This is a genomic window from Brachybacterium sp. GCM10030267, from assembly GCF_042666875.1.
Taxonomy (GTDB): domain Bacteria; phylum Actinomycetota; class Actinomycetes; order Actinomycetales; family Dermabacteraceae; genus Brachybacterium.
This window is the reverse complement of record NZ_JBHTCX010000007.1, coordinates 111860-337563: the sequence shown is the minus strand read 5'-3', so window position 1 is coordinate 337563 and position 225704 is coordinate 111860. Positions and strand designations below refer to the sequence as shown.

The following is a 225704-nucleotide window of genomic DNA, read 5'->3' as shown; positions in this document are numbered from 1 at the left end:
TCCGGCGACGGCCGGAAGATCTCTGAGATGACGTTCGTGTCGAGAACAATCACTCGAAGTCCACCGCCCGCGCTGCGTCGTCACGCGCGGGGACCTGCAGGTCTTCGACTCCGCCAACGTCCTGCGCAGCTGACAGCAGCGCCATCCCGATGTGCGGCCGTCGAGCCGCCTTCGTCAGGATGTCGCGAACCTCCGCCTCCATGGAACGACCGTGCTCCTTCGCCTGCGTGGCGAGCCGCTGCTTCACTGCGTCGTCGAGCCCACGAACGATGATGGATGGCATCAGCGATCACCTCCTCTGATATCAGGCATGATAGCGCCACCGCAGTGAGCGCACCAGGCACTGTGGCACGCGCCTGATACGGATACCGCCCCAGCCGCCTCGTGCCGAAACGACCAGCGCTGTGTCCGTCGACGGGCACTAGTCACACGTTGAAGCGGAACTCCACCACGTCCCCGTCACGCATGACGTAGTCCTTGCCCTCCATGCGCACCCAGCCCTTGGCCTTGGCCTCGCTCATCGAGCCGGCCTCCATGAGCTGGTCGAACGAGACGATCTCGGCCTTGATGAAGCCGCGCTCGAAGTCGGTGTGGATGACGCCGGCGGCCTGCGGGGCGGTCGCGCCCTTGGGGATCGTCCAGGCGCGCGCTTCCTTGGGGCCGGCGGTGAGGTAGGTCTGCAGGCCCAGGGTGTCGAAGCCGACGCGTGCGAGCTGGTCCAGACCGGATTCCTCCTGGCCGGTGGATTCGAGCATCTCGGCGGCTTCCTCGGCGTCGAGCTCGATCAGCTCGGCCTCGAACTTGGCGTCGAGGAAGATCGCCTCGGCGGGGGCCACGAGCGCGCGCAGCCGCTCCTGCATCTCGGTGTCTGCCAGCCCGTCCTCGTCGGTGTTGAAGACGTAGATGAAGGGCTTGGCGGTCATCAGCTGCAGCTCGCGCAGCTCGGCGACGTCGATGCCGGCGGCGTCGGCGCCCTGGTAGAGGGTCTTGCCGGTCTCCAGCAGTGCCTTGGCCTTGGTGACGTTCTCCAGCACGGTCGGCTCGATCACGCCGCGCTTGGTGTCCTTCTCCAGGCGCTGCAGCGAGTTCTCAATCGTCTGGAGGTCGGCGAGGATCAGCTCGGTGGTGATGATCTCCATGTCACCGGAGGCGTCGACGCTTCCGGGCACGCGGGTCACGTCGGGATCGGAGAAGGCGCGGGTGACCTGGCAGATGGCCTCGGCCTCGCGGATGTTGGCCAGGAACTTGTTGCCCAGGCCCTCCCCTTCGCTGGCGCCCTTGACGATGCCGGCGATATCCACGAAGGAGACGGTCGCGGGGACCACCTTCTCGCTGTCGTACATCTCGGCGAGACGGCCGAGCCGAGGGTCCGGCAGCGGGACCATGCCGACGTTGGGGTCGATGGTCGCGAACGGGTAGTTCGCGGCGAGGACCTCGGCGCGGGTCAGGGCGTTGAACAGGGTGGACTTGCCGACGTTGGGCAGTCCGACGATTCCGATAGTGAGAGCCACGGGAGGAGATTCTACGTGCCACCGCAGCATCGTCACGGTTCCCAGCGGTGAGCCACTGCTCTCAGATCAGGCAGCCGCGCTCGGCGCGGTCACGGCCGGGAGCTCTGGCGTGCACCGGGTCGCATGGTTCCCGGCAGCGTCCCAGCACTCCCGGCCGGGCAGCGCCACGATCCCCGCTCAGTAGGCGACGGTGAAGTGTCCCCGGCGGTGCGCAGGCTTCTCGATCTCGTCGACGATCGCCAGCGCGAGATCCTGGCCCGAGATGAAGGAGCGCCCGTCCTCGTCCCTCATCAGCACCTCGCCGCCGAGGCGGTAGCTGCGTGTGGCCTCGCCCGGCGCGAAAGAGCCGAACTCGGCAGGCGGGCTGATGAAGAACCAGTCCAGATCCTCGTCGGCCGCCTTGAGGTCTTCGAGCACGCTGTCGAGCTCGCGCGGCTCGTCCTTGACCTCGAGCGGGAAGTCGGGCGAGTCCACGAACTTCGGACCCCCCTCGGCGACCAGCAGGGAGCCGGCCCCGCCGATGACGCCGAAGCGGACGCCCTTCTCCTGCGCGAGGCGGGCGACGGTCTTCTCGATGCCGCGCAGCGTGCCGGGCTCGGCCATATCCCCACGCGGTGAGAGAGCGGAGACGACGACGTCAGCGTCCTCCAGGATGCTCGCGATGAAGGACTCCTCGCGTACGTCCCCGGTGCGGTACTCGACGCCCTCGAGGGGATCGGACGGTGCGGTGCGGCTGACGGCGAGCACGTCGTGCCCGCGCTCGGCGGCCTCTGCGGCGAGGTGCCCTCCGGCGTAACCGGTGCCTCCCAGGATGACGATTCGCGACATGACCATTCCTTCCCGCGCCCGCAGGGCGTCCGTCGGCCGGCGGATTGCCACCGTCAGACCTCGCAACTGATTGAACATTGGAGAAACTACTCGCGGTGAGAACGAGACGTCAATGCACGCTCCCGTCGACGTGCAGCGTGGCCCCGACCGAGCGAGGTCGTTCTCGCCGCCTGCCCCCGATTCGGCCTGCGGAGCCCTGTTGCGCGATTACCGTGAGGACATGGCGACCTACCCCTCCCCCGGACCTGGACGGCCCGCATCCCGCAGCAAGCTGCCGTGGATCATCGGCGGGTGCTGCGCTCTTCTCGCGCTGGTGACCGCGCTCGTCGCAGTGGTCGGCGGCGTGTGGTTCTTCGCGCTGCGCGAGACGCCGGAGGACGTCGTCCAGCAATACCTGGATGCCTGGGACGCTCGGGACTGCGAAACCTTCGAAGCGGTCTCCACCGAGGACTTCCGGGGCGAGGACTACACATGCTCCAGCTGGTCGGAGCGCATCCAGGAGGAAGATCTGACCTTCGAGACAGAGATCGGCGAGACCACGATCGACGGCGACCGCGCTGAGGTCCGCATCACCGAGGTGATGACCGACTCCACCGGCAGCTATGAGGCCGTCTACGACTTCCTCCTGATCAAGGACAGCGGTGACTGGCTGCTCGACGGCTCCGAGACGGTCAGGGAGTCTCGCCCCGTCTGAGTCCTCGTGAGCTGACGGCGCGTGGCGGCGCTCGTCCGTCGCACCCCCGTGGTGTGCTGGGCCCATGAGCGGTACACAGATGCTCCTGCTGGGATTCCTGCTGGGCGCGGCGTTCGGAGCCCTCGCCACCTGGCTGCTGCTGCGCGAGCGCGCCCGCGTCGCCGGTGAGCAGCAGCGCGCCGAGGCCGAGGCCTCCGGTCAGCTGCTGCGCCTGGCCGACGAACGCTTCGAGCGCGACGTGGCCCGTCGCGACGCGGCGGAGGAGGAGCGCGAGGCGGAGCTGCAGCGCACCCTCGCCCCCATCACCGCCACGCTCTCGCACCTGGAGCGCTCCCTGGCACGGTCCGAGGCGGCGCGCATGGAGGCCGAGGGGGCGCTGCGCTCCCATCTCGACCAGCTCGCACAGCGCGCGCAGTCGCTGGAGACCGGAACCAGCGCCCTCACCGCGGCGCTGCGGGCACCCACGGCGCGAGGCCGCTGGGGCGAGGTGCAGCTGCGACGGATCGTCGAGGCCGCCGGCATGCTCGAGCACGTCGACTTCAGTGAGCAGCTCGCCGGCACGAGGGCCGACGGGGACAAGGGGCAGCGGCCGGATCTGGTCGTGCATCTGGCCGGCGACAGGCACGTGGTGGTCGACGCCAAGGCACCGATGGACGCCTACCTCGATGCGACCGGCGAGACCGACCCGGATCGCGCCGCGGCACGCCGCCGGGCGCACGCCAAGGCGCTGCGTCACCACGTCGGGGTCATCTCGGGCAAGGCCTATTGGAAGGCGCTCGGGGACACTCCGGAGTTCACGGTGCTGTTCGTACCCAGCGACGGTGTGCTCGCGGCGGCCCTGGAGACGGACCCGGATCTGCTCGAGCACGCTTTCGCCAAGGACGTCGTCGTCGCCTCGCCGGCGACTCTGGTGGCGCTGCTGCGCACCGTCGCGCACACGTGGCGCACCGATGCCCTCAATCGGGATGCGCGCACAGTGCTCGAGGCCGGGCGCGAACTGCACCACCGGCTCGGCACGTTCGTCGGCCATCTGGGCAAGGTGGGCCGGTCACTGGACTCATCGGTCGCGGCGTTCAACGAGGCGGTGGGCTCGCTGCAGTCACGGGTCATGGTCACGGCGCGCCGGTTCGAGGACCTGGGGCTCAGTGGTACGGAGATCGACGAGGTCGATCAGCTCACGCGGCGAGCCCGCACGCTCGATGACGCCGATATCGCAGATCTCGCGCGCCCGGCAGAGGCCCGCGCCCAGTCCCCCGATCGCGAGGATCGCGCCGGCTGATCCATGTATCGCGCGTTCCCGCGGGAACGCTGCACTCCGTCGAGACGTTCCCGCGGGAACGTTTTTCGCGGCTGCGTCAGCTTGGAGGGCAGGTGCCCCGCGGCTCGGCGCTCAGGACTCGATGATGATCAGGATTCGGCCGTGGCGTGGCGACCCGAGGGACGCTGGCGGCGGTCGGTCTCACCGCTGGCCTTCATCGACTGGCGCAGCTCACGGGGCAGGGAGAACATGAGGTCCTCCGTCGCGGTCCGCACGGGCTCGACATCTCCGAAACCGCGCTCGGCGAGCTCGCCGAGCAGCTGCTGGACCAGGATCTCGGGCACGGAGGCACCGGAGGTCACGCCCACGGTCTCGATCCCCTCGAACCACTCGTCGCGCAGCTCGGCGACCGAGTCGATGCGATGGGAGGCCTTGGCGCCGGCCTCCAGCGCCACCTCCATCAGACGCACCGAGTTCGAGGAGTTCGGGGAGCCGACGACCAGGACCAGATCGGCCTGGGGCGCGAGGTTCTTGACCGCGACCTGCCGGTTCTGGGTGGCGTAGCAGATGTCGTCGCTGGGCGGGGCCTGCAGCGCCGGGAAGCGCTCGCGGAGCCTGTTCACGGTCTCCATGGTCTCGTCCACGCTGAGGGTGGTCTGCGAGAGCCACACGACCTTCTCGGGGTCGCGCACCGTCACGTCGCCGACGTCGTCGGGCGAATTGACGACCTGGACGTGCTCCGGGGCCTCCCCCGCCGTGCCCTCGACCTCCTCGTGGCCGTCGTGGCCCACCAGCAGGATGTCGTAGTCCTCGCGGGCGAAGCGCACCGCTTCCTTGTGGACCTTGGTCACCAGCGGGCAGGTCGCGTCGATGGTGCGCAGATTGCGCTCCTCGGCCATCTCGCGAACCTTCGGGGAGATCCCGTGGGCGGAGAAGATCACGAGCGACCCCTCGGGGATCTCGTCGACCTCCTCGACGAAGACGGCGCCCTTCTCCTTCAGCCGATCCACGACGAACTTGTTGTGGACGATCTCGTGGCGCACGTAGACGGTCTCGTCGTAGTGCTCGAGGGCCCGTTCGACGGCGACCACAGCCCGGTCGACTCCGGCGCAGTAGCCGCGCGGCTCGGCAAGAAGGACGGTTCCGTTGCTCACGCCCCCATCGTAGGAGCGCGGAGCCGATCACGGCAGGGACGTGGGGCAAGACTCACCAACCCTGCACAGACCCGGTCCCGGGACGTCACCTCTGAGCGTCCGGGGCGGCGCCCCTCGGGGCGCGATCCCGCTGCGGCAGGGTCGTCGCTCGTGTGCGCCCCGGAACGTTCCTCCCCAGGGCATCTGCATCCCCCGAGCCCGGCGGCGGGGCCCACGCTGTCCCACCCTCGTGCCACAGTGGTGCCCATGAGCGAGACCTCCTCCGAACCCGGCGCGAGCGGTGCCGCGGCGCCGCGGCCGGCCCTGGCTCCCACCGCGGCGCTGACCACGGCGGAGAACCCCTGGCCGCTGCGGCAGCTGTCGGTCAAGGTGAGCGAGTACGTCGCCCGGATGTCCCCCCTGTGGGTCGAGGGCGAGATCGTCCAGCTCAATCGGCGTCCTGGCTCGGGTCTGAGCTTCATGACCCTGCGCGATATCGACGTGGACATGTCCTTCTCGGTGCCGATCCGCGAACACGTGCTGCGTGCCCTGCCGATGGAGCCGGTCGCCGGTGCCCGCGTCGTCGTCCATGCCAAGCCGACGTTCTGGACCAAGCGCGGCAGCCTGCAGCTCGAGGCCGACGACATGCGGCCGGTCGGGCTCGGAGAACTGCTCGCCCGGCTCGAGCAGCTCAAGCGGGTCCTGGCCGCAGAAGGCCTGTTCGACGCGTCCCGCAAGCAGTCACTGCCCTTCCTGCCGCGCGTGGTGGGCCTGATCTGCGGCCGCGAGTCCGCCGCCGAGCGTGACGTGGTGGTCAATGCACGGCGCCGCTGGCCGGCAGTGCAGTTCGAGATCCGGGAAGTGGCGGTGCAGGGCACCAAGGCCGTGCGGGAGGTCTCCGCGGCGCTGCGCGAGCTCGACGAGCGCGAGGACGTCGACGTCATCATCCTCTCGCGCGGGGGCGGCTCCCTCGAGGACCTGCTGCCCTTCTCCGACGAACAGCTGACCCGGCTGGTCGCCACCGCGAGCACCCCGATCGTCTCCGCGATCGGCCACGAGGTCGATACGCCCCTGATCGATCTCGCGGCCGACGTGCGCGCCTCCACTCCCACCGATGCCGCCAAGCGCGTGGTCCCCGACATCCAGGCGGAGCTGGAGCAGCTGAACCTGGGACGCACCCGGCTGCGCTCCGCGATCCGTGCCCGGTTGGAGCGGGAGCAGTCCGCGCTGGATGCGATGCGCTCGCGCCCCGTGCTGGAGAATCCCTCGACCATCCTGGCCGGGCGCGCCGACGAGATCCGTTCCCGGATCGCCCTGGCCCGCACCCTGGTGGGATCGCGACTGGACCGCGCCGCCGACCAGATCGACCACCTCGGCCGGCAGGTGCGCTCCCTCAGTCCGCTGGCCACTCTCGAGCGCGGCTACGCGGTGGCGCAGACGGCCGATGGCAGCATCGTGCGCTCCCCGGAAGCAGTCGCCGTCGGGGAGCCTGTGTCGGTGCGTGTCGCCGGCGGACGCTTCGGCGCCCAGCGCACCGAGAACGACCCGTACACGCCGCCGGCGCCCTGACCCTGCCGTCCTGATCCCGTGCCCTCCGACCGTGAAGGAAGCCCATGAACCAGTCCCCTGCCGAGACTCCCACCGGCCCGTCCGACGCCGCGAGCACGGACGATCACCAGGCCGCGGAGACCGTCCCCGAGGTCACTCCCAAGGAGGACCAGCAGCTTCCGGCCGACATCGCCGAGCTGTCCTACGAGGCCGCCCGCGACCAGCTGGTCGAGGTCGTGCGCCGCCTCGAATCCGGTCAGGGCGGCCTCGAGGACTCCATCGGGCTGTGGGAGCGCGGCGAGATGCTCGCCCGACGCTGTCAGCAGTGGCTCGACGGGGCACGCGAGCGCCTCGATGAGGCCGTCAGCGCGCGGCGGAAGGACGACTGAGCCCGGCATTCCGGCCTCGGCCAGCGTGAGCGTGGACGCGGGGAGGTCGTCGAATGGCGGCGCCCTCCACGAGCTTCGTCCCCGGCCCGGCGTCAGGCAGCCGTGCCCTGCTCCATGTCGGCAAGTGCGGCTTCGGTGAGGGTTCGCAGCTCGGCAGGGTCGGCATCTCCATGCACCAGGATTCCGAAGTCCTCTCCCTGGCAGGCGATGCCCCGCTCAGTGGCGTCCCCCTCGCCACCGCGGAGGACCTGACAGCCGGCCCCGCCGATGCTGAGCTCCTCCTCGACCACGGCACCGGGAAGCGCGGAGGAGAGCATGGGCGCGCTGACCTCGGCTTCCTCGGTCAACGTCATCAGGGCTCCCTCCGGCGAGGAGTACTGCACCTGCCAGCGCGCGTTCTCGCCACCGGTGAACCGCGCCGAGCGTTCGGTCCATCCCTGGCCGAGCGCCGGCGCAGCGACCGGGAAGCCGGCCTCGGCCTGCGCACGCTGGGCGCTCGAGGCGACGTCGACCTCGGAGTTCTCCAGCGGTTCGCGATCGAGATCGCTGCCCACGCCGAAGAACGCGATCCCGACAATGACCACCACGGCGACCGTCAAGCTGAGAGCCCACACCATGTTGCGCAGAACCGTGTTCTGCTTCGTGGGCAGTTGATACGCCGATTTCGGCTGCGCAGGCGGGTCCTGGTTCTCCGGCGCGGCAGGCTGAGCGTCGGTCGTCTCATCGGGGGGCACGTGCATGGCCCCATTGTCCCGCACCGCGCCTCCACGGCCGACGCCTCGCGCGCCCGTACCGCTCTCCCGCACGCTCTCCGCCACGGCGGCGGCCCATCGGGTTCGCCCTGGCCCCGGAAACCTGCGATGATCGAGCGGTGACCGCGAGATTCCTCATCGTCGGAGAAGCACTCACTGACATCGTTGTCGGCGCCGACGGCGCCCGTCGTGAGCATCCCGGCGGTTCCCCCATGAACGTGGCCGTCGCGCTGAGCCGCCTCGGCCACACCACCCATCTGCTCACCCACATCGGCAACGATGCTCGAGGCGACGCCATCCGCGCCCATCTCGCCGAGTCCCGGGTCGAGCTGACCCCGGCGAGCTCGCTCGAGGGGCCCACCTCGACTGCTGAGGCCGTGCTGGATGCGAACGGGTCCGCCACCTACACCTTCGATCTGGCGTGGGACCCCGACCCGGCCGGGCTGCCCGAGAACGTCGGCGCCGTGCACACCTCCTCGATCGCCGCCGTGCTGGATCCCGGTGCCGCGACCGTCACGGATGTCCTGCGCCGCGCCCGCGAGCGCTCGACCATCAGCTACGACCCCAACGCCCGGCCGACCCTCATGGGCGATCCGGTGGCGGTGCGCGAGAGAGTCGAGGCGAACATCGCTCTCAGCGACATCGTCAAAGCCTCCGACGAGGACGTGACCTGGCTGTACGACACCGAGGACGTCGAGGACGTGGTCGCCTCCTGGCGCGATCTGGGCCCAGGGCTGACCGTCATGACCCGCGGCGGCGAGAGCGCAGTCGGATTCACCGACGGCGGTCGCGTGCAGGTCTCCCCCGTGGTCACCGAGGCGGTCGACACCGTCGGCGCCGGGGACACCTTCGCCGCCGGCATCCTCGATGCGCTCGCCGACAAGTCGCTGCTGGGCGCCGATCGCCGCGAAGGACTGGCGTGGCTGCCCTCCGACGACGTCGCCGCCGTGCTGCGGCGCGCCTCAAGGCTCGCCGCCATCACCGTCTCGCGGCCCGGCGCGGATCCGCCGTGGAGCCATGAGCTGAGCTGAGCTCCGCCCGCGCTCGGACACCCATCGCCGGGGACCGCAATTCCCCGTCGGCCCCATAGCAACCGCACGACCCGATTCGATCGTCCGACAGCTCGATCGTACGAACAGACTGAGGGAGGCCTCTCCATGTCCCAGACCACGCCGGCCAGTGACCAGGACGACTACCGCATCGAGCACGACACCATGGGTGAGGTCCGGGTGCCCGCCTCGGCCCTGTACCGTGCGCAGACCCAGCGCGCCGTCCAGAACTTCCCGATCTCCGGGCAGGGGCTGGAGAACGCGCACATCCACGCCCTCGCCCAGGTGAAGAAGGCGGCGGCGCGCGCGAACAAGGACCTGGGAGTCCTGGCGGGGGATATCGCCGATGCGATCGTGGCCGCCGCGGATGAGGTCATCGCCGGCGATCACGACGGCCAGTTCCCCGTGGACACCTACCAGACCGGCTCCGGCACCAGCTCGAACATGAACATGAACGAGGTGCTCGCGACCCTGGCCAGCGACGGCGGCCCCGAGGTCCACCCCAACGATCACGTCAACGCCTCGCAGTCCTCCAACGACGTCTTCCCCACCTCCGTGCACGTGGCCGTCACCGAAGGCGTCGCCAAGCAGCTGCTGCCGGCGCTGGACCACCTCGCCGAGTCGCTGGAGACCAAGGCCGAGGCCTGGAAGGCGGTCGTGAAGTCCGGCCGCACCCACCTGATGGACGCCACCCCGGTCACCCTCGGCCAGGAGTTCGGGGGGTATGCGGCCGCGATCCGCTACGGCATCGAGCGCGTCGAGGCCGCCCTGCCCCGCACCGCCGAGGTCCCACAGGGCGGCACCGCCGTGGGCACCGGGATCAACACCCCTGCGGGATTCCCGCAGAAGGTCATCGCCAACCTCGCCGAGCAGACCGGGCTCCCGCTGACCGAGGCCCGCAACCACTTCGAGGCGCAGTCGGCCCGCGACGGCCTGGTGGAGATGTCCGGTGCGCTGCGCACCATCGCCGTCTCGCTGACCAAGATCTGCAACGATCTGCGCTGGATGGGTTCGGGCCCCAACACCGGGCTCGGCGAGATCGCACTGCCGGACCTCCAGCCCGGCTCCTCGATCATGCCGGGGAAGGTCAACCCGGTGATCCCCGAAGCCGTGCTGATGGTCTGCGCCCGCATCGTCGGCAACGATGCAGCCATCGCCTGGGGTGGCGCCCAGGGCTCTTTCGAGCTGAACGTCCAGATCCCGCTGATGGGCACCAGCCTGCTGGAGTCGATCCGTCTGCTCTCCAACGCCTCGCGGGTGCTGGCGGACAAGACCGTCGACGGGCTCGTCGCCAACGAGGAGAAGGCCCGGTTCTACGCCGAGGCCTCCCCCTCCATCGTGACGCCGCTGAACAAGCTGATCGGCTACGAGAGCGCCGCGAAGATCGCCAAGCACGCCGTGGCGGAGCGGGTCTCCGTGCGCGAGGCCACGATCGCGCTGGGCTTCGTCGAGCGCGGCGAGCTCACCGATGAGCAGCTCGACGCGGCCCTCGACGTGCTCTCGATGACGGCGCCGCAGGCCTGACGCGGCGGCCTCAGCCCGGGCCACCCGCCCGAGCCTGCGCCAGGAACCGCACACGGCGGCGTCGGCGCCGCCCGACGTAGGACTGCACGGGCTCATCCTAACCGGCGCCGACATGGAGCCAGCATGTGCACAGCTAGGTCCATATAGCGCCTAGCTGTGCACATGCTGGCTCCGATCGCCGCTCACCCACCCCAGCCATGCCCGCCCCGGACCCAGCTGGCGCACCCCCGGCCCAGCCAGGCCCGCCCCGGACCCAGCTGGCGCACCCCCGGCCCAGCCAGGCCCGCCCCGGACCCAGCTGGCGCACCCTCGGCCCAGCCAGGCGCGCCCCGGCTCGGCGCATGGCTCAACCTGCCCACCGTTCAATGCGGTCGGCGACCGGGAGACGGTGATCGCCGCGCCCCAGCACCGCACAGAGCATCACCTCCGTCGCCTTCCACTCGAGGAAGACCTGTTCCCATGTCAGCCTCGTGACGGTGTAGCCCTTCGCACGAAGGAACAGATCTCGATGACGGTCCGCCTGGTAGCTGGCGGGATCATCGTGAAAGTTCCGGCTGTCGCATTCGATCACCCAGCTGTGACCGACCAGCAGATCCATCCGCCGCTCGTCACCGGCGCCGTCGACGAAGCGCACCTGGGGCCGCACCTCGATGCGTCGCTCCTCCAGCCAGCAGCGCACTGCTGTCTCCGTCCCGGACTCGGCGTCACCGCGGATGCGCGAGAGAGGGCGCCGTGGGCGGGTCGGCAATCTCGCCACGAGAGCCTGCGCTGCGGCAAGCGTGAGCTTTCTCTGATGCACAGCGGACTCGAACAGGATCGCCGCCTTCACGGTGGGCAGACATCGTGCGGCATGCTCCAGCACCAGCTCGATCGACGGCACAGGATCATCGTCCGGCCAGGCGGACATCCCTCGCCCGTGGAGGATCAGCGGCTCCGGCGCTCCCCGCCGGATCACCTGGCCCTCCTCTCGCCGGACCGGGGAGAGCCGGATCGGTTCGAGCAGCTCGGCACGTCGATCGGCCCGCGGTCGGTATACGTGCACGCCGGTGTGGAGCGGCGTCCAGAGGCCATGGAATGCTGCGGCATCGATGCAGGTGGGGCGCAGACCGTGCTCGAGGAGAACGACCAGGGACTCCGGGGCCTCTGGGGTGACGTACCGCGGTTGGACGCTGCGCAGCGCTCCGCGACGACGCCACCGCGCGACATCCTCCGTGCCGACCCCGTCCTCGCCACGGAGCTGGTCTCGGTGCCGGACGCCCCTGATCTGCATGCCCCCAAGAAGACGTCACCCGTCGCACTCGGACAAGCACTGTCGCCCGATTGTGGATGACCGTCCCGACGAGCCTGCGAGCAGAACCGTGCGGGGTGGCCTCGGCTCTGCTCTGCGCGGGCCCGCACGGGATGGGCCGGGCGGTCGCGGACCGTCCCCGCTCTGCGCGGGCCTGCACGGGATGGGCCGGGTCAGATTGGAGCCAGCATGTGCACAGCTAGGCGCTATATGGGCCTAGCTGTGCACATGCTGGCTCCAATCGTGGCTCAGCCCAGCCGGACCCTGTAGCACGATCTCCCGCGCACCCCGGCCGCGGGCGAGCGCACTCCGGCCCGGCCAGGCGCACTCCGGCCCGGCCAGGCGCACTCCGGCCCGGCCAGGCGCACCCGGGCCCAGCCAGGTGCGCCCGGCCGGCGTCAGAGCACCGGTTCGTCGAGGACGTGCGTGACCAGCTCGGCGACCTTCGAGCGCTCGGAGCGCTGGAGGGTGATGTGCCCGAACAGCTCCTTCTCCTTGAGCGCCTCGACGACCGAGGCGATCCCGTCGTACCGGCCGATGCGGAGGTTGTCGCGCTGGGCGATGTCGTGAGTGAGGACCACGCGGGAGTTCTGCCCGATGCGCGAGAGCATCGTCAGCAGCACGTTGCGCTCGAGCGACTGGGCCTCGTCCACGATCACGAAGGCATCGTGCAGGGAGCGGCCGCGGATGTGGGTCAGCGGCATGACCTCGAGCATGCCGCGGGAGAGCACCTCGTCGATGACGTTCTGGGAGACCATCGATCCGAGGGTGTCGAAGACGGCCTGTCCCCACGGCCCCATCTTCTCGGACTGGTCACCGGGCAGATAGCCGAGCTCCTGCCCGCCCACCGCGAACAGCGGACGGAACACCATGATCTTGCGCTGGGTGCGGCGCTCAAGCACCGCTTCCAGCCCCGCGCACAGTGCCAGCGCACTCTTGCCGGTGCCGGCACGGCCACCGAGCGAGACGATGCCGACGGACTCGTCCTGGAGCAGGTCGATCGCCACCCGCTGCTCGGCGGAGCGGCCACCGACGCCGAAGACCGTCTGGTCGCCCTGGACCAGTCGCGCCTTCTTGTCCCGGGTGATGCGGCCCAGGGCCGAGCCCCGCGGGCTGGTGATCGTCAGCCCGGTGTGAACCGGCTGGTGAGCCACCTCGGGGATCTCCACGGTCTTGCCGGCATAGAGATCGCTCATGGTCTGCTCGTCGACGCCGGCCGAGACCATGCCGGTGTAGCCGCGGTCGCGGGCGAGCTCGGCCCGGTACTCCTCGGCGTGGATCCCGGAGGCCGAGGCCTTGATGCGCATCGGCAGGTCCTTGGAGACCAGCACGACGTGCTTGCCCTCCAGCTGCAGGTTCTTCGCCACCGCGAGGATGCGGGTGTCGTTGTCGCCCAGGCGGAATCCGTCGGGAAGCGACGCCGAGTTCATGTGGTTCAGCTCGACGTGCACATGGCCGCCGGCCTTGCCGATCGGCAGCGGCTGGGCGAGGTTGCCGTGCAGCTCGCGCAGGTCGTCGAGCAGGCGCAGCGCCTGCCGGGCGAAGTACCCGAGGTCGGGGTGGTGCCGCTTGGACTCCAGCTCCGTGACCACGACGATCGGCAGCACGATGTCGTGCTCGGCGAAGCGGTGCAGGGACAGCGGGTCGGACAGCAGCACCGAGGTGTCCAGCACGTAGGTGATCACGCCGGTCTCGATGTCGGCCAGGACCTGCTGAGCGACGCCGGGCTGCAGGGAGGGCACGACGGGCGAGCCGTCCCGGTTCGGGGACTCGATCACTTCCCGCCCGGAACTCGAGCCATCCGGTGCCAGGCCTCCGTCGGCCGGCGCCGTCTCACGGGCGATGGTGGTCTCATCCATAGGAGCCTCCCGAAATCTCGCGGATGCCAGGACACTAACCGCGCCGGCACCCGGCGCCGGGCGAGTCCCGCCGTCGGCGGGCTCGACGTTCACCCGATCGTCATCCGGAGTTCTGACGAGCTCCGGTACGGCCAGTCTGCCACCGCCACGGCGGCATCGACGGGATTGATCATCACGCGCCGTAGCGCCGCTCGCGTCGGCAGAAATCGCGCAGGGCGCGCAGCAGGTCCACGCGCCGGAACCCCGGCCAGTAGGTCTCGCAGAACCAGTACTCCGAGTGGACCGACTGCCACAGCAGGAAGCCCGACAGCCGCTGCTCGCCGGAGGTGCGGATGATCAGATCCGGGTCCGGCTGGCCTCGCGTGTAGAGGTGATCGGCGATCGAGCCGACGCTGACCTCCGCGGCGATCTGCTCGGGGGTCTTCCCCTGCCCGCCGAGGTCGAGGACCAGCTCGCGCACGGCATCGACGATCTCCTCGCGGCCTCCGTAGCCGATGGCGACGTTCACCGTCAGCGGCGAATCCGGGGCTGCGCGCTCCTGGGTGCGGGCGATGCCGGCACGGACGTCCTCGGGCAGCGCCTCGGCGTTGCCGGTCAGCCTGACGCAGTAGCCGGCCTCCACGATCTCCTCGACCGTGGAGGCGATGATCTCGTAGAGGGCCACCAGTTCCTCGGGCGGCCGGCGCATGTTGTCCGTCGAGAGCATCCACACCGTGACCAGCGGGATGCGCAGATCCTCGCACCAGGAGAGGAACTCGACGATCTTGGCGGCCCCGACGCGATGACCATGCTCGGTGGTCTCACCGGCCGCCTTCGCCCAACGCCGGTTGCCGTCGACGATGACGCCGAGGTGCTGGGGCAGCTGGTAGGCCTCCAGCTCCTTGGTCAGCCGCCTCTCGTAGACGCGGTAGAGAAGGCCGTCGTCGTCCACAGCAGCCTCCCTTTCCGTCGATCCGCGCGAGGTCCCCCGCCAGAATGGCATGGCCGCACCGCATGGCGTACCCGATCGCGCGCCCGGAGGGGATCGACCGGGCTCGCGGCCCCCTGCCATTATCGGTGACATCCACACGCGGTCCCTGCAATCCACAGGGATCATCACCGGATCGACACAGGGTGCCGCAGCACTAAGTTACGCACCCGTAGGTTAGGCTCTCCGTCATGACCAACGGCCTTCGCCGCGAGCATTCCTCGCAGCCCTCGAACGATGTTCCGCCCGCCGGGCAGCCACCCCGGGCCGAGGCGCGCGCTCGGCGGCGCGAGGACCGCGCCGCGCAGGAAGCCGTCGAGGCGGTCTCCGAGACCGCCGGGGACCAGGGCCCGGCGGACACCGGGGACGATGCCGACATCCCCACCGCCGCGGAGCACACCTTCGCGCCCCGGAGCCTGACCCGGTCCATGGCTGCGCGTGCCACGCGGCTCGGCGTGCAGCTGCCCAAGCCGCGCCTGCGCGGGATGCTGCACCTGATCGCGTTCCCGGCCTCCCTGGTGGCCGGTCTGCTGCTGGTCGCTCTCGGCGAGACGACGGCGATCCGGCTCTCGTGCGCCGTGTTCGTGCTGACGGCCGGCATGCTGTTCGGGGTCAGCGCCACCTACCATCGCGGCAGCTGGTCCTCGGAGCGCGCCATCATGCTGCGGCGGTTCGACCACGCGAACATCTTCCTGATCATCGCCGGGACCTACACGCCGATCGCCGTTGCCCTGCTGCAGCCGCGCCAGGCGCTGACCCTGCTGGCCATCGCCTGGGGCGGCGCGGCGGTGGGCGTCTGCTTCCGCCTGTTCTGGACCGGTGCCCCGCGCTGGCTGTACGTGCCGGCGTACGTCGCGCTGGGCTGGATCGCGATCTTCTACATGCCGCAGCTCTACGCCGGTGGCGGCTGGGCCGTGGTGGTGCTGCTGGTCGCCGGCGGTCTGGCCTACACCTCGGGCGCAGTGGTCTACGGCCTGAAACGACCGAATCCCTCACCGGCCTGGTTCGGCTTCCACGAGATCTTCCACGCGGGCACCCTGGCGGGCTTCGGCTGCCACTTCGCCGCGGTCGCCGTCTCCATCGCCTGATCACGCGGCGGACCCCGCCGCTCAGGAGAGCCGCATTCCCCCGGCGCTCGCCGACGGCACGCGGGCGGGCCTCGCGTCGCGTGCGGGCGGCGGGCCCTGTGCAGGCTTCGCGTCAGGTGCCAGCTCCGCGCCGCCCGTGAGGGCACCGGGCCGCTGCCGGCCGACGGGCCCGGGCCTCAGCGCTGGTCGCGCTGGTCGTCGCTTCCGCGGCTGGGATCCCCGTCGGCCGACGGGCCGGACTGCGGCGGACCGCCCCTGCCTTCGGGGCCACCCTGACCCTCCGGACCGCCCTGATCCTCCCGGCCGGCGGCGTCTGAATCCTCGCGGGCGCGCTCGCCCTTCGCGGACTGTTCCGCCGCTTTGGCCTCCATCCGCTCCTGGACCCGTGCGCGGGCCTGGACACGGCGCGTGCGCCGCGACATGTCCAGCACCAGCAGCACGACCACGACGGCGAGCAGGAACACCACGAGGAACCCGGGCAGCCCCGGGGAGACCGTCACGGCGTTGAGATCCTCCCCGTCCGAGGGGGCGGGATCGGCGAGAAGGCGCCCCACCGTCCCGGAGACGCCGGCGCCGAGGGCGGGGATGAGCCCCGTGCCCGTCATGGCCGGGCCTCGAGGGAGTCGGGACGCAGCCCGGCGAAAAGGTCGTTCTCGGGCAGTTTCACGCCGATGCGGGAGATGTGCAGTTCGTAGTCCTCGGTCCCCCACACGGCGAGTTCGACCTCGTGCGGAATGCGGAAGAACGGGCCGTCGGGGTCGACCTGGGTGGCGTGGGCACGAAGTGCGTCATCGCGCACCCCCAGGTAGTCGCGCACGTCGATCCGGGTCGTCAGGAGCCGGTCTGTGCTCTCGTCGAGCCGCTGCAGCATCTGCTCGAGCTCCTCGTTGGGGGTGCCCTCGGCGCGCAGATGACGGTTGATCGCCGAGAACCGCTGCCGGTGGAAGCCGTTGATGTAGTAGAGCTTCGCGACCTCCCAGGGCTCGCCGAGCTCGGGCGCGAAATCGGAATCCGCGGCGAGGTCGAAGGCCGCCAGGCTCACGCGATTGACCTGGATGTGGTCGGGGTGGGGGTAGCCACCGTTCTCGTCGTACGTGGTCATCACATGCGGGCGCAGTCGGCGCACGGCCTCCACCAGCGGCCTGGCCGCCTCCTCCGGGGAGAGCGTGGCGAAGCTGCCGGCGGGCAGCGGCGGCAGCGGGTCGCCCTCGGGCAGTCCGGAATCGATGAAGCCCAGCCACTCGTGATCCACGCCCAGGATCCGCTGCGCCTCAGCCATCTCGCGGCGGCGGACCGCCGGCAGGTCGCTCATCAGCGAGGCATCGTCGCGCAGCTTGGGATTCAGCACGTCACCGCGTTCGCCGCCCGTGCAGGTGATGACGGTGACCTGCACCCCCTCTCGCACGTAGCGAGCGGTCGTCGCGGCGCCCTTGGAGGACTCGTCGTCCGGGTGCGCGTGGACGGCCACCATCCGCAGGGTCTCATCAGGGGCGGGAAGCTGGACGGACACGGCACTCCTCGGAAGCGGCGGGATGGGAACGGCCCCGGACGGGCCCGGTGCGGGCACCGGATCGCGTGGGGCACCAGCGCCCGATCGTACGCCACCCCGACTGAAGGATCCCAGTGCCCGGCACGGTCACACGGGAACGGGACGGGAGCTCTCCGGCGGCGCCGTGACCGTCGGCCGGGGCTCGCCCGAGGGGCAGCGTGAGAGCCTGCGGGCGCGACCGGGAGGAGAACCTGCGGGGCCGTCTGAGAAACGGGCCCACCGGGGTCTGGAAGACTGAGGGCATGAATGGTTCCACGCATCGTCCGACGGATCGCTACGGCGGCCCGATCGTCACGAAGCGCACGGCACGAGTGCTCCTGGCCGCGGCCGCAGCCGTGTTCCTGGCCGTCGTCGTCTACGTCGGCATGCAGGTCGCCAGCAACCCGATCAAGTCCGAGGTGCTCGCCTATGAGCATCTCGACGACGACCTCATCGGGGTCGACTACGTGGTGACGATGCGTCCGGGAACCGAGGCCGTCTGCCAGATCCAGGCCCTGAACAAGGGGCGCGCGCAGGTCGGCTTCGTCGAGACCACCATCGCGGCGCAGTCCGAGAGGCGCAGCGCCCACCACGTGGAGATCGCCACCCAGGGCGAGGCGGTCTCCGCGGAAGTGGTGGGCTGCGAACCGGCCTGATCCGTGAGCCGTCGAGGGAGAACCCGGGTTCTCCGATCGCGAAACAGCGCACAGGGTCCCGGAACTCGGAATCTCGCGGTGTAAGGTATTCCGATACCGGCGACGCGCCGGTCATCATCATCCGCACACGGGGCGCATGAGGTCATGTGCCCCGTGATTCGCGTACGGGGGCCCTTTTCCGCGGTCCCGCATGCGCACACCGAAGACGACAGGAGTGAACCCATGAGCAGCCAGCCGAATGGCGCCTGGCTCACCCAGGACGCGTACGACCGCCTCGCCAAGGAGCTCGCTGAGCTAGAGGGGCCGGGTCGCACGGAGATCGCCGAGCGCATCGCCGCCGCCCGCGACGAGGGCGACCTCAAGGAGAACGGTGGGTACCACGCCGCCCGCGAGGAGCAGGGGAAGATGGAGGCTCGCATCGCCGACCTCCAGCGTCTGCTCAAGAACGCCGTGGTGGGCGAGTCCCCCAAGGACGACGGTGTGGTCGAGCCGGGCATGGTCGTCACGATCACGCTGGCCGGCAAGAACCGCACGTTCCTGCTGGGCAACCGCGAGATCGCCGAGGACTCCGACCTCGAGGTCTACTCCACCGAGTCGCCGCTGGGCAGCGCGATCCACAGCTCCAAGGTGGGCGACACGGTCGATTACACCGCACCGAACGGCAAGTCGTTCCCGGTCGACATCCTCGAGGCCAAGCCCTACCGTCCGTGACCCGCGGGCGCTCTCCGAGCGCCGCGCCACCGACACCTCCCTGCGAGGCCCGCAGACCGGTCCCCGACCGACGAGCCGTCTCGCACGAGCAAGGACCCCTCTCCGGCGATGGCCGGAGAGGGGTCCTTGCTGTGTCTGCCGCGCTGTGTCTGCCGCGCTGTGCCCGCCTCCGAGAGGTGATCAGCGCTCCGGGTGGGGCTCGGCGCTCCGAGAGGTCCGACGGCGATCCGCCGCCCGCCGGCGGACGGCCCGGTCAGCTCGACGGCGCCGGCTCCTCCCCCGCCGATCCCGTGGCGCTGTCCGGGCGGGCTCCTCCGGAGGAGACCTCCGCGGTGGATCCCTCCCGGGACGACTTCGCCGGGGACCGCTTCTGGGCATCGTCCTGGGAGCGGGTGCTCCGCTGGGCGCCCTTGCCGCCCGTCAGGGCCGCGAAATGGTCGGCGGCCGCGTCGTCATGGCCCAGTTCCGGGCTGGGATCGCGGCCGACGATGTACAGCAGGGTCGCATTGACGAAGGCGATCAGCGGGATCGCGAACAGGGCGCCCGGGATCCCGGCGATCATGGCGCCGGCGGCCACGCCCAGGAACACCGCGAGCGGATGCAGCTCGACCGCCTTGCCCATGAGGAAGGGCTGGAGGACGTTGCCCTCGATCTGCTGGACGGCCACCACGATGCCCAGCATGATCAGCGCGAAGATCCAGTTCTGCAGCACCAGCACCAGCAGCACCGCGATGATCCCGGAGGCGATCGCGCCGACCAGCGGGATGAAGGAGAACAGGAACACGAGCAGCCAGATCGGCACCGCGTAGGAGCCCAGTCCCAGGAAGACCATCCCGATCGCGATGCCGACCGCGTCGGCCGCCGCCACCAGGATCTGGGTGCGCACGTATGCCGACAGGGCCTTCCAGCCGCGGCGGAAGGCCTCGTGCGTGTCCTCACGGGCGGCCGGCGGCAGCAGCCCCACGACCCAGCGCCAGATCGTCGACCCGCTGGAGAGCAGGAAGAACAACGTGAACAGGCAGATCACGATGCCGGTGGCGAGGTTGCCGATCACCGCAGCGGTGCTCAGCGCCGAGTTCAGCAGGGCATCCGCGTTCTCCTGCAGCTGCGTGAGGCCCTCGTTGATGGCGCTGTCGATCATGGGGGCGTCGATCTGGAACGTCGTCGTCGCCCAGTCCATGACGGACTGGAAGCCGGTGACGGCCTTGTCCTGGATGTCCGAGAACTGGGCGATCAGCTGACGCCCGGCGAGGGTGAACATGCCGGCGACCAGCAGCAGCATACCGATCAGTGCGATGCCGCTGGCCGCGGCCCGGCCCAGGAACGTGTAGCGCGTCAGGACCCTCACGATCGGCATCAGCATCACGGCCAGCAGCACGGCGATGAGCACCGGGATCACGAGGGTGGTGATCTTCAGCAGAGCCCAGAGGATCAGGGCTGAGGCCGCGACGATCACGATCACCCGCCAGGACCAGGACGCCAGCCGGCGCACACCGATGGGGATCTCCTCGACCTCCGGTGCGAGACCGGGGGCACGAGGGGTCGGGCGCAGCTTCGACATGGGGCTCCTTCCGTCAGAGCCGGTTCGACTCCGGGTCACTCTAGCGGGCGGCTCGAGCCCGCGGTACCTGATCAGGGCCGACGAAGGTCGACGTGCCGGTGACCGAGGGACGGAGCACCGCGGACCGTTCGCTCGATACCGTGATCACATGCACTCCGTCCCGCCCTCCTCCCCGTCACCGAGCACCGGCCCCGCCGCTCCCGTGGCCGAGAGCGCCGCCGTCCCGCCGCAGTCGGCGCTGTCTATCCGTGGCCTGCGGAAGTCCTTCTCCGGCACCGAGGTCGTCCACGGGATCTCCCTGGACGTGCCCCGCGGCTCGTTCTACGGGATGGTCGGTCCCAACGGCGCCGGCAAGACCACCACGCTGTCGATGGCCACCGGCCTGCTGCGGCCCAGCGGCGGCACCGCCCATGTGCTTGGCACCGACATGTGGGCGGAGCCGGAGAAGGCCAAGGCCCGGCTCGGCGTGCTCGCCGACGGCCTGCGCACCTTCGACCGGCTCACGGGACGCGAGCTGCTCACCTACGTCGGCCTGATCCGCGGCATGGACCCCGAGGTCGTCGAGGAGCGCACCCAGTCCTTGCTGACGGCCCTCGATCTCGCGGGCGAGGACGGCAAGCTCGTGGTCGACTACTCCGCGGGCATGACCAAGAAGATCCTGCTGGCCGGTGCCCTCCTGCACGCCCCGCGACTGCTGGTGCTGGATGAGCCGCTGGAGGCGGTGGACCCGGTCTCCGCGCAGGTGATCCGGAAGATCCTCACCGCCTATGTCGAGGGCGGAGGCACCGTGGTCCTCTCCAGCCACGTGATGGAGCTGGTCGAGGGGCTGTGCAGCCACGTCGCGATCATCGCGCACGGGGAGCTGATGGCCGACGGCACGCTGGACGAGGTCCGCCGCGGCGGCAGCCTCGTCCAGACGTTCATCGATCTCGTCGGCGGGGCCGACGTCGAGGAGGGGAGCCTGTCGTGGTTGGAGTCCTGAGCAGCGAGCACGCTGCGACCGCCTCCGCGGCCGGGATCCACCACGGCTCCGTCTCCCAGCGCTCCCTGCTGCGCCTGCTGCTGGGACTGAAGTGGACCCTGTGGAAGCGGTCCTACCGCAAGAACGTCGGCAAGATCATCGGCACCTGCTTCGGCGTCCTGTACGCGCTCGGCGGCATGGCCGCCCTGGTGGCACTGTTCCTCAGTGCGACGCTGTGGGCGGGAGAGGGCTCCACCTTCCCCATGATCATCCGGGGTCTGGGCGCGCTCACGGTCCTGATGTGGCTGGCGATCCCCGTGCTCGCCTTCGGGCTGGACGACACGCTGGATCCGCGCGCCTTCGCCCTGCTCCCCCGCAGCGCCAAGCAGCTCCAGCCCGGGCTCTTCGCCGCCGCCGCGCTCAGCCTGCCCAGCGCGTTCACGCTCCTGGCCGTCCTGATCGCGACGGCGTTCGAGATCCTGTGGCTCATCCTGTTCGGTCAGGGGGCGCTGTGGATCGCCGCGGCCATGGTCGCTCTGATCCCGGCGAACCTCGCCGCGGTCGCCCTGTGCCTGCTGCTGCCGCGCGCCTGGTTCGCGCACTCTGCGAGCAGGGCCTCCTCGCGCAGCGGCCGCGAGGTCGGCGGGATCATCGGCATGGTCATCATGTTCGCCGCCATCTACGGCGGCTCCCTGCTGCTGCAGAGGGTCGAGGATCTCGACGCGGAGAGGCTGAGGCAGCTGCTGCCCACCGTCGTCGAGGTCGCTGCCTGGACCCCGTTCGGGGCGCTGTTCGCGGTGCCGATGGATCTCGCCGAGGGCCAGGTGCTGCCGGCATTGGCCCGGGCGCTGATCGGCGCCGTCGCGATCGCGGCGACATGGCTGTGGTGGCGACGTTCGATCGATGCGTCCCTCACCTCCGCCCTCAGCGGTGATGCCTCCTCCGGTGCCACCAAGGTCTCTCCCCTGGTGCCCCGCTTCGTCCGGCCCGGCGCGTTCGGCGCGGTGATGGGCAAGTCGCTGCGCTATTGGCGGCGCGACACCCGGTATCTCGCCGCGATCGGGATGTACCCGCTGATGCTCCTGTTCTTCGCCGCGATGGGGCTCGCCGTCCCCGACTCACGGCCGATGATGCTGGCCATCCTGATCATGATGTGCGGGCTGACGGGTATCACCCTGTCCAACGAGATCGGGTTCGACGGGCCCTCCGGCTGGGTCAACATCACCGCCGGGCTCCCGGCCCGCGCGAACCAGCTGGGCCGCGTGGCCGCCATGGCGGTGCTGATGGTGCCCGTGATCGTCGTGGTCACCGTCGCCGTGCCGCTGCTGTTCGGGATGGGGCACCTGGTCCCGCTGACGGTGCTGGGCTCCCTGGGCACCGCGATCACCGGCTGGGGCGTATCCCTCGCGGTCGGGGTGATCATGCCCTACCCGGCCTCTCCTCCCGGCACGAACCCGATGAAGGACAAGTCCGCCTCGAGCACCAATGCGATGCTGTCGATGACGATCTCGATGATCGCGGTGGCGGTCCCCCAGATCCCGGCGGTCGGGGTCGCTGTCTGGGGACTCATCGTGGGGAGCCCCGCGATCCAGCTCGTCGCGGGTGTGCTGTCGCTCCTGCTGGGCGTGGTCGCGTTCCTGGTGGGACTGCGGATCGGCACCGTCCGGCTGGAGAGCCGCTACCCCGACGTGTTCCAGAAGGTGCGCGACTTCCTGTAGGGCCTCGCGTGAGGGCGGGTCAGAGATCCCGTTCCATCACCAGCGCATCGATCTGCCGGCCGCGGATGCGGTAGTACCCCCGGCGGCGGTCGATGGTCCGGTATCCGGCCGTGGTGTAGAACGTCCGGGCGCGTGAGTTGCCCTCGCGGACCTCGAGCAGCATCCGCGTCGCCCCCGCCCGTCGCGCCTGGTCCTCGCACCAGGCCAGCAGGGCGCGGCCGATGCCGACGCCCTCGATCCGGGTGCCGATGGTGTGCAGGTCGGCGACGTCCCCGGCGAGCATGATCCCGGCGTAGCCGAGCAGGTCACCGGTCGCGTCGGGGCCCCGCGCGGCGATGACGTAACGGCGGTCGCGGTGCTCGATCTCCGCGGCGAGCTGGAACACGGTCCAGGCCTCGTCGGGGAAGAGCTCGAGCTCGGCGAAGGCGATCTCCTCGACGTCGTGAAGGCCGGCGGGACGCAGTGCCCAGTGGAACGTATCCCCCTGCTCCGGCTGGTCCAGCTGGTCGCGCTGGTCCGGCCGGCCCGTCGGCTCCGGCTGGTCCGACGGGTCCTCCCGCGGCAGGTCGGCCGTCATCTCACAGCCCGAGGGCGCTCTTGCGCGCGGTGGGCTTGGCGGCGTCGGGCTCGCGCAGGTACATGGGATCGGTGCCGGCGAGGTCCTCCCCCTGTCCGATCAGGCGGGAGGCGGCGCGGATCAGGTACCCGGCGTCGGCGTCGACCAGCGCCGAGGTGGCCGGCAGCAGTTCCGGGTACAGCGCGGCCCCGGAGCCGACGAGCAGGTCGCAGGCGGAGAGGTCCGCGGCAACTGCGGCCGGGGCGTCGACCGCGGGATCCGCGGTGCGGGTCAGGGCTCCGTCGGCGTCCTGCCGGTAGCGGGCGTGGTAGACCTCGCGGCGGCGGGCGTCCAGGGCGACGGCGACGGTCAGCGGAGCGGAGGCCGCGGGGGCGTACTCGCCGAGCGCCTGTTCGGCGAGGGCGTCAAGGGAGCTGAGCCCGTACAGCGGGATGCCGAGAATGTCGGCGATGCTGCGGGCGGCGACCAGGCCGACGCGCAGGCCCGTGAACGGGCCGGGTCCGCGGCCGACGACGATCCCGGTCAGCTCGGCTCGGGTGGCGCCCGCTTCGCGCATCGTCTCGTCGATGAGGGCCAGGAGCACCTCGTCGTGATGACGGGCCCGCTGGTCGGAGCGCACAGCGAGGACCTCGGGCGCGGGGGTGCCGTCGAAGGGCGATGCCTCCGCTCCCGCGCCGGTCGCGTCCCGGCCGGCACCGAAGGAGGCGCGGGCCACGGCGACGCTGACGGCCCCGGACGTATCGATTCCCAGTAGCATCAGCGGTCCTCCCCCGGTGTCGGTGCGGTGCGGTCTGCAGCCTCCAGGCCCAGAACGGCCCTGAGCTGCTCGGTCGCGGCGCGGTCCCAGCGCGGCCCTCGCGGGGTCAGGCGCAGGGTGCGCGGCTCGTCGGGATCATCGGGGTCCTCGACGTGGTCGGGCCGCTCGAGCTCGATCAGGAGCGTCGAGTCGACCAGGTGCTCGACGCGGTCGCGGCCCCATTCGACGACCGTGACGGACTGGTCGAGGTCGGCCTCCAGGTCGAGGTCGTCGATGTCGCCTCCCCCGCCGAGCCGGTAGGCGTCCACATGCACCAGCGCCGGCCCACCGGTGAGGCTGGGGTGGACGCGCTCGATGACGAACGTCGGCGAGGCGACGGGACCGCGCACCCCGAGGCCCTGTCCCAGTCCCTGGGTGAAGGTGGTCTTGCCAGCGCCCAGCGGACCGTCCAGGATCAGCAGGTCGCCGGCCCGCAGCGCCCCGGCGAGGGCGGCGGCGGCGGCGCGTGTGCCGTCGGCGTCGGTGGTGCGGATCGTCAGGGGGCTCATGCGCGGGTCTCCCGCATCACGCGGCCGGAGACGGAGGTGAGGATCTCGTAGGGGATGGTGCCGGCGGCCAGTGCCCAGTCATCGGCGGTGCTCGCGGTCGGCGCGGTGGCCTCACCGCCGGCGTCCCCGAACAGGAAGACCTCGTCCCCGGCGACGGCGTCGCTGTCGGGGCCCAGGTCGATGATGATCTGGTCCATGCTGATGCGGCCGACCTGCGGGGCGATGTGGTCCCCGGAGCCGGTGCGCACGAGCACGTCGCAGCGGTCGCTGCCGGCGCGGTGCAGGCCGTCGGCGTACCCGATCGGGACCAGGCCCAGCCGGGTGCGACGGCTGGTGCTGCGGATCCTCCCGTACCCCAGGCTGTGCCCCTCGGGGACCTCCTTGACGATGGCCAGCCGGCTGGTCAGGGTCATCGCGGGCCGCAGCGGGACGTCGGTGGGCACCGGCGGGTAGCCGTACAGGGCGATGCCGGGACGGACCAGGTCGCGGTGGAGGTCCGGGCGGGACAGCAGCGCCGCCGAGTTGGCGATGTGCTGCAGGGGGATCGGGCCGATCTCGTCGGCCAGGGCCTCGCACGCGGAGTCGAACAGGTCGACCTGCTGGTCCGTGGCGGGGTCCGCGGGGTCGTCCGCGCTGGTGAGGTGGGTCCAGGCGGCGACGACCTGGACGAAGTCGTCCTGCTGCATGGCGGCGCCGATCTCGCGCACCTGCCAGGGCAGGATGCCGTTGCGCCCCATGCCGGTGTCGATCTTCAGGTGCACGCGGGCGCGGCGCTCGGCCTGGCGGGCGGCAGCGGCGACCAGCTCGAGCATCTCCGGGGACCCGACGGACACGTCGATGCCGGCGGTGAGGACGTCGGGCAGCACCTCGGCGGCGGTGTGCGGTTCGTACAGCCAGGTGAGGATGTGCACGTCGAGGCCGGCGCGGGAGAGGGCCAGTGCACTGGCGGGATGGGCGACGCCCAGCCAGGTCGCCCCGCCCTCGAGCGCCGCGCGCGCCGCCGTCAGCATGCCGTGACCGTAGCCGTCGGCCTTCACCACGGCCATCAGGGCTGTGTGCTCCTCGAGCTGGCCGGTCAGGGCGCGGGTGTTCTCGGTGATGGCCGCGGGGTCGATCACGACACGGTTGGGCACGTGCCGAGGGTCCTCGGCGGGCATCGGGATGGTCATCGAACTCCTTCGATCACGGCAGGGCGCCCGCCAGGATAGCCCCGAGTGCAGCGGGGAGGTGGTCGGCGACGTCGAGGGCGACCAGGGGCTGGAGGCCGTCCCGGGACGCGAGGCGCCCCGCGCGACCATGGAGCATCGCGCCGAGGGCTGCGGCATCCGGTCCGGGCAGACCGGCGGCCAGCAGGGTTCCGATCACGCCGGCCAGGACGTCTCCGGTGCCGGCGGTGGCGAGCTGGGAGGTGGCGTCGTCCTGGGCGCGCAAGGGGCCGCCGTCCCCCGGGGCGATCAGGGTCACGGCGCCCTTGAGCAGCACGGTCGCGCCGGTCGCGCCGGCGAGCGCGGCCGCGAGCTCGGGGCCGGGGAGGTCGGTGCCGATCCCGAGACGATCGGCGAGCCGTTCGGCCTCGCCGCGGTGCGGGGTGAGGACCACGTCGGACCCGAAGCGGTGCTCGGCGGTCATGGCGGCGAGGCCGCCCGCGTCGATCACGCCGCGTTCCAGCCCGCCTGCTCCCCCGTCGCCGTCCCGGTCCTTCCCGTGCTCGCCGGCGTGGTCGATGTCATGGGAGAGCACGTCGAGGCCGGCGCGGGCCCGGGGGTCCTCGCCCCCGATCCCGGAGCCGACGACGAGGGCGTCGGTGCGGCCGATCTCCTCGAGGTCCACGGTGTCGGTGGGCTGGCCGACGACCTCCGGCCGGGTCTGGAGCACGAGGTCCAGGACGCTCTGCGGCGCCACGCAGCGCACCATTCCCGCCCCGGCGCGGGCGGCGCCGGAGCAGGTCAGCACGGCGGCACCGGGGAACCGGGGGCTGCCGGCGACGACGGCGACCACGCCGCGGGAGTACTTGGTGGCGTCCCGCTCCGGGCGGGGCCACAGCGCGCGCAGGTCGCTGTCCTCGAGGCGTTCGGCGGCGGGCCGGGCGGGCAGATGCTCGCCGAGGCCGAGGTCGACGGGGTGGAGGGTCCCTGTCAGGTGCGCGGCGCCGGGGAGCAGCAGGCCGGCCTTGACGGCGCCGAAGGTGACGGTCTCGCTCGCTGCGAGGGCGCTGGGCGCCGCCTGGCCGCTGGTGGCGTCGACGAAGCTGGGCACGTCCACGGCGATCACCGGGACCTGCTCGGCGCGCACGGCCTCCAGCAGGGGTTCGAGAGCGGCGGGGATCTCGGGGCGCCCGCCGATGCCGAGGATCGCGTCCAGGACGAGACCGGCGCCCGCGATGACCTGGCGGAGGTCGTCGGCGGAGCTCTCTGCCAGGGAGTGGATGGTGCCGCCGGCGTCCCGGAGCGCTGCGGCGCCCTCGGCGTGGACGCCGTCGGAGGCGGCGATCGCTTCGGCTGCGATGCCGTCGCGGCGCAGCATCGCGGCGGCGTGCAGTCCGTCCCCGCCGTTGGACCCGCGACCGGCGAGCACGAGGACGCGGGGGCCGACGGGGGTCTCGCGGTGGGGCTCGGGGCTGTCCGGCTCCTCGTCGGCCCCGGCCTCGAGCCGTTCCCGGACCCGGTCGGCGAGGGCGCGGGCGGCGCGCAGCATCAGCGGCTGGCCGGCGGACAGCAGCGGCTGTTCCGCCTCGCGGACCTCCTGGGCGGTGTATCCACGGATCATGCGGTGCCTCCTTCCCCGGGCCCCCGGTCTCCCGAGGGCCGCTCACGTTCGGCGACGACGATCGCGGTCGCGATGTCCCCGTCGTGGGACAGCGACAGGTGCAGGTGCACGATGCCCTGTGCCTCGGCGGCCCGCAAGGTGGCACCGCGCAGGCGCAGGTAGGGGCGGCGGGCGGCGGTGCGGTCGACGGTGACGTCCTGCCAGGAGAAGTCGCCCGGGGAGCCGAGAGCCTTGCCGACGGCCTCCTTCGCAGCCACTCGGGCGGCGCGGGACGCGGCCGACAGTCCGCGCTCACCGGGCGTGAATAGCCGCTCCAGCAGAGCGGGGGTGCGCGCGGTCATCTCGGCGAGGCGGGAGATGTCCACGACGTCGATGCCGACGCCGGCCACGGTGCCGTCCTCACGCGGAGCGAACGCCCGGCCCCCGAAGCTGTCCTCGGGGCCGGGCGTCGGCTGGTCGAAGGGGAAGCTCATCACCCCGGCAGTATCACACCCTCAGCAGGGAGGGGCTCGCCCGGCAGGGAAGGTGCTTCGCGGCGCCCCTCCCCTGCCGGGCCGGTCACTCGACGGTGACGGACTTGGCGAGGTTGCGCGGCTGGTCGACGTCCAGGCCCTTCGCGGTGGCCAGCTCGCAGGCGAAGATCTGCAGCGGGATGACCGTCAGCAGCGCGGCGAACAGGGTGCGGGTGGCGGGCACCCGGATCACCTCGTCGGCGTAGGGCACCACGTCGTCGTCGCCCTCCTCCGCGATCACCAGGGTGCGGGCGCCGCGGGCACGGACCTCCTGGATGTTGGAGACGACCTTGGAGTGCAGCGAGTGGCGGCCGTTCGGGGAGGGCACGATGACGAACACCGGCTGACCCTCCTCGACCAGGGCGATCGGGCCGTGCTTGAGCTCGCCGGCGGCGAAGCCCTCGGCGTGGATGTAGGCCAGCTCCTTGAGCTTGAGGGCGCCCTCCATCGCGGTGGGGTAGCCGACGTGGCGACCCAGGAACAGCACGCTCCTGGCGTCCTTCATGTCCTCGGCGAGCCGCTCGATCTGGCCGGCGTCGTCCAGCACCGTCTGGATGTGCTCGGGGAGCTTCTCGAGATCGGCCATGAGGGCGCTGATCTCGTCGGGGTAGAAGTTGCCGCGCACCTGGGCGAGGAACAGACCCAGCAGGTAGCAGGCGGCGATCTGGCCCAGGTACGCCTTGGTCGAGGCCACCGCGATCTCGGGCCCGACGTGGAGGTACAGGGCGGCGTCGGATTCGCGCGGGATCGTGGAGCCGCGGGTGTTGCAGATGGCGACGACCTTCGCGCCCTGCTCGCGGGCGTGGCGCACCGCCATCAGCGTGTCCATGGTCTCGCCGGACTGCGAGATCGCCACCACCAGGGTCTTCTCGGTGACGACGGGATCGCGGTAGCGGAACTCGTGGGCCAGCTCGACCTCGGTGGGGATACGGCACCAGTGCTCGATGGCGTACTTGGCGACCTCGCCGGCGTTGGCGGCGGTGCCGCACGCGATCACGACGATCTTGTCGACGCTGCGCAGCACGGAGGGATCGATGTCCATCTCGTCCAGGTGCAGTGAGCCGTTCTCCATGCGGCCCAGCAGGGTGTCGGCCACGGCGGCGGCCTGCTCGTGGATCTCCTTGGCCATGAAGGAGGGGTAGCCGCCCTTCTGCGCGGCGGCGGCGTCCCATTCGATGGTGTAGCGCTTGGCGTCGGTGACCTCGTGGCCGTCGAAGTCGATGATGGAGACGGCGTCGGCGGTGACGGTGACGACCTGGTCCTGGCCGACTTCGAGGGCCTCCTTGGTGGAGTCGACGAAGGCGGCGACGTCGGAGCCGAGGAAGTTCTCCCCGTCGCCGAGGCCGACGACCAGCGGGGAGTTGCGGCGGGCGGCGACGACGGTGTCCGGGGCGTCGCGGTGGACTGCCAGCAGGGTGAAGGCGCCCTCGAGCGAGGCGGCCGTGCGGCGCATCGCCTCGGTGAGGTCACCGGTGGTCTCCATCTCGCGGGCCACCAGGTGCGCGGCGGCCTCCGTGTCGGTCTCGGAGGTGAAGGTGTATCCCTGTCCCTCGAGCTCGGAGCGCAGCGCGGCGAAGTTCTCGATGATGCCGTTGTGGACCAGGGCGAGCTCGCCGTCGCGGCCGCCGACGTGGGGGTGAGCGTTGCCGTCGGTGGGGGCACCGTGGGTTGCCCAGCGGGTATGGGCGATGGCGACGCGCCCGGAGGTCTCGGTGCTCTCACCGAGCGCCTCACGGAGGTTGGCGAGCTTGCCGGCGCGCTTGGTGACGTCGACGGCGCCGTCATCGATCACGGCGATGCCGGCGGAGTCGTAGCCGCGGTACTCGAGGCGGGCGAGGCCCTGGAGGGCGACGTCCACGGGACGGGAGGAGGGTGCTGAGGCCTTAGGGCCTGCGTATCCGACGATTCCACACATGCCGCTCACGCTAGCGACCCGCACGGCGCTCAGCTGCCACAGCGCGGTTTCCCGGCGAGTCGTTCCTCACCTCGCGGGGCCCGCGTGCACGGCACTGGCCGAACCTGCGCAGGAGTGATCACGTTCGCGCACCTGCCCTCTGGGGCCTCACAGGTCTCACCCGGGGCGGCGGTGCACGGATTGCTTCTGGAGTGCGGAACAATCATCCCTATGAAGGCCGCTTCAGCGACGAGCACCGTCACCCCGTTCGAGGAGATCCCGCGGGACGACTGGGCGCGTCTGTCGCAGCAGACACCCCTGCCCCTGTCCGAGGATGACGTCATCCGTCTGCGCGGTCTGGGCGACCGGATCGACCTGCAGGAGGTCGATGCCGTGTACCGGCCGATCTCCCGGCTGCTGAACCTCCAGGTCTCCGCGGCCGAGACGCTGCGCCGTGCCCGGGAGGACTTCCTCGCCCAGCGCCAGCACCGCACGCCGTACGTGATCGGGATCGCCGGCTCGGTGGCGGTGGGCAAGTCCACCACGGCCCGCGTGCTGCGCGAGCTGATGGCGCGCTGGCCGGAGACGCCGCGGGTGCAGCTGGTCACCACCGACGGGTTCCTGCTGCCCAATGCCGAGCTCGAGGCCCGCGGGATCATGCATCGCAAGGGGTTCCCCGAGAGCTACGACCGGCGCAGCCTGCTGCGGTTCGTCTCGGACGTGAAGTCCGGCCAGGATCGGGTCGAGGCCCCCGTCTACTCCCACCTGACCTACGACATCATCGAGGACGAGCGGGCGGTGGTCGAGCACCCCGATGTGCTGATCCTCGAGGGGCTGAACGTGCTGCAGCCCGCGCGGCCGCGCCCCGACGGGCGGCTGGGGATGGCCGTCTCGGACTTCTTCGACTTCTCCGTGTACGTCGACGCCCGGCCCGAGGACGTCCAGCGCTGGTACGTGGAGCGGTTCCTGCAGCTGCGCCGGACGGCGTTCTCCGATCCGCGCTCCTACTTCCGCCGCTACGCGAATCTCTCCGACGACGAGGCCGAGCAGACCGCCCTGCGCATCTGGCGCACCATCAACGGGCCGAACCTCACCGAGAACGTGCTGCCCACCCGCGGCCGCGCCGACCTGGTGCTGCGCAAGGACGGGATGCACCGCGTGCACTCGGTGCTGCTGCGCAAGGTGTGACCGCGGATGTCCGTCGCCGCCCACTGCCGGCCCCGCTGCGCACGTCCCCGGCGGCCCGCTGCGCGTGTCCCCGGCGGCCGCGCGGCACGGAGAAGCTGTCCGGGCTCGTGGAGCTACTGTCCCCGAACGGGACGTGTTTCGAGGGTGCCCCGCATATCGCAGGGCACCCTCGAATGAACTACCGCCGATGGTCACGACGGCGCGGTCGCAGCGCCCCAGGCCCCGCCGAGGCGCGATTCCCCGGCAGAGCCCGACGCGGTCGCAGCGCCCCAGGCCCGGTCACAGCCCGACGCCGCCTGCCCGCTCCCCGTCAGAGCCCGACGCGGTCGCGGACCAGGGCGGCCAGGCGCTCGGCGACGTCGGTGGCCTGCTCGTCGGTCGGTGCCTCGACCATGACGCGCACGACGGGCTCGGTGCCGGAGGGGCGCAGGAGCACGCGGCCCGTCTCACCCAGCTCGTTCTCCGCGGCGGCCACGGCGTCGAGCACGCCGCGGTCGATGGTGGCGCGGGCCTTGTCGACGTTCTTGACGTTGATCAGCGCCTGCGGGAGGCGCGTCATGACGTCGGCCAGTTCGCGGGCGGTGCGGCCGGTGCTGGCCATGCGCTGGATCAGGTGCAGGGCGGTCAGCTCGCCGTCGCCGGTGGTGGCGTGGTCGGCGAGGATGACGTGGCCGGACTGCTCGCCGCCGATGGAGTAGCTGCCGAGGTTCATCTCCTCGAGCACGTACCGATCTCCCACCGCGGTCTGGCCCAGCATGATGCCGTGCTCGCGCATGGCGAGCTTGAGACCGAGGTTGCTCATCACCGTGACCACGAGCGTGTCGTCGTGCAGGCGGCCCTTCTCCTTCAGGTCGAGCGCGAGGATGCCCATGATCTGGTCGCCGTCGATGATCTCCCCGTCGGCGTCGACCGCCAGGCAGCGGTCGGCATCGCCGTCGAAGGCCACGCCGATGTCGGCGCCCTTCTCCCGGACGGCCTCCTGCAACCGACCGAGATGGGTGGAGCCCACGCCGTCATTGATGAGGCCGCCGTCGCTGCCGTCGCCGATCACGTGGACGGTGGCACCGGCGCGGCGCAGCATCGCCGGGCCGGAGTGGCAGGCGGCGCCGTTGGCGCAGTCCGCGACGACGGTGATGCCCTCCAGCGACTGGTCGAGGGTCGAGACCAGGTGATCGACGTAGGTCTCGACCGCGCCCTGGTAGCGGGTGATCGTGCCGACGCCCGTGCCCTGGGGCCGCTCCCACTCCTCGCCGAGGCGGGCCTCGATGGCGTCCTCCACCTCGTCCGGCAGCTTGGTGCCGCCTCGGGCGAAGAACTTGATGCCGTTGTCCGGCGCGGGGTTGTGGGAGGCGGAGATCATCACGCCGAGGTCCGCCTCGGTGGACTGGACCAGGTGGGCCAGGCCCGGCGTGGGGAGCACCTCGGCGTCCAGGACGTCGACGCCGGCCGAGGCGAGTCCCGCGCACACGGCGGCGGAGAGGAAGTCCCCCGAGGGCCGCGTGTCGCGGGCGACGATGGCGCGCGGCTTGGTGCCGCCGAAGGCGCCGAGGGTGCCCAGGACATGGGCCGCCCCCACGGAGAGCTCGACCGCCAGTTCGGCGGTGATGTCCCCGTTGGCGCGTCCGCGCACTCCGTCGGTTCCGAACAGTCGTGCCATGTGCTGGCCCTTTCAGGGTCGGGGGGCGCCGAAGATGAGCAACCACGGCTGAGGTCCGGGGAAACTGTAACGCTCCGGCGGTGGGCGGCCGCGGTGCACACGGCATCGGTGGCTCCCCGGGTGACGAATTGGAGGTGAACTATGCCCCGGCGACGGGACGAGGGGCCTGCGCTCTCGTTAACCTGAGAGGATGCCGGTCGTCGATCTCCCCCCACGGATCCTGCCCGCTGCGATCTCCCAGTTCGTCGGGGACCGCTCCGCGGGCCGTGGCCTCGCCTATGCGCGCGGCGGCCGCGTCCAGGAGCTGGGATGGGACGACGAGGCCCGTTCCATCCGGGCAGAGGTGCGCGGCGCGGCCAGCACCCCGTACCGCGTGACCGTGCAGCTGGAGGAGTACGACCAGGCCGCGGTCACCCGCCGGTTCCTGCCCGAGGAGCCGGGCGGCGTCTGGCGGCCGGTGCGCTCGAGCTGCACGTGCCCCGTCGGCTCCGACTGCAAGCATGCCGCGGCCGCGATGTATGAGCTGAACACCATGGCTGACCGGACCAAGTCCGAGCGGGAGGTCTCCGAGTGGCGCAGCGTGCTGAGGCCGCTGCTGCAGGAGGAGCAGCGCAGCGAGGGCCCGCAGCCGCTCGCGCTGCGGTTCGATCTGGAGGCTTCGCCGCTGGAGTCGGGCCGGCCCCGCTATGCGCACGAGCCCGCCACGGCGGAGCACGTCCATGCCGGATCCGAGCTGCGCCTGGGCATCCGCCCGTTGGTGCGCGGCAAGCAGGGGCGCTGGATCAAGGGCGGTGTCTCCTGGCGCACCTTCGAGTACCGCGTGCCCGGCCACGACTACGTCCCCGCGCACGCCGAGGCCCTGACCCGCATCTTCTCCGCGGCCACGGCCGAGCGCTCCTACACCTCGGGGGCGGTCGAGCACCTGTGGCTGAGCTCGATCGGTTCGCCGCTGCTGTGGCAGTCGCTCTCCTACGCCGCCGACGTCGGCGTGCAGTTCCTGACCAGCGGCATCCTCGAGAGCGTCGAGATCGCGCCGACGGCCGAGGTGGAGCTGGACCTCTCCGCGCCCGCAGCCGAGTCCGAACTCGCCGTACGCCCCCGGATCCTCATCGGCGGCGACCCGGCCCCGTCTGCGCAGCTGCTGGGCACCGGTGGAGTGATCGATCTGGCCTCCACGATCCCGGCCGACGGGGACGGCGACGACGCCGGCCGGCGCGGCGAACGCTTCCACGCCCGCATCGCCCCTGTGGACAGCCCGGTCCCGATCGCCCTGCAACGACTGTTCCAACGCCCCGAGCCGCTGCGCATCCCCGCCGCCGAGCGCGAGGAGTTCCTGGGCTCGGCCTACCCCCGGCTGCGGGAGATCACCACCGTCACCAGTACCGACGGCAGCGTGGAGATGCCCGCGATCGAGCCGGCGACGCTGCAGGTCACCGCCGCCTACGCCGACGGCGACCGGCTCACCCTGACCTGGTCCTGGCGGTACCACGATCCCGAACGCACCGTCCCCATGGACCCGGCGATCGGCCCGCGCCGCGATCACGAGCACGAGGAGGCGGTCCTCGCCCGCGCTCAGCAGCTGTGGCCGACGGCCGGCTCCCGGACGCCGGAGCGGCTCAGCGGCGTCGACACCGCCGAGTTCTCCACCCACGTGCTCGATGCCCTCGACGAGCTCGAGCACGTCAGCGCGAAGGTCACCGGCACCCGGCACGCCTACCGGGAACTGGACGAGGCCCCGCACGTGCGCGTCACCCAGCACGAGTCCCGCGGGAAGAACGACTGGTTCGACCTCGGCTTCGAGATCACCATCGAGGGCAAGCAGATCGCCTTCGCCTCCCTGTTCACGGCCCTGGCCCAGGGGAAGTCGCGGCTGCTGATGCCCGATCGCACGTACTTCTCCCTGGAGAACCCAGCCTTCGATGCGCTGCGCGAGCTGATCGCCGAGGGCGAGGCGCTGGCCGAGTGGGATCCCGACCAGCAGTCGATCTCGAAGTACCAGGTCGACATCTGGAACGAGCTCGAGGAGATCGCCGACGAGGCCGTGTCCTCCGACGCCTGGCAGCGCAGCGTCGGTGCCCTGCAGGCGGGCGTCGATCTCACGCCGCCGCAGCCGCCGCGCGGGCTGACCGCCGATCTGCGCCCGTACCAGCGCGACGGCTTCGCCTGGCTCGCCTTCCTGTACGAGCATTCCCTGGGCGGAGTGCTGGCCGACGATATGGGCCTGGGCAAGACCGTCCAGACCCTCGCGCTGATCGCCCATGCGCACGAGCGTGCCGGGACCGGCTCGGACGCCGCCTCCTCCGCGCTGCCACCGTTCCTGGTGGTCGCGCCGGCGTCCGTGGTGGGCGTGTGGCGCTCCGAGGCGGAGCGGTTCACCCCGGGCCTGGATCTGCGGGTCGTCGACCGCACCCGTCGGGCTCGCGGCACCGACCTCGCCGAGGTGGCCGCCGGCGCCGACGTGCTGGTCACCAGCTACACGGTGCTGCGGATCGATGCCGAGGAGTTCGCCGAGCAGGAGTTCGCGGGCATGGTGCTGGACGAGGCGCAGTTCGTGAAGAACCGCCGTGCCCGCACGCACCAGGCGGCGCGCGGCGTGCACGCCCCGTTCCGCCTGGCCATCACGGGTACGCCGATGGAGAACTCGCTCGATGACCTGTGGTCGATCATGTCGCTGGCCGCGCCGGGACTGTTCGGCGCCGCCACCGCGTTCCGTCAGCGCTATACGACGCCGATCGAGAGCGGTGAGCATCCGGAGCGGATGGAGGTGCTGCGTGCCCGGCTGCGACCGTTCATGCTGCGCCGCACCAAGGATCTGGTCGCCAAGGAGCTCCCGCCCAAGCAGGAGCAGGTGTGGAAGGTCGAGCTCGCCGAGGATCACCGGGCGCTGTACGACTCCCTGCTCCAGCGCGAGCGCAAGAAGGTGCTGGGGCTGATCGAGGACGATCTGGACCGCAACCGCTTCATCGTGTTCCGCTCGCTCACGCTGCTGCGGATGATGGCGCTGGATCCGGGCATCGTCGATGCGCAGGAGCATCGGGACGTGCACAGCTCGAAGCTCGCCGCGCTGTTCGACCAGCTCGAGGAGGTCCTCGGCGAGGGGCACAAGGTGCTGCTGTTCAGCCAGTTCACCTCCTACCTGCACCGGGTCGCCGAGCAGCTGGACCAGCGCGGCGTGGACTACGCCTACCTCGACGGCTCCACCCGCAATCGTGAGGCGGCGGTCCGCGGCTTCCGCGAGGGGAACGCTCCGGTGTTCCTGATCTCCCTCAAGGCCGGCGGCTTCGGACTCACCCTGACCGAGGCGGACTACGTCTTCCTGCTGGATCCGTGGTGGAACCCCGCCGCGGAGAACCAGGCCGTCGACCGCGCCCACCGCATCGGCCAGGAGCGCCACCTGATGGTCTATCGGATGGTCGCCGAGGACACCATCGAGGAGAAGGTGCTCGCGCTGCAGCAGAAGAAGGCGGACCTGTTCGACGCCCTGACCGACTCCGGGTCGGCGTTCCGCGAGGGCATCACGGCCGATGACATCCGCGAGCTGCTCTCGTAGATCGCGCCGAGGCGGGCAGACCGGATCAGGCCTCGGTGCTGACCCAGTCGTAGGGCAGGAACTTCCCATCGATCCTGAGCACCACACGGTCACCGCCGGGGTGCTTCCCGCGCTCGAGATCGATGCTGCAGTTGATGGCGCTCATGATCCCGTCGCCGAATTCCTCGTGGATGAGCGCCTTCAGCGCGGGCCCGTAGACCTGGATCAGCTCCTGGAAGCGGTAGATCGTGGGGTCGCTGAGGATCTCGGGGTCGACGGTCCGATACGGCTGGCGCGTCAGGGCTGCCACCAGCTCCGGCTCCAGTCCCAGCGCCTCGCCGAGGATCTCCGCCTCGGCGGCGGGGACGGGCTGCGCGCCGAGCACGGCCGAGGCCAGCCAGACGCGCGGCCGCCCGGTGCGCTCGGCGAGGTCCGTCCAGGTCACCCCGAGCTCACGTCGTTTCTCGTCGATCAGCTCGCCGGCCACGCGCTTGCTCACGAGTCCGCGCCCGCTCCCCTGCCCCGTTGCGCCGCCGGTCTCCGTCTGATCACTCATCACCGCAATGTCCTCTCGTCCTGAGGGAGCGTCTCCCGCTCCCGCCGCCCACGTCGCCGACTCCGTCGCACCCGCACCTGGGCGGGACGCGCAGGCGATCGACGATCCGCGCACGGACGCTCCGCGCACGAGTCCGATCCTGCGCGAACCGTCCGGCCACCGCTCCGGGAGACGGCCGCGGCGGACACCGGGGTCACGGTCCGGTAACCCGACGCCGTGGGAATGACTCGTCATCGCCGCCGCCTGCACAGTGGGCGGTGGACGTCAGGGGCGGGCTCAGGGCCGGGGAGGGCGCGCGCCGGGGCGCAGAGTGCACGGAGGGAGACCGACGGGTCCGAATATGTCCCGAGGACCCGAACGGCCTCACCCGCTCCGGTCGCTCCACTCCGCTCTCGCGGCACCGTACCGGCCGACGGGACGCTCGAGGGTGGCACCGTCGATCCGCAGCGGCGGCGGGACGGCGTCGAGGACGCCCTCGGCCGACGGGACCCTCACCCGCGGCACGTCGAGCGCGGCCGGCTCCCGGGGCGGCGGCGGGGTCGCGGCGAGCAGCGTGCGGGCGGCGCCGAGCAGGCTCACGCGCACCGTGTGGGCGCGAGCCCGGGCGAGCGCCTCGAGCACGTGGGCGGCCATGAGGTGCCCGCTGCTGTGGTCCAGGGCCTGGACAGGAAGCGCCCCGGGCCGGTCCGGCGAGCCGCAGGCGGCCGCGATCCCGGTGGCCGCCTGAACGATGGAGTCGAAACCGGCTCGCGAGCACCAGGGACCGGCCTCGCCCCAGGCGGAGAGGGTGACGATGACGGCCTGCGGGGCGAGCTGCTCGAGGGCTTCGTCGCCGAGTCCGAATCGGTCGAGAGCGCCGGGGCGGTACCCGCTGAGAATCACATCCGCCGACGAGGCCAGGGCGCGCACCCGATCCGCCTCGCGACGGAGATTGATCTCGACGGACCGCTTGCCCATCCCGGTGGAGAGGTACTGGTCGAGGATCTCCGGACGATGCGGCGGGTCCACGCGGAGCACGTCGGCCCCGAGGCAGGCCAGGAGCTGCGAGCAGGTGGGGCCGGCGATCACGCGGGTCAGATCGAGGACCCGGATCCCGCGGAGCAGTTCCCGCGGGGTGGCGGTGCGGGACAGCACGGGCCGGTCCCCGCGGTCGTGCCCCTCGGACCACGGCGCCGAGGCCGTGGCGAGACCGTGCGGGTGCCGCGCCCAGTCCGCCCGGGACCGCACGGCCACCGCGATCCCTCCGGCCGCGCAGACAGCCTCCTCCAGTTCCTCCGCGCCGAGTCGGCGTGCCGTGCGGTCGAGCTGGGCGCGATCCGAGACGGAGAGCGCGGAGCGGATGGCAGCCGCGTGATGCGGGTAGTTCCCGTGCAGCCGCACCCAGCCGTCACGGGCGGCGACAAGTCCGGACAGCTCTGCCCAGGCCTCGGGTGCACGGCCGTCGACGCGCAGATTCTCGAAGGACGCGAACGACGCGGCGACCAGTGCGGGCGTGGTGTCGACAGTGACATCCAGGCCGCGGGTGATGGCGACCTCCTGCGCCGCGTCCCGTACCCGGGCGACGGCCGTCCAGGCGAGATGCTCGACGTCGAAGGGGCCGCTCCACCATCGCCGTGGCACGAACTCCATGCCGTGAGGATAGTCCGTGGCCCCGACGCCTGTGGTCCGACGGCGGGCTCTCGTCGGGGGCGAACGCAACGATGCCCCTCGACCACATGGGTCGAGGGGCATCGTGTGCGCGGATCCGGCGGCGAAGTCGCGAATCAGCAGCGCGGGATGATCAGCGCTTGGAGTACTGCGGCGCCTTGCGGGCCTTCTTCAGTCCGGCCTTCTTGCGCTCGATGATGCGAGCATCGCGCTTGAGGAAGCCGGCCTTCTTCAGGGTCGGGCGGTTGTGCTCGGCGTCGATCTCGTTCAGCGCACGGGCCACGCCGAGGCGCACGGCCCCGGCCTGACCGGAGGGGCCGCCGCCGGTGAGGCGGACGACGACGTCGAAGCGGCCCTGGAGGTCGAGGACCGTGAACGGGTCGTTGACCTCCTGCTGGTGCAGCTTGTTCGGGAAGTAGTTCTCCAGGCTGCGGCCGTTGATGGTCCACTGGCCGGAGCCGGGGATCAGACGGACGCGGGCGACGGCCTGCTTGCGGCGACCGGTGCCGTAGCCCGGGGCGGTGGCGGACTGGCCGCTGCCGACCGGGGCTTCGCCGGTGGATTCGGTGGTGAAGGACGACGGGACGTTCTCGTCCGTCTCCTCGGTCACGGCCTCGAGGGACTCGGGGGTGGTCTCAGTCACGGTTCTCCTTGGTTCTTCCGTGCGGCAGGGCGGAGTGGCGGGAGCCCCCGCTTACTGCGCCACCTGGTCGATGGTGAAGGGGACGGGCTGCTGAGCGCTGTGAGGATGCTCCGAACCCGAGTAGATCTTGAGCTTCTTGAGCTGCTGCTCGGCGAGCTTGTTCTTGGGAAGCATGCCGCGCACGGCCTTCTCCACCGCCCGCTCAGGGCGGTTCTCGAGCAGCTCGGAGTAGGGGATGCCGCGGAGACCGCCGGGGTAGCCGGAGTGGCGGTAGGCCAGCTTCGCCTCCCGCTTGTTGCCGGTCAGCGCGACCTTGTCAGCGTTGATGATGATCACGAAGTCGCCCGCATCCATGTGGGGTGCGAAGACCGGCTTGTGCTTTCCCCGGAGGAGCTGTGCAGCCTGGGAAGCGAGCCGGCCGAGGACGACATCCGTTGCGTCGATGACGTACCAGGAACGCTCGACATCGTCGGGCTTCGGGGTGAACGTACGCACTCGTGCCTTCTTCTCTCGTCATGGTGCCCAGGCGGCGGGACGCCGTCCAGGCACGGTTCGATGGACCGTGGGCACGCTTCCTTCGGGTAAAAGCATGGCCCTGTCGCTGCGCCCGTCCCGCTCCGCTCACGAGGCGACGGCGGTCCTGGATGTGTGTGAGATGCCCTTATCGCGCCGGGCGTGAGATATCGGCTGCGGAGTCGGGCACACATCGAGGCACAACGACCGCCAACAATACTGCGAACCAGCTGGCAGCGTCAACGCACAGAGGGCTGGTCCGGGGTGTGATCTCCGGCTCCGTCACGCATCCGGGCTGCGCCGGCGGAAGTGCCCCGGCGGGCGCGCGCGAGAGCCGCTCGAGCCGCCAGTTCCTCATCGGGCGGGTACGCGACGTGGTCGAGGGTCAGGCCCTGCGGCGGGCACATCGGCGCCGACCCGGCGCCGTCCCGACGCGCGGCCTCCCGGGTGCGCGCGGAGAGCACCCGCGAGGGCCACTCCGCGTCCCGTCGGCCCTCCCCCACGCCGATCAGCGCACCGACCAGCGAGCGCACCATGTGGTGGCAGAAGGCGTCGGCGACGACGGTCGCCACGACCAGGCCCTCGTCGGCCCGGCCGATATCGGGACGCTCCCAGTGGAACTCCCGCAGGGTGCGGATGGTGGTGGCGCCCTCCCGGGGACGGCAGAAGGAGAGGAAGTCGTGCTCGCCCAGCAACGGCCGGCTCGCCTCGGTCATGGCGTCGATGTCGAGCCGGCGGCGGTGGCGCAGCACGTCGCGACGCAGCGGGTCGTGGACGGCGGGACCGTCGGAGATGCGGTAGCGATAGCGGCGCCACAGCGCGCCGAACCGGGCATCGAAGTCGGAGGGGACCTCGCGGGCGACGTGGACGACGACGTCGGGCGGCAGCACCCCGGCCAGCCGTGTCACGAGAGAGTCTGCGGGGCTGCGATCGGAGCGGCCGGGCATGGTCGCCAGGACCGTGTCGGGCACGTCGAGATGGCAGACCTGGCCGCGGGCGTGCACGCCGGCGTCGGTGCGGCCGGCGACGGTGACCCGCAGCTCGCGGCGAGCGATCTGGGCCAGAGCCGCCTCGAGCTCGCCCTGGACGGTGCGACGGCCGGGCTGGGCGGCCCAGCCGTGGAAATCGGTGCCGTCGTAGGAGAGGTCCAGCCGCAGCCGGGTGGTCGGTTCCTCCGGCGTCGCGGCGCGGGTCGGTTCCGGGATCGCGGCGGGCATGGAGCCGATCGTAACGGCGCGATGCCCGAGGGCGGGCACCGGAGCCCCGGGAGGGCGGCGGGTCTCACCCAGCCATGTCGCAGTGCGGGCACGGGCCCGGGCGCAGGCCCCGCTGGGTACCCTGACCCGCGTGAAGATCCTCGTCATCGGCTCCGGAGGCCGCGAGCACGCGATCATCCGTCGCCTCGCCGCCGACCGCCCCGCCCCCGAGCTGCACGCCGCCCCCGGCAACCCCGGGATCGGCCGGCTCGCCACCTGCCACGACGTCGCCGTCGGCGATCTCGAGGCCCAGGTGGAGCTGGCCCGCACCCTGGACCCGGACCTGGTGGTGATCGGCCCCGAGGCCCCGCTGGTCGCCGGTGCCGCCGATCAGCTGCGCGAGGCCGGCTTCACGGTCTTCGGCCCGGCGGCCGCGGCCGCCCGCCTGGAGGGCTCGAAGTCCTGGGCGAAGGAGATCATGGCCGCCGCGGGCGTGCCCACCGCCGCCTCCGTGACGGTCACCGCGATCGACCAGCTCGAGGCCGGCTTCGACCGGACCAACCCGCTCGGCGACCTGCCCTACGTGGTCAAGGCCGACGGGCTCGCCGCGGGCAAGGGGGTCGTGGTCACCCGTGATCGCTCGGAGGCGACGGCACACGGCCGGAGCGTTCTCGACGCCGGCGGCACCGTGGTCCTCGAGGAGTACCTCGAGGGCCCCGAGGTCTCCCTGTTCTGCCTCAGCGACGGCACCGACGTGGTGGCGCTGGCTCCCGCCCAGGACTTCAAGCGGGCCCTGGACGGTGACGAGGGACCGAACACGGGCGGCATGGGCGCCTACTCCCCGCTCCCGTGGGCTCCCGAGGGACTGGCCGACGAGGTCGTGCGCACCGTCGCCCGCCCCACCATCGACGAGCTCGCCTCCCGCGGGATCCCGTTCGTCGGCGTGCTCTACTGCGGCCTCGCGCTCACCCCGCTGGGCGTGCGCGTGGTCGAGTTCAACGCCCGTTTCGGGGACCCCGAGACCCAGGTGGTCCTCGAACGTCTCGCCTCTCCCCTGGCCCCGCTGCTGCTGTCCGCCGCACGCGGCGAGCTGGCCGGCGCGGACCCGCTGCAGTGGCGCGAGGACGCAGCGGTCACCGTGGTGGTCGCCTCCGCCGGGTACCCCGCGGCGGCGCGCACCGGTGACGTGATCAGCGGGATCGAGGTCGCCGAACGAGCGGGGGCCCACGTGATCCACGCCGGCACCGCCCTCGGCGAGGACGGCCGCCTGGTCAGCGCCGGCGGGCGCGTGCTGACCGTCGTCGGCACCGGCGCGGACCTCACCGCGGCCCGCGAGGTCGCGCTCGCGGGCGCCGAGGCGATCGAGCTCGAGGGCGCGTACCACCGCACCGACATCGCCCGCGACGCGGCCGAGGCGCAGGGACCCGCCGCGTGAGCGCCGCCTCGTCCGCCCCGCTGCTCGAGGCTCCGCCGCTGGAGGGCTGGGACCACGCCTTCAGCGGCAAGGTCCGCGAGCTGTACGTGCCCGCGGGCACCGATCCGGCGCGCGCCACCGAAGTGCTGGTGGTCGCCACCGACCGGATCAGTGCCTACGACCACTCGCTGCAGCCCGGCATCCCCGACAAGGGTCGCCTGCTCACCGGGATCAGCATGTTCTGGTTCGAGCAGCTGGCCGACCTCGTCCCCCACCATGTGCTCTCCGCGGCGGAGGTCCCCGAGCCCGTGGCCGGGCGGGCGCTGCGGTGCCGCGGCCTGGACATGGTGCCGCTGGAGTGCGTGGCCCGTGGCTACCTCACCGGCTCCGGGCTGGCGGACTACCGAGCCGGCGGATCCGTCGGCGGGCACGTGCTGCCGGCCGGCCTGGTCGAGGCCTCGCGACTGGATCCGGCGATCTTCACCCCCTCGACGAAGGCCGAGGCCGGGGAGCACGACGAGAACATCACCGTCGCCCAGGCCCGCGACCTGCTGGGGGCCGAGCTCGTCGATCAGCTGGAGACGCTGACCCTGGCGATCTACGAGCGGGCCCGCGACATCGCCGGCGAGCGCGGCATCCTGCTGGCCGATACCAAACTCGAGTTCGGCCGCTCCCGCCACGACGACACCCTCATGCTCGGCGATGAGGTCCTCACTCCCGACTCCAGCCGCTTCTGGGCGGCCGCCGACTACGCCGAAGGCCGCCCGCAGCCGAGCCTGGACAAGCAGTTCGTGCGGGACTGGCTCACCTCGCCCGCCTCCGGCTGGCACCGCGGCACCAGCACGCCGCCCCCGGAGCTGCCCGCCCAGGTCGTCGAGCAGACCCGGGCACGCTACGTGGAGGCCTACGAGAGACTCACCGGCCGGACGTTCTGAGGGTCAGTCCTCGACCAGCGGGACGAACCGGAAGCCGCCGTGCTCGGTGTCCAGCACGTCCTCGCCGCGCTTCTCGAGGCGATGCATCGTCGTTCGCACCGGGATCACCATCACGCCGTGATCGGCCAGCTGCTCGAGCAGGGCCGGTGGGACCTCCTGCGCCTCGGCGGAGACCAGGATGCGATCGAACCGACCGTCCTCCGGTGCGCCGAGCACGCCGGGGCGGGCCGGGCGGATCTCCGCCTCGCCCTCCGGGGCCGCCTCGGCGAGGGCGCGCCGGGCCGGTTCGATGAGACCCTCCTGGCGCTCGACCCCGATCACGCGCCCCTCGCCGCCGACCAGGTGCGCGAGCAGCGCCGTGGTCCAGCCCGACCCGGCACCGAGGTCGAGCACGCGGTGACCGGGACGCACATCGAGCAGCCGGAGCATGGCCGCCACCGTGTAGGGCTGGGAGTTCGTCTGGCCGTGGCCGATCGGCAGCGGCGCGTCCTGACCGGCGAACCCGCGCAGCTCCTCGGGGAGGAAGGGGACGCGCGGCACGGCCTCGAACGCCTCGTCCACGCGATCCCGTCGACCGCCGGTATCTGCTCGGCCCAGGCCCTCCATGCCGTCCATCGCCTCCGCGCCGTCCGTGCCGGTGTCGTCGTCGGGTGTCATGACGTTCCCTCCTGATGGATACGGATCACGCGAGCGCCCTCAGCTCGCGGGAACCTCGACCACACCGTCCTCGGGCCAGTCGCGCACCTCGGTGCCCTCGGGCGCGAGATTCGAGGACTGGCGCAGGTAGATGGGCCGGCCGACGTCGCTGGCCACGGCGTCGTGGACGGGCAGCGCGAGCCGTGGGCGCACGGCGCGCAGGAAATCGATGGTCTCGGCTATCTTCGACCACGGCGCGACGACCGCGAAGGCCAGCGCGTCGATGCCGTGGAACTCCTGGACGGGCTCCAGGGAGTCGCCGGTGATGCCCAGACGCGGCTCGCCGTCGGCGGTGAGCACGAGACCGGTGTTGCCCACCCGCGGGATGTCGGGGTGGATGATCGCGTGATCGCCGCCGACGGCCTGGACGCGCAGCGAGGCGTGGTCACCGACGGGCCCGAACTCGTGCGCGGTACCGGCGCTCAGCGCCAGCACCTTCTCCGCCTCGACCGCCGGGGCGCCCTCGGCGGGTTCGGCGAGCTGCTTCGCGGTCGCGGGCTCGGCGATCACGATCGCCTCGGAGGCGTGGGAGAGGACCTCCGCGAGCAGTCGGCGGTCGACATGATCGGGGTGCTGGTGGGTGATGGCGACCGCGTCGATCCTCGACAGCAGGTCGGCCTCCAGCCCCCGGACGGCCTCACCGCTGAAGCCGCCCGGATCGACCAGCACCGTGCGTCCCGCGACGTCGATGAGCAGGCACGAGTGGACGAGGTGACGGATCTTCATCGCTGCCTCCCGGCATCAGGGTCCTCGGACCCCCCGAATCTAACGCCGCACGCGGGCCGTGCACAGGGGCCGGGCGAGATCGCGGCGCTCCCGTCGGGCCGACGGCGGACCCGTTCGACCGGGCCCGGGGCATCGGCCGCGCGCTCCCTCAGCCGCGCGCTCCCTCCTCGGAGCGGTCCAGGAGGCCCTCGTCCTCCCGGATGGCGGCGAGGGCGATGTCGCGGTAGCCGACCTCCTCGAAGAACACGGTCAGACGGTCCGGTTCCGCGGCCATCACCGTGCCCCTGCCGAACTCCCGATGGACCACGGCGGTCTCGGCCGGGAAATCGTCCGGCCGCTGCGCCTGTTCCTCCTGAAGCTCCTCGGCACCCGTGCTCTCGCAGACGTCGCACGCGCCGCAGTACGCCTCGGCGTCCTCCCCGAAGTAGGTCAGCAGCGCGCGGCGCCGGCAGGAGGTGGTTTCGGCGTAGGCGCGGATACGTTCGATTCGGGAGTCGTCGATCGCCTCGCGGGTCTCCGTCTGGTCCGAGGCGGCCCGCTCGGCCTCATCCGCGCTGATCCCGCTGCGGGCGCGGAGCCCGTCCCGGCGCACGGTGATGGTGCCGCTGTGCTCGAGCAGGTTCGTGACGCGCTTCTGGGCGCGTGCGGACAGGCCGGTGTGCTCGCGCAGCGCGGCGGGCCGGATCGGACCGTGCTCCGCGATCGCGGCGAAGACGGTGCGCACGTCCTCGGAGGCGGGGGCGCCGCCGGCGAAGTAGCGCTGCATCCCGAGGTCCTCGGGGCGGTAGTGCAGGTGGATGGTGGCGGGCTCGCCGTCGCGCCCGGCGCGACCGATCTCCTGGTAGTAGCTGTCCAGCGAGCCGGGGACCTGGGCATGGACCACGTATCGGACGTCGGGCTTGTCGATGCCCATCCCGAAGGCTGACGTCGCCACCACCACGTCGAGCTCTCCGGCGAGAAACTGCTCGTGGATCGCGTCACGGTCCCGGGCGCGGCGGCCGGCGTGATACGCCGCGGTGGTCAGACCACGCTCGGCGAGCTCGGCGGCGCAGGTCTCGGTGTCCCGGCGGGTGCCGGTGTACACCAGGCCGGTCCCCGGCAGCGAGGCGACCTGCTCGAGCACCGCCTGGTGCTGCTCGTCGGGGTCGCTGTGATGGGTCGCGGCGAGGTGCAGGTTGGGGCGGTCGAAGCTCTGGACCACCTCGACCGGATCGTCCATGCCGAGCCGGTCGATGATGTCGGCCCGCGTATCCGGGGACGCGGTCGCAGTCAGCGCGACCACGGCCGGATGGCCGAGGCGGCGGATCGTCTCCCCGAGGGCGAGGTAGTCGGGCCGGAAGTCATGGCCCCACGCCGAGACGCAGTGCGCCTCGTCCACGGCGATCAGGGAGACCTCGGCGCCGGCCAGGCGCTCGATCGTGTCCTCCCGGGCGAGCTGCTCCGGGGCGAGGAAGAGGAAGGTGGCCGTGCCGTCGGCCAGCGCGTCCCACGCTGCTCGGACCCTTGAGACCGGCAGCGAGGAGTTCACGGCGACCGCTCGGCCCGGACCGAGCTCGGCCTCGAGGCCCTCGACCTGGTCGGCCTGCAGGGCGACCAGCGGCGAGATGACCAGGGCAGTGCCCTGCCGCATCACGGCCGGCACCTGGTAGATCGCCGACTTCCCGTGCCCGCTCGGCATCACGGCCAGCACGTCCCGGCCCTCGGCCACGGCCGTCATCGCCTCGTCCTGGCCCTCGCGCAGCTCCTGCAGGCCGAACACGTCCCGGGCCGTGCTCCGCACCGACGTCTCGGACTCCTGCATCGTCTCCCCCGTCGTCATTGTGGCCATCTCGCCCTCTCCGCTCCGCGCCACCGCGGCCATTGTTCACCTCTCCGCGCATCGGGCACCGGACGCTCGGTAGGTCCCACCCGGCTACGATGGAGACGATGGGGCCGGATGCCAGCTGCCTGCCGGCATCGCCGCCCCGTCCCGGTGCATGCACTGCGGACGGGAAGGCCCCGGTCCCCCGCTCCGCCCGCCGTACGGCGGCCGCCGTCCCCAGGAGAATGCCGATGCCACGCGTCGTAGTCCATGTCATGCCGAAGCCGGAGATCCTCGACCCGCAGGGCAAGGCCGTCGCCGCCGCCCTGCCGCGGCTGGGCTTCACGTCCATCAGCTCGGTGCGCCAGGGCAAGCGGTTCGAGCTCGAGGTCGACGGCGAGGTCACCGATGAGGTGCTCGCCTCCCTCCGCGAGGCGGCCACCACCTTGCTGTCCAATCCCGTGATCGAGGACGTCGTCGCCCTCGAGGTCGAGGACGACCGGACCGCCGCGGAGGCTCAGGCCTGATGCGCGTCGGCGTGGTGACCTTCCCGGGCACGCTGGATGATCGCGATGCCCTGCGGGCCGTGCGCCTGGCCGGCGGCGAGCCCGTCGCGCTCTGGCACGGCGAGGACTCCCTGCACGAGGTCGACGCCGTCGTGCTGCCCGGGGGCTTCTCCTACGGCGACTATCTGCGCGCCGGGGCGATCAGCCGGTTCTCCCCCGTCATGGAACGTGTCGTGGACGCGGCGCGCGGCGGCATGCCCGTCCTGGGCATCTGCAACGGCTTCCAGGTCCTGTGCGAGGCCCACCTGCTGCCCGGTGCCATGATCAAGAACGCCCACCGCACCTTCCTGTGCCGTGACCAGCCGCTCCGCGTCGAGAACACGCGCACCGCCTGGACTGGCGCGTTCGAGCAGGGCGAGGTGATCCGGATCCCGCTGAAGAACCAGGACGGCCAGTACGTCGCCGACGAGCGCACCCTGGACGAGCTCGAGGCGGAGGGGCGCGTCGTCTTCCGCTACACCGCCGGCGCCACCCACGGCCCGGCCGGTTTCGAGGCCAACCCCAACGGCTCCCGCCACGACATCGCCGGCATCACCAATGCCGCGGGCAACGTCGTGGGCCTGATGCCGCACCCCGAGCACGCCGTCGAGGCCGGCTTCGGGCCCGACGAGCCCGGAGCGGGCACCCGCACCGGCACCGACGGGCTGGGCCTGTTCACCTCGGTGCTGGGCAGCCTCGTCGCCTGAGACCGGGGATGCTCAGGCGCGCGTCGCCGAGAGCACGGTGAAGCGCCGGTCGCGGGCCTGCTGACGCACCGGCCCGACGCGTTGCTCCACTTCCGGCCGATAGCGCAGGTAGGAGTTGTGGACGAACCACAGCTGTCCGCCCGGCCGCAGCACTCGTGCCGCCGCATCCAGCAGCCCGTGCACCAGGGTGGCGTCGATGGCGGTGCCGGCGTGGAACGGCGGGTTCAGCACGACCAGGTCCGCGGTGCCGTCGGCCACCCGGGACAGGGATGCATCCCAGGTCACCGCGATGCTCTCCCGAGTGAGGCCGTTCGCGGCCAGGGTCGCCCGCGTGGAGGCGACGGCGTCGGCATCGTCGTCGCTGGCCAGCACCCGCGCCGCGGGCAGCGCCGCCGCAAGATAGGCGGTCAGCAGCCCGTTGCCGCTGCCCAGATCGATCGCGCTGATCGTGGCGGCGGCATCGGGTTCCCCGGCTGGGCCCGTCGCTCCCGGCAGGCTGCGGTCCAGGGCCTCGAGCAGCAGCAGGCTGCCGGCATCGGCCGAGGCCCCGCCGAACACTCCCCCGATGCCGCGCACCGCGAGGTCGCGCTCCTGGCCGCGCACCCGGACCCGCGCGATGCCGGTCGCCGTCGCGGCCGGTTCGATGTGCTCGCGGGGAGAGGACGCGACCAGAGTCCGGGACTTCCCCAGGCCCCGCGAGGCGTGGACCTCGGCGAAGACGCGGGCGAGCACCTCGTTCTGGCTGCGGGTCATGTGCTTGACGCGGCCCCCGGCGACCAGCGTGACCTCGCCGGCCCCGGCGAGGTCCCGGCAGCGATGCTCGAGGTCGGCCAGAGCCTTCGGCAGTCGCATCAGGGCCAGGCGGGGCCGGGCCGAGACCGCCACGTCGGCGACCGGGATCGGGCGGTCGCCGCCGGGGACCTGGAGACGGCCCGCGGCGATCTCGTCGCGGAACCGGCGGCGGAGGGCGTCGGTCGTCGCGTACGAGCCGGCCCAGGAGATCACCGGCGCCGAGCCGTCGGCAGCCGCTTCGGCGTGCTCGGCGAGCGCCGCCGCGGTGAGCTCTCCCGTGGCGTCGTCGAGGACGAGCACGGGGCCGGGACCGGAGAGCCCCTGCTCGTCGGCCGCCGTCCGCAGGATCACCCGGTCGGTCTGGTCGGGGCCGCCGGAGGCGGCCGGGGCGGGCCGATCAGCCGGGGCGGGCCGATCAGCGGGAGCAGGCGTGCTCACGTCGGCACGGGATCCGCCGTGGTCGGGGTCGGGATGTGTCATGGGGTGCTCCGTCATGCGGTGGGGCGGCCGGCTCGCCCGCGGGAACGCAGGCGACCGTTCGGCAGCTGTGGGGCCGGGATGGCCGGTGGGGTGTGCGGGGCGAAGGGGCCGAACTGCTCGTCCTCGGCGCCGAGGCCGCCGCGCTCACGGGCGATGCCGGCGATCGGGGCGTCCTCCAGACCGAGCTCGACGCCGATCTCGGCCTGGTAGCGGGCGCGGAACTGCTCGATCTCCTCATGGGTGCGGCCCACGAAGTTCGACCACATGATGATGTCCTCCCCCAGCGGCTCACCGCCGAGCAGCATCACGCGGAGGTCCTCCCCGTCGTCGGCGCGGAGCTCCAGGTGATCGGCGCCGTCGGGCAGCACCGCGAGCTCGCCGCGGCCCGCGTCGAGGGAGCGCGCCCCGGTGCGCAGCAGCGCCCGGCCGCGGTCGACGAGCACGCCGTGCTCGTGGCCGGGCTCGAGGTCGAGGCGCAGGGACGCGCCGGCGCCCAGATCGATCTGCGCCATCGACAGCTCGGTGTCGGTCCTCAGCGGGCTGTGGTCCTCGAGCACGTCGCCGGCCTCGTCCACCGCTCGCAGGCGCCCCATGCCCACCCGTATCCGAGCCGTGTCGGTGGCGCGCGGGGCGGGGGTGTGCATCGCGAACTCGCGGGTGGTGAAGCGGGTGCGTTCGGGCAGGGCGTACCAGAGCTGGACGCCGTGCAGGACGGTGGTGTCGTTGGTGGAGAACTCCGAGTGGGTGATGCCCGCTCCGGCGGCCATCATGTCGACGTCGCCGGGGCGCACCAAGGCGTGGCTGCCGATCGAGTCCCGATGCGTGATCGCGCCCTCGAACAGCCACGACACGGTCGCCAGCCCCGTATGCGGATGCCGCGCCACCTGCATGCCGCCGCCGGTGGAGACGTCGTCGGGCCCGAAGTGGTCGGCGAAGCACCATGCGCCGATCAGCGAGGTCTCCTTCGCGGGCAGGGTGCGGTGCACGCTCATCCCCCGCGGCCCGCCCAGGGGGACCTCCCGTGGGCTGAGCAGGAGGAAGTCGGTCAGCGGGCTCATGGGTCGAGTCTAGGCGGGCGGAGCCCGAACAGAGCCCGGCCCGATCCGGTCCCTGACGGTGCTCCCCGTGCCGGGGTCCGTACGCTGAGGCCATGACTCTCCCCGTCCTCGTCGACTGCGACACCGGGATCGACGACGCGATCGCCCTGACCTACCTCGCCGGCCATCCCGACGTCCGGATCGCGGGGGTCGTCTCGAGCGCCGGCAACGTCGAGGTCGCGGCCGTCCACCGCAACAACCTGGTCCTGGCCGAGCTGCTCGGCATCGACGCCCCGGTCTCCCGTGGGGCGGCCGCCCCGCTAACCGCCGACCTGATGACGGCCGACGACACCCACGGCCCCCAGGGACTCGGCCATGCGCATCTGCCGGAGCCGACGACCAGCGGCGACCCGCGCGAGGGCGCGCAGCTGTGGGTCGAGACGGCGCGGGCGCATCCGGGCGAGCTCGTCGGCCTGGTGCTCGGCCCGCACACGAACCTCGCCCTCGCCCTGGAACTGGACCCGGAGCTGCCCCGTCTGCTGCGGAGGCTGCACATCATGGGCGGGGCCATCAATCATCGCGGCAATACCGGCCCGACCAGCGAGTGGAACATCGCCGTGGATCCCGAGGCCGCACAGCAGGTGCTCGCGGCGTTCACCGGCGCCCCGCAACGGCCGGTGCTGGGCTCCCTCGAGGCCACGGAGACGGTCCGTTTCACCTCCGCGACCCTCAGCCGGCTCCAGGGGACCGCCGACCGCACCGGTCACCCGGTGGCCACGATCCTGGTGGACGCGCTGCGCTGGTACTTCGAGTTCCATCAGGCCGACGGGTTCGGCTGGATGGCGCACGTCCACGACCCACTGGTGGCCGCTCATGCGGTCACCGGCGGCTTCGCGCGCACGAGACCGCTGGCGGTGGATGTGGAGCTGACCGGCATGCTGACCAGGGGGCAGACCGTCGGCGACGAGCTGGGTCGGTGGGGACGCGCACCGAACGTGGACGTGCTGACGGACGTGCGTCCCGAGGAGTTCATCGACCACCTGCTACAGATGCTGCAGGACGCACTGAGCGGCGGGAACCGGTCGCTCTGAGCGGCGGGGACGGGACGCTCAGCCCAGCGTCGTGACCTCCACCTCGAAGCAGCGGCGCGGCCCCTTCCCCGAGGACGCCGCGCGCCAGCCCACGCAGCGGACCGAGCCGCTCTCGTCGTGATCCTCATAGGCCACCAGCACGGTGCCCGGCAGGGTAACGGGCGCGTCGAAGGAGACGTCCCAGCGCAGCGGGCGGGAGAGGTCCACGCGTGATTCGGTGAAGGCACGCGAGGCGGTGTACATCCCGTGCGCGATCGCCCGCGGGAAGCCGAACGCCCGGGCGCTGAGGGCCGAGAGATGGATCGGGTTGACGTCACCGGAGACCGCGGCGTAGCGGCGACCGGTGTCTGCCGGCAGCCGCCAGCGCCCGGTCGGCGGCGGCGGCTCGAAGTCCCGGCGCGCGGTGGGTTCGCCGGAGCTCCCGCCGCCCTGGTCGCGGTCGCCGTCCGCCGCGCCGTCGCCCTTGGCCAGGTACGTCGAGACGTCCGTGGCGATGATCTCGCCGTCCTGGCCGAGGATGGTGGAGACGGCCTCGAACGTGCGGCCCTTGCGGTGGGGCCGCAGGTCCCTGACCCGGCACTCGACGTCCACCAGCTCCCCGACCCGCACCGGACGGTGCTGGAGGACCTGGTTGCGCAGATGGACCAGGCCCAGCAGCGCGAAGGGGAAGTCGCGCCGGGCCATCAGGGCGAGGGAGAGCGGGAAGGCGAGGACGTGCAGCACGCCGGGGTGGACGAGATCCGTGGCCGGCCCGCCCAGAAAATGGTCGAAGTCGCGGGCGCGCTCGGCGTCCAGTCGCAGGCCGCGCACCCGGTAGGCGACCTCGGGGAGAGCCGCAGGGGCGGCCGCGCCCGCCGCGCTCCTCGAACCCCGGGGACTCCGCGGGCCTCGCGCGCGGCCGCGGTTCGAGCGAGGATCCAGCGCGGCGGCGTACACGGCGGGGAACGAGGGGACGTCGGCGAGGTCCTTGACCCGCTCGCGGGAGGGCTCGGACGAGGCGGAGGTCATAGCGCTCACCTCCCCACCAGGTTCTGTCCGCACACCCGCAGCGTCTCGCCGCGGAGGCCCCCGGCCTCGGCGGAGGACAGGAACGAGATCGCCTCGGCCACGTCCACCGGCAGGCCGCCCTGCTGCAGGGAGTTCAGACGCCGGGCGACCTCCCGGGAGACCGCCGGCATCCGCGCGGTCATCTCCGTCTCGATGAACCCGGGGGCGACGGCGTTCGCGGTGCCGCCGACGGGCTCCAGGCGGGCGGCGAGCGCCTCGACGAAGGCGATCACGCCGGCCTTGGAGGCCGCATAGTTCGTCTGACCCCGGTTGCCGGCGATTCCGCTGGTCGAGGCCAGCGAGACCACGCGAGGCTGATCGCCGAGCACATCACCGGCCTCGATCAGTGCCTCGGTGAGGGTGATCTGGCTGGCGATGTTCACCGCGAGCACGGGGTCCCACTTCTGCGGGGTCATGTTGGCGAAGAGCTTGTCGCGGGTGATGCCGGCATTCAGCACCACCGCGTCCAGCACCAGGGAGCGCTCGCGCAGGAACGAGATCAGCCGGTCCCCGGCACCGTCGGAGGTGACGTCGAGCTGGATCGGTACGGCGCGGAGCTCATTGGCCAGACGGGAGAGCTCGGTGCCGGCGGCGGGCACGTCCAGGACCACGAGCCGGGCGCCGTCGGCCGCAAGGGTGCGGGCGATGGCCGCGCCGATGCCGCGGGCGGCGCCGGTGACCAGGGCGGTGCGTCCGGCCAGCGGCGCGGCGGCGTCCCCGGTGGCCGAGCCGGCCTCGCTCGAGACGGTGAGGAACTGGCCGGCGACGAAGGCGCTGCGGGCCGAGAGCAGGAACCTCAGGGCGCCCGTCACGCCCGGCGCGTCCAGGCCGACCCCGTCCGCGACCAGGATGCCGTTGGCGGTGGCCCCGCCGCGCATCTCGTGGGCGAGTGAGCGCAGGAACCCTTCGACCCCGCCACGGGCGGCGTCACGGGCCGGGTCCTCACCGCGCGCGGGCCGGGAGATCGTCACCACGCGGGCGCCGGGCGCGAGCGAGCGCATCGCGCCGGCCAGCGGCAGCAGGATCCGGCCGAGGTCCGAGGGGGTGGAGACCTCGTCGAGCACGGCGACCACGGAGCCGACGGTGCGCAGCTCCTCGAAGCGGCGCCGGACATCGGCTCCCCAGGACAGCAGCAGGTGCGCCACGGCGTCGGCGCCCTCCGATTCCCCGAGCACGACGACCGGCCCCAGCACGGGTTCGGGCCGGTCGCCGCGGCGCGGCAGCGGCGCGGGCCGGGGCAGGCCGGCGCGGGAGGCGATGAACCTGCCCGGGCCGGAGCGGACGAAGCGGGTGTAGGCGTCGGTCATGAGTCCTCCAGGAGGCGTGGGGCGCGCTCGGCGGCGCCGGGGCGGGGTCGGTGCGCGGCCGGGCCGGCGCATGACCGGGCCGGCGCGCGGGCGGATCAGGGCGCGACGGACTCCAGCACCGCGACGGTGCCCTGGCCGGCGGCGGCGCACACCGAGACCAGGCCGCGCTGGACGCGGCCGGTCTCCCGGGCACGCTCGTCGAGAAGCTTCGCCAGGGTCGCCACGATGCGCCCGCCGGTGGCGGCGAAGGGGTGCCCGGCCGCGAGCGAGGAGCCGGCGACGTTGAGCTTGCTGCGGTCGATGGCGCCCAGCGCGCCGCCCCGGTCGAGCCGCTCGCGGCAGAACTCGTCGGACTCCCAGGCCTTCAGGGTCGCCAGCACGGTGGCGGCGAAGGCCTCGTGGATCTCGTAGAAGTCCAGATCCTGCAGGGTCAGGCCGTGGTCGTCGAGCAGCTCCGGCACCGCGTAGACGGGTGCCATCAGCAGCCCTTCCTGACCGTGGACGAAGTCGACCGCCGCGGTGCGGGCATCGACCACGCGGGCCAGCGGCCGCAGGCCGCGCTCGTCGGCCCATTCCCGGCTGCCCATCAGCACGGAGGAGGCGCCGTCGGTCAGGGGCGTCGAGTTCCCGGCCGTCATGGTCGGTTCGGCGACCTGCGGGGACTTCGTCCCGAAGACGGGCTTGAGCGAGGCGAGCTTCTCGAGCGACGAGTCCGGGCGGAGGTTCTGGTCGCGGGCGAGACCGCGGTACCCGGTGACCAGGTCGTCGAAGAAGCCGGCGTCGTAGGCCGCGGCAAGATGCTGATGGGAGGCGAGCGCGAGCTCGTCCTGGGCCTGGCGGTCGATGCCCCACTGAGCAGCGGTCAGAGCCATGTGCTCACCCATCGAGAGCCCGGTACGGGGCTCTCCGTTGCGCGGCGGGACCGGGGCGAGGTCCGCCGGGCGGATCGCACCGAGTGCCTTGAGGCGCTGCACGGCGGTCTTGGCGGAGAACGCGCGGTGCAGGATCCGGCGCAGGCGCGGGGTGACCTCGATCGGGGAATCCGAGGCGGAGTCGACGCCGCAGGCGATGCCGGAGTCGATCTGTCCCAACTGGATCCGGTTGGAGATGTGGACGACCGTCTCCAGGCTGGTCGCGCACGCCTTGGACAGGTCGATCGCCGGGGTGCGGGGATCCAGCGGCGTGCCCAGCGCGCTCTCGCGGGTGAGGTTCAGGTCGCCGGCCAGCTTGAGGACCGCGCCCCCGGCGACCTCGCCGAGCTTCGCGCCCTGCAGGCCGAAGCGCGCCACCAGGCCCTCGAGGGTCGCGGTGAGCAGATCCTGGTTGGAGATGCCAGCGTAGGCGCCGCCGGCGCGGGCGAACGGGATGCGGTTGCCACCGAGGATCAGAGCCTCGCGCGGGAAATCATTCACTGCTGTGCACCTCTTCGTGGGACTCTTCGTCAGAGAACGTCTCGTCGGGTCGTCGGGAGACGCGGAACCAGATTCTGCGGAGAACTTTACCTAGGACCGCCGGTACTTGATACCGTAGGTTCCGTGAACGCGACGACGCAAGCCCCCGTGGACGGACGGTCGGCCCGCTGGGCCCAGCACCGGGAACAGCGCCGCGCCGAGCTGCTCGACGTGGCCCGGCACCTGATCCACGAGCAGGGCCCGGACGTGACCATGGAGGACATCGCCGCGGCCTCCGGCACCTCGAAGTCGATCGTCTACCGCTACTTCGAGGACAAGGCGCACCTGCAACGTGCCCTGGGCCGCAGCATCCTGTCCACCATGCATCGCAAGCTGGTCGCGGAGCTGCGGGCGCTCGAGTCCGACGCCGGGCGCAAACCGGACGCCGACGAGCGCATCCGCGCGATGATCCGCGCCTATGTCGAGACCACGCAGCGCTCCCCCGGCGTCTACCGCTTCGTCACCCGCCCCAGCGACGGGCTGAACCACTTCCTGCACGCCGTGGCGCGCCTGGTGACCACGTTCCTGCCCGAGGAGGTCCCCTCCCCGCAGCTGTGGGCCCACGGAGCGGTCGGCTTCGTCGAGGGCGCGGTCGACACCTGGATGACCGAGCTCGAGGAGTACGACAAGCACGGGAACCACGAGCACCACGACAGGCGCGAGAAGCACAGCACGCAGCGGGAGCGCGGCGAGGCCGCCGACGGCGACGCCGCTGTCCCCGCACCCATCACCTCCGACCAGCTCGTCACCTACCTCGTCACCTGGCTCATGAAGGGAATGCACGCATGACCATTCGCACCGAGCACACCGGTCCCGCCCAGCGCACTCCGCACTCCCGCGCGAGCGCTGGCACCACCGCCTCCAGCAGCAGCGATACCGCCACCGGGCCGACGACCGTCCCCACGGGCGCCACCACCGCCGCACCCACCGGCCCCATCCCGGTGCCGCCGGAGGGCTCCGCCCGCCTGGACGTCGAGGCGGTCTCCGAGGCGCTCCTGGGCCGCTGGGCCGAGACCCGCCGCACCGCCCGCGAGCGCGCCGCCCGCCCCGAGCTGCACCGGCCGCTGGACCACACCGTCGCCGAGCATCGCGAGCGGGTCTTCACCCAGCTGCAGAGCCTCGCCGCGGAGAACGTCTCCTGGCCGATGCTCCCCGAGCACCTCGGCGGTCCCAACGACAACGGTGCCAACGTCGCGGCCTTCGAGGAGCTCGTGGTCGCCGACCCCTCCCTGCAGATCAAGGCCGGGGTGCAGTGGGGACTGTTCACCGCCGCGATCGTCCAGCTGGGTGACGAGGAGCAGCAGCGGCGGTGGGTGCCGGATGCGATGGACCTGACCACCCCCGGTGCCTTCGCGATGACGGAGATCGGCCACGGCTCGGACGTGCAGTCCCTGGCCACCACCGCCACCTACGACCCCGCCACCGAGGAATGGGTCATCAACACCCCGTTCCGCGCCGCCTGGAAGGACTTCCTGGGCAACGCCGCGATCCACGCGCGCGCCGCCACCGTGTTCGCACGACTGATCACCCGCGGCGTCGACCACGGCGTCCACTGCTTCTACGTGCCGGTGCGGGACGAGCACGGCCGGCTGCTGCCCGGGGTCTCGAGCGAGGACGACGGCCCCAAGGGCGGTCTGAACGGGATCGACAACGGGCGCCTGGCCTTCGAGGACGTGCGCGTGCCCCGCACCAACCTGCTGAACCGCTACGGGGACGTCGCCCCCGACGGGACCTACAGCTCGCCCATCGAGTCCCCCGGGCGCCGCTTCTTCACCATGCTCGGCACCCTCGTCCAGGGGCGCGTGTCGCTGGACGGGTCCGCGGTGCGCGCCGGCCAGCTCGCCCTGCACATCGCCATCACCTACGCGAGCCAGCGCCGCCAGTTCACCGCGGCCGACCCCACCCAGGACACCGTGCTGCTGGACTACCAGGCGCATCTGCAGCGCCTGCTGCCCAAGCTGGCCTCGACCTACGCGGGCGCCTTCGCCCATGAGCAGCTGCTGCAGGCCTTCGACGACGTCTTCTCCGGACGCACCGAGGAGCCCGAGGCCCGTGAGGACCTCGAGACCCTGGCCGCGGCGCTGAAGCCCACCTCGACGCGTCTCGCCCTGGACACCATCCAGGAGTGCCGCGAGGCCTGCGGCGGTGCCGGCTTCATGGCCGAGAACCAGCTGGTGGGCCTGCACCAGGACCTCGATGTGTACGCCACCTTCGAGGGTGACAACACCGTCCTGCTGCAGCTGGTCGCCAAGCGCCTGCTCAGCGACTACACCTCCGAGCTGCGCAGCGTGGACCGCGCCGGCATCGGCCGCTTCATCGCCAAGCGCGCCGAGGTGCTGGCCAAGCGGCACACTCCCTGGGCACGGCTCGCCCAGGACCTCAGCGACCGCGGCAGCACCCGTCGTGCGTTCGACTCGATGCGATCGCGCGATTTCCAGGAGGAGATGCTCACCGCCCGCGCGCGGGTGAAGGTCGAGGAGGTCGCCCTCGCGCTGCGCCCCGCGGCGAAGATGGATCCCGCCGACGCGGCCGCCGAGGTCAACAAGCACCAGGTGGAGATGCTGGAGGCGGCACGCGCCCACGCCGATCTGGTGCGCTGGCGCGCCTTCACCGCGGGCATCGAAGATCTCGAGGATGAGGGCTCCCGCGCCGTGCTGACGGACGTGCGCGACCTCTACGGCCTCAGCACCATCGAGGACGACCTGGCCTGGTTCCTGCTCAGCGGGATGATCTCCTCCCAGCGCGGACGTCAGATCGGCTCCGATGTGCGGCGGCTGCTGTGGCGGCTGCGCCCGCACGCGCTGGACCTGGTCGCGGCCTTCGACATCCGTCCCGGTCATGTCCGCGCTCCGATCGCCCTCGGCGGGGAGCAGGAGCGCCAGGACGAGGCCGCCGCCTACTACCGCGCCCAGCGGGCCGCCCACGACGCGCCGGTCAGCGAGAAGGCGCTGCGCGATAAGGAGAAGAAGGCCCGGCGCGAGGCGCGCGGCCGCGGCTCGGCTGCGCGCGAACGCTCGTAGACTGGGCGGGCCGCGACGGCTCCCGTGAGGTCGCGCCGGCTCTCCTTGTCCCCGTGATGAACGGATCCGATCCCGCGATGACCGCTGACCACGCCCACGCCTCTGCGACCGTCCCCTCGGGAAGCCGACCCGGGGACGGCGACGTCGACACCGTCGACGTCGCCGCCTCGACCCCCGAGCAGGCGCAGCCCTTCGCGGCGCTGGGCCTCAAGGACGAGGAGTACGCCAGCATTCGCGAGATCCTCGGGCGGCGACCGACGAACGCGGAGCTGGCCATGTACTCGGTGATGTGGTCGGAGCACTGCTCGTACAAGTCCTCCAAGAAGCATCTGCGCACCTTCGGCGAGCGCACCACCGCCGCGATGCGGGAGAAGCTGCTGGTGGGCATGGGCGAGAACGCCGGCGTCGTCGACATCGGCGACGGCTGGGCGGTCACCTTCAAGGTCGAGTCCCACAACCACCCCTCCTACGTCGAGCCGTACCAGGGCGCGGCCACCGGCGTCGGCGGCATCGTGCGTGACATCATCTCCATGGGCGCGCGACCCGTCGCCGTCATGGACCAGCTGCGCTTCGGTGCCATCGACCATCCCGACACCGCCCGCGTGGTCCACGGCGTGGTCTCCGGCGTCGGCGGCTACGGCAACTCCCTGGGCCTGCCCAACATCGGCGGGGAGACCGTGTTCGACCCCGCCTACCAGACCAATCCCCTGGTCAACGCCCTGTGCCTGGGCGTGCTGCGGCACGAGGACATCCATCTGGCCTCGGCCACCGGACCCGGCAACAAGGTCGTGCTGTTCGGTGCCCGCACCGGCGGTGACGGCATCGGCGGCGCCTCGATCCTGGCCTCGGAGACCTTCGACGAGGGCGGGCCCGTCAAGCGACCCAGCGTCCAGGTGGGCGACCCCTTCATGGAGAAGGTGCTCATCGAGTGCTGCCTGGAGCTGTTCTCCGCCCACACCGTCGAGGGCATCCAGGACCTCGGCGCCGCCGGCATCTCGTGCGCCACCAGCGAGCTCGCGGCCAACGGGAACTCCGGCATGCACATCGATCTGGAGAACGTGCTGCTGCGTGATCCCACCCTGAACGCCGGCGAGATCCTCATGAGCGAGTCGCAGGAGCGCATGATGGCCGTGGTGCGCCCCGAGAAGCTGGCCGAGTTCGAGGCGATCACCGCCAAGTGGGACGTCGAGGCCGCCGTGATCGGCGAGGTCACCGGCGAAGGACGGCTGACGATCGATCACCACGGTCGCCGCATCGTCGACGTCGACCCCTCGACGGTCGCGGTCGACGGCCCCGTCTACGACCGCCCGTACTCCCGCCCCGACTGGCAGGACGCCCTGCAGGCCGATCGTGCCGAGGCCCTCCCCCGGCCGCAGGGCGCCTCGGAGATCGCCCAGGCTCTGCGCGACCTGATCTCCTCCCCCAATCTGGCCGCGACGGGCTGGGTCACCGACCAGTACGACCGCTACGTCGGCGGGAACACGGCGCTGGCGATGCCCGACGACGCGGGCGTGATCCGCGTCGACGAGACCACCGGCCGCGGCGTCGCCCTGGCGACCGACGCCAACGGCCGCTACACCAAGCTCGACCCCCGCACCGGCGCGCAGCTGGCCCTCGCAGAGGCCTATCGCAACGTCGCCGCTGCCGGCGCGACGCCGCTGGCGGTCACCGACTGCCTGAACTTCGGCTCCCCCGAGGACCCGGGCCCCATGTGGCAGCTGGTCGAGGCCATCGGCGGCCTCGCGGAGGCCTGCGAGATCCTCGGCGTCCCGGTCACCGGCGGCAACGTCTCGCTGTACAACTCCACGGGCGAGCCCGGCCGCATCGACTCCGCCATCCACCCCACTCCGGTCGTCGGCGTGCTGGGCGTGCTGGAGGACGTCGCCCGGCGCGTGCCCGCTGGCTGGCAGGAGGACGGACTCTCGGTGCTGCTGCTCGGCACCACTGGCGAGGAGCTGTCCGGCTCGGCCTGGGCCGACGTCATCCACGGCCACCTCGGCGGGCTGCCCCCGCAGGTCGACCTGGAGGCGGAGCGGGCCCTCGCCCAGGTCCTGGTGGCCGCCTCCAAGGAAGGCCTCGCCGCCGCGACCCACGACCTCTCCGACGGCGGGCTCGCGCAGGCCCTGGTCGAGGCCGCGACGCGCTTCGGCACGGGCGCCACCGTCGATCTGGAGGCGCTGCGGGCACGGGACGGAGTCGATCTGCCCACGGCACTGTTCTCCGAGTCCCAGGCTCGGGCCCTGGTCGCGGTCCCGGCAGAGCGTGAGGAGCGCCTGGCGGCGCTGTGCGCCGAGCACGGGGTGCCGCAGCTGCGCCTCGGCTCCACCGGCGGCGACACGCTCGACATCCAGGGCGTCGCCGCCTTCCCGCTGCGCGAGCTGCAGGACCTGCGCGGGGCGACGCTGCCGCGTCACTTCGGCTGAGCTGCGCCTCAGCACCCATCGCGCTCACCTCACATCGCTCGCCGGCCTCGCTCAGCCCGCACCATCCCGACTCGTCGGCCTCGCTCGGCCCGCACCATCCCGACTCGCCGATCCGTTCCACCGAAACGTGCCGAGCTCGGCACAGATCAGTGGAACTGCGCGGCGTGGCGCGATGGATTGACGGGGCACGAACGGCGTGGGCAGACCAGACAGGGCTAGGGCCCGAGAGCCGGCTCCCTCAGCCGGGCGGACGTCGCCCGAGAGCCGGCTCCCTCAGCCGGGCGGACGTCGCCGGAGAGCGCGCCGGCCATCACCGAGGGCACGTCGAGCGTCGTCGAGGGCACGTCGGCCCAGGCGTCCGGCCGCCCGTACGGCCCGGCCACCCGTCCCGGTCAGCTCGGCGCCGGCCCGTTCCTCACGGAGCTCGGCAAGCTCCGCCCGGGTGGCGCCGAGCTCCTCGCGCACGGCGCGCAGTTCCTCGAGGACGCGTTCCTCGCTGCGGCCCAGGAGGGTCTCGGTGTTCTTCGAGAGGAACATCGGCAGCCCGATCCCGTGCTCGCGGGTCCACTCGCGGAAGTACCGCTCGCGCAGCTCCGCGTCGAAGTGGCGGTGGCCGTGGCTGAGGCTGAACATCGAGTTGCTGCTGGGCCCGGTGGCGGTGGGCCGGTGCCGCCACTGCGCGAGGGGACGGTCGAGGAATCCGACGTCGAAGCGCTGCAGCAGCTCGAGATGGAACGCGTAGTCACCCACCACGGGCAGGGATTCGTCGAACTCGCCGACGCTCTCGTGGACGCGGCGGCGGTGCAGGATCGCGATCGGCGCGTGGCGGTTGACCGCGATGTAGTCCAGCAGACGCGCGCCCTCCAGCTCCGGCCACGAGCGGAACGCCTCGTCCTCCACGAAGCCGCTGGGCGTCTCGTGCTCGTAGACCACCAGGGTGCGCACCACGACGGCGTCCTGCTCCGGATGCGCCGCGAGATGGGCGAGAGTCTCCTGGAGAAAGGTGGCGTGCCAGGTGTCGTCGTCGTCATGGACGGAGACCACGGGCGCGGTGGACTCGCGCAGGCCGTGGTTGCTCGCCGCTTCCATCCCGGTGGAGCGCTCGCGGTGCAGCACCCGGATGCGTCCGCCGCTCTCCGCCTCATAGCGTGCGACGGCCTCGTCGACGCCGCGGCGATCCCCGGCGTCGTTGACGATCACCAGCTCCCAGTCCTGCCGCGTCTGGGCCAGGACGTCCTGCAGGGCCCGATCCAGCATCCGGGCCCGGTCGCGGGTGCGCATGATGATGGAGACCGACGGCTCCGGGGCCGGCGTCCCGGTCGTGGTCATCCACGGTGCGAGCTCTTCCCGCAGTTCGTGGGGCCAGCGCTGGTGCGGCTCGATCCCGGCCCCGGCAGGGTCGGCGACAGCCGGCATGCTGGAGGCCTCGACCGCGGGGGCGCTGCCCCGCCCGGCTGACCCGTCCTGTGCGCGAAGCACCGAGGCCACGGTGTCCCACCAGTCCGCGGCGGCCTGGAGCAGCGCAGGGCGCACCGCCTCGAGATGGGCGCGCTCGCTCTCCCGGGCCGCGACGAGGGCGTCGACCACGGAACCGACCAGATCGGACGGGCCGGCGCCGACGGGGTCCCAGAGGGCGGCCAGCGGGACCACTCCGCCGGCGAGGCCCAGGTTCCGCAGGGCCCCGTCCATGCGGGAGGCGCCGTAGCGGTTCAGTGGCATCGCCAGCACCGAGGCCCCGGCGGCGGCTCCGAAGACGACCGGGTGGAAACGCGTGGTGACCACCCAGGCGGCGCGGGCGGTGCGTGCGGTGGCCGCGGTGTCGGGCTCTATCGGGCACACGGTGGCCGGCACCGTCAGCAGGTCGGCGACCTCGCGGTGGACCTGCAGATCGCCCCCGCCGGTATCGGGGTCCGCCATGTGGGGAACCAGCTCGACGCGGGCGCCGGTGCGCCGGGCGAGCTCCTCGATCACCGCGGCGGCCACCGCGACGTAGTCGGCCCGCGGGAACGGATCACCGTCCCCGCCCAGCGTGACGCTGATCAGCTCGGGGTCCAGCGGAGTCTCCGGCTCGAGGCCGACGGCGTCATCGAGAGTCTGCACGACCGCCGGGTGGCCCGGGCACAGCCGACGGGCGATCCCCACGCTGTGGTGGTCCCGCAGGCCGACGACCGAGCACAGCTCGAGCAGCCGGCGCACGCTGTCGCGGTCGGTGTCGGTCAGCTCCGGGCCCAGGCTCTGGCCGCTGAGGATCACCGGCTTGCCGAGCGAGTGCGCCACCTCGGCGGTGGCCACGCGCTCGTCGAGCAGCCACCCGTAGCGGGAGGTGAGGCTCCCGCCGCCGCCGATCACCAGCGCATCCACGGCACGGAGACGCTCGATGATGCCGAACAGCTTGTCCTCGGCCGGAAGGGCATCGAGCTCTCCCGCGAGCACTGCCCGGATCTCCTCGAGGTACCTCGCCCGATCCTCGAGCGGCCACGGGAAGGTGAGCGCCGGGATGGCCGACGCCGGGGCCGTGCCGTCGGGCCCGTACTTCTCGTGCCGGGAGATGCGCACGACGTCGAACCCGCGAGCGGCCAGCCGCCGGGAGGTCATCGTCGCGATGGCCTCGTCCCCCACGTGGTAGACGGTCTGATCGACATCGCACAGCACGGCGACCTTCACCGGCATCTCCTTCCCGGCGGGCAGCCAGTTCGTCGCCTCAGAGCCCGCGCTCTTCCATCCAGCGGATCATGAAGGCGGCCATCGCGTCCCGGGCGATCGGCTCCACCGGGCGGAAGGTGCCGTCCGACCAGCCGGTGCTGATGCCCGTGGAGGCCAGCCAGCTGATCTCCTTCGCGAACTGATGGTTCGAGGGGACGTCCCGGAACGGGTTCGAGGTCCCCGAGGACGGCCGCCCGGAGGCACGGTACAGGAATGCCGCGACCGCGCCGCGCTCGATCGAGGCGGTGGGACGGAACGTGCCGTCGGACCAGCCCTCGACGATGCCCTCCGCATGCGCCCACGTGATCTCCTTGTAGTACATGCGGCTCGGTGGCATGTCCGAGAACGGTGATCTGCTGGGCGGGGTGAAGCGCGGGGATCCGAGAGCGCGGTAGACGAAGGCGACCATCGCATCACGCTGGATCGGGTCCAGCGGACGGTAGGTGCCGTCCGGCCAGCCGGTGGTGATACCGCGCTCGGCGAGCTCCTCGATCTCCTCGCGGTACATCATGCCCGGGGGGACGTCGACGAAGCGGGACTCCTGGAAGCTCACAGAGCTGCCCGACTTGACGGCCACGCCGTTCTCGAAGGACTGGTAGCTCTTGCCGCCCCGGTGGGAGACGGAGCTGGTCGGGCGCCCCCAGGAGGGCTGCCACTCCTGGGCCACCTCGCTGACGTAGCCGACGGCCTTCTCCGCACCCCTGTGCATCACGAGCCCCTTGGTGAGCACCGTGACCCAGTAGGTTCCCGTGCTGTAGGCGCTGCGGACCACGGTGCCGAGCTTCGCCGCTCCCCCAGCGGCGTTGAACGCCGTCAGGTGATGCTTCCACCCGTGGTCCATGTAGTACTGCGCATCGCCACGGATCCGGTCGAACTCCTGGTACAGCTGGTACCCGGGGCACTCGGTGTGGTTCACATCGCGGTGGCCCATCACCTTCGCGAGGGTCTGCGTGGAACCGGCGTCGAAGCGGGTGCCGCTGGCGATCGAACTCCAGGTGGACGTGCTCCACACGCGCTCTTCGAACGTGCTCAGGAGCTTCCACGCCACGATCCGGGAGACCGCGTCCCGCGCCGCGGCGGAAGGTTCGGTGGAGCTGTAGTGGCCCAGCACGGAGATGCCGAAGGAGCCGCGGTTGAATCCCGTGGCGTGGGCACCCTGGATGTTGCGGTGGAGGCCGCCGCTGCGGCCCTCGAAGATCCGACCGTACTTGTCGACCAGGATGTTGTACCCGATGTCCGCCCACCCCAGGGTGCGCGTGTGGTACGTGTGAATGCCCCGGACGATCTGCGCGGACTCACTGCTGCTGTAGCTGTTGGTGCCCGCGGTGTGGTGGATGATCACGGCTTTGAGCTCGTCGCGCCCGTACGTGGCTCCTGTCCTGCCCTCATCGGCACCCCAGGTCGCACGCGCGACGAAGGAGGGTGTCGAGCCGGGAAGCAGTGGAGTGGCAGGGTTCGCCGCGGCGCGGGTCGACATCATCCGCGGTTGTGCCTGCAGGTCCTGTGACTGCGACTGGGAGGTGTACGGCCCGCTGAAGTCTCCGACCATCTCGTCGCCCTCGGTCGGCGACGTGGTGACGATGTGCGCCGTGGCCTCGGAGGTCACGTCCCCGCCGTCCAGTTCGGCGCGGATCTGCAGCGCCGAGACCACGCCCAGCCACGCCAGCTCCGTGCCGGGGGCCTCCTCGCCGCTGTCCGGGTCCTCGGCGATCTCGAGTTCGCACCACGGGGTCCAGTTCCCGTCCTGCCCGAGACCGCGCGCGTGCACGGCCGGGGCCTCTGAATCCGCCGGCCAGGTGAGGCCGACCATCGTCGCCGGCTGCTCGGGAAGATCGCGTGCCTGCCCGCCGTCGACGTCGATCAGCGCGTAGTCCGCGAGCGGTACGTCCAGGATGCGGGTCTCCCCATCCGTGACCGAGGGGTCGGCGACGGCCGGAGACATGGACAGCGCAGCCGTCGCCGCCGGGACGCCGACGGCCGTGGCGGCGAACAGCGTGCGGCGGGTCATGCCCGAGCGAGGGCGGGAATCGGCGGTGGAGTCGGTGGCGGGGGGAAGATTCCGCTGAGACATGAGGGGCTCCGGATCGTAGGGGAAGGCGCGGAAGCGGGGGCGCGGAAGTGCCGGACAGCGCTGCAGGACCCGGTCCGCGACCTCCCCGTGAGGTCGCCGGCCCCCACCGGCGGCTTCCGGGCCTAACCATATACCGGCCGGCGTCGGACATCCCGGAGGCGCGGCGCCGCACCGCGTGGCCTCCGCCCCCCGATCTCACCGGCGCCGGAACGACCAGCCTCCCCGGGAGGGGTCTCACCCGGGCTGCTCCAGAGTTCATCGGGCGTTGCCCCGCCGTTCACCCCCGACCAGGGGCACGGGGAAGACGGCGTACGTCGTCGACGGAGGATCCAAGGCGCCGGGGGAACGAGAAGGGCGGGCCGACGGGATCTCTCCCGTCGGCCCGCCCTCGGCGTGGCGCGTCGTGCGCGATCAGGCCTTGTCGGCCTGCTCGTCGTCGCTCTCAGCGGCCGTGTCCTCGGAAGCGGCGTCCTCGGAAGCAGCCTCCTCGGACGCGGTGTCGTCGGATGCGGTCGCCTCGGCGTCGGTGTCCTCGGACGCGCTCGCCTCGGCGGCGGTGTCCTCGGCAGCGGACTCGTCGGTGCTCTCGGTCCGGGACGCGTTCTTGGCGGCGCCCTCGGCCTCCTTCACCACGGCCTGCTTCGGGGAGTACTCCTCCTGGACGAGCTCGATCACGGCCATCGGCGCGTTGTCACCCTTGCGGGGGCCGATCTTCGTGATGCGGGTGTATCCGCCGGGACGCTCGGCGAAGGTCGGGGCGATCTCCTCGAACAGCGAGTAGACGACGCCGCGGTCGCGGATGGTGCGCATCACGCGGCGACGCGAGGCGAGGTCGCCCTTCTTGGCGAAGGTGACCAGGCGCTCCGCGTACGGACGCAGGCGCTTGGCCTTCGACTCCGTCGTGGTGATCGCCTTGTGGCGGAACAGCTCGGTGGCGAGGTTGGCGAGGATCATCCGCTCATGCGAGGGGGATCCGCCGAGGCGCGCGCCCTTGGTGGGTGCAGGCATGGTCGTTCTCCTAGTTCAAATGAAGGTCAGTACTGGTCGCCGAAATCGTCGGAGTAGGACTCGATGGCCGACGGATCGAAACCGGCCGGGGAATCCTTCAGCGACAGCCCGAGGTCGGCGAGCTTGGCCTTGACCTCGTCGATGGACTTCTGCCCGAAGTTGCGGATGTCGAGCAGATCGGCCTCGGAACGGGCGGTCAGCTCACCGACGGTGTGGACGCCCTCGCGCATGAGGCAGTTGTACGAGCGCACCGTGAGGTTGAGGTCGTTGATCGGCAGTGCCAGATCGGCGGCCAGCGCCTGGTCCGTCGGCGACGGGCCGATCTCGATGCCCTCGGCCTCCTGGTTCAGCTCGCGCGCCAGGCCGAACAGCTCCACCAGCGTCTTGCCGGCCGATGCCATCGCGTCGCGCGGGCTGATGGCCGGCTTGGTCTCGACGTCGACGATCAGCTTGTCGAAGTCCGTGCGCTGCTCGACACGCGTCGCCTCGACCTTGTAGGTCACCTTCAGCACCGGCGAGTAGATGGAGTCGACCGGGACCCGACCGATCTCCGCGTCAAGGCCCTTGTTCTGCGCAGCGGAGACGTAGCCGCGACCCCGCTCGACGGTCAGCTCGATCTCCAGGCGGCCCTTCTCGTTCAGGGTCGCGATGTGGAGGTCGGGGTTGTGGATCTCCACGCCGGCGGGCGGGGTGATGTCGGCAGCGGTGACCCGGCCGGCCTCCTCGCGACGCAGGTACATCACGACCGGCTCGTCGTTCTCCGAGGAGACCACGAGGTTCTTGACGTTGAGGATGATCTCGGTGACATCCTCCTTCACGCCGGGCACGGTGCTGAACTCGTGCAGGACCCCGTCGATGCGGATCGAGGTGACCGCGGCGCCGGGGATGGAGGACAGCAGGGTGCGACGCATCGAGTTGCCGAGGGTGTAGCCGAAGCCCGGCTCGAGCGGCTCGATGACGAACCGGGAACGGTTCTCCGACACGACCTCTTCGGTCAGCGTGGGGCGCTGTGCAATGAGCACTGTGGATCCTTTCAGCGAGCGTCCGCCATATGACGCTCAGAAGGGGGCGATGGGCCTAGAGGATGAGTGGTGTCCAGGGTGCCGGGGCGGCGAGGGCCGTCCCGGCACGGGCGCCGGCCGCGCCGACGGGGCGGCGGCCCCGCGGCGGCCGGCGAGGTCAGACGCGGCGGCGCTTGGCCGGGCGGGTGCCGTTGTGCGGCTGCGGGGTGACGTCCTGGATCGAACCGACCTCGAGGCCGGCCGCGGTCAGCGAGCGGATGGCGGTCTCACGACCGGAGCCCGGGCCCTTGACGAAGACGTCGACCTTCTTCATGCCGTGCTCCTGCGCCTGGCGGGCAGCTGCCTCGGCGGCCATCTGCGCGGCGTACGGGGTCGACTTGCGCGAGCCCTTGAAGCCGACCTGCCCGGACGAAGCCCAGGAGATGACGGCGCCGACCGGGTCCGTGATGGAGACGATGGTGTTGTTGAACGTGCTCTTGATGTGGGCCTGGCCGTTGACGACGTTCTTCTTGTCCTTGCGGCGCGGCTTGCGCGCAGCGGCCTGACGGGTCTTGGTTGCCATGCGGCGGAACTCCTCTGGTGGGTTTCGGGTGCGCCGGATCCCTCAGCGGCGCGAAGTGGGTGCGGCGGAAGACGGACGCGATCCCACGGCGATGCCGTGGATCAGCGGGACTTCTTCTTGCCGGCGACGGTGCGCTTGGGGCCCTTGCGGGTGCGCGCGTTGGTCTTCGTGCGCTGACCGTGCACGGGAAGGCCGCGGCGGTGGCGCAGCCCCTGGTAGCTGCCGATCTCCACCTTGCGGCGGATGTCGGCTGCCACCTCGCGGCGGAGGTCACCCTCGACCCGGTAGTTGTTCTCGATGTGATCGCGGATCTTGACGAGATCGTCGTCAGTCAGCTCGCGCACGCGCTTGTCACCGGAGACGCCGGTTGCGGCCAGGGTCTCCAGGGCGCGGGTGCGTCCCACGCCGAAGATGTACGTCAGGGCGACCTCGAGGCGCTTCTCGCGCGGGAGGTCGACTCCCACCAGACGTGCCATGTGCATTCTCCTACTGTCTCGGAGGCCTGATCCGACACCTCGTCCTCGGGTCTGTTCCCGGGACGCCGCAGCCTCCGTACTGCGGGTGGCCGGCCCGTGGGCCGGTGGTGTCGACTCTTTACTTGTGTGTCCGGTGTCCCGGACGGTGCCCTGCACGCAGGGCGGCCGCTCAGGGGCGGCGGTGTCACGACAGTCGTCGGGACGAACGACGTGCTCCGTTCAGCCCTGCTGTGCGGTGCTGAGCTCGTGCCGCTCGGTCTCGGGGACGACTCGTTCCTCGTCGGCCCCTCCTCCTCGCAGCACGGTGCTCAACCCTGACGCTGCTTGTGACGCGGGTTCGAGCAGATGACCATGACGCGCGAGTGGCGACGGATCACCTTGCAGTTGTCACAGATCGGCTTGACGCTCGGCTTGACCTTCATAGCTTCCTTCTCCCGGGACGATCACTTGTAGCGGTAGACGATGCGGCCCCGGTCGAGGTCATAGGGGCTCAGCTCGACGACCACGCGGTCCTCGGGAAGGATACGGATGTAGTGCTGGCGCATCTTCCCGGAGATGTGCGCGAGCACCTTGTGCCCGTTGTCGAGCTCCACGCGGAAGCGCGCGTTCGCGAGCGCCTCCGTGACCGTGCCCTCGACTTCGATCACGCCGTCCTTCTTCGCCATGCCTCCCCAATCTCTCGCCACCGGCGGACCGGGGGTCGAGTTCCGCATTATCGTCTCTTGCGCACCGCCCGTCGGGTGACGAGTACGGTGGTCGATGAGGGTGGCGCCACCAGCGCGCCGTCGGCCTCACCGGCCACACGGCAGGAGCCGGTCGACGACGTCAGCACGACGGGGACTGCGCGACGGCGCTGCGGACAGCGCCGGGCCACAGCACACGATGGACATCGCGCGCGGAGCACACCCGATCGACCAGCCTACACGGCCTTTCCGGGAACCGCGATAGTCCCCGTGATGATGCCCATCACTACGCGAGGGGATCCGGGGCGGCGACGATGCCGCGCCGGGCGAGCTCGGCAGCGCCGCCGTCGGCCTCCGTCAGGACGAGCAGACCCTCATCGGTCACGGCCACGGAGTTCTCGGCGTGGGCGGCCCGGCCGCCCCCGGTGGCCCGCACCGTCCAGTCGTCGTCCTCCAGCACCCAGTCTCCCGAGCCCTGGATCAGCATCGGCTCGATGGCCAGGCACATGCCCGCCTTCACCCGCGACCCACGGGAGCGGGTGCGGTAGTTCATGACGTCGGGCGCCTGGTGCATGGCGGTCCCGATGCCGTGCCCGCCGAAGCCCTCGAGGTGGGCGAGGGACTCCCCCGCCGCCTCGGTGACGTGGTCCTCGATGGCTGCGCCGACGTCACCGACCCGGTCGGCCGAGGCGAGCGCGGCGATACCCGCCCACAGCGCCTCCCGGGTGATCCGGACCAGGTCCTCGTCCCCCACCGAGCGCGGGGCACCCACGATGTGGGTGCGGGCGGCGTCGGAGTGCCAGCCGTCGATGATCAGACCACCGTCGATGGAGACGATGTCGCCCTCGGCGAGCCGGCGCGGGCCGGGGATCCCGTGGACGACGATCTCGTTGACGCTGATGCACAGCGTCGCGGGGAACCCGTGGTAGCCGAGGAAGTTCGGTGTGGCCCCCTCGTCGCGGATCATCTCGTGGGCGAGACGATCCAGCTCGGCCGTGGTGATGCCGGGGCGGATGTTCTCCTCGAGCATCGCGTGGACACGGTCCAGCAGCAGCCCGCTGCGCCGCATCACCAGGATCTGTTCGGGGGTCTTCAGCTCCACCCGCTCGGGGAGGATGCTCATCGTGCCCTGAGCGCCTCCCGCAGCGCGACGGTGACCTCGTCGATCGGCGCCGAGCCGTCCACGCGGCGCACGAGGCCGCGGGAGTCGTAGACGTCGATCAGCGGTGCCGTCTGCTCCGCGTAGACGTCGAGGCGGCGCCGGATGGTCTCCTCGGTGTCGTCGCTGCGGCCCTGCTCGGCCCCGCGGGCGAGCAGGCGGCCGACGACCTCGTCCGTCTCGACCTCGAGCAGCAGCACCAGGTCCAGCGCGGTGCCGAGCTCGGTGAGGATCGAGTCCAGCGCCTCGACCTGGTCGAGGGTGCGCGGGTAGCCGTCCAGCAGGAAGCCGTCCCGGGCATCCGCCTCGGCCAGACGGGAGCGGACCATGTCGTTGGTGACGGAGTCGGGAACGTACTCACCGGCATCCATGTAGGACTTCGCCAGCACGCCGAGCTCGGTCTCCTGCGAGACGTTGGCGCGGAAGATGTCCCCGGTGGAGATCGCCGGGATGAACAGCTCCTCGGCGATGCGCACGGCCTGGGTGCCCTTGCCCGCCCCGGGCGGGCCCACGATCAGCAGCCGGCGGGCGGCCTGGCCGCCGTCGTCCTGCGTCGCGGTGGGGTCGGTCGAGAGGTCGGGGCTGGTCACCGGAGAATCCCTTCGTAGTGGTGCTGCTGGAGCTTCGCATCGATCTGCTTCACGGTGTCGAGGCCGACGCCGATGATGATCAGCACCGAGACCCCGCCGAGCGGGAAGTTCTGCGAGGCACCGAGGTAGACGAGTGCGAACAGCGGGATCAGCGAGATCACCGCGAGGTAGATGGCGCCGGGGGTCTGGATCCGATTGATCACGTACCGCAGGTAGTTCTCGGTGGGCTTGCCGGCGCGCACATTGGGCACGAATCCGCCGTACTTCTTCATGTTGTCGGCGATCTCCTCCGCGTTGAAGGTGATCGAGACGTAGAAGAACGCGAAGAACACGATCAGGGCCACGTAGACCAGGGCGTAGATCCAGGAGAACGATGCGCCCATCACGAGGTGGGCGTTGATCCACTGGACCCACCCGGACTCCGGGCTGCCGAAGGACGCGGCCATCTGCGGCAGCGCGAGGATCGAGGCCGCGAAGATGACCGGGATGACGCCGGCCTGGTTGACCTTGATCGGGATGTAGGTCGAGGTGCCGCCGTACATGCGCCGTCCCACCATGCGCTTGGCGTACTGCACCGGGATGCGCCGCTGGGACTGCTCGACGAAGACGATGCCGATCATGACCAGCAGCGCCACCAGGATCACCAGGGCGAACACGAGCCAGCCCTGCAGCTCCCAGATCTGCGCCATGGCGGAGGGGAACGAGGCCGCGATCGACGAGAAGATCATCAGCGACATGCCGTTGCCGATGCCGCGCTCGGTGATCATCTCGCCCATGAACATGATCAGGACGGTGCCCACCGTCATGGTCACGACCATCAGCAGCAGGGTGTGGATCGACTGATCGGGCACCAGTTCGAGCTGGCAGCCGACGAAGAACTGCCCGGAACGGACCAGCGTGATGATGGTGGTCGCCTGCAGCACGGCCAGACCGATGGTCAGATACCGCGTGTACTGCGTCAGTTTCTGGGTGCCCGAGGCCCCTTCCTTGTGGAGGGCCTCGAACCGCGGGATGACCACGCGCAGCAGCTGCACGATGATCGATGCCGTGATGTAGGGCATGACGCCCAGCGAGAAGATGGACAGCTGCAACAGCGCGCCGCCGGAGAACATGTTGACCATGCCCATCACGTTGGCGCCCTGCCCCGTCATGGCCTGATCTGCGCACACCATCACGTTGGTGTAGTCGAATCCCGGGGTGGGGATGAAGACACCGAGACGGTAGATCGCGATCATGCCGAGCGTGAAGAGGATCTTGTTCCTCAGCTCGGGGGTGCGCAGCGCGCGCACGAACGAGTTCACCAGTTTCCCTCCTGGAGGTCCGGGGACAGGACCGTTGGACGTCCCGGTCCGTCCCGGTGCCGTGTGTGTCGTACGGCCTTCGGACCGGCCCCGATATGACGACGGGGCACCGCGGCACAGATTATTCTGCGCCGCGGTGCCCCGTCAAAATGACTCACGCGGTGGTGACGGACCCGCCAGCCGCCGCGATCTTCTGCTCCGCCGAGGCGGAGAACTTCTGTGCGGTGACGTCCAGCTTGACGCTGACGTCGCCGGTGCCCAGCACCTTGACGGGCTGGTTCTTGCGCACGGCGCCCCGGGCGACGAGGTCCTCGACCGTCACGGTGCCGCCCTCGGGGAACAGCTCCTGCAGGGTCGCCAGGTTCACGACCTGGTACTCGACGCGGAAGGGGTTGGTGAAGCCGCGCAGCTTGGGCAGCCGCATGTGCAGCGGCATCTGCCCGCCCTCGAAGCCGAACGGCACCTGGTTGCGGGCCTTGGTGCCCTTGGTGCCGCGACCGGCGGTCTTGCCCTTGGAAGCCTCACCACGGCCGACGCGGGTGCGACGGGTCTTGGAGCCCGGCGCGGGGCGCAGGTCGTGGAGCTTCAGCGGAGAGCCGGAAGCGGGTCCCGTGCTCTCGGCGCTCTTGTTCTCGGTGTCGTTCATGGAGTCAGTCCACCTCTTCGACCGTCACCAGGTGGGTGACGGCGCGGATCATGCCGCGGATCTCGGGGCGGTCGTCCTTCACCGCCGTGTCACCGATGCGCTTGAGGCCGAGGCCGCGCAGGGTGGCACGCTGGGTCTGGTTGCCGCCGATGTCGGAACGGACCTGGGTGACCTTGATCTGCATCAGGCACCCACCTTCTCGGCGCGGGCCGCGGCGCGGCCTTCGGCCTGGGCCCGCAGGAGAGCCGCCGGGGCGATGTCCTCGACCGCGAGACCGCGGCGCGCGGCCACGGCTTCCGGCTCCTCGAGCTGCTTGAGCGCGTCGACGGTGGCCCGCACGATGTTGATCGCGTTGGTCGAGCCGAGCGACTTGGAGAGCACATCGTGCACTCCGGCGCACTCGAGCACGGCGCGGACCGGACCGCCGGCGATCACACCGGTACCCGGGGCGGCGGGACGCAGCAGGACGACGCCTGCCGCATCCTCACCCTGGACCTTGTGCACGACGGTGCCCTGGATGCGCGGGACGCGGAAGAAGTTCTTCTTCGCCTCCTCGACACCCTTGGAGATCGCCGAGGGGACCTCCTTGGCCTTTCCGTAGCCGACTCCGACGGTTCCGTCGCCGTCCCCGACCACCACGAGGGCGGTGAAGGAGAAGCGACGGCCGCCCTTGACGACCTTGGAGACGCGGTTGATGCTCACGACGCGCTCGAGGAATGCCGACTTCTCGGCGTCCTGACCGCGCCCGCGACCCTGACGACCGCCGCGGTCGTCGCTGCGACGGCCTCCGCGATCATCGGAGCTGCTGCTGGTGTTGGTGGAGTTGTCGCCCCGCCGGCCGGAGGCCGCGGGACCATTGTTCCGCTGCTGTGCAGCCATATTCAGATCCTCTTCTCGTCCTGTGTCCGGGGGGCGATCACAGCGCCAGGCCGGCCTCGCGAGCGCCGTCGGCGACGGCGGCCACGCGACCGTGGTACTTGTTGCCGCCGCGGTCGAACACGACGGAGTCGATCCCGGCTGCCTTGGTGCGCTCGGCGACCAGGGCGCCGACGGTGCGGGCCTTGTCCGACTTCGTGGTGGAGGCGGCGCGCAGGTCGGCCTCCATGGTCGAGGCCGACGCCAGCGTGACGCCAGCATCGTCGTCGACGACCTGCACGAAGACGTGACGGGCCGAACGGGTGACGACCAGACGCGGACGCTGGGGCGTGCCGATGACACGACGACGGACGCGCAGGTGGCGACGGCCGCGCGTACGCAGCCGGCTGCCGGGCTTGCCCTTGGTGTGCTTGAGTGCGTAACCCATGATCACTTACCAGCCTTTCCGGCCTTGCGCACCACGGTCTCGTCCGCGTACCGCACACCCTTGCCCTTGTAGGGCTCGGGCCGACGGATCTTGCGGATGTTCGCGGCGACCTCTCCCACCTGCTGCTTGTCGATGCCGCTGACCGAGAACTTGCTCGGGGTCTCGACGGTGAAGGTGATGCCCTGGGGCGCCTTCACCACGACGGGGTGGGAGAAGCCGAGGGCGAACTCGAGGTCGGTGCCCTTCGCGGTCACACGGTAGCCCGTGCCCACGATCTCCAGCTTCTTCGTAAAGCCCTCGGTGACGCCGAGGACCATGTTGTTGATGAGAGTGCGGGTCAGGCCGTGAAGCGACCTGTTCTCGCGCTCGTCGTCGGGGCGGCTCACCACGATGGCGCCGGACTCATCGCGCTCGACGGCGATGGGCTCGGGCACGACGTGCTTCAGCTCGCCCTTGGGACCGGTCACCGTGACGGTGCGGTCTTCGATGGTGACGTTCTGCACGGCCGCCGGAACGGGAACCGGGCGGACTCCGATGCGGGACATAGTGTTTCTCCTCTCCCGCTCACCAGATGTAGGCGAGGACTTCCCCACCTACACCCTTCTTGGCTGCCTGCCGGTCGGTCAGGAGGCCGGAGGACGTGGACAGGATCGCCACGCCCAGGCCGCCGAGGACCTTGGGCAGATTGGTGGACTTCGCGTACACACGCAGGCCGGGCTTCGAGACGCGGCGCACCCCGGAGATGGCGCGCTCACGGCTGTCGGAGTACTTCAGCTCGAGGACGAGCTTCTTGCCCACCTCGGCCTCCTCCTCGTGCCAGCCGAGGATGTAGCCCTCGGCCTTCAGGATGTCCGCGATACGGCTCTTCAACTTCGAATACGGCATGGACGCGCTCTCGTGGTACGCCCCTGAGGCGTTACGGATGCGCGTGAGCATGTCCGCGATCGGGTCGGTCATGGTCATGTCTGTTGCTTCTTCCTCACCTGGTTTCCCGCGGCATCATCGCTGTGCCCCGGGACCTCTGGCGGTAGTCCTTACCAGCTGCTCTTGGTGACGCCGGGGAGCTCACCACGGTGAGCCATGTCGCGAAGGCAGACTCGGCAGAGGCCGAACTTGCGGTACACGGAGTGCGGGCGGCCGCAACGCTGGCACCGGGAGTAAGCGCGCACGGCGAACTTCGGCTTGCGCTCCGACTTCTTGATCAGGGCTGTCTTGGCCATATCAGTTCTCCTTGAAGGGGAAGCCGAGCAGCTTCAGCAGCGCGCGTCCCTCGTCGTCGGTCTTCGCGGTGGTCACGACCGTGATGTCCATACCGCGGACGCGGTCGATCTTGTCCTGGTCGATCTCGTGGAACATGACCTGCTCCGTGAGGCCGAACGTGTAGTTGCCGTTGCCGTCGAAGTGCTTCGGCGACAGACCACGGAAGTCGCGGATGCGCGGCAGAGCGGTCGACAGCAGCCGGTCCAGGAATTCCCACATGCGAGCGCCACGGAGGGTGACGTGCGCACCGATCGGCATTCCCTCACGCAGCTTGAACTGCGCGATCGACTTGCGGGCCTTGGTGACCTGCGGCTTCTGTCCGGTGATGGCGGCGAGGTCGCGCACGGCGCCGTCGATGACCTTGGAGTCGCGAGCGGCGTCGCCGACGCCCATGTTCACGACGATCTTGGTCAGACCGGGCACCAGCATGACGTTCTCGTAACCGAACTGGTCGGTCAGCTCCGCCTTGATGGTCTCGTTGTACCGGGCCTTCAGGCGCGGGGTGGGCGCCTGGATAGCAGTCTCGCTCATCAGATGTCCTTCCCGGAGCGCTTGGCGAAGCGGACGCGCACCTGCTTGGAGCGGCCGTTCTCGAGCTCGAGGGTCTCGACGCGGTAGCCGACCTTGGTCGGCTTGTTGTCCTCCGGGTCGACCAGAGCCACGTTGGAGATGTGGATGGGGGCCTCGCGCTGCTCGATGCCGCCCGCGCCACCGGCCTGGTTGGGCTTGATGTGGTGGGTGCGGCGGTTGATGCCCTCGACGAGCACGCGCTCGGTATCGGGGAACACCTGCAGGACGCGGCCCTGCTTGCCCTTGTCGCCGGCCTCGAGGCCACGTGCGGCGACCTTGTCGGCGTCGCTCGTGCGGCCGGTGATGACCTGGACGAGGTCGCCCTTCTTGATCTTCATCTTTGCCATGTCACAGCACCTCCGGTGCCAGCGAGATGATCTTCATGAAGCGCTTGTCGCGCAGTTCGCGCCCGACGGGGCCGAAGATGCGCGTTCCGCGCGGCTCGCCATCGGCCTTGAGGATCACCGCCGCGTTCTCGTCGAAGCGGATGTAGGACCCGTCGGCGCGCCGACGCTCCTTGGACGTACGGACGACGACAGCCTTGATGACATCGCCCTTCTTGACGTTGCCACCGGGGATGGCGTCCTTGACGGTCGCCACGATGGTGTCGCCGATGCTGGCGTAACGGCGACCGGAGCCACCGAGAACACGGATGCAGAGAATCTCCTTGGCACCTGTGTTGTCGGCGACCTTCAGTCGCGACTCCTGCTGAATCACTCGTTCTCCTATCGTCTCACCGGTTCTCTTCCGGTCCGCGGGAGCGGGCCGGCCGAGCCTGGCGGAACGGAATATGGACCATGCCCGGACGTCCGCCCAGGTCACGAACGTGGCCATGAGCATCACCGGCGGCGGGCTCCGGGCACCAAAAAACCCTCGGCCGGACTCAGGCACTAGCGTGGAGAACGCCTCAGCGTTCGCTTCTCGTGCGAGGTCTCCGGCGAGGACGGATCTGGTGCTTCCGGATCCTGCCGCGGACTCCCGATCCCGCACTCACCGCGAGGGCTGGTGGGCATGGTCGTCCGGCAACCGTTCAAGACTACGTCCCCGCAGCAGTCGCTGTCACCCCATGCGAGCCCTGCGAAGGGTGTGGGCTTGCTCTCCCGCCGCCCCTACACTCGATCCATGATCGACATCGATGTGGCACGACGACTCAAGGACGCGGGGCTGCCCTGGGAACCGGCGGACGGCGACCTGTTCTCGATCGACACCGAGCTGCTGCGCGACGAGGCGTTCATGCTCTCCCCGATGGTGGTCGAGCGGGGCATCAGCCGGTCGGGCCAGCATGTCTTCCGCTTCAACGGCACCACCGAGTGGGCGCTGGACACGGTCGAGCAGCACGAGGCCATCTGGATTCCCCGCGAGGAGCAGCTCCGCGATGCGCTCGGCGACGCCTTCGTGTCGCTGCACCGGGAGCAGTCGGGCGCCTACGTGGTGAGGTTCGCGCCGGCGGGCGACGCCGACCCTGGCAGCGGTGCTGCACCTGGCACCGATACCGACGCTGACCCTGGCGCTGGCGCCGGCACTGGCACTGGCACTGGCACTGCACTCGGTGCCGATGCTGACGCCGGTGGCCTGCGCGAGGTCCGGGCACCTCATGCTGAGGACGCCTACGCGGGCGCGCTCCTGACCCGTCTCACGCGCGCCTGAGCGTCTCGCGCTCCTGACCCGACCCGCGCGCGCCTGACCGTCTCACGCGCGCCTGATCCGTCCCTCGGCCACCACCACTGCCGTATACGGGCACTCGGGCGACGACCGTCCGGCGACACGCGGGCTCGTTCCACTGATCCGTTGCAGTGACGAGACGAATCAGTGGAACGGAGGCGCGACGTACCGGAGCGCCCGACGGGCGGGCCCGGGCGCAGCGGACTCCGGCAGCAGCCCGGACACGCCAGCCCCTGACGCAGCGGCCCCGGGTATAGCGAAAGGGCCGGCCTCCCCCAGGGGGAAGGCCGACCCTTCACGTCGATCCTGCTGCGGTCACGAGGACCGCTGGATCACTTGGCTCGCTCGAGGATCTCGACCAGGCGCCACCGCTTGGAGGCGGAGAGCGGTCGGGTCTCCATGATGAGGACACGGTCGCCGATACCGGCGGTGTTCTCCTCGTCGTGGGCCTTGAACTTGCTCGTCTTGGTCGTGACCTTGCCGTAGCGAGCGTGCTTGACGCGCTCCTCGACCTCGACGACGACGGTCTTGTCCATCTTGTCGGAGACCACGAAGCCGCGGACGGTCTTGCGGTACGGGCGCTCATGGGACGACGCGTGCGCGCCTTCCTTGTCGAGCACCTCGACCTCGTCGACGGCCGGGGCCTCGGCCTTGCTGTTCTCAGTCATGTCTGTTCCTCGCTTCGCGGTCACTCGGCGGCGCCGGGCGCCTGTCGGATGCCCAGCTCGCGCTCGCGCAGGATCGTGTAGATCCGTGCGATGTCCTTCTTGACGGACCGCAGGCGGCCGGAGCTCTCGAGCTGACCGGTGGCGGACTGGAAACGGAGCTTGAACAGCTCGTCCTTCGCCTTCGCCAGCTCGTCGGCCAGCTTGGCGTCGTCCAGCTTGTCCAGTTCATCGGCGGTGAGCTTGGTCGCTGCCATCAGATGTCACCACCCTCTCGGCTCAGAATGCGGCACTTCATGGGGAGCTTGTGCATCGCCAGGCGCAGCGCCTCGCGCGACACTTCCTCGGACACGCCCGCGACCTCGAAGAGGACACGGCCGGGCTTGATGTTGGCGACCCACCACTCGACCGAACCCTTACCGGAGCCCATGCGGACCTCGGCAGGCTTCTTGGTCAGCGGCCGGTCGGGGTAGATGTTGATGTACACCTTGCCGCCACGCTTCATGTAGCGCGTCATGGCGATTCGTGCCGCCTCGATCTGACGGTTGGTGACGTAGGCCGGCGCGAGCGCCTGGATGCCGTAGTCGCCGAACGCCAGCTCGGTGCCGCCCTTGGCCATGCCGCTGCGGGTCGGGTGGTGCTGCTTGCGGTGCTTGGTCCTGCGGGGGATCAGCATGTCGCTCAGGCCTCCGTTCCGGACTGCTGTGCGGGAGCGGACGCCGGCTGCTCCGTGGGGGCGGCGGCCGGAGCGGCAGCCTGGGCTGCTCCCTCGGTGCTGCCACCCTCACGACGGGCGTTGGCGTTGCGCTCGTTGCGACGGCCGCGCGGGCGCTCGGCACGGGGGCCGCGGCCGCCGGAGCGGGGACCCTGCGTGGCGGCCTGGGCCGCGAGCTCCTTGGCGGTGACGTCGCCCTTGTAGATCCACACCTTCACGCCGATGCGGCCGAAGGCGGTGCGGGCCTCGTAGAAGCCGTAGTCGATGTTCGCGCGGAGGGTGTGCAGCGGCACGCGCCCCTCGCGGTAGAACTCGTTGCGGCTCATCTCGGCGCCGCCGAGGCGGCCGGAGACGGCCACTCGGATGCCCTTCGCGCCGGCGCGCTGCGCGGACTGCATGCCCTTGCGCATCGCACGACGGAAGGAGACGCGGGCGGCGAGCTGCTCGGCGATGCCCTGGGCGACCAGCTGAGCGTCGTTCTCGGGGTTCTTGACCTCGAGGATGTTCAGCTGGATCTGCTTGCCGGTGAGCTTCTCCAGCTCGCCGCGCAGACGCTCGGCCTCGGCACCCCGGCGCCCGATGACGATGCCCGGGCGGGCGGTGTGGAGGTCGACGCGGACACGATCACGGGTGCGCTCGATCTCGACCTTGGAGATGCCGGCGCGCTCGAGCCCCTTGGACATGAGCTTGCGGATCGCGACGTCTTCCTTCACGTAGTCGCGATAACGCTGACCCTCCTTGGAGGAGTCGGCGAACCACCGGCTGCTGTGCTCCGTGGTGATCCCGAGGCGGAACCCGTTCGGATTGACCTTCTGGCCCATTCGGGACTCCTTACTTGTTCACGGGAGCGACCACCACGGTGACGTGGCTGGTGCGCTTCTTGATCTGGAAGGCTCGACCCTGTGCGCGCGGCTGGAACCGCTTCATGGTCGGGCCCTCATCGACGAATGCGGAGGAGACGACGAGTTCGCGCTCATCGAAGCGCTCCCCCGCCTGATCTGCCTTCACCCGCGCGTTGGCGATCGCGGACTCGACGAGCTTGAGGACGGGCTCGCTGGCTCCCTGCGGGGCGAACCGCAGAGTGTCCAGGGCCTCGGCCGTGCTCTTGCCACGAATCAGGTCCACAACGCGGCGAGCCTTCATGGGCGACATGCGGAGGTACCGCACCTGCGCCTTGGCTTCCATTGCTGTCCTGCTTTCTTCGGATTGCTGATGGTGCTGCCGCGTGACCGAGGTCAGCGGCGGCGGCCCTTCTTGTCGTCCTTCTCGTGGCCCTTGAAAGTCCGCGTGGGAGCGAACTCGCCGAGCTTGTGGCCGACCATGGCCTCGGTGACGAACACCGTGACGTGCTTGCGGCCGTCGTGCACTGCGAAGGTGTGGCCGAGGAAGTCCGGCGTGATGACCGAACGACGCGACCAGGTCTTGATGAGGTTCTTGGTGCCCTTCTCGTTCTGAGCGTCCACCTTCTTCTGGAGGTGATCGTCGACGAACGGGCCCTTGGCGATACTGCGAGGCATAGTCTGTGGTTCTCCCTATCAGCGCTTCTTGCCGGTCCGGCGGCGGCGCACGATGAGCTTGTCGCTCTCCTTGCCGGGTCGCCGGGTACGGCCCTCGGGCTGACCCCAGGGCGACACCGGATGCCGACCACCGGAGGTGCGGCCCTCGCCGCCGCCGTGCGGGTGGTCGATGGGGTTCATGACGACGCCACGCACGTGAGGGCGCTTGCCCTTCCAGCGCATGCGGCCGGCCTTGCCCCAGTTGATGTTGGACTGCTCCGCGTTGCCGACCTCACCGATGGTGGCGCGGCAGCGGGCATCGACGTTGCGGATCTCGCCGGACGGCATGCGCAGCTGCGCGTACGGTCCTTCCTTGGCGACCAGCTGCACGGAGGCGCCGGCGCTGCGGGCGATCTTGGCACCGCCGCCGGGGCGCAGCTCGATCGCATGGATCACGGTGCCCAGCGGGATGTTGCGCAGCGGCAGGTTGTTGCCGGGCTTGATGTCCGACTCCGGACCGTTCTCGATCCAGTCGCCCTGACGCAGCTTCGCCGGGGCGAGGATGTAGCGCTTCTCGCCGTCGGTGTAGTGCAGCAGCGCGATGCGCGCGGTGCGGTTGGGGTCGTACTCGATGTGCGCGACCTTGGCACCGACGCCGTCCTTGTCGTGGCGACGGAAGTCGATGACACGGTAGGCACGCTTGTGGCCGCCGCCCCGGTGACGGGAGGTGATGCGGCCGTTGCTGTTGCGCCCGCCCGACTTGGACAGCGGGCGGACCAGCGACTTCTCAGGGGTGTCGCGGGTGACCTCGACGAAGTCGGCGCCACTCGAGCCGCGACGACCGGGCGTGGTCGGCTTGCTCTTACGAATTGCCATGTGGGTTTCCCTCAGACTCTCTTCGGCTCCTCGGATATCGGCCGCCTCAGGCGACCGACCCTCCGAAGATGTCGATGGCTCCGTCAGTCAGGGTGACCACGGCGCGCTTGGTGTCCTTGCGCTTGCCGGTCCCGAAGCGCGTGCGGCGCGACTTGCCCTGACGGTTGATCGTGTTCACCGAGGAGACCTTGACGTCGAAGATGGACTCGACGGCGATCTTGATCTCGGTCTTGTTGGCGCGGGCGTCCACCAGGAAGGTGTACTTGCCCTCGTCCATCAGCCCGTAGCTCTTCTCGGAGACGACCGGGGCCAGCAGGACGTCGCGGGGATCCTTGTTCAGCACGGTCACTTCGACTCCTCCTTGGCGGGCTCGGCGGCCTCAGCGGCCTGGGCGCCGTCCTCGTCGTCGGAGGCCGGGGCCTCCTGCGCGGCGGCGGCCGGGGCCGACGACGCGTTCTTCGCCGCGGCGAAGGACGAGGTGGGCAGGGACACGGTGGCCTGGGCGACGAAGTCCTCCAGCGCACCGGCGGTGAAGACCACGTCGTCGGAGAGCATGACGTCGTAGGTGTTCACCTGGTCCGCGTACAGGACGTGCGCGGTGGGCAGGTTGCGCGAGCTCAGCGCGCCCAGGTCGTCGTCACGACGCACGACGACCAGCACGTGCCGGCGGTCGGAGACGTGGGACAGGGTGGTGCGGACGGCCTTCGTCGACGGCGCATTGCCGTCGAGGAGGGACGAGACCACGTGGACGCGGCCGTTGCGGGCCCGATCCGAGAGGGCACCGCGCAGAGCGGCAGCCTTCATCTTCTTCGGGGTGCGCTGGCTGTACTCGCGGGGGACGGGGCCGTGGACGGTGCCGCCACCGGTGAACTGCGGGGCGCGGAGGGAGCCCTGACGGGCACGACCGGTGCCCTTCTGCTTCCAGGGCTTCTTGCCGCCGCCACGCACCTCGGCGCGGGTCTTGGCCTTGTGGGTGCCCTGACGGGACGCCGCCTGCTGGGCGACGACCACCTGGTGGATCAGGGGCACGTTGGTCTGCACGTCGAAGATCGACGCGGGCAGCTCGACGGTGCCGGACTTGGTGCCGGCCGGATCGAGCACGTCGACAGTCAGATTCGCTGCCATCGGGCTCAGGCCTCCTTCGCGGGGCTCTTGACGGCCGAGCGGACCAGCACGAGCCCGCCTTTGGGGCCGGGAACGGCACCCTTGACGAGCACGAGGCCCTTCTCGACGTCGACCGCGTGAACGGTCAGGTTCTGGACACTGGTTCGGGCGCTGCCCATGCGGCCGGCCATGCGCTGGCCCTTGAAGACGCGACCGGGCGTGGCGGCGCCGCCGATGGAACCGGGCTTGCGGTGGTTGCGGTGCGCACCGTGGGAGGCACCGACACCGGCGAAGCCGTGGCGCTTCATGACGCCCGCGGTGCCCTTGCCCTTGGAGGTGCCGACGACGTCGACCTTCTGGCCGGCCTCGAAGATCGACGCGTCGATCTCCTGACCCAGCGAGTAGTCGGTGGCGTCAGCGGTGCGCAGCTCGACCAGGTGACGGCGCGGGGTCACGCCGGCCTTGTCGAAGTGGCCGCGCAGCGGCTGCGAGACCTTGCGCGGATCGATCTGCCCGTAGGCGATCTGCACGGCGTCGTATCCGTCGTTCTCGACGGAGCGGATCTGGGTGACGACGTTCGCACCGGTCTGCACGACGGTCACGGGGACGAGCTTTCCGTTCTCGTCCCAGACCTGGGTCATGCCGAGCTTGGTGCCGAGCACGCCGGACACGGGGCGGGCGCTCTGACCCGTCAGTTCGTTGCTCATGTCCACCTGCCTCAGAGCTTGATCTCGATGTTGACGTCCGCCGGCAGATCGAGGCGCATGAGCGAGTCCACGGCCTTGGGCGTGGGATCGACGATGTCGATCAGTCGCTTGTGCGTGCGCATCTCGAAGTGCTCACGGGAGTCCTTGTACTTGTGCGGCGACCGGATGACGACGAACACGTTCTTCTCGGTCGGCAGCGGCACCGGGCCCACAACAGTCGCGCCCGCGCTGGAGACCGTGTCGACGATCTTGCGCGCCGAGCTGTCGATCACTTCGTGGTCGTACGACTTGAGCCGGATGCGGATCTTCTGTCCCGCCATGGCGTCCTGTCTCTCTTCTTCGTCTGGCATGGATGCACCCGACCCCGGCACCCGAGGACGGGCGTGTCGGCCTCCGCGGGACATAAGAATCCAGCGTTCGGCCACCGAGGATCGGCTGCTTCTGCGACTTCTTCCCTCTGACGATGCGCACTCGATGCAGGTGCATCGTTCGCATCCTCGGGACGGACCTCATCCGGTGATCATTCGCCGTGATCCGGAGACCATGGAGAACGGAACCGGGCATGTCGGCCCGCGCAGACAACTCGAACAGTCTGCCAGACGCGCACTCGAGGCCACAAGAGGACCCCGGGTGCACCCGGTCACACGGGCATCGCGCCCGTCGGCGGAGCAGGATGACGTCGGGCCTCGTCGACGGCGCGGCGCCCGACGTCCAGCGCGGAGGCGGTCACTTGTTCGTGCTGGGGTCCATCCCGCCCTGCAGCTGACGCTGGAAGATCATGTAGACGATCAGCACCGGCAGGATCGTGATCGTCACGGAGGCGAACATCGCCGCCCAGTCCGAGTTGTAGCCCTGCTGGGCCTGCATGTTGACGAGGCCTTGGGCGAGCACGAACTTGTCGCGGTCGGTGTTGAGCACCACGGGGATGAGGAACTGGTTCCACAGCCCGAGGAAGTTGAAGATGGTCACGCTGGCCATCCCGGGGCCCGCCATCGGCAGCATCACCTGGAAGAAGGTGCGGAAATCCCCCGCCCCGTCGATCGCCGCGGCCTCCGAGATCTCCTCGGGCAGCTGCCGGAAGAAGGCGTAGAGGAAGAAGACCGTGAACGGGAGGGCGAAGCCCACGTAGGCCATGATCAGCCCGAAGTAGGTGCCCCGGATCTGCATCGACTCCATGATGAAGAACAGCGGCACCACGGCCAGGAAGAGCGGGAACGTCAGCCCCGCGATCAGGGCGTAATAGATGATCCGCCGGCCGGGGAACTCGTAGCGCGCGAGCACGTAGGCGCACATCGCTCCCAGCAGCATCACCAGCACCAGGGCGCAGCCGACCACGAGCACCGTGTTCCCGAAGAACCGGCCGATGCCCGCCTGCTCCCACGCCCGCACGAAGTTGTCGAGGTTCAGCCGTTCGGGCAGCGCGAACGGGGAGGCGAGGATGCCGCGCGAGGTCTTGAACGAGCTGAAGACCGTCCAGATCAGCGGCAGCACCACCACCAGCGCCCACGCGGCCAGGATCGTCTGCGCGAGGATGCCGAAGGCGCGATCGCCGCCCGTGCGCTTCGTCCGCCGCGAGGCGGGCACGGCAAGATCGGGGGCCGACGGGGCGTTCTGCGTCGGGGTCTCGGTGCTCATCGGCGCTCCCTCTCCCGGGTGGAGAACAGCACGATCACGGCCATCAGCATCGTCAGCAGCGCCATGACCACGCCCATCGCCGAGGCGCGCCCGAACTGCGAGCTGGTGAAGGCCGTCTCGTACAGCAGGCGCGAGACCACGTCGGTGCTCTTGCCGATGCCGCCGGTGGGCGTCATGACGCTGACGTAGACGAACATGTCCAGCGCCAGGATCCCCATGTACACGGCGGCGGTGGAGACGTTCTCCCGCACCATCGGCAGGATGACGCCGACCGCGAGGCGCAGGCGCCCCGCCCCGTCGATGCGGGCCGCCTCGATGACCTCGGCCGGGACCGACTTGATGGCGGCGACGAACAGCACCATGTAGAAGCCGACGAGGCTCCAGACCACGGCCGCGATGATCGCGGCGAGCGCGAATCGCCGATCACCGAGCCAGCCGATGTGCACCTCCTGGCCGAACAGACCCAGCGGCACGTTGAGGATGCCGTTGAGCAGGCCGCCGTTGGGCGAGTAGATGAAGGCGAACAGGATGCCGACGACGACCGCGGGGATCACGTAGGGGAAGAAGCTGACCACCCGATAGATGGTGGCGCCCCGGATGCCCTGGATCCGGCCGCGGCTGTCCCCGCCCACGGTGACCAGCACGGCGAGCGCGAAGGCGAGCGTGATGGTGATCGTGGGCAGCACGATCATGTAGATCAGGTTGTTGGCCAGGGCCCTGCGGAATCCCGGGTCCTGGAACAGGGAGACGTAGTTGTCCAGCCCGATGAATCGCGGAGCCTGGGACAGGCCGCGCCAGTCGGTCAGCGAGTAGTAGAACGCCTGCAGGAACGGGGAGACCACGAACAGCACGTAGACCAGCAGCGGCAGGCCCAGGAAGAGTGCGAAGAACAGGAGCCGACCGGGGGTGAGGCGGTTCCGCGCCCCCCGCGAGCGCCTGGGGCCCGCCGGGGGCGCGGAGGTGGGGACCGCTGCCATCACTCGACGTCGAACTTCTCGATACCTTCGTCCTCGCGGACCTCGTCGATGGCGGCCTGCGACCGCTCGATGGCCTGGTCGGCGGTGATGTCGCCGTTGAGGAACTCCGCCCACAGCGGCTTGAACACGGTGCCCATGTTGTACCAGGCAGCGAAGTTGTAGTTGAAGACGTCCTCGCCGGCAGCCGTGATCATCTCGTTGACCGAAGCGAGCGCCGTGGAGCCGAAGGCGTCCTCGGGAATGGTGTCCTTGACGACGGTCATGGAGGACGTGATCTCCGAGAAGTTCTGGCACTGCTGCTTCGACAGCATGATGCGCAGGAACTCCATGCCCCCGGCGCCGTTGGCGGCCTCGGCGGGTACGAAGAAGGGCTCGCCGGCGGTGCCGTGGACCGCGGCCTCGCCCATGGCGGCGGCGTCCGTGAGCATCGGAGCCGGCACACCCGTCATCCGGTAGTCCTCGGGCGTGACACCGGCCTGCTCGTTCTCGATCCAGGACCCCGACGGGTACATGACGGCATTGCCGGTGACCCATTGGGTCTGGGCCTCGGTGTGCTGGATCCCGGCCCCGCCGGCCATGAAGTAGCCGGCCGAGACAGCGTCCTCGATGGCGGTGAAGGCGGCGACGACGGCGTCCTGGTGATAGGCATCGTCCTCGAGCAGGTCGAGTTTGCGGGACAGGTCCGGGCCGGCCTCCTTGATCGCCATCGACAGCGCGAGCTCGTGGTAGTAGTCCGCGGCGTTCTGACCACCCCAGGGGAACATCGCCAGGTCCTCGCTCGCCGCGGCCTCGGCGATGGTCATCACCTCGTCCCACGTGCGGGGCGGCTCCCAGCCCTTCTCCTCGAACTGGCTGGCCGAGTACCACAGGGCGAAGATCTCGTAGACGTAGTTGATCGCGTAGACCGTGCCGGAGTACGTGCCCGGATCCAGCACGCCGGGAAGCAGCGACTCCCCGACGGTGCCGCCATCCAGCGACGGTGCCTCGATCAGGGCGCCGATGTCGGCGATGCTGCCCTCGGAGATCAGAGCGCTGGCGTTCATCGACTGGGCACCGGCGTTGTCGAACAGGTCCGGCGGGTCCCCGCCGATGAACCGGGTCTGGAGGTCGGATTGGATGTTCACGGTCGAGCTGACGTCGACCTCGGCGTCGGGGTACAGCTCGGAGTACTTCTCCCCCGCATCGACGGCGTACTGGTCCCCGTAGCCACCGTCGAAGACGATCACCTCGACGGGGTCGGAGCCCGCGACGCCGAAGGGGTTGTCGTCGCTGACGTCCCCACCGCCCTCCGGGGCAGCACCGCCACTGTCATCGTCTCCCCCGCCGCCGCCCGCGGCGCAGGCGCTCAGCGCGGCCGCACCGGTACCGGAGGAAGCGAGTGCGAGGAACCGACGGCGCGAGGCGCCCAGGCGGTCCAGCGGGGTCTCCAGCGAGGAGCTCTCGGAGTCGTTCATCGTGGCCTCTTCGTCGAGTGGTGTCAGGGACGTGATGCAGTGGCACGGACCATACCCACAGCGCGTGTGACGTGAGCCTCATACGCTCGGAGCGAGTCCCGATCGTAATCGGCTGCTCCGCCCCGGTGATGCCACCGACGCACGCCCTGACGTGTCCAGCGACCGTTCGGACAAGCTTCAGCCCGGGCGCGGCCCCCTGTTCTACCGTGGGGCCATGAGTCAGCCACCGCACACCGCCTCCCCCCTGACCGCGCGCCTGTACGACCTGGAGTACCCGCGGTCCCTCGGTGTCTACAGCACGTACCAGGAAGTGCAGTCCGTCGTCGACACCCTCGCCGACAACCAGTTCCCCGTCCAGAGCACCCTGATCGTCGGCACCGATCTCAAGCTCATGGAGCGCGTCACGGGACGCAAGACCTGGGGCCGCGTGGTGGGCCAGGGCGTGCTGTCGGGACTGTGGATGGGCCTGTTCCTGGGACTGCTGCTGATGCTGATCACGCCCAGCAACGTCATGGTCATCCTGACCAGCATCCTGATGGGCATCGTGTTCTTCACGGTGTGGGCCGTGATCGGGTACGCCATGACCGGTGGCCGGCGGGACTTCACCTCCATGACCGCCACGATCCCGATGCAGTACGAGCTCCTGGTCGAGCACAAGCACGCTGATCAGGCGCGCCGCCTGCTGGCCGAGACCGGCGCCTCCCCCGCGGCGGCGCCGCAGTCGCCGGCCACCGCACTGCCCGGGCACGGCGGTCAGACGCCGCCGGCCGCCGGGTACGGCCAGTCCTGGCAGTCCCCGCAGCAGCCCTCCCCGCAGCAGCCCTCGCCGCAGCACCCTGGGCCCGGACAGGCCGCAGGCCCGCCGTCGGGCTCCCAGCAGCCGGACGCCCAGCAGCCAGGGTCACCGCAGCCCGGCGGGCGCTCCCGCCCCACCTACGGTCAGCCGGCTCCGGCCGCAGCGCCTCAGCCGACCGCGGAGGGCCGCTCCCGCAGCGGCCGCCCCAGCTTCGGCCAGCCCGCCGGCACTCCGATGCACGGCCAGTCCATGCAGGGCGAGTCCGTGCAGGGTGAGGCCGGGTCCGGCCAGGCTCCGCAGACACAGGCCGCGTCCGGTGAGGAGTACGGGGTCCCGCAGCCGGACGCCGGGCAGTTCGACGCCGCCGGCGGCCGCGGCTACGGCCAGTTCGATGCCGACCGGCCGCCGGAGCACGGGCAGGAGGCGCAGGAGAACCAGGAGCGTGGCAGCTCGGAGCGCTGAGCTGACGTGCCGATCGGCCTCCTCCACCGACGAGAGCCCCTGCCCCGCTTAGCGGCGGGCCAGGGGCTCTTCTGTGACCGGCAGGACGCTGTGACCGGCAGGACGTGACCACCCACCGCTTTCCGGACCGACGGGGTATGGCCTCCCAGTCTCATCTGCGGCCTCGGGACGCAGACACCCACCGCGCGAAGCCCGGCGGAACCGGGGCCGGGGACGGCACGGACAGCCGGGCATGCAGAAGGCCCCGGACCGGTCAACCCGGTCCGGGGCCTTCTGGATGATGCGGCGACCGTGTGCACGGCCGCCTCACCGCAACGGGGTCTCCCCCGCGCAGATCACTTCTGGATCGAGGTGACCCGGCCGGAGCCCACGGTGCGGCCACCCTCACGGATGGCGAAGCCGAGGCCCTCCTCCATGGCGATCGGCTGGATCAGCTCGACCGACATCTCGGTGTTGTCGCCGGGCATGACCATCTCGGTGCCCTCGGGCAGCGTGATGACGCCGGTGACGTCGGTGGTGCGGAAGTAGAACTGCGGGCGGTAGTTCGAGTAGAACGGGTTGTGACGCCCGCCCTCGTCCTTGGAGAGGATGTAGACCTGCGCCTCGAAGTTCGTGTGCGGGGTGATGGTGCCCGGCTTCACGACGACCTGGCCGCGCTCGACGTCCTCGCGCTTGGTACCGCGCAGGAGCAGACCGCAGTTCTCGCCGGCCCACGCCTCGTCCATCTGCTTGTGGAACATCTCGATACCGGTGACGATCGTCTTCTGCGCCTCACGGATGCCGAGGATCTCGACCTCCGAGTTGATGGCGAGCTTGCCGCGATCGACCTTGCCGGTGACGACGGTGCCGCGACCGGTGATGGTGAAGACGTCCTCGACGGGCATGAGGAACGGCTTGTCCATGTCGCGCTCCGGATCCGGAACGTTGTCGTCCACAGCGGCCATCAGGTCCTGGACGGACTTGACCCACTTCTCGTCGCCCTCGAGGGCCTTGAGCGCGGAGACCTGGATGACGGGGGCGTCCTCGTCGAAGTCCTGGGAAGCCAGCAGCTCGCGGACCTCCATCTCGACGAGCTCGAGGATCTCCTCGTCCTCCACCATGTCGGCCTTGTTCAGGGCGACGACGATGTAGGGCACGCCGACCTGGCGGGCGAGCAGCACGTGCTCGCGGGTCTGCGCCATCGGACCGTCGGTGGCGGCGACCACGAGGATCGAACCGTCCATCTGGGCCGCACCGGTGATCATGTTCTTGATGTAGTCGGCGTGGCCGGGAGCGTCGACGTGCGCGTAGTGACGCTTCTCCGTCTGGTACTCGATGTGCGAGATGTTGATCGTGATGCCGCGCTGCTTCTCTTCCGGCGCGTTATCGATCTGATCGAAGTCTCGACGCTCGTTCAGGTCCGGGTACTGCTCGTACAGGACCTTGGAGATCGCAGCGGTCAGCGTGGTCTTGCCGTGGTCGACGTGACCGATGGTGCCGATGTTGACGTGCGGCTTGTTCCGCTCGAACTTGGCCTTCGCCATGGTGGTGTCCTCCTAGGACTTCTTATCGTGGTACTTCTGGATCGGGATCGGGTTCCGTCCACGAGGACGGAGGTCCGATGGAAGCGCGGGGGAACAGGAGAAGGAGCCTACCCGTTCCCTCGGCTTCTCACTCGCCCCGGGTCTTCGCGACGATCTCTTCCGAGATGCTGGAGGGGACCTCCGCGTAGCTGTCGAACTGCATCGTGTACATCGCACGCCCCTGGGTCCTGGACCGCAGGTCGCCGACGTACCCGAACATCTCGGACAGCGGGACGAGAGCACGGATGGCCTTGATCCCGCTCACGTCCTCCATCGACTGCACCTGACCGCGTCGCGCGTTCAGGTCGCCGATGACTTCTCCCATGTAGTCCTCCGGAGTGCGGACCTCGACGCTCATGACCGGCTCGAGGAGCACGGGCTTCGCCTGGCGGAGGGCTTCCTTGGCAGCCATGGAGCCGGCGATCTTGAACGCCATCTCCGAGGAGTCGACGTCGTGGAAGGCGCCGTCGATCAGGCTGGCCTTGACGTTGACCACCGGGTAGCCGGCGATGATGCCGGATTCCAGCGCGTCCTGGATGCCCGCGTCCACGCTCGGGATGTACTCGCGCGGGATGCGACCGCCGGTGACCTTGTTCTCGAACTCGTAGAACACGCCCTCCTCGGCATCGGTCAGAGGCTCGAAGGTGATCTGCACCTTCGCGAACTGGCCGGAGCCGCCGGTCTGCTTCTTGTGGGTGAAGTCGTACTTCTCCACCGTGCGCTTGATCGTCTCGCGGTAGGCCACCTGGGGCTTGCCGATGTTGGCCTCGACCTTGAACTCGCGGCGCATGCGGTCCACGAGGATGTCGAGGTGCAGCTCGCCCATGCCCTTGATGACCGTCTGGCCGGTCTCCTCGTCCAGCTCCACCTGGAAGGTGGGGTCCTCCTTGGCGAGCTTCTGGATGGCCACGCCCAGCTTCTCCTGGTCGCCCTTGGTCTTGGGCTCGATGGCCACGTTGATGACCGGGTCGGGGAAGCTCATGGACTCGAGCTGGATCGGGTTCGACGAGTCGGTCAGGGTGTCACCGGTGGTGGTGTCCTTCAGGCCGACGAACGCGTAGATGTGGCCCGCGAAGGCCTCCTCGACCGGGTTCTCCTGGTTCGAGTGCATCTGGAACAGCTTCCCGACGCGCTCCTTCTTGCCGGTGGTGGCATTGAGGATCTGCTCGCCGGTCTTGACCTGGCCGGAGTAGACGCGCACGTAAGTCAGCGTCCCGAAGAACGGGTGCGCGGCGACCTTGAAGGCGAGGCCGGAGAAGGGCTCGTCCCAGTCGGGCTTACGGGTCAGCTCGGTGTCCTCGTCGCCCGGCTTGTGGCCGACCATCGGGGGCACGTCCAGCGGGGAGGGCAGGTAGTCGATGACCGCGTCGAGCATGGGCTGGACGCCCTTGTTCTTGAACGCGGAGCCCAGGAAGATCGGGTACGCCTCGGAGTTGACGGTCAGGGCCCGGATACCGGACTTGAGCTCGTCGACGGTGAGGTCGCCCTCCTCGAGGTACTTGTCCATGAGCTCCTCGGAGCTCTCGGCGACGTCCTCGACCAGCTTGGCGCGGTACTCGTCGACCGTGTCCTGGACGTCCTCGGGGATCGGGATCTCGACCTGGTACTGGCCGAGAGCAGCGTCGCCCTTCTTCTTGCCGAACTTGGGCATGTCCTCGGGGAAGACCTCGGGCCACTCGTAGGCCTTCATCTCGACCAGGTCGACGATGCCGTTGAAGTCGCTCTCCGAGCCGATCGGCACCTGCATCACCAGCGGCTTGGCCTTCAGACGGTCGATGATCGTCTGGACGGTGAAGAAGAAGTCGGCGCCGAGCTTGTCCATCTTGTTGACGAAGCAGATGCGCGGGACGTCGTACTTGTCGGCCTGGCGCCACACGGTCTCCGACTGGGGCTCCACGCCCTCCTTGCCGTCGAACACGGCGACCGCACCGTCGAGCACGCGCAGCGAGCGCTCCACCTCGACGGTGAAGTCGACGTGGCCCGGGGTGTCGATGATGTTGATCTGGCTGTCGTGCCAGTAGCAGGTGGTCGCGGCGGACGTGATGGTGATGCCGCGCTCCTTCTCCTGCTCCATCCAGTCCATCGTGCCGGCGCCGTCGTGGGTCTCACCGATCTTGTAGTTGACCCCGGTGTAGTACAGGATGCGCTCGGTCGTGGTGGTCTTACCGGCATCGATGTGGGCCATGATGCCGATGTTTCGGACCTTTGTGAGGTCACTGAGCACTGCGAGTGCCACGGGCTATGCCTTTCTGCAGAACGGGAGCTGGTCGACGTGCCGGAGGGCAGTCGGTGGGGTCCGCCCGCACGGGACGGACCCCACCGGAACTCACCAGCGGTAGTGGGCGAAGGCCCGGTTGGACTCGGCCATCTTGTGGGTGTCCTCGCGACGCTTGACAGCGGCGCCGAGGCCGTTGGAGGCGTCGAGGATCTCGTTCATCAGACGCTCGGTCATCGTGTGCTCACGACGCGCGCGGGAGTAGCTGACCAGCCAGCGCAGCGCCAGCGTGGTCGCACGGCCCGGCTTGACCTCGATCGGGACCTGGTAGGTCGCACCGCCGACGCGGCGGGAGCGGACCTCGAGGCTGGGACGGATGTTGTCCAGCGCCTTCTTCAGGGTCACGACCGGATCCTGGTCGTTCTTGGCACGGCAGCCCTCGAGGGCGTCGTAGACGATCCCCTCGGCGACGGTCTTCTTGCCGTCCAGGAGGATCTTGTTGATGAGCTGGGTGACGATCGGCGAGCCGTAGACGGGGTCGACGACCAGCTGGCGCTTGGGAGCGGGGCCCTTACGAGGCATTACTTCTTCTCCTTCTTCGCGCCGTAGCGGGAGCGGGCCTGCTGACGGCCGCGCACGCCCTGGGTGTCGAGGGAGCCACGCACGATCTTGTAGCGCACGCCCGGCAGGTCCTTCACACGGCCGCCGCGGACGAGCACGATGGAGTGCTCCTGCAGGTTGTGGCCGACGCCGGGGATGTAGGCGGTCACCTCGATGCCGCTCGAGAGGCGCACACGCGCGATCTTGCGCAGTGCCGAGTTCGGCTTCTTGGGAGTCTGGGTGTAGACGCGCGTGCAGACGCCGCGGCGCTGGGGCGAACCCTTGAGCGCGGGCGTCTTCGAGGCGGTGGACTTGGCGTCCCGCCCCTTGCGCACCAACTGCTGGATTGTGGGCACAGCTTCTCTTTCTGTTCAGCCATCGGCGCTGTTCGCACCGACGGATCGACTTCTTCGACCGCTCGCACGGTCGGCGACCCGAATCGCCGTCCCCATGCCCGAGGATGGTCAGCGGTTCGACCCGCCCGACGAGTGATGGCACCCGACGGGCGTCCGGAAGGACCGTGATCGGCGCCCGCGGGACGGGGCCGGGCATGGCCGCCGGTTCCGTAAATCGGGCACGCCGCAAGGATCCGCTCCTCGCGGGGGACACCAATCCGCGGCTGCCCCGAAGGGTTTTCGCGGATCTCGTCCCGGGTCACGACCAGAGGGCACTCCGGACGCAACGGCAGTCTACTGAGGCCGCGTGCATGCGGTCAAAGCTTGTGCCTGGTTCCGACGCAGATCACATCACGGCTCGTGACGGCGCGGGAGGGTCCGGCGCCCGGGGGTGGCACCGGGATGAGGGCACGCCTCAGCGCGCGCGGCGGCCTGCCTCGGCTTCTCCCACCACAAAATGGCCGTGAGCGCAGGTGCACGTCCGAAAATGGGGGTGACCCGACGCTGGCGACCATCTTTTTGCGGGCGCCATAGCAGGTGGGCGCCGACGCGGGCGCCCTAGCAGATGGGCGCCGACGCGGGCGGCCTCGACAGACCACGAGCGCGCCGCGAGGAGTTCGCGGCGCGCTCGTGATGTGCTGCCGGTCTCGGGCGAACCGGCCGTGACGCCTCGGGTCAGCGGATGCCGAGCTTCGCGGTGCAGGACGGCCATGCGCCCCAGCCCTGGCCGGCCTGGACCTTCTTGGCGATCTCGATCTGCTGTTCGCGGGTGGCCAGGTGCGCCGAGGAGGCGTACTTGCCGCCACCGAACGCGCGCCAGGTCGACTTCGTGAACTGCAGGCCTCCGTAGAAGCCGTTGCCCGTGTTGATCGACCAGTCACCACCGGACTCGCACTGGGCGAGACGGTCCCACACGGAGCCGGAGGACACCGACGGTGCGGACGCGCCGGTGTTCCCGTCGTTCTCCTCGCGCTCCGAGCTGCGGCTGGACTTGCTGCCGGAGCGCTCCTTCGCCTCGTCGGAGGAGTCGGAGCTGCTCGACTTCTCCTCGGTGTCGCTCTCGGGCTCCGGCTCGGGCTCGGGCTCCGGGGCCGGCTTGGTGCCCTCGGCGATGACCTCGGTGACCGGCTCGGTGACGACCTCCTCCGAGACCAGCTCGGACTCGGTGACCTCCCCGTCGACGGTCTTCTCGGCGTAGACCTTCTCCTTGGAGCCCTTCTTGCCCTCGGTGGTGACCTTGGTCTTGCCCTCGAGCAGCTCGTCGTCCTCAACCGTCTTGGTCTCGAACGGGATCTCCTCGGTCTCGGTCCGCTCTTCCTCGCGGACGCGCGTGACCTGGACCGTCACCCCGTCCTCGAGAGCCGTGTCCCGGCCGGGCTCGCTCGTGTCGGTGTCCTCGATGTCTCCGAGCAGACGCTCCATCGCCTCGCCGACCGTCTTCGCAGCGATCGTGAAGGTGTCCTGGCCGCGCTGGCCGACGAAGGTCACGGTCTTCGCGGTGACGACGTCGATGCCGTCCTCCACCTCGGACAGCTCGGTCTCGGGGGCCGGGGTCACGGCGGCGCCGTCGGCGTCGTAGTCGACCTCCTCGAGCACGTCGGCGACGGTGTCACCGGTGGTCAGCAGCTCCTGCTCCTCGCCATCGATGCTCACGGTGACCGGCGTGCGCTCGATGATCTGGATCTCGATACCGTCAGTGACCTGCTCACCGAGACCGGGCACGACCATATCGGTGTCCTTGACCTCGATGCCCTGGGCCTCGAGCAGCTCGGCGACGGTGGGGCTGAACGTACGCACCTGCTGCTGCTCGCCGTACACCGTCACGGCGGCTTCGTTGGAGACGGCATAGGCCGTTCCGCCGCCGCCGACGCCGACGACGGCCGCGGTCGCAGCCGCGATGATCCACGGAGTCTTCTTCACTGTTCCACCTGTTCCTCGGCCGCCACAGCGGGGCGGCAGTCGTTGCCTGAGCGCGAGTGCCCCGAGCGGGGCACGGGCGTTCCGGCACGAGCGCGCGTTCGGGGGCGAAGCGCAGCGGGGGAAGGTCGCACGGGAACTGCCAGGACCCATCGTTTCGTCCTTTTCGCCTGCTGTGAAGGCGTTCGACGAGGGTTTGGGCTCCCACCCAAGAGGTCTTTACCCGCACGTGAACTTCCGGGTCCGACAGGTCACGCCGGGCGGGCCGTCGGCTCTGCGCCGCGTGGTCCCGCCCACGCGTCCCGCCCACGGGATCCGCCCACGTGAGCCGCCCACGGGGCCGCCCACGGGGCCGCCCACGGGTCCCGCCCACGGGTCCCGCCCACGGGTCCCGCGAACCCGGTTCCCGTCGTCGACGCCCACGCCGGGCTCAGGAGGGACTGCGCAGCCCGCACAGTGCTCCGCTGGGTCCCCGGACGCGACGAGGGGCGGCCCCACCGAAGTGGGACCGCCCCTCATGCCGGTCACGCGGGCCGGTCCGCCGGGCACCCCCGCAGGGTCCTCAGCGCAACGACGCCGCAGCCGTCAGCGACTCAGCGGAAATCCGTGCGGAACGGATCGGCGTAGTCGATGTCGTCCAGGTTCACCGCACCGGTCTGACCGAAGCCGGAGAAGTCCAGCTCGTCGTATCCGGGCACCTGGTACATCTGCGCCTTGGCCTCGTCGGTCGGCTCCACCGCGATGCGGCGGAACCGAGACAGGCCGGTCCCGGCGGGGATCAGCTTGCCGATGATGACGTTCTCCTTGAGCCCCATGAGCGAGTCGCTCTTGCGGTTCAGGGCGGCCTCGGTGAGCACGCGGGTGGTCTCCTGGAAGGAGGCCGCCGACAGCCACGAGTCCGTCGCGAGGGACGCCTTGGTGATGCCCATCAGCTCCGGACGACCGGAGGCGGGCTGCCCGCCCTCGGCGAGCATCCGGCGGTTCTCGCGCTCGAACGCGACCCGCTCGGCGAAGTCGCCGGGCAGCAGGTCGGTGTCACCGGACTCGATGATCGTCACGCGACGCAGCATCTGGCGCACGATGACCTCGATGTGCTTGGCGTGGATGTCCACGCCCTGCGAGATGTACACCTTCTGCACCTCGTCGACCAGGTGCTGCTGCACGGCGCGCGGGCCGAGGATGCGCAGGACCTGCTTCGGGTCCACCGAGCCCTGCGTGAGCTGCTGGCCGACCGCGACATGGTCGCCGTCGCCGATCAGCAGGGTCACACGCTTGGAGACCGTGTAGGTGACCGGGTCGGAGCCGTCGTCCGGCGTCACGGTGATCCGGCGCTGCTTGTCGTTCTCCTCGATCTCGGCGCGACCCGCGAACTCGGTGATCGGCGCGAAGCCGGCCGGGGTGCGGGCCTCGAAGAGCTCCTGGACACGGGGCAGACCGTGGGTGATGTCGCCGTCGGCGCTGGCCACACCACCGGAGTGGAACGTACGCATGGTCAGCTGCGTGCCGGGCTCACCGATGGACTGGGCCGCGACGATGCCGACGGCCTCGCCGATGTCGACCAGCTGGCCGGTCGCGAGCGAGCGGCCGTAGCACTGGGCACAGGTGCCCACTGCCGAATCGCAGGTCAGCACCGAGCGGATCTTGATCTCGCGCACGCCGGCCGCGACCAGCTGCTCGATCTGGACGTCGCCCACCTCGAAGCCGGCCGGGGCCGCCTCCTCGCCGTCGGCGCCGATGGCCGCAGTGGCCAGGACGCGTCCGTACGCCGTGGACTCCACGTGCTCGTGGGTGCGCAGCGCGCCGGCCTCCTCGACCGCGATCGGGATGACCAGGCCCTTGGTGGTGCCGCAGTCGTCCTCGCGGACGATGACGTCCTGCGAGACGTCGACCAGACGACGGGTGAGGTAGCCGGACTGTGCCGTCTTCAGCGCCGTATCCGCCAGGCCCTTGCGGGAGCCGTGCGAGGCGATGAAGTACTCCAGGACCGAGAGCCCCTCCTTGTAGTTGGAGAGGATCGGGCGCGGGATGATCTCACCCTTGGGGTTGTTCACCAGGCCGCGCATGCCGGCGATCTGGCGGATCTGCATCCAGTTGCCGCGGGCGCCCGAGTCCACCATCCGGTAGATGGTGTTGGTCGACTCGAAGTTCTCACGCATGGCGTTGTCGACCTCGTTGGTCGCCTCGGTCCAGATGTCGATGAGCTCCATGTTGCGCTCGGCCTCGGAGACCAGACCGAGGTCCCGGTTCTCCTGGACCTGGGCGGCCTTGGCCTCGAAGCGGGCGACGATCTCCGCCTTGTTCGGCGGGGTGACGACGTCCGAGAGCGCGAAGGAGGCACCAGAGCGGGTCGACCAGGAGAAGCCGTAGGACTTCAGCGCGTCCAGCGACGCGGCGACCTGACCCTTGTCGTAGCTCTCGGCCAGCGCGTTGACGATGCCGCCCAGACGCTTCTTGCCGACCTGGCCCTGGACGAACGGGAAGTCCTCCGGCAGCGCCTCGTTGAAGTAGACGGTGCCCAGAGTGGTCTCCAGGGTGATCGGGTCACCCTCGGTCCACCCCTCCGGGGCCTCCCAGTCGTTGCCGGGAACGATGTCGGTGAAGCGGATCTTCACCGGGGCGTTCAGGTGCAGCTCGCCGCGATCATGGGCCATGATCGCCTCGGCCTCCGAGGCGAAGGAGCGCCCGGCGCCCGGGACGTCCTCGCGCACGGTGGTGAGGTGGTACAGACCGATGACCATGTCCTGCGCGGGCATGGTGACCGGGCGGCCGTCCGAGGGCTTGAGGATGTTGTTCGAGGACAGCATCAGGATGCGGGCCTCGGCCTGGGCCTCGGCCGACAGCGGCAGGTGGACAGCCATCTGGTCACCGTCGAAGTCCGCGTTGAACGCGGCGCACACGAGCGGGTGGAGGTGGATGGCCTTGCCCTCGACGAGCTGCGGCTCGAACGCCTGGATGCCCAGACGGTGCAGGGTCGGGGCACGGTTCAGCAGCACCGGGTGCTCGGTGATGACCTCTTCGAGGACGTCCCAGACCTCCGGACGCGCCCGCTCGACCATCCGCTTGGCCGCCTTCACGTTCTGCGCGTGCGAGAGCTCGACCAGGCGCTTCATGACGAAGGGCTTGAACAGCTCCAGCGCCATGCCCTTGGGCAGGCCGCACTGGTGCAGGCTCAGCTGCGGGCCGTTGACGATGACCGAGCGCGCCGAGTAGTCCACGCGCTTGCCCAGCAGGTTCTGACGGAAACGCCCCTGCTTGCCCTTGAGCATGTCCGAGAGCGACTTCAGCGGGCGGTTGCCCGGTCCGGTGACCGGACGGCCGCGCCGGCCGTTGTCGAACAGCGAGTCGACCGACTCCTGCAGCATGCGCTTCTCGTTGTTCACGATGATCTCGGGAGCCCCGAGGTCCAGCAGCCGCTTGAGGCGGTTGTTGCGGTTGATCACGCGACGGTACAGATCGTTGAGATCGGAGGTCGCGAAACGGCCACCGTCCAGCTGCACCATCGGACGCAGATCCGGGGGGATGACCGGGACGCAGTCCAGGACCATGCCGGCCGGCGAGTTCGTGGTCGAGCGGAAGGCGGAGACCACCTTGAGGCGCTTCAGGGCGCGGGCCTTCTTCTGGCCCTTGCCGTTGGCGATGACCTCGCGGAGAGCCTGGGCCTCCCCCTCGAGGTCGAAGTCCTGCAGGCGCTTCTGGAGCGCCTCGGCGCCCATGCCGCCCTCGAAGTAGGTGCCGTAGCGCAGCTTCATCGCACGGTAGAGCTGCTCGTCACCCTCGAGGTCGGCGACCTTCAGGGACTTGAAGCGCTCCCACACCGCGGTGACGCGAGCGATCTCGGCGTCGTACTTCTTGCGGATCTGGGACTGCTCGCGCTCGGAGGAGTCGCGGACCTTGCGCTTCGCGTCGGCCTTGGCGCCCTCCTCCTCGAGCTGGGCGAGGTCCTTCTCGGCGGAGACGGCACGCTGGTTGATCGCGGAGTCGCGCTCGTTCTCGAGCTCCTTGATCTCCAGGTCGAAACGGGCCTGCAGCTCCGGCATGTCCTCGTGGCGGGCCTGCTCGTCCACCGCGGTGATCATGTACGCGGCGAAGTAGATGATCTTCTCGAGATCCTTCGGCGCGAGATCGAGCAGGTAGCCCAGACGGCTGGGAACGCCCTTGAAGTACCAGATGTGGGTGACGGGAGCGGCGAGCTCCACGTGACCCATGCGCTCACGGCGCACGGAGGACTTGGTGACCTCCACGCCGCAGCGCTCGCAGACGATGCCCTTGAAGCGCACGCGCTTGTACTTGCCGCAGTAGCACTCCCAGTCCCGGGTGGGGCCGAAGATGCGCTCGCAGAACAGGCCGTCCATCTCGGGCTTCAGGGTGCGGTAGTTGATGGTCTCCGGCTTCTTGACCTCGCCGTGGGACCAGCCGCGGATGTCATCGGCGGTGGCGAGGCCGATGCGCAGCTCATCGAAGGTGTTGACGTCGAGCACAGGTGTCCTTCTCTCGATCGGAAGTCGTGGGGTCTGAGGGAACGGGGGGCCGAGGGAGGGGTCCGGGAGGCGCTGCAGGTGCGGGGATTCCTGCGACCGCTGCGCGCTCCCGGGTTCCCGTCGCTCAGACCTCTTCGATGGAGCCGACGCCCTCGTGGGGCCGGCGGGACAGGTCGATGCCGAGCTCCTCGGCGGCCCGGAAGACCTCCTCGTCGCTCTCGCGCACCTCCTGGGCGGTGCCGTCGCTGGAGAGCACCTCCACGTTCAGGCACAGCGACTGCATTTCCTTCAGCAGCACGCGGAAGGACTCCGGGATACCCGGTTCCGGGATGTTCTCGCCCTTGACGATCGCCTCGTAGACCTTGACGCGGCCGGAGATGTCGTCGGACTTGATCGTCAGCAGCTCCTGCAGGGCGTACGCGGCGCCGTAGGCCTCGAGGGCCCACACCTCCATCTCACCGAAGCGCTGGCCGCCGAACTGGGCCTTACCGCCCAGCGGCTGCTGCGTGATCATCGAGTACGGGCCCGTCGACCGCGCGTGCAGCTTGTCGTCCACCAGGTGGTGGAGCTTCAGGATGTACATGTAGCCCACGGAGATCGGCTCCGGGAACGGCTCGCCGGAGCGACCGTCGAACAGCTGCGCCTTGCCGTCCTCCTTGACCATCCGCACACCGTCCCGGTTGGGGCTGTGATTGGCGATCAGGCCGGTGACCTCCTCGGCCGAGAGGCCGTCGAAGACCGGGACGGCCACAGGGGTGCCGGGCTCGCCGTGCAGAGCCGCCTCGGGAAGCTCGGCCGACGCCTCGTCCTCGGGGTCGAGGTCCCAGCCGGACTTCGCGATCCAGCCCAGGTGGGTCTCCATGACCTGGCCGATGTTCATGCGGCCGGGCACGCCCATGGGGTTGAGGATGATGTCGACCGGGGTGCCGTCCTCCAGGAACGGCATGTCCTCGACCGGCAGGATCTTCGCGATGACGCCCTTGTTGCCGTGGCGGCCGGCGAGCTTGTCGCCGCCGGTGATCTTGCGCTTCTGGGCCACGTAGACGCGGACCATCTCGTTGACACCGGTGGGGAGGATGTCGCCGTCCTCGTCATCGGTGAACACGCGCACACCGATGACCGTGCCGGACTCGCCGTGGGGAACGCGCAGCGAGGTGTCGCGCACCTCGCGGGCCTTCTCACCGAAGATGGCGCGCAGCAGGCGCTCCTCCGGGGTCAGCTCGGTCTCGCCCTTCGGGGTCACCTTGCCGACGAGGATGTCGCCCGGCTCCACCTCGGCGCCGATGCGGATGATGCCGCGCTCGTCGAGATCGGCCAGCACGTCGTCGCCGACGTTCGGGATGTCCCGGGTGATCTCCTCCTTGCCGAGCTTGGTGTCGCGGGCGTCGACCTCGTGCTCCTCGATGTGGATCGAGGTGAGCACGTCGTCCTGGACCAGCCGCGAGGACAGGATGATGCCGTCCTCGTAGTTGTGGCCCTCCCACGACATGAAGGCGACCAGCAGGTTCTTGCCCATCGAGAGCTCGCCCTGGTCGGTCGAGGGACCGTCGGCCAGGATCGAGCCGGCCTCGACGCGGTCACCCTCGTCGAACAGCACGCGCTGGTTGTAGGAGTTGCCGGCGTTGGAGCGCTGGAACTTCCCGATCGGGTAGGTCTGCCGGGTGCCGTCGTCGGCCATCACGACGACGAGGTCGGCCGAGAGCTCCTCGATGACACCGCCTTTCTCGGCGACGACCACGTCACCCGCGTCGACCGCTGCGCGACGCTCCATACCGGTGCCGACCAGCGGCATCTCGGCGCGGAGCAGCGGCACGGCCTGGCGCTGCATGTTCGCGCCCATGAGGGCGCGGTTGGCATCGTCGTGCTCGAGGAACGGGATCATCGCGGTGGCGACGGAGACCATCTGACGCGCGGAGACGTCCATGTAGTCGACGTCGGCCGCATCGACCAGGTCGGGGTCGCCGCCGGCCAGACGCACCAGCACCTGGTCCTCGACGAAGCGCCCGTCCTCGCCGATCTTGGCGTTGGCCTGGGCGATGATGTGCCGGTCCTCGTCGTCCGCCGTGAGGTAGACGATCTCGTCGGTGACCAGGCCGCCCTCGACCTTGCGGTACGGGGTCTCGATGAAGCCGAACGGGTTGATCCGCGCGAAGGTCGCCAGCGAGCCGATCAGGCCGATGTTCGGGCCCTCAGGGGTCTCGATCGGGCACATGCGGCCGTAGTGCGACGGGTGGACGTCGCGGACCTCCATGCCGGCGCGGTCACGGGAGAGGCCGCCCGGGCCGAGCGCCGAGAGGCGACGCTTGTGGGTCAGGCCCGACAGCGGGTTGTTCTGGTCCATGAACTGCGAGAGCTGGGAGGTTCCGAAGAACTCCTTGATCGCCGCGGTGACGGGCCGGATGTTGATCAGCGTGAGCGGGGTGATCGCCTCGACGTCCTGCGTGGTCATGCGCTCGCGGACGACGCGCTCCATGCGGGAGAGACCGGTGCGGATCTGGTTCTGGATCAGTTCGCCCACCGCACGGATGCGACGGTTGCCGAAGTGGTCGATGTCGTCGGTCTCGACGCGCACGGCCTTCCCGGCGGAGCTGGTGTACTCCCCGACGCCGTCGTGCAGGGCGACGATGTACTTGATCGTGGCGACGATGTCCTCGAGGCGGAGGGTGGACTCCGACAGGCTGCCCTCGAGACCGAGCTTCTTGCCGATCTTGTAGCGACCGACCTTCGCGAGGTCGTAGCGCTTGGCGTTGAAGTAGAGGTTGTTGAGCATGGCCTCGCCCGCATCGCGCGTGGGCGGCTCGCCCGGGCGCTGCTTGCGGTAGATGTCCATGAGCGCCTCGTCCTGCGAGGAGATGCGGTCCTTCTCCAGCGTCGAGCGCATCGACTCGAACTCGCCGAACTCCTCGAGGATGTCGCTGTGGGACATGCCCAGTGCCTGCAGCAGGGTCGTCACCGACTGCTTGCGCTTGCGGTCGATGCGCACGCCGACCTGGTCGCGCTTGTCGACCTCGAACTCGAGCCAGGCGCCGCGCGAGGGGATGACCTTCGCGCTGAAGACGTGCTTGTCGCTGGTCTTGTCGACGTTCTCCTCGAAGTACACACCCGGGGAGCGGACCAGCTGCGAGACGACGACGCGCTCGGTGCCGTTGATGATGAAGGTGCCCTTGTCGGTCATGAGCGGGAACTCGCCCATGAAGACCGTCTGGGTCTTGATCTCACCGGTCTCGTTGTTCATGAACTCCGCGATGACGTACAGCGGAGCGGCGTAGGTGAGGTCCTTCTCCTTGCACTCCTCGACCGTGTACTTCGGGTCGTCGAAGGTGTGGTCCCGGAAGGAGAGGGACATGTTGCCCGCGAAGTCCTCGATAGGAGAGATCTCCTCGAGGATGTCCGCGAGCCCGGAGCTCTGCGGGACGTCCTCGCGACCGGCGGCAGCGGCCTCGGCGGCACGCTCCTGCCAGCGCTCGTTGCCCAGCAGCCAGTCGAACGAGGTGGTCTGCAGACTCAGCAGATCCGGAACGTCGATGGGGTCGCCGAGCTTCGCGAAGGTGACGCGAGGGGAGGCGGTGCGAAGTGCGATGTCGGTGGTGCGATCGGTGCTCGAGGCAGCCAAGGGGGGTCCTTCCACAGGCCGATGACGGAATCCCAGGCGCGGCGAACACCCGTCAGGGCAGTGGAGCAGGCAGAGCAGCCAACAATGACGTCGAAGACGAGCAGAGCAGCAGAACCTACGGGCGACGCGCAGCGCAAGGACTGAGCATACACAAAATCGCGGATGGACACAAGGCCCGCGACGTGGCCGGTCCATCCGCGTCGGCCGCTATATGCCTGGCGCGGAAATTTTCGTCCGGTGCCTCCTGCCCGTCTGGCTCGACCGGCCTCCGCGAGCTCGGCTCAGCGGGGCGCATGCGGCAGGAACAGCTCCGTACGGCAGACAGAATGGACGCAAATCCCGCCGGAGTCAAGCAGGCCGCGCGCGATGCGGGGGTCTCGTGTCGCGCGGTCGCGCCACGCGGGCGCACGGTCGCACTCCGCGGCCGCGCCGACGCAGCGCGTGAGCGCGTGGACCGCAGGCACGACGAAGGGCCGCCCCGCGGGAGCGGGACGGCCCTTCGGGCAGCAGAGCGAGTCTGCAGGCGGTGAGACCGCCCTCAAGCCAGGCGCTCGCCAGGGCGAGCGCCGGTGATCACTTGAGGCTGATGGTCGCGCCGGCCTCCTCGAGCTTCTCCTTGGCGGCCTCGGCGTCGTCCTTCTTGACGCCCTCGAGGATGGGCTTGGGGGCCTCGTCGACGAGCGCCTTGGCCTCCTTCAGACCGAGGGAGGTCAGGGCGCGCACCTCCTTGATGACGGCGATCTTGGCGGACCCGGCCGAATCGAGAATGACGTCGAACTCGTCCTTCTCCTCCTCGGCGGGTGCAGCCTCGCCGCCACCGCCGGCCGGGGCGGCAACGGCCGCGGGAGCGGCGGCGGTGACGTCGAAGACGTCCTCGAACTGCTTCACGAACTCGGAGAGCTCGATGAGGGACATTTCCTTGAAAGCCTCGATGAGCTCGTCGTTGCTGAGCTTCGCCATGGTGGCGTTCCTTCCTGTAAGCGGGACGTGGTCCCTGCGGTGTAAGGCGGCGCACTGCGCCAGGTCTTGCGGTCCGGTGCCCCGCTCAGGGGCTCCGGGTGCAGCCCTGAGGCTGCGGACTGCGGAAGCGTGGGGCCCGAGGGCCTCAGGCCTCCTGCTTGGCGCGCAGTGCGTCCACGGCGCGTGCCGTCTTGGACAGCGGCGCGGCGAACGTTGCGGCAGCCTTGGACAGCGACGCCTTCATGGCGCCGGCGGCCGAGGCCAGCATCGCTTCGCGGGACTCGAGGTCCGCGAGCTTCTGGACGTCCTCCTTCGAGAGCGCCTTGCCCTCGAAGAGACCGGACTTGATCACGAGCCTGTCGTGCGTCTTGGCGAAGTCACGCAGAGCCTTCGCAGGCTCCACCGGCTCACCCTTGATGAAGGCGATAGCGGTCGGACCGCTGAGCGTGCCATCGAGAGCGGTGATGCCGGCCTCGCGGGCGGCGATCTCCGTGAGCGTGTTCTTCACCACGGCGTACGTCGTCTCGGAACCCAGTGAGCGGCGGAGCTCCTGGAGCTCCCCCACGCTGAGCCCGCGATATTCGGTGATGACGGCGGCATCGGACTCGCGGAACAGATCCGCGATCTCCGAGACGGCGTCCACCTTGTCGGGATTCGCCATGGCCCTCCTTCCAGAGGTCTCTCGCCGACGGGTGAAGTCGTCCTCAGGCACGGAAAAGGCCTCGACACGCAGGTGTCGAGGCCTCATTCGCACGTGATGCCCGCGCCGCGAGGGCTCCGGCACATACCGGATGGGCACGACCGTGCGAGGTCGCTTCTACACCTGCGCAGGCCATCCCGTGCGGGATTTCTTCGGTCGCTCTCGGGGTCGAGGGCGACGACCGGCGGTCTTCGGTGCCTACAGACTACCGGGACGCGGCGCGAGCCACTACCCCGCGTGGAGCGAAGTGCCTCACAGCACCGCCCCACGAATGCAGTTCGGCACCTGGGACGCATGCTCGAGTGAGCATGAATCCCAGGTGCCGAACTATGGCGCGACGGGCCGGCCGTGCCGGACCGGACTGACTGATCTCCGACCGGCCACAAGCTCGCAGGAGCTCGATCAGGCCCGATCAGACTGCCGGATCAGGCCTCGTCGGTGTCCTCGAGGAGGTTGCGCGTGCGGTTCACGTCGACCGGGATGCCCGGGCCCATGGTGGTGGACACGGTGATCTTCGAGATGTAGCGGCCCTTCGAGGAGGACGGCTTCAGCCGGAGGATCTCATCGAGGGCGGCGACGTAGTTCTCGACCAGCTGCTGATCGGTGAAGGAGACCTTGCCGATCAGGTAGTGCAGGTTCGCTGCACGGTCGGTGCGGAACTCGATCTTGCCGCCCTTGATGTCGGACACGGCCTTGGCGGTGTCCATCGTGACCGTGCCGGTCTTGGGGTTCGGCATGAGGCCGCGGGGGCCGAGCACGCGGCCCAGTCGACCGACCTTGCCCATCAGGTTCGGCGTGGCGACGGCCGAGTCGAAGTCGGTCCAGCCGCCGGCGACCTTCTCGATGAGCTCGTCGTCGCCGACCTCGTCGGCCCCGGCCTCGAGGGCCGCGTCGGCCTGCGCACCGGTCGCGAAGACGATGACGCGGGAGGTCTTACCGGTGCCGTTGGGCAGGTTGACCGTGCCGCGGACCATCTGATCGGCCTTGCGCGGGTCGACGCCCAGACGCATGGCGACCTCGACGGACGCGTCGAACTTCGCCGGGGAGGTCTTCTGGGCCAGACGCAGGGCGTCCAGCGGCGAGTACTCGCGGCCCGCTTCGACCTTGGCCGCGCTGTCCTTGTAACCCTTGCTACGGAATACCATCTCGTCAGTCCTCCACCGTGATGCCCATGGAACGAGCGGTCCCGGCGACGATCTTCGCCGCGGTATCCATGTCGTTCGCGTTCAGATCAGGCATCTTGGTCTCCGCGATCTCGCGGACCTGAGCCTGGGTGATCGTGCCGACCTTGTCCGTATGCGGAGTGGCCGAGCCCTTCTGGAGGCCGGCGGCCTTCTTGATGAGCTCAGCGGCCGGCGGGGTCTTCGTGATGAAGGTGAACGAGCGATCCTCGTAGACCGTGATCTCGACCGGGATGATGTTGCCGCGCTGATCGGCGGTCGCATCGTTGTACGCCTTGACGAACTCCATCATGTTCACGCCGGCAGCGCCGAGCGCGGGACCCACGGGCGGCGCAGGTGTGGCCTGGCCGGCCTGGATCTGGAGCTTGATGACGCTCGCGATCTTCTTCTTGGGAGCCATTGCTCTTCTCTCTGTGTCGTGGTCCGGGCGGAGCTCATCATGCTCCTCCCACTGCGAGGACCTGGGCGCGCCGGGGGCGGCGTCAGGTCCGGTGCGACGCTACCTGCACGTCGCGTCGGCGTCGACCGGGATCAAGGGTGATCCTGGTCGTACTGCCGCGGCGCAGGCCGCGGCGCCGAACGGGTCCGATCAGATCTTGGTGACCTGATCGAAGCCGAGCTCGACCGGGGTCTCGCGCCCGAAGATGGACACGAGCACCTGGAGCTTCTGGGTCTCCGCGTGGATCTCGGAGATCGTCGCCGGCATGGTCTCGAACGGACCGTCCATGACGGTGACGGACTCGCCCACGTGGAAATCGGGCATCTTCTGCGCGGCGGCGGGCTTGCTCGGAGTGCCGCCCGAGGAGCGCTTCTTCTCCGGCAGGCCGACGGAGGGCTCCAGCAGCGAGTAGATCTCGTCGAAGCTCAGCGGCGTCGGGTCGGTCGCGTTGCCGACGAAGCCGGTCACGCCCGGGGTGTCGCGGACCACACGCCACGATTCGGTGGTCAGGTCCATGCGCACCAGCACGTACCCGGGCACCCGCACCCGGCGGACGATCTTCTTCTGGCCGTTCTTGACCTCGGTCGCGTCCTCCATCGGGACCTGGACCTCGAAGATGTAGTCCTCCATGTCCTGGGTCTCGGTACGCGTCGCGAGCTGGGACTTCACGCGGTTCTCGTGGCCGGAGTAGGAATGGACGACGTACCACTCGCCGGGAGCGGAGCGCAGATGACGCTTCAGCTCGACCAGCGGGTCCTCTTGCTCGGATTCCTCGGAGTCCTCGGATTCCTGGGGCGCTTCGGACTCCGCGGCCTCGTCACCGGTGGCCGGCTCGGCGTCGCCGTCGTCCGGGTCGGCGGCCGTCTCCGCGGCGTCCTCACCCTCCTCGGTGGGAGCCTGCTGATCCACAGAGGCATCCTCGGCGAGCTCGGCCTCGGAGCTCTGCGCCTCGGCGTCAGCCGCCTGGGGCGCTGCGTCGGTCTCGGGAGACGACGAGAACGACAGGGAGTCGTCGACGTCCTGGTAGGACTCTTCGGGGGATGAGGTCTGGTCGCTCATCAGCGGGGAACCTGCCTTCCTGACGGCTGTGGAATGGTCGGGCGCGGTGCGGCGTGCTGCTCGGCGCGGACCCGCTCAGACTCCCGCGTCGGGAGACGAGAACGCAGTCCGGGACAGCCAGCTGAATCCGGCATCGAGGCCGAAGATCAGCAGGATCATCACGATCACGAACACCAGGACCGTGATCGAGTACACGACCAGTTCCTTACGGGTCGGGACGACGACCTTCCTGAGCTCCGCGATGACCTGGCGGATGAACAGACCGATTGCCACGAACGGGTTGCTGGACCCGGAGCCCTGGGCGTCGCCGCTGGTGGGCGCCGACGGGGCGTTCTGGCTGGAATTCACGTCTGGACTGTCCGATCTCCTCGAGGTCATCCGTATCCGGCCGGGCGGACCCGACCGGGCCGGCAGGGCAGACAGGGCTCGAACCTGCAACCTGCGGTTTTGGAGACCGCTGCGCTACCAATTGCGCCACTGCCCTCCACGCGGGAAAAGTCCCCCGTGAGGTTGGTCCGTACCGCCTCGAAGAACGGGCACGAATCTGACCAGCGATCAGCATACAAGCCGGGGCGACCCTGTGCGAATCCGCCCGCGCCAGATCACATCGGCCCACGGCTCGGCACCGCTGCGCCCGGGCCGCAGAGCCGACTCGCGCAGCCCGCCATCGCCGGTGATCCACACTTCGGGCGACCTGGCACCGCGGGGAGAGCTCTGCCACGATAGGCGGGTGATCACCGACGACGTCCCCACCTCTGCCAGCACTCCTCAGCGCGCCCGCATCTCGCAGCGGGTCGGCGCGATCGCCCCGTCGGCCACCCTCGCGGTCGACGCCAAGGCCAAGGAGCTCAAGGCCGCCGGGCGCCCGGTCATCGGTTTCGGCGCCGGCGAGCCCGACTTCCCCACCCCCCGGCACATCGTCGACGCGGCCATCGAGGCGGCATCGGATCCGGTCAACCACCGCTACTCCCCCGCCGTCGGCCTGCCGGCGCTGCGGCAGGCCCTGGCCGAGAGCGTCTCCGCCTCCACCGGTCTGACCGTCGAGCCGGCCCAGACCCTCGTGACCAACGGCGGCAAGCAGGCCGTGTACCAGACCTTCGCAACGCTGCTGGACCCGGGCGACGAGGTGCTGCTGCCGGCCCCGTACTGGACGACCTACCCCGAGGCGATCCGCCTGGCCGGGGCCGCGGACGTGCCGGTCCTGGCGGGCGCGGACCAGGGCTACGTGCCCACGATCGCTCAGCTCGAGGCGGCCCGCACCGAGCGCACCCGCGCGATCGTCGTGTGCTCCCCGTCGAACCCGACCGGCGCGGTCATGACCCAGCAGCAGCTGCGCGAGCTGGGCACCTGGGCCCTGGAGCACGGGCTGTGGGTGATCACCGACGAGATCTACCAGCACCTCACCTACGAGGGCGTCGCCTTCACCTCGATCCTCGCGGCGGTCCCCGAACTCGCCGAGACCACCGTGATCCTCGGCGGAGTGGCGAAATCCTTCGCGATGACCGGCTGGCGCGTGGGCTGGATGGTCGGGCCGCGGGACGTCGTCGCCGCGGCCGGCAATCTGCAGTCCCACCTGACCTCCAACGTCAACAACATCGCCCAGCGCGCCGCGATCGCCGCACTGACCGGGCCGACGGAGCCCGTCGAACGCATGCGCGAGGCCTTCGACCGTCGCCGCCGCACCATCGTCGAGAAGCTGGCGGCCGTGCCGGGCTTCACCGTGCCCACCCCCACCGGGGCGTTCTACGCCTTCCCGGACGTCTCCGGCGTGCTCGGCCGCGAGATCCGTGGCAGGCAGGTCACCACGTCCACCGAGCTGGCGACCGTGATGCTGGAGGAGGCGGAGGTCGCCGCCGTTCCCGGCGAGGCCTTCGGGGCCCCCGGCCACCTGCGCTTCTCCTACGCACTGAACGACGACGACCTCGCCGAGGGCATCGACCGTCTGGCCGCGCTGCTGTCCGAGTGAGCCCCGCGGGCCCGGACGAGGGCACCCCGCGCGACCTCGCCGCTCTGCCGAAGGCGCATCTGCACCTGCACTTCACGGGGTCGATGCGCACCTCGACCCTGCGGGACCTCGCCGGCGAGCGCGGGATCCTGCTGCCTCGGTCACTGACCGATGAGGTGGCACTGCAGGTCGAGCCGACCCACCGCGGCTGGTTCCGCTTCCAGCGGCAGTACGACGCGGCCCGTGCCGTCGTCGACGGCGAGGACGCCATGCGCCGGATCATCCACGAGGCGGCGCAGGACGATGCCGCCGAGGGCTCGGGACGCCTGGAGCTGCAGGTCGATCCCACCAGCTACGCGCCGTTCGTCGGTGGGCTCACCGCGGCGATGGAGATCGTGCTGGACCAGGCGGAGCGGTCCGAAGCGGCGACCGGAGTGAGCATCGGGATCATCGTCGCCGCCTCCCGTACCCGGCACCCCATGGACGCCCGAACCCTCGCGCGCCTCGCCGCGCGTCACGCGGGCAGAGTGATCGGTTTCGGCCTCTCCAACGACGAGCGCCGCGGCACCACCGAGGAGTACGGGCCGGCGTTCCGCATCGCCCGCGGAGCCGGGCTGCTCTCGGTGCCCCACGGCGGGGAGCTGCTGGGACCGGACCACGTCCAGGAGGTGGTGGAGCACCTGGCTCCCGATCGTCTCGGCCACGGGGTGCGTGCGGCCGAGGACCCTCGCCTGCTCGAGCGCATCGTCGAGGCCGATATCGGCCTGGAGGTCTGCCCCGCCTCGAACGCGTCGCTCGGTGTCGTCGCCGAGCCCGGCGATGTGCCGCTGCGGCAGCTGGTCGACGCCGGAGCGCAGGTCGCCCTCGGGGCCGACGATCCCCTGCTGTTCGGCTCCCGCCTCCTGGACCAGTACGAGACCGCCCGGGCCGTCGGGCTCTCCGACCCCGAGCTCGCCGATCTCGCCGCCGCCTCCATCAGGCTCTCGGGCGCGGACGACGCGACCCGCACGCGGCTCCTGGCCGGCGTGCGCGACTGGCTGGAGGGCGTACGGCCGGAGGGTGACTGGCCGGGAGGCGACCCGCCCGACCGGGCCTGACCTCCACCCGACCGAGGCCTCGACCCAGTTGGGTTCCGATCCGTACCAGCTGAGTGGAACGTATCGGAACCCAACCCATCCGGCCGCCGGAATAGGCCCGGAGAAAGAACCGGGATGGGCCCGCGGGGAGCAATGGACCCGCAGGGAGACGGGCGCCGCCGGCCCCGGGGAGCTCAGCGGCCCTGGCCGGCCCCGGAGAGCTCAGCGGTCCTGGCCGGCGCCCTCGGACGGCAGGGCCAGGAAGAACTCCGGGGCGGTGAACCCGCGCTCGGCGAACGCTGCCGCGATCGCCTCGGCCACGCTCTGGGCCTCGTCGGCCTCGACCAGGGCGATCGTCGACCCTCCGAAACCGCCGCCGGTCATGCGGGCGCCGTGGGCACCGGCCGCACGCGCCGCGTCGACCGCGACATCGAGCTGGGCGACGGTGACCTCATAGTCCTCACGGAGGGAATCGTGGGAGGCATTCAGCAGCCGGCCCAGCTCGGCCACGTTCTCGCGCACGGTGCCGGAGGCGAGCAGTGCGTCGAAGTCCTTGACCCGCTGGATCTCGGTGATGGAGTGGCGGGCACGGCGACGGACCACCTCGTCCTCGATGCGCGGCAGCAGCTCTTCGAGCCGACCGGCATCGGCCTCACGCAGGGTCGCCACCCCCAGGGCCTCGGCGGCGCGCTCACTGTCCGCGCGGCGCGCGGTGTACTCGCCATCGACATGGGAGTGCTCCGCGCGGGTGTCGGTGATCAGCAGCGCGAGGCCCTGCTGGGCGAGGTCCCACGGCACGGCCCGGGTGGAGAAGTCACGGCAGTCCAGGAACAGGGCGTGGCCGGCATGGGAGAGCACCGCGGCGGACTGATCCAGCCCGCCCGTGGACGCCCCGGCGAAGGAGGTCTCGGCGGTGATGGCGGCCTTGACCCGATCCAGCGGACCGGTCCCCAGGCTCAGCAGCGCCTCGATGGCCTCCGCCGCAGCGCATTCGAGCGCGGCGGAACTGGACAGTCCCGCACCGAGCGGCACCTGGCCGTCGATCATCACATCCATGCCCTGGGTGGTGGCCCCGGAGATGTAGGGCCGCAGGGCCCACAGCACGCCGGCGACGTACGCCGGCCAGCCGTCGATCGCTCCCGGCTCGAGGTCGCGCGCGTCGATATCGAGCACCCGATCGTCCTGAGCGGAGCGCAGGCGCACCCGGTCGGTGGGCGTCCGGGCGGCCGCCGCGTAGCAGCGGTGCGAGATCGCCATCGGCAGGCACAGCCCGTCCTGGTAGTCGACATGCTCGCCGATGATGTTCACGCGTCCGGGCGCCGACCAGACCCCGTCGGGCTGGTATCCGAAGGACTCGAGGAACAGCGACTCCGCCCGCTCGGCGGCCTCGGTGCGATCGGGGGCGGCGGACAGCACGACCGCGGCGGATCCGTCGGCCGTGGAGTCCGCCGCTCGGGCGCCGACGGATCGGGCGCCCTCGGTCAGGGTCTCGGCGGTGCCGGCGTCTGCGGCAGAGGTCATCGTCTTCCTTCCGGAACTCTTGAGGGCCGGGGCACTGGCCATACCGCGCGGTAGGCCCCGGCACGGCGACCGAAAGTGTAACCCCCGGGGCGTCGGCGGCCCTCGTCAGCGCGTGAGGTTCACGCGCGTGAGCAGCGGCCGCGGCCGCTGTCAGGGCCTGAGCGCGAGGCAGGCCACCGACGGCGCGGGGATCGGGTCCCCGGCCACGGAGAGCTCGTCCCGCTCCAGGCGCAGCACGTCGATGCGGTCGCTCTCCTGGGCAGCGACCAGCACCAGGTCGCCGAGCCGGGTGAAGTGGCGCGGGTGCGCCCCGACTTCGATCTCCGAGACGAGCTGCGGCCGCATCTGGGCCAGCGACAGCGCGGAGACGGTGTCCGGCCCGCGATTGGCGACCAGCAGCACGGACTCGTCGGCCGACAGCTCCACGTGCGAGAGCGCGTTGTCACCCTCCCGGCCGCTGGCGGCGGTGCTCGAGCGCACGCTCCACTCGCGCGTCGCACCCTGCGGAGCCGACGCGCCGGGGCGTTCGGCCGGGACGTCCCGTCGCACCGCGGTCGCGATCATGCCGGAGCGCTCGCACGAGATGTGCAGCTGCTCGGACTCATGGTCGGGCGCGAGGTGGCGCGGGCCGCTGCCGCGCGGCAGGGGGATCTCGCCCGCCAGGTCGACCTCTCCGGTGGAGTCCTGGCGATAGAGGAACACCCGGTCCAGGCCGAGATCCGGAACGGCCAGGAGGTCGGTGCCGGGAAGCGCCACCACCTGGTGGGGGTGCGGCCGGCCGCCGTCGGCCAGGGAATGGTGGTCATCGCGGTCGACCGACTCGACGGGCAGGCCCTCGGCGTCCAGGCGCACGGTCTCGACGGTGCCGGAGCCGTAGCCGGCCACCAGCAGGGTCGACGGGGAGCGCCCGAAGGCCAGGTGGCAGCCACCGGCGGCCGCCAGCCGATGATCAGCGACGACGTCGGCGCTGCGGCCGTCCTGCCCTACGCGCACCGCCACCACGCGGGCCGGATCGGTCTCGAGCACCGCATACAGGAGCGTCCCGTCCGGGCTCCACAGCACGAAGGACGGATCCGGCAGCTCCACACTCGCCCCGCGTTCGACCGTCAGCGCCGGGGCACCGTCCGCTCCGCCGGGGACGCCGGTTCCCTCGGTCGTCAGCCGGAGCAGTTCGAGACCGGGGCCCCGGCCGGTGCCGCTCCGGGAGTAGCAGCCGACGGCGATCAGTGCGGGGATGCTCATGGGGTCTCCTCGGTGTCGGTGCGCCGCCCGTGGTTCTCCGGCGGATCCTCCGGGCCCCCGCTCTCCTCCGGGACCCCGGGATCTTCGAGGTCCTCGAACATCGCGGGAGACAGCGCTGTCATCTCGCCCGTCATCGTAGACGGTTCGACCACCTGCGCCCCGCGGCGCCTGCGGAAGCGTCGCGAACCGAGCGTCAGGCGACGACGGCGCAGGGTGGTGAACGGCGAGGAGATGCTCGGGGTGTAGGCGATGCCGCTGCGCCGGAAGTAGGGCAGCGCGCGGGAGGCCAGCATCTGCCCGAGCACGGCCCCCGAGGCGATCCCCACGGCGATCTCGGCGGCGGCGAACAGCTCGGCCGCTCCGGTGGACATGTCCCCGCTGAGCCCGAGCAGGCCCGCGTAGATTCGACTGCCGGGGACCAGAGGGATGACCCCGCCCATCACGAACAGCAGGCCCGGGGCCCGCAGTCGATCACCGAGGACGACCGAGGCGACACCGGAGACGAAGGCTGCGATGGCCACGGCGTACACGCCCTCCGGGGTGAGGCTCTTGACCAGGTGCGAGATGCTGGCCGAGCCTGCGGCGACCAGCGAGATCCAGGGCAGCATGCGCCACGGCACCTGGGTGCCCACCCCGTAGCCCAGACCCATCCCGATCCCGGAGATGACGACGACGAGGGTGGTGGTCAGAGAGAGCGGCAGGGCGGCGCTGACCGAGATGTCGGCCTCGATCATGTCGGCCAGCAGCATGCCGCCGCGCACCCCGGCCACGACGCCCACGGTCATCATCAGCGTCTCCAGGATGCGGCCGGCGGCGGTGACGTACCAGCCGGTGACGGCGTCCTGGACCGCGCCGATCGAGGAGAGTCCGGCCAGCTGGACGATGATGCAGGAGACCACCACGATCGAGGAGTTCACGGTGGGGTCGATCAGGTTCACGAGCACGGCGGCGCTGACCCCGAGGAAGCCCCCGAGCGCCTGCCCGTAGAACGGGGGGATGTGCAGCCGGGCAAGGTACTCCCCCGCCGCGATCAGCAGCCCGGCGGTGAAGGTCGCCGCGACGACCACGAGCACCCCGGCACCGAAGCTCAGCGCGGCCGATCCGCCCATCACCGCGAAGCCGGAGACCACCAGGGGCAGCTTGTACGCCGGGGCCTCGCGGGGAATCGCCTCGGCCCGGCGGCGGGCTTCCTCCAGCGGCAGCTCACCGGAGATGTAGTCGTGGGTGATGTCCTCGAACGCGGCCAGCCGTGCGAAGTCCTGGACCCGGGCGCCCGCCGAGCGGACCCGGGTGAACGGGGCCGAGGACTCGTCGGCGAGGTAGGAGATCGTGACCTCGTCGAAAGTGACCTGGACCGAGACGTTGCGGTAGCCGGAGGAGCTGGTGACCCGCAGCACGGTGGCCGTGACCTCCGAGGCCGCGGCCCCGTTCGTGAGCAGGCCCTCGCCGATCCTCATGGCGAGGTCGAATACGGCATGCAGACGTGCGGAATCGGTGGGCACAGCTCTGATCGTGCCACACTGGGCGCCGTGGAAAACACCATGCCCGACCCCCACGATCGTCATACTCCTCACGGTGCGCTGGAGGCCCTCCTGGAGGGCAACACGCGGTTCTCCGAAGGACGTTCGCAGCGCCCTCATCAGAGCGATGAGCACCGCCGCGCGCTCGCCCGCGGACAGCAGCCGTTCGCCGTGGTCCTCGCCTGCTCCGATTCCCGGGTGACCGTCGAGTTCCTCCTCGACCAGGGCTTCGGAGACCTCTTCGTGGTCCGCACCGCGGGGCACGTGCTGGACCGCTCGGTGCAGGCCTCCATCGAGTTCGCCGTCGAGCAGCTCGGCGTCTCCGCGGCGATGGTGCTGGGCCACGAGTCCTGCGGCGCGGTCGGTGCCGCCCAGCAGTACCTGGCCGACGGCCGCGAGCTGCCCGGGGCGATGCCCGCGCTGGTCGAGGGCGTGCGCGGCCACCTCGACCCTGACGGCTCCGCAGCCGACGGCGTGGACCATCACGTGATCGGCACGATCGAGGACCTGCTGGCCTCCTCCGACCTGGTGCGCAGCGCACACGAGGAGGGACGCCTGGCCGTCGCCGGCGCGGTCTACGGTCTGGTCGACGGCCGCATCCGCCTGCTGACGGCGCACCCGGAACGGGACTGACCCGCGTCAGAGCCCGTCGGAGCCGACGAGGCCGGCCCCGAGAGAGCCGAGGGGCTGACCCGCCGGGGAGCCGACCGGACTGGCCCCCGGAGAGCCGGCGGGACCGACCCGCGTCGGCGATGAGCCGACCCGGGTCAGAGATTCGGTGCGCTCGAGAGCACGCCGATCCCGATCGCCAGCAGGGCCAGCACGCTCACATCCAGCGCGCGCGAACGCACCGCCAGGGCGCCGACGGTGCGCACCGGCAGCACAGCGCGCAGCAGTGCAAGCACTCCCAGCAGCGCCGCGAGCAGGGCGCCCGCCCACGGGGTCGATACCGTCGTGCCCACGACCAGGATCCCGGCGAGCGCGCACAGGGCGAGCGTCAGTACCGCCTGCCGACGGAAAGCGGCACGCAGGGTGAACGGGGATCGGTCGGCACGCACGGCTCCATGCTACGGCCGACGCGCCGGCCGCGCGCCTGCCTGTCTGATCGGCCGGCGGCCCGGCGGGGCGACGGCCCGACTGCCCGACTGCCCGACTGCCCGACTGCCCGACTGCCCGAGGGGCCGAGGGGCCGACTGCTCGACGACGTGACTGCCCGACTGCTCGACGACGTCGAGACGGCCTCGATACGCCCGCGGCAGTCGCCGCGGCTGGTTACCCTGGCCGGGGCCGGCACTGCCGTCGGCCGTCCGCCCGATCTGGAGGATTCCGCGATGACCGTCCCCGGTACCACGCAGCACGCCGGCACGCGGAGCGAGCACGACCTGCTCGGCGACCGCGATGTGCCGGCCGACGCCTATTACGGCATCCAGACCCTGCGGGCGCGGGAGAACTTCCACATCACCGGCGTTCCGCTGAGTCACTTCCCCCGTCTGATCGAGGCGCTGGCCCAGGTCAAGCGGGCCGCGGCCCGCGCGAACAACCAGCTCGGGGCGCTCGATGACGAGCGGGCCGCCGCCATCGAGCAGGCCTGCGCGGAGATCGTCGACGGTGCCCTGCACGAGCATTTCGTCGTGGACATGATCCAGGGCGGTGCGGGTACCAGCACCAACATGAACGCCAACGAGGTCATCGCCAACCGGGCGCTGGAGATCCTGGGCCGGCAGCGGGGCGAGTACGACCGGCTGCACCCCAACAATCACGTCAACCTCGGCCAGTCCACCAACGACGTGTACCCCACCGCGGTGCGTCTGGCGATGATGCTGTCCTTCCCCGCGCTGGCGGATGCGATGGACTCGCTGATCGGGACGCTGCGCTCCAAGGGCGAGGAATTCTCCTCGGTGCTGAAGGTGGGCCGCACCCAGATGCAGGACGCCGTGCCGATGACGGTCGGCCAGGAGTTCAACGGCTGGGCGACGACGATCGCCGAGGACGTCGAGCGCCTCACCCGCACCGCGACCCTCTTCCAGGAGATCAACCTCGGCGCGACCGCGATCGGGACCGGCATCACCTCCGATCCGGGCTACGCCCAGTTGGCCACGCAGGAGCTCGCTGAGCTCACCGGTGTGCCCTTCACCGTCTCCGCGGACCTGGTCGAGGCCACCAGCGACACCGGCGCCTTCGTGACGTTCTCGGGGGTCCTCAAGCGGATCGCGGTGAAGATCTCCAAGATCTGCAACGACCTGCGGCTGCTGTCCTCGGGGCCGCGGGCGGGCCTGGCGGAGATCATCCTGCCGGCCGTGCAGCCGGGCAGCTCGATCATGCCGGGCAAGGTGAATCCGGTGATTCCCGAGGTCGTCAACCAGGTCGCCTTCGAGGTGATCGGCAACGACCTCACGGTGACCTTCGCGGCCGAGGGCGGGCAGCTCCAGCTGAACGCGTTCGAGCCCGTGATCTGCTTCAACATCCTCGAGTCCACGCGCATCATGATCCGTGCCATGAACACCCTGGCCGATCGCTGCATCGCGGGGATCACCCTGAACGAGCACGTCCTGGACAGCTACCTGCGACGCTCGATCGGAGTGATCACGGCCCTGGTCCCGGTGATCGGCTACGCCGCCGCGACGGACGTGGCCGCCACCGCGCTGGAGACGGGACGCCCGGTCGCCGATCTCGTCCTGGAGCGCGGCCTGGTCGACGAGCGCCGCCTGCAGAGCCTGCTCTCCCCCGCCTCGATGACCGCCCCGGTGCGGGCCACCTCCACCGGCACGTTCCCCGCGCCGGAGAACGCGAAGCTGGATTCCGGGGAGATCACCCGCCTGCCCACGGAGTCCAGCGGCGACTGACCCCGGGCAGAGGCGGCGCTCAGCTCACTCGTCGGCCTCTTCCATCTTGCCGCGCATCACCAGCTTCGGATCCGGCTTCCCGACGACTTCGTGGTCCTTGTCCTCGTACTCGAACTGGGAGAGGAAGTAGCGCATCGCGTTCAGGCGCGCACGCTTCTTGTCGTTGGAGCGGATGATCGTCCACGGCGCGTACTTCTTGTCCGTCCGGCGGAACATCTCCTCCTTGGCCTGGGTGTAGGCCTCCCAGCGGTCCAGGGACTCGAGGTCCATCGGGGACAGCTTCCAGCGGCGCACCGGGTCCAGCTGGCGGATCGCGAAGCGGGTGCGCTGCTCCTTCTGCGAGACCGAGAACCAGAACTTGGTGAGGTGGATACCGGAGTCGACGAGCATGCGCTCGAAGTAGGGCACCTGGTTCATGAAGGTCTCGTACTGCTCCGGGGTGGCGAAGCCCATCACGCGCTCCACACCGGCGCGGTTGTACCAGGAGCGGTCGAACAGCACGATCTCGCCCTCGGTGGGCAGGTGCTGGACGTAGCGCTGGAAGTACCACTGGCCGCGCTCGCGGTCGCTGGGCTTGTTCAGCGCGACGACGCGGGCGGTGCGGGGGTTGAGGTGCTCGGTGAAGCGCTTGATGGTGCCGCCCTTGCCGGCCGCGTCCCGCCCCTCGAAGATGATGATGGCCTTCTGGTCGTTGTCCTCCAGCCAGTACTGGTACTTCAGCAGCTCCACCTGGAGGCGGTACTTCTCGAGCTCGTACTCGTCGCGGTCCATGCGCGTGTCGTACGGGTACCCCTCCTGCCAGGTGTAGACGGGGTTGCCCTGGGGGTCGATCAGGTCGGGGTCGGGGGTGTGCCCGTCCGCGACCGTGTACCCCTCCTCGCGCAGATGTTCGATGTACTCGCGCAGGCTCTGGTTGTCCGGGATCCTCACGGTCGCTCCTTCGGTCGCTGGTCTATGCACCCCACCCTAGGTCTCCATCGTGACCGAGCGGTGAACAAACCGGGACGACCCACCGGCGCGACGGGCGGATGTGCGCAGGCAAGAGCTGCCGAGGGCAGGGGCTCGGACGCGGTCGTGGGCCTCAGTGGGCGAAGTGGCGGGTCCCGGTGAGATAGAGCGTGGCGCCGGCGGCGCGGCAGGCCTCGATCACGTCCTCGTCGCGGATGGAGCCGCCGGGCTGGACGATCGCCTTCACCCCCGCGTCAAGCAGGATCTGGGCGCCGTCGGCGAAGGGGAAGAACGCGTCCGAGGCCGCCACGGCGCCGCGGGCGCGCTCCGGGGCGGCCTCGCCCTCGGCGTGCTCGCCGAGCGTGTTGGCACGGGTGACAGCCAGGCGGCAGGAGTCCAGGCGGTTGACCTGGCCCATCCCGATGCCGACGGCCGCGCCGTCAGCGGCCAGCAGGATGGCGTTGGACTTCACCGCGCGCACGGAGCGCCAGGCGAAGGCGAGGTCGGCGAGGGTGGCCTCGTCGGCGGCCTCCCCGGCGGCGAGGGTCCAGTTGCCGGGATCATCGCCCTCCGCGTCGAGGCGGTCGGCATCCTGGACCAGGGAGCCGCCCCAGATCTCATGGATCTCGACGGGCCGCTGGTAGGCGCCCTGGAGCCGGAGGATGCGGAGGTTCTTCTTGGTGCGCAGCAGGTCGAGCGCCTCGTCGTCGTAGGCCGGGGCCAGGATGACCTCGGTGAAGACGGGCTTGACCTGCTGGGCCATGGCGAGGGTGACCGGACGGTTGGTGGCGATGACGCCGCCGTAGGCGGAGACCGGGTCGGTGCCATGGGCACGCCGATGGGCGCCGGCGATGTCCTCGCCCTCGGCCGTGACGGCGATGCCGCAGGGGTTGTTGTGCTTGACCACGGCCACGCACGGGCGCTCATGGTCGAAGGCGGCGCGCACGGCGGCGTCCGCATCGACGTAGTTGTTGTAGCTCATCTCCTTGCCGCCGAGCTGCTCGGCGCCGGCGATACCGGGCTGGTCGTCGTCGATGACGGCGACGCGGGCGCGCTGGTGGGGGTTCTCGCCGTAGCGCAGGGTGCGGAAGCCGGAGGCGGCGGCCTCCTCGTCGGCCATGTCCAGCACGAAGGCGGCGGAGCCGCTGGGCCCGTCGGCCTCGTCCTCGCTCGCGCGGCCGGGGCCGGCGCCCTGGCCCTCGTCGGCATCCTCGGTGAGCCGGCTCAGCATCCAGTCGCTGATGGCCTCGTCGTACTCGGCAGTGCGGGTGAACGCGATGGTCGCCAGCTCCTGGCGCTCGGCCTGGGTGAACCCGCCCGCTGCGGCGGCGTCGGCGGCCCGGGAGTAGTCCTGGGGATCGACGACCACGGCGAGGGAGGCGAAGTTCTTGGCGGCCCCGCGCACCATGGACGGCCCGCCGATGTCGATCTTCTCGATGATCTCCTCGAAGCTGCCGCCGGCGGCGACGGTCTCGCTGAAGGGGTAGAGGTTCACCACGACCAGGTCGAAGGCCTCGATCTCGTGGGTGCTGAGCTGTTCGCGGTGCGAATCGAGCCGCTGGTCGGCGAGGATCCCGGCGTGGACGCGGGGATGGAGGGTCTTCACGCGTCCGTCGAGCATCTCCGGGAACCCGGTGACGGTCTCGACGTCGGTGACCGGGGTGCCGGCCTCGCGGATGGTGGCGGCGGTGGAGCCGGTGGAGACGATCTCGGCGCCGTTATCGGCCAGGGTGCGGGCGAGCTCGGTGATGCCCGTCTTGTCGAAGACGGAGATGAGGGCGCGGCGAATCGGGCGGCGTGCAGCGGTGTTCACGTGGCGTGCTCCTGTTCGGATCTGTTCCTTGCCGCGGGCACCCAGGCGGTCGATGCCCACAGACGTCACTCCCCGGTGGTCTCCCACCTTCGCCAGTCGTGTGAGGCCACTGTATCCGGACCTCGCGGGCGGTGCCCGGCTCGGTCAGGATCAGTCGGCCCGGGTCAGGACGCGGCGGTCAGCCGCCGCACGACGTCGACCAGGAGCGGCTGCTCGGCACGCTTGATGCGCTCGTGGAGGGACTCCTCCGTGTCCGTGTCCAGCACCTCGACCGGGGCCTGGGCGAGGATGCGGCCGGTGTCGACACCGGCGTCCACCTCGATGACGCTGACGCCGGTGACCTTCACCCCGTGGGCGAGGGCGTCGCGGACGCCGTGGGCGCCGGGGAAGGACGGGAGCAGGGCCGGGTGGGTGTTGATGATGCGTCCGCCGTAGGCCTCCAGCAGCGGGGGGCCGACGAGTTTCATGAATCCCGCCAGCACGACCAGCTGCGGGTCCAGGCGGGCCATGGCGCGCGCGAGGGCCTGATCCCACGCCGGACGGTCCGGATGGTCGCCGAGCCGCACCACCTCGGTGGGGATCCCCTCGGCGCGGGCGTGCTCGAGGCCGGAGGCGTCGCGATCGGCGATGACGCCGACCACGGTGTACGGGCAGTCCTGGTCCTGGGCGGCGCGCAGCAGGGCGGCGAGATTGGAGCCGGTGCCGGAGATGAGGACGGCCACGGGGGTTCGGGTCACCGGATGTCGCATCACCGGGTCAGCGTAATGCGGGCACCGACCGCGACGCTCCACGCCCATCCGGCCGAGGCCTGTCCGGCTCGATCTGCGGCGAGGGGCTGGGCTGGGCTGGGCTGATCAGGATCAGTCCCGGCGAAGCGGGCACAATGGGATCGATGAGCAGCGAACAGAACAGCGATCGGGGCACGGCGTCGAGCGGCAGGGGGTCGGCGCGGCACCGTCGGCTGTTGGGCGGGCTGACGCTCGCGCTGCTGGCGTCCTGGCTGCTGACGCTCGCTCCCCTGCCGTTCTCCCTGTTCGCCGGGGTGGCGGGCCTGGCCGCGCTGGTGCTGCTGATCCTGCTGGTCGTGCAGTCCTTCCGGGAGGGGCGCCGCGGCATGGCGATCATGGCGGCCGTGATCGGCGTGCCGGCCACGCTGATGATCATCACCGGCTCGCTGCTCTCGCTGCTGTTCTACGGGCCGATGGCGGAGATCCAGGAGTGCCGCGCGACGGCGATCACCGAGCAGGCGCAGTCGCAGTGCGATGTCGAGGCGCAGGACTCGATGGCCGAATGGCTCAGCGGTCTTCTGGGCGGCTGAGACCGAAGGCGCCATCGGCGTCGCCCTCGGCCTCGACCCCTTCGCCGGTCGCGCTTCGTCCGTCGGCCTCGCTCGCTTCGTCGGTCGCTCTTCGTCCGTCGGCCGAGCCCGGTGCCTCGCCGGCGTCGCCGTCAGCGTCGGACTCGCTGTGTCCGTCGCTCGGGTCGTCATCGCCAGCGCCGGCCCCGCCGGTGCGCGGGACGGGCTCCGACTCCGGCACGTCCCGTTGCGTGTCGGACCCGCTCTGCGACGGGGTGTGCCGGTGTGCGTCGTTCTGGGCGGTGCGTCCGCGAGGGTGGGTCGTCTCCGAGCGCTCGGCCTTCTCGGCGCCTTCCACCTTCTCGCGCAGCGAGGCGACCAGGGCGCGGGACCAGTCGATCAGCGGGGTGGCCATCACCACCAGCACCACAGCGGTGGAGACCACCACGATGCCCGTCAGCGGGAGCACCAGGCTGTCCATCTGCGGGCCCAGGTGGACGAGGCGGCCGTCTCCGATGCCACCGGTGGACAGGCCCGCCAGCAGCAGCACCGCGAGGATCACCGACGCCGGGTAGGCGATCCAGGCGGTGACGCGGTCGCGCAGCTCGAGGTCCGCGACGTTGCCGACGAGGTTGACGGCGCCGGCCGCGACGGGGATCGCGGGAAGGACCAGCAGCGCCCACATCCAGCCGGGGAAGTCCCCGGGGCCCGGCAGCGCACCCAGCATGGGCAGCGCCGGCATCACGCCGGTCTCGGCGCCGGCCAGCGAGATCCCCGTCGAGGTGCCCACACCGATGGTGCCGCCGACGACGACCACCAGCGCCCACAGAGCCAGCAGCGGCAGCAGTGCGAGCTGGATCAGGGTCAGCACGATGCCGCCGACGATCCCGGGCGAGAGGGACTCGAACAGCGAGGACTGCGCGGGCAGGGAGACCAGCAGCATCACCACGGTCACCAGCATCCCGAGCCCGAGCAGGCCCACCACGGCGATCAGCGCGGCCCGGGCGATGTCGCCGTACGGGCTGGGCAGGAGGTCGAGCACGCGCACCCCGGGAACCGTCGAGGTGGCGTCACGGCGCAGGGAGAACAGCACCCCGGCCAGGCCGCCGAGGACGGCGATCATCGCGCCGGAGACCAGCGCCGAGGTCACCACGGGGCTGGCCTCGGCGCTGCGCCCGATCCCGGCCAGCACCGCCAGCCCGACGGCGTAGACGAACGCATAGGAGCCCAGCGCCCCGCCGGCGTCGCGCAGGGCGCGGGCGCGCAGCACGCCGTCGTCGCGGACCAGCCGCAGGGCCCGTCCTACCCGGCGCATGCCCAGCAACGAGATCGCCAGCAGCACGATGAGCAGCCCGAACGGGGTCAGGGTGACGGCGCCCTCGACGACCCCTGTGCTCAGCACGATCCCGCCGCCATGGCCGAGGACCAGCAGGTTCAGAGCGATGATCACCGCGTCCAGCACGGTCGCGGAGGACCTCGTGCCGGCGACCTGGGCGGCCAGCGCAGGGACCACCACCACGGCGAGCGCCGTCCCGAGGGAGAGGATCGCGGCGATCGCGCCACGGGCCACGGGCGTCGCGATGCTGTCGCCGTTGCTGCTCACGGGATGCTCCTTGGGCGGGTCACGACGGGGAAGCGGAGCCGAGGGGGCTCCGGGGCCGGCACCCCGAGGTCGGGGTCGCCGGTCCATAGTCGCACCTCGGCGCGGCCGGGCCGTGCATCCGGGGAGGGGACACAGGTCACGGCGCGGGGCGCGGCGGGTGCCGCATAATGACACGGATGTCCGCCCCGAATCCCAGCCCTGAGGCCGCCGCCGAACCGGTGACGCTCTCCGCCCGCACAGTCCGCATCGAGGAGCCGGTCGACCTGCTGGGCCATATCCCGGTCGGGGTCAGCGCGGCATGGCTGCGGCACGGTCAGGGCATGGTCGCGCTCGGCTCGGCATGGTCGGTGCGCACGGCCGGCCCGCATCGCTTCGCCGCCGCCAGCGCCGCCTTCCGAGCGGTCGCCGCCCGTGCCCGCGTCGATGATGAGGTGCGCACCCGCACCAGCGGGCTGCTCGCACTGGGCAGCTTCTCCTACGCGGATTCTTCGGCGAGGTCGTCCGTGCTGATGGTGCCGCGGGCCGTGCTGGGGGTCCATGACGGGGAGTCATTCCTGACCGTGGTCGGGGTCGACGAGGACCCGGTCATGCCGGCCTCCTGGCGGGATCTGTTCTCCTCCTCCCCCGTCGTGTCCGCGACGCCGGGAGCCCTCGAGGTGGAGGCGGAGCACACGCCGGACGAGTACCAGTGGCTGGTCCGCGACGCCGTCGAGGAGATCCGGCAGGGCGGGGCCGCGAAGGTCGTGCTGTCCGAGCGCACGACGGTTCGTTCCGGGACCCCGATCGAGCCGGCGGTGCTGCTGACGCGACTGGCCCGCGACTATCCCAGCACCTGGGTGTACCACCTGGACGACGTGGTCGGGGCGAGCCCGGAGATGCTCGCCCAGACCGAGCACGGCCGGGTCTTCTCCCGCGTGCTCGCGGGCACCCGGCCGGTGGCCGACAACGGCGAGCTGGACGAGGCCGACCGTCGTGCCTTCCGCGCCGACGCCAAGGAGCTCTCCGAGCACGCATTCGCCGCGGAGTCCGTGGTCGAGCGTCTCGCCGGCCTGGCCGAGGACATCGAGGTCTCCTCGGAGCCGTTCGTGCTGCGTCTGCCGGGGCTGGAGCATCTGGCCTCCGACGTCTCCGCGAGGCTGCTCGAAGGCGTGACGAGCCTGGATGTCGCCTCCCGGCTGCACCCCTCGGCGGCTGTCTCGGGCACGCCCCGGGACGCGGCCGACGAGATCATCTCCCGTCTGGAGACGCACGACCGCGGCGGATATGCGGCACCCGTGGGGTGGATGGACGCCCACGGCGATGGACAGTGGGCGATCGCGCTGCGGATGGCCCATCTGGTCGATGAGCACACGGCACGACTGCACGCGGGCGGCGGGCTGGTGGCCGCCTCGGATCCGGTCTCGGAACACGCTGAGGTCCTCGCCAAGTGCCGCCCGATGCTGCGCGCTCTGCGCGGCGAGCCGACTCAGGATCCTGCCGGGCGCGCCTGACCTGACCGGGGCGCAGCCGGGGACTCGCGGCCCGGCTCAGGAGTGAATGCTCAGGAGTGAATGCTCAGGAGGGCGCCTGGCCCAGCGTGATCTGGAGTTCCTGGACGTCCTGGTCGCGGACCACGGTCAGCGTGTGCTCGGAGTCCACCGGCAGTCCGCGCACCACCCCGGTCAGCGCGGCTGCGCTGCCCACGGGCGTCTCGTCCACCGCGGTGATCAGATCACCCTCCTGCAGCCCGGCCTGCTCCGCAGGGCTCCCGGGCTCGACACTGACCACCTCTGCGCCCCGGTGGGTGACATCGCCGACGGTCTGCGCCCCGTCGGTGCTGGTCACACCGACGTACGCGTGGTCGGCCGTGCCGTCGGCCTGGAGCTGACCGGCGATCATCGCGGCCGTGTTCGAGGGGATCGCGAAGCCGAGGCCGATGCTTCCGGCCTGACCGGAGGCGTTGGGGATCCCGGCGATGGCGGTGTTGATGCCGATCACCTGGCCGGCGGCGTCCACGAGCGGGCCCCCGGAGTTGCCGGGGTTGATGGCCGCGTCGGTCTGGATCGCGGAGGTGTACGTGGCGTCGGAGCCGTCCGTCTCGTCCCCCGAGGCCGTGACCGGCCGATCCAGCGCCGAGACGATGCCGGTGGTCACCGTGTTCTCCAGTCCCAAGGGAGTCCCGAAGGCCATCACCGACTGACCCACCGTGACGGTCGAGGAATCGGCGAAGGTGGCCGGCTGGAGACCCTCCGGCGGGGAGTCCAGGCGGATCACCGCGAGGTCCGTGGTGGGGTCGGTGCCGACGACGGAGGCGGAGTAGGACAGGCCGTCGCTGGTGGTCACCTGCGCGGACTCCGCGTCGGTGACGACGTGGTTGTTGGTCAGGATCGACCCCTGCTCGTCGAGGATCACGCCGGTGCCCTGGCTGGTCCCGGCCCCCGAGGAGACCTGGATCGCGACGGCGCTCGGCGCGACCTGATCGGCGACCGCCGTCCAGTCCGGATCCTCGGTGGAGGACACCGCGGTGGGGCTGGCCGTCGTGCCAGGAGACGGGGTCGACTGCTCCGTCGCCGGCGCCTCCGGATCGATGAACTCGTCGTAGGCGACGACGCCGCCGAGGGTCGCGCCGCTGGAGAACAGCATCCCCAGTGCCACCAGCGCCGTCACCCCGCCCCAGCCGGGGCCGCGTCGCCGTGGTGCCGAGCCGGCCGGCGGGACCGCGGACGGAGCCGAGCCGGCCGCCGGGGTCGCGGCCGGAGCCGAGCCGGCCGCCGGGGTCGCGGCCGGAGCGGATGAGGCCGGGGAGGCGAAGGGGTCGGAGTACGTGCCGGCCGCGGGACCCCACGCGGCTGCGTCCTCCGCTGCCGGTGGGTACGCGGAGTCGTCGCCGGGCCCGGACCCGGCGTGGTCCGGGGTCGGCTCGAACTGCTCGGTCGGCGGAGTGTCCTGGGCGCCGCGGTACCCGCCGGGAAGGTTCGGGTCCCCCGGGCCCCCGTACCCGAAGAACGGGGCGGCATGGTCGGGGGTCGACGCGGCGTCGTCGTGGTTCTCGTACGGTTCGCGCTCGTCCTTCATGTCATTCATGGGACCACCTCTGCTGCCGAATTCGACGATTGCGAGCTGGACCCTTCCTGGACGAGGAACGCCCGTAGCCCGGATCCCGACTGTGCCAGTGCTGCGGGCAGGCTGTCCGCGTCCACGCGCTGCACGGCGGCGCCCAGAGCAGTCACGGCGCCGGCGATGTCCACGCCGTGCGGAGTGGTGAAGAACCGCCGCAGCAGCTCGGGAGGGGCGGCGGCGTGCTCAAGGCCGGAGAAGATCCGGCCACCCCCGTCGTCGACGACGATCACATCGAGGTCGGGGGTCTGCTCGTGGGGACCGATGACCAGCCCGGTGAGGTCGTGCAGAGCCGTGAGGTCGCCGGCCAGCACCCGCACCCGGCCCGGTGCGGCCCCGGCCTCGGTTCCCGCCCCCGGCACGTCGCCGGAGCCGCGAAGGGCCAGGGCGATGCCGCCGGCCATTGAGAGGGTGCCGTCGATCCCGGCCAGACCGCGGTTGGCGATGATGCGCCCTGCGGTGGCGCCCGCGTGCTGCTCGAGGTCGCGGATCAGGCTCGAGGAGCCGAGCACGAGCAGGTCGTCCTCACCGGTCGCGTTCCAGACGGCGAGGGCGGCCCGCTGCTGCCAGGCAGCCGTCAGCTGCGCCGTGCGGTCCGCGGCGGCGCGGCGCCACGCCTCCAGGCGCTCCTGGCGCGCCGCGACCTCGAGGCGGTCCTGCTGGTTCTCGGACCGGTCCTGCTGCTCGTCCTCGCCGGTGCCGGCGCCGGTGCCGGCACCGGCACCATCGCCAGTCCCAGCGCCGGATCGGATGCTGTCGGCCAGGGCCGGGTCCTCCCCCGCGGCCGCGGGGACGACGAGGCGAGCACGGCGTGCGGCGTCGGCCCAGTCGGGATGCTGGTCGACCACGATCACCTCGACGTCCTCGGCGCCGAGCAGCTGGCCGATCACGGGCCGCGAGAGGGTCGGGTGCCCGAACACGATGGCCCGCTCGGGCCGCAGCGGGTGGTCCGGGTCGGCCATGATCTCCGCGAGCAGTGCGGGGTAGCCGGGCACGAGCGTCGCGCCGCCGCGCGCGCCGGAGCTGGGTTCGGCCAGCAGCGGCAGGTGGTGGCGCTCGGCGAATCCGCGCGCAGCCGCGCCGGCGTCACCGGCGACGACGACGGTGCGCGCGCTGACCGGAACGGGATGCGCCGGCGGCGGCACGGGCGCCGGGCGGTGGGTGAGCACGATCCGCTCGCGCTCCCCCGCGGGGATGTCGGCGGCAGGGGCCCGGGGTACGAGAGGGTCGCGGAACCCGAGGTTGAGGTGGACCGGGCCGGGATGCTCGCCCGTCGCGACGGCGAACGCGCGGGCGGCCACCGAGACGGCGGTGCGCAGTTCGGCCGGCGTGGCGCCGGTGGCCGTGGGGGCGGGCAGATCGGCGTCGAAGCGCACCAGCGAGCGGAACATGCCGGCCTGCCGCGTGGTCTGGTTCGCGCCGACGTCGCGCAGCTCGGCGGGTCGATCCGCGGTCAGCACCAGCAGCGGCACGCGCGAGTGGTGGGATTCCATCACGGCCGCCAGCAGGTGCGCCGTCGCGGTGCCGGAGGTGGTGGCCACGACCGCCGGATGCGCGCGGTCGTGGCGCGAGAGCCCCAGGGCGGTGAAGGCGGCGGCACGCTCGTCGATACGCACGTGAGAGCGGATCTCTGCGGCCGGACGGGGCTCGCAGAGCCCGTAGACGAGCGGGGCGGAGCGCGACCCCGGGGCGAGGACGGCGTCCCGGACGCCGAGCGCTGCCAGTGCGTCCCAGATCGCGACCGCTTCCTCGACCGCGCCGGATCCTGCGGGACGGGGTGTGCTGATCGACGAGGGCGGCGCGGGAAGGGCGGTCTCGTGCATGTTGCCAGAGTAGTTCGGCACAGCCGTCACCACCGCGCGGCGCAGACCTCCAGGCGTTCCTGCCACCGGGCGGCGAGCTCGGGCGGCGCCGCATGCCGCTCCAGCAGCTCCGGCTCGGGCTCGGGACGGCCGACGGGGATCGTGCCGCCGGCTGCATGCAGCGGCTCGGTGACCAGATCCCCAGTGAGCAGGGCGGCGGTGGCGAGGCCGCAGGCATGGGTGAGCTCGGGCAGGGCGGCGGCGAACGCGAGGCCGGCGCTGAGACCGACGCTGGACTCCAGGGCGGAGGAGACGACCACGGGCAGGCCTGCCTGCTCGGCGAGGTCCAGGCACCGTGCCACGCCCCCGAGCGGCTGCACCTTCAGCACCAGCACGTCGGCCGCCTCGGCCCGCGCCACCCGCAGCGGGTCCTCGGCCCTCCGCACCGATTCGTCGGCCGCGATCGGGATGTCGAGGGCGCGGCGCACCGAGGCGAGATCCTCGATGCTCGCGCAGGGCTGCTCGGCGTACTCGAGGCCCCCGGCGGCCCGGTCCAGCACCGGCAGGGCGGCCAGCGCCTCCTCCAGGGTCCAGGCGGCGTTGGCGTCGATGCGGAGCCGGGCATCCGGTCCCATCGCGTCGCGCACGGCCTCCAGCCGCGCGGCGTCCTCGGCCAGGGTCGAGGCGGGATCGGCGACCTTGACCTTGGCGGTGCGGGCGCCGCCGACGGTGGCGATGCGGTGGGCCAGCACGGCGGGGACCACGGGGATGGTGGCATTGACCTCGATCTGCTCACGACGCGGAGCCGGGCGGGGATCGGTGGCGTCGGCGAGCGCCGCACGCAGCCAGGTCGCCGACTCGTCGGCGTCGTAGTCCCAGAACGGGGAGAACTCGGCCCAGCCGGCGGGCCCGTGCAGGAGCAGTCCGTCCCGTTCGGTGATGCCGCGGAAGCGTGTGGTCAGGGGGATCGACCAGGCGAGGACACGATCGATGCCGCGCTCGCGCAGAGCGGTGGGGATGCGCATCCCTCGAGGTTAACGGGACGAGGGCCGCCGGCCGAAACCGCGGGCCCGTCCTCCGCGGCGCTGAGGTACGGGGAGCTGATGTCCGAGGCGAGCCCGGACTACCCTGAGTCCCATGACCTCCGCCGCCGCTGCTTCGTCATTGCCCCCGTCGGTCTCCGAGACCTTCGATCCCCGTCGGTGGCGGGAGGTGACGCCGGCAGAGCACGGCGGGCAGGCCCTCAGCGATGTCACCTATCACCGGGCCGTCGAGCGCATCGAGAGCCCGGACGGGGAGGCGACCATCCGCGACCTGCCCTGCGTCCGGGTCGCCTTCGATCGGCCCGAGGTGCGCAATGCCTTCCGTCCCCGAACGGTCGATGAGCTGTACCGGGCGCTGGATCATGCCCGCCTGGATCCCGGCGTCGGCGTCATCCTCCTCACCGGCAACGGCCCCTCGCCCAAGGACGGCGGCCGCGCCTTCTGCTCCGGCGGCGACCAGCGCATCCGAGGCCGCTCCGGCTACGAGTACGCCGAGCAGGAGGAGCTGGGCGAGACCTCGCAGGTGCGCGCCGGCTCCAGCGGGCGGCTGCACATCCTCGAGGTCCAGCGTCTGATCCGCACAATGGGGAAGGTCGTCATCGCCGTGGTCAACGGATGGGCGGCCGGCGGCGGGCACTCCCTGCACGTGGTCGCCGATCTGAGCATCGCTTCCCGCGAGCACGCGCGCTTCAAGCAGACCGACGCCGATGTGGGTTCCTTCGACGGCGGCTACGGCTCGGCCTACCTCGCCAAGCAGGTGGGCCAGAAGCGGGCGCGGGAGATCTTCTTCCTCGCCGAGGAGTACTCCGCCCAGGACGCCCTCGACTGGGGCGCGGTGAACCGGGTGGTGGACCATGCGGACCTCGAGGAGGAGGCGCTGCGGCAGGCCGCGGTGATCGCCACCAAGTCCCCGCAGGCGATCCGGATGCTGAAGTTCGCCTTCAACCTGGCCGACGACGGGCTCATGGGCCAGCAGGTCTTCGCCGGTGAGGCCACCCGACTGGCCTACATGACCGACGAGGCCGCCGAGGGCCGTGACGCCTTCCTCGAGAAGCGCTCCCCCGACTGGTCGCCGTTCCCCCACCCCCAGGGCTGAGCGCGCCGTGACTCCCCCGTCCCAGCGCGCCGCGGCTCCCCCGCCCGAGCGTCCCTGGCTCATCCCGCCCCGCGACGATGCCTCCGCCGCCTCCCTGGACGCGCACGCCCGCGCCATCGACGAGGTCATGGCCGGCACCGGGAGGCTGTGGCTGGGCCCCTTCGATCCTCCGCCGACTCTGCCCGCGGGGTTCGAGGAGACCGCGCTGGTGGTCCCGACCTCCGGGTCGACCGGGACCGCCAAGGCAGTGGCCCTGACCCGCCAGGCGCTGCTGGCCTCCCATGACGCCACGGCCGCCCATCTGGCGGCGGACGTCTCGGCGGGAGCCGGCACCTCCACGCGGTCCCGGAGCGCTGTGGCCGGATCCGGGGGGCACGGGTTCTGGCTCCCGCTGCTCCCGCCGACCCACATCGCCGGAGTGCAGGTCATCGCCCGCGCCCACCGCACCGCCCAGGTGCTGGGCCTGCCCGAACCGGCTCTGCCGGACCCGCTGCCGGACCTGCGGGGGCATTTCGACGCCGCCGCCTTCGTCGCGCTGGCCGAGCCCGCGCTCGAGCAGGCCGCTGCGGCCGGGCTGCCCGCGTTCACCTCGCTGGTCCCCACCCAGCTCACCCGGATCGTCACCGGGGGCTCCGGGGCCGACGCCCGCGCCCGCGCGGTCCTCAAGCGCTTCGACGCCGTGCTCGTCGGTGGCGCCGCGACCAGAGGTGACGTGCTCGCACGAGCCCGCGCCCAGCGGATCCGCGTCGTCACGACCTACGGGTCCTCCGAGACCGCGGGCGGCTGCGTCTACGACCGTCGGCCGCTGCCGGGGGTGCAGCTGCGGGTGCAGGCGCCCGACAGCGACGGCGCGGGGCGGCTGGCGATCATCTCCCCCACCCTGGCGCTGGGCTACCTCACCGCGGACGGCGGCACCGACACCGCGGCGTTCTCGCAGGACGAGCCCCGTTCCTTCAGCACGTCGGACCTCGCCGAGCTCGACCCGGACGGCGCGCTGACCGTGCTGGGCCGTGCCGACGACGTCATCAACACCGGCGGCCGGAAGGTCCTACCGCAGGATGTCGAGCGCGCCATCGACCGCTCCCTCATGCTGCGCGGGCTGGTGCGCTCCTGTGTCGTGGTGGGGGTGGATGATCCCGAGTGGGGCCAGCGGGTCGAAGTCCTGGTCACCCTCGAGGCGGGCGCGGAGCCCGCAGAAGCGCCGTCGCTCGTGCGCTCCGCCCTGCGTACCAGCGACGTCCCGGCGCACATGGTCCCCAAGCGGGTCCATGTGGTCGAGGAGCTGCCCCTGCTGGGGATCGGGAAGGTGGATCGGGCCGCGGCCCGGCGCCTCGCAGCCGGATGAGCGCGGCCGCCGGGCTCTGCGTCGCTGTGCCGTGGGCCACGGCACCTCTTTCCCCTCCGGCCTGGGCGTATGCTTCTGCGGGGCCGCCACCGGGGTGGCCTGTCGATTCCTCGAGGAGCACAATGGCCAGCCTGTCGCAGTGGGTCCAGGGCGCCCGACCCCGCACTCTTCCGGCCGCCCTGTCCCCGGTCGCCGCCGGCACAGGTGGCGCGATCTGGCAGCTGGAGACGCAGACCGGCGGCGTCGACTGGGCCGTGGTGATCCCCCGGGCGCTGCTCGCGCTCGCGGTGGCCCTGTGCCTCCAGGTCGGGGTCAACTACGCCAACGACTATTCCGACGGGATCCGCGGCACGGACGAGAACCGAGTGGGGCCGTTCCGGCTGACTGGTTCGCGCGCCGCTGCCCCGCGGCAGGTCAGGACAGCCGCCATCGCCGCGCTCGCCGCCGGCGCGCTGTTCGGGGTGGTGCTGATCGCCCTCGCCCAGATCTGGTGGATGCTGATCGTCGGAGCCGCCGCCATCGCCGCCGCCTGGTTCTACACCGGGGGCAAGAATCCGTACGGCTATCGCGGCCTGGGTGAAGTGTTCGTCTTCCTCTTCTTCGGCCTGGTCGCCGTCAACGGCACCGCCTACGCGATCACGGTGCAGCTGGGATGGGTGTCCGTGCTCGCCTCCGTCGGGGTCGGACTGCTGGCGGTGGCGATCCTGCTGACCAACAATCTGCGCGACATCCCCACCGACTCCGTCTCCGGCAAGCAGACCCTGGCGGTGCGGCTGGGTGAGCGTGGCACCCGCGTGCTGTTCGCGGGGACCATGCTGGCCCCCTTCGCGCTGCTGGTGCCGGTGATGATCGTCCACTGGCCCACCGTGGCGGTGCTGGTCGCGCTGCCGCTGGCGATCGCGCCGCTGCGCACCGTGCTGCGCGGCGCGAGCGGCCGGGACCTGATTCCGGTGCTCGGAGCCACGGGTCGGCTCGAGCTGGTCTACGCGCTGCTGCTGCTCATCTCTCTGGCCGTGTGATCCCGTCGGCGCGGTCCCCGTCGGCGCCGCCCTCGTCGGCGCGGTCCCCGTCGGCGCGGTCCCCGTCGGCGCGGTCCCCGTCGGCGCGGTCCCCGTCGGCGCGGTCCCCGTCGGCCTCGTGCCCGTCGGCGTCGGCCGCCCGGCCGTAGTCGTCCAGCAGCGCGTCCTCCTCGACGGCGTCCTCGTCGACCGGCTCGCTCTTGCGGGCGCGGCGGCGATCATCGGCAGCCTTCCAGCGCATGGCCGCGGCCTCTCGGATCCGGTGCAGGAACAGGATCGAGATCAGCATCGCCAGCAGCGCCGCGAGCACGCCTGCCAGCATCACCCCGATGTCGAACAGGGTCAGTACCCACCAGATCCCGACCCACAGGGCCAGGCGGATGACGGCGAACAGGGCCATTTCTCGCATGGGATCAGGGTAGAGCGCCCGCATGGGAATGGGCCGATCATGGCCATGAGCCCGGTCACCGACATGACGCCGATCACCGCAATGATCAGGCGCGTTGCCTAGACTCCCGCCATGCCCCGCGCGATCCTCGCTCTCGTATCCATCGCCCTGACCGTCTTCGCGCTCGCTGACTGCGTCCAGACCACGAACGACAAGGTCCGCGGCATCCCGAAGTGGGCGTGGGTGGTGCTCATCGTGCTGCTGCCGTGGGTGGGGCCGATCACCTGGCTGATCGTCGGCAAGGACCGCAGCAACGGCGGCAGCGGCGGGTCGCGCCGGACCCGGCCCACGGCGCCCGACGAGGACCCCGACTTCCTGCGCCGGCTCGACGAGGACATCCGCCGCGAGCGGCGGGAGCGCCGTCACCGCGATCAGGACGGCGACCAGAACTCCGAGTAAGGATCTGCACGAGCCCGCAGCAGGACCGAGCAGGCCCGAGCAGGACTGCCCCGGGTCACAGCCCCGAGTACGAGTGCAGGCCGTTGATGACCGTGTTGACGATCGTGTAGTTGAAGACCACGGCCACGAACCCCGCCAGGGCGAGCCCGGCGGCGCGGCTGCCACGGAATCCGCCGGTGGCGCGGGCGTGGAGGTAGGCGGCGTAGATCACCCAGATGATGAACGTCCACACCTCCTTGGGGTCCCAGCCCCAGTAGCGGCCCCACGCCTCGCGCGCCCAGATCGCGCCGAACATCAGCGTGAAGGTCCAGCACACGAACGCGACGGAATGGATCCGGAAGCTCAGCGCCTCCAGCACGGTGGAGCTGGGCAGCCGGTCCAGGACGTGCCCGAAGCGGCCCCAGTGCTCGGGCAGCTCCTCGCCCGCCTCGGCCTTGACCACCAGGGCGCGCTCGTGGCGAGACTGCAGCAGCTGCAGGGCGGCGACCACGGCTCCGAGGATGGACAGGGCGGTGGCCAGGATCGCGACGGCGATGTGGATGTAGATCCAGTGGGAGTTCTGCAGGCTCGGGGTCAGCTCGGCGGCGGGCACGATCCAGAAGGTCTGCGCCAGCAGCATCACCAGCAGCACCGGGCCGACGACGAAGGTGCCCAGCGCCCGCAGCTCGGCACGCTTGATCGAGAAGATCAGGAACGCCGCCATCACCACGGCGGTGCTGGTGGTGGCGAACTCGTACATGTTCGCCCACGGCACCCGCTGGGTGGCGGCGGCCCGGGTGGCGACACCCGCGATGTGCAGCACCGTCGCCGCGCCGGAGAGCAGGAAGGCGAAGGACTGTGCGGTCATCGTGCCGGAGGCCCGGCCCGCCGGCGGGCCCGAGCCGGCGGCCTCGTCACTGACACCGGTGCCCGCGGTCCCGCCGGATCGTCCCTGCGACGTGGTGGCCCCGGACCCGGCGCCGGGAACCGCCGCCTCGGCGGTCTCGGCCCGTGAGGCGGCTCCGGAGCCGACGGTCGCGGGCTCAGCGGCCGGCGCGGCACCGGAGGTGCGGCTCTCCTGTGCGGCCAGCCGCGCATCACTGCGGCGCTGGGACATGGACGCGAGGTCGGCGGCGAAGCCGATCAGTGCGAGCACGTACAGCACGATCGTCACCACGATGGCGAGATTCGAGATCTCCGCCAGCTGCTGGTCAATCACTGTGCACTACCTCCAGGGGTGTCATCGTCATCGGCTGCCGTCTCCGGAGCCGCCGGGTCGCGCTCGGCGCGCGACCCGGTCCCATCCTGCGCCGTCCCATCCTGAGCCGTGCGATCCGGCGCCGGCTGATCGGTCGCCGTCCGGCCGGCCGCCGTCTGCTCGGTGGCCGCGGCCCCATCCTGCGCCGAGATGATCTTGTCGGCCAGTGCCTGCACATCATCCGGCAGGGCCGGGTCGTCGCTGCGGGCGAGGCCGGCGACCTCCAGCACGGCGGTGCCGTCCCGTTCGCCCACGCGCACCCAGAGCCGCCGTCGCGGCACGAAGAGGGAGAGGATGAGCCCGCCGGCGGCGACCAGAGCACTGACCAGGACCCAGCGCTCGAACGGGTCGTGGGCGACGTCGAACGCGGCGTAGCGCTTGACTCCGTCGAAGCTGATGGTGGTGCCGTCGGGCAGCTCGTACTCCTGGTTCGGGTACAGGCGCACCAGCACCGGCGAGCCGTCCTCGTCGGCCACCGGCTCCAGCGAGGAGACGTCGACCTCGTAGGCATTGGTCGGCACCCCCTCGTCGAGCCCGAGGTCTCCCTGGTGGACGGTCAGCGCGAGCTGCGGATCCACGAGGTCCGGGTAGATCGAGTGCGGTCCCTGCTCGTCGATCACGCCGGTGGGAAGGAAATAGCCGACCACGGCCGTCTGCTTCGGCTTCGCATCGGGCGCCTTGATCACCAGCTGCGAGGTGTAGCCGACATCGCCGGAGGGCACGGTGATGACCGGGCCCTCGGCCACGACCGTTCCCTCCGGATCGGTGACGGTCACCTCGGGGGCGTAGCCGTTGCCCAGCAGGTACATCGAGGAGCCGTCGACATGCAGGGGCTTGTTCACCTGCAGGGTGCGGTCCTCCTCCGTCTGCCCCGGGGTGTCGACGTGGACGTCGGCCTCGAAGGACAGCGGCTGGCCCACGCGGTCCTCGGGGCCCTCCTGGACGTACTCGGCGCGGAAGTCCTCGAGCGTGAAACGGAACGGGGGCAGGCTCGAGGGGTCGAACCAGGGCCCGGAGTCGAAGGAGTCGTACTGGGTCAGGGAGTTGGAGAAGCCGGAGCCCTCGACCACGGTGATCTGACCGCGGTAGCTGGTCAGCTGGCCGCCGGCGACGCAGATCAGGACGCCGACCAGGGCGATGTGGAACAGCAGGTTCCCGGTCTCGCGCAGCAGCCCGCGCTCGGCACTGACGGAGGCGGCGGCCGTCTCCTCGCGGCGCTGGGTGCGGTAGCGGGAGCGACGCAGGGAGCGCTGCGCGGTCTGCAGGAGCTGATCGGCGTCGGCGCCGGGCAGTTCGGTGCGGGTATAGCCCGTGAAGCGGGTCAGCCGCGAGGGGGTGCGAGGCGGCTTCGAGCGCAGCTGGGCGAGATGCACGCTCACCCGCGGGACGATGCAGCCGATCAAGGAGATGAACAGCAGCAGGTAGATCGCCGAGAACCACGGCGAGGAGAACACCTCGAAGAACCCGAGGGTGTCCAACAACTCGCCCCAGCGCCCGTTCTCCTCGAGGAACTGGTCGGTCAGAGCCGGGTTCACGCTGCGCTGCGGGTACAACGACCCCGGGACGGCGGCGATCGCCAGCAGCATCAGCAGGATCAGCGCCGTCTGCATGCTGGTCAGCTGGCGCCACAGGAACAGCAGGGTGCCGCGCAGTCCCAGCGAGGGCAGGGTGGTGCCGCCGCGCGGGCCGTTCTTGTCGCGCTTGCTGCTCCAGGGATCCGGCGAGGCGGCGTCCTCGGACGAGCTGCCGTCCGCTCCCGCGCTCTTCGCGGCGCTCGGGGCCCCGCCCTTCTCGTCCCCGGGGCGTGGTGAGGTGCTCAGGTTCTTCTCCGCATCGTCGTCGCCGGCCATCAGACCACCGGCTCGAAGGTCGAGATCACGCTCTGCAGGTCACCCATCCAGGCCGACCACTGCCCCGTCATCAGCAGCACGCCGATCGTGATCAGCAGCGCCCCGGAGACCAGGCCGATGCTGCGGCGGTGACGGGAGAGCTTCTTGCTCAGCCCCAGGGCGCGCTCGAACAGCAGGGCGAACAGCACGAACGGGATGCCCAGGCCCAGGGAGTACGCGAGGGCCAGCACGCCGCCGCGCAGCGCGGCGCCGTCGCCACCGCCGTTCAGGGACAGGGCGACGATCGCGGCATAGGTGGGCCCGATGCACGGGGTCCAGCTGAGACCGAAGACGAGGCCCATCAGCGGGGCGCCCAGCAGGCCCGCGTCGGGGCGCTTGCTGGAGACGGGTCGGTTGGCGCCGAGACCGGGGAAGACTCCCAGGAAGACCAGGCCCATGAGGATGACGATGGCGCCGGCGACACGGTCGATCCACACGCTGTACTCCTGCAGCAGGTACCCCAGAGCGCCGGCGAAGCCGCCGAGCACCATGAACACCGCTGCGAAGCCGGCGACGAACAGGAGGCTGCCGGCGAGCATGCGCCCGGTGCCGGGCTTGGCGCCCTTCCAGGCCGGCGAGGTCCGCCCCCGCGTGCCGGCGACGACGCCGCTCTGGCCTGCCAGTCCCGAGACATACCCGAGATAGCCGGGGACGACGGGCAGCACGCACGGGGAGAGGAAGGCGACCAGTCCGGCGGCGGCGGCCACGGCGATGGCCAGCAGCAAGGATCCGGACAGCGCGGTCGCCTGGAAGGCCGCTCCGATCTCGGCGAGGATCATTCGGCCAGCACCCCGTCGAGCATGCTGCGCAGCACGGAGGGATCCGCGGCGCCGGAGATGCGCGCGGCGACGCGGCCCTCACGGTCCAGCACCAGGGTGGAGGGGACGGCGTTGGGCGCGACCTGGCCGCGCAGCTCGTACATGATCTGGGCGTCCTGGTCGGGCATCGAGGGGTAGGTGATCCCGTAGTTCTCCTCGAACGCCCTGGCAGGACCCTCGGAGTCGCGCACGTTGACCCCGACGAACTGCACGCCCTGGTCGGCGTAGTCCTCGTGGATCTTCTGCAGCTCCGGGGCCTCCTTGCGGCACGGCGGGCACGAGGCGTACCAGACGTTGACCACGAGGACCTCGCCGCGCTGGTCTGCGGCGGAGAACTCCTCGCCGTCGTACGTGGTGCCGGAGAACTCGAGGGGCTCGGTGCGCTGATCGGGGGTGATCTCGGTGGTCACGCCGTCGCCGGAGACGTAGCCGGATTCGTAGCGGTCACTGGTGTCGTTCCCGCACCCGGACAGCGCCGCCGCCGAGAGGACGCCGGCGGCCGCGAGCAGGCCGCGGCGGGAGGGCCGGACGGTCCGCGCCGCGCGGGCAGCCGGAGCACTCGCGGGAGAGTGGACAGCACGGGGAGGCAGAGCGAAGAGGGCCGGCCGGGACTCCTCGGAGAACGGGGACGGCAGGGAGCGCGGACTCACGTCAGGCGACCTCCGGTCGCATCGACCGCCCCCGCGTAGAGCTCGGCGGCCGGCTCGGCGTAGTCCACGCCGGCCAGGTGGGGGCCGACGAAATGCAGGCTGGTCACCGAGCACAGCGCGCACTGGCGCCGGCGCGGATCGTGGAAGAGCGGTTTGCCCTCGGCGCTGCGGCGGATCAGCCAGATGGGCAGCTGGTGGAGGACGAGCACCGCTTCGTGCCCTTCGGCCTCGGCGCGGACGTCGTGCACCGCGGCGATCACGCGCTGGAGCTGTTCACGGAAGGGCTCGCCCCAGGAGGGTCGGGTCGGGTTGACGAACCAGCGCCAGTTGCGCGGGTCCCTCAGCCGTGCCTGGCCGTGGCCCATCCGGTGGCCCTCGAAGTGGTTGCCCGATTCGATGAGCCGCTGGTCGGAGGTGACCTCGAGGTCGTGAGCGGCGGCGATGGGCGCGGCCGTCTGCTGGGCACGCAGCAGCGGGGAGGAGCGCACCACGGCGACGTCGGAGTCGGCCAGGTGGCCGGCGACGCGTTCGGCCATCTGTGCGCCGCGCTCGCTGAGGCGGTACCCGGGCATGCGTCCGTACAGGATGCGATCCGGGTTGTGCACCTCGCCGTGACGGACGAGGTGAACGGTGGTGGTGGTCATGAGAGCGAGGTCCTCCCTACTCCGAGCCGCTTCACGGTACCAACCGTTTCTCCGAATCAGCTCTGCGGCGGCTCCTGCGGGTGAGGCGCCGGACATCCCAGGGCGATGGGCGCCCCCTCGGGCACCGCGCGGCCCAGGATCCGGCCCAGCTCCAGGAAGTCGTCGTGGCCGATCACGTCCAGCAGCAGATCCCGCACCGAGCGCACGTGGGTCGGCGCCGCGCGCTCCAGCAGCGCCTGCCCCGCCTCGGTCAGCTGAGCCTGCCGGCCGCGACCGTCGGCCGAGCATCGCACCCGTTCGACCAGGCCGCGCTTCTCCATCCGGCCGATGGTGTGGGTGAGGCGGGAGCGGGAGTGGACGACCTGGTCGGCGAGCTCCGACATCCGCAGGAAGCGGTCCTGCGCCTCGGACAGGCGCACCAGGATCTCGTACTCGCCGAGGGTCAGGTCGATCTCCGGATCCGCCTGCAGCGCTTCGGAGAGCCGGTCGCTCAGCAGCGCCGTGGCGTAGAGGAAGCTGCGCCATGCCGCCTGCTCTTCGTGGGTCAGCCAGAGCTCCTCGGGCGTCGACGCCCGATCCGCACCGCTTGACTGTATGTCCTGCATCACTGTCTCCTTCTTCCGAGGGCACTGCCGTTGCCGCTCGCCCGAGTATAGTTTATCTTTCAAGCACGAGTTCGGTGAACGCCCGAATCTCTTGTCAGCCTCGATCCCAAGGAGACGAAGCATGAACGACCTCACCCCCGGCACCTGGACCCTCGACCCCGGCCACACCTCCGCCAGCTTCATGGTGCGCCACGCCGGCATCTCCAAGGCGCGCGGCCAGTTCACCGACATCGAGGGCAGCCTCGTCGTCGGCGAGAACTCCGAGGACCTGTCCTTCCAGGCCACCCTGAAGACGGCCTCGATCGACACCTCGCAGGAGGACCGCGACAACCACCTGCGCAGCGCCGACTTCTTCGATGCCGAGACCTACCCCGACATCAAGTTCGTCTCCACCAAGCTCGAGGGCGACAAGCTCCACGGCGATCTCACCATCCGCGACGTCACCAAGCCGGTCGTCCTCGACTTCTCCTACGAGGGTGCCGCCACCGACCCGTTCGGCACCTACCGCGCGGGCTTCACCGGCGAGACCACCATCTCCCGCAAGGAGTTCGGGCTGACCTGGAACGCGGCCCTCGCCGCCGGTGGCGTCCTGGTCGGTGACGAGGTCAAGATCAGCATCGAGGCGGAGTTCACGGCGCCGACCGCCGCCTGATCCGCCGCGTCCGAGCCATCGGCCGCAGGAGCATTCCCGCTCGAAGCCGGCGGCGCCGGCACCGGCGTGCATGACGGGCCGTCCGCTTCGTGCGGGCGGCCCGTCCTCGTCGCGGGGCGGGCGCTCTCGTCGCGGGAGGGCCTGGCACAAAGGTGTAGCTGAGCGGACCGTGCCCCCTCTCAGCGCAGGGCACGGTCCGCTGAGCTACATGTTCGTGCCACCACCCCCGGCACCGGGTCCCCGGTCCGCTCGATATGGTGCCAGCCATGAACACGCCGCGCGTTCCCTCCCCTGCCGATCCGCACGCCCGGATCCTGTACCTCACCCGGGACGGCTGTCACCTGTGCGAGGAGGCCCTGCCGGTGGTGCGGGCCGAGGCCGATCGCGCCGGCACAGCGGTCGAGGTGCGCGACATCGATGAGGACGAGACCCTCCGCCGCGACTGGGACTACGACGTCCCCGTGGTGATCGTGGACGGCTCCGTGTTCGCGAAGTACCGCGTCGAGGCTGATCAGCTGCGCGCCACACTGCGCAAGCGTCCGTGGTGGCGGCGCCTGACCGGACGGGCCTGAGAGCCCGACCGGGCGCGCCCGAAGACGCCTGCAGACGACGACGGCCCCCGTCCGAGGACGGGGGCCGTCGTGCATCACACAGTGCTCACTTCTTGTTGCGACGCTGGTGACGAGTCCTGCGAAGCTGCTTGCGGTGCTTCTTCTTGGACATGCGCTTGCGTCGCTTCTTGACGACAGAACCCATAGGTTGCCTCTGTTCTGCAGGCCACGCCTGCGGGATGATGCAGCGGATCAGGAGTGCGCGGCCCGCGGGGTCTCCACAGAGGTGGTGCGCGGTCCGCCGCCACGGTCGACCAGCCATTCTACACAGCGAGCCTGCAGATCCCTCCGCGGGTGAGCGATATCGCTCGCACGTGCCTGCGCGCGTGAGCGAGATCGCACGCAGTCAGCTAGCCGCGCGCGAGCGCGAGGTCCCCGGCCGCCCGCTCGGCGCGCTCGAGCTCGGCGTCGACGCCCGCCACCACGTGGCTGAGGGCGACCTCGCGCACCTGGGCGGTGAGCACCGTGCGGGCCCGGCGGCGGTGGCCGGCGCTGGCGAGCGCGGCGACCGCTCCCCCGGCCAGAGCCAGGAGAACGCCGGCCGCGATCCCCAGCACGATCAGCGCAGTCGGCACGGGGATCGGGATCCACAGCTCCTCGATCATGGGCATCGGCGGCGGAGGGATGGCGAAGAAGGCGAGCGCGGCGTTCAGCACCAGCCAGCCCAAGCCCACCACCCAGGTGAGCACGGCCAGCCACTGCAGGATGTTCAGCACGGGCCACCACCACGAGGCCGTCGCGGTGCGGAGATCGGCGCCCGCGACAGCCTGGTCCAGGGCGTCGGGCAGCTCCTCCTCCCGGGAGCGGGCTGCCTGGCGCACCGCGGCCCGCCAGGGATCGCTGCCGCCCACCGAGGCGGCATCGGCGAACCGGCGCACCCCGCCGGAGGCGCGGGCCCGGGTGGCCGCATCGGGCTCGGGCAGCGAGGTGCGCTCCAGCCCCTCACCGTCACGGCGGCGGCCGATGCCCAGCCGGCCCAGCGGATCCGGGCGCAGCCGGCGCACCCAGCGCAGCGGCGGCCAGCCCACCTGCCCGGCGGCGCGGTAGCGGTAGGAGGCGCCGACGGCCTGGGCCACCGGCTCGACCCGGGCCGCGGTGGCCAGGTCCTCGACCAGCGTGGAGACTTCCGCCTGCGGGACCTGCCCGGGCATCCCGGACGGGTCGGCGGCCTCGAGCAGCCGCTCGGCGCCGCCTCGGACATCGGCGCGCTGACGGGCGGCGGTGGCCTCGCGGGTGCGGGCGATGGCAACCAGCTGCTCGCGCAGCTGATCCACGCCCTCGCCGGTGCTCGCGGAGGTCCCCAGCACGGGCGCCTGGTCCAGTCCGTCGGCCCGGGCGATGCCCGACAGGGAGGCCAGGACCTCCTCGCGCTCGCTCTCGCGGATCCGGTCGATCTGGTTCAGCACGAGCACGGTGACGGCGTCGTGACCGGCGTAGGGGCGCACGAAGTCGTGGTGGAGGACGGCGTCGGCGTACTTCTGGGGGTCGGTGACCCACACGATCACGTCGACCATGCCCGTCATGCGCTCGGCGATGGCGCGGTGGTCGGCCTGGACGGAATCGAGATCCGGCAGGTCCAGCAGCACGATCCCGGGGGTCCCGTCGTCGGCGCCGTCCCCGTTCGCGGCCCTGCTCTGCGCCCCGTCAGGGTCCGCGCCACGGACCCTGCGCCTCCGGCACCGACGGGAGGGCACCGGGGCGGCCGCGGCCTCCAGGGTGACGCCGGTGCCGTCGAGGTGATGGCGCTCCTCGACCTCGAGCCAGTCCAGCAGGGGGTCGCTGCCGGCGGCGCCGAGCACCGCTGCGACCGGGCGGGCGGTGGTCGGCCGGCGCACGGCGGCCCGAGATATCTCCGAGCCGACCAGGGCGTTGACGAGCGTGGACTTCCCCGAGCCGGTAGCGCCGAAGACGCCGATCACCGTGTGCTCGGCGGACAGCGCCCGACGCCGGTCGATGCGGTCCAGCAGGTCACGGACGGCCTCGACGTCGGCGCCGGGGGCGATGCCCTCGAGGGCATCCGCGGAGCGCTCGAGGGCGTCGATGCGCTCGGCGAGCGGGGCCGGGCCACGCCTGCGACCCGGGGTGCGGTCGGGGCGGCCGGTGCGATCGGGACGGCGGCTCATGCATCCTCCCGGATGGTTCCGGCGAGCTGGTCGAGGGCGTCGGCGTCGGCCTCCAGGAGGTCGGCGGAGCCGTGATCGCCGAGCTCGTCGAGCAGGTCGAGGAAGGGTCCGGAGCGGTCGGCGACCAGGGCGTCGAGTCGGGAGCTGAGACGCTCCCGGGCCACTCGCGCCATCCGGCGCACCGCCTCCTCCCCGAAGATCGTCTCCAGCAGCTTCTGGCCGACGACAGCGGTCGCGGCACCCGCGCCGACCTCCAGCCCCGTCGGCACGAAGGCGGTGGAGGCGAACACGACGACCATGAGCGCGACGCCCACGGCGTTCACACCGAGGGAGAGCAGGCGGGCCTTGGTGCGGCGGTCGGCGCCCTCGGAGCGCACGAGCTCCAGCACGTCGCCCTGCCAGGCGCGGATGGCGGTGGAGACCTGCTCGCGGTACCCCTCCGGGATCCGGGAGAGATCCCGGCCCTCGGCGAGGTAGCGGCCCGCCGGGGTGGCGCGCCAGGAGGCGTCGGCCCGTTCCGCCCCGCGGGCGCTCTCGTCGATCACGACATGGACCAGACCGGTGCCCAGAGCCTGCTCGGCGGCGACCGAGGGGGCCGGTCTGCCGCTGATGGCGAGGCCGATGCGGTCGCGCACCCGCGAGACGAGGTTCTCGACGCCGCGGAAGAACTCGCCGGTGCCGACGACGTCCTGCCAGCGGGCGAGGACCTCGCCGCGCAGCAGAGAACCGTCGCCAAGGGCCTCGTCGATCCGTTCTCGGGCGCCGGTGAAGGCCGCCAGGGCCTCGTCGCGCAGCCGTTGCCGCTCGGCCTCCTGGGCGCGGGCGTGCGACGCGATCTCCCGCGCGGACCCGGCGAGCCCGGCGATGGCGCCGGCGAGGGTGCGGCGGGCGATCCGGCCCCGGCCGCCGGCGTCGGCGGCGAGCGCGGAGAAGTGCTGTTGGAGCTCGGCGATCTCGGCCGGGGGCAGCATCCCCTGCTCGTCGAGCTCGGTCTCGTGGACCAGGAAGAGGTGGGTGACGTCGATGCCGTGGCGCTCGAGCATCTCTCGCAGGTCGGTGGCCAGTTCCTCGGAGACGCCCTCCCGGTCGGGGATGCGGTTCATGACCACGTCGACCCTCACGTCGCGCTCGGCGGCGGTGCGCAGGACCTCCCACGGCACCGCGTCCGCATACCGGTTGGCGGTGGTCACGAACAGCCACAGGTCCGCGGCGCGCAGGAGCTGCCGTGCCAGCTCACGGTTCCCGGCGGCCACCGAGTCGATGTCGGGAGCATCGAGCAGGGCGAGGCCCTGGGGCACGCGGGCCTGCGCGCTCAGCTCGAGGCTGGTGGCGGGATGGACATCGCCGGCAGCCTCCTCATCGGGGCCCGGCCTCGCCACCGGCGCAGGTCCGCCCGGCACGGACCCACCGGCGATCGCAGTGTCGGAGACGGCGCCGGTCGTGGCGCCACGGCCACCGGCCTCCCCGCCGGCGCGGACCCGGGCCAGCCCCGGCAGGATGCGGGTGCCGGTGAACCAGGGTTCGTCGGCCGGATTGTGCAGCAGCACGGGCCGGCGCGTGGTGGGCCGGATCGCGCCGGAGCGGCTGGCGGTCTCGCCCACGAGGGCGTTGACCAGGGTCGATTTGCCGGCGCCGGTGGAGCCGCCGATGACCACCAGCAGCGGGGCGTCCAGCGATTCCAGCCGCGGGACGACGTGGTCGGCGAGCTGGGACCGGGCGGAGGTGACCTGCCCGCGGGCCTGCTCGGCGCCGTCGACGGGCAGCGGGAGATCCACGGTGGCCAGGTGCTCGGCGAAGGTGTCGAGCACCGCGGTGGGCTTCGTCGTCATCGTTCTCCCCGAAGGCTGTGCGCGCACGACCCGGTGCCGGGCCGACGTGGCGACATTGTCTCAGGATCGGATCCCGCGCCAGCGAGGCCGGGCGGCGACGCCGGCAGCAGGGCCGGCGGCGAGAGCACGCGCGGCCACCCGGCCAGGGCTGACGCAGACGGTCCAGCCGGTTCGTCCGGTCCAGCTGGTTCGGCCGGTTCAAGCGGTTCGGTCCAGCCGGTTCAGTTGGTCCAGCCGGTTCAGTCGAGGTACGGGTCCAGTCCCCACTCGGGGAACGCGGCGCGCCGGGCCGCCTGCACCGCGCGGTCCAGCTCGTCGGCCGGGTCGTAGCCCGTCGCCCAGTCGCGAGCCGAGAGCGCGCGCCCGTCGCCGAAGGTACGGATCCCGGGATCCGGGGACAGCCCGTGCGCGCTGCGGGCCCGTCTCTCGGCCTCGAGGTAGGAGGCCGGCAGCGCGGCGTCCGGCTCGAGCGGGTCCCCGGTGGCCACCGCGATCAGCTGCGCCCAGGAGCGGGGCACCACGTCGATCACCGCGTAGCCGCCACCTCCCAGCGCCAGCCAGCGGCCGTCGCAGACTTCGTCGGCCAGCTCGCGCAGCATGATCATCACCTCGCGCTGGGCCTCGAGGGAGACGCTGAAGTCCCCCAGGGGGTCGACGCGATGAGTGTCGGCCCCATGCTGGGTGACCAGGAGCGTCGGGCGGATGGCCCGCACCAGGGCGGGCACCGTGGCGCGGATCGCGCGCACCCACCCGTCGGCCGTGGTGCGCGGCGGCAGCGGCACGTTGATGGCCGATCCCTGCGCGCCCGCTCCCCCGGTGTCCTGGATGAAGCCGCTGCCGGGGAACAGGCGCTCGCCGGTCTCGTGGATCGACAGGGTGACGGCGCGGGGCTCGTCCCACAGGGCCAGTTCGACGCCGTCGCCGTGGTGGACGTCGACGTCCACGTACAGCACCCGCTCCTCCCCCTGGGCCAGGGCGTGCTGGATCGCGACGGCCGCGTCGTTGTACACGCAGAACCCAGAGGCGCTGCCGGGCCGGGCATGGTGGAGGCCCCCGGCGATGTTGACCGCGCGACGCACCCGGCCGGAGCGGATCGCGTCGACCGCCGCGATCGAGCCTCCGGCGATGCGGGCGGAGGCCGTGTGCATCCCGGGGAAGGCCGGCACGTCGTCCCCGCCGATGCCGAAGTGGATCAGCTCGTCGGCCGCACCGAGGTCCTGGGGCAGCGACGCCTGCTTCACCGCCGCGATATAGGCGGCCTCATGCACGGCACCGAGCTGCTCGTCGGTGGCCACGGGAGCCTCGAGGAACTCCACGCCGGGCCGATCCAGGAGCCCTGCGCAGCGGGCGAGCTCGAAGGTCAGCGACAGCCGCACCGGGGACATCGGATGGTAGGGACCGAAGTCGTACTCGGACAGGGCATCGTCGCGCACCAGGCCGGTGGCGTCCGGGACGGAGCCGGGGCCGGCGTGCGGAGTCGGGGCGGACAGGGGCGCGGCATCGGGCATGCGTCGAAGCGTACCCACGAGCGGTCCGGTGCGGTCGGATGCCCGGCGCGGTCTCATAGACTGCCCCGAGCGCGGCGACCTGCCGCGGGAGGACGCCAGCGGAGCCGGCCTGCGGCCGGCCGCACGATGACGAGACGGGGAGCGATGACCGGACGGCAGGCCAGAGCCGCGCTGCGGCGCGTGCTCGGACCGCTCGGAATCCCTGTCGACGACTGGTGGAAGCGCCTGGCTCCCCTGTTCAAGCTCACGCCGGCACGAGCCGCCCTCGGTGTGTTCACGCTGATGATCGCGCTGTTCACGGGCCTGCTGTCGCTGCCCGCCGCCTCCGCGGACGGCCAGCGCACCGCCTTCGTCGACGCCCTGTTCACCGCCACCTCGGCCATCTGCGTGACGGGCCTGGTCTCGGTGGACACCGGGTCTAACTGGTCGACGCTGGGGCTGAGCATCATCATCGTGGCGATGAAGATGGGCGGCCTGGGGCTGCTGACGCTGGCCTCGCTGCTGAGCCTGTCGGTGATGCATCGCCTCGGCCTCGCCCAGCGGATGATCACCGCGCAGGAGACCAGAGCCGAGCGCCTGGCGGAGGTCGGCGGGGTGCTGCGCATCATCGTGATCACCTCGACCGCCTTCGAGATCGCCACGTTCATCGCGCTGACCCCGTACATGATCCTCAACGATCACGGCGTCCGCGAGGCCCTGTTCCTGGGCCTGTTCTACGCCGTCAGCGCCTTCAACAACGCCGGTTTCGTGCCCGAGGCGCAAGGAGTCGGCCAGTACCTCGGGGACCCGTTCTTCTCGGTGCCGGTGGGCCTGGCCGTGCTGGCGGGCTCGCTCGGCTTCCCCGTGATCCTGGCGGTGGTCAAGAAGCTCCGCATCCCGCACATGTGGAGCCTGCACGCCAAGCTCACCCTGGCGACCACCGGTCTGCTGCTGGTGATCGGCTGGCTCGGCTTCCTGATCCTGGAGTGGACCAATCCCGCCACGCTGGGCGGCCAGCCGCTGGGCACCAAGATCCTCGCCTCCGGGTTCGCCTCGATCATGCCCCGTTCGGGCGGCTTCGCCACGTTGGACGTGGGGCAGATGACCGCCGAGTCCCACCTGCTGACCGAACTGCTGATGTTCATCGGCGGCGGCTCGGGATCCACCGCGGGCGGCATCCGCGTGACGACGTTCGCCCTGCTGGTGCTGTCGATCTGGGCGGAGCTGCGAGGCAATCCCGACGTCGAGGCGTTCGGCCGACGCATTCCCCAGGAGACCATCCGTCAGGCCATCGGCGTCCTGGTCCTCAGCGCCGCCGGGGTGTTCATGGCGACGTTCCTGCTGCTGCGGATGACCACGTTCACGCTGGACGAATCACTGTTCGAGTCGCTGTCCGCCTTCGGCACCGTGGGCCTGTCCACCGGCATCACCTCGCAGCTGCCCACCGAGGCGAAGTACGTGATCATCGCGTGCATGTACGTGGGCCGTCTGGGGCCGACGACCCTCGGCGCCGCCCTCGCCCTGCGTCACCGCCGCCGGATGGTCCAGTTCCCCGAGGAGCGGCCGATCGTCGGCTGATCCCCGGCGGGCCCGTCCGCGGACCTCGTAGACTGTGCCCGCCCGGCCCGCGGGACCCCGCGGTGACCTGCCGGGGACGAGGAGGAGACATGGCGCGCCGCGCACGCGATGAGGGAGTGCTGGTGATCGGCCTGGGCCGTTTCGGCGCCGCCATCGCCGTCACGCTGGAGAGCCTGGGGACCCAGGTCCTCGCGATCGACGAGCACGAGGACCTGGTCCAGAAGTACTCCGGCCAGCTCACCCATGTCGTCCGCGCCGACGCCACCCAGCCCGAGGTCCTCGACCAGGTGGGCGCCTCGGACTTCTCCGTCGCCGTGGTCGGCGTGGGCACCTCCATCGAATCCAGCGTGCTGATCGCCGCGAACCTGGTCGATCTCGGCAAGCCCGTCATCTGGGCGAAGGCCATCTCCACAGCGCACGGCCGCATCCTCCAGCGCATCGGTGCCCACCACGTGGTCTATCCGGAGGCCGACGCCGGCAAGCGGGTCGCGCACCTGGTCAACGGGCGCCTGATGGACTTCATCGAGTTCGACGACGACTTCGCCATCGTCAAGATGCGGCCGCCGCGCGAGGTGCAGGGCAAGAGTCTCGCCGAATCCGATATCCGGGCCACCTTCGGCGTGACCGTGGTGGGCGTGAAGTCCCCGGGCAAGGACTTCACCTACGCGGCGCCGGACACCATGGTGGACCCCCACGACCTGGTGATCGTCTCCGGGCACACGGATCTGATCGAGAAGTTCTCCAACCGGCCCTGAGCCCGCCTGTCAGTCCCCGGCCATCTGCCGGGAGTGGTCCGCGGCGGCGGCCATCGCACCGGCCACCCCCGCACGGACCCCGGCGCGTTCCATCGCGGCCAGGCCCTGGACGGTGGTCCCACCCGGAGAGCTGACCGCGTTCTTGGCCGCCGCCGGATGGGCACCGGTCTCGCTCAGCACGGTCGCGGCGCCGCGCACGGTCTGCTGGATCAGGGACGCCGCCAGATCGCGCTTCAGGCCCAGGCGGACGGCCTCGTCGGTCATCGCCTCGATGATCAGGTAGGTGAAGGCGGGAAGGGACCCGGCGGCGCCGATGAAGGCATGCACCTGCTCCTCGGTGATGTCCACGGCGACGCCGGCGCGGGCGAACAGGGCGTGGACCAGGGCGTGCTGAGCGTCCTCGACGCTGGTGCCACGCATGAGGCCGACGACGCCCTCCCCCACCGCGATCGGCGTGTTGGGCATCGCCCGCTCGACGGGCATGCCGGCCGGGAGGGCGGCCTCCATGGCGGCGATCGTGACGCCGGCGGCCAGGGAGATCACCACGGCGCCGGCGGGCAGGGAGTCGCGGATCTCGGAGAGCAGATCCAGGACCTGGTACGGCTTGACCCCGAGGACGACGACGTCGGCCCCCTCGAGCGCCTCGGAGCGGGAGGCGGCGGTGGCGCCGAGCTCCGCGGCGGCCCGCTCGCTGCTGGCGGAGGTCGAGTTGACGATCTGCAGATTCTCGGCGGCCACGCCCGCGCTGAGGAAGGCACGGGCGACGGGGCCGCCCATGTTGCCGGCTCCGATCAGCGCGATCCGCACTCCGGAGAGGTCCGGACCGGACTGCTCGGCAGAGGTCTGGGCGGCGGGGTGCGAGGAGGATGCAGTCATGACGACCAGGGTACGGCGGGTGCCCGAACAGGGAGGGCGCGAACGGCCTCCCGCCCCGTCGCCGCGGGCTCAGCTGTGCTCGGAGACGGTGCGCTTCTCCAGCAGGATCAGCAGCTGCACGGCGACCACACCGAGCACCGCCAAACCCAGCAGCGCGAGCCAGTCGGCGTCGGGCGCCTGCAGGGAGCCGGCTTCGTCCTGCCACGGCCACAGGCTGCGCAGGGCGCCGACCATCAGCCCGGCGAGGACCACCATGGTGCTGCGGTGGTAGCGGGTCAGCACGTAGCGCAGCAGCTTGACCATCACCACCAGGCCCACGCAGGCCCACAGCCCGAACCAGGCGATGAAGCCGAGGTCCCGCTGGTCGACGGCCTGCAGCACGGGCTGGTAGAGCCCCAGGCTGAGCAGGATGAAGGAGCCCGACAGGCCGGGCAGCACGAGGGCGCTGACCGCGAGGGCGGCCGCGGGCGCGATGATCCACAGGCTCGGCTCGAGGGAGGCGGTGGGCAGCGACGTCAGCGCGAACGCGATGACCGCCCCCACGGCGAAGCGGAGGTACTCTGCGCCCCGCCAGGCCCCGCCGGAGAGACGGACGGGGACCATGACCGAGCCGAGCACCAGTCCGAAGAACAGCGCACGCATGGTCTGCGGGAAGGTCTCGACCAGATGTGAGACCGGACCGGCCAGGGTCAGCACGGCGGCGCCCATGCCGATCAGCAGCGGGATCACCAGGATCCAGGAGACGGCCCGCAGCTCCCGGCGCATCGAGGTGAGGCGATCCGGGCCGGTGACCAGCCGGCGGGCGGCAGCGGTGACGTGGTGGCCGGAGTCGATCAGCTCGTCATAGATCCCGGTGACCAGGGCGACCGTGCCGCCGCTGACTCCGGGGATGGTCTCGACCAGACCGATGAGCGCTCCGCGCAGCAGGTTCCCCAGGGGGTTGCGGTGCTGCGGCAGAGCCGGCTCCCGGCCAGGCTCCGCCGAGGCGGCGTTCTTCGAGGGGGCAGAGGCGGGGTCCGTCATGGCCGCTAGCGTACGGGGCGCTTGCTGGGGCCTCGGTCAATGCCGGTCTCGAGCCCCGTCATGTCGCGCGAGATCCCGGTGGTGTCGGGGTCGGGATCGAGCGCCTCAGCGTCCGGGTCCCCAGTGGGGCGGGACGTCTCCGGCGATGCGGTGATCGTTGGATTCGTCGGTCCCGGGCTCCGGGGCCTCCTCGGCCAGGCGGTCCGGCACGATCGGGCGACGCTCCGGCTCGGACTCGCCGGGCTCGTCGTCCTCGGGCTCGTCCCAGGCGATGGGCTTGCCCGTCACCGAGGAGATCACGACTCTGCGGCTCATCGCTGTTCCTGCTGGCTCATCGCCGCTCCCGGTGGGTCATTGCCGTTCCTGGTAGCGGCGGATCGCGCTGGAGACCGACACATCCAGCAGCACGGACCGGTGCTCGAAGCCGAGGAAGCTGCGCACCTCGGTGGCCAGGTGCTCCTCGAGGCGGGCTCGGCCGTCGGAGCAGATGTACTCCACCACGGCGTCGAAATCCTCGCTGGAGTAGAAGGACAGCGGATGCCCGGCGGGGATCTGCGGGCGCGGCAGGCGATGGCGGATGGTGCCGACGCCGCTGGGCGAATCGGAGCGCTCCTCGGCCTGGACCAGTCGCAGGGCTCGGTCCACCGCGCGCCGGATGCGTTCGGCCTCCCCGTCGGGATCGATGAACAGCGCCCATGACCACACCCGCTCGGTCGCCCAGCCGGCGGCCTCGAGGCGTTCGGCGCGCAGACGGTCGCGCTCGCGCTGGCTGGAGGTGGCCACGTAGCGGGCGCCGTCGGTGTCCACCGCGAGCAGGAGGCGGCCGGGCATCTCGGGGTGCCCCAGGGCGAGCTCGATGCGGTCCGAGGTCAGGCCGAAGTTGCTCTCGACCAGCAGTCCCAGTCGCCACAGACGGTCGGCGAGGTCGCGCACGAGTGCGTCGGTCTCCAGCTCGCGCGGGGCGGCGGGCTCCGCAGCCTCGTCGGTCTGCGCGGCCTGATCGGCCTGGCCGGTCGCCTCGGCATCGGGGCCGCGCGCTGCGTCTCCTGATGCATCAGGGTCCGTCACCGCCGCGGTGGTCGCCGTGTTGTCGGCCCGGTCATCCTCGACGCTCTGTTCGCCGACCGGCTCAGGATCGCTCGGTGAGGGAGCTCCCGCCTCCGCGGCATCGGCTGCGCTCGGCTGCTGCTCCGTGTCGCCGCCACCCGCGGAATCAGCGGATTTCCGGGCCAGGGCCGCCTCGATGGCCGCGTCGAGGTCCTCGTCCGACAGTTCCGATTCGGGGCTGCTGCCGGATGTCTGAGTGGCCGATGCCGGCGAGGCGCCACGTGCGGCGGCGGTGTCCTCGGCGTCCTCGCCCGGGGCGGCCGGCGATCGGCGCGGTGCCTCGGTCTCCGGCGGGGCGCTGAGCTCCTCGCGCCCGGTCAGCGCCGCGACGTGGGGCAGCACGGGGACGTCGGGCCCGCCGCGCAGCACCCACAGCATCGCCCGCAAGTCGCGGGCGCCTTCGCTGCGCAGGCGGGTGTGGTCGAGATCCTGGACGTCGATCGAGGAGACGACGGTGGTGCGGCCGCGGGCGCGGGTGATGACCGTGGCCAGGGCCTTGCGGCCGTCGGGCTCGGACAGGGGACCGAAGCGGTGCAGGAGCCGGCCGTGCGGCGTCTTGCCGAACCCGACCGAGACGATGATGTCGTCGCGCAGGATCGAGGTCGCCTGGGCGGCGGGCAGCACCGTGAACACCTCGCGGGCGCCGGGGTCGAAGTAGTCGCGCAGCGCGGGGATCACCGAGACCGTGTTCATGATGCGGTCCATCAGGCGCCGGGCATGGTCCTCGGTGAACGTGAGCACCGCGAGGGAGCGCTCGGAACGGGTGCGGGCGTGCTCGATGACGAGGTCGGTCACACGGCGCAGCTCGGCCTCGGTGCTCTCGACGTACTCCATGCCCTCGGTGACCGCGCCGCGGCCGTTCTCCACCCGCACCAGGCGGTCCTGCTCGGGGGCGATGGGGCTGGGCACCGCGACCACCTCGCCCACCAGGGCTCGGCGCTGGGCGAAGGTGCGCAGCCCGTCGGTGGCCGGGTGCTTGTCGCGCAGCAGCTCGACGTGCGGGGCGATGCGCAGCATGTCGTCCAGCAGGCTGGGAGCGCCGTCGCCGCCGTACTCGAGCGGATCGCCGACGACGACGGTCTGTTCGGCGCGCACGATCGAGGGCAGGGCGGCGGCAGTGGGCAGGCGGCCTCCGTCGGCCACGATCACCACGTCGAAGTGGCGGCCACGCGGGATCACCTGCGGGACCAGGTACGGGGAGGCCAGCCAGGTGGGCCGGGCGGCGAAGAGGATGTCCTCGTATTTCGCGGCCAGGTCGCGGATCGAGACGGTCGAGGAGCGGGCCAGCTCCGCGATCGCCGCGCGGGAGGTGTCCGGGTAGGTCTTCATGGTCTCCACGCGGGCCTCGTCGGCCGCGGCGTGGACCCGTGCGGAGGCGCTGGCGAGGTATTCGGCGTCCAGGCGCCGGAAGCGTTCGGCGACCTGCGAGAGCGAGGTGCCGTCGTACTGGGAGATGGTGGGCTCCGCCCCGGCGATCAGCTCCAGCACGGTGCGCCACCAGCACAGCTCCAGCTCCGCCTCGACCTGGTCGATCGGCACGCGCCGCATGCGGAGATCCTCGACCAGCTCGCCGAGCCCGTCGAAGGACAGGCGCCGCAGCAGCTCGGTGCGGCGCGGCAGATTCTCGAGATCTGCACGGTCGCGGTGCAGCGCCTCGAAGCGGCGCTCGAGCTCGTCGAGGTCGGTGCGGGCGAGGTCGCTGCCGGCCTCGGTGCCATCCAGCAGCACCGCCAGCTCGTCGAGCACCTTCTGGGCGCGGTCCGCGGTGCGGTGCACGGCGGCGAGATCCGGCGGGAGGGACGGCTTGGAGCCGGGGGCCGACCGGGACCGCCTGGGGCCCGCGGACGAGGCCGAGCCGGTGGGCGAACCGGAGCCGGCGGGCGAGACGGCATCCGAAGAGGAGTCGGCGTCCGACGGCGACTGCGGGGCCGACGAGGCAGAGGCGGCAGCGCTCGATCCGCCGTCGGCCTCGCGCTCAGCCGTGACCCGCCGCCAGTCCTCGGCGACGCGGCGGGCCTCGGTGAGGTCGCGGTGGAGGTCCGGGGACAGGGAGGAGGGGCGCTGCAGGGAGGCGGCCTCCTTGCGCAGTCGGCGCCGCGTGCCCCACCCCATGGTCACGCCGTGCTCGATGCGCCAGGCCTTGTCGGCCGTCGCAGCTTCGAGATCGGCCAGCGGGGAGACGAACACCGCGGCCTGGAAGGTCGACAGCAGTGCCTGCACACGGTCCAGCAGGCTCAGCCGCTGGGTCAGCTGCCGGAGGCTGGTGGGCTCGGCGAGGCCGAGCTTCCCGCCGGTCACGTCGCACGCCTTGCGCAGCTGCGGCAGGATCTCCTCGCGCAGCACAGAGACGAGCTCCTCGGCGCGGGCCGCCTGCGTGTCCGAGCTGATGGGCGCGCCGTACCAGGCGGACTCCTCCGGCCCGCTGGAGAGGATCCCGACCTCTGCGGCCTCGCGCAGAGCAGCCGCGAAGCGATCACGGTCGGCGCCGACCATCTGGGCCGCGACATCGGCGCGCAGGCGCACCTGCGTGCGGGGCGCCGGACGCAGCCGGGTCAGGGCAGCGAGCGCGGAGATCGCGTCGTGGGCGGAGGCTCCCCACGGGTGCTGGATGCGATGCATCGCCTCCACGTGGCCGACCAGGGTCTCGCGCGTCTCGCCCAGTTCCGCCGGGGCGGTGTCACCGGCGCCCAGACCGTAGGAGCCGGCGCGTCGCAGGCTGCGCAGCAGCGCAGCGGAGGCGTTGCGCTGCAGCGACGGGTCCGGCGAGAGATCGAAGACGAGCTCCTCCAGCCCCCGCCCGCGCGCGAGCTGGACCAGCTGGGCCAGATTGCGGCGGCGCTGGGAGACCACCAGCACGCTGCGGCCGCGGGCGTTGAGCTCCTCGGCGAGGTCGACGACGAGGTCGAGGCTGCCGGTTCCCGGTGGAGTCGCCACAGCGAGGTCCTGGCCGGCGAGCACCCGCGCGAGCACCTTGCGGTGATCGGGGTCCACCGCCGCGACCAGTTCGTCCTCGGGGACCTCGGGAACGGCGTGATCCGCGGTGTCTGCGGTGCCTGGGGTTTCTGCGGTGCCTGAGGTGTCTGCGCGGCCGGCGCGGGCTGCTTCGGCGCCGTCACGCTCGCCCGGATCGGGGCGCACCACGGCCTGGGCCTCGGCGTCACCGGCGAGCGCGGCGATCAGCGGGGAGGAGGACCAGTCGCAGCGATCGATGGCGAGGTCCTCGGCGACCGACCCGGCGGCGTCCATGAGATTGCCGACCACGAGAGCGTGGGTGACGCGGAAGCCGGGCAGCGGCTGGCCGAGGGAGCGGAAGGCGTCCAGCACCGGATTGGGGTCGAAGCCGTGCGTGCTGTCGGTGGTCGCCAGCAGCGCGCGGGCGTCGACGGCGACGCCCGCCTCGCGCAGGGAGCGCAGCAGCACCGGGTTCAGGTCGGCGGTGGTGTCCACCTCGAGGTCGACGTCCTCGCGGGCGTTGCCGCGCAGGCGCAGGGTGATGGGGCGCACCAGGACGGGAGCGTGGATCGGCTCGGAGCCGTCCTCCGGGATCCAGGTGGCCTCTCCGATGCCGAGATGGCACGTGGTCAGGCCCACCTCTTCCGCGTGGCGCTCGGCCACCTCGCGGATGGTGCGGGCGTGCGCACGGGCGTCGGCCAGGGCGCCGACCTCGCGGACCAGGGAGGACAGTCGGGTCGGGCCGCGACCGGCGAGCAGCTGTGCCAGGCCCGAGGGGTGGGAGTGGCTGAGGTCCAGGACGGTCGCGCCGGCCCGGATCTGGGTCAGGAACGAGGGCGCGGTGACGCCGCCGGTGATCTGCTGGGCCCAACGGTCCAGGGCGTCGGCGACCAGGTCGTCACGGCTGAGCGGGCGGTGCTCGCGCGGCGGTGCGGGCAGGTCGTCCTCGTCCTGCTCGGGCGCGATCCCGGCCCCGACCTCGTCGAGGTGCCGATCCACGACGATGTCCACGCCGCCGGTGCTCTCGGGCCTGTCCTGGGTGCTCGCCGATGCGGTGCGCTGGGAACGGCGGGAGGCGGCGGTCTCCGGCCGGTCGTCGCCGCTGCGGGCGGGCTTCGCGGCGGCCCGATGCTCGCGAGCCAGGGCCGACAGGGCGTCGTCGCGGGGATCCGCGTCCTGTGCCGTGCCGTCCGGGCGGTTCTTGCCGCGCAGGAGTCTCCACATGGTTGCTCACGCTACCGGGACAGGGGCCTCCGCTCGCGCAGGCGTGCCGGGCGCATCGCTGGTCCTGCTCACATCGGCCCGCACCCCGGCGTCGGCCGGCGGGTCCGGCCGGGCCCTGGCCGGTTCACACCTCGTGCAGCCGCACCGAAGCCTCGGCGAGATGGGCTCGCAGCTCGTCCGGGACCGGCCCGGCGATGATCAGGTCGGTCAGCACCGAGACCGGGCAGATGCCGGCGAGGGCGCGGTGGCCGATCTTGTCGGCCGTCGCAAGCCCCACGACCCGCCGGGAGTGGCCGATCATGATCCGGGTGACGCCGGCCTCCGAGTCGGAGTTGCAGGTCAGGCCGGCATCGATGTCGAGCCCGACGGTGCCGACGAACATCGTGTCCAGCCACAGGTCCCGCATGGTCGCCGTGGCCAGCGGGCCCGTCAGCTCGAAGGAGTAGGGCTCGGCGACCCCGCCGAGGACGACGGTGCGCACGGAGGGCCGCAGCACCGCCTCGGTGGCGATGTTCAGCGCCGCACAGACGACCGTCAGGCCCGGGCTGCCGTCGCGGGAGTCGATGTCGGGACGGGCGACGGCGCGGCGGGAGGTCGCCGTGGTGGTGCGCCCGCCGTTGAAGCCGATGATCTGCCCCGGTTCGACCAGGGACGCGGCGAAGTCGGCCACCGCCTCGCGCTGCGCCGAGTTCTCGTCCGTGGCCCGGGGGACGGTGGCGAGAGAGTAGGCGACGTCGATCGCCACGATCCCGCCGTGGGTGCGACGCACGAGCTGAGCGCGCTCCATCTCCATGAAGTCGCGGCGCACCGTGGATTCGCTGATCCCGAGCTCGGCGGCGACCTCCGAGACGCTCAGCCGCTTGCTGGAGGCGAGCAGATTCAGCACGTGGTCCCAGCGGGCGGACCGGTCCTTGGGCAGCGGGGGACGCTTCGAGGGGGTGGTGGGTCCGTCCGCCGGCGAGCTGCGCAGATTCACGCATCCATTGTTGCTCACCTCGTCCCGGTGAGGGGGTTATTCGGGCAGAACCGGTCAGTTCGCGGCCAGTTTGAAGGTCACGTTTGAGTCACGCTTCACAGCGACGTAGGTTGACCGCGTCGCCCCGGATGTGGGGCGGTTCCGCGAACGAAAGGGTGACCATCATGGGTTTCGATGACGCGCTGAACAAGGCGAAGGACTTCGCCGGCGAGAACTCCGAGCAGGCCGAGCAGGGTATCGACGCGGCGGCCGAGCAGATCAAGGAGCGCACTCCGGATCAGTTCGACGAGCAGGTCGACAGCGGGGCCGACGCCGCCCGCGATCAGCTGGGCCTCGGCGGCGACGAGAACCAGGGCGGGAACTGATCACCGTCCCGTCGTGATCGAAGAGCCCCCGGTGCTGCGGCACCGGGGGCTCTTTCATGCGCGGGGGCCCGTGCGCGGGATCGAGACGTTCGCGGGGGGTATCACTCGGAGACGGGCGGCTCCTCCCCCGCTCCCGTCCGGCGCACGCCCCCTCAGGACCGCTTGCGCAGGGTGAAGAACGCCGCGATGGCCACGCCGACGACGGCGACACCGACGATCCCGAGCAGCCACGGCATCATCGACCCGTTCTGACCGGCGGGCTCCTCCTGGGATGCTGCGCTGGACTCGGCCCCGCCGGCATCGCTCTGCGCGGCTCCTCCGGCGTCGCTGGACGCGGCTTCTCCCCCGTCGCTCGACTGGCCGCCACCGTCGCTGGCCGCGGGATCGGCGGCCGCGCCGGCGTCGGTGTCCTGCTCGACGGTGATGTCGAAGGTGCCCTCGATCGGGTGGCCGTCCGAGGAGACGACCCGCCACTCGACCGTGTACGTGCCGGCCGGCAGCGGCTCCTCGAGCTCCGCCGTCGCGGTCGGCCCCTCGACGCTCGGCGTGATCTCGCTCAGGGTCTCGCCGGACTCGTCGCTGATGCGGACGACGGGGCTCACCTCGAGCACGTCGGCGGAGAAGGTCAGCGTGATGTCATCGGGCGAGGTCTCGAGCGTGTCCCCGTCGGCCGGATCCGTGGAGATCAGCGTGTCGTGGGCGTGCGCCGGCGCGGGCAGCAGCGTGAGAGCCACTATCACGGCGGCGGCCAGCCCGATCAGCGCGGCGGGGACGGTGTGCAGGTCGCGGGATGCTCGAGAAATCACGGGAGCAGGCTACGCCTGAGCTCTGAGAGCCCGAGCATGCCCTCGATCACACGTGCCGGGCGCGCTCACGCAGGCGGGAGGTCCGCAGCGTGTTCCAGAACGGGCAGGGCGGCGCGGGCGGCGGCGATCTCCGCCAGGTCGAGATCGACCACGAGCATGCCCTCCTCACGCCCGAGCTCCTGCCGGATCTGACCGAGGGGGCCGATGACGGCGCTCTGGCCGATTCCACGGGCCGCACGGCCTGCGTAGTCCGCCGGCGGTGCCTGGTCGGCGGCGAGGACGACGCTGGTCGAGTCCAGCGCACGGGCCTGCAGCAGCAGCCGCAGCTGTTCGCTCTTGCCGGGCCCGTCGGCCCACGCCAGCGGAAGCAGAATCGCCTCGGCGCCGCGACGGGCCAGGGCCGTGAACTGCTCGGCGAAGCGCACGTCATAGCAGGTGGCAAGGCCCAGGCGGGTGCCATGGAGGTCGATCGTCACGAGTTCGTGGCCGGGAGCGACGGTGTCGGACTCACGGTGGCCGTAGGCATCGAAGAGGTGGATCTTGCGGTACTCGAGATGGATCGGGTCGTCGGCCGCGCCGCCCGCGTCGTCGGTCGCGGCGGCGGTGGCGTGGCTGCCCGGAGCGGGGCCGCGGACGATGACCGTGTTGTGCACACGGTCGGCGTCGGCGGTGGTGAAGGACCCCGCCGCGATGACGAGGGCGTGCTGGTCGGCCAGCTCCTGGAGGAGGGACTCGAAGGCGTCGTGATGGGCCTCCGCGGCGCGACGCAGGTCCGTGCCGAACGGGGTCAGGGTCGCCTCGGGCAGCAGCACCAAGTGGGCCCCGGCGGCTGCGGCGTCGGCGACCGCGCGGCGGACCCTGAGTGCCGTCGTCTCGAACTCCTCACTGACGGTGATCTGCGCCAGAGCGATGCGCGGGCCGGCGGCGCGATGCGCCTCGGCGAGGGACTCGGGGGTGTCCACGTCGGTCGCCTCCGCTCCGATGGCGGCGCGGGTCGTCAGCTCACCCTCCCCCAGCTGCGCGTAGAGGCTGCGCAGGCTGCCGTCCGCCCAGCCGCCCTCCGGGTTCTCCACCGCGGCCAGGGCGTCGAGCAGCCTGGCCAGGGGCCAGGCGGCGCACAGGTACTGGGTGCGGTCGTCGCCGTCGGCGAGCGCCGCCACGCGCCCGGTGGCCGCGCTGTCGGCACACAGGGCGGAGAGGGTCTCGGGGCGCAGCAACGGCATGTCCCCGCCGAGCACCAGCACCGTCTGCACGCCGGCGGTGCCGATGTGGTCGACCCCGGACTCCCCGTCGTCCGCCCGCGTGAGCTCGCCGACACCACGGGCGAGCGCGGCCAGCGGGCCGGACCCCGGAGGATCCTCGCGGACGAAGTGGGCCCCGTGGCGGCCCGCGAGGTCGGCACCGTCATCGGTCGCCGGCCCGACGACGACGCGCCGTCCGGTGGGCGCGGCGCGCAGCACCCGCTCCAGCACGGGGGCGCCGGCGATGCGCAGACGGGTCTTGTCCTCGCCGCCCAGACGGGAGGAGCTGCCCCCGGCCAGCACCACACTGGTGACGGTGGCGGTGATCTCGTGACGGTGCCTCGACATGGGTCGATCCTGCCACGGGGCGCTACGATGGCCGGGCCCATGTGTCATGGCGATGACCAGCGCGCCACACAACGACACATGCGGGCACCGGTCCACGGGGCCGGTCCGCCTCCGTAGCTCAGGGGATAGAGCACCGCTCTCCTAAAGCGGGTGTCGCGCGTTCGAATCGCGCCGGAGGCACAAGTCTGACCAGCATCAACGCGCTTCAATTCGCCTCCTCCAGCGATCCGCCGACCTCGTGTGACCCCCGCGTGACACCCGCACGTCCGTTGACCAGCTCCAGCGCCGCCGCATCTTCGCTCCCGGCTACGTGGGTGTATCGGGACGTGAGGTCGAGGGACGAGTGCCGTGCCCAGGTCCGGACGGTCGCCAGCGGCACCCCGGCACGAACCCACTCGGAGACGGCGACGTGGCGCAGATCGTACAACCGCAGATCCGGCGCGATCCTCGCCCAGTGCACATCGCGCCGCAGGTTCCGGGACGCGATTAGTCCCCCTCCCGGCGCGGTGAACACTCGCTCCCGCGGCGACCGATGCGCGATGTGCTGTTCGAGGTCCGCACGGACCGCAACTGCTACCGGGACGAACCGCGCCTGGTGGTTCTTCACGTCCTTCTCGCGATGGCCTTCCGGGTGTGACCTCAGCACGCGCAGCCGACCACCCGAAACGTCACCAACTCGTAGAGCGCGCATCTCTCCCGGTCGCAGGCCCGTGTAGGCCATCACGCGTATGTAGAGCCGGTACCCCGGATCCTTGATAGCCGCAGCCATCTGCTCTACGTCATCCCACGTCGCCATGGTCGCCGAGTGCACAGACGCTTCTCCTGCTACACGGATACCCTGAGCAGGGTTGTCCATGCGATACCCGCGCTGCACCGCCCAACCGAAGAACGCCGATAGCGAGGTGATCGCGCGCTTCTTCGTCCCGGCCGATACCCGCAGCCGATGCACGTACCGCTCGATCTCCGCATGAGTCAGTTCCCCGACCGGAGAGCGCCCGATACTCACCGGTAGGGCGTTCAGGAACCGTCGATCCGTCGCCACCGTCGAGCCCGCGACTCTGCCCTCCCTCTCGGCCAGAAACTCCGTCACTGCCACCGCGACCGTGGTCGACTTCCCGAGCCGGGGGTCGAAGCCGCCTGCCAGGTGCACCCGTTCGGCGGCCTCCCATGCGAGAGCGTCCTTCTTCCGATCGAACGTCTTGGTGGAGACGACCAGGCGGCCACGCTTCACTCTCACGCGGAAGCGGCCCGAGGGCAGCTTGTCGACGCTCACGCCGCCACCCCGCGCAGCCACTCCTCGACGTCCGCCCGGGCATAGCGAGGCAGGGAGGGCGACAGCCACGTGACCCGCGGACCCATCCCCGACTGCCTCCACCGGCACACAGTCGACTTGTCCACCCGCAGCAACCGGGCGACCTCAGCGCTCGTCATGTACTCGTTCATCACCGCTCCCCGCCGTCCACCCTGCGCTCTTCTCAGATGCTCAATGTCGGCATCGGTCACGTCACCGAACATCGCTTTCCCGATCAGCGCCCGTTCCCGACGCTCCGCATCGTCCTTCTTTTGCGTCGCCATGTTGTTCTCCACCTTTCACCGATCCTCGTTGACCCTGGTTGCGACAAACTGGGCGTACTCCCGGGCACGTGCGGCCGCAGCGTCGGCGAGTTCCTTGTCGCCCTGACTCCCCCAACCGCTTCCCACGAACTCCCAGGAGGAGGAGACCACCAGCGTCGTGTCGTCGTCGGCCAACAGTCGTGCTTCGAGGTCCGCCAGGTCGAGCGGTTCTCCCGCGCGCTCCGACTCCGCCTTCAGTCGCGCGAACCGACGCCTGGCTGCTCGGAGTCGGCCGAGGGTCACCGAGTACGCACGAGATTTCGTGGAGAAGTGACCCCGGAATCCGAGCATCCGTGCCCACTTCCCCAGCAAGAAGTACGAGGAGTCCGGGTCGCACGTCATCGCGCGCTGGGAGAGGTCGATGCACTCGTGTTCCATCCGCCGGTGGTGCGGGCGTGGAACACCGCTCTCGCTGGTCGATTTCGTCGCGTACTTCGCCAAGTATCCGGCCACCTGCCCGGCGTGCAGTTCATCGCTGGAGCGCACGTCGTCAAGGAATCCCCCCGGCCGTCCAGTGCGCACGGTCCGCGCATCGAACTGCACACCGAAGCGCAGCACGCGCGGCACGTCCGCACCATCGACCGGAGATGCCTCTACCTGCACACCTCGTACGGCCTGCTTTACCAGCCTCGCCAGCGTCAGACCACCGAGCGGAGCCGGGGAGCCGGGCCCATCGGGGCCATCCAGCCGGATGAGCGCATGGAAGTGCACGAGCCCGCGCGCCTGGAACTCCGCCACCTTCGCGTACTGCACCGTGGCGATCTTCCGCAGGCCGGTACTTGTCACCCCGAGGTACCCGGCCAGCGCACGACGCAGGGCGATGGTCGTGCGTCGCCACAGCTCCGGTGCGTGCCACTGCCAAACCACTGCCGACGTCCAGTCGTAGCACTCCCAGCAGAGCGGCGACCCCACCTGGTCATCGGCATCGTCATGGACCTTGTGGCAGCTGAGCAGCCGACCGTGAGGGCAGGTCTCCGCATCCTGCCGAGGACGGCACCGACCGCCGTTGCGCACCCCGTGGACGTGCCCGAACGAGGGCGCGGTGAGCGTTGCGAACACCAGCGGATTGTCGGCCACCGACTCCGGTACCTGCTTCCCTCCCAGCAGCCCGGTGCGGATCAGCTCGAAAGTGTCGCGCGCGTAAACCCGGGAGCAGGCGGAGCATCTGTCCGCGCGCCGGTTCCCGCAGGGGACGCGCACCACGCCGCCAACTTGCGAGGACGAGAAAGTGTCAAGCGCACCGGTCACCGTGTCTACCGTGACCGACGAGCCTCGTAGACGCACCGGGTGCGAGCACCACTGCACTCTCTGTGCAGCATCGCTCCACGCCGACCACGACCCCGCACGGATTCGCGATTCCGCCGCTTCCTGAGCCGCATCGGTCAGAGCCGTGAGGTCGAGGTCCGGCAGGACTCCGGCTCCTGGCATCCGCGCGGAGACGTATCCGGCGACCAGATCCTCACGCCCCATGAGTCACCACCCCCGGGTTCTGCACGTACTGCTCCGCAGCCTCGGGGACGGTGTAGTCCCTGCCTGCCCAGAACCCCGCCGTGGGACGGTCCCGGAGCGCCTCGGCGAGACAGTCCGGCCGAACCGGGCAGGAGGCGCATATCCCGGTCATTTCCCGACGCTCTGTCCCGAGCGCGTACTCGGCGGTCCAGGGAAGCGCGCTGGCCGCCGGGCGGGCGCAAGCAGCCTCGACCACCCACGCCCGCGATGCCGACGCCATCACGCCGCCTCCGTGCGGGACTTCCGAGGGGCTCGCTTGTGTCGGGGGCGAGGCGTCTGTTCGTCCCGCGCCTCTCCCGCAGTGGCGTCGTTTTTCGACTCGCCCTCGGGTGACGGCCCCTCGGTGGGTACCGTCGGCCTGATGATGGGGCCGATGACTGCTCGCCGTAAGTTCGAGGACTCGTGTGCAGTCCGCGCGGCGGCATCCACCGGCAGGTACCCGAACCGGACCACCTCACGGTCACCGCTCTCGGACGAGACGACCGCGTATCCCGGCACGGCAGGCAAACCCGTGGCCGTCGGATCGCTCGGCCCCGGGGCGGTGCCCATGATCGCCCGCTCTGCTTCATGGGTCTTCACACGGAAGGCGATGGCACTGGCGGCGTTGGACCCGATGGTGGTCGGGAGCGAGTCGCTGGTCGGCTTCTGCGTCGTCGGGATCACCCACACACCCACCGACCGACCCTTGCGGACCAGAACCGAGATCGCCGCCTCCGTCCGCTGCCGATAGCGGAGCGCCTCCTTGTCGTCCCTCGGGATCAGCTCCTTGTCGAGGATCGCCTGACACTCATCGATAACCAGCACCAGCAGCGGCATGTCAATCGAAGGTCCGCCCGTGTCCCAGATCGAGGGACCGCCCCGCAGGTCGACCATCCGGTCCAACCGGTCTCGCATCACCCCCACGACAGCCTCCAGCTCTAGGGCGATCCGCTCCCGGTCCTCATCGTCCCGATTGAACAGCGAGGCGCGCGGGGCCAGCCAACCCCAGTCGTGACCACCCTTGCCGTCCCAGACGAGGAACTGCACGGCGGCGCACGGGACGAGGACGCTCAACAGCGCGGTCAAACCGCCCGTCTTGCCGCCGCCCGGGAGTCCGCCAACCACGGTGCCGCTGCACTCCCGCACTCGATGCGTCGCCAGACTTCCATCGGCGCGCAACCCGTACGGCACGGCGTCCCAGTCCCCGTCCCACGACAACGGCTGCTCCAGGGGGGTCATCTCCGCCCTGGGATCCCTGCGTGCGTCGCTCAGGGATGTAATCCGGTAGTGCCCGCCGACGTCCGTCTGCTCGATCTGGACGTCCTGGGCACCGTCGATGACCGCGAGCCGATCACGCACCGCGTTTTCCACCGAGAGCGGATCGGTCAGCGTGGCGAGCGGTGCGTCGATCGTCCACACCCCACGCGAGAACGCCGTCCGGTACGCGGTTGGGTCGTTGCTGTCGATGAACCCAAAGTCCCGCAGCAGTTTGTTGCCGACCCTGCGTCGCTTCTGTTCTCGTACACGCTCGACTTCGGCCACCACTGGCAGTGCCTTGCGAAGCCACCGGAACCGCCGCGACAGCACCATTAGGATCACCAGGAGCACCGCGACACCGACGAATCGAAGAGGCACCGAGTTCAGGGCCTCGACGTCCTTCGACAGAGCGAAACCGAACAACGCGAGCCAGCCCAGCGTGACCCAGAGCCGTCGCAATATCCATGCCGTGGCGATGAACAGCCCGCCGAGGATGGCGCCGAGGAGGACACCCAGCCAGTCGTCGTCCTTCTTGGACGCCATCAGGCGGCGCTCTTCTTCGCCTCATCAGTCCCGGCGATGGCCTCGGCCGACCACGAGCAGGACACCGTGTTCGTCCGGCGGTCCACCCGGACCGACACCGTGAGGCCTTCAAAGGTGACCGGGCGGAACGGCTGCACGGTCGGCTGGTTCATCGCGCCGACGCTCACCTTCTCGGAGACGGTCGAGGCACGCCCCCACTCCTCGGAGCGGTACACGCACTCGACCGCCCACAGCGGCATCCCGGTGTCCGCATGTCGCGCCTGATTGTCGCCGGGTCGGCGCTTGCCATCGACCTCAACCCACTCCATCACCGGCTCGACCACGCCAGTGCCGATCATCTGCTGCTTGCTGCTGTCCACGGCGAAGGTTGCCACCTGACTCATCTCCTTGTACCGACCACCACTCTTTGAGGTGGTTCTATTGCAACCGTAGCACCAGACAAGCCATAGAGCTACCTCTAACACGCTCGCAGGCCGTTTTCAGGCCCTAGGGGTACTCTTAGACGTTCACGAGAGGAGGTGCCATGGCATACGGCTACAAGGAGCTAGCAGCTGAGCTAAGGGCGCAGATCGAACAGGGCGCGCCTGCACCGGGCGACACGTTGCCTCGTCAGGCAGACCTTGCCGAGCAGTACGGCGTCAACGTGAAGACCGTTCGAGCGGCGGTGGCACTCCTGGAGGCCGAGGGCTTGGTGACCCCTGTACGTCGGCGGGGAACCGTCGTTCGTGAGCGACCCGCGATGAGGCGCCTCGGTACCGAGCGGTACTCCAAGAGCAAGTGGAAGTTCGGCGACACAGTCGCGTTCGCGGCCGACCGCGAGGCCAGTAACCTCCCCTGGTCGCCGTCAGATCAGACTCAGACCGTGGAACTCGTCGACCCTCCCGCACGAGTTGTCGCAGAGCTGGAGCTCGACGCTGGGGAACGCGCCTACGTTCGCAGCCGGCTGGTCAAGTTGGCAGGACAACCGACTCACACCCTCACCAGCTACTACCGACAAACCGATGTGGAGGGCACTCCGCTCGTCGATCCGGCGCCCGGGCCAGCTGGACGCGGCGGCGGCTTCGCCGTACTCACGCTCCAGGGCCTCGAACCGCATGAAGTCACGGAGACGATCAGCTCCCGCATGCCTACACCCGACGAGACTTCGCAGCTAGAGATCCCTGCCGGTGAGCCGGTCATGATCCTTGAGCGCACCGTCCGCACAGCGCAGGGGCACCCCGTCGAGTTCGCAGTCGGCGTCCACAGAGCTTCTCAGTTCTCCTGGCAGTACACCTTCGAGATGCCAAACTGATGGCGTGACTAGCGAACAGATCATGGCCGATGCCCAGACGCTGTGGGACTACCACCAGCTCGGCCACGAGCCGCGCCCGACTGATATCGCCATCGGGCTCGGCAGCCACGACATCGGCGTTGCTGAGCACACCGCCGACCTCTACCACCAAGGGCTCTTCCCGCTGATCGTCTTCACGGGTGCGAACGCTCCAACCACGGTGGACTTCTTCCCGCGCGGCGAGGCCGTTCACTTCACCGAACGCGCCATCGAGCTCGGCGTCCCAGCCGAGGCGATCTTACAAGAGACAAAAGCCAGGAACACCGGCGAGAATTTTACACTGACGAAACATCTCATCGAATCCAAGGGCCTCGACGTACAGATCGCAACGGTTGTAAGCCGCCCATATCAACAGCGGCGGGCGTTCGCAACAGCGCGAAACTACTGGCCCGAACTCGACCTAGTGTGCTCCTCCAGGCCGCAATCTTTGGACTCCTACATTAGTGACATAGGAGACGCAGACAAGGTCCTAAACATGCTAGTGGGGGACACTGAGCGAATCTGGACCTATGCCGAGAAGGGCTTCGCGATACCTCAAAACATCCCCGAGGGTGTCACGCAAGCTTTTACCCGCCTCGCCTCCAACGGATATACTAGCCGACTTTCGAGTGCAGGTCGACTCCAAGTACGTCAACGCGGCTAGCACGCCGCGCCGTGGAAACAGTGCAGACCTGAATCACGGTCAGAACAGAGTAGCCTCTTTACTGCTGTCCTCCGTGGGAATCTCGCCGCGGTCAACTGCGTACATAAATAACGTTGCACGAACTTCCTTCACTTCTCTACGCGAGAGTGATCTGAAATCAACAAAGCAATGACCAGGAGCTCGAACCTCCCCGTCACCCAGACTGCATTGGCTATCGTCAACGAGATATCTCCCAGAGGAGATTACCTCACTGACGGTAACGCCCCAGACCCCGCACGAAGGGCTACGCGCAATCGCAGTGTGCCAGTCACGAGACTCCTGGGCCGTTACACGCGTCGACCGCGAGTAAGACGGCATTCCATTGTCGACGGATGCAGGTCCAAAAGCGTGGGACGACGGCTTTCCATCGTCATCCATTAGGTGACGAGTAATCTGCCGAAATGCAACCTCGTGAGGATCGCTCATCAACTGTTCGTCGTCAAATAGCTCGACATCCGGCATGCTCACGAAACGCTCACCCCCGCAAAGCGCAGCGCATCCGTCAGATCGTCCGATTCCGAGTGCTCACCGGCGCGCTGCCCTCGTTCAATAGCGAACATCTCGAATGTACCATCCTCAAGAACTTCGATATTTCGCACCCCAGCCCTGTCACCCCACTCAAATAGGACTCCGCCCTCTTCGGTTGGGAAAACGCTCGGCATCTCGATATCCGCATGCCTCATCTTTTCAATCAGTTTACTTGCAGCGTCGAGCGCCACAGAGGTAACCTGTAAAGCATTCCCACCATCCCATTCGGGCCCTAGTGCAGCGAACCCCCGAAGTCGGTTACCCCAAACTGAATTGTCGAACTCGACCTTCTCAACCAAATCAGTTTGCCAGAATCGCCAGGGAGCCCCATCCTTGTACTGCAGTTCACCCGTGATCCTGGTTAATGGACCTTCTTCACTGGAATTAACTACTTCGCGGAGATCCTCCAGCAACTCCGGAGTCGCCGGATATCGCCCCCGAATCTCATCCCCGTCTTGCACGACAAACTGGTACGTCTTTTTGTCCGCATTGAGCGCCGTGATGCGACCAACGAGACTTCGGTGGGATTTGAGCAAACCGCTTTCTTCGGCGCTCGGCGGAGTCTCCAAGAAGTCTTCGGCGCGGAACAGATACTCGAGGGCTCGCGATCGCGTCTCGTTAGTGATACTAGACGGAAGAGAATCAGGGCGACTCGGGTAGTACTCGATACTCTGTTCGTCCGTTAGCGTTTCTCCGAAGCGAGAAACTGCTTCGCGAATACTCCTATCGGACTTTCCGAAGGATTTTTCGAGATCGACATTGCCTGACTCTGAATAGGCTGCCTCGATATACCGATCCGCGACATCCTGCGCTTCACTCTGGTACTCAGAATAAATTACCTGCTGCTCAAACATTAGAAAGACGTCGGCGCTGCCATCGTCAATCTGATCAATAGTGAGGCGCGCAGAGTTGCTAACCTCTTCAGGTACAGATTCGTCCGGGTGTTCTTGCTGCCACCTGGCTTCAGCCGCGAGACGAACGATTTCCTGGTAATTTTGAAGCTCAACGAGAGAGTCCACAGGGAGCCTGCCGCCCTCGAAACGCGCACCAGTGAGGCGAACACGCTTGTACTCGCGCTCCCCCCTGGACTCGTCCCGCTCCGTTCGCTCCGTCATGGCGACATCCTATGCGCACGTGCCCACAGCCAAGGCCCGTGTCCACGTTCACCTCACGGCCACAGTCGAGTGTTCAAATCCTGCGGTGTTGCACCTCGTGCGGGGGAGCCTAGGCCCACGTGCGTGTCCGCGTGAGGACTTTCCTTACTGACTCAAGGCGGCGGCTCCGCCGCCGCGCGGGTGCGCAGCGCCGTCCGCCCGCGTGTCCTCGCTCCGCTGCGGGCCGCGGTGCTCCGTCACTGCGCACCCGCATAGCGAAGGCCGGCTCCCTCCATCAGGAAGAAACCGGCCCCCGCTCTTCGACCTCGCTCACAGCAGGAGCATCACCCGGATCAACGTCGCTTCAATGGACTCCGGCGGCACAAAACGCACGGTCACCTGAACCTGCTCGGAACCGATGCCGTACTCTTCTGCTGCGAGATCGCGGACGTACTCATCCAACTCGTCGTAGTCCTTCGCCGTCACGACACCCGGCAGAGTCATGATCACTCCAAGGTACTGACCCGCCTCCGTTACGTACGCCACGACCACGTCCTCTCGAACAGCGACGCCTTCGAGCTCTGTCTCCTGGCGGTCCTCCATGAATAACTGCCACAGAGCGTCGTACACCTCGCCACGCGCCTCCTTGATGTAGCTCACGGACGCCGGATCAATCTCGATCTCGTCCCTCTCGAACCGGTCCGCGTACACTGCCAGGCGCGCGTTTTCTGCAGCCTCTGTGTCTCGGCTATCTGAAATCATTGGCTTCTCCTCGGTTGGCCTTCAAGCTGGTGATGGGGAGTCAAGACAAGCTCACCGGTGGTGCACGCTCCTGAGCCAGGACACGCGGACTGCTGGAGTCGAGGCAGATGACGACCCGTTCGTCCATCAATGACTCCTGCCGCGGACGCTTCGCGTCCTTGCCTTCGATGCGCAGCTGAGCACGTCTGGCCGTGACCCCCTGGTGACCCCCGACCATGCAATCGGGAGCCATCTGCTCCCCTCGGGCACCCTGTGCACCGCCTGCAACGGCTATGGTGGCATTGTCTCCAGGACTCCTAAAGCGGGTGTCGCGCGTTCGAATCGCGCCGGAGGCACGACGCAGTCTCCGGCGAGCACGACGAAACAGCTCCACCGTCGGACCTCTTCCGCAGCCTCCGGTAGCGTGGCGATGTGCCTCCCGTCACCAGCGCCGATGCCCCCGAGCCGTTCTCCGACTTCTCCGACATCGACGGCTTCCTCCGCATCCCACGCCTGGCCTCGGTCGCCGCCGGCCCGGACGGACGCGTGGTCGCCGCGATCCAGGAGGCCGACGAGCCCGGCGCGAAGCTCGTCTCCTCCCTGTGGGAACTGGATCCGGACGGTGAGCACCCGGCACGGCGCCTGACCTTCTCGGAGAAGGGCGAACGCGGCCCGAGATTCGCCTCCGACGGCTCGTTGCTGTTCACGTCGGCCCGCCCCGACCCCCTCGGCGAGGACGACGAGGATTCCGCGGCGATCTGGCGCTTGCCGCGCATCGGCGAAGCACGACTGGTCGCGTCCACCCCGGGTGGCCTGGAGCTGCTGGCGATCGCCGACGACGGGACGCTGCTGGCCGCCACCGGTGTTCTTCCCGGCGCCACCCTCGAGGACGACGCCGATCGTCGGGCGAGCCGCCAGGACGCCGAGCAGACCACCATCTGGCACACCGGCATGCCCATCCGGCGGTGGGACCACGAACTCGGCGACTCCGAGCGCCACCTCGTGCTCGTCTCCCCCGAGGGTGACCTCACCGACCTCACCCTCGATGCCGGCACTCTCCCCCTGCACGCCGCCTCGGCGGATCTCTCCCCTGACGGGTCGACGGTCGCGACGTCCTGGACCGAGCGCGTCCGGGGCGGGGAGACCCGCTCGTCGCTCGTGCTGATCGACACCGCGACCAGCGAGCGCACCACGCTGCTCGCGGCCGGCGACGCCGCCGAGTACCACGACCCGCGCTTCTCACCCGATGGCACCCGCCTGGCGCTGATCCGCTCAACGCTCTCCGGCCCGACGGACACCAGCTACAGCCGCCTCGAGATCCATCCGCTCGGCGGCGGGGATCCGACCGTCGTCGACACCGGCGACCTGACGGTCAGCGAGTTCTCATGGACCCCGGAGGGCACCCTGCTGGTCACCGGGACCTGCACTCCTCGGGCGCAATGCTCAGCGTCGATGCTGCGACCGGTGCGGTGCGCGAGCTCGTGACCGGCGGTGTGTTCTCGTCGCTCGCTCCGGCGCCCGATGGTTCTGTCATCGCGCTGCGCAGCGATATCGCCACGCCGGCGCGGCCGGTGCGGATCGCGGTGGACGCGGCTGTGCGTGAGCTGCCGGCCCCGGGGGCCGTGGGCCGGCTGCCGGGAACCGTGGAGTGGGTCGAGGCCGATGTCGGCGGTGTTGCCGTCGGTGGATGGCTGTGCATGCCCGAGTCCGCGTCGGCCGGCTCCCCCGCGCCGTTCATGCTGTGGATCCACGGCGGCCCCCACGCCTCCTACAACGCATGGAGCTGGCGGTGGTGCCCGTGGCTGGCCGTCGAGCGCGGCTACGCGGTCCTGATGCCCGATCCGGCGATGTCGACCGGGTACGGCGACACGGGTCTGAACCGGGGCTGGCCGCGCCGTCCGGACGTCGTCTACCGCGAGTGCGAGGCGCTGTTCGACCAGGAGCTCGCGCGTCCGGAGCTGGACGGCTCGCGCACCGCGATGCTGGGCGCCTCCTTCGGCGGGTTCATGGCGAACTGGATCGCCGGGCACACGGACCGCTTCGACGCGGTCGTCACCCACGCCGGGCTGTGGGCGCTGGAGCAGCAGCACCGCACCACCGATGCGGCCGCCTCGAAGATGCGCGTGCACCGCCATGAGGACGAGGACCCCCAGTGGTACCGCGCCTTCTCCCCGCACCGCAGCATCGGTGCGATCACCACCCCGATGCTCATCACCCACGGCAACCGCGACTACCGGGTACCGATCAGTGAAGCGCTGCGACTGTGGTGGGACCTGGTCTCGACCTGGGACGGCCCGCCCGAGACCATGCCGCACCGGTTCCTGCAGCTGACCAGCGAGAACCACTGGGTGCAGACGCCCTCGAACGCCCTCGCCTGGAACCGGACGGTGCTGGCCTTCTGCGACCAGCATGTGCTCGGCGCCGACCGGATCCCCGACGCCCTGCCCTGGTGACCGACCGGTCGTGATCCACACGTCCCTGCAGAGCCCTGACCTCGGTGATCTGCCGCCGACGGGATAGGCTGGGGGACCCCAGAGGATCGCTGGTCCCCGAGGCCGCGCCCCGAGCACCCGCAACCACGGATCCAGCACTGACCGGAGGAGGGATGATGGCTGACAGCAGACGACGTTTCGACGCGACCTGGCTGCCCTTCGGGATGATCATCGGGTTCACGGTGGGGATCGGCGTGGGCCTGTCCATCTTCAACAATCTTTTCCTCGGTGCGGGAATCGGATTCATCTTCGGCGCCGCACTCGGGGTCGCCCTCGGGTTCCGGGACCGCCGCGGCTCGAAGAGCCAGGAAGAGATCGAGGACGCCGCGCAGGACCGTGCCCGCCGCCGCGACGACGGGCACGCCGGGGACGACGAGCTCTGACCGCGCGGCCGCACGCGGGTTGAGCGAAGCAGGACCGAGCGAACCAGGACCGAGCGCGCCAGGGCTCACCGCCCCGGGACCGCGCCTCGGGGCGGCTCCGCGGACCGTTCCTCCCCAGGCCGCCTCCGTCCACCAAAATCCCAGGTGTCTTTCCCGGGAATCCGAGCCCGTGGTGCCATGCTTATCGCACCTGGTCGACTAACGGCCGGTGAACACCGCCTGACTTCCCCAGGAGGCACCGATGAAGGTCACCGACACACACCCCAGCGCAGCCGAGCATTTCGACTACCTCGAGCCCGATCTCCAGCCCGAGACGGCAGCCGACGAAGCCCAGATCTTCGCGCGGGAGAGGGACGAGACCCTGACCGGCCTGGTGGAGGCCACCGGCCCCCTCGCGGTCAGCTCCCGCCACCTCTCCGCTCGCTCCGCCTGAGACCACCAGCCGGAGAACGTTCCCGCGGGAACGTTCTTCCGTCGGGTCCGGTCAGCGGCGGCCCGGTCAGCGGCCGAGCGCTCAGGCACTCGCCGTGTGCCCGCCCGGCTCCCGGCGCGCCACGGTGACCAGATGGTCGACCGGGCCGTGCCCCTGCTCCGGCGCGAACGAGAGGTCATAGGCGGCGCCGCCGATCAGCGCCCGCTGCAGGAAGTCACGCCCCGCGCCGACCGCGGCCAGGTCGTCTCCTGCTTCGGATTCGCCGACCCTCTCGTGCGAGGCGTCCATGGTGGCGGCGAGAACACCCAGGGCGTCGGGCCCCGCTGAGCGGACCATCGCGATGCGCGCGTACTGCGCGGCGATCGCCGCGGAGAGCGTGCACCCGGTGCCGTGGGTGGCGCGGGTGCGCACGCGCTCGGCCCGCAGCAGGTCCACGCCGCCGGGGTGAGCGACGACGTCGACGACCTCGTCGTCATCGTGGTGCCCGCCCTTGAGGACCACGACGGCGGGACCCAGCTGCTGCAGCCGCACGGCCTGCTCCTGCATGGTCTCGACATCGGGGGCGACCTCCGCATCCAGCAGCTTCGCCGCTTCGGGCAGGTTCGGCGTGATCACGTGCACCAGCGGCAGCAGCAGTTCGCGCAGGTTCTGTGCCGCCTGCCGGGGCAGCAGTTCATCGCCGCTGGTGGCGACCATGACCGGGTCGAGCACGACGGTGCCGAACTGGCCGGCTCGCGCGGCCATGGTCTCGGCGACGGCGGCGACGACCTCGGCGGAGGTGAGCATCCCCAGCTTGGTGGCGTCCAGCGGGATGTCATCCAGAACGCTGGTCAGCTGCGACTGCACGTCCTCGGCGGTCATCGGCGTCACGGACTGCACGCCGCGGGTGTTCTGCGCGATCACGGCGGTGATCGCGGTGGTGCCGTAGACGCCGAGTGCCGTGAACGTCTTCAGGTCGGCCTGGAAGCCGGCGCCGCCGCTGGGGTCGGAGCCGGCGATGGTCAGTGCTGTCGGTGGTCGCATGGGGCGGTCCTCCTGGGGTGTGCTGCGGAGCCGGGCCGGTGGGGGGCGGGGTCCGCGGACGGGTGGTCACGGACTGCTGGATGAGCGGCCCTGGTCGATGGCTTCTCGGAGTCGGCCGGCGGCCGCAGCGGGGTCGGGTGCCGCGGCGATGGCCGAGACCACGCAGAGACCGTCCACACCGGTGGCCGCGATCTCCGGGGCGAGGCGGTGGTCGATGCCGCCGATGGCGACGGCCAGCGGAGCTGAGGCGGCCGATACGTGCCGCGCCTGCCGCCACGGGTCCAGGCACTCCGCCAGTCCCTCCAGGCCGAGCGGCGGCGCGGCGTCGGCCTTGGTGGCGGTCGCGCGGATCGGGCCGATGCCCAGCACGTCGGCCGTGTCCTCCGCGAGCGCGGCGCGCACCTGGCCGGCGGTGCCGGCGGAGAGGCCGATCATCAGCTCCTCCCCGAGCACCTCGCGGGCAGCGGCCGCGGCGACGTCGCTCTGGCCCACGTGGAGGTGGCACCGCGCGGCCTCGGCCACACCGAGACGGTCGTTGACGAACAAGGGCACCTCCTGGGCGCGAGGGCCGAGCTCGCTCGCCAGGCGTTCCCGGCATGCGCGGACCAGCTCGAGCAGGTCGGCGTCGGAGGCGTCCTTGTCCCGCAGCTGGATCGCGCCCGCTCCGCCGCGGACGGCGGCGAGGACCACGCCGGGCACCGCGTCGATCCCGCCGGACAGCGCCGAGTCGGTGACGTGGTACAGCGAGAAGTCGGCCGCATGGGCGGTGCGCAGGGACGGCCGGATCACGCCGGGGCCGCCTGCTCCTGAAGACCCACGAGCTCGAGCACGTCGGCGGGCGTGAGGGTGTCCAGCGCATCGAGCCAGCCGACGGCGAAGGACCCGACTCCCTGCGCCTCCCGCGCGGCGAGGGTTCCGGCGGCGCCGTGCAGGGCATGTGCGGCGAGCACCGCGTCGTGGGGGGTGAGGTCGGTGTCGCGGCTTGAGCCCAGGAGGGCGGCGCAGGTCGCGCCGAGCGCACAGCCGGTGCCGATCACTCGCGCGAGCAGGGCGTCGCCGCTGGTCAGCACTGTGATGCGACCCGCGGAGACGATCGCGTCGCGCTCCCCGGAGACCGCGACCACGGCACCAGTGCGGGCGGAGAGGTCGCGGGCGGCGTCGAGCACCGCCTCGACCGTGTCGGTGGAATCGACGCCGCGCCCTCCCCCGCCGGTGCCGGCGAGCGCGGCGATCTCGGAGGCGTTGCCGCGGACGGCGGCGGGCCCGAGGGTCAGCAGTTCGTGCGCCAGCGGGGTGCGGACGGGCAGCGAGCCGACGGCGACCGGGTCGAGCACCCAGGGCCGTCCGGCGTCGCGGGCGGCGCGGGCGGCGGCGGGCATCGCCTGCACCTGTCCCTCGGCCACGGTGCCGGTGTTCACCAGCAGCGCGTCGGCCGCAGCGGCGAAGACCGGCGCCTCCTGCGGGTGGTCCACCATCGCGGGGGCGGCCTCGATGGCCAGCAGGACGTCCGCGGTGATCTGCTGGACGACGGTGTTGGTGATGCAGTGGACGAGCGGGCTGTGCCCGCTGAGCGCCTCGAGGGCGCTGCGTAGCCGGTTCTCGGGCGTGCTCGTAGTCATCGGTGACGATCCCTTCGCAGGTGCAGACCAGGGCAGGTTCGACGGGTGTGCTCTCAGCCGCCGCTTCTCGACGGCACCCCGCGTCACTGGTCGGCGACTTTAGCAGGGGCCGAGACAGGGGCACACAGGATCTTCACACTCATAATCCTGTAATTCCTTGGTATTCTCTTGACCTTCCCTTGACCTGATGCCACGGTGTGAGCGGCAACGCATCGACGCGGATCCACGACGGACAACCGTCTCCCGCAGTCGGCGGAGAGGACGCCATGACCATCACGAGCACCGCACGCCGGGCCCGCACCGTACTGACCGTCGCCGCGGGGGCGGCGCTGCTGTCCGCGTCGGCCTGCAGCACGAGCGCCGGAGCCGACGGGGAGGACAGCGCGGGGGCGCCGTCCGAGACATCGGATCAGGGTGAACAGCAGGAGGGCGGACAGAACACCAGCGACGGCGGGGGCGCCGCGACCAGCAGTGAGCAGGGGGACGGGGACTCGGACGAGGGGTCCGAACAGAACGATGGGGTGGATGCGGGCGACGAGGACGAGGCGACGGAGCCGACGGAGCCTGAGACCCGTCTCGTGCTCGTCACCGATCTGGGACCCGAGGAGCCCGGTGAGGGCGATCTCGTGCGCAGCCCCGACCAGCTGGCCGCCCTGCTGACCGGGCCCCTCGGCGGGATGGCCGAGTGCTACGACGAGCTCACGCTCAGCCCGGGCGCCACCGCGTCGTGCATGGGCCCGGCGAGCGTCGACTCTCCCGACCCGGACCAGGAATGGACGGCGCACTCGGTGCGGATCCCGTCCGCGGAGGACTTCACCGCCGGCAGCAGGGTCGCGATCCTGTTCACCACCGGCGGCGCCCTGACCGGGCCGGCCGAGGTCCTGCTGGAGGAGACCGTGTCCCTCACCGGCCTCGGCGTCAGCTCGACGTTCGGGGCCGAGGACCTGGATTCCGAGCAGCTCGCGCAGCACACGCTGGAGGTGCTCACCTCCCCGAATGCTTACGTCCCCGTCGACTACGCCGACTGGGAGCACGTGAGCTGCCAGGACGGCCTCTCCTTCGCGACCTTCGAACCGGTGGCCTGCACCGCGACCACCGCCGGCGGCGATCACTGGGAGCTGGAGGTGGCGCCCGGGGCTTTCGCCGGCAACGACCAGGGCCTGCTGGTGGGCATCGAGACCCTGTGACCGTCGTCCAGCGGAGCGGCTGAGCATCGCGGCCAGGCCGTGCGGCCGACCGGGGGGAGGCCGCAGGGCGAGTGAGTGACCGGCGCCCCTCGCGATACAGTCATCGCGTGAGCGCGACCACACTGCCCATCCCCACCGATGCCGGCGACCTGCCCGGACTGCTCTGGCTGCCCGAGCACCGCGAGGAGCCGGTGCCCGGCCTCGTGGTGCTGCAGGAGATCTTCGGCGTCTCCGACTACATCCAGCGGCGCTGCGCGGATCTCGCCGCGCTCGGCTATGCGGTGCTGGCCCCGCAGCTCTTCGCCCGCCTCGATCCGCCGATCGTCGGCATCGACGACTGGGAGGACGCGGAGTCCTGGCTCGGCGAGGCCATGACCCTGACCCAGCAGCTGCCCTGGGAGCGGGCCGAGGCCGACGCCATCGCCGCCCTGGGCGCGCTGCGTGCGCACGGCGCGGTGGACTCCGAACGGGTGGGGCTGCTGGGCTTCTGCTACGGCGGCGGCCTGGCCTTCGCCGCTGCGGCGTCCGCCGCCGAGGAGGACCGCCCGCCCACGACGCTGGTCAGTTACTACGGCTCGGCCCTGCCTTCCCTGCTGGATCGCGCGGGCGTGGTCACCATGCCGAGCCTGCACCACTTCGGCACGGCAGACGACTTCATCCCGCCCGAGACCGTCGAGCAGATCCGCCAGGCCGTCACCGCCGGCGGCGCCCGCGAGCAGGTGCGGTTCGAACTGCACGAGGGTGCGGGGCACGCCTTCGACAATCCGCACCCGTTCGTCCACCACGCGCAGGCCTCCGACGCGGCCTGGCAGCAGACCGTCGACTTCCTCGCCGAGACGCTCCCCCTCCGCGCCTGACCCTCCGCGGCTGACCCTCCGCGCCTGACCCTCCGCGGCCGGGTATCTGCGTATCTGCGCCCGCGCCTTCGCATCACGCCGCCCGAGGGCGTCTGCGTGTCCGTCCGGCCCGACTCGTCGTTCTCCGCCGAAACATGCCCGTGACCTTCCGGTCCCGACGAGCCCGCCGTTCTGGGACCCACGACACCCGCGTGACCGAATAGTTATGTCCGGATCGTCCGACAATCCGGTTGTCCCCGGGCCGGCACCGCTGGACGCGGCATCGCTCCAGGTCAACCGGACCTTCCGAGCTTCGCGCCGGCCGCACCTACGGCTGTCTACCGGCCCTGAACAGGCCTTTCACGAGCTCTGCCGACCCCATTCCTGATAAAGAACCGTTTGCCGTACGCCGGGCCGCTTGTGAGGATGACTTGTCGGGTCGGCGTCCTGCGATGCCGGCGTCCTGTGACGTGGGGGATACACGGGACCCGGATCGCCACCCCGGCCCGCCACCCGAACTTCCATGAAGGAGCCTGCGTGCCAGCAATTACCGCCGACGGTCTGTACAAGATCTTCGGACGCCGTCCAGCGCGAGGCGTCGACGCGCTCCGCAAGGGCGGAACCAGAGAACAGCTGCGCGAGGACGGCCTGACCGCGGCCGTGATCGACGCCAGCTTCAGCGTCGAACCCGGCGAGATCTTCGTCGTCATGGGGCTCTCCGGCTCGGGCAAGTCCACGCTGATCCGCATGGTCAACGGACTGCTGCCCGCCACCGCCGGCGAGCTTTACATCGGCGATCGCAACCTCACCTCGCTCAGCCCCGCCGAAGTCCGCGACGTGCGCCGCAAACGCATCTCCATGGTCTTCCAGCACTTCGCGCTGATGCCGCACCGCACCGTCGGGGAGAACGCCGCCTACGGTCTTGAGGTCAGCGGGGTGAACCGCAAGGACCGTGAGGCCAAGGCCGCCGAGGCCCTCGAGATGGTCGGCCTGAAGGGCTGGGGCGGATACAAGCCCAGCGCCCTCTCCGGCGGCATGCAGCAGCGCGTCGGCCTGGCCCGCGCTCTGGCCGCCGGGACCGACATCATGCTGATGGACGAAGCCTTCAGTGCCCTCGATCCGCTGATCCGTCGCGACATGCAGGACCAGCTCATCGACCTCCAGCAGCGCCTGGAGAAGACGGTCCTGTTCATCACCCACGACCTCAACGAGGCCATGCGCATCGGCGATCGCATCGCCATGATGCGCGACGGACGGATCGTGCAGATCGGCACCAGCGAGGAGATCCTCAACGAGCCGGCCAACGACTACGTCGCCCGGTTCATCCAGGACGTCGACCGCAGCCGCGTGCTGACGGCGGAGTCCATCATGGAGCAGCCCCACGAGACGCTCGGCATCGGACAGGGCCCGCGCACCGCCCACAAGCTGCTGCGCGAATCCCAGGCCCCGTGGCTCGTGGTCCTCAAGCGCGATCGCACCCCGGCCGGAGTGGTGTGGGAGGACGACGTCGCCCGCGCCGTGAGCAACGGCGAGGATGATCTGCCGTGGTCCGCGTACGAGATGCCGGTCGTCGCCCATGACACCCCGATCGCCGAGCTGTTCACCGTCTCGGCGCAGCACCGCACCCCGCTCGTGGTGACCGACGCCGAGGGTCGTTTCGCGGGGGTGATCCCCCGGGTCACGCTGCTGACAGCTGCCGGGGCCGCCCTCTCGGAGCCCGAGGCCGTGGCCGAGCCGGTCCCGGATCCGGGGGCTCCACCACCGTCGGGGGGCGCCCCCGTCCCTGCCCCGTCGACCTCCGAGGATGGTAAGGCGCGATGAACGGGTTCCCACGCATTCCCCTGGGTGAGGGCGTCGAGTGGCTGATCGAGTGGATCAAGTCGAACGTCGCCTGGTTGCTGGACGCCTTCAGCTGGCTGATGAATCTGCTGATCGACGGCATCACCGACGCGCTGCTGTTCCTGCCCGCGCTGGTGATGGTGCTGCTGTTCGCGCTGCTGGCCCTGGTGCTGCGCTCCTGGCGCTTCGCGCTGGGCACCGCGGTCTTCTTCACGTTCGTGATCGCCATCGAACAATGGGTCCCGGTCATGCAGACCATGGCCCAGGTCCTGGTGGCGACGGCGATCGCAATCCTCATCGCCGTGCCCACGGGCATCCTCGCGGCGACGAACTCGACCGTCAGCACGCTCATCAAGCCGGTTCTCGACTTCATGCAGACGATGCCGGCGTTCGTCTACCTGATCCCCGCGGTCACGTTCTTCTCCATCGGCGTGGTCCCGGGCATCTTCTCCACGATCATCTTCGCGCTGCCACCGGGTGTGCGCATGACCGAGCTGGGTATCCGACAGGTCGACTCCGAGACCGTCGAGGCCGGCGAGTCCTTCGGCGCCACCAAGGGCCAGATTCTCACCGGCATCCAGCTTCCCCTGGCCGTGCCCACCATCATGGCGGGCGTCAACCAGGTCATCATGCTCTCTCTGTCGATGGCCGTCATCGCCGGCATGGTCGGTGCCGACGGCTCCGGCAAGGAGGTCGTCCAGGCCATCAACACCCTCGACCTGGCCCGCGGCGTCGAAGCCGGCGTCGGCGTGGTGCTGCTGGCCGTCTACCTCGACCGCATCACCGCCGCGCTGGGCAATCCCGCCGGCCACACCGGCTCTCTGATGGCTGCCATCCAGAGGTCGAGAACCCAGAAGGCGAGCACCGGTATCTGACCGCACCGTCCGGACGTCCCACCGCCTCCGCACAGGAGGCGAGAGGCCGCCCGGTGACATGACCGACGAACGTTCTTCGAAAGGACACCTGATCATGAACACACGACGTCCCCTCACCTCTCGGCGAGCACTCACCCGTCGCTCCGCCCTCGTCAGCGGCGCGGGTCTCGCGGGGCTCAGCCTCGCGGCCTGCGGCGGTTCCGGCGACAGCGGCGGTGGCAGCGGCAGCGGCGGCAGCGACAACGGCGGCGGTGGCGGTGGCGGCGAGACCATCACCCTGGGCTACATCGCCTCCTGGACCGATGGCCTGAGCACCGCGTACCTGCTGGACAACCGCCTGACCGCGATGGGCTACACCGTCGAGCACGAGCAGATCTCCGATGCGGCCCTGCTGTACACGGCGCTGGCCAACGGCGACATCGACGTCTACCCCTCGGCGTGGCCGGAGGTCACCCACAAGGAGTACATGGATGAGTACGGCGACTCCATCGAGGAGCTCGAGCCGTACTACCCCAACGCCAAGCTGACCATGGCGGTGCCGGAGTACGTGGACATCTCCTCGATCGCCGACCTCCAGGGCCAGGCCGACCGCTTCGGCGGCCGCATCGTCGGCATCGAGCCCGGCGCGGGCCTGACGGCAGCCGTGCAGGACTCGGTCATGCCTACCTACGGACTCGACGAGAACTACGAGCTGGTCACCTCCTCGACCTCGGCGATGCTGACCGAGCTTGAGAGCGCCGTGGACGCCGAGGAAGACATCGTCGTCACGCTGTGGCGCCCGTTCTGGGCCAACTCCGCCTACCCAGTCAAGGACCTCGAGGACCCGGAGGGTGCGCTCGGCGAGTCCGAGGCCCTGCACTTCCTGGGCCGCGAGGGCTTCAGCGAGGACTTCGCCGACGCCGCCGAGTTCATCAAGGGCATCGAGCTGGACGATACGCAGTACGGCGCCCTCGAGGACATGGTCGTCAACGAATACGGCGAGGGCAAGGAAGCCGAGGCCATCGAGGCCTGGCTCGAGGAGTACCCGGACGTCGTTCCCGACGTCGAGGGCTGATCTCCCTCACCATGCATTCCGGCACCCGCGCTGATCACCCCTGACCGCCCCGACGGTCGGGAGGTCGTCTTTGCCCGCTGAGGCGGCGGAGACGCGGTGACGCGCGTGGGCGCGCGTGTCAGCACGCACGAGGCCGACCGACTCGAGGCCGGTGCCCGCGCCCCTGTGGCGCCGGGCACCGGCCTCGCTGCGTCTGCGCGCCAGCGCATTCGTGCGGCAAGGCGGTCGGTTCCGCGCCGCCTCGCCGCATCCGATACCGATCCGACGAAACGAGACGGAAAGAAGAGAGATGCACGTGAACTTCACGCGGAGGAATGCACTGCTCGGCGGCGGCCTGGCGGCCCTGGGGCTGGCCAGCTGCTCGAGTTCGGAGGGCGCCGGTGACGGCGGAGGATCCGGCGCGAGCGAGACCATCACTATCGGCTACATGGAGGCCTGGACGGACACCGTCTCCCTCGCCTTCCTGCTGCAGGACCGTCTGACCGCGCTCGGCTACGACGTCGAGTTCGAGGTGCTCGCAGATGCCGCCATCGCGTATACCGCGCTCGACAACGGCGACATCGACCTCCTCTCCTCGGGTTGGCCGGACGTCACGCACGCGGAGTACATGGAGGAGTACGGGCAGAACGTCGAGGACCTGGTCACCTACAACGCGAACGCCACCAACATGCTGGCCGTGCCCGAGTACATGGACGTCTCATCGATCGAGGAGCTCGCCACAGACCCGGACCGCTTCGGCGGCCGGATCGTGGGTATCGAGCCCGGCGCGGGCCTAACCGGCATCGTCCAGGACAGCGTGATACCCACTTACGGCCTCGACGGTGGCTTCGAGCTGGTCACCTCGTCCACGGCAGCGATGCTCACGGAACTGGGCAACGCGATGGATGCCCAGGAGGACATCGTCGTCACGCTGTGGCGTCCGTTCTGGGCGAATCAGGAGTTCGCCGTCCAGCCGCTCGAGGATCCCGAGCGGGCCTTCGGAGAGCCGGAGACCATGCACGTGCTCGGTCGCGACGGCTTCAGCGAGGACTTCGCCGACGCAGCGGAATACATCGGTCAGCTCGAGTTAACCGACGAGGAGTACGAGACGCTCGAGAACACGATCGTCAACGACTACGATTCCGGGCAGGAGGCTGATGCCGTCCAGCAGTGGCGGAAGGAGAATCCGAACGTCCTGCCGGCCGTGGACGAAGACTGACCCACATAGCCCGCCACGCCGTGACGACGGGCCCGATCGCGACGCATCGCGATCGGGCCCCTCGTCGACCTCTCCGGCCTCTTCGCCGGCCTAGCAACGCGCGCTGGTCCTCAGTTCTCGACGGTGACCTCGGCGCCGGTCCGTGCCGAGGCGTAGCAGGCATCGAGCACCCGGGCACGGCGCAGGGCGAGCGACCCGTCGTGCGCGGCCCAGTCCTCGGAGCGCACCTTCTGCAGGAAGTTCGCGACCGCGCGGGCGTGACGACCGTCCTCCCCGACGACTGGCTGCAGCTCGGCAGGCATGCCGGCCACCTCAGTCCACACGTTCAGGCGCTGGTACGGGTCGCTCGGGGGCCCTCCCCATTCGATGGAGGCGCCGCCGTCGGCCCCGTAGAGGGTGACGTAGCACTGGTCGTACGGGATCCACTGGGCCCAACTGGTCTCGAGCAGTAGCGTGCCGCCGCCGTCGATCCGCAGGAACGCCGTGGCGAGGTCCTCGACCTCGAAGGGCGTGCCCTCCTCGACCTGCGAGACGCCGAAACCGGAGCCGCCGCGACCCAGCGGCCCGAACTCGGCGTGGGTGCTGGCAGAGGCCGCTGTCACCTCTGGCTCGCCCATCAGGTGCAGCGCCATGTCGAGCATGTGCACGCCGATGTCCATCATCGCGCCGCCGCCGGAGCTGGCGGTCTTGGTGAACCAGGTGCCCATGCCCGGGATGCCCTGGCGGCGCAGCCACCCGGTCTTGGCGTAGTAGATCTTGCCGAGCACCCCGGACTCGACCACCTGACGCAGGGCCGTGACGTCACCGCGCTGGCGATGGTTGAACGCCACGTCGAGCACGCGACCGGCTCGGTCGGCGGCAGCGACCATGCTCTCGGCGGCCTCCGCGGTCTCGGCCATCGGCTTCTCGGTGAGCACGTGCAGACCCGCCTCGAGGGCGGCGGTCGCCATCGGAGCATGCAGGAAGGTCGGCGTCGCGATCGAGACGACATCGAGGTCTGCCTCGGCGATCATCTGCTTCCAGTCCCGGTAGCGGCCCGGGACATCGTGCTCGTCCCCGAACCGCGTCAGCAGGTGCTCCTCCATCGCGGACAGAGCGACCAGGTCGACGGTGGGGTCGGCGGCGTAGGCGGCCACGTGCTGCTGGCCGGCCCAGCCGAGGCCGATCACGCCGGCGCGCAGCCTGCGCTGCCCGCTTCCCTGTTCTGCTGCGGTCATCGTGCTGCCGTCCTTCCCTCGGGTGTGTGAGCACGGACAACCCTATGTCGGCGCTGCATGACGGCGCCGGGCGGACCGTATGACGTCGGGACATTCTGAGACCCGCCTCGCTTCTTGCCCGATTCCACCGGGATGACCGATTCCTCCCGTAATATGAACTCAGCGCGAGAGCTCGGCGCGGTTCAGCACGACGACGTGCCCCGGAACCGCTCCCGTTCTCGCGCCAACTCCTGCAGTCCTGCTGTTCCCGCAGTACCCCACCCACCGCATCCGTCGCTCCGGGCCCTGCCCACTGTGTCGGCTCATCCCAGGGAGAACCATGTCCGAGGTCTCGTCGTCCGCTCCGTCCACCCGTTCCCGCAAGGTGCGCGCCCTGCTCGCCGGAGGCCTCGTCCTCGGCGTCGGCGCCGCCATCACGCTCGCGGCGTGGAACGACTCCGAATACGCCACCGGGAGCTTCGAGTCCGGGGCCTTCGACCTCGAGGGCAGCGTGGACGGCTCGACCTACGACGAGCACGCCACGGCCGCCACCGCCGCCCCGCTCGCGTTCAGCCTCGACGCCTCGAACCTCTCGCCGGGCGATACGGTCACTGCTCCGTTCGCCGTGCGCCTGGACGACACCACGACCTACGGCGCGAACGTCGCCGTGAAACCGTCGGCGACCTCGGGCACGGTGACGGGCCTGAGCTATTCACTCGCCACGACCAGCGCCTTCGGGTGCCAGGCCTCCGCCGCGGACACGCTGGTCCCGGCCGGCACGAGCTTCGGCACCGAGCCCGGCACCGCGAACTTCGATCTGGCAGCGGGCGACGGCGCCACCGCGGGGGACGCGGTCTTCCTCTGTTTCACGGTCACAGCAGGTGAGGCTCTGCAGCAGGGGCAGTCCGGTACGGCCACCTGGGAGTTCCTCGCCACCTCGGACAGCTGACCGGCAGGTGTCCAGCACACCGGGAGCCGGGCCCCGTACCACCTGGTGGTTATGGGTGAGGGCCGTGCTCGTCTCAGGCCTCGCGCTGGGCGCGGGCGCCACGACGACGCTCGCCGCGTGGACCGACCCCACCCGGGCGCAGGCGGATTTCTCCGCCTCGACGTTCGTCGTCGAGGCCAACCCGTCGGCCCCCTACTCCCCCGGCGGCCCGTGGGCGACGCATGCCGAGACCGCCGCCGAGCTGCGTCTCGCGGCCGACGGGATCACGCCGGGCTCCACCCGGTACGCGCCGCTGGCGCTGCGCACCACGGCGGGCTCGCTCGGCGGGACGGCACTGCTGGGCGGAGCCCAGGTCACCGGTGACGGGACGGGCTCCCCGCAGCTCGGCCCGGCTCTGCGGTACCGCGTGGTCACCTACGAACCGGGCACCGGCACCTGCGCCGGGCCCGCGTTCGGGGACGGCGCCCGATTCCTCGTGGGGACGTCCGCCACGACTGTTCCCCTCACAACCGGTCAGGATCCGCAGCGCCCGCTCACCCTGCCCGCCGCGGGGCCGGACGCGCCCGGCCCCGCCGTCCACCTGTGCCTCGAGCTGTCCCTCCCGCGGGGCGCCGACAACGCCCTGCAGGGCAAGACCGCCACCGCCCGGTGGCAGATCACCGCGACCTCGGAGACGACATGAGCACCAGCACACGGCACGCCGCACCAGGCTCCGACGCCGGTCGGCGGTCCCTCACCGACCGGGCGCTGAACGCCGTCCTGAACCTCGCCGCGGCTGGCGGGGCGCTGTGCATCGTGCTGGTCGTGCTCGCGGTGGTCTTCGACATCTCGCTGATCCTGTTCCGCACCGGGTCGATGGAGCCGGCGATCGCGCAGGGGTCGCTCGCGGTGGTGCGGGAAGTGCCGGCCTCCGAGGTCGGCGTCGGTGACGTGGTGACCGTGGAGCGGGGCGAGCGCCTGCCGATCACGCATCGCGTGACCTCGATCGAACCGGCCGCGGACGGGCGCTGGGAGATCACCATGCAGGGCGACGCGAACCCCGGGCCGGACCCGGCACCGTACTCCGTGACCACGGTCCGCCTCGTGCTGTTCTCGATCCCCGGCCTGGCCCGCCCCGTCGCGGCGCTGAACTCCCCGTGGGTGCTCGGCGGTGTGACCCTCGCCGTCAGCGCGCTGGTGGTGTGGGCCCTGTGGCCGCGGGCCCGCTCGACCGCGGGCGCCCATAGCACCGAGGACACCGAGGACACCGAGGACACCGTATGAGCCAGCCCTCCCGTCGGCGTCTCACGGCGCTGCTGGCCGGTGCAGCGGTGCCGGCGATCCTTCTGCTGGGCGTCGCCCTGCCGACGTCCATCCAGCACACCGAGGCCGGATGGACTCAGACCAGCGCCGTCTCCGGTCAGGCCCGCGCGGCCACGATCCCCGCACCGCGCCTGACAGCGCCGTGCGAGTTCCAGCCCGGAGTGCTGGGGCTCGGAGCCCGTGTGCGCATCTTCTGGTCGCTCCCAGCGGGGTACACGCTCGCGGACGTCGAGGTGCGGGCCTCCACCAGCGGCCTGGGATCGGTCCTCGCCCCACTGACGGGCTTCAACGTCACGGGCAACACTGTGCAGCAGTCGGACGGCACCTACCGCACCGATGTTCCGACGCATCTGCTCGGTGGCCTCCTCGGCCTGGGCAGTGAGCTCGAGATCGCCGTCGTGGTGCGGGATGCGCCCAGCGGGTGGGTCTCGACGCGAGCGGCGGTGGCCAGCAACGCCGGCCTCCTGGCCGGTATCGGAGGGACCTGCCGCAACCTCACCTGAGCCGCAGGCGGCCCCGTCGTTCACAAGCCATGCTTCTCGCGGGAGAATCGGACAGTGTCCGACAGGACCCGACCTCCGAGAGAGCTGAGAGAGGAGCATCGTTGACGACGCACCCGACCTCCGCCCGCCCGAGCGACGCCCCGGACCGGTCCGCCGACGCCGCACAGCGCGGGGCCGACGCCGACTGGTGGCGCCAGGCGGCCGTCTACCAGATCTACCCGCGTTCCTTCGCCGACGGCAGGGGCGACGGGATGGGCGACTTCCGCGGCATCATCTCGCGTGTGCCCTACCTCCGGCAGCTGGGGATCGACGCGGTATGGCTGAGTCCGTTCTACCCCTCCGCCCTGGCCGACGGTGGCTACGACGTCGACGACTACCGCGACGTGGACCCGCGCATCGGCACCCTGGAGGAGTTCGACGAGCTGGTGGCGGAGCTGCACGGCGTCGGCATCAAGGTCATCGTCGACATCGTCCCCAATCACTCCTCGGACCGTCACGAGTGGTTCCGCGAGGCGCTGGAGTCCCCGCGCGGATCGAACGCGCGCAGGCGGTACATCTTCCGCGACGGCAGGGGCGAGAACGGGCAGCTGCCCCCGGCGGACTGGGAGTCCGTCTTCGGCGGCCCGGCCTGGACGCAGGTGCCCGATGGGCAGTGGTATCTGCACAGCTTCGCCAAGGAGCAGCCCGACTTCAACTGGGAGCATCCCGAGGTCCGCGAGGACTTCCTGCGCACGCTGCGCTTCTGGTCCGATCGCGGGGTCGACGGGTTCCGCATCGACGTCGCCCACGGGCTGTCCAAGGACCTCGCCGAGGACCTTCCCAGCAAGGCCGAGCTGGAGGAGATCCCCAAGGACGGCAACCATCCGCTGTGGGACCGCGACGAGGTCCACGAGATCTACGCCGAGTGGCGGAAGGTGTTCGACGAGTACGATCCGCCCCGCATCGGAGTCGCCGAGGCCTGGGTCGAGACCGCTCAGCGGCGCGCGAAGTACGCCAGTCCGAAGGGGCTCGGCCAGGCGTTCAGCTTCGATCTCCTGGAGGCGGATTTCGAGGCGGAGGACTTCCGCCGCATCGTCTCCGACAACCTCGCCCAGTCCGCGGAGACCGGCTCGTCCAGCACCTGGGTGCTCTCCAACCACGACGTCGTCCGCCACGCGACCCGCTACGGGCTGCCCCCGCGCGACGGCCGCCCCGGCAAGCAGGGCGTGGAGTGGATCATGGCCGGCGGCCCGGAGGACGAGATCGACCGGGAGCTGGGCCTGCGCCGCGCCCGGGCGGCGACCCTGTTCGAGCTCGCCCTGCCCGGCAGCGCCTACCTGTACCAGGGCGAGGAGCTGGGCCTGCACGAGGTGGTCGACATCCTTGACGACCAGCGCCAGGATCCGGCCTTCTGGCGCAGCGCTCCCGGCGACCGGGGCAAGGACGGGCTGGGGCGTGACGGCTGCCGGGTGCCGCTGCCGTGGACTCGTGACGGGTCCTCCTTCGGCTTCGGGGAGGACGGCTCGCATCTGCCCCAGCCCGACTGGTTCGCCGAGTACTCGGTCGAGGCAGAGGAGGGCCTCGAGGGCTCGACGCTGGAGATGTACCGTGCGGCCCTGGCCCGCCGCCGCGAGCTGCAGACGGACGAGACGCTGACCTGGGACGAGGAACTGTGCCGCGGAGAGGTGCTGGGCTTCGAGCGTCCCGGCGGGTGGCTGAACGTCACCAACTTCGGGGACTCCCCCGTGGCCGTTCCCGAAGGGGACGTGCTGGTCACCAGCGCCGAGCTCGAGAGCGGGCCCGACGGGCAGCGCATGCTGCCGGGCGCAGCCACCGTCTGGCTGCGGCGCCCGCAGCGCTGACGCAGCAGCAGCGACAGCTGGCAGCCGCCAGTCACCAGCCAGCCGGCACGGGACGTCGACCGCCCGCGACGGCAATGACCGTGCGCGAGCGCACCGAGCTGTCGCCACCCGCACGTAACGGGTAGCCCCACCAGCGCAGAGCGCCCCGGCCGTTCGAGCACGCGTCGAACGGCCGGGGCGCTGTCATGTCCTCGCCGCCGGGCGCGAGGGCGGCCGTGGGCCCGCGGCGGCGGGTCGCTGCTGGGTCAGCGGATCAGCGAATAGGGCAGCGAACAGGGAGCTCGGCTGCGACAGGCAGCGAACAGGCGGAGCCGAATCCGTCGGCCTGAGCTGACATGTTCGGCAGCCTCACGGCGTTGTACCCCGGGGAGCCGCCCTCGCGGCGCGCTCCCGGCCGCGATACGCGGCCGCACCGCACCCGTTCCCGAGGAGCTGTCATGACACTCATCCCCCGCACCGAGCTCGACGTCTTTCCGCTGAACCTGGGTGGCAACACCTTCGGATGGACCTCGGACCGCGAGACGTCCTTCGCCGTGCTCGACGCCTACGTCGCCGCGGGCGGCAACTTCATCGACACCGCCGATGGGTACTCCGCGTGGGTCGAGGGCAACTCCGGCGGAGAGTCGGAGACGGTTCTGGGGCAGTGGATGGCCGAGCGCGGCAACCGCGACCAGCTGGTGATCGCCACCAAGGTGGGCTCGAAGCCGGACCGCAAGGGCCTGGAGGCCGCGAACGTGGAGGCGGCCCTGACGGAGTCGCTGCAGCGTCTGCAGACCGACGTGATCGACCTGTACTACCTCCACTTCGATGACGAGTCGGTGGCGATCGCCGATCAGGTCCGCACCTTCCACGGGCTCGTCGAGTCCGGCCGCGTGCGTCACATCGCGCTGTCGAACTTCTCCCCGGAGCGCATGCGCGAGTGGTTCGAGACCGCACAGCGCGAGGGTTTGACCGTCCCGGAGGCGATCCAGCCTCAGTACAACCTGCTGCACCGGGCGGACTACGAGAACTCCTACGGGCCGATCGCCCGTGAGTTCGACGTGGCCGTCTTCCCCTACTTCGCGCTGGCCTCCGGTGTGCTCACCGGCAAGTACCGCTCCAGGGAGGATCTGGAAGGTCGCGCTCGCAAGGGCATGGCGCAGTCCCTGGTCACCGACGAGAGTCTGGCCGTCGTCGACGCGCTGGAGAAGGTTGCCTCCGCTCACGGCGCGGAGATCACCAGCGTGGCCCTGGCGTGGCTGCTGACCAAGGGGGTCACGGCGCCGATCGCCTCGGCCTCGACCACCGAGCAGGTGCCCGCCCTGATCGCCGCCGCCTCGCTCGAGCTCTCGGCCGAAGAGGTCGCTGCGCTCGATGAGGTCTCCCGTCCCTTCGCCTGAGTGATCGGCGGGCTGCCCGGGCCCGGACCGGCACCGGGCAGCCCGCCGCCCGCAGCACATCCCGCCCCTCATCGAGTCATCCAGCCCGCCGGATCAGCACCCTCTCAGAGGCCATCTAGGCTGGATACATGGTTGCTCAGGATTCCTCACGACCGGTTCGCCCCCCCCTCCCGCAGGCACCGCACACGCACCCTCGTGATCGTCGCCATCGCGGCAGCGGTGGTCGCCGGAGTCGTCGGGCTCGGCGCCGGCGGGGTCGGCGGGTTCATGCTCTCCTCCGGCTCCGGCGGATCGGGCGGTTCCCGCGCGGAGCAGAACGTCGCCGAGGGGTGCGCAGTCCTCGAGCGCATCGAGAGCGACCTCCCCTTCGAGGAATCGGAGTTCAGTCTCGAGACCCCGCAGATATTCGAGATCACCGCCATCGCGAGCTCCTTCATGGCCGCCGGCACGGCCGACCCGGACCGCTCGGACCTCTACGACGCCGGGCAGCGTGTCCAGAACGGTGTGAACACCTTCGACGTCGAGGAGATCAATGCCGCGCTCCAAGCGCTGGGGTCCGAGTGCAGGTGAGCGGCTGGCGGTGGTGACGGGCCGGCCCGAGGGAAGCGCACGCGCGCCGATGCTGCGCCAAGAGACCCGAACTCCCCCAGCCGGCACGGCTACAGTGCCTTCGAGCCCGACGCCCACTGCCGAGAGAGATCGATGCCGCCTTCGACGACCCTGACCGCTTCCGCCGTTCACGCCGGATACCCCGGGGAGAGAGTGCTCGAGGGGGTGGATCTGACGATCAGCTCAGGCGAGGCGCCGTTGGGCCTGCTGGGCCCCTCCGGAGCCGGGAAGACCACGCTGATCGATGTGCTGCGCGGGGAGCTGAAGCCATCGGCCGGGGACGTCACCTACCAGGGTCGCAGCGTCGGCCGCCTGCGCGGGAAGGATCGCAAGGAGTTCCGCGCCGCCGTGCGCTTCATGTCGCAGTACTCGATGACGATCTCGGATCCACGCGAGACCGTACGGGCCCGCCTGCAGCGTGCGGCCAAGGAGGCCCGCAAGGGAGGCCGCACCCACGCCGTCTCCCCCGCGGAGATGCTGGCGACCGTCGGCCTCGAGGACCACGTCCTGGATCGTGCGCTGATCACGCTCTCCGGGGGTGAGAGGCAGCGAGTCGCCCTGGCAACGGCCCTGGCCACGCGCCCGGAGATCCTGGTGCTCGATGAACCGCTGACCGCGGTGGACCCCGGCATGCGCGGCGAGATCGCCGCGTCGCTGACCGCTCTGATCCAGCGGCTCGGCGTGGGCACGCTGATCGCCTCGCATGATATCGAGCTCCTCCAGCGCATGTGCCCACAGGTCGCCTTCCTCGGGCAGCGCCGCATCCTCGCGCGGGGACCGCTCGAGGAAGTCCTGGCCAGCACGGAGCACGAGGACATCCGCGATCTCGCCGCCAGCGTCCCGCAGGCGATCCAGCGCTTCCGCTGACCCTCCGGCGTGAGGCGGGACGCTCCGCCGCGGTGGAGCGAGGGTCCGGCTGTCACTGCAGTGCGCGCACCTCGGCGACGGCGGTGTAGAGCGCGCGATGGGCCGGGCGCAGCGAGGCATGCGCCTCGGCGGCCGACGGATCCGGCTCGATGGTGCGGACGGTCTCGCGGGCCGCCAGCGGGACGATGCCGTGCTCCAGTCCGAGAGCGTCGGCCGCGGCGATGGCGCAGCCCACCAGAGCGGCGCCGTCCTGCTCGAGGGTCCGTACGGGCCGGCCCATGACGTCGGCGAGGATCCGCAGCCACGGCGCGGAGGCCGCTCCCCCGCCGGTCACCGCCAGCGGACGCCGTTCCTCCGCCCCCTCGACGTGCGCGTGGGCGAGGGCGTGGGCGATCCCCTCGAGCACCGCCGCATACATGTCGATCCCGCGGGTGCTCGGTCCCATGCCGATGAGCGCGGCGCGCAAGTCGCCGTCCCGTACGGGGAAACGCTCCCCGAACAGGGAGGGCAGGGCGAGCAGGCCCGTCGCCCCGCGACCGTGCTCGGCCTCGCGGCGCTCGAGCATGGCGTCGGCCGTCGCCGCGGATACGCCCTCCAGAAGGGCTTCGCGCGCCCAGGACGCGGCGGCGCCGGCTGCGAGCAGGGCGGAGATCCGCAGGGTGCCGCCAGCTGCGCGGCGGGTCGCGCCGAGGGCGAGGTGGTGCGATGCGCCCGGGCGCGAGGCGGAGTGGGCGCGGGGCAGCACGGTCGCGAGCCAGCCGCTGCTGCCGAGGTAGGCGTACTCGTCCCCCGGGTCGAGGCCGACCAGGCCCAGCGTCGTCGCCCCGGCATCACCGGGCGCGAGCACCACGGGAAGACCGGCGGGCAGGCCCAGCAGCTGTTCCGCACTCGCGCCGGTGCGGCCGATGACCTCACCGGCGCTCGTGGTGATCGCGGGCAGCAGTGTCTCGTCGATGCCTGCGGCCGCCGCAATCGGCGGCGACCAGGTGCGGCTGCGAGCGTCGAGGAGACCGGTGGCGGCGGCCGTGGTCGGATCGCACCAGCAGCCCAGACCCAGCAGGTGCGCGAGGTGGCCGGCGGGACCGAAGACGATGCCCCGCGTGCGCTGGACGAGGTCCGGGTCGGTGCGTACCAGGCGGCGGAACATCGCGGCGCAGCTGGTGGCGTCCTGCAGGTTCCCGGTGATCCGGTCCCACGAGGAGACTGCTGCATCCTCGTCCCGGAAAGCCGCGTGCAGTTCGTCGGCCTCCCGAGCGGCACGGGTGTCGCTGTAGAGGATGGCCGGGACGTCGGTGCCGTCGTCCGTCTCGAGCACGAGGTCCTGCATCTGTCCGGTCAGGGACAGCGCTGCGATCGGCGCATCGGGTGAGCCATCGCCCGGCCCGTCGGCCCGGATGGCCGTGATCGCCGCGCGTGCGGAGCGCACCCAGTTCGACGGAGCCTGCTCCGCTCCTCCGCCCGGGGCGGATCGGGTGGGGTACGCGCTGCTCGCCTGCGCCCGGAGGGTGCCCGTCGTGTCGATCAGCGCCGCTTTGGCAGCGGAGGTCCCGAGATCCAGGCACAGGAGGGAGGGCATGCGCTCAGAGTAAGGGGCTGGCCCTTTCGGTGCGGGGCACCCGTCGGCGCACACCGCGTCACCAGTGCCGCGCCGCGGGCTCCCTCACTCGGCTGTCTCGGTAGGCAGCCCGGTGACCTCGTAATCGCGCTTGATGGTCGCGGTCGCCCGGCCCCACGCGTCGTCCTTGACCCGTTCCTGGTGGGCAGCGAACGCGTCGGCGTCACGGAACTGCTCCTGGACGGACCAGATCAGCGGATCGTCCGTCCGCGTGACGTCGAAATACTCGCAGCCCTCCTCGGCGCGGGTCAGTTCGACGTGGCGAGGCAGGTACGCCTCGACGACCCTCGCCTCGTCGACGTCGGCGCAGACGAGGTTCCCGGTGAGCCGGACTGGCGACATGGACGCTCCCTGTGGTCGATCGTGCGGTGTGCTGAGACCGCCCCCAGGGTGCCATCTCTCGCAGCGCCGGGCGTGGACGTTCCGTCTCCGCCTCGTCCGTGCGCCGCAGCCGGGACAGCCCGAGCACGCCGGCGGCCGAGACGGCTGCGAACAGCAGCAGCCACACCGCGGCGGACGGTGTCAGCGCGCTCTCCCCGAGCACCAGGATCCCGATCGCCGCGGCGGTGATCGTGTCGGTGATGGTGCTGCCGGCGACGACCACAGGCGCAGGAGAGGTCCGGTGGGCGCGTTGGAGGTGCACGTTGGCGAGCCCGGCGCCGACGGCGATCGAGACGAGGGCGACAAGGGTCCCGGGGGCGACCAGCATGGCCGCGAGTCCGTCGCGGAGGACGAGTTCGACCAGCACCTTGACCACGGTCGTGATGCTGGCGAAGAGCATCGCCGCGACGACGAGTCCCGCCAGGTGCGCCCTCCTGCTGTGGGTGCCGCGTGCGAGCCACGCGAGGGCGCCTGCCGCCAGCGCGAACACCGCCTGGATCGTGATGACGTCCGGGAGGCGACTGTCGAGGTCCGATCCGAGCGCCTCGCCCGGATGCGAGGAGAGCACGCCGACGACACCGAGCACTCCGGCCACGCACGCCAGGATCGACACCACGACCGAGCGGGTCAGGACGATCCGGCCGGTGAGGGCCCCGACGGCGGAGGAGGCCGCCAGAGCGATGATGTTCACCGCCTGCACGGCGCTGACCGGGGCCAGCGCGAGGGCGAGCAGGTTCGTCATCACGGCCGCGGCCAGGAGGCCGGCGCCCAGCAGCCAGCCACGGCTGGTGAGGTAGCTGCGCCACTGCCCGTCCGTGGCATGCACGGCTCGAGATTGCAGCTCGACGCCGGCTGCCAGCAGCAGCGCGCCGACGAGGGCGACGCCCAGTCCGAGCAGAAGGGTCGACATCGCTCAGGCCGCCTTCCCGGCGAATGCCACCGGTCCCCGCGGCTCCCGGAGGCGGGAGAGCGCGAGCACGATCAACACGATCGCGCTGGTCGCCGTCAGGGCGGAGGTGCCGGCCACGAGGAGGATCAGCACACCGGTGAGGCCGATCAGGACGGCCTGCGCCGCGCGCGAGGCGGAGGTGGTCGGGGCCTGCGGCAGCGGGAGTCGCTCGATGCCGCCGAGCAGCCGGGCCACGCCTGCGGTCAGGACGATGGCCAGCGCGATCCACACCGGCCGCGTCAGCCACCACCCCGCGCTCGAGGGCTCCGGCAGCGACAGCTCAGCGGTGGCGGCGACGAACGCGGTGACGGCGGCCATCGCCAGCAGCACCGTGAGGTTCCACAGGTAGATGGTCATGGCCCGCTCCGTGACGAACGCGGTCAGCGCCGCGACCCGGGGCCGCCTGCTCAGGGCGGTGACGTGGCCGCGCAGGAGCGAGAGCACAGCGATCTGGGCGGCGCCGACGAGCAGCAGGACGGTGGTGGGCGGGTTCATGTTGGCGATGAGATCCGGGGAGAAGATCCCCGCAGCGATCGTGCCGGCTGCCAGGGCGACGGCGACGAGCCCGCCGAGGGCTCGGGTCCGCGGCCGCAGGGCGTCGATGCGCCCGTCGGCGAGGAAGAATCCGGCCTGCTGCAGGGCGAGCCAGACGAAGGCGAGGTTGGCGTAACCGATGGCCTCGATGCCGGTGGTCAGCCGCAGGGCGTCGATCAGCACGGCACCGGTGACCAGGCCGGCGAGGGTGGCGAGCGGAGCGCGCTGATGTGCGGTCAGGAGGGCCGGGAGCACCGCTTGAACGGCGAGGAACACCCCCAGGAACCACAGGGGCTGTCCGTAGCGGATGCCGGTCAGCGCCACGAGATCGCCCGGAACCCCGGCGCTGGTCAGCGCCGCCAGCGCGAATCCGGCGACGGCGATCGTCACCACCGCCGGGACCAGCAACCGGTGGACCCTGCCCACCACGAAGCCGGTCGCGGTTCCGCCTCGCTCGCGCATCCGCCGGTACCCGTGCATCCCGGCGAAGCCGCCGATCACGAAGAAGATCGGCATCACCTGGAGAAGCCACGTCAGCGGCGGGTACCAGGCGGCGCCCACCGTGGCGTACTCCAGGACCGGCCCGGCCGGTGCCAGCGTGACGCCCACCTGGAGCGAGTGCAGCACGACGATGACGAGCACGCAGATGGCCCGCACGAGGTCGATGCCGGCGTCGCGTCCCGAGGCTCGCCCTGCCGGGCGGTGCGGGGCGGTGCGGGACGGGGCGGTGCGGGACGGGGCGGTGCGGGACTGCGGCGCCGGGGCGATGACCATGGGATCTCCTCCTGGGGTGACGCCAGGAGGCTATGGACGCGGCCTCGTCCAGGACATCGCTCGCGAGTGCCCTGGTGACCCCCTACCGGGGAGTGATCTCAGGAGGTGGGCTCGACCAGGCGGCTGTCGTAGGCGAAGATCACGGCCTGAACGCGGTCGCGGGCACCGATCTTGGTGAGGATCCTGCCCACGTGCGTCTTGACCGTGTGCTCGGAGAGGAACAGGTCGGCGGCGATCTCCCCGTTCGAGCGCCCCTGCCCCATCAGCAGCAGCACGTCCCGCTCGCGCTCGGTGAGCTTCGCCAGCAGCCCCGCGGCGCGAGGCGGCTGCGGCTTCTGGGCGGCGAACTGGGCGATCATCTTCCGGGTGATGCCCGGCGAGAGCAGCGCGTCGCCGGCGGCGACGACGCGCACCGCGTGGACGAGTTCCTCGGGCGGGGCGTCCTTGAGCAGGAACCCGCTGGCCCCGGCCTGCAGGGCGTCGTAGACGTAGTCGTCGATGTCGAAGGTGGTCAGCATGAGGATCCGCGGCACCTTCGCCGCCGGGAACCCCGGTCCCAGGATCTGCCGGGTCGCGTCGATGCCGTTCAGCTCCGGCATCCGCACGTCCATGACGATCACGTCCGGGCTCAGCCGGGCGGCGAGCGCGAGAGCTTCCTTGCCGGTGGTGGCCTGGCCCGCGACCCGGATCCCGTCGTGGGCGTCCAGGAGCGCGGCGAACCCTGCCCGGACCATCGCGGCGTCGTCGACGATCAGGACGTCGATGCTCATTCCGGCCTCCCGTCCCGATCATCGAACGGCAGCACCGCGGAGACCGTCCATCCTCCCGACGGGTCGGGTCCCACGACGAGGCTGCCTCCCAGCAGCGAGACCCGCTCCTGCATGCCGCGCAGTCCGTGGCCGCTGCCCGAGGCGGCAGCGACGGTGCCGTCGAAGCTCGCGATGGAGGGCGACCGGCGAGCGCCGGGCTGGGTGGCGTCGCCCTCGGCCACCTCGTCATTGTGCACCCGGAGCGCGACGGCAGAACCCTCGGTGCCGACGCTCAGGTCGATCGGAGCGCCGGGCGCGTGGCGCACGGCGTTGCTGAGGGCTTCCTGGGTGATGCGGAAGGCGGCGATGTGCAGGCTGGGCGGCAATCCGTCGGGCGGCGGCGAGAAGGAGAACTCGACCTCGCCGCCGGTGCGGCGGATGCCCTCGACCAGGGCCGGGATGTCGGCGATCGATTGCTGCGGTGCCAGTTCGGTGGCGTCATCCTCGGTGCGCAGCACACCGAGCAGGCGCCGCATCTCGGTCAGGGAGTTGCGGGCCGTCTGGGAGATCTCCTCGAACTCCGCGGTGGCCTCCGGCGCGAGATCCGGAATCCGGTAGCGGGCGGTGGAGGCCTGGACCTGGATCAGCGAGGTGCTGTGGGCGACCACGTCGTGCAGCTCCCGGGCGATCCGGGTGCGCTCCTCGACCAGGATGCGCCGTGCCTGCTCCGATGCCGTGAGCTCCCGTTCCCGGTTCAGCTCCTCGCCCACGCGGATCCTGCCGGCCAGCAGCACCGCCACCAGCAGCGCGGCGCCGGTGATCGAGGCCGTCACGATGAGGTTCGGGCCGGCCGTGCTCGCGGGGACGGCGGGCACGATCATCGGCAGGGCGAGGGAGGCGGCCATGGGCGCGGCCCAGGACACCAGACCGATGCGCCACCCGTGGACGGTGGTGATCACCAGGACGAACACCGTGAAAGTGATCATCGCCGGCACCGACCAGGGCCACGGCCAGGACAGGTCCCGGCTCGCCGAAGTCACGAGGGGCAGCACCAGGGCGGCCACGCCGAAGACGACGGCTGCCGCTCGGGGTCTGCTGAGTGCGATCAGCGGTGCGCTGCACAGGGCGGCCCCGAGCGGGATGGCCACCGGCACGGGCGTGCCGTAGTAGGTCGCGTGGATCGGCACGAGCACCGAGAACAGCGTCACGGTGAGGACCATGAGCGCGGCCAGCGGCACCATGCGCATCCGTCGCGCCCGTCTGGTCGAGCGCGGGAGATCGCCGGGGGAATCGGTGTGGTCCACACTCCGACGCTAGCCCGCAGCGCATCCCGGCACATCACTCTCACGTACCACGCACAGGCCCTACCTGGGAGGGTGGCTGCCGGCGCCGATGTGCCCGTCTCGGCGGGTCAGAGCGCCGCAGGGCAGGGCACGACGGGTCCGAGGGCCACTGGGGCGTCGGGACCACGGGGCGATGCCGGCTCACGGCCAGCGCCAGTCGCGGCCACGCGGTCCGGGACTGCATGGCCGGCCGGGAGCAGGGCAGGTGTCGCCTGCGCTCGGGCCGTCGCGCGTCCTCGGGCCGTCCTGACCCGGTCGACGACGAGGCCGATCACGCCGGCCACCACGACTCCGATGACCGCGCTGAGCAGCGGCTGGTCACCGAGCCACTGCCCGGCGACCACGCCGATGATCGTGCTGTACAGCGACCACATCAACCCGGCGGCGACGCTGAGCGCCGCGAACCGGGGCCACGGGTAGCGCAGGACGCCTGCGCTGATGTTCACGGCGACCCGGCCGACGGGGATGAAGCGGGCGGAGAGGATGAACGGTGCCCCACGCTGCTCGAGGGACTGCTGGGCGCGGGCCAGGGCCGAGGAGAACCGCCGTCCCTGCATCCAGCGCGGCATCCTGTTCCCCAGCGTGCGGCCGAGCAGGTAGGCAATGTTGTCCCCGATGATCGCGCCCGCCGCGGCGAGCAGGCCCAGCAGCACGATGGTGACCGGCTCCCCGGTCGCGGCGGCGGTCGCGACGGCCGCCACCAGCACGGTTTCGCTGGGAATCGGCGGGAAGAACCCGTCGATCACGGAGGCGATGAACATGACCAGGAGCAGCCATGGCGATTCGGCCGCCTGCAGGATGAAGTCGTTGATCTGTTCCACACCTCGACGCTAGATCCGCGGACTCGCCCGCACATCGCTCGGCGGACCGATTGCCATCGCTCCACGGGGTGACGCGCGAGAGCGCGTGAGCTCGAGCCCGCTGCGGCTTCCCGTCGCGGCGTCATGAGATGATCACGTCCATGACGATCGCTCCCCGCGCCGAGGCCGCCCTGTGAGAGCACTCGGCTTTGTCCTGGTGGTCGTGGCCGCCGTTCTGCTGGTATCGAGCATGGCGTCGATCTACGCCACGACGATGACGGTTCGTCGCAGCACGCTCTCCCCCTGGGCGGTGGTGCTCGGCGCTTCTGCGGTCACGGTCGGCGCCATAGGCGGTGTTCTCCTGCTGCTCTGAGCGAGTCGCCGCTGCACCGTGGAATGGCGGCCCATCGCCGCCCGTCCCGTCGGCCCGGCCTCGCGGGCGCACGCACATGCAGAAGGCACCAGGCCGATACATTGACGCGTATGAGCACCGCCGCCCAGAACACCGCCCCCGCCGATCACCGGGCCGACGCATCGCCCGCCCCGGCGACACCGATGGCCGTGCACGCCTGGTCGCTGCACCGCACGCTCGGCGGATTCATCGCCGAACACGCCAACCCGCCCGGCTCCTCCGCCATGACGCCGACGGCCGCTGCGCCCGGCGCCGTGGACATGCTGGATCTGCCGCGCGAGCTCGCCGCCCACGGAGTCGGCACCGTGCAGCTGTGCCATTTCCACCTGCCCCGTCGTGACCGCTCCTACCTCGAGGAGCTGCGCGCAGCGCTCGCCGATGCCGACGTGACGCTGGATGCCCTGCTGGTCGACTCCGGTGACCCCATCCACCCCACCGACGCCGACGCCCACGAGGCCTGGATCGCCGGCTGGCTCGAGGACGCCGCCGTCCTCGGCGCGAAGCGCGGCCGCGTGTGCGCGGGAGAGTCCTCCCCCACGCCCGAGCTCATCGCCGCCAGCGGCGAGCGCCTGGCCCGGCTGGCCGCCGGCTCCCCGGTGCGAGTGGTCACTGAGAACTGGAAGGACCTGCTGGCCTCGGCCGACGACGTCCACGCGCTGCTGGATGCGGCAGGAGGGTCCATCGGCCTGCTGGTGGATCTGGACAACTGGAAGATGCCCGATCGCGAAGCGCAGCTGGCGAGCATCGGCGGCCTCGCCGAGACCTCCCACGCCAAGTGCCCCACCACGACTGACGGCACCCTGGATACTGAGGACTACCGCCGCGTGCTGCAGGCGGTGCTGGGCGCCGGCTATGACGGACCGCTGTGCCTGGTCTACGCCGGCGCGGACGACGACGAGTGGGCGGGCCTGGCCGCGTGCCAGCAGGTGGTCGACGCCGTGCGCGCGACGCGCTGACGCCGACCGCCGAGCTGGACGCCGCTGGCTGCATGACAGCGCCCCCGATACGACCTTCCCGAGACCGATCAGGGGCGCGTGCCTGCATTCACTGGCGGTCGAGGTACTTCCTGGCGCTCTGCTGTGCCTGGTCGATCTTCGCGCTGTGACGCGGCGACGCGCGCCGCGCGGTGTCGGCGACCGTGTCCGTGGCACGTGTGGCTGCTTGGCGGCCCTTCTCGCTGCGCAGGGCGGTTCGTGCGGAGTGGAGGAGTCGACTCAGCTTCATCCCCCGATGGCACCACCGGGCGCTGTATGCGGCCTGGCAACACCGTCGGCATCCCCTGCATCATGACGTCCCTGGTCTCTTTCCTGTCTGCTCGGCAGCCAGATGGTTTCCTGCGGTGAGCGCGAAGGTGCCGCGCGTGGTGGACCGTGGCAGGACTGGACCACTGAGGTCGCAACCGTCCGCACGGCCGGACAAGACTGTTAGGCCGCCTCCGTCGTCTTGCGGGGCTCAGGCGCCGTGGCGCGCATGCCCCACGCAGCCACTAGCAGCGCGGCGAGGATGAGGGCGGCGGGGGTGGCGTAGCTCAGGCCGACGGTGACGGCGAGCTGACCGAGGAGACCGGCGCGCTCGGCGGGGTCGAGAGCGACCATCGCGGCGAGTCCGCCGTGCCCGCCGGCATCCAGGCCTTCGATGCGGAGATCGACGAGCAGAGTGATGGTGGAGGCGACCAGCGCAGTGCCCAACGCGTTGCCGAGCTGGGAGAACAACATCAGCACGGTGGTGGCCTGCGGCAGCTCGGCGCCCTCGAGCCTGCTGGTCGCAGCGACCGTGGTGGGCATCAAGGTGGCACCGGACCCGATGCCCACGAAGATGCTCAGCGCGCCGATGACCAGATACGACGCATCGAGGCTGAGTGCGAGCCCGAGGCTGAGGGCTCCTATGAGGGCCGTGGCGGTCCCGGTGACGATGACCCGGCGGGGATCGATCCGGTCGATGAGACGTGTGGCGACCTGCAGAGTGAGCCCCACGGCCAGGCCGGTGGGCACAGCCAGGATGCCGGCGACCGAGACCGGATCTCCGCGCACGCCTCGGACGAACGCGGGGATGATGGCTGCAGCTCCGAAGTAGCCGCCGGCGAAGCACGAGCCGATCACCGCGCCGGCCGCGATCTCGCGACGGGCCAGCAGTCGCACATGCAGAAGCGGATGAGCAATGCGCACACTACGGCGCGCGAACCAGGCCAGCAGCACGACGCCGGCCAGGACCGTCACGCCGGTGCCCAGCGTGAGGCGACCGGATTCGCCGATCAAGGTGCAGGCGAGCACGAGTCCGACGCAGCCGCTGATCACCAGCACCAGCCCGGGGCAGTCCACGTGCCCGTGGTCATCGCTGCGCTGGGAGGCGGGCAGATGTCGACGGCACAGAAGGAGGGCGAGGAGGCCCAGGGGCAGGTTGATCCAGAACAGCCACCGCCAGGAGGCGAGATCGATGAGCATTCCGGTCAGCGGCGCACCGACGGCGGGGCCGATGAGGACCGGCAGTCCCACCAGGCTCATGATCCGGCCGCGGTGGCCCGTGGGGACCGAGCGCAGCGCGATCGCGATGCCCAACGGATTCAGGACCCCGCCGCCCACGCCCTGGAGTACCCGGAGAACGATCAGGGTCTCCATAGTCGGGGCGAGTCCCGCGGCGACCGAGGCGAGCGTGAACACGCTCAGACCGGTGAGTTAGATGCGGCGATCGCCGAACCGTCCGGCGAGCCACCCGGTCAGAGGGATCACCGCGATCAGCCCGAGGATGTATCCGGTCGTCGTCCACGCACCCGTGGGCAGGGTGGTGTCGAGGTCGGTGACGATCGCCGGCAGGGCGACGATGGTCACGGTGGTGTCGACGACGATCAGCAGGCTGGCGAAGGCCAGGACGAGTCCGATACTGCGTGCGCGCGCGTCCATGCGACGACCCTCGCCGTCAGCCGGGGAAGGGCCGGTCAGTGCGTGCGTCGCGGAGGACGCCGGCCCACCAGAGCAGCTCGGCCAGCGCTGCCGAGAGGGCGCGCGTCGTGCCGTCGTCGGGTGTGTAGCGCTCGGCGTCGTCCAGTGCCTCCCAGGGCGTGGACAGTCCGAGGCCTCGGCGAGTGGTCACCATATTGAGCTCGGCGAACATTCCGCGCAGGTGCTCGGTGGCCGCGTGCCCGCCGCGGACGCCATAGGCGATGATCGTGGCCGGCTTGAGCATCCACTGGCTGAAGTGCCAGTCGACGAACCGCTTCAACGACCCGGGGTAGGAATGGTTGTACTCCGGCGTGACGACGACGAAGGCCTCGGCGGCCTCGACCCGGTCGGCCACCTCCGTCGTCGGCCCGCCGCCGGGATAGAGCTGGCTGTCGTCCGGCAGCGTGATCTCGGCCAGGTCGATCAGATCGACCTGAACTCCACTGGTGCGGTCCAACGCGGCGACGACCCAGTCGGCGATGCTCGGGCTCATCCTTCCCGCACGCAGGCTGGATGAGATCACTGCGACCCGCTTCGGGCCGGGCACGGAGCTGGTGGGGTGATCACTGGACGGTTCTGAATGTGCTGTCTGCGCTGTCATGCCCCTCACGCTGAGGCTTAAACATATGTTGAAGTCAAGGCGGGCAGTGCCTACGATGGCGATATGACGCTCACCACACCAGACCGCGCCGCATCGCCGGCCGGCTCCGCCGGCCAGGTGCTCACCGTCAGTGACGTCGCCGCCGAGAGCGGAGTGGCCCCCTCAGCAGTGCGGTTCTACGAGAAGCACGGCGTGATCACCGCGGTGCGCACGTCGGGCAATCAGCGGCGGTTCGACGACTCCGCAGCCTGCCGCATCCAGGTCGCCAAGCTCGCCCAGCGCGTCGGTCTGACCGTCCGCGAGATCGCCGAGCTCTTCGCCGGCCTGCCCGCGGGTCCCGAACCCGAGGACTGGGGCCGCCTCGCCGACCAGCTCGTCGCGCAGGCGGAGCAGCGCGTCGCCGACCTCAAGGCGCAGCTCGACGCACTGGGCTCGGACACCAAGCTCTGCGAGGTCGGCGCGAACCTCGAGAGCTGACGGCGCGCCGCGCTGGAGTCGGGCCCCAGCATGTGAGCTGGTTCGTGTTCATGCTCCCCGGGAGACCCGATACCGCGTTATTCATGGGCTGGAGAGGAGCCGGAGGATGTGCGCCTCCAGTTCTGCGCTCTTCGGCGAGGCACCGAACGTCGAGCGCAGCGTGACACCTTCGAGCAGGGAGATGAGCCCCGCCGCCGCAGCGCCCGGATCCCGGTGACCCAATGTCCGGCATAGGCCCACCGCGGCATGCTGCGAGAAGAAGGCTCGGGCGAGCACGTCGCGAAGATCCTCATCGATCTCCGGCATCAGAGCCAGTCTCGCCCGAAGGTCATCCTGGCGGTGCGCGCACAGCGCCTGCACGTAGGCGGTGATGGTTGCGGCCGCGTGCTCCGGTCGCGGGGCGTGTGGCATATCGGCGGTCAGGACTTCAAAGCGTTCCCGTGACCGGTTGATCAGCTCATCCGCCGCAGCCCTCACGAGGGTGCGGCGAGTGCGGAAATAGTAGGAGCTCGATCCCGCAGGGATGCCCAGGTACGTGTCCACAGCGCTGTGCGTCAGAGCGCGTGCACCACCGGCCGCCAGGATCTCGATCACTGCGGCGGCGATCTGCGCCCGGCGACCGTCGACTGCCATCACCTCCCTGGAACCCCTCTCGAGCCGACCAACACTCTATGGGTATAGAGTATCGTCGCCGAACTCTAGAGATATAGAGGCTCCACGATGATCCGTCGCCGCACACCCCGATGGCCACGCGTGAGCGAATCAGTGTTGGCCGAGCGCCTGAGCGACGGCGGGCGATCCCTCGACCCTGCGCAACGGGCCGTGCTTTCCACACTGGTTTCACCCCGCGCCGGCGGCGTGTACCTCTGGGGCGAAGTGGGGCGGGGCAAGACCTGGATGGCGCAGACCTTCTACCAGCTCGCTCCCGGCGCGAAGCGCGCGGCACACGTTCACCAATTCCTGGCCGATCTCCACCGCGCCCTCACGCAGAAGCCTCGCTCCATTGAGTCCACGCTCCAGCACTTCCTCGACGGAGCCGAATTTCTCTACCTCGACGAGTTCCACCTGCACGATGTCGCTGATGCGCACCTGATGCGTCGCGTCCTCGCAGCGGCACGGCGTGCACGGATCGCCCTGCTCTTGACGTCGAACTACCCGCCGGAGGAGCTCCTGCCGAACCCGCTGCACCACCACCACGCCTTGCCGCTGATCGAGCAGATCATCGCGACGACAGCTGTGGCGCACATCGGCATCGGGAGGGACTACCGCGTCGGCGTGCGCGCACACGCAGGCTTCGCCAGCGGAGAATGGGAGATAGCTGGCCCCCGTGAGGACATGCCGCGAACTGAGATCACTCTCGGCGGGGCATCGCCTCGAGGTCCGGGCGCGCGGACACTCCGGGCCTCCGGCGCAGACGACGGGGTTCTCACCGTGACCTTCGCGAGGCTGTGCCAGGAGCCGCTTTCGGCTGCTGACTACACACGGCTTGCACAGCAGTTCGTCGCAGTGCGACTGATCGACGTGCCTCCGCCCGGGCTCATGAACGAGGAGTCGATGCAGCGTTTCGCATTCCTCATCGACGTGCTCGCCGACGCCGACATCCGGCTCGACGCCGTATCGACTGGCGGCCTCGGCGAGTGGCGCACAGCGGCGAATCTCCCCCGCGATGCCGAGCGGCTGCTCAGCAGGCTTTCGCTTCTGCGGGAACGTCCGGCGGGTGAGCATGGGAGACATTACGGAGTTCGGGGCCGTGGAGAGGACAGCGTGGCCAGCCCTCGGAGCGGATGACGTGGGCCCGGAGGGGATCGAACCCTCGACCCGCGGATTAAAAGTCCGATGCTCTACCAACTGAGCTACAGGCCCGTGCCCGCGTGGCGGGCCAACCCATCTTAACGGCGCGCGCAGGACGAAGCGGACGCCAGGTGACCGGTCGTACCCGTCACCTGGCGTCCGCCGTTCGCCGTTCCCGTCGTCGCCGGGCCCGCCGGTCAGACTCCGGCGTTGCGCCTGTTGTCCTGGTAGTCGCTGACGTCCACGCCTTCCCAGACCTCGATGTTCTTGATCTCGGGCAGGTCCGAGGCGAGGAAGATCGGGTCGTGGCCCTGTGCCAGCTGCTCGTTGTAGTGACGCAGCAGCTTCATGGCGGTCGGGGCGAGCAGGGCGATCACGATGAGGTTGATGATCGCGATGAAGACCATGCTGACCCCGGCGATGGACCAGGCCAGGTCCACCGAGATCACCGAACCGATGAACACGAGGGCGACCACGGCGAGGCCGAAGGCGATGTGCCAGCCGCGCTTGCTAGTGATGAAGTGCATGTTCGCCTCGCCGTAGGAGAAGTTCCCCAGCACAGAGGTGAAGGCGAGCAGGAACATGATCGCCGCCAGCAGGATCGCGGCCCACCCGCCGAGGTTGGCGGTCATCGACTCCTGCACCATCACCAGTCCCTCACCGCCGGCGGAGACGTCGGGGAAGGCCACCAGCACGATGAACGCGGTGATCGAGCAGATCAGGATCGTGTCGAAGTAGACCCCGAGGGTCTGGACCAGGCCCTGCTTGACCGGGTGGCTCACCGAGGCGGTGGCGGCCACGTTCGGCACCGAGCCCATGCCCGCCTCGTTCGAGAGCATCCCGCGCTGGACGCCGTTGACGATCGCGGCACCGATGCCGCCACCGATCGCGGCCTGCGGGCTGAACGCCTCCGTGACGATCTGGCCGACCACACGCGGCAGCTCACCGAGGTTCAGGCCGACGATGAGGATGCCGATGACCAGGTAGATCAGCGCCATCAGCGGCACCATGTTCTGGGCCACCCGGGCCACCCGGCGCATCCCGCCGAAGACGATCACGCCGGTGAGGACGGCCAGCACCACACCGAGCACGACAGGCATCCACGGCATACCTGCAGGATCCGCGTAGATCGCAACCGCACCGCTGAACGCGTCGACGATGGTGTTGGCCTGCAGCGAGGTGAAGGCGAAGGCGAAGCAGAAGATGAACAGGACCGCGAAGAACAGCCCGAAGCCGCGGCTGCCCAGCCCCCGCTGGATGTAGAAGGCCGGCCCGCCCTTGTAGGTGTCCTCGGCACGGGACTTCCACAGCTGGGCGAGGGTGGATTCGATGAAGCTGGCAGCGCTGGTGAGCAGGCACATCACCCACATCCACAGCACGGCGCCCGGCCCGCCCAGGAAGATCGCCCCGGCCACGCCGGAGATGTTGCCGGTGCCCACGCGCGCCGCCGCGGAGACGCTGAAGGCCTGGAACGCGCTGAGGGACTTGGTCCTCACGATGCGGTTGCGGCCCGCTCCGCGCTGCTCACGCTGCGCCTTCTGCGTGATCGCGCCGAACATCGCCGGGATCATCCGGAACTGCACTCCCCGGGAGCGGATCGTGAAGTACAGGGCGAGAACGACGACCACGGGCATCCCTGCCCAGGTCCACAGCCAGCCCTCGGCGTTTCCCAGCCATTCATTGAGTGATTCCAGAGGAGTCATGCCATGACGGTACCCAGTGCCCCTCCAGGTCCGTCGCGATTCGACGCGGGGAGGCCCCCGTGACGCACTCATGTCTGCGCGCGCGGGAGTCCGCGATCCGGCCACCCGTGACGCACAACACAGAGAGTTCTCGCCCTCGGCCGCCATCGTGCCGACCGCGACCCCGTTCGCGCAGGTCGGCACGTATAGGAGGGCCTTGTCCGACAATCCGACGAGCAGGACGTCGGCGGTCACGTTTTCGTTACGACACTCCGAGCGGAGGCCTCTTCGCGAGGGCCCGGGGTCCACATCCGTCGGCGTTCTCGATAGCGTTGGGGATCGTTATGGGCCCGTTGACGACGATCGAAAACCACTCCGACTCGAACCGACGCACGACCCGATCCAGCTCCCCCGCCGCCGACCTCACGATCACTGCGCCTGCTCAGAGCCATGGCGCCGACATCTGGCGTGTTGCCCGGGACAGCGGATCTCTCGACCTCAACACCTCCTACGCCTACCTGCTGCTCGCCCGTGACTTCGCGGCGACCTCCCGGGTGGCTCTGCACGAGGGAGAGGTCGTCGGCTTCGTTCTCGGATACCTCCGCCCGGACGCTCCCGAGCGGCTGTTCATCTGGCAGATCGCCGTCGACGAGTCGATGCGAGGCCAGCGCGTGGCAGCCCGGCTGCTGGAGGCGCTGCTGGAGGATCTCCCGTCGGCGACCGCACTGGAGACCACCATCACCGAGGACAACAGCGCCTCCCAGCGCCTGTTCGCCTCCCTCGCCGAGCGCCATGGCGCCAGCCACACGATCGAGCCGCTGTTCGAGGAGAGCCACTTCCCCGACGAGGGCCACGGCGCCGAACTGCTCCACGTGATCGGAGACCTGCGCCCCGGCGCATGAATGCGCTGCGCTTCCCACACCCCACCCGTCGAGACGGGCGTCTCCGTGCGCCCACAGGACCCCACAGACCATCCGCACCCATCCATCAGGGAGAAGGCACCACATGACGACGACCGCACCCACCAATGCCATTGAGCTCGAGTCCCAGGTCCGCAGCTACTCCCGCAGCTGGCCCACCACGTTCACCCACGCCACCGGCAGCACGCTGACCGCCGAGGACGGCCGGGAGTACATCGACTTCTTCGCCGGCGCCGGCGCCCTGAACTACGGCCACAACCACCCCGAGCTGAAGAAGGTCGTCATCGACCACTTCCTCGAGGACCGCGTCGTCCACGGCCTGGACATGTTCACCGACGTGCGCCGCCAGTTCCTGGAGACCTTCAAGTCGCAGATCCTCGAGCCGCGCGACCTCGACTACGTGATGGCCTTCCCCGGCCCGGGCGGCGCCAACGCCGTCGAGGCCGCTTTGAAGCTGGCCCGCAAGGTCACCGGGCGCGAGTCCGTCGTGAACTTCACCAACGGCTTCCACGGGATGACGCTCGGTGCGCTGTCGGTGACCGGCAACTCGATGAAGCGCGGCGGCGCCGGCATCCCCCTGGTCCACGCCACCCCGATGCCGTTCGATGACTACTTCGGCCAGGTCGTCCCGGACTTCATGTACCTCGAGCGCCTGCTCACCGACGGCGGCAGCGGCCTGAACAAGCCCGCCGCCGTCATCGTCGAGTCCGTCCAGGGCGAGGGCGGCATCAACGCCGCCCGCGCCGAATGGCTGCGCGGCCTCGCCGATCTGTGCGCGAAGCACGAGATCCTGCTGATCGTCGACGACATCCAGATGGGCTGCGGCCGCACCGGCGGCTTCTTCTCCTTCGAGGAGGCCGGCATCAAGCCCGACATGGTCACGCTCTCGAAGTCCATCAGCGGCTACGGCCTGCCGATGGCGCTGACGCTGATCAAGCCCGAGCTGGACATCTGGGAGCCCGGCGAGCACAACGGCACCTTCCGCGGCATCGGCCCGGCCTTCGCGACCGCCACCAAGGCGATCGAGCTGTTCTGGAGCGACGACGAGCTCCAGAAGGAGACCATCAAGAAGGGCGCCTACATCGAGAGCCGCTTCAACCAGCTGGCCGCCCGCTTCGAGGACCACGAGCTCATCGTCAAGGGCCGCGGCCTCGCCCGCGGCCTGGGGATGCCCAGCGGCGAGCTGGCCGGCAAGGTCACCGACCGTGCTTTCGAGCTCGGTCTGCTGGTGGAGACCTCCGGGCCCGACGACGAGGTCGTCAAGCTGCTGCCGGCGCTCACGATCCCCGAGGACCAGCTCCGCCAGGGGCTGGACATCATCGACCAGGCCGTCGCCGAGGCGCTGACCGCCTGAGCACCCCACCCCCGTCGGCCCGCTCCAGCTCCGGGGCGGGCCGACGTCTCCCTGAGCGCCCGCTCGGGGACCGCAGGACCCCGTTCATCCACGGAGAGGAATTCCCCCATGCTCGTTCGCACCCTCGATGAGGTCACCGACACCGACGCGGACATCAAGTCCGAGAACTGGCGCAGCAAGCGCATCATCCTGGCGAAGGAGGGCGTCGGCTTCTCCGTGCACGAGACCACGCTCTACGCCGGGACCGAGAGCTACTTCTGGTACGCCAACCACATCGAGGCGGTCTTCATCACCCAGGGCGAGGGGGAGATCGAGGATCTGGCCACCGGCGAGAAGCACCAGCTGGCGCCGGGCAGCCTCTACCTGCTCAACGACCACGACAAGCACATCGTGCGGCCCCGCACCGAGATCAAGTGCGTGTGCGTGTTCAACCCGCCGGTCACCGGCCGCGAGGTCCACGACGAGAACGGCGTCTACCCGCTGGTGACCGAGGACGCCTGAGGCGGGCTCCTCCGTCCGCGGCCCGCTCGAGGCCGTTGGAGGACGAGGGCGCACCCGAGGCGCTCCTGAGCACGACGGGGCCCGGCAGGATCATCACGATCCTGCCGGGCCCTGCCGCGTCCCTCAGCCCTTGACGTCGCGGGCGGCAGCGGATCTGCCCGCCGTCACCGCGCCTCTGCTGGACCGCGGGGATCAGGGGTGCTCACGAGGCACGACGACGCATGATCAGGAGGATCACGCCGATCACGACCAGCACGAATCCGAGGAAACCGCCGCCCAGGCCCAGCAGGACGCCTCCGACGGCCCCGAAGATCCCACCGATGGAGACCGGCGGGCCGACGGCGACAGGCGTGCCGCCGCAGTCGAAGGAGTACTCCCCCGCCTCGTTCGCCGTGATCGAGTCGAAGGACGCCCAGGTCTTCCCCTCCTTGGTGGTGCTGCTCGTCTGATGCGTGCCCTCGCCGATCGCCTCGGGCGAGGGGCCCGTCACCTCGCACGTGGGGATCTGGGTGCCCTCCTCGGCGTAGAACTGGATATCGTCGCCGGCCTCCGCGGTGACCGAGCCGCTGCCGCTGTCGAACACCTCGATGTCACCCAGCCCGCCGGCTGTCCTGGTGATGCCGAGCACCGTGACGGTGATGCCGAGGGCGATGCTGAGCACCAGGATGATCGCCCCGACGATGACAAGGATGTTCGGCACCCTACCGAACTTCTTCCGACCGGAGCCGGACCCTGGGTGCTGCTGGCCCATCGAGCCCGGCGGGGGCACGGGAGCGGAGTTCGGGACGGTCATGGGGATCCTCCTGGGAATCGGGCTGCAACCTCGAGCAGACTACCGTCGCCCTAGACTCGGCTCCATGCCCGATCCGCTCGTTCTCGCCGCCGATGTGGAGACGGAACTGGTCGAGAAACGTTCGCGCTTCCTCACCCGACTGCACCGGGTCGAGGACCTCGACCAGGCCGAGGACCGCATCCGGGCCGCCCGACGCGACCACCCCGACGCCCGCCACCACTGCACCGCTCTCGTGATCGGCGCCCGGGGCGACGCCGCCGAGGTGAACCGCTCCAGCGACGACGGCGAACCGTCCGGCACGGCGGGCATGCCGATGCTCCAGTCACTCCTGCATGCCGGCCTGGTCGACACGCTGGCGATCGTCACCCGCTACTTCGGCGGCGTGAAACTGGGGGCCGGCGGCCTGATGCGGGCCTACACCGCCGCCGTGGAGCAGGCGGCCTCCGAGGCCACGGTGCTGCGCCGCACCCAGCTCACCGTCGCCGAGCTGGACGTCCCGCTCGCCGAGATCGGGGCCGCCGAGAATGCGGTGCGCCAGTGGGCCGCCGCGCACAGCGCGCACGTCGAGCCCACTGTCTACTCCGCGCGGGCCGCGACCGTGCAGGTGCTCATCGAGCCGTCCCACCTCGAGGCCCTGGCGGCGGACACCGCCCGCTGGTCCTCCGGCCGCATCGACGTCCGCGCCAGCGGGGATCGACTGACGGATGTACCGGTCTCGCGCGAGGCGGGGTGAGACATCGATCGGGCCGCGGAGCGAGCACCTCCGCGCACGCCCCAGCCGGTCGACCGGCACGTGGCCGGCACTCAGCGGGGTCATTGCCCGCCGGGAAGGTCGACGTAGTGCGCGGGGACCGATTTGAGCGGACGCAGATCGCGCGGCTGCGCCGTGACCAGCCGGCTGAGCACGGCGAAGGACATCTCCCGGTGCAGGTCGTGGAACTCCTCGACGCCCTCGCCGGAGCGGATCGGGAAGACCCATCGCCACGATGAGGCGGGCTGCTCCCGTACGTCGAACGGGTCGCGCACCACGACGAGCTCGATTCCCGCCGGGTGCACGGCCTCCAGCATGGCCGTCAGCACCGGGGCCAGGTCTCCTCCGGTGACGTCGTGCTGGGAGGGGACGTCCGTGCTGCTGGCGAGGTCGAGCTCGACGCGCCCGGTTCCTGCGGCGCTGTCCCAGGTGGTGGCACGGGCTCCGAAGATGACGCCGTGAGCGTCGTACTCCGCGATCAGCACCCGCGCGATCTGTTCGGCGCGCGCGGAGACGGCTCGCGCCGAGAGGCCGGCGGCATCGACCTGCACCGCGATGCTGCCGATCAGCCTCCCGCGCTGCGCCGTCGCCGCCCGCGGAACCACGTTGGCGTGGTGCAGCAGTGAGTAGTAGGGCACGGCCAGTGCCCGTCGGACCTCGCTCGAGGCACGGTCGCGCACCGCGAGCGGACCGAAGTCGCGTCGCAGGATCAGCCCGAAGCGCAGCGCGAGGTGCTCACGCTGCTCGAGCTCCGTGAGGCGGTGCCGTCGCCGCATGTCATCAGATTATCGACACCCGTCCACCGGCGATACCCACGGCGTGGGCGATGACCTGCCCCCGCACATGCCGACGGCGCCGCCCCGGGAGTCCCGGGACGGCGCCGTCGTGGTGCGGACGCTAGTGGCCTGAGGTCAGGCGCGGTCCTTGGTCGCGAAGCCGTAGATCGCCATCACGATGATCGCGCCGACGATGGACAGCAGGATGGTGCCGATGCTCCACGGGTTGTCCATGATCCCGCCGATGCCGTTACCACCGAACAGGCCGCCGATGAAGCCGCCGACGATCGCACCGACGACGCCGAGGACGATCGTCATCCCCAGCCCCATGGCCTGCTTGCCCGGCATGATCGCGCGAGCGAGGAGGCCGATGATCGCGCCGATGATGATCCACGAGATGATCAGTCCGATAAGTCCCATGACACGTTCTCCATTCGTTGAGGGGAAGGGGACGGGGGTGTTACGCACACATTCTGGCCCCGCACGGCGACTGACGACCAGATCGCCGCGAAACCGCAGGTCACGCGGACGACCAGGCGGTATGGCGAGGACTCGATCACGACGTCGTGCCGCTCGGGCACGGCCGGTCAGCGCCTTGTCGCCGAATGACCCGGAGTGCGCAGTGCAGTGCGCGCCGCGGCGGGCCGTCGGTCCGCGGCCCTCCGTGTCACTGCGAGGCCAGCCGGGAGGCGAGCAGGGACTTGGCCTGCTCAGCACCCTTGGTGCTCTCGTGCTGCGCCTTGGAGAAGAGCTCGGCGAGTTCGGTGTCACCGTCCCGCTCCGCGTCCTTGACGTAGGTCTCCATGCGCAACGCGTTGTTCAGGCAGGACTCCAGGAACCACACCAGGTTGTAGTGCTTGTCCTTCGTCCCGGTGACCTGGCCAGCTTCTTGCTCCGACATGTTTCCTCCTCGTCGCGGATTCACTGTGGTACCCGTCACGATAGGAGGGTGCTCGCTCCAGGGGAAGGCGCAGTGAGCACCGCGCCCCCGGGGGCGCCGAGATCGCTCCGTGACCAGCGCGGCCGTTGGCATGCAGTCCTTAACCGCTCGGTTCGCGCCGCTGGGCGCCGCCGCCGAGAGGTGCCTGACATCTCCGGGCGCGTCCCCGCCCCGCGACACCGTCGCGTCACCTCGATGCCCGACAATCCGGGAGTGACAGCAACTGCTCCTGGCCTCCTCCCCGAGCTCCTTGCGGGAGAGCGCGCCCCCGCGCCCCGCACCCTCGTCGACATCTTCCGCCGCAGCGTCCACGCCGGCGGCGACTCCCTCGCGATCGATACCGGGCTGGAGCCGCTGACGTACAGCGAGCTCGACGCCGCCGCGTCCGCGGTCGCCGAGCGGCTGGCCGCGCTCGGCGTGGGCCCCGGGGACAAGGTCGGGGTGCGCATCCGCTCCGGCACCCCCGACCTGTACATCGCGATCATCGGGATCCTCCTGGCGGGCGCGGCCTACGTGCCCGTCGACGCCGACGACCCCGACGAACGCGCCCGCGTGGTCTTCGAGGAGTCCGGCGCGGTCGCGATCCTCGGCAACGACCTCGCCATCGCGCAGACCGCCGCGGGTCGCGACCGGGCGCCCGCGCCCCCGCGCGAGGTCCGGCCCGAGGACGACGCCTGGGTCATCTTCACCTCCGGCTCCACCGGCAAGCCCAAGGGCGTGGCCGTCACCCACCGCAACGCCGCCGCGTTCGTGGACGCCGAGTCCCACCTGTTCCTTCAGGACGACCCCATCGGCGGCCAGGATCGGGTGATGGCGGGTCTGTCCGTCGCCTTCGACGCCAGCTGCGAGGAGATGTGGCTGGCCTGGGCCTACGGAGCATGCCTGGTGCCCGCACCGCGCTCACTGGTGCGCTCCGGGGTCGACGTCGGCCCCTGGCTGGTCGCCAACTCCATCACCATCGTCTCCACGGTGCCCACCCTGGTCTCCCTGTGGCCGAACTCGGCGCTGGAGAACGTGCGGCTGCTGATCATGGGTGGCGAGGCCTGCCCGCCCGAGCTGGCCGCTCGGCTGCAGGCGCCGGGCCGCGAGGTGTGGAACACCTACGGCCCCACCGAGGCCACCGTCGTCGCCTGCGCCGCGATGCTCGACGGCGACCCGGCCGGCCCCGTGCGCATCGGCCTGCCGCTGGAGGGCTGGGACCTCGCGGTGGTGGATTCTGAGGGCAGCCCCGTCGCCGAGGGCGAGCGCGGTGAGCTGATCATCGGCGGCGTGGGCCTGGCCCGCTACCTCGATCCCGCCAAGGACGCCGAGAAGTACGCGGCCATGCCCACCCTGGGCTGGGACCGTGCATACCGCTCCGGCGACGTCGTGCTCAACGACCCCGCCGGCCTGGTCTTCGCCGGCCGCGCCGACGACCAGATCAAGCTCGGCGGCCGGCGCATCGAGCTCGGCGAGATCGACGACCAGCTCCTGCGGGTGCCCGGTGTCGTCGGCGCCGCCGCAGCGGTGCGCTCCACCTCCTCGGGCAACAAGCTCCTGATCGGGTACCTCACCGTCGATGGCACCTACGACGCCGACGTCGCCAAGGACCTGCTGCGCTCGCGGATGCCGGCCGCGCTGGTGCCCCGACTCGCCGTGGTCGAGGAGCTGCCCACCCGCACCTCCGGCAAGATCGACCGCGACGCCCTCCCCTGGCCGCTGCCGCGCCGCCGGGAACCGGCCGCGGCACTGTCCGGCACCGCCGCCTGGATCGCGGAGATCTGGGCCGACGTGCTGGGCGCCGAGGTCACCTCCGGCAGCGAGGACTTCTTCGACCTCGGCGGAGGGTCCCTGACCGCGGCCCAGGTGGTGGGCCGGCTGCGGGAGAAGCACCCCGAGGTCGCCGTCGCCGACGTGTACGAGCAGCCCACACTCGCGGGACTGGCCGCGACCCTGGATCAGATGGGCACCGCCACCGTCCGCAGCGACCGGGTGGTGGCTCCCGTACGGCGCCGCAGCCAGCTCGCCCAGCTCGTGGCCCTCGTGCCGGTGCGGGCCCTGGCCGCTCTGCGGCCGCTGACGTGGCTGATGCTCGCCTCCACCCTCGCCGCGGCGTTCACCGGCCTGACCTGGCCCGTCGCCGTTCCGCTGTGGCTGCTCATCCCGCTGGTCATCGTGGTCCTGCTGCCCCCGGGCCGGATGACCCTCGCCGCGGCCCTGGCGCGGCTGCTGCTGCTCCGAGTGCGCCCGGGCACCTACCCGCGCGGCGGCCGGGTCCACCTGCGGCTGTGGCTCGCCGAGCGGATCCAGGACGCGCTCGGGGCCTCGAACCTCGCCGGCGCCCCCTGGATCCCGTACTACGCCCGGCTGCTGGGCGCGAGCATCGGCCGGGACGTCGACCTGCATGCCCTGCCGCCGGTGACCGGGATGCTCGAGATCGGCTCGGGAGCCAGCGTCGAGCCGGAGGTGGATCTCGCCGGCACCTGGGTCGACGGGGACCGCCTCCACATCGGCCGGGTCCGCATCGGCAAGCACGCCCGCATCGGGGCCCGCAGCACCCTGGGCCCCGGAGCCCGGATCGGGAAGAACGCCGAGGTCGCACCCGGCTCCTCCGTGCTCGGCCGGGTGCCGCGCGGTGAGTTCTGGGCCGGCTCCCCCGCCGAGCACCGCACGGCCGCTCGCGGGCCGTGGTCCAGCGAGCACCCCACCCGCGGCGGGCTGCGACCGCTCGCCTACGCGGTGGTGGCCGGCGTGATCGCCGCCCTGCCGGGGATCGCTGTGCTCGTGGGCGGCAGCATCCTGTTGCCCGCCCTCGCCGGCAGCACCTCCCTCGGCGGCTTCGCCCTCGCGGCCCTGCCGTGGCTGCCGCTGGCCGCACTGGTCGGATACGTGACCCTGCTCGTGCTCGTGGTGGCCCTGACCCGGCTGTTCGCCCTCGGGATCACGCCCGGCCACCACCCTGTGCGCTCCCTGACCGGGGTGCAGATTTGGGGGACGGTGCGCCTGCTCGACGAAGCCCGCACCTGGCTGTTCCCCATCTACTCCGGCGCGCTGACCCCGCTGTGGCTGCGGCTGCTGGGAGCCCGCGTCGGCACCGGCGTCGAGGCCTCGACCGTGCTGCTCATCCCGAGCCTGGTGCAGGTGGGCGATGACGCCTTCCTCGCCGACGACACCATGGTCGGCTCCTATGAGCTGGGCGGCGGATGGATCCGCGTGGAGCGGGTCAAAGTGGGCAAACGCGCCTTCGTGGGCAACTCCGGGATGCTCGCCCCCGGCCGCAAGGTTCCCAAGAAGTCCCTGGTCGCCGTGCTCTCGGCGGCACCCCGGCGGCGGGCGGCGAAGGCGGGCTCCTCCTGGATGGGCAGCCCGCCGCGCAGCCTGCGCCGCGCGAAGGACGAGGACGATGATTCGCGCACCTACGCCCCCTCGCGCCGGCTCAAGCTGCTGCGCGCCCTGGTCGAGACCGGCCGGGTCGTGCCGATGTTCCTCGCCGTCGCGCTGCACGCGGGCGTCGGCCTCACCCTGCTGTGGCTGCTCACCGTGCCCGAGCACGGCCTGCTCGCGGCGGTGCTCCTGGGCGGTTCCGTCCTGCTCGCCGGCAGCATCCTGGCCGCGCTGGTGACAGCGCTGGCGAAGTGGGCGATCATCGGGCGCCATCGCGTGGGCGAGCACGCGCTATGGACCTCCTTCGTGTGGCGCAACGAGCTCGCCGATACCTTCACCGAGGTGCTCGGCGCCCCGTGGTTCGCGTCCATGGCCACCGGGTCGGTGGCGCTGAACGCCTGGCTGCGCCTGCTCGGCGCCCGCATCGGACGTGGCGTATGGTGCGAGCCGCACTGGTTGCCGGAGACGGATCTGGTCTCCCTCGGCGACGGCGCGACCGTCAACCGCGGCTGCGTGGTGCAGACCCATCTCTTCCACGACCGGGTGCTGAGCATGGACACCGTCGAGCTCGGCGCCGGGGCGACCCTGGGCCCGAGCAGCGTGATCCTGCCGGCCGCCCGGATCGACCGCCACGCGACCGTGGGACCCGCCTCCCTGGTCATGCGGGGCGAGCGGGTCCCGGCCGGGACCCGCTGGCGAGGGAACCCGATCGGCCCCTGGGAGGACGACGCATGAGCAGCGGATCCGCCGCGAAGCAGCCCGGCAGCGACCCCTACCTCTCCGGCCACGGGGACTCCGCGTACGAGGTGCTGCACTACGACCTCGACCTGGCGTACAAGGTCGAGACCAACCGTCTCGACGCCGAGGCCGTCCTGACCTGCCGCGGCCTCGCCGCCGCGAACGCCGTGCATCTGGATCTGCACGGCCTGCAGGTGCGCAAGGTCTTCGTCGACGGCCGGGCCACCAAGGCCGCTCACGACGGCGGGACCCTGACCCTCAAGCACTCGGTGGCGCCCGACGAGGAGTTCGAGGTGCGGGTGCGGTACGCGGGCAAGCCGCGCCCCGTGCCCTCCCGCGTCCACGGCAGCACCGGATGGGAGGAGCTCACCGACGGGGTGATCGTCGCCGCGCAGCCCCACGGCGCACCCTCATGGTTCCCCTGCAACGACCGGCCCGACGACAAGGCGACCTACACCGTGCAGGTCGCCGTCCCGCCGGGCTACCACGTGGCCGTCGCCGGGGAGCTCGAGGGCACCCGGCGCAGCGGCGCCACCATCACCTGGAGGTACCGGCAGGACTCCCCCATGCCCACGTATCTGGCGACCGTGCAGATCGGTCGCTACACGCAGATCGAGCAGCCGGGCACCGCGGTCCCGGTGCGCAGCCTGGTCCCGGCCGGCCTCGACCAGGAGGCTTTCGAGGCCTCCTTCGGCCGCCAGCCCGAGATGCTCGCCTTCTTCGCCGAGCGGTTCGGCCCCTACCCCTTCGCGTCGTACACCGCAGTCATCACCGATGACGAGCTGGAGATCCCGCTGGAGTCCCAGGGTCTGTCGACCTTCGGCCGCAACCATGTGGACGCGTCCTGGGATGCGGTGCGGCTGGTCGCCCACGAGCTCTCCCACCAGTGGTTCGGCAATGCGGTCACGCTGCGGCGCTGGCAGGACATCTGGCTGCACGAGGGCTTCGCCTGCTACTGCGAGTGGCTGTGGTCCGAGCACGCCGGCGAGGCCACGGTCCAGGAGCATGCCGATCACCACCACGAGCGGCTGAGCGATCTCCCGCAGGATCTCCTGCTGGCCGATCCCGGCCCGCGGGACATGTTCGATGACCGGGTGTACAAGCGCGGGGCGCTCACGGTGCACGCCCTGCGGCTGCGGGTGGGCGAGGAGCGTTTCGAGCACCTCGTGCGCTCCTGGATCACAGAGCGCCTGGGCGCGAACGTGACCACGGAGGAGTTCATCGAGCACGCGGGCCGGGTCGCCGGCCTGGATCTCTCCGACCTGTTCGAGGCCTGGCTCTACCGCACCGAGCTGCCACCGCGGCCCGAGCCGCCTGCGACGATCACGCAGGCCACGCGGTAGCCCGGTGGGGCCGGGAGCTCGAGAACAGGGTGGTCGGCGAGCCGGATCGTGCTCATCGGCGTCGCCAGGCCCACGCCGAGCGCCTTGAGGATCGCCTCCTTGCCGCACCACAGCGCCGCGCGCCGGCCCGGGCCGGTGTCCAGGCCCGCCTCGTCGAGATGCAGCACCAGGCCCGGATCCCACCCGGCGTCGACCGCGGCCACCGACTCGATGTCGACGCCGATGGCGCCCTCAGTGGTGACCGCCGTGACCAGGTGCGGGCCGGCGCGGGACAGGCTCACCGAGACCTCGTCGCCGCGCCCGGGCACGCGGGCCCAGGGCCGCCCGTGCCGGGAGGAGCCGCAGCGCGGGCAGGCGCGTCCCACGAGGACGTCGGCCTCGGAGACATCGATCAGCTCGGCGATGCGCCTGCGCAGGATCGCATCGGCGTCCTCGTCGGCCGCATGATGCTGCACCGGCGAGTCGCCCACCAGGCGCGGGCCGATACGCCGAAGGCGCCGGACGTTCGCGTCCGGCGCCTTCGGGCGGGGTCCGGGGAGCACGCCTCGGCGTCCCGGGGTCAGAGCCTCAGAAGTCCCAGTCGTCGTCCTCGGTCTCGACGGCCTTGCCCATGACGTAGCTGGAGCCGGAGCCGGAGAAGAAGTCGTGGTTCTCGTCGGCGTTCGGGGACAGGGCGGCGAGGATCGCGGGGTTGACCTCCGTGGAGTCCTGCGGGAACAGCGACTCGTAGCCGAGGTTCATCAGCGCCTTGTTGGCGTTGTAGCGCAGGAAGGTCTTGACCTCCTCGGTCCAGCCCACCGGGTCGTAGAGATCCTCGGTGTACTCCTCCTCGTTCTCGTACAGCTCGAGCAGGAGGGACATCGTGTAGTCCTTGAGCTCCGCGCGGCGCTCCGGGGAGGCCTGCTCCATGGCCTTCTGGAACTTGTACCCGATGTAGTAGCCGTGGACGGCCTCGTCGCGGATGATCAGGCGGATGATGTCGGCGGTGTTGGTCAGCTCGCCGTGGCTGGAGTAGTGCATCGGCAGGTAGAAGCCGGAGTAGAACAGGAAGGACTCCAGCAGCGTGGAGGCGACCTTCCGCTTCTCCGGGTCATCGCCCTGGTAGTAGTCCATGACGATCCGCGCCTTCTTCTGCAGCGGCTCGTTGAACTCGCTCCAGCGGAAGGCCTCGTCGATCTGCTTGGTGTCCGACAGCGTCGAGAAGATCTGGGAGTAGGACTTCGCGTGCACCGACTCCATGAAGGCGATGTTGGTGTACACCGCCTCCTCGTGCTGGGTGATCGCATCGGGGATCAGGGAGACGGCACCGACGGTCCCCTGCACGGTGTCCAGCAGGGTCAGCCCGGTGAAGACGCGCATGGTCAGCGTCTTCTCGTGATCGGGCAGCCGGTTCCAGGACTGGATGTCGTTGGACAGCGGCACCTTCTCGGGCAGCCAGAAGTTTCCGGTCAGGCGGTCCCAGACCTCCTGGTCCTTCGGGTCCGGGATCCGGTTCCAGTTGATGGCCTGGACCGTCGTCTTCAGGTGGTCGTTCACCGCAGCCTCACTGTCAGAAGAATCGGGGAGAGTCAGTGCTCGCCAGTGTAGGCAGTGGGGCCCTCCCGGCGGCGCACCGACGGCCCTCCGGCGCGGTGGGAATCGACACCCTCCGCCGGGGCAGCGGCGAACGCCGCGATGTTCGTCTTCCTCGGCGTGAGCGAGCCCTCCGCTGCGGTGCGCGGGCCGCCTCCGGGCCTTGAGCACGATGGCGGCGCGTCTCATCGACACCCGTGACACAAACCCGACTTTCGTCCCGCGACAGCGGCTGCGGGCGCGGCTAGGTTCGCAAGGGACGACGCCGCACCTGAGGGGACGACGCTGCACCTCGGGCGCGACGGCGCATCGACCGGATCCACCGCTCTGCCTCGCCGACCCGAAAGGCGCCGACGTGACCAGCTCGCCCACGGTTCCCCGCTCCCCTGCCGCCCCGTCCCGCCCACGCCGTTCCCTGGCCCCGGACATCTCCCGCGGCCTGATGCTCGCCCTGATCGCGATGGCCAACGTCTCCTGGTACCTGTGGGGCCATGAGGGGTCCGTCGGCATGAGCCCCCACGTCCCGGCGACGGGCCCGCTCGATTCCGCGGTGCAGTTCATCATGACCGTCGCCGTCGACCACCGGGCGATGCCGCTGTTCGCGTTCCTGTTCGGCTACGGCATGGTGCAGTTCTACCGCTCCCGCATCGACCGCGGCATGGAAGCCGGCGTCGTCCGGATCATGATGCGGCGCCGACACTGGGCGATGCTGCTGCTGGGCTTCCTGCATGCGGCGCTGCTGTTCTACGGGGACATCCTGGGGGCGTACGCGGTCGCCGCCCTGCTGCTGGTGTGGCTCTTCTTCGGCCGGCGCACCCGCACCCTCACCTTCTGGCTGATCGTGCTGACCTCGATCATGGTGCTGTATGCGCTCTTCTCCGCCGTCAGCGCGCTGGTGCTGGCCTTCCTCGCCCCGCCGGAGGCGCTCGCGGAGATGGAGGCGGGAATGGCCGGCTTCGGAATGGGTTTCATCCGGGACCTGGCCTACGGGCAGCCGTACCTGATCTCGATCCTGACGCGCACCGGGATGTGGCTGTTCGCGCTCGTGCCGGCCGTTTTCATGGGCCCGCCGCTGATGATCCTGCTGGGGTGGATCGCCGCCCGTCACCGGGTGCTCGACGAGCCGTGGCGCCACGTCCGGCTGCTGCGTCGCGTCGCGATCGGCGGCATCGCCATCGGCTGGCTGGGCGGACTGCCGGACGCTCTGACGTACGTGGGTGTGCTGCCCATGCCGGAGGCGGTCGCCTGGGGCTTCGTCGGGATCACCTCGGTCTCGGGCATGGCCTGCGGCGTCGGCTACGCGGCCGCGTTCGGCCTGCTCGCGGCGCGGCTGGAGAGGCACGGGCTCCCAGCCGCGGCGCTCAGTGCGGAGGGTCCGGCGTCCCGTTCCGGCGCGACGGCGGAACAGACCCCGGCGCAGCGCGCCTACGGCGTTCCTGCGGCGACCGATATGCCGGTCACGGACGCCCGGCCCGGGCCCCTGGTACGCGCCCTGAGCGCCGTCGGCCAGCGGTCGCTGACGTTCTACCTGTTCCAGTCGCTGCTGTTGGCCCCGATCATGGCCGGCTGGGGGTTCGGCCTCGGCGCGCAGCTGAGCACCGCCCCGGCCGTCGCCATCGCCCTCGCGGTCTGGATGGTCTCGCTGCCGATCGCCGCCTTCATGGACTCTCGAAGCCTCCGCGGGCCGGCCGAGATGCTGCTGCGACGGATGACCTACGGCCGGCACGAGAGGCGGGAGCGGCTGGCTCGGTAGAACTCGAGCTTCAGTAGAACTCGACCGTGTCGACCACGTTCCGCATGGGCCGGCCGTCGACGAAGCGGCGCAGGTTGTCGATGAAGAGCGTCGCGATCCGGTCGTCCTCGCGAGCACTCACCGCTGCCGTGTGCGGCGAGATCAGCACGTTCGGGTGGTCCCACAGCGCACTCTCGGCGGGCAGCGGCTCGGTCGCGGTGACGTCGAGGGCGGCGTAGCCGATCCGGCCGTCCTCGAGCGCGGCCAGCAGCGCGTCCTCGTCGATGACGGTCCCGCGGCCGACGTTGACCAGGATCGTTCCCTCACGCAGACCCTCGAGGACGTCGGCGCCGACCAGGCCCGCTGTGCGGTCGGTCCCGGGCAGAGTCACGACGATCGCGTCGGCCTCGCGAGCGGCGCGGGCCAGCTTCTCGATCGGGACCAGCTCATCGACGCCGTCGACGGGCTCGCCGCTGCGGGTGGTGCCCATGACGCGCGCCCCCAGCGCGGAGAACTTCTGCGCGCACATCGCGCCGATGCCCCCGAGACCGACGATCAGCACCGTCATCTCGCTGACGTGGCGCATCTCCAGCCGCCCGCCCCACTGGTGACGCCGCTGGAGCTCCTGGAGGCGGGACAGGGTCTTGGCGCCGGCCAGCACACCGAGCAGGGCGAACTCCGCGAGCGGTTCCGCGTGCACCCCGGCGGCGGTGGTGACCGTCAGGCGCTCGAGCTCATCCTCGGTGAGTCCGGCGGCGCGCACCTGCGCTCCTCCCCCGGCGGCCATCGTCTGGACCCAGCGCAGTCCCGGATTCGCCCGGACAGTGCGCGCCAGACCAGCAGGGTCGCCGTCCGGCAGGCTGAAGAGCACGTCGGCGGAATCCACCATCTCCTCGTAGGCGCGCTGCTGCGCGGCCGTGCGCCGGTGCTCCGGGTCGCCGTGCCAGTCAGCCGCGCCGCGGCGAGGAGGATAGAGGGAGTGGTCCCGGATCACCTCGGCGCGCGGCTCTGCCTCCTCGATCCCGCGGCACAGCTCCTCGGGCAGGTTCGCGGCGATGACGACGCGCGGACGGTCGGCCGGCGCACCGTCAGTATCCGGCGCCGGCGCCCTCGTCACATCGTCGGAGTGCGGGTGCGTCATGGGTGAGTTCCTCCCCCGCTGGTCGTGGGCTCGTGAGGGGTCCAGCGGTTACTGCGGAGAGTACGTCCACCGGTGTGTGCGGCTTGCCCGGGCACCGGATGCTGATATTGCGGCTGCCATCGATCCGTGGCTGTTCGGGCTGACTACAGCTCCCCGCGCGCAAGAACGCCGGGGCCCGGACACGGTGCTTCCCGTGTCCGGACCCCGGCGTCACCTCGGCGGACGAGAGGTCAGAGCATGCAGCTGACGCAGCCCTCGACCTCGGTGCCCTCGATCGCCATCTGCCGCAGGCGGATGTAGTAGAGGGACTTGATGCCCTTGCGCCAGGCGTAGATCTGCGCCTTGTTGATATCGCGCGTGGTGGCGGTGTCCGGGAAGAACAGCGTCAGCGACAGACCCTGGTCCACGTGCTGCGTGGCCTCGGCGTAGGTGTCGATGATCTTCTCGTACCCGATCTCGTACGCATCCTCGTAGTACTCGAGGTTGTCGTTGGTCATGTACGGCGCCGGGTAGTAGACGCGACCGATCTTGCCTTCCTTGCGGATCTCGATCTTGGAGACGATCGGGTGGATCGAGCTGGTCGAGTGGTTGATGTAGGAGATGGAGCCGGTCGGCGGCACCGCCTGCAGGTAGGCGTTGTACATGCCGTGCTTCTGGACCTCGTCGCGCAGCTGCTTCCAGTCCTCCGGCGTGGGCAGGTGCACGCTGGAGTTCGCGAACAGGCTGCGGACCTTCTCGGTGCGCGGCTCCCACGTCTGCTCGATGTACTTGTCGAAGTACTCGCCCGTGCCGTACTTCGAGTTCTCGAAGTCGTAGAAGACCTCGCCGCGCTCCTTGGCGATCTTGTTCGACGCCTTGATGGCGTTGTAGGTGACCGCGTAGAAGTACATGTTCGTGAAGTCCAGGCCCTCGTCGGAGCCGTAGAAGATGGACTCGCGGGCGAGGTAGCCGTGGAGGTTCATCTGGCCCAGACCGATGGCGTGCGAGGCGCGGTTGCCCTCGGCGATCGTCGGCACCGACTCGATGTCGGAGTGGTCCGAGACCGAGGTGAGGCCGCGGATCGCGGTCTCGATGGTGCGCGAGAAGTCGTCGGAATCCATCGTCTTGGCGATGTTCAGCGAACCGAGGTTGCAGGAGATGTCCCGGCCCAGCTCGTCGTAGCTCAGGTCCGTGTTCATCGACGAGGGGGTCGAGACCTGCAGGATCTCCGAGCACAGATTCGAGTGGGTGATCTTGCCCGGGATCGGGTTCGCCCGGTTCGCGGTGTCCTCGAACATGATGTACGGATAGCCGGACTCGAACTGGATCTCCGCCAGGATCTGGAAGAAGTCGCGCGCCTTGATCTTCTTCTTGGAGATGTTCGGGTTGTCGACCATCTCGCGGTAGTGATCGGAGACGTTCACGTCGGCGAACGGCTTGCCGTACTCGCGCTCCACGTCGTACGGGGAGAACAGGTACATCGGCTCGTTCTTCTTCGCGAGCTCGAAGGTGATGTCGGGGATGACCACGCCGAGCGAGAGAGTCTTGATGCGGATCTTCTCGTCGGCGTTCTCGCGCTTGGTGTCCAGGAAGCGCAGGATGTCCGGGTGGTGGGCGTTGAGGTACACCGCACCGGCGCCCTGACGCGCACCCAGCTGGTTCGCGTAGGAGAAGGAGTCCTCCAGCAGCTTCATCACGGGGATGACGCCGCTGGATTGGTTCTCGATGTGCTTGATCGGTGCGCCGTACTCGCGCACGTTGCTCAGCAGCAGTGCCACGCCGCCGCCGCGCTTGGACAGCTGCAGCGCGGAGTTGATCGAACGACCGATCGACTCCATGTTGTCCTCGATGCGCAGCAGGAAGCAGGAGACCAGCTCACCGCGCTGTGCCTTGCCGGCGTTGAGGAAGGTGGGGGTGGCCGGCTGGAAGCGGCCGTCGAGGATCTCGTCGACGAGGTTGCGGGCCAGCTGCTCATCGCCCTCGGCGAGGGTGAGGGCCACCATCACCACGCGGTCCTCGAAGCGCTCCAGGTACCGCTTGCCGTCGAACGTCTTCAGCGTGTACGAGGTGTAGTACTTGAACGCGCCCAGGAACGTCGGGAAGCGGAACTTCTTGGCGAAGGCCTGCTCCGACAGCGACTCGATGAAGGAGAAGTCGTACTTCTCCAGCAGCTCGGGCTCGTAGTACTTGTTCTCGACCAGGTAGTCGAGCTTCTCGCGCAGCGAGTGGAAGAACACCGTATTGGGGTTCACGTGCTGCAGGAAGTACTCCCGCGCCGCGAGGCGATCCTTGTCGAACTGGATCTGGCCGTCCGCTCCGTAGAGGTTCAGCATCGCGTTCAGGGCGTGGTAGTCGAGCTGCCTGTTGTGCTCGAGTGGGGGCATCTCGGTCAGTGTCGCCAAAACTCTTCCAATCCGTCGTGGACCCGCTGCACGTCGCGAGGGGTACCGAACAGTTCGAATCTGTACATGTGCGGGACGCGGCACTTGGCGGAGATGACATCCCCTGCCGCGCAGTACGCGTCCCCGAAGTTGGTGTTGCCGCCACCGATCACGCCACGGATGAGGTTCCGGTTGCGTTCATCGTTGAGGAACTTGATGACCTGCTTGGGGACGGCACCGCGGCCGTTGCCCCCGCCGTAGGTCGGGACCACCAGGACGAACTCCTCATCGGCGACGAGGTGCTCCTCCTGGGCGTAGAGCGGGATGCGCCGGGCCGGCATCCCGAGCTTCTCGACGAAGCGGTGAGTGTTGCCCGAGACCGAGGAGAAGTAGACGAGCTTCGTCACGCCGACGCCTCCTGGTGACAGCTCAGATCGCGGCGGCCGAACGCTGCGAGCCGGCGCCCGCGATCGCCTTGATCTTGTCGGGACGGAAGCCGGACCAGTGATCCTGCTCCGTGATGACCACGGGAGCCTGCGCGTAGCCCATGGACTTGATGCGCGCCAGCGCCTCGGCGTCCTCGGTGATGTCGACGACGTCGTAGGCGACGCCGGCCTTGTTCAGGGCGCGCTTGGTCGCGTCGCACTGCACGCAGAGGGGCTTGGAGTACACGGTGATGTCCAAGGGAAGGGGCCTTTCTCGAGCGCCGCGCCGAGAGCGCGAGGAGCGTGGTGTGTGCAGATGTTCCGGGGAGGTCCGATGGACCACGTCACAGGCCTCCGGAGGCTCCCCACCGCCGCCTCATCAGAGTTTTCGATGTGGCGGACGGCCCCCGGGAGGGCCGGATCGCTGCGACAGCACCAACACTACACCTAGTGGTGCCCGAGAGGAACGACCACAAGATGTACTGAGTTACAAGATTGTCATCCACAAGGCGGTGGGGACGGGATGTGGATGGCTCGGGGCAGCTGGGGACGCGAATCGCGAGCCACGCACGAAGACCGAGGAGAAAACCGAGGATGCGTGCACATCACAGTGTGGACAGGGGGTCGGACAGACCGCGATCGCGGTGGACGGCGCTGCTGAGCGAGGGCCCCCGGCGAGCCCGGATCGGGCGCAGATGTGTTCCGGATCCCCGGCGTGTCCGGGCGCGTCGCGGCGTGTCGCCGGCGTGTCGCCGGCGTGCCTCGACGGGACGTCGTACTGATTTCTCGGCGCAGTAGCGGCGCGCCCCTACCGGGCACCATGCGATGCCCCGGGCGTGTCGCGACCGGCTTCTTGCGGACAGCCTTCGCCGCACCGGCGTGTCGCCTCGTGAGCCGTCCGGGCCACTGCCGCCCGGGGCGTCATGGCGCCCTGCGGCACGTCCGCGGCGGCAGCGCGCCGCACATGCAGTTCCTCAGGAGGGGCGGTGGCGATTCCTCAGGAGGGGCGGTTGCGGTACTCGCCAGCCGTCGACTCCGCCGACGGGTCAGTGCCGGTCGTCTCGGAGCCCTGCGGGGACGCGGCCTCGTCGTCGCCGGTGCCCTCGGGCGACGCGGCCGGCGCCGCCGAGCCGCCCGCCGAATCGTCGCCCTCGCGCTGTGCATCGGAGGTCCTGTGCGGCTCGGGAGGCCAGGTCGATTCGTCCAGACCGTCCGATCGGAGATTCCACACGTCCAGGACGTCACGGCCCGTCCGCGGCGCGGCACCTGGCTCCGCGTCGGGATAGTCGATGGGCTCGGTGGGGTTGGTGGGCTCCGGGAGTCCGCTCGGATCGCTCGCGGCGGCGGGGACGACGGGCTGTCGCTGCTCCGTCGGACGCTGGTCCGCCGGGCTGCTGTGGGGCGACGGGGTGGCCGGCTCCTGCTCGAGCGTCTCCGGTGCCGGCTGCGATTCCGGTTCCAGGGCCGGCGGTTCGCCGTCCGGCGCTCCCGCCACGTCGGCGGCCGTCGCCGGCTCCTGTTCCAGCGTCTCCGCGGCCGGTTCGGAGTCGAGCGGCCCGGAGGCAGACGGATCAGCGCTCTCGGCCTCGCTGTCGCTCCCCTGCTCCTCGTCGGCCGCGTCGGGGGCCAGATCGAGGCTGCGACCGTCGGCGACCACGATCGTGGAGAGCACCTCCCGCAGGAGCGTGACCTGGTTGCGTGCCTCCTCGGCGCCGGAGACGGGCCGGACGCCCTTCT

216 protein-coding genes, 3 tRNA genes and 1 riboswitch (2 of these 220 running past the window's edge) are annotated in these 225704 nt (G+C 70.6%); of the genes, 71 read left to right on the top strand and 148 right to left on the bottom strand.

From position 1 onward, the window contains the following. The 4 genes from ACFQS2_RS06875 to ACFQS2_RS06860 all read right to left on the bottom strand — a co-directional run. A protein-coding gene (locus ACFQS2_RS06875; protein WP_377019463.1) for a type II toxin-antitoxin system VapC family toxin crosses the window boundary here: on the bottom strand, positions 1-53 show its beginning. Its footprint begins 373 nt before the window's first position; 53 of the gene's 426 nt are visible here — the first part of the coding sequence; it begins with the start codon at positions 51-53; its stop codon lies off the left edge, out of view. Beyond that, positions 50-283: a toxin-antitoxin system gene (locus ACFQS2_RS06870; protein ID WP_377019464.1), complete on the bottom strand. Its 234-nt coding sequence runs from the start codon at positions 281-283 to the stop codon at positions 50-52. The genes ACFQS2_RS06875 and ACFQS2_RS06870 overlap by 4 nt, the downstream gene beginning before the upstream one ends. Positions 284-425: 142 nt before the next feature. Beyond that, positions 426-1511: a redox-regulated ATPase YchF gene (ychF, locus tag ACFQS2_RS06865; RefSeq protein ID WP_377019467.1), complete on the bottom strand. Its 1086-nt coding sequence runs from the start codon at positions 1509-1511 to the stop codon at positions 426-428. A 177-nt stretch (positions 1512-1688) separates the two neighbouring features. Then, positions 1689-2339, bottom strand: a complete 651-nt coding sequence (locus ACFQS2_RS06860; protein WP_377019469.1) for an NAD(P)-dependent oxidoreductase — start codon at positions 2337-2339, stop codon at positions 1689-1691. Between the two features lie 220 nt (positions 2340-2559). Here ACFQS2_RS06860 and ACFQS2_RS06855 point away from each other — a divergent pair, with 220 nt between their 5' ends. After that, the gene (locus tag ACFQS2_RS06855; RefSeq protein ID WP_377019471.1) at positions 2560-3033 is read left to right on the top strand and encodes a hypothetical protein; all 474 of its coding nucleotides are present in this window, start codon (positions 2560-2562) and stop codon (positions 3031-3033) included. 64 nt (positions 3034-3097) lie between these two features. Then, complete coding sequence (locus ACFQS2_RS06850) at positions 3098-4312, top strand: DNA recombination protein RmuC (protein WP_377793123.1); 1215 nt, start codon at positions 3098-3100, stop codon at positions 4310-4312. A gap of 128 nt (positions 4313-4440) precedes the next feature. On the opposite strand, the gene ACFQS2_RS06845 is transcribed toward ACFQS2_RS06850, so the two are convergent. Continuing rightward, positions 4441-5445 carry a 4-hydroxy-3-methylbut-2-enyl diphosphate reductase gene (locus tag ACFQS2_RS06845; RefSeq protein ID WP_377019473.1) on the bottom strand — a complete coding sequence of 335 codons (1005 nt, stop codon included), beginning with the start codon at positions 5443-5445 and terminating at the stop codon, positions 4441-4443. Positions 5446-5691: 246 nt separating this feature from the next. On the opposite strand from ACFQS2_RS06845, the gene xseA reads away from it, so the two are divergent. Together xseA and ACFQS2_RS06835 are read left to right on the top strand one after the other, a co-directional pair. Then, the gene (xseA, locus tag ACFQS2_RS06840) at positions 5692-6993 is read left to right on the top strand and encodes an exodeoxyribonuclease VII large subunit (RefSeq protein ID WP_377793122.1); all 1302 of its coding nucleotides are present in this window, start codon (positions 5692-5694) and stop codon (positions 6991-6993) included. Between the two features lie 44 nt (positions 6994-7037). Next, entirely contained in the window at positions 7038-7361 is a 324-nt protein-coding gene (locus tag ACFQS2_RS06835) for an exodeoxyribonuclease VII small subunit (protein WP_377019475.1), read from the top strand. 92 nt (positions 7362-7453) lie between these two features. Here the strand turns inward: ACFQS2_RS06835 and ACFQS2_RS06830 are convergent, their stop codons facing one another. Continuing rightward, positions 7454-8101 (bottom strand): DUF4245 family protein, encoded by a 648-nt coding sequence (locus ACFQS2_RS06830; protein ID WP_377019476.1) that lies wholly within the window; start codon positions 8099-8101, stop codon positions 7454-7456. 131 nt (positions 8102-8232) lie between these two features. Between ACFQS2_RS06830 and ACFQS2_RS06825 the strand changes: the two genes are divergently transcribed. Further along, on the top strand, positions 8233-9144 hold the full coding sequence (locus ACFQS2_RS06825) for a carbohydrate kinase (RefSeq protein ID WP_377019477.1): 912 nt from the start codon (positions 8233-8235) through the stop codon (positions 9142-9144). A gap of 126 nt (positions 9145-9270) precedes the next feature. Then, positions 9271-10686 carry a class II fumarate hydratase gene (locus ACFQS2_RS06820; RefSeq protein WP_377793121.1) on the top strand — a complete coding sequence of 472 codons (1416 nt, stop codon included), beginning with the start codon at positions 9271-9273 and terminating at the stop codon, positions 10684-10686. Positions 10687-11032: 346 nt separating this feature from the next. Here ACFQS2_RS06820 and ACFQS2_RS06815 read toward each other — a convergent pair whose 3' ends face one another. Further along, positions 11033-11515, bottom strand: coding sequence for a hypothetical protein (locus tag ACFQS2_RS06815; RefSeq protein WP_377793120.1), 483 nt, complete (start codon positions 11513-11515; stop codon positions 11033-11035). A gap of 87 nt (positions 11516-11602) precedes the next feature. Between ACFQS2_RS06815 and ACFQS2_RS06810 the strand changes: the two genes are divergently transcribed. Then, on the top strand, positions 11603-12016 hold the full coding sequence (locus ACFQS2_RS06810; RefSeq protein WP_377019907.1) for a hypothetical protein: 414 nt from the start codon (positions 11603-11605) through the stop codon (positions 12014-12016). Between the two features lie 356 nt (positions 12017-12372). Here the strand turns inward: ACFQS2_RS06810 and ACFQS2_RS06805 are convergent, their stop codons facing one another. Both ACFQS2_RS06805 and uppS read right to left on the bottom strand, forming a co-directional pair. Beyond that, on the bottom strand, positions 12373-13833 hold the full coding sequence (locus ACFQS2_RS06805) for a PhoH family protein (RefSeq protein WP_377019909.1): 1461 nt from the start codon (positions 13831-13833) through the stop codon (positions 12373-12375). Between the two features lie 172 nt (positions 13834-14005). Continuing rightward, complete coding sequence (uppS, locus tag ACFQS2_RS06800) at positions 14006-14764, bottom strand: polyprenyl diphosphate synthase (RefSeq protein WP_377793119.1); 759 nt, start codon at positions 14762-14764, stop codon at positions 14006-14008. A gap of 227 nt (positions 14765-14991) precedes the next feature. On the opposite strand from uppS, the gene ACFQS2_RS06795 reads away from it, so the two are divergent. Then, positions 14992-15888: a hemolysin III family protein gene (locus tag ACFQS2_RS06795; RefSeq protein ID WP_377019911.1), complete on the top strand. Its 897-nt coding sequence runs from the start codon at positions 14992-14994 to the stop codon at positions 15886-15888. Positions 15889-16064: 176 nt separating this feature from the next. On the opposite strand, the gene ACFQS2_RS06790 is transcribed toward ACFQS2_RS06795, so the two are convergent. Together ACFQS2_RS06790 and mca are read right to left on the bottom strand one after the other, a co-directional pair. After that, positions 16065-16493: a hypothetical protein gene (locus ACFQS2_RS06790; RefSeq protein ID WP_377019912.1), complete on the bottom strand. Its 429-nt coding sequence runs from the start codon at positions 16491-16493 to the stop codon at positions 16065-16067. Next, on the bottom strand, positions 16490-17398 hold the full coding sequence (gene mca / locus ACFQS2_RS06785; RefSeq protein ID WP_377019914.1) for a mycothiol conjugate amidase Mca: 909 nt from the start codon (positions 17396-17398) through the stop codon (positions 16490-16492). Before mca ends, ACFQS2_RS06790 begins: the two co-directional genes overlap by 4 nt. 281 nt (positions 17399-17679) lie before the next feature. On the opposite strand from mca, the gene ACFQS2_RS06780 reads away from it, so the two are divergent. Together ACFQS2_RS06780 and greA are read left to right on the top strand one after the other, a co-directional pair. Beyond that, entirely contained in the window at positions 17680-18072 is a 393-nt protein-coding gene (locus ACFQS2_RS06780; RefSeq protein WP_377019915.1) for a DUF4307 domain-containing protein, read from the top strand. A gap of 222 nt (positions 18073-18294) precedes the next feature. Beyond that, positions 18295-18783, top strand: a complete 489-nt coding sequence (gene greA / locus ACFQS2_RS06775; protein WP_377019916.1) for a transcription elongation factor GreA — start codon at positions 18295-18297, stop codon at positions 18781-18783. Between the two features lie 253 nt (positions 18784-19036). On the opposite strand, the gene ACFQS2_RS06770 is transcribed toward greA, so the two are convergent. After that, positions 19037-20344, bottom strand: a complete 1308-nt coding sequence (locus ACFQS2_RS06770; RefSeq protein WP_377793118.1) for an AI-2E family transporter — start codon at positions 20342-20344, stop codon at positions 19037-19039. A 148-nt stretch (positions 20345-20492) separates the two neighbouring features. Here ACFQS2_RS06770 and ACFQS2_RS06765 point away from each other — a divergent pair, with 148 nt between their 5' ends. Together ACFQS2_RS06765 and ACFQS2_RS06760 are read left to right on the top strand one after the other, a co-directional pair. After that, positions 20493-21326: an ABC transporter ATP-binding protein gene (locus tag ACFQS2_RS06765; protein ID WP_377019918.1), complete on the top strand. Its 834-nt coding sequence runs from the start codon at positions 20493-20495 to the stop codon at positions 21324-21326. Beyond that, entirely contained in the window at positions 21311-23023 is a 1713-nt protein-coding gene (locus ACFQS2_RS06760) for a hypothetical protein (RefSeq protein ID WP_377793117.1), read from the top strand. The genes ACFQS2_RS06765 and ACFQS2_RS06760 overlap by 16 nt, the downstream gene beginning before the upstream one ends. A 19-nt stretch (positions 23024-23042) precedes the next feature. On the opposite strand, the gene ACFQS2_RS06755 is transcribed toward ACFQS2_RS06760, so the two are convergent. The 7 genes from ACFQS2_RS06755 to glmS form a co-directional block, all read right to left on the bottom strand. Beyond that, positions 23043-23600, bottom strand: coding sequence for a GNAT family N-acetyltransferase (locus ACFQS2_RS06755; RefSeq protein WP_377793116.1), 558 nt, complete (start codon positions 23598-23600; stop codon positions 23043-23045). Position 23601: 1 nt separating this feature from the next. Continuing rightward, complete coding sequence (gene tsaB / locus ACFQS2_RS06750) at positions 23602-24357, bottom strand: tRNA (adenosine(37)-N6)-threonylcarbamoyltransferase complex dimerization subunit type 1 TsaB (RefSeq protein ID WP_377793114.1); 756 nt, start codon at positions 24355-24357, stop codon at positions 23602-23604. After that, complete coding sequence (tsaE, locus tag ACFQS2_RS06745; protein ID WP_377019924.1) at positions 24357-24905, bottom strand: tRNA (adenosine(37)-N6)-threonylcarbamoyltransferase complex ATPase subunit type 1 TsaE; 549 nt, start codon at positions 24903-24905, stop codon at positions 24357-24359. Before tsaE ends, tsaB begins: the two co-directional genes overlap by 1 nt. Further along, positions 24902-26074, bottom strand: coding sequence for an alanine racemase (alr, locus tag ACFQS2_RS06740; protein WP_377019925.1), 1173 nt, complete (start codon positions 26072-26074; stop codon positions 24902-24904). Before alr ends, tsaE begins: the two co-directional genes overlap by 4 nt. A 13-nt stretch (positions 26075-26087) precedes the next feature. Beyond that, positions 26088-27671 carry an NAD(P)H-hydrate dehydratase gene (locus ACFQS2_RS06735; RefSeq protein ID WP_377793112.1) on the bottom strand — a complete coding sequence of 528 codons (1584 nt, stop codon included), beginning with the start codon at positions 27669-27671 and terminating at the stop codon, positions 26088-26090. Continuing rightward, positions 27668-28144, bottom strand: a complete 477-nt coding sequence (locus ACFQS2_RS06730; RefSeq protein WP_377019928.1) for a holo-ACP synthase — start codon at positions 28142-28144, stop codon at positions 27668-27670. Before ACFQS2_RS06730 ends, ACFQS2_RS06735 begins: the two co-directional genes overlap by 4 nt. 85 nt (positions 28145-28229) lie before the next feature. Continuing rightward, positions 28230-30098, bottom strand: a complete 1869-nt coding sequence (glmS, locus tag ACFQS2_RS06725; RefSeq protein ID WP_377793111.1) for a glutamine--fructose-6-phosphate transaminase (isomerizing) — start codon at positions 30096-30098, stop codon at positions 28230-28232. A 210-nt stretch (positions 30099-30308) separates the two neighbouring features. On the opposite strand from glmS, the gene coaA reads away from it, so the two are divergent. After that, positions 30309-31265 carry a type I pantothenate kinase gene (gene coaA, locus ACFQS2_RS06720; protein WP_377793110.1) on the top strand — a complete coding sequence of 319 codons (957 nt, stop codon included), beginning with the start codon at positions 30309-30311 and terminating at the stop codon, positions 31263-31265. Between the two features lie 310 nt (positions 31266-31575). Here the strand turns inward: coaA and glmM are convergent, their stop codons facing one another. Beyond that, positions 31576-32922: a phosphoglucosamine mutase gene (gene glmM / locus ACFQS2_RS06715; protein ID WP_377793109.1), complete on the bottom strand. Its 1347-nt coding sequence runs from the start codon at positions 32920-32922 to the stop codon at positions 31576-31578. 190 nt (positions 32923-33112) lie between these two features. On the opposite strand from glmM, the gene ACFQS2_RS06710 reads away from it, so the two are divergent. Beyond that, positions 33113-36472, top strand: coding sequence for an SNF2-related protein (locus tag ACFQS2_RS06710; RefSeq protein WP_377793108.1), 3360 nt, complete (start codon positions 33113-33115; stop codon positions 36470-36472). A gap of 25 nt (positions 36473-36497) precedes the next feature. Here the strand turns inward: ACFQS2_RS06710 and cynS are convergent, their stop codons facing one another. The 5 genes from cynS to truA all read right to left on the bottom strand — a co-directional run bounded on the left by cynS (position 36498) and on the right by truA (position 41027). Further along, entirely contained in the window at positions 36498-37007 is a 510-nt protein-coding gene (gene cynS, locus ACFQS2_RS06705) for a cyanase (protein WP_377793107.1), read from the bottom strand. A gap of 363 nt (positions 37008-37370) precedes the next feature. Beyond that, positions 37371-38636 carry a CoA transferase gene (locus ACFQS2_RS06700; protein ID WP_377793106.1) on the bottom strand — a complete coding sequence of 422 codons (1266 nt, stop codon included), beginning with the start codon at positions 38634-38636 and terminating at the stop codon, positions 37371-37373. Between the two features lie 151 nt (positions 38637-38787). Further along, positions 38788-39297: a 30S ribosomal protein S9 gene (rpsI, locus tag ACFQS2_RS06695; protein WP_377019936.1), complete on the bottom strand. Its 510-nt coding sequence runs from the start codon at positions 39295-39297 to the stop codon at positions 38788-38790. A gap of 51 nt (positions 39298-39348) precedes the next feature. After that, on the bottom strand, positions 39349-39792 hold the full coding sequence (gene rplM / locus ACFQS2_RS06690) for a 50S ribosomal protein L13 (RefSeq protein WP_377019937.1): 444 nt from the start codon (positions 39790-39792) through the stop codon (positions 39349-39351). A 257-nt stretch (positions 39793-40049) separates the two neighbouring features. Beyond that, positions 40050-41027 carry a tRNA pseudouridine(38-40) synthase TruA gene (truA, locus tag ACFQS2_RS06685; protein ID WP_377019938.1) on the bottom strand — a complete coding sequence of 326 codons (978 nt, stop codon included), beginning with the start codon at positions 41025-41027 and terminating at the stop codon, positions 40050-40052. Between the two features lie 130 nt (positions 41028-41157). Here truA and purD point away from each other — a divergent pair, with 130 nt between their 5' ends. Both purD and ACFQS2_RS06675 read left to right on the top strand, forming a co-directional pair. Beyond that, complete coding sequence (gene purD, locus ACFQS2_RS06680) at positions 41158-42441, top strand: phosphoribosylamine--glycine ligase (protein ID WP_377793105.1); 1284 nt, start codon at positions 41158-41160, stop codon at positions 42439-42441. Next, positions 42438-43355 carry a phosphoribosylaminoimidazolesuccinocarboxamide synthase gene (locus ACFQS2_RS06675; RefSeq protein ID WP_377793104.1) on the top strand — a complete coding sequence of 306 codons (918 nt, stop codon included), beginning with the start codon at positions 42438-42440 and terminating at the stop codon, positions 43353-43355. The genes purD and ACFQS2_RS06675 overlap by 4 nt, the downstream gene beginning before the upstream one ends. Positions 43356-43358: 3 nt before the next feature. On the opposite strand, the gene ACFQS2_RS06670 is transcribed toward ACFQS2_RS06675, so the two are convergent. The 3 genes from ACFQS2_RS06670 to ACFQS2_RS06660 form a co-directional block, all read right to left on the bottom strand. Continuing rightward, the gene (locus tag ACFQS2_RS06670) at positions 43359-44012 is read right to left on the bottom strand and encodes a protein-L-isoaspartate O-methyltransferase (protein WP_377019942.1); all 654 of its coding nucleotides are present in this window, start codon (positions 44010-44012) and stop codon (positions 43359-43361) included. A 39-nt stretch (positions 44013-44051) separates the two neighbouring features. Beyond that, a complete protein-coding gene (locus ACFQS2_RS06665) occupies positions 44052-44777 on the bottom strand; it encodes an MBL fold metallo-hydrolase (RefSeq protein ID WP_377793103.1) in 726 nt (241 codons plus the stop codon). A gap of 148 nt (positions 44778-44925) precedes the next feature. After that, entirely contained in the window at positions 44926-46605 is a 1680-nt protein-coding gene (locus ACFQS2_RS06660) for a RecQ family ATP-dependent DNA helicase (protein WP_377019945.1), read from the bottom strand. A gap of 224 nt (positions 46606-46829) precedes the next feature. Between ACFQS2_RS06660 and purS the strand changes: the two genes are divergently transcribed. Next, on the top strand, positions 46830-47105 hold the full coding sequence (purS, locus tag ACFQS2_RS06655) for a phosphoribosylformylglycinamidine synthase subunit PurS (RefSeq protein WP_377019946.1): 276 nt from the start codon (positions 46830-46832) through the stop codon (positions 47103-47105). After that, a complete protein-coding gene (purQ, locus tag ACFQS2_RS06650; protein ID WP_377019947.1) occupies positions 47105-47830 on the top strand; it encodes a phosphoribosylformylglycinamidine synthase subunit PurQ in 726 nt (241 codons plus the stop codon). The genes purS and purQ overlap by 1 nt, the downstream gene beginning before the upstream one ends. Positions 47831-47842: 12 nt before the next feature. Here the strand turns inward: purQ and ACFQS2_RS06645 are convergent, their stop codons facing one another. Both ACFQS2_RS06645 and ACFQS2_RS06640 read right to left on the bottom strand, forming a co-directional pair. Next, complete coding sequence (locus tag ACFQS2_RS06645) at positions 47843-49102, bottom strand: class I SAM-dependent methyltransferase (RefSeq protein ID WP_377019948.1); 1260 nt, start codon at positions 49100-49102, stop codon at positions 47843-47845. 11 nt (positions 49103-49113) lie between these two features. Continuing rightward, positions 49114-50160 (bottom strand): pirin family protein, encoded by a 1047-nt coding sequence (locus tag ACFQS2_RS06640; protein WP_377793102.1) that lies wholly within the window; start codon positions 50158-50160, stop codon positions 49114-49116. Between the two features lie 92 nt (positions 50161-50252). On the opposite strand from ACFQS2_RS06640, the gene ACFQS2_RS06635 reads away from it, so the two are divergent. Continuing rightward, positions 50253-51230, top strand: coding sequence for a nucleoside hydrolase (locus tag ACFQS2_RS06635; protein WP_377793101.1), 978 nt, complete (start codon positions 50253-50255; stop codon positions 51228-51230). A gap of 18 nt (positions 51231-51248) precedes the next feature. Here ACFQS2_RS06635 and ACFQS2_RS06630 read toward each other — a convergent pair whose 3' ends face one another. The 3 genes from ACFQS2_RS06630 to ACFQS2_RS06620 form a co-directional block, all read right to left on the bottom strand. Further along, positions 51249-52238 carry a MaoC/PaaZ C-terminal domain-containing protein gene (locus tag ACFQS2_RS06630; protein WP_377793099.1) on the bottom strand — a complete coding sequence of 330 codons (990 nt, stop codon included), beginning with the start codon at positions 52236-52238 and terminating at the stop codon, positions 51249-51251. A 5-nt stretch (positions 52239-52243) separates the two neighbouring features. Then, a complete protein-coding gene (locus ACFQS2_RS06625; protein WP_377793097.1) occupies positions 52244-53584 on the bottom strand; it encodes a 3-oxoacyl-ACP reductase in 1341 nt (446 codons plus the stop codon). Positions 53585-53679: 95 nt separating this feature from the next. After that, positions 53680-54996 (bottom strand): acetyl-CoA C-acetyltransferase, encoded by a 1317-nt coding sequence (locus ACFQS2_RS06620; protein WP_377793096.1) that lies wholly within the window; start codon positions 54994-54996, stop codon positions 53680-53682. 123 nt (positions 54997-55119) lie between these two features. Between ACFQS2_RS06620 and ACFQS2_RS06615 the strand changes: the two genes are divergently transcribed. The 3 genes from ACFQS2_RS06615 to purL all read left to right on the top strand — a co-directional run bounded on the left by ACFQS2_RS06615 (position 55120) and on the right by purL (position 60478). Then, the gene (locus ACFQS2_RS06615; protein WP_377793094.1) at positions 55120-55824 is read left to right on the top strand and encodes a TetR/AcrR family transcriptional regulator; all 705 of its coding nucleotides are present in this window, start codon (positions 55120-55122) and stop codon (positions 55822-55824) included. Further along, positions 55821-58055: an acyl-CoA dehydrogenase gene (locus tag ACFQS2_RS06610; protein ID WP_377793093.1), complete on the top strand. Its 2235-nt coding sequence runs from the start codon at positions 55821-55823 to the stop codon at positions 58053-58055. Before ACFQS2_RS06615 ends, ACFQS2_RS06610 begins: the two co-directional genes overlap by 4 nt. A 77-nt stretch (positions 58056-58132) precedes the next feature. Continuing rightward, on the top strand, positions 58133-60478 hold the full coding sequence (gene purL / locus ACFQS2_RS06605) for a phosphoribosylformylglycinamidine synthase subunit PurL (RefSeq protein WP_377793092.1): 2346 nt from the start codon (positions 58133-58135) through the stop codon (positions 60476-60478). Positions 60479-60751: 273 nt separating this feature from the next. Here the strand turns inward: purL and ACFQS2_RS06600 are convergent, their stop codons facing one another. The 21 genes from ACFQS2_RS06600 to rplN form a co-directional block, all read right to left on the bottom strand. Continuing rightward, positions 60752-63142 carry a polysaccharide pyruvyl transferase family protein gene (locus ACFQS2_RS06600; protein ID WP_377793091.1) on the bottom strand — a complete coding sequence of 797 codons (2391 nt, stop codon included), beginning with the start codon at positions 63140-63142 and terminating at the stop codon, positions 60752-60754. 37 nt (positions 63143-63179) lie between these two features. After that, on the bottom strand, positions 63180-65252 hold the full coding sequence (locus ACFQS2_RS06595) for an S-layer homology domain-containing protein (protein ID WP_377019960.1): 2073 nt from the start codon (positions 65250-65252) through the stop codon (positions 63180-63182). Positions 65253-65663: 411 nt separating this feature from the next. Further along, positions 65664-66260 (bottom strand): 50S ribosomal protein L17, encoded by a 597-nt coding sequence (gene rplQ, locus ACFQS2_RS06590; RefSeq protein ID WP_377019961.1) that lies wholly within the window; start codon positions 66258-66260, stop codon positions 65664-65666. 26 nt (positions 66261-66286) lie between these two features. After that, complete coding sequence (locus ACFQS2_RS06585) at positions 66287-67282, bottom strand: DNA-directed RNA polymerase subunit alpha (RefSeq protein WP_377019962.1); 996 nt, start codon at positions 67280-67282, stop codon at positions 66287-66289. A 157-nt stretch (positions 67283-67439) separates the two neighbouring features. After that, positions 67440-67844: a 30S ribosomal protein S11 gene (rpsK, locus tag ACFQS2_RS06580; RefSeq protein WP_377019963.1), complete on the bottom strand. Its 405-nt coding sequence runs from the start codon at positions 67842-67844 to the stop codon at positions 67440-67442. A gap of 101 nt (positions 67845-67945) precedes the next feature. Then, positions 67946-68320 (bottom strand): 30S ribosomal protein S13, encoded by a 375-nt coding sequence (gene rpsM, locus ACFQS2_RS06575; RefSeq protein ID WP_377019964.1) that lies wholly within the window; start codon positions 68318-68320, stop codon positions 67946-67948. A 308-nt stretch (positions 68321-68628) separates the two neighbouring features. Then, positions 68629-68742, bottom strand: coding sequence for a 50S ribosomal protein L36 (gene rpmJ, locus ACFQS2_RS06570; protein WP_010532506.1), 114 nt, complete (start codon positions 68740-68742; stop codon positions 68629-68631). A gap of 21 nt (positions 68743-68763) precedes the next feature. Next, positions 68764-68985, bottom strand: a complete 222-nt coding sequence (infA, locus tag ACFQS2_RS06565) for a translation initiation factor IF-1 (RefSeq protein ID WP_010532507.1) — start codon at positions 68983-68985, stop codon at positions 68764-68766. A gap of 304 nt (positions 68986-69289) precedes the next feature. Beyond that, the gene (map, locus tag ACFQS2_RS06560) at positions 69290-70126 is read right to left on the bottom strand and encodes a type I methionyl aminopeptidase (RefSeq protein WP_377019965.1); all 837 of its coding nucleotides are present in this window, start codon (positions 70124-70126) and stop codon (positions 69290-69292) included. Beyond that, positions 70123-70752, bottom strand: a complete 630-nt coding sequence (locus ACFQS2_RS06555; RefSeq protein WP_377019966.1) for an adenylate kinase — start codon at positions 70750-70752, stop codon at positions 70123-70125. The genes map and ACFQS2_RS06555 overlap by 4 nt, the downstream gene beginning before the upstream one ends. Then, positions 70749-72053, bottom strand: a complete 1305-nt coding sequence (gene secY, locus ACFQS2_RS06550; protein ID WP_377793090.1) for a preprotein translocase subunit SecY — start codon at positions 72051-72053, stop codon at positions 70749-70751. Before secY ends, ACFQS2_RS06555 begins: the two co-directional genes overlap by 4 nt. Positions 72054-72207: 154 nt before the next feature. Further along, entirely contained in the window at positions 72208-72699 is a 492-nt protein-coding gene (rplO, locus tag ACFQS2_RS06545; protein ID WP_377019970.1) for a 50S ribosomal protein L15, read from the bottom strand. Positions 72700-72703: 4 nt separating this feature from the next. Next, a complete protein-coding gene (rpmD, locus tag ACFQS2_RS06540) occupies positions 72704-72886 on the bottom strand; it encodes a 50S ribosomal protein L30 (RefSeq protein ID WP_377020017.1) in 183 nt (60 codons plus the stop codon). Continuing rightward, complete coding sequence (gene rpsE, locus ACFQS2_RS06535; protein ID WP_377019971.1) at positions 72883-73578, bottom strand: 30S ribosomal protein S5; 696 nt, start codon at positions 73576-73578, stop codon at positions 72883-72885. Before rpsE ends, rpmD begins: the two co-directional genes overlap by 4 nt. Positions 73579-73615: 37 nt before the next feature. Further along, positions 73616-74002, bottom strand: a complete 387-nt coding sequence (gene rplR / locus ACFQS2_RS06530) for a 50S ribosomal protein L18 (RefSeq protein ID WP_377019973.1) — start codon at positions 74000-74002, stop codon at positions 73616-73618. Positions 74003-74004: 2 nt separating this feature from the next. Then, the gene (gene rplF / locus ACFQS2_RS06525; protein WP_377793089.1) at positions 74005-74547 is read right to left on the bottom strand and encodes a 50S ribosomal protein L6; all 543 of its coding nucleotides are present in this window, start codon (positions 74545-74547) and stop codon (positions 74005-74007) included. 19 nt (positions 74548-74566) lie between these two features. After that, a complete protein-coding gene (gene rpsH, locus ACFQS2_RS06520; protein ID WP_377019976.1) occupies positions 74567-74965 on the bottom strand; it encodes a 30S ribosomal protein S8 in 399 nt (132 codons plus the stop codon). A 71-nt stretch (positions 74966-75036) separates the two neighbouring features. Next, positions 75037-75222 carry a type Z 30S ribosomal protein S14 gene (locus ACFQS2_RS06515; protein WP_377019977.1) on the bottom strand — a complete coding sequence of 62 codons (186 nt, stop codon included), beginning with the start codon at positions 75220-75222 and terminating at the stop codon, positions 75037-75039. A gap of 1 nt (position 75223) precedes the next feature. Next, positions 75224-75793, bottom strand: coding sequence for a 50S ribosomal protein L5 (gene rplE, locus ACFQS2_RS06510; RefSeq protein WP_377019978.1), 570 nt, complete (start codon positions 75791-75793; stop codon positions 75224-75226). Further along, entirely contained in the window at positions 75793-76179 is a 387-nt protein-coding gene (gene rplX, locus ACFQS2_RS06505) for a 50S ribosomal protein L24 (RefSeq protein ID WP_377019979.1), read from the bottom strand. Before rplX ends, rplE begins: the two co-directional genes overlap by 1 nt. A gap of 1 nt (position 76180) precedes the next feature. Then, the gene (rplN, locus tag ACFQS2_RS06500; protein ID WP_193116799.1) at positions 76181-76549 is read right to left on the bottom strand and encodes a 50S ribosomal protein L14; all 369 of its coding nucleotides are present in this window, start codon (positions 76547-76549) and stop codon (positions 76181-76183) included. Between the two features lie 405 nt (positions 76550-76954). Between rplN and ACFQS2_RS06495 the strand changes: the two genes are divergently transcribed. After that, entirely contained in the window at positions 76955-77479 is a 525-nt protein-coding gene (locus tag ACFQS2_RS06495) for a hypothetical protein (protein WP_377019980.1), read from the top strand. A 347-nt stretch (positions 77480-77826) separates the two neighbouring features. Here the strand turns inward: ACFQS2_RS06495 and rpsQ are convergent, their stop codons facing one another. From rpsQ to ngcE, 14 genes are all read right to left on the bottom strand, one after another. Then, positions 77827-78162 carry a 30S ribosomal protein S17 gene (gene rpsQ / locus ACFQS2_RS06490; protein ID WP_377019981.1) on the bottom strand — a complete coding sequence of 112 codons (336 nt, stop codon included), beginning with the start codon at positions 78160-78162 and terminating at the stop codon, positions 77827-77829. 20 nt (positions 78163-78182) lie between these two features. Next, the gene (gene rpmC / locus ACFQS2_RS06485) at positions 78183-78416 is read right to left on the bottom strand and encodes a 50S ribosomal protein L29 (protein WP_377019982.1); all 234 of its coding nucleotides are present in this window, start codon (positions 78414-78416) and stop codon (positions 78183-78185) included. Next, positions 78416-78835, bottom strand: a complete 420-nt coding sequence (rplP, locus tag ACFQS2_RS06480) for a 50S ribosomal protein L16 (RefSeq protein WP_377019983.1) — start codon at positions 78833-78835, stop codon at positions 78416-78418. The genes rpmC and rplP overlap by 1 nt, the downstream gene beginning before the upstream one ends. Before the next feature lie 5 nt (positions 78836-78840). Further along, positions 78841-79695, bottom strand: a complete 855-nt coding sequence (rpsC, locus tag ACFQS2_RS06475) for a 30S ribosomal protein S3 (RefSeq protein ID WP_377019985.1) — start codon at positions 79693-79695, stop codon at positions 78841-78843. 10 nt (positions 79696-79705) lie between these two features. Then, positions 79706-80059: a 50S ribosomal protein L22 gene (gene rplV / locus ACFQS2_RS06470; RefSeq protein ID WP_377019986.1), complete on the bottom strand. Its 354-nt coding sequence runs from the start codon at positions 80057-80059 to the stop codon at positions 79706-79708. A gap of 50 nt (positions 80060-80109) precedes the next feature. After that, positions 80110-80391, bottom strand: coding sequence for a 30S ribosomal protein S19 (gene rpsS / locus ACFQS2_RS06465; RefSeq protein ID WP_377019987.1), 282 nt, complete (start codon positions 80389-80391; stop codon positions 80110-80112). An 18-nt stretch (positions 80392-80409) separates the two neighbouring features. After that, complete coding sequence (gene rplB, locus ACFQS2_RS06460) at positions 80410-81246, bottom strand: 50S ribosomal protein L2 (RefSeq protein ID WP_377019988.1); 837 nt, start codon at positions 81244-81246, stop codon at positions 80410-80412. Positions 81247-81292: 46 nt separating this feature from the next. Further along, positions 81293-81595 (bottom strand): 50S ribosomal protein L23, encoded by a 303-nt coding sequence (gene rplW, locus ACFQS2_RS06455; protein ID WP_377019989.1) that lies wholly within the window; start codon positions 81593-81595, stop codon positions 81293-81295. Continuing rightward, positions 81592-82371 carry a 50S ribosomal protein L4 gene (gene rplD / locus ACFQS2_RS06450; RefSeq protein WP_377019990.1) on the bottom strand — a complete coding sequence of 260 codons (780 nt, stop codon included), beginning with the start codon at positions 82369-82371 and terminating at the stop codon, positions 81592-81594. The genes rplW and rplD overlap by 4 nt, the downstream gene beginning before the upstream one ends. A 5-nt stretch (positions 82372-82376) precedes the next feature. Next, positions 82377-83057 carry a 50S ribosomal protein L3 gene (gene rplC, locus ACFQS2_RS06445; RefSeq protein WP_377019991.1) on the bottom strand — a complete coding sequence of 227 codons (681 nt, stop codon included), beginning with the start codon at positions 83055-83057 and terminating at the stop codon, positions 82377-82379. 11 nt (positions 83058-83068) lie between these two features. Then, entirely contained in the window at positions 83069-83377 is a 309-nt protein-coding gene (gene rpsJ, locus ACFQS2_RS06440; protein WP_038371325.1) for a 30S ribosomal protein S10, read from the bottom strand. Positions 83378-83783: 406 nt separating this feature from the next. Then, a complete protein-coding gene (locus tag ACFQS2_RS06435; RefSeq protein WP_377019993.1) occupies positions 83784-84692 on the bottom strand; it encodes a carbohydrate ABC transporter permease in 909 nt (302 codons plus the stop codon). Continuing rightward, complete coding sequence (locus ACFQS2_RS06430) at positions 84689-85669, bottom strand: carbohydrate ABC transporter permease (protein ID WP_377019994.1); 981 nt, start codon at positions 85667-85669, stop codon at positions 84689-84691. Before ACFQS2_RS06430 ends, ACFQS2_RS06435 begins: the two co-directional genes overlap by 4 nt. Further along, entirely contained in the window at positions 85669-87123 is a 1455-nt protein-coding gene (gene ngcE / locus ACFQS2_RS06425) for an N-acetylglucosamine/diacetylchitobiose ABC transporter substrate-binding protein (RefSeq protein ID WP_377019996.1), read from the bottom strand. Before ngcE ends, ACFQS2_RS06430 begins: the two co-directional genes overlap by 1 nt. Positions 87124-87337: 214 nt before the next feature. Between ngcE and ACFQS2_RS06420 the strand changes: the two genes are divergently transcribed. Continuing rightward, entirely contained in the window at positions 87338-88381 is a 1044-nt protein-coding gene (locus tag ACFQS2_RS06420) for a general stress protein (protein WP_377019997.1), read from the top strand. A 335-nt stretch (positions 88382-88716) separates the two neighbouring features. Here ACFQS2_RS06420 and tuf read toward each other — a convergent pair whose 3' ends face one another. The 14 genes from tuf to ACFQS2_RS06350 all read right to left on the bottom strand — a co-directional run bounded on the left by tuf (position 88717) and on the right by ACFQS2_RS06350 (position 107984). Further along, a complete protein-coding gene (tuf, locus tag ACFQS2_RS06415) occupies positions 88717-89904 on the bottom strand; it encodes an elongation factor Tu (protein ID WP_377019998.1) in 1188 nt (395 codons plus the stop codon). Between the two features lie 127 nt (positions 89905-90031). Then, the gene (gene fusA, locus ACFQS2_RS06410) at positions 90032-92179 is read right to left on the bottom strand and encodes an elongation factor G (protein ID WP_377019999.1); all 2148 of its coding nucleotides are present in this window, start codon (positions 92177-92179) and stop codon (positions 90032-90034) included. A gap of 90 nt (positions 92180-92269) precedes the next feature. Then, a complete protein-coding gene (gene rpsG / locus ACFQS2_RS06405) occupies positions 92270-92740 on the bottom strand; it encodes a 30S ribosomal protein S7 (protein WP_377020000.1) in 471 nt (156 codons plus the stop codon). Then, a complete protein-coding gene (rpsL, locus tag ACFQS2_RS06400) occupies positions 92740-93114 on the bottom strand; it encodes a 30S ribosomal protein S12 (RefSeq protein ID WP_377020002.1) in 375 nt (124 codons plus the stop codon). Before rpsL ends, rpsG begins: the two co-directional genes overlap by 1 nt. 714 nt (positions 93115-93828) lie before the next feature. Beyond that, positions 93829-95073 (bottom strand): resuscitation-promoting factor, encoded by a 1245-nt coding sequence (locus tag ACFQS2_RS06395; RefSeq protein ID WP_377020004.1) that lies wholly within the window; start codon positions 95071-95073, stop codon positions 93829-93831. Between the two features lie 590 nt (positions 95074-95663). Further along, positions 95664-99548 (bottom strand): DNA-directed RNA polymerase subunit beta', encoded by a 3885-nt coding sequence (locus tag ACFQS2_RS06390; protein WP_377020005.1) that lies wholly within the window; start codon positions 99546-99548, stop codon positions 95664-95666. A gap of 124 nt (positions 99549-99672) precedes the next feature. Next, positions 99673-103161 (bottom strand): DNA-directed RNA polymerase subunit beta, encoded by a 3489-nt coding sequence (gene rpoB, locus ACFQS2_RS06385; RefSeq protein ID WP_377793088.1) that lies wholly within the window; start codon positions 103159-103161, stop codon positions 99673-99675. Between the two features lie 573 nt (positions 103162-103734). Continuing rightward, positions 103735-104121: a 50S ribosomal protein L7/L12 gene (gene rplL, locus ACFQS2_RS06380; RefSeq protein ID WP_377020007.1), complete on the bottom strand. Its 387-nt coding sequence runs from the start codon at positions 104119-104121 to the stop codon at positions 103735-103737. A gap of 145 nt (positions 104122-104266) precedes the next feature. Further along, positions 104267-104782: a 50S ribosomal protein L10 gene (rplJ, locus tag ACFQS2_RS06375; protein WP_377020008.1), complete on the bottom strand. Its 516-nt coding sequence runs from the start codon at positions 104780-104782 to the stop codon at positions 104267-104269. 464 nt (positions 104783-105246) lie between these two features. Next, on the bottom strand, positions 105247-105966 hold the full coding sequence (rplA, locus tag ACFQS2_RS06370) for a 50S ribosomal protein L1 (RefSeq protein ID WP_377020009.1): 720 nt from the start codon (positions 105964-105966) through the stop codon (positions 105247-105249). Between the two features lie 4 nt (positions 105967-105970). Continuing rightward, the gene (gene rplK, locus ACFQS2_RS06365; RefSeq protein WP_377020010.1) at positions 105971-106402 is read right to left on the bottom strand and encodes a 50S ribosomal protein L11; all 432 of its coding nucleotides are present in this window, start codon (positions 106400-106402) and stop codon (positions 105971-105973) included. A gap of 189 nt (positions 106403-106591) precedes the next feature. Continuing rightward, positions 106592-107500, bottom strand: a complete 909-nt coding sequence (gene nusG, locus ACFQS2_RS06360) for a transcription termination/antitermination protein NusG (protein ID WP_377020011.1) — start codon at positions 107498-107500, stop codon at positions 106592-106594. A 75-nt stretch (positions 107501-107575) separates the two neighbouring features. After that, a complete protein-coding gene (gene secE, locus ACFQS2_RS06355; RefSeq protein WP_377020012.1) occupies positions 107576-107848 on the bottom strand; it encodes a preprotein translocase subunit SecE in 273 nt (90 codons plus the stop codon). Positions 107849-107911: 63 nt separating this feature from the next. Beyond that, positions 107912-107984 (bottom strand) — tRNA-Trp (locus ACFQS2_RS06350). Between the two features lie 246 nt (positions 107985-108230). On the opposite strand from ACFQS2_RS06350, the gene ACFQS2_RS06345 reads away from it, so the two are divergent. Both ACFQS2_RS06345 and ACFQS2_RS06340 read left to right on the top strand, forming a co-directional pair. Next, positions 108231-109466 carry a pyridoxal phosphate-dependent aminotransferase gene (locus ACFQS2_RS06345; RefSeq protein WP_377020013.1) on the top strand — a complete coding sequence of 412 codons (1236 nt, stop codon included), beginning with the start codon at positions 108231-108233 and terminating at the stop codon, positions 109464-109466. Then, positions 109463-110542, top strand: coding sequence for an adenosine deaminase (locus ACFQS2_RS06340; protein WP_377020014.1), 1080 nt, complete (start codon positions 109463-109465; stop codon positions 110540-110542). Before ACFQS2_RS06345 ends, ACFQS2_RS06340 begins: the two co-directional genes overlap by 4 nt. Before the next feature lie 201 nt (positions 110543-110743). Here the strand turns inward: ACFQS2_RS06340 and galK are convergent, their stop codons facing one another. The 3 genes from galK to ACFQS2_RS06325 all read right to left on the bottom strand — a co-directional run bounded on the left by galK (position 110744) and on the right by ACFQS2_RS06325 (position 114786). Next, the gene (gene galK, locus ACFQS2_RS06335; RefSeq protein ID WP_377020015.1) at positions 110744-112042 is read right to left on the bottom strand and encodes a galactokinase; all 1299 of its coding nucleotides are present in this window, start codon (positions 112040-112042) and stop codon (positions 110744-110746) included. Between the two features lie 150 nt (positions 112043-112192). Further along, positions 112193-113284 carry a lactonase family protein gene (locus ACFQS2_RS06330; RefSeq protein WP_377020016.1) on the bottom strand — a complete coding sequence of 364 codons (1092 nt, stop codon included), beginning with the start codon at positions 113282-113284 and terminating at the stop codon, positions 112193-112195. Then, positions 113281-114786, bottom strand: a complete 1506-nt coding sequence (locus ACFQS2_RS06325) for a threonine/serine exporter ThrE family protein (protein WP_377018135.1) — start codon at positions 114784-114786, stop codon at positions 113281-113283. Before ACFQS2_RS06325 ends, ACFQS2_RS06330 begins: the two co-directional genes overlap by 4 nt. Before the next feature lie 39 nt (positions 114787-114825). Between ACFQS2_RS06325 and ACFQS2_RS06320 the strand changes: the two genes are divergently transcribed. Beyond that, complete coding sequence (locus ACFQS2_RS06320) at positions 114826-115437, top strand: carbonic anhydrase (protein ID WP_377018136.1); 612 nt, start codon at positions 114826-114828, stop codon at positions 115435-115437. A gap of 134 nt (positions 115438-115571) precedes the next feature. Here the strand turns inward: ACFQS2_RS06320 and ACFQS2_RS06315 are convergent, their stop codons facing one another. Further along, the gene (locus ACFQS2_RS06315) at positions 115572-115862 is read right to left on the bottom strand and encodes a DUF3017 domain-containing protein (protein WP_377018137.1); all 291 of its coding nucleotides are present in this window, start codon (positions 115860-115862) and stop codon (positions 115572-115574) included. Between the two features lie 273 nt (positions 115863-116135). Between ACFQS2_RS06315 and ACFQS2_RS06310 the strand changes: the two genes are divergently transcribed. Then, positions 116136-117647: an aspartate ammonia-lyase gene (locus ACFQS2_RS06310; protein ID WP_377018138.1), complete on the top strand. Its 1512-nt coding sequence runs from the start codon at positions 116136-116138 to the stop codon at positions 117645-117647. A gap of 24 nt (positions 117648-117671) precedes the next feature. On the opposite strand, the gene ppk2 is transcribed toward ACFQS2_RS06310, so the two are convergent. From ppk2 to purN, 3 genes are all read right to left on the bottom strand, one after another. Beyond that, positions 117672-118577: a polyphosphate kinase 2 gene (gene ppk2 / locus ACFQS2_RS06305; protein ID WP_377018139.1), complete on the bottom strand. Its 906-nt coding sequence runs from the start codon at positions 118575-118577 to the stop codon at positions 117672-117674. Positions 118578-118728: 151 nt separating this feature from the next. Beyond that, entirely contained in the window at positions 118729-120408 is a 1680-nt protein-coding gene (purH, locus tag ACFQS2_RS06300) for a bifunctional phosphoribosylaminoimidazolecarboxamide formyltransferase/IMP cyclohydrolase (protein WP_377018140.1), read from the bottom strand. Positions 120409-120572: 164 nt separating this feature from the next. Further along, positions 120573-121157, bottom strand: a complete 585-nt coding sequence (gene purN, locus ACFQS2_RS06295; RefSeq protein WP_377793130.1) for a phosphoribosylglycinamide formyltransferase — start codon at positions 121155-121157, stop codon at positions 120573-120575. Between the two features lie 143 nt (positions 121158-121300). Between purN and ACFQS2_RS06290 the strand changes: the two genes are divergently transcribed. Further along, positions 121301-121726 (top strand): hypothetical protein, encoded by a 426-nt coding sequence (locus tag ACFQS2_RS06290; protein ID WP_377793087.1) that lies wholly within the window; start codon positions 121301-121303, stop codon positions 121724-121726. On the opposite strand, the gene ACFQS2_RS06285 is transcribed toward ACFQS2_RS06290, so the two are convergent. Continuing rightward, positions 121704-123308, bottom strand: coding sequence for a DUF6350 family protein (locus tag ACFQS2_RS06285; protein WP_377793086.1), 1605 nt, complete (start codon positions 123306-123308; stop codon positions 121704-121706). The two genes, ACFQS2_RS06290 and ACFQS2_RS06285, sit on opposite strands and share 23 nt — an antisense overlap. Before the next feature lie 176 nt (positions 123309-123484). On the opposite strand from ACFQS2_RS06285, the gene ACFQS2_RS06280 reads away from it, so the two are divergent. Then, entirely contained in the window at positions 123485-124798 is a 1314-nt protein-coding gene (locus ACFQS2_RS06280; RefSeq protein ID WP_377793085.1) for an isochorismate synthase MenF, read from the top strand. A gap of 64 nt (positions 124799-124862) precedes the next feature. On the opposite strand, the gene ACFQS2_RS06275 is transcribed toward ACFQS2_RS06280, so the two are convergent. From ACFQS2_RS06275 to ACFQS2_RS06265, 3 genes are read right to left on the bottom strand one after another with little or no spacing between them, the layout of a single operon-like run. Continuing rightward, complete coding sequence (locus ACFQS2_RS06275) at positions 124863-126371, bottom strand: S1C family serine protease (RefSeq protein WP_377793084.1); 1509 nt, start codon at positions 126369-126371, stop codon at positions 124863-124865. Further along, positions 126368-128227 (bottom strand): 2-succinyl-5-enolpyruvyl-6-hydroxy-3-cyclohexene-1-carboxylic-acid synthase, encoded by a 1860-nt coding sequence (menD, locus tag ACFQS2_RS06270; protein ID WP_377793083.1) that lies wholly within the window; start codon positions 128225-128227, stop codon positions 126368-126370. Before menD ends, ACFQS2_RS06275 begins: the two co-directional genes overlap by 4 nt. A gap of 26 nt (positions 128228-128253) precedes the next feature. Continuing rightward, on the bottom strand, positions 128254-129231 hold the full coding sequence (locus ACFQS2_RS06265; RefSeq protein WP_377018147.1) for an o-succinylbenzoate synthase: 978 nt from the start codon (positions 129229-129231) through the stop codon (positions 128254-128256). Between the two features lie 112 nt (positions 129232-129343). On the opposite strand from ACFQS2_RS06265, the gene ACFQS2_RS06260 reads away from it, so the two are divergent. From ACFQS2_RS06260 to ACFQS2_RS06250, 3 genes are all read left to right on the top strand, one after another. Further along, positions 129344-130345: a 1,4-dihydroxy-2-naphthoyl-CoA synthase gene (locus tag ACFQS2_RS06260; protein ID WP_377018148.1), complete on the top strand. Its 1002-nt coding sequence runs from the start codon at positions 129344-129346 to the stop codon at positions 130343-130345. Between the two features lie 7 nt (positions 130346-130352). After that, a complete protein-coding gene (locus tag ACFQS2_RS06255; RefSeq protein WP_377018149.1) occupies positions 130353-131690 on the top strand; it encodes an AMP-binding protein in 1338 nt (445 codons plus the stop codon). 122 nt (positions 131691-131812) lie between these two features. After that, positions 131813-132709, top strand: coding sequence for a 1,4-dihydroxy-2-naphthoate polyprenyltransferase (locus tag ACFQS2_RS06250; protein WP_377793082.1), 897 nt, complete (start codon positions 131813-131815; stop codon positions 132707-132709). Here the strand turns inward: ACFQS2_RS06250 and ACFQS2_RS06245 are convergent. Next, on the bottom strand, positions 132690-133118 hold the full coding sequence (locus ACFQS2_RS06245) for a DUF4229 domain-containing protein (RefSeq protein WP_377793081.1): 429 nt from the start codon (positions 133116-133118) through the stop codon (positions 132690-132692). The genes ACFQS2_RS06250 and ACFQS2_RS06245 overlap by 20 nt on opposite strands. A 111-nt stretch (positions 133119-133229) precedes the next feature. On the opposite strand from ACFQS2_RS06245, the gene ACFQS2_RS06240 reads away from it, so the two are divergent. Beyond that, positions 133230-133556, top strand: a complete 327-nt coding sequence (locus ACFQS2_RS06240; protein ID WP_377018152.1) for a PLD nuclease N-terminal domain-containing protein — start codon at positions 133230-133232, stop codon at positions 133554-133556. Between the two features lie 55 nt (positions 133557-133611). Here the strand turns inward: ACFQS2_RS06240 and ccsB are convergent, their stop codons facing one another. The 6 genes from ccsB to ACFQS2_RS06210 all read right to left on the bottom strand — a co-directional run bounded on the left by ccsB (position 133612) and on the right by ACFQS2_RS06210 (position 139399). Beyond that, a complete protein-coding gene (ccsB, locus tag ACFQS2_RS06235; RefSeq protein ID WP_377793080.1) occupies positions 133612-134754 on the bottom strand; it encodes a c-type cytochrome biogenesis protein CcsB in 1143 nt (380 codons plus the stop codon). Further along, on the bottom strand, positions 134751-136643 hold the full coding sequence (locus ACFQS2_RS06230; protein WP_377793079.1) for a cytochrome c biogenesis protein ResB: 1893 nt from the start codon (positions 136641-136643) through the stop codon (positions 134751-134753). Before ACFQS2_RS06230 ends, ccsB begins: the two co-directional genes overlap by 4 nt. Next, complete coding sequence (locus ACFQS2_RS06225; protein ID WP_377793078.1) at positions 136643-137461, bottom strand: cytochrome c biogenesis CcdA family protein; 819 nt, start codon at positions 137459-137461, stop codon at positions 136643-136645. The genes ACFQS2_RS06230 and ACFQS2_RS06225 overlap by 1 nt, the downstream gene beginning before the upstream one ends. Beyond that, positions 137458-138009, bottom strand: coding sequence for a TlpA family protein disulfide reductase (locus ACFQS2_RS06220; RefSeq protein WP_377793129.1), 552 nt, complete (start codon positions 138007-138009; stop codon positions 137458-137460). Before ACFQS2_RS06220 ends, ACFQS2_RS06225 begins: the two co-directional genes overlap by 4 nt. 137 nt (positions 138010-138146) lie before the next feature. Continuing rightward, positions 138147-138794, bottom strand: a complete 648-nt coding sequence (locus tag ACFQS2_RS06215) for a histidine phosphatase family protein (RefSeq protein WP_377793077.1) — start codon at positions 138792-138794, stop codon at positions 138147-138149. A gap of 56 nt (positions 138795-138850) precedes the next feature. Beyond that, positions 138851-139399 (bottom strand): MarR family winged helix-turn-helix transcriptional regulator, encoded by a 549-nt coding sequence (locus ACFQS2_RS06210; protein WP_377793075.1) that lies wholly within the window; start codon positions 139397-139399, stop codon positions 138851-138853. A gap of 121 nt (positions 139400-139520) precedes the next feature. Between ACFQS2_RS06210 and ACFQS2_RS06205 the strand changes: the two genes are divergently transcribed. Both ACFQS2_RS06205 and ACFQS2_RS06200 read left to right on the top strand, forming a co-directional pair. Continuing rightward, positions 139521-140051, top strand: coding sequence for a YceI family protein (locus tag ACFQS2_RS06205; protein ID WP_377018159.1), 531 nt, complete (start codon positions 139521-139523; stop codon positions 140049-140051). 266 nt (positions 140052-140317) lie between these two features. Further along, a complete protein-coding gene (locus tag ACFQS2_RS06200; protein ID WP_377018160.1) occupies positions 140318-140623 on the top strand; it encodes a glutaredoxin family protein in 306 nt (101 codons plus the stop codon). An 85-nt stretch (positions 140624-140708) separates the two neighbouring features. On the opposite strand, the gene ACFQS2_RS06195 is transcribed toward ACFQS2_RS06200, so the two are convergent. The 4 genes from ACFQS2_RS06195 to ACFQS2_RS06180 all read right to left on the bottom strand — a co-directional run bounded on the left by ACFQS2_RS06195 (position 140709) and on the right by ACFQS2_RS06180 (position 146122). Further along, complete coding sequence (locus ACFQS2_RS06195) at positions 140709-140807, bottom strand: 30S ribosomal protein bS22 (protein ID WP_377018161.1); 99 nt, start codon at positions 140805-140807, stop codon at positions 140709-140711. Positions 140808-141012: 205 nt separating this feature from the next. Beyond that, a complete protein-coding gene (locus ACFQS2_RS06190; RefSeq protein ID WP_377793074.1) occupies positions 141013-142785 on the bottom strand; it encodes a GTPase family protein in 1773 nt (590 codons plus the stop codon). After that, a complete protein-coding gene (locus ACFQS2_RS06185) occupies positions 142782-144614 on the bottom strand; it encodes a dynamin family protein (RefSeq protein ID WP_377793073.1) in 1833 nt (610 codons plus the stop codon). The genes ACFQS2_RS06190 and ACFQS2_RS06185 overlap by 4 nt, the downstream gene beginning before the upstream one ends. A 239-nt stretch (positions 144615-144853) precedes the next feature. Further along, positions 144854-146122 (bottom strand): acetoin utilization protein AcuC, encoded by a 1269-nt coding sequence (locus ACFQS2_RS06180; protein WP_377018164.1) that lies wholly within the window; start codon positions 146120-146122, stop codon positions 144854-144856. Between the two features lie 144 nt (positions 146123-146266). On the opposite strand from ACFQS2_RS06180, the gene ACFQS2_RS06175 reads away from it, so the two are divergent. Continuing rightward, positions 146267-147679: a TrkH family potassium uptake protein gene (locus ACFQS2_RS06175; protein ID WP_377018165.1), complete on the top strand. Its 1413-nt coding sequence runs from the start codon at positions 146267-146269 to the stop codon at positions 147677-147679. Between the two features lie 89 nt (positions 147680-147768). Beyond that, on the top strand, positions 147769-148434 hold the full coding sequence (locus tag ACFQS2_RS06170) for a potassium channel family protein (protein ID WP_377793072.1): 666 nt from the start codon (positions 147769-147771) through the stop codon (positions 148432-148434). 9 nt (positions 148435-148443) lie between these two features. Here the strand turns inward: ACFQS2_RS06170 and proC are convergent, their stop codons facing one another. From proC to ACFQS2_RS06145, 5 genes are all read right to left on the bottom strand, one after another. After that, complete coding sequence (proC, locus tag ACFQS2_RS06165) at positions 148444-149310, bottom strand: pyrroline-5-carboxylate reductase (protein ID WP_377793071.1); 867 nt, start codon at positions 149308-149310, stop codon at positions 148444-148446. A 69-nt stretch (positions 149311-149379) separates the two neighbouring features. Next, on the bottom strand, positions 149380-150333 hold the full coding sequence (locus ACFQS2_RS06160) for a DUF368 domain-containing protein (RefSeq protein ID WP_377793070.1): 954 nt from the start codon (positions 150331-150333) through the stop codon (positions 149380-149382). Positions 150334-150438: 105 nt separating this feature from the next. Next, the gene (locus ACFQS2_RS06155) at positions 150439-150648 is read right to left on the bottom strand and encodes a hypothetical protein (protein WP_377793069.1); all 210 of its coding nucleotides are present in this window, start codon (positions 150646-150648) and stop codon (positions 150439-150441) included. Positions 150649-150684: 36 nt separating this feature from the next. Beyond that, complete coding sequence (locus tag ACFQS2_RS06150) at positions 150685-155616, bottom strand: hypothetical protein (protein WP_377793068.1); 4932 nt, start codon at positions 155614-155616, stop codon at positions 150685-150687. Between the two features lie 124 nt (positions 155617-155740). Continuing rightward, the gene (locus tag ACFQS2_RS06145; RefSeq protein WP_377793066.1) at positions 155741-156592 is read right to left on the bottom strand and encodes a DeoR/GlpR family DNA-binding transcription regulator; all 852 of its coding nucleotides are present in this window, start codon (positions 156590-156592) and stop codon (positions 155741-155743) included. Positions 156593-156756: 164 nt separating this feature from the next. On the opposite strand from ACFQS2_RS06145, the gene ACFQS2_RS06140 reads away from it, so the two are divergent. Further along, positions 156757-156957 carry an antitoxin gene (locus tag ACFQS2_RS06140; RefSeq protein ID WP_377018172.1) on the top strand — a complete coding sequence of 67 codons (201 nt, stop codon included), beginning with the start codon at positions 156757-156759 and terminating at the stop codon, positions 156955-156957. Between the two features lie 152 nt (positions 156958-157109). On the opposite strand, the gene ACFQS2_RS06135 is transcribed toward ACFQS2_RS06140, so the two are convergent. Together ACFQS2_RS06135 and ACFQS2_RS06130 are read right to left on the bottom strand one after the other, a co-directional pair. Next, the gene (locus tag ACFQS2_RS06135; RefSeq protein ID WP_377793065.1) at positions 157110-157763 is read right to left on the bottom strand and encodes a copper resistance protein CopC; all 654 of its coding nucleotides are present in this window, start codon (positions 157761-157763) and stop codon (positions 157110-157112) included. 65 nt (positions 157764-157828) lie between these two features. After that, positions 157829-159352, bottom strand: coding sequence for a nitrilase-related carbon-nitrogen hydrolase (locus ACFQS2_RS06130; RefSeq protein WP_377793064.1), 1524 nt, complete (start codon positions 159350-159352; stop codon positions 157829-157831). Positions 159353-159459: 107 nt separating this feature from the next. Here ACFQS2_RS06130 and ACFQS2_RS06125 point away from each other — a divergent pair. Further along, positions 159460-159532: transfer RNA gene (locus ACFQS2_RS06125), tRNA-Arg, on the top strand. A 25-nt stretch (positions 159533-159557) separates the two neighbouring features. Here the strand turns inward: ACFQS2_RS06125 and ACFQS2_RS06120 are convergent. The 6 genes from ACFQS2_RS06120 to ACFQS2_RS06095 are packed head-to-tail and all read right to left on the bottom strand — an operon-like array spanning position 159558 to position 164628. Beyond that, positions 159558-160625 (bottom strand): tyrosine-type recombinase/integrase, encoded by a 1068-nt coding sequence (locus ACFQS2_RS06120; RefSeq protein WP_377793063.1) that lies wholly within the window; start codon positions 160623-160625, stop codon positions 159558-159560. Then, on the bottom strand, positions 160622-160939 hold the full coding sequence (locus tag ACFQS2_RS06115; protein ID WP_377793062.1) for a helix-turn-helix transcriptional regulator: 318 nt from the start codon (positions 160937-160939) through the stop codon (positions 160622-160624). Before ACFQS2_RS06115 ends, ACFQS2_RS06120 begins: the two co-directional genes overlap by 4 nt. 3 nt (positions 160940-160942) lie before the next feature. After that, the gene (locus ACFQS2_RS06110) at positions 160943-162394 is read right to left on the bottom strand and encodes a replication initiator (protein WP_377793127.1); all 1452 of its coding nucleotides are present in this window, start codon (positions 162392-162394) and stop codon (positions 160943-160945) included. Positions 162395-162425: 31 nt separating this feature from the next. Then, positions 162426-162695, bottom strand: a complete 270-nt coding sequence (locus ACFQS2_RS06105; RefSeq protein WP_377793061.1) for a WhiB family transcriptional regulator — start codon at positions 162693-162695, stop codon at positions 162426-162428. Further along, positions 162695-164254 (bottom strand): hypothetical protein, encoded by a 1560-nt coding sequence (locus ACFQS2_RS06100; RefSeq protein WP_377793060.1) that lies wholly within the window; start codon positions 164252-164254, stop codon positions 162695-162697. The genes ACFQS2_RS06105 and ACFQS2_RS06100 overlap by 1 nt, the downstream gene beginning before the upstream one ends. Beyond that, positions 164254-164628, bottom strand: coding sequence for a hypothetical protein (locus ACFQS2_RS06095; RefSeq protein WP_377793059.1), 375 nt, complete (start codon positions 164626-164628; stop codon positions 164254-164256). Before ACFQS2_RS06095 ends, ACFQS2_RS06100 begins: the two co-directional genes overlap by 1 nt. A gap of 149 nt (positions 164629-164777) precedes the next feature. On the opposite strand from ACFQS2_RS06095, the gene ACFQS2_RS06090 reads away from it, so the two are divergent. Then, a complete protein-coding gene (locus ACFQS2_RS06090; protein WP_377793058.1) occupies positions 164778-165545 on the top strand; it encodes a GntR family transcriptional regulator in 768 nt (255 codons plus the stop codon). A 4-nt stretch (positions 165546-165549) separates the two neighbouring features. Further along, positions 165550-166227 carry a YdcF family protein gene (locus ACFQS2_RS06085; RefSeq protein ID WP_377793057.1) on the top strand — a complete coding sequence of 226 codons (678 nt, stop codon included), beginning with the start codon at positions 165550-165552 and terminating at the stop codon, positions 166225-166227. 503 nt (positions 166228-166730) lie between these two features. Here ACFQS2_RS06085 and ACFQS2_RS06080 read toward each other — a convergent pair. Further along, positions 166731-167909, bottom strand: coding sequence for a hypothetical protein (locus ACFQS2_RS06080; RefSeq protein ID WP_377793056.1), 1179 nt, complete (start codon positions 167907-167909; stop codon positions 166731-166733). A 309-nt stretch (positions 167910-168218) separates the two neighbouring features. Beyond that, on the bottom strand, positions 168219-168650 hold the full coding sequence (locus ACFQS2_RS06075; RefSeq protein ID WP_377793055.1) for a hypothetical protein: 432 nt from the start codon (positions 168648-168650) through the stop codon (positions 168219-168221). 411 nt (positions 168651-169061) lie between these two features. On the opposite strand from ACFQS2_RS06075, the gene ACFQS2_RS06070 reads away from it, so the two are divergent. From ACFQS2_RS06070 to ACFQS2_RS06055, 4 genes are all read left to right on the top strand, one after another. Next, positions 169062-170114: a hypothetical protein gene (locus ACFQS2_RS06070; protein ID WP_377793054.1), complete on the top strand. Its 1053-nt coding sequence runs from the start codon at positions 169062-169064 to the stop codon at positions 170112-170114. Further along, positions 170069-171082 carry an alpha/beta hydrolase family protein gene (locus ACFQS2_RS06065; RefSeq protein ID WP_377793053.1) on the top strand — a complete coding sequence of 338 codons (1014 nt, stop codon included), beginning with the start codon at positions 170069-170071 and terminating at the stop codon, positions 171080-171082. The genes ACFQS2_RS06070 and ACFQS2_RS06065 overlap by 46 nt, the downstream gene beginning before the upstream one ends. 155 nt (positions 171083-171237) lie before the next feature. Further along, positions 171238-171504 carry a hypothetical protein gene (locus ACFQS2_RS06060; protein ID WP_377793052.1) on the top strand — a complete coding sequence of 89 codons (267 nt, stop codon included), beginning with the start codon at positions 171238-171240 and terminating at the stop codon, positions 171502-171504. A 241-nt stretch (positions 171505-171745) separates the two neighbouring features. Beyond that, positions 171746-171937, top strand: coding sequence for a hypothetical protein (locus ACFQS2_RS06055; protein ID WP_377018177.1), 192 nt, complete (start codon positions 171746-171748; stop codon positions 171935-171937). An 81-nt stretch (positions 171938-172018) separates the two neighbouring features. Here the strand turns inward: ACFQS2_RS06055 and thiD are convergent, their stop codons facing one another. The 3 genes from thiD to thiM all read right to left on the bottom strand — a co-directional run bounded on the left by thiD (position 172019) and on the right by thiM (position 174579). Next, entirely contained in the window at positions 172019-172960 is a 942-nt protein-coding gene (gene thiD, locus ACFQS2_RS06050; protein ID WP_377793051.1) for a bifunctional hydroxymethylpyrimidine kinase/phosphomethylpyrimidine kinase, read from the bottom strand. A gap of 66 nt (positions 172961-173026) precedes the next feature. Next, entirely contained in the window at positions 173027-173749 is a 723-nt protein-coding gene (gene thiE / locus ACFQS2_RS06045; RefSeq protein ID WP_377793050.1) for a thiamine phosphate synthase, read from the bottom strand. Further along, complete coding sequence (gene thiM / locus ACFQS2_RS06040) at positions 173746-174579, bottom strand: hydroxyethylthiazole kinase (protein ID WP_377793048.1); 834 nt, start codon at positions 174577-174579, stop codon at positions 173746-173748. Before thiM ends, thiE begins: the two co-directional genes overlap by 4 nt. Continuing rightward, positions 174571-174670, bottom strand: a riboswitch (TPP riboswitch). Its footprint overlaps the gene before it by 9 nt. 175 nt (positions 174671-174845) lie before the next feature. On the opposite strand from thiM, the gene ACFQS2_RS06035 reads away from it, so the two are divergent. From ACFQS2_RS06035 to ACFQS2_RS06010, 6 genes are all read left to right on the top strand, one after another. Further along, positions 174846-175766, top strand: a complete 921-nt coding sequence (locus ACFQS2_RS06035; RefSeq protein ID WP_377793047.1) for a hypothetical protein — start codon at positions 174846-174848, stop codon at positions 175764-175766. 107 nt (positions 175767-175873) lie between these two features. Further along, complete coding sequence (locus tag ACFQS2_RS06030; RefSeq protein WP_377793045.1) at positions 175874-176623, top strand: dienelactone hydrolase family protein; 750 nt, start codon at positions 175874-175876, stop codon at positions 176621-176623. Between the two features lie 516 nt (positions 176624-177139). Beyond that, positions 177140-178423, top strand: coding sequence for a glycine betaine/L-proline ABC transporter ATP-binding protein (locus ACFQS2_RS06025; protein WP_377793044.1), 1284 nt, complete (start codon positions 177140-177142; stop codon positions 178421-178423). Next, complete coding sequence (locus tag ACFQS2_RS06020) at positions 178420-179316, top strand: ABC transporter permease (protein WP_377793042.1); 897 nt, start codon at positions 178420-178422, stop codon at positions 179314-179316. Before ACFQS2_RS06025 ends, ACFQS2_RS06020 begins: the two co-directional genes overlap by 4 nt. A 94-nt stretch (positions 179317-179410) precedes the next feature. After that, positions 179411-180370 (top strand): glycine betaine ABC transporter substrate-binding protein, encoded by a 960-nt coding sequence (locus ACFQS2_RS06015; RefSeq protein WP_377793041.1) that lies wholly within the window; start codon positions 179411-179413, stop codon positions 180368-180370. Between the two features lie 289 nt (positions 180371-180659). Beyond that, complete coding sequence (locus ACFQS2_RS06010; protein ID WP_377793040.1) at positions 180660-181568, top strand: glycine betaine ABC transporter substrate-binding protein; 909 nt, start codon at positions 180660-180662, stop codon at positions 181566-181568. Between the two features lie 110 nt (positions 181569-181678). Here the strand turns inward: ACFQS2_RS06010 and ACFQS2_RS06005 are convergent, their stop codons facing one another. Continuing rightward, the gene (locus ACFQS2_RS06005) at positions 181679-182785 is read right to left on the bottom strand and encodes a Gfo/Idh/MocA family protein (RefSeq protein ID WP_377793039.1); all 1107 of its coding nucleotides are present in this window, start codon (positions 182783-182785) and stop codon (positions 181679-181681) included. A gap of 319 nt (positions 182786-183104) precedes the next feature. Between ACFQS2_RS06005 and ACFQS2_RS06000 the strand changes: the two genes are divergently transcribed. From ACFQS2_RS06000 to ACFQS2_RS05965, 8 genes are all read left to right on the top strand, one after another. Continuing rightward, positions 183105-183713, top strand: a complete 609-nt coding sequence (locus ACFQS2_RS06000; protein ID WP_377793038.1) for a SipW-dependent-type signal peptide-containing protein — start codon at positions 183105-183107, stop codon at positions 183711-183713. A 64-nt stretch (positions 183714-183777) separates the two neighbouring features. Next, positions 183778-184395, top strand: a complete 618-nt coding sequence (locus tag ACFQS2_RS05995; RefSeq protein WP_377793037.1) for a hypothetical protein — start codon at positions 183778-183780, stop codon at positions 184393-184395. After that, positions 184392-184976, top strand: coding sequence for a signal peptidase I (locus ACFQS2_RS05990; protein ID WP_377793036.1), 585 nt, complete (start codon positions 184392-184394; stop codon positions 184974-184976). The genes ACFQS2_RS05995 and ACFQS2_RS05990 overlap by 4 nt, the downstream gene beginning before the upstream one ends. Continuing rightward, positions 184973-185518: a hypothetical protein gene (locus ACFQS2_RS05985; RefSeq protein WP_377793035.1), complete on the top strand. Its 546-nt coding sequence runs from the start codon at positions 184973-184975 to the stop codon at positions 185516-185518. The genes ACFQS2_RS05990 and ACFQS2_RS05985 overlap by 4 nt, the downstream gene beginning before the upstream one ends. A 101-nt stretch (positions 185519-185619) precedes the next feature. Beyond that, positions 185620-187359 (top strand): glycoside hydrolase family 13 protein, encoded by a 1740-nt coding sequence (locus tag ACFQS2_RS05980; RefSeq protein WP_377793034.1) that lies wholly within the window; start codon positions 185620-185622, stop codon positions 187357-187359. A gap of 437 nt (positions 187360-187796) precedes the next feature. Next, positions 187797-188738, top strand: coding sequence for an aldo/keto reductase (locus ACFQS2_RS05975; protein ID WP_377793033.1), 942 nt, complete (start codon positions 187797-187799; stop codon positions 188736-188738). Between the two features lie 195 nt (positions 188739-188933). Then, positions 188934-189308 carry a hypothetical protein gene (locus ACFQS2_RS05970; protein WP_377793032.1) on the top strand — a complete coding sequence of 125 codons (375 nt, stop codon included), beginning with the start codon at positions 188934-188936 and terminating at the stop codon, positions 189306-189308. A 204-nt stretch (positions 189309-189512) separates the two neighbouring features. Further along, on the top strand, positions 189513-190214 hold the full coding sequence (locus ACFQS2_RS05965) for an ABC transporter ATP-binding protein (RefSeq protein WP_377793031.1): 702 nt from the start codon (positions 189513-189515) through the stop codon (positions 190212-190214). Between the two features lie 52 nt (positions 190215-190266). Here the strand turns inward: ACFQS2_RS05965 and ACFQS2_RS05960 are convergent, their stop codons facing one another. The 7 genes from ACFQS2_RS05960 to ACFQS2_RS05930 form a co-directional block, all read right to left on the bottom strand. Further along, entirely contained in the window at positions 190267-191790 is a 1524-nt protein-coding gene (locus ACFQS2_RS05960; RefSeq protein ID WP_377793030.1) for an FGGY family carbohydrate kinase, read from the bottom strand. 84 nt (positions 191791-191874) lie between these two features. Beyond that, complete coding sequence (locus ACFQS2_RS05955; protein WP_377793126.1) at positions 191875-192081, bottom strand: putative quinol monooxygenase; 207 nt, start codon at positions 192079-192081, stop codon at positions 191875-191877. Next, on the bottom strand, positions 191993-193120 hold the full coding sequence (locus ACFQS2_RS05950; protein WP_377793029.1) for a hypothetical protein: 1128 nt from the start codon (positions 193118-193120) through the stop codon (positions 191993-191995). The genes ACFQS2_RS05955 and ACFQS2_RS05950 overlap by 89 nt, the downstream gene beginning before the upstream one ends. A gap of 3 nt (positions 193121-193123) precedes the next feature. After that, positions 193124-194467, bottom strand: a complete 1344-nt coding sequence (locus ACFQS2_RS05945; RefSeq protein ID WP_377793028.1) for an acyltransferase — start codon at positions 194465-194467, stop codon at positions 193124-193126. Between the two features lie 98 nt (positions 194468-194565). Beyond that, a complete protein-coding gene (locus ACFQS2_RS05940) occupies positions 194566-195237 on the bottom strand; it encodes a response regulator (protein ID WP_377793027.1) in 672 nt (223 codons plus the stop codon). After that, positions 195234-196520, bottom strand: coding sequence for a sensor histidine kinase (locus ACFQS2_RS05935; RefSeq protein ID WP_377793026.1), 1287 nt, complete (start codon positions 196518-196520; stop codon positions 195234-195236). Before ACFQS2_RS05935 ends, ACFQS2_RS05940 begins: the two co-directional genes overlap by 4 nt. 107 nt (positions 196521-196627) lie before the next feature. Beyond that, entirely contained in the window at positions 196628-197380 is a 753-nt protein-coding gene (locus ACFQS2_RS05930; protein ID WP_377793025.1) for a DedA family protein, read from the bottom strand. 172 nt (positions 197381-197552) lie between these two features. Between ACFQS2_RS05930 and ACFQS2_RS05925 the strand changes: the two genes are divergently transcribed. Beyond that, positions 197553-197732, top strand: a complete 180-nt coding sequence (locus ACFQS2_RS05925; protein ID WP_377793024.1) for a hypothetical protein — start codon at positions 197553-197555, stop codon at positions 197730-197732. 110 nt (positions 197733-197842) lie between these two features. Continuing rightward, positions 197843-198727 carry a sugar phosphate isomerase/epimerase family protein gene (locus ACFQS2_RS05920; protein ID WP_377793023.1) on the top strand — a complete coding sequence of 295 codons (885 nt, stop codon included), beginning with the start codon at positions 197843-197845 and terminating at the stop codon, positions 198725-198727. An 88-nt stretch (positions 198728-198815) separates the two neighbouring features. Here the strand turns inward: ACFQS2_RS05920 and ACFQS2_RS05915 are convergent, their stop codons facing one another. The 4 genes from ACFQS2_RS05915 to ACFQS2_RS05900 form a co-directional block, all read right to left on the bottom strand. Next, the gene (locus tag ACFQS2_RS05915; RefSeq protein ID WP_377793022.1) at positions 198816-198995 is read right to left on the bottom strand and encodes a hypothetical protein; all 180 of its coding nucleotides are present in this window, start codon (positions 198993-198995) and stop codon (positions 198816-198818) included. A 200-nt stretch (positions 198996-199195) separates the two neighbouring features. Then, entirely contained in the window at positions 199196-200428 is a 1233-nt protein-coding gene (locus ACFQS2_RS05910; RefSeq protein ID WP_377793021.1) for an MFS transporter, read from the bottom strand. 15 nt (positions 200429-200443) lie between these two features. After that, positions 200444-200668 (bottom strand): MFS transporter, encoded by a 225-nt coding sequence (locus tag ACFQS2_RS05905; protein ID WP_377793020.1) that lies wholly within the window; start codon positions 200666-200668, stop codon positions 200444-200446. Between the two features lie 16 nt (positions 200669-200684). Then, a complete protein-coding gene (locus tag ACFQS2_RS05900) occupies positions 200685-201308 on the bottom strand; it encodes an NADPH-dependent FMN reductase (protein ID WP_377793019.1) in 624 nt (207 codons plus the stop codon). A gap of 63 nt (positions 201309-201371) precedes the next feature. On the opposite strand from ACFQS2_RS05900, the gene ACFQS2_RS05895 reads away from it, so the two are divergent. Beyond that, entirely contained in the window at positions 201372-201785 is a 414-nt protein-coding gene (locus ACFQS2_RS05895; RefSeq protein WP_377793018.1) for a MerR family transcriptional regulator, read from the top strand. 81 nt (positions 201786-201866) lie between these two features. Here ACFQS2_RS05895 and ACFQS2_RS05890 read toward each other — a convergent pair whose 3' ends face one another. Beyond that, positions 201867-202418: a TetR/AcrR family transcriptional regulator gene (locus ACFQS2_RS05890; protein ID WP_377793017.1), complete on the bottom strand. Its 552-nt coding sequence runs from the start codon at positions 202416-202418 to the stop codon at positions 201867-201869. 120 nt (positions 202419-202538) lie between these two features. Here ACFQS2_RS05890 and zapE point away from each other — a divergent pair, with 120 nt between their 5' ends. Then, positions 202539-203573 (top strand): cell division protein ZapE, encoded by a 1035-nt coding sequence (zapE, locus tag ACFQS2_RS05885; RefSeq protein ID WP_377793016.1) that lies wholly within the window; start codon positions 202539-202541, stop codon positions 203571-203573. Between the two features lie 2 nt (positions 203574-203575). Here zapE and ACFQS2_RS05880 read toward each other — a convergent pair. Next, a tRNA-Lys gene (locus tag ACFQS2_RS05880) sits at positions 203576-203648 on the bottom strand. A gap of 125 nt (positions 203649-203773) precedes the next feature. Beyond that, positions 203774-205279 carry an alanine/glycine:cation symporter family protein gene (locus tag ACFQS2_RS05875; RefSeq protein ID WP_377793014.1) on the bottom strand — a complete coding sequence of 502 codons (1506 nt, stop codon included), beginning with the start codon at positions 205277-205279 and terminating at the stop codon, positions 203774-203776. Positions 205280-205611: 332 nt separating this feature from the next. Here ACFQS2_RS05875 and ectA point away from each other — a divergent pair, with 332 nt between their 5' ends. From ectA to ACFQS2_RS05860, 3 genes are all read left to right on the top strand, one after another. Beyond that, complete coding sequence (ectA, locus tag ACFQS2_RS05870) at positions 205612-206160, top strand: diaminobutyrate acetyltransferase (RefSeq protein ID WP_377793012.1); 549 nt, start codon at positions 205612-205614, stop codon at positions 206158-206160. A 103-nt stretch (positions 206161-206263) separates the two neighbouring features. Next, positions 206264-207532 carry a diaminobutyrate--2-oxoglutarate transaminase gene (ectB, locus tag ACFQS2_RS05865; protein WP_377793011.1) on the top strand — a complete coding sequence of 423 codons (1269 nt, stop codon included), beginning with the start codon at positions 206264-206266 and terminating at the stop codon, positions 207530-207532. A gap of 108 nt (positions 207533-207640) precedes the next feature. Then, complete coding sequence (locus tag ACFQS2_RS05860) at positions 207641-208033, top strand: ectoine synthase (RefSeq protein WP_209903649.1); 393 nt, start codon at positions 207641-207643, stop codon at positions 208031-208033. A gap of 202 nt (positions 208034-208235) precedes the next feature. Here the strand turns inward: ACFQS2_RS05860 and ACFQS2_RS05855 are convergent, their stop codons facing one another. Beyond that, entirely contained in the window at positions 208236-208826 is a 591-nt protein-coding gene (locus ACFQS2_RS05855; protein WP_377793010.1) for a hypothetical protein, read from the bottom strand. 64 nt (positions 208827-208890) lie between these two features. Between ACFQS2_RS05855 and ACFQS2_RS05850 the strand changes: the two genes are divergently transcribed. Continuing rightward, positions 208891-209559 carry an IMPACT family protein gene (locus tag ACFQS2_RS05850; RefSeq protein ID WP_377793009.1) on the top strand — a complete coding sequence of 223 codons (669 nt, stop codon included), beginning with the start codon at positions 208891-208893 and terminating at the stop codon, positions 209557-209559. Between the two features lie 80 nt (positions 209560-209639). On the opposite strand, the gene ACFQS2_RS05845 is transcribed toward ACFQS2_RS05850, so the two are convergent. The 3 genes from ACFQS2_RS05845 to ACFQS2_RS05835 all read right to left on the bottom strand — a co-directional run bounded on the left by ACFQS2_RS05845 (position 209640) and on the right by ACFQS2_RS05835 (position 211254). Continuing rightward, positions 209640-210353 (bottom strand): hypothetical protein, encoded by a 714-nt coding sequence (locus ACFQS2_RS05845; RefSeq protein ID WP_377793008.1) that lies wholly within the window; start codon positions 210351-210353, stop codon positions 209640-209642. Between the two features lie 135 nt (positions 210354-210488). Then, complete coding sequence (locus ACFQS2_RS05840) at positions 210489-210773, bottom strand: GlsB/YeaQ/YmgE family stress response membrane protein (RefSeq protein WP_377793007.1); 285 nt, start codon at positions 210771-210773, stop codon at positions 210489-210491. Positions 210774-211020: 247 nt separating this feature from the next. After that, complete coding sequence (locus ACFQS2_RS05835) at positions 211021-211254, bottom strand: hypothetical protein (RefSeq protein WP_377018218.1); 234 nt, start codon at positions 211252-211254, stop codon at positions 211021-211023. A gap of 234 nt (positions 211255-211488) precedes the next feature. Here ACFQS2_RS05835 and ACFQS2_RS05830 point away from each other — a divergent pair, with 234 nt between their 5' ends. Then, on the top strand, positions 211489-215391 hold the full coding sequence (locus ACFQS2_RS05830; protein ID WP_377793006.1) for a Pls/PosA family non-ribosomal peptide synthetase: 3903 nt from the start codon (positions 211489-211491) through the stop codon (positions 215389-215391). Continuing rightward, positions 215388-216737: a M1 family metallopeptidase gene (locus tag ACFQS2_RS05825; protein ID WP_377793005.1), complete on the top strand. Its 1350-nt coding sequence runs from the start codon at positions 215388-215390 to the stop codon at positions 216735-216737. The genes ACFQS2_RS05830 and ACFQS2_RS05825 overlap by 4 nt, the downstream gene beginning before the upstream one ends. Here ACFQS2_RS05825 and ACFQS2_RS05820 read toward each other — a convergent pair. Together ACFQS2_RS05820 and nrdF are read right to left on the bottom strand one after the other, a co-directional pair. Beyond that, positions 216674-217192 carry a 4'-phosphopantetheinyl transferase family protein gene (locus ACFQS2_RS05820; protein ID WP_377793003.1) on the bottom strand — a complete coding sequence of 173 codons (519 nt, stop codon included), beginning with the start codon at positions 217190-217192 and terminating at the stop codon, positions 216674-216676. The two genes, ACFQS2_RS05825 and ACFQS2_RS05820, sit on opposite strands and share 64 nt — an antisense overlap. A gap of 112 nt (positions 217193-217304) precedes the next feature. Further along, complete coding sequence (gene nrdF, locus ACFQS2_RS05815) at positions 217305-218273, bottom strand: class 1b ribonucleoside-diphosphate reductase subunit beta (RefSeq protein WP_377793002.1); 969 nt, start codon at positions 218271-218273, stop codon at positions 217305-217307. 391 nt (positions 218274-218664) lie between these two features. Here nrdF and ACFQS2_RS05810 point away from each other — a divergent pair, with 391 nt between their 5' ends. Next, positions 218665-220062 (top strand): DUF418 domain-containing protein, encoded by a 1398-nt coding sequence (locus tag ACFQS2_RS05810; RefSeq protein ID WP_377793001.1) that lies wholly within the window; start codon positions 218665-218667, stop codon positions 220060-220062. 10 nt (positions 220063-220072) lie between these two features. Here the strand turns inward: ACFQS2_RS05810 and ACFQS2_RS05805 are convergent, their stop codons facing one another. The 5 genes from ACFQS2_RS05805 to ACFQS2_RS05785 all read right to left on the bottom strand — a co-directional run. Next, the gene (locus ACFQS2_RS05805; protein ID WP_377793000.1) at positions 220073-221182 is read right to left on the bottom strand and encodes a D-2-hydroxyacid dehydrogenase; all 1110 of its coding nucleotides are present in this window, start codon (positions 221180-221182) and stop codon (positions 220073-220075) included. A gap of 230 nt (positions 221183-221412) precedes the next feature. After that, the gene (gene nrdE / locus ACFQS2_RS05800; protein ID WP_377792999.1) at positions 221413-223545 is read right to left on the bottom strand and encodes a class 1b ribonucleoside-diphosphate reductase subunit alpha; all 2133 of its coding nucleotides are present in this window, start codon (positions 223543-223545) and stop codon (positions 221413-221415) included. Positions 223546-223550: 5 nt separating this feature from the next. Next, complete coding sequence (gene nrdI, locus ACFQS2_RS05795; protein ID WP_377792997.1) at positions 223551-223949, bottom strand: class Ib ribonucleoside-diphosphate reductase assembly flavoprotein NrdI; 399 nt, start codon at positions 223947-223949, stop codon at positions 223551-223553. Between the two features lie 22 nt (positions 223950-223971). Then, positions 223972-224226 (bottom strand): glutaredoxin-like protein NrdH, encoded by a 255-nt coding sequence (gene nrdH / locus ACFQS2_RS05790; RefSeq protein ID WP_377018228.1) that lies wholly within the window; start codon positions 224224-224226, stop codon positions 223972-223974. A 738-nt stretch (positions 224227-224964) separates the two neighbouring features. Next, on the bottom strand, positions 224965-225704 hold the end of the coding sequence (locus ACFQS2_RS05785; protein WP_377792996.1) for a Gfo/Idh/MocA family oxidoreductase. It continues 1021 nt past the right edge of the window; the window shows 740 of its 1761 coding nt (coding positions 1022-1761); the start codon falls outside the window, past its right edge; it ends in the stop codon at positions 224965-224967.

Coding starts and splice junctions, on each gene's coding strand:
- ACFQS2_RS06870 (WP_377019464.1), bottom strand. CDS start 283: ATGCCATCCATCATCGTTCGTGGGCTCGACGACGCAGTGAAGCAGCGG.
- ACFQS2_RS06860 (WP_377019469.1), bottom strand. CDS start 2,339: ATGTCGCGAATCGTCATCCTGGGAGGCACCGGTTACGCCGGAGGGCAC.
- ACFQS2_RS06855 (WP_377019471.1), top strand. CDS start 2,560: ATGGCGACCTACCCCTCCCCCGGACCTGGACGGCCCGCATCCCGCAGC.
- ACFQS2_RS06850 (WP_377793123.1), top strand. CDS start 3,098: ATGAGCGGTACACAGATGCTCCTGCTGGGATTCCTGCTGGGCGCGGCG.
- xseA (WP_377793122.1), top strand. CDS start 5,692: ATGAGCGAGACCTCCTCCGAACCCGGCGCGAGCGGTGCCGCGGCGCCG.
- ACFQS2_RS06835 (WP_377019475.1), top strand. CDS start 7,038: ATGAACCAGTCCCCTGCCGAGACTCCCACCGGCCCGTCCGACGCCGCG.
- ACFQS2_RS06830 (WP_377019476.1), bottom strand. CDS start 8,101: ATGCACGTGCCCCCCGATGAGACGACCGACGCTCAGCCTGCCGCGCCG.
- ACFQS2_RS06820 (WP_377793121.1), top strand. CDS start 9,271: ATGTCCCAGACCACGCCGGCCAGTGACCAGGACGACTACCGCATCGAG.
- ACFQS2_RS06805 (WP_377019909.1), bottom strand. CDS start 13,833: ATGGATGAGACCACCATCGCCCGTGAGACGGCGCCGGCCGACGGAGGC.
- ACFQS2_RS06795 (WP_377019911.1), top strand. CDS start 14,992: ATGACCAACGGCCTTCGCCGCGAGCATTCCTCGCAGCCCTCGAACGAT.
- ACFQS2_RS06790 (WP_377019912.1), bottom strand. CDS start 16,493: ATGACGGGCACGGGGCTCATCCCCGCCCTCGGCGCCGGCGTCTCCGGG.
- ACFQS2_RS06780 (WP_377019915.1), top strand. CDS start 17,680: ATGAATGGTTCCACGCATCGTCCGACGGATCGCTACGGCGGCCCGATC.
- greA (WP_377019916.1), top strand. CDS start 18,295: ATGAGCAGCCAGCCGAATGGCGCCTGGCTCACCCAGGACGCGTACGAC.
- ACFQS2_RS06770 (WP_377793118.1), bottom strand. CDS start 20,344: ATGTCGAAGCTGCGCCCGACCCCTCGTGCCCCCGGTCTCGCACCGGAG.
- ACFQS2_RS06765 (WP_377019918.1), top strand. CDS start 20,493: ATGCACTCCGTCCCGCCCTCCTCCCCGTCACCGAGCACCGGCCCCGCC.
- ACFQS2_RS06755 (WP_377793116.1), bottom strand. CDS start 23,600: ATGACGGCCGACCTGCCGCGGGAGGACCCGTCGGACCAGCCGGAGCCG.
- tsaB (WP_377793114.1), bottom strand. CDS start 24,357: ATGCTACTGGGAATCGATACGTCCGGGGCCGTCAGCGTCGCCGTGGCC.
- tsaE (WP_377019924.1), bottom strand. CDS start 24,905: ATGAGCCCCCTGACGATCCGCACCACCGACGCCGACGGCACACGCGCC.
- alr (WP_377019925.1), bottom strand. CDS start 26,074: ATGACCATCCCGATGCCCGCCGAGGACCCTCGGCACGTGCCCAACCGT.
- ACFQS2_RS06735 (WP_377793112.1), bottom strand. CDS start 27,671: ATGATCCGTGGATACACCGCCCAGGAGGTCCGCGAGGCGGAACAGCCG.
- ACFQS2_RS06730 (WP_377019928.1), bottom strand. CDS start 28,144: ATGAGCTTCCCCTTCGACCAGCCGACGCCCGGCCCCGAGGACAGCTTC.
- glmS (WP_377793111.1), bottom strand. CDS start 30,098: ATGTGTGGAATCGTCGGATACGCAGGCCCTAAGGCCTCAGCACCCTCC.
- coaA (WP_377793110.1), top strand. CDS start 30,309: ATGAAGGCCGCTTCAGCGACGAGCACCGTCACCCCGTTCGAGGAGATC.
- glmM (WP_377793109.1), bottom strand. CDS start 32,922: ATGGCACGACTGTTCGGAACCGACGGAGTGCGCGGACGCGCCAACGGG.
- ACFQS2_RS06710 (WP_377793108.1), top strand. CDS start 33,113: ATGCCGGTCGTCGATCTCCCCCCACGGATCCTGCCCGCTGCGATCTCC.
- cynS (WP_377793107.1), bottom strand. CDS start 37,007: ATGAGTGATCAGACGGAGACCGGCGGCGCAACGGGGCAGGGGAGCGGG.
- ACFQS2_RS06700 (WP_377793106.1), bottom strand. CDS start 38,636: ATGGAGTTCGTGCCACGGCGATGGTGGAGCGGCCCCTTCGACGTCGAG.
- truA (WP_377019938.1), bottom strand. CDS start 41,027: ATGCCCGCCGCGATCCCGGAACCGACCCGCGCCGCGACGCCGGAGGAA.
- ACFQS2_RS06670 (WP_377019942.1), bottom strand. CDS start 44,012: ATGACACCCGACGACGACACCGGCACGGACGGCGCGGAGGCGATGGAC.
- ACFQS2_RS06665 (WP_377793103.1), bottom strand. CDS start 44,777: ATGAAGATCCGTCACCTCGTCCACTCGTGCCTGCTCATCGACGTCGCG.
- ACFQS2_RS06660 (WP_377019945.1), bottom strand. CDS start 46,605: ATGGCCACAATGACGACGGGGGAGACGATGCAGGAGTCCGAGACGTCG.
- purS (WP_377019946.1), top strand. CDS start 46,830: ATGCCACGCGTCGTAGTCCATGTCATGCCGAAGCCGGAGATCCTCGAC.
- purQ (WP_377019947.1), top strand. CDS start 47,105: ATGCGCGTCGGCGTGGTGACCTTCCCGGGCACGCTGGATGATCGCGAT.
- ACFQS2_RS06645 (WP_377019948.1), bottom strand. CDS start 49,102: ATGACACATCCCGACCCCGACCACGGCGGATCCCGTGCCGACGTGAGC.
- ACFQS2_RS06640 (WP_377793102.1), bottom strand. CDS start 50,160: ATGAGCCCGCTGACCGACTTCCTCCTGCTCAGCCCACGGGAGGTCCCC.
- ACFQS2_RS06635 (WP_377793101.1), top strand. CDS start 50,253: ATGACTCTCCCCGTCCTCGTCGACTGCGACACCGGGATCGACGACGCG.
- ACFQS2_RS06630 (WP_377793099.1), bottom strand. CDS start 52,238: ATGACCTCCGCCTCGTCCGAGCCCTCCCGCGAGCGGGTCAAGGACCTC.
- ACFQS2_RS06625 (WP_377793097.1), bottom strand. CDS start 53,584: ATGACCGACGCCTACACCCGCTTCGTCCGCTCCGGCCCGGGCAGGTTC.
- ACFQS2_RS06610 (WP_377793093.1), top strand. CDS start 55,821: ATGACCATTCGCACCGAGCACACCGGTCCCGCCCAGCGCACTCCGCAC.
- purL (WP_377793092.1), top strand. CDS start 58,133: ATGACCGCTGACCACGCCCACGCCTCTGCGACCGTCCCCTCGGGAAGC.
- ACFQS2_RS06595 (WP_377019960.1), bottom strand. CDS start 65,252: ATGTCTCAGCGGAATCTTCCCCCCGCCACCGACTCCACCGCCGATTCC.
- rplQ (WP_377019961.1), bottom strand. CDS start 66,260: ATGCCTGCACCCACCAAGGGCGCGCGCCTCGGCGGATCCCCCTCGCAT.
- rpsK (WP_377019963.1), bottom strand. CDS start 67,844: ATGGCAACCAAGACCCGTCAGGCCGCTGCGCGCAAGCCGCGCCGCAAG.
- rpsM (WP_377019964.1), bottom strand. CDS start 68,320: ATGGCACGTCTGGTGGGAGTCGACCTCCCGCGCGAGAAGCGCCTCGAG.
- rpmJ (WP_010532506.1), bottom strand. CDS start 68,742: ATGAAGGTCAAGCCGAGCGTCAAGCCGATCTGTGACAACTGCAAGGTG.
- infA (WP_010532507.1), bottom strand. CDS start 68,985: ATGGCGAAGAAGGACGGCGTGATCGAAGTCGAGGGCACGGTCACGGAG.
- map (WP_377019965.1), bottom strand. CDS start 70,126: ATGAGCATCCTCCCCGAGCGGGTGGAGCTGAAGACCCCCGAACAGATC.
- rplO (WP_377019970.1), bottom strand. CDS start 72,699: ATGAACGACACCGAGAACAAGAGCGCCGAGAGCACGGGACCCGCTTCC.
- rpsE (WP_377019971.1), bottom strand. CDS start 73,578: ATGGCTGCACAGCAGCGGAACAATGGTCCCGCGGCCTCCGGCCGGCGG.
- rplR (WP_377019973.1), bottom strand. CDS start 74,002: ATGGGTTACGCACTCAAGCACACCAAGGGCAAGCCCGGCAGCCGGCTG.
- rplF (WP_377793089.1), bottom strand. CDS start 74,547: ATGTCCCGCATCGGAGTCCGCCCGGTTCCCGTTCCGGCGGCCGTGCAG.
- rpsH (WP_377019976.1), bottom strand. CDS start 74,965: ATGACCATGACCGACCCGATCGCGGACATGCTCACGCGCATCCGTAAC.
- ACFQS2_RS06515 (WP_377019977.1), bottom strand. CDS start 75,222: ATGGCCAAGACAGCCCTGATCAAGAAGTCGGAGCGCAAGCCGAAGTTC.
- rplE (WP_377019978.1), bottom strand. CDS start 75,793: ATGAGCGAGACTGCTATCCAGGCGCCCACCCCGCGCCTGAAGGCCCGG.
- rplX (WP_377019979.1), bottom strand. CDS start 76,179: ATGGCAAAGATGAAGATCAAGAAGGGCGACCTCGTCCAGGTCATCACC.
- ACFQS2_RS06495 (WP_377019980.1), top strand. CDS start 76,955: ATGATCGACATCGATGTGGCACGACGACTCAAGGACGCGGGGCTGCCC.
- rpsQ (WP_377019981.1), bottom strand. CDS start 78,162: ATGACTGAGAACAGCAAGGCCGAGGCCCCGGCCGTCGACGAGGTCGAG.
- rpmC (WP_377019982.1), bottom strand. CDS start 78,416: ATGGCAGCGACCAAGCTCACCGCCGATGAACTGGACAAGCTGGACGAC.
- rplP (WP_377019983.1), bottom strand. CDS start 78,835: ATGCTGATCCCCCGCAGGACCAAGCACCGCAAGCAGCACCACCCGACC.
- rpsC (WP_377019985.1), bottom strand. CDS start 79,695: ATGGGCCAGAAGGTCAATCCGAACGGGTTCCGCCTCGGGATCACCACG.
- rplV (WP_377019986.1), bottom strand. CDS start 80,059: ATGGAAGCCAAGGCGCAGGTGCGGTACCTCCGCATGTCGCCCATGAAG.
- rpsS (WP_377019987.1), bottom strand. CDS start 80,391: ATGCCTCGCAGTATCGCCAAGGGCCCGTTCGTCGACGATCACCTCCAG.
- rplB (WP_377019988.1), bottom strand. CDS start 81,246: ATGGCAATTCGTAAGAGCAAGCCGACCACGCCCGGTCGTCGCGGCTCG.
- rplD (WP_377019990.1), bottom strand. CDS start 82,371: ATGGCAGCGAATCTGACTGTCGACGTGCTCGATCCGGCCGGCACCAAG.
- rplC (WP_377019991.1), bottom strand. CDS start 83,057: ATGAGCAACGAACTGACGGGTCAGAGCGCCCGCCCCGTGTCCGGCGTG.
- rpsJ (WP_038371325.1), bottom strand. CDS start 83,377: ATGGCGGGACAGAAGATCCGCATCCGGCTCAAGTCGTACGACCACGAA.
- ACFQS2_RS06435 (WP_377019993.1), bottom strand. CDS start 84,692: ATGAGCACCGAGACCCCGACGCAGAACGCCCCGTCGGCCCCCGATCTT.
- ACFQS2_RS06430 (WP_377019994.1), bottom strand. CDS start 85,669: ATGGCAGCGGTCCCCACCTCCGCGCCCCCGGCGGGCCCCAGGCGCTCG.
- ngcE (WP_377019996.1), bottom strand. CDS start 87,123: ATGAACGACTCCGAGAGCTCCTCGCTGGAGACCCCGCTGGACCGCCTG.
- ACFQS2_RS06420 (WP_377019997.1), top strand. CDS start 87,338: ATGAGTCAGCCACCGCACACCGCCTCCCCCCTGACCGCGCGCCTGTAC.
- tuf (WP_377019998.1), bottom strand. CDS start 89,904: ATGGCGAAGGCCAAGTTCGAGCGGAACAAGCCGCACGTCAACATCGGC.
- rpsG (WP_377020000.1), bottom strand. CDS start 92,740: ATGCCTCGTAAGGGCCCCGCTCCCAAGCGCCAGCTGGTCGTCGACCCC.
- rplL (WP_377020007.1), bottom strand. CDS start 104,121: ATGGCGAAGCTCAGCAACGACGAGCTCATCGAGGCTTTCAAGGAAATG.
- rplJ (WP_377020008.1), bottom strand. CDS start 104,782: ATGGCGAATCCCGACAAGGTGGACGCCGTCTCGGAGATCGCGGATCTG.
- rplA (WP_377020009.1), bottom strand. CDS start 105,966: ATGGTATTCCGTAGCAAGGGTTACAAGGACAGCGCGGCCAAGGTCGAA.
- rplK (WP_377020010.1), bottom strand. CDS start 106,402: ATGGCTCCCAAGAAGAAGATCGCGAGCGTCATCAAGCTCCAGATCCAG.
- nusG (WP_377020011.1), bottom strand. CDS start 107,500: ATGAGCGACCAGACCTCATCCCCCGAAGAGTCCTACCAGGACGTCGAC.
- galK (WP_377020015.1), bottom strand. CDS start 112,042: ATGACCTCTGCCGCAGACGCCGGCACCGCCGAGACCCTGACCGAGGGC.
- ACFQS2_RS06330 (WP_377020016.1), bottom strand. CDS start 113,284: ATGAGCATCCCCGCACTGATCGCCGTCGGCTGCTACTCCCGGAGCGGC.
- ACFQS2_RS06320 (WP_377018136.1), top strand. CDS start 114,826: ATGCCCGACCCCCACGATCGTCATACTCCTCACGGTGCGCTGGAGGCC.
- ACFQS2_RS06310 (WP_377018138.1), top strand. CDS start 116,136: ATGACCGTCCCCGGTACCACGCAGCACGCCGGCACGCGGAGCGAGCAC.
- purN (WP_377793130.1), bottom strand. CDS start 121,157: ATGCGACATCCGGTGACCCGAACCCCCGTGGCCGTCCTCATCTCCGGC.
- ACFQS2_RS06290 (WP_377793087.1), top strand. CDS start 121,301: ATGAGCAGCGAACAGAACAGCGATCGGGGCACGGCGTCGAGCGGCAGG.
- ACFQS2_RS06280 (WP_377793085.1), top strand. CDS start 123,485: ATGTCCGCCCCGAATCCCAGCCCTGAGGCCGCCGCCGAACCGGTGACG.
- ACFQS2_RS06275 (WP_377793084.1), bottom strand. CDS start 126,371: ATGAATGACATGAAGGACGAGCGCGAACCGTACGAGAACCACGACGAC.
- menD (WP_377793083.1), bottom strand. CDS start 128,227: ATGCACGAGACCGCCCTTCCCGCGCCGCCCTCGTCGATCAGCACACCC.
- ACFQS2_RS06265 (WP_377018147.1), bottom strand. CDS start 129,231: ATGCGCATCCCCACCGCTCTGCGCGAGCGCGGCATCGATCGTGTCCTC.
- ACFQS2_RS06260 (WP_377018148.1), top strand. CDS start 129,344: ATGACCTCCGCCGCCGCTGCTTCGTCATTGCCCCCGTCGGTCTCCGAG.
- ACFQS2_RS06250 (WP_377793082.1), top strand. CDS start 131,813: ATGGCCAGCCTGTCGCAGTGGGTCCAGGGCGCCCGACCCCGCACTCTT.
- ACFQS2_RS06245 (WP_377793081.1), bottom strand. CDS start 133,118: ATGCGAGAAATGGCCCTGTTCGCCGTCATCCGCCTGGCCCTGTGGGTC.
- ACFQS2_RS06240 (WP_377018152.1), top strand. CDS start 133,230: ATGCCCCGCGCGATCCTCGCTCTCGTATCCATCGCCCTGACCGTCTTC.
- ACFQS2_RS06230 (WP_377793079.1), bottom strand. CDS start 136,643: ATGGCCGGCGACGACGATGCGGAGAAGAACCTGAGCACCTCACCACGC.
- ACFQS2_RS06225 (WP_377793078.1), bottom strand. CDS start 137,461: ATGATCCTCGCCGAGATCGGAGCGGCCTTCCAGGCGACCGCGCTGTCC.
- ACFQS2_RS06215 (WP_377793077.1), bottom strand. CDS start 138,794: ATGACCACCACCACCGTTCACCTCGTCCGTCACGGCGAGGTGCACAAC.
- ACFQS2_RS06210 (WP_377793075.1), bottom strand. CDS start 139,399: ATGCAGGACATACAGTCAAGCGGTGCGGATCGGGCGTCGACGCCCGAG.
- ACFQS2_RS06205 (WP_377018159.1), top strand. CDS start 139,521: ATGAACGACCTCACCCCCGGCACCTGGACCCTCGACCCCGGCCACACC.
- ACFQS2_RS06200 (WP_377018160.1), top strand. CDS start 140,318: ATGAACACGCCGCGCGTTCCCTCCCCTGCCGATCCGCACGCCCGGATC.
- ACFQS2_RS06195 (WP_377018161.1), bottom strand. CDS start 140,807: ATGGGTTCTGTCGTCAAGAAGCGACGCAAGCGCATGTCCAAGAAGAAG.
- ACFQS2_RS06190 (WP_377793074.1), bottom strand. CDS start 142,785: ATGAGCCGCCGTCCCGATCGCACCGGCCGCCCCGACCGCACCCCGGGT.
- ACFQS2_RS06185 (WP_377793073.1), bottom strand. CDS start 144,614: ATGACGACGAAGCCCACCGCGGTGCTCGACACCTTCGCCGAGCACCTG.
- ACFQS2_RS06180 (WP_377018164.1), bottom strand. CDS start 146,122: ATGCCCGATGCCGCGCCCCTGTCCGCCCCGACTCCGCACGCCGGCCCC.
- ACFQS2_RS06175 (WP_377018165.1), top strand. CDS start 146,267: ATGACCGGACGGCAGGCCAGAGCCGCGCTGCGGCGCGTGCTCGGACCG.
- ACFQS2_RS06170 (WP_377793072.1), top strand. CDS start 147,769: ATGGCGCGCCGCGCACGCGATGAGGGAGTGCTGGTGATCGGCCTGGGC.
- proC (WP_377793071.1), bottom strand. CDS start 149,310: ATGACTGCATCCTCCTCGCACCCCGCCGCCCAGACCTCTGCCGAGCAG.
- ACFQS2_RS06160 (WP_377793070.1), bottom strand. CDS start 150,333: ATGACGGACCCCGCCTCTGCCCCCTCGAAGAACGCCGCCTCGGCGGAG.
- ACFQS2_RS06155 (WP_377793069.1), bottom strand. CDS start 150,648: ATGAGCCGCAGAGTCGTGATCTCCTCGGTGACGGGCAAGCCCATCGCC.
- ACFQS2_RS06150 (WP_377793068.1), bottom strand. CDS start 155,616: ATGTGGAGACTCCTGCGCGGCAAGAACCGCCCGGACGGCACGGCACAG.
- ACFQS2_RS06140 (WP_377018172.1), top strand. CDS start 156,757: ATGGGTTTCGATGACGCGCTGAACAAGGCGAAGGACTTCGCCGGCGAG.
- ACFQS2_RS06130 (WP_377793064.1), bottom strand. CDS start 159,352: ATGTCGAGGCACCGTCACGAGATCACCGCCACCGTCACCAGTGTGGTG.
- ACFQS2_RS06110 (WP_377793127.1), bottom strand. CDS start 162,394: ATGCCAGGAGCCGGAGTCCTGCCGGACCTCGACCTCACGGCTCTGACC.
- ACFQS2_RS06105 (WP_377793061.1), bottom strand. CDS start 162,695: ATGGCGTCGGCATCGCGGGCGTGGGTGGTCGAGGCTGCTTGCGCCCGC.
- ACFQS2_RS06100 (WP_377793060.1), bottom strand. CDS start 164,254: ATGGCGTCCAAGAAGGACGACGACTGGCTGGGTGTCCTCCTCGGCGCC.
- ACFQS2_RS06090 (WP_377793058.1), top strand. CDS start 164,778: ATGGCATACGGCTACAAGGAGCTAGCAGCTGAGCTAAGGGCGCAGATC.
- ACFQS2_RS06080 (WP_377793056.1), bottom strand. CDS start 167,909: ATGACGGAGCGAACGGAGCGGGACGAGTCCAGGGGGGAGCGCGAGTAC.
- ACFQS2_RS06075 (WP_377793055.1), bottom strand. CDS start 168,650: ATGATTTCAGATAGCCGAGACACAGAGGCTGCAGAAAACGCGCGCCTG.
- ACFQS2_RS06065 (WP_377793053.1), top strand. CDS start 170,069: ATGCTCAGCGTCGATGCTGCGACCGGTGCGGTGCGCGAGCTCGTGACC.
- ACFQS2_RS06060 (WP_377793052.1), top strand. CDS start 171,238: ATGGCTGACAGCAGACGACGTTTCGACGCGACCTGGCTGCCCTTCGGG.
- ACFQS2_RS06055 (WP_377018177.1), top strand. CDS start 171,746: ATGAAGGTCACCGACACACACCCCAGCGCAGCCGAGCATTTCGACTAC.
- thiD (WP_377793051.1), bottom strand. CDS start 172,960: ATGCGACCACCGACAGCACTGACCATCGCCGGCTCCGACCCCAGCGGC.
- thiM (WP_377793048.1), bottom strand. CDS start 174,579: ATGACTACGAGCACGCCCGAGAACCGGCTACGCAGCGCCCTCGAGGCG.
- ACFQS2_RS06035 (WP_377793047.1), top strand. CDS start 174,846: ATGACCATCACGAGCACCGCACGCCGGGCCCGCACCGTACTGACCGTC.
- ACFQS2_RS06020 (WP_377793042.1), top strand. CDS start 178,420: ATGAACGGGTTCCCACGCATTCCCCTGGGTGAGGGCGTCGAGTGGCTG.
- ACFQS2_RS06015 (WP_377793041.1), top strand. CDS start 179,411: ATGAACACACGACGTCCCCTCACCTCTCGGCGAGCACTCACCCGTCGC.
- ACFQS2_RS06010 (WP_377793040.1), top strand. CDS start 180,660: ATGCACGTGAACTTCACGCGGAGGAATGCACTGCTCGGCGGCGGCCTG.
- ACFQS2_RS06005 (WP_377793039.1), bottom strand. CDS start 182,785: ATGACCGCAGCAGAACAGGGAAGCGGGCAGCGCAGGCTGCGCGCCGGC.
- ACFQS2_RS06000 (WP_377793038.1), top strand. CDS start 183,105: ATGTCCGAGGTCTCGTCGTCCGCTCCGTCCACCCGTTCCCGCAAGGTG.
- ACFQS2_RS05990 (WP_377793036.1), top strand. CDS start 184,392: ATGAGCACCAGCACACGGCACGCCGCACCAGGCTCCGACGCCGGTCGG.
- ACFQS2_RS05985 (WP_377793035.1), top strand. CDS start 184,973: ATGAGCCAGCCCTCCCGTCGGCGTCTCACGGCGCTGCTGGCCGGTGCA.
- ACFQS2_RS05975 (WP_377793033.1), top strand. CDS start 187,797: ATGACACTCATCCCCCGCACCGAGCTCGACGTCTTTCCGCTGAACCTG.
- ACFQS2_RS05960 (WP_377793030.1), bottom strand. CDS start 191,790: ATGCCCTCCCTCCTGTGCCTGGATCTCGGGACCTCCGCTGCCAAAGCG.
- ACFQS2_RS05950 (WP_377793029.1), bottom strand. CDS start 193,120: ATGTCGACCCTTCTGCTCGGACTGGGCGTCGCCCTCGTCGGCGCGCTG.
- ACFQS2_RS05945 (WP_377793028.1), bottom strand. CDS start 194,467: ATGGTCATCGCCCCGGCGCCGCAGTCCCGCACCGCCCCGTCCCGCACC.
- ACFQS2_RS05940 (WP_377793027.1), bottom strand. CDS start 195,237: ATGAGCATCGACGTCCTGATCGTCGACGACGCCGCGATGGTCCGGGCA.
- ACFQS2_RS05920 (WP_377793023.1), top strand. CDS start 197,843: ATGAGCACCGCCGCCCAGAACACCGCCCCCGCCGATCACCGGGCCGAC.
- ACFQS2_RS05915 (WP_377793022.1), bottom strand. CDS start 198,995: ATGAAGCTGAGTCGACTCCTCCACTCCGCACGAACCGCCCTGCGCAGC.
- ACFQS2_RS05905 (WP_377793020.1), bottom strand. CDS start 200,668: ATGGACGCGCGCGCACGCAGTATCGGACTCGTCCTGGCCTTCGCCAGC.
- ACFQS2_RS05900 (WP_377793019.1), bottom strand. CDS start 201,308: ATGACAGCGCAGACAGCACATTCAGAACCGTCCAGTGATCACCCCACC.
- ACFQS2_RS05895 (WP_377793018.1), top strand. CDS start 201,372: ATGACGCTCACCACACCAGACCGCGCCGCATCGCCGGCCGGCTCCGCC.
- ACFQS2_RS05890 (WP_377793017.1), bottom strand. CDS start 202,418: ATGGCAGTCGACGGTCGCCGGGCGCAGATCGCCGCCGCAGTGATCGAG.
- ACFQS2_RS05875 (WP_377793014.1), bottom strand. CDS start 205,279: ATGACTCCTCTGGAATCACTCAATGAATGGCTGGGAAACGCCGAGGGC.
- ectB (WP_377793011.1), top strand. CDS start 206,264: ATGACGACGACCGCACCCACCAATGCCATTGAGCTCGAGTCCCAGGTC.
- ACFQS2_RS05860 (WP_209903649.1), top strand. CDS start 207,641: ATGCTCGTTCGCACCCTCGATGAGGTCACCGACACCGACGCGGACATC.
- ACFQS2_RS05855 (WP_377793010.1), bottom strand. CDS start 208,826: ATGACCGTCCCGAACTCCGCTCCCGTGCCCCCGCCGGGCTCGATGGGC.
- ACFQS2_RS05850 (WP_377793009.1), top strand. CDS start 208,891: ATGCCCGATCCGCTCGTTCTCGCCGCCGATGTGGAGACGGAACTGGTC.
- ACFQS2_RS05845 (WP_377793008.1), bottom strand. CDS start 210,353: ATGCGGCGACGGCACCGCCTCACGGAGCTCGAGCAGCGTGAGCACCTC.
- ACFQS2_RS05840 (WP_377793007.1), bottom strand. CDS start 210,773: ATGGGACTTATCGGACTGATCATCTCGTGGATCATCATCGGCGCGATC.
- ACFQS2_RS05835 (WP_377018218.1), bottom strand. CDS start 211,254: ATGTCGGAGCAAGAAGCTGGCCAGGTCACCGGGACGAAGGACAAGCAC.
- ACFQS2_RS05830 (WP_377793006.1), top strand. CDS start 211,489: ATGCCCGACAATCCGGGAGTGACAGCAACTGCTCCTGGCCTCCTCCCC.
- ACFQS2_RS05825 (WP_377793005.1), top strand. CDS start 215,388: ATGAGCAGCGGATCCGCCGCGAAGCAGCCCGGCAGCGACCCCTACCTC.
- ACFQS2_RS05805 (WP_377793000.1), bottom strand. CDS start 221,182: ATGACGCACCCGCACTCCGACGATGTGACGAGGGCGCCGGCGCCGGAT.
- nrdE (WP_377792999.1), bottom strand. CDS start 223,545: ATGCCCCCACTCGAGCACAACAGGCAGCTCGACTACCACGCCCTGAAC.